At 60.9% G+C, this 224,564-nt stretch carries 223 protein-coding genes, 8 tRNA genes and 3 pseudogenes (2 of these 234 cut by a window edge); 85 read left to right on the top strand and 149 right to left on the bottom strand.

Annotation, left to right across the window (positions count from 1 at the left end; all coding sequences use genetic code 11):
• The 3 genes from sthA to AMK00_RS09325 form a co-directional block, all read left to right on the top strand.
• Window positions 1–1,272, top strand: the 3' portion of a protein-coding gene (gene sthA / locus AMK00_RS09335) for a Si-specific NAD(P)(+) transhydrogenase (protein WP_064802151.1). The gene continues 135 nt to the left of window position 1, outside the view; only the last 1,272 of its 1,407 coding nucleotides appear in the window; its start codon lies off the left edge, out of view; it ends in the stop codon at window positions 1,270–1,272.
• A 49-nt stretch (window positions 1,273–1,321) separates the two neighbouring features.
• Complete coding sequence (locus AMK00_RS09330; RefSeq protein ID WP_064810205.1) at window positions 1,322–2,125, top strand: endonuclease/exonuclease/phosphatase family protein; 804 nt, start codon at window positions 1,322–1,324, stop codon at window positions 2,123–2,125.
• A gap of 159 nt (window positions 2,126–2,284) precedes the next feature.
• Complete coding sequence (locus tag AMK00_RS09325; protein ID WP_064810204.1) at window positions 2,285–4,060, top strand: B12-binding domain-containing radical SAM protein; 1,776 nt, start codon at window positions 2,285–2,287, stop codon at window positions 4,058–4,060.
• 92 nt (window positions 4,061–4,152) lie between these two features.
• On the opposite strand, the gene AMK00_RS09320 is transcribed toward AMK00_RS09325, so the two are convergent.
• The 5 genes from AMK00_RS09320 to AMK00_RS09300 all read right to left on the bottom strand — a co-directional run bounded on the left by AMK00_RS09320 (window position 4,153) and on the right by AMK00_RS09300 (window position 8,343).
• Entirely contained in the window at window positions 4,153–4,575 is a 423-nt protein-coding gene (locus AMK00_RS09320; RefSeq protein ID WP_064802145.1) for a nuclear transport factor 2 family protein, read from the bottom strand.
• 181 nt (window positions 4,576–4,756) lie between these two features.
• Entirely contained in the window at window positions 4,757–6,241 is a 1,485-nt protein-coding gene (gene tig / locus AMK00_RS09315; RefSeq protein ID WP_064810203.1) for a trigger factor, read from the bottom strand.
• A gap of 182 nt (window positions 6,242–6,423) precedes the next feature.
• Window positions 6,424–6,508: transfer RNA gene (locus tag AMK00_RS09310), tRNA-Leu, on the bottom strand.
• Between the two features lie 153 nt (window positions 6,509–6,661).
• On the bottom strand, window positions 6,662–7,252 hold the full coding sequence (locus AMK00_RS09305) for a GDYXXLXY domain-containing protein (RefSeq protein WP_064810202.1): 591 nt from the start codon (window positions 7,250–7,252) through the stop codon (window positions 6,662–6,664).
• Window positions 7,249–8,343: a DUF2157 domain-containing protein gene (locus AMK00_RS09300; RefSeq protein ID WP_064810201.1), complete on the bottom strand. Its 1,095-nt coding sequence runs from the start codon at window positions 8,341–8,343 to the stop codon at window positions 7,249–7,251. Before AMK00_RS09300 ends, AMK00_RS09305 begins: the two co-directional genes overlap by 4 nt.
• A gap of 899 nt (window positions 8,344–9,242) precedes the next feature.
• Between AMK00_RS09300 and AMK00_RS09295 the strand changes: the two genes are divergently transcribed.
• The 3 genes from AMK00_RS09295 (at window position 9,243) to trmFO (ending at window position 11,356) form a co-directional block, all read left to right on the top strand.
• Complete coding sequence (locus AMK00_RS09295) at window positions 9,243–9,389, top strand: DUF1127 domain-containing protein (protein ID WP_004678838.1); 147 nt, start codon at window positions 9,243–9,245, stop codon at window positions 9,387–9,389.
• A 294-nt stretch (window positions 9,390–9,683) separates the two neighbouring features.
• Window positions 9,684–9,827, top strand: a complete 144-nt coding sequence (locus tag AMK00_RS33675; RefSeq protein ID WP_064802139.1) for a DUF1127 domain-containing protein — start codon at window positions 9,684–9,686, stop codon at window positions 9,825–9,827.
• A 98-nt stretch (window positions 9,828–9,925) separates the two neighbouring features.
• Entirely contained in the window at window positions 9,926–11,356 is a 1,431-nt protein-coding gene (gene trmFO, locus AMK00_RS09285; RefSeq protein WP_064802136.1) for a methylenetetrahydrofolate--tRNA-(uracil(54)-C(5))-methyltransferase (FADH(2)-oxidizing) TrmFO, read from the top strand.
• A gap of 9 nt (window positions 11,357–11,365) precedes the next feature.
• Here the strand turns inward: trmFO and AMK00_RS09280 are convergent, their stop codons facing one another.
• From AMK00_RS09280 to yajC, 5 genes are all read right to left on the bottom strand, one after another.
• On the bottom strand, window positions 11,366–11,833 hold the full coding sequence (locus tag AMK00_RS09280) for a hypothetical protein (RefSeq protein WP_064810200.1): 468 nt from the start codon (window positions 11,831–11,833) through the stop codon (window positions 11,366–11,368).
• Window positions 11,834–11,903: 70 nt separating this feature from the next.
• A complete protein-coding gene (locus tag AMK00_RS09275) occupies window positions 11,904–12,761 on the bottom strand; it encodes a phytoene/squalene synthase family protein (protein WP_064810199.1) in 858 nt (285 codons plus the stop codon).
• A 2-nt stretch (window positions 12,762–12,763) separates the two neighbouring features.
• Complete coding sequence (locus AMK00_RS09270; RefSeq protein ID WP_004678846.1) at window positions 12,764–13,150, bottom strand: Mth938-like domain-containing protein; 387 nt, start codon at window positions 13,148–13,150, stop codon at window positions 12,764–12,766.
• A gap of 4 nt (window positions 13,151–13,154) precedes the next feature.
• Window positions 13,155–15,695 (bottom strand): protein translocase subunit SecDF, encoded by a 2,541-nt coding sequence (gene secDF / locus AMK00_RS09265; protein WP_064810198.1) that lies wholly within the window; start codon window positions 15,693–15,695, stop codon window positions 13,155–13,157.
• Window positions 15,696–15,739: 44 nt separating this feature from the next.
• Window positions 15,740–16,087 (bottom strand): preprotein translocase subunit YajC, encoded by a 348-nt coding sequence (gene yajC, locus AMK00_RS09260; RefSeq protein WP_004678848.1) that lies wholly within the window; start codon window positions 16,085–16,087, stop codon window positions 15,740–15,742.
• Between the two features lie 203 nt (window positions 16,088–16,290).
• Here yajC and AMK00_RS09255 point away from each other — a divergent pair, with 203 nt between their 5' ends.
• Window positions 16,291–17,163: an ATP-binding protein gene (locus AMK00_RS09255; protein WP_064802129.1), complete on the top strand. Its 873-nt coding sequence runs from the start codon at window positions 16,291–16,293 to the stop codon at window positions 17,161–17,163.
• A gap of 86 nt (window positions 17,164–17,249) precedes the next feature.
• Here AMK00_RS09255 and AMK00_RS09250 read toward each other — a convergent pair whose 3' ends face one another.
• The 3 genes from AMK00_RS09250 to AMK00_RS09240 form a co-directional block, all read right to left on the bottom strand.
• A complete protein-coding gene (locus AMK00_RS09250) occupies window positions 17,250–18,839 on the bottom strand; it encodes a M23 family metallopeptidase (protein WP_064810197.1) in 1,590 nt (529 codons plus the stop codon).
• Between the two features lie 195 nt (window positions 18,840–19,034).
• Window positions 19,035–20,069, bottom strand: coding sequence for an LLM class flavin-dependent oxidoreductase (locus tag AMK00_RS09245; protein ID WP_064810196.1), 1,035 nt, complete (start codon window positions 20,067–20,069; stop codon window positions 19,035–19,037).
• Between the two features lie 219 nt (window positions 20,070–20,288).
• Window positions 20,289–20,660 carry a DoxX family protein gene (locus tag AMK00_RS09240; RefSeq protein ID WP_237350457.1) on the bottom strand — a complete coding sequence of 124 codons (372 nt, stop codon included), beginning with the start codon at window positions 20,658–20,660 and terminating at the stop codon, window positions 20,289–20,291.
• Window positions 20,661–20,899: 239 nt separating this feature from the next.
• Here AMK00_RS09240 and AMK00_RS09235 point away from each other — a divergent pair, with 239 nt between their 5' ends.
• A complete protein-coding gene (locus AMK00_RS09235) occupies window positions 20,900–21,808 on the top strand; it encodes a LysR family transcriptional regulator (protein ID WP_064810194.1) in 909 nt (302 codons plus the stop codon).
• A 77-nt stretch (window positions 21,809–21,885) separates the two neighbouring features.
• Here the strand turns inward: AMK00_RS09235 and AMK00_RS09230 are convergent, their stop codons facing one another.
• The 12 genes from AMK00_RS09230 to AMK00_RS09175 form a co-directional block, all read right to left on the bottom strand.
• Window positions 21,886–22,539, bottom strand: a complete 654-nt coding sequence (locus tag AMK00_RS09230; RefSeq protein WP_064810193.1) for a protein-L-isoaspartate(D-aspartate) O-methyltransferase — start codon at window positions 22,537–22,539, stop codon at window positions 21,886–21,888.
• A complete protein-coding gene (gene surE / locus AMK00_RS09225; protein WP_064810192.1) occupies window positions 22,536–23,309 on the bottom strand; it encodes a 5'/3'-nucleotidase SurE in 774 nt (257 codons plus the stop codon). Before surE ends, AMK00_RS09230 begins: the two co-directional genes overlap by 4 nt.
• A 4-nt stretch (window positions 23,310–23,313) precedes the next feature.
• Window positions 23,314–24,597, bottom strand: a complete 1,284-nt coding sequence (serS, locus tag AMK00_RS09220; protein ID WP_064810191.1) for a serine--tRNA ligase — start codon at window positions 24,595–24,597, stop codon at window positions 23,314–23,316.
• A gap of 96 nt (window positions 24,598–24,693) precedes the next feature.
• Window positions 24,694–25,521, bottom strand: a complete 828-nt coding sequence (gene tatC / locus AMK00_RS09215; protein ID WP_064802115.1) for a twin-arginine translocase subunit TatC — start codon at window positions 25,519–25,521, stop codon at window positions 24,694–24,696.
• Complete coding sequence (tatB, locus tag AMK00_RS09210; RefSeq protein WP_064810190.1) at window positions 25,518–26,132, bottom strand: Sec-independent protein translocase protein TatB; 615 nt, start codon at window positions 26,130–26,132, stop codon at window positions 25,518–25,520. The genes tatC and tatB overlap by 4 nt, the downstream gene beginning before the upstream one ends.
• A 51-nt stretch (window positions 26,133–26,183) precedes the next feature.
• Window positions 26,184–26,375: a twin-arginine translocase TatA/TatE family subunit gene (locus AMK00_RS09205; RefSeq protein ID WP_011425113.1), complete on the bottom strand. Its 192-nt coding sequence runs from the start codon at window positions 26,373–26,375 to the stop codon at window positions 26,184–26,186.
• Between the two features lie 182 nt (window positions 26,376–26,557).
• A complete protein-coding gene (gene scpB, locus AMK00_RS09200) occupies window positions 26,558–27,262 on the bottom strand; it encodes an SMC-Scp complex subunit ScpB (protein ID WP_064810189.1) in 705 nt (234 codons plus the stop codon).
• Window positions 27,259–28,116, bottom strand: a complete 858-nt coding sequence (locus AMK00_RS09195) for a segregation and condensation protein A (RefSeq protein ID WP_064810188.1) — start codon at window positions 28,114–28,116, stop codon at window positions 27,259–27,261. The genes scpB and AMK00_RS09195 overlap by 4 nt, the downstream gene beginning before the upstream one ends.
• Window positions 28,117–28,134: 18 nt before the next feature.
• Window positions 28,135–29,148, bottom strand: coding sequence for a beta-N-acetylhexosaminidase (gene nagZ, locus AMK00_RS09190; RefSeq protein WP_064810187.1), 1,014 nt, complete (start codon window positions 29,146–29,148; stop codon window positions 28,135–28,137).
• Window positions 29,149–29,258: 110 nt separating this feature from the next.
• The gene (locus tag AMK00_RS09185) at window positions 29,259–32,420 is read right to left on the bottom strand and encodes an SPOR domain-containing protein (protein WP_064810186.1); all 3,162 of its coding nucleotides are present in this window, start codon (window positions 32,418–32,420) and stop codon (window positions 29,259–29,261) included.
• A gap of 61 nt (window positions 32,421–32,481) precedes the next feature.
• On the bottom strand, window positions 32,482–34,239 hold the full coding sequence (argS, locus tag AMK00_RS09180) for an arginine--tRNA ligase (RefSeq protein ID WP_064810185.1): 1,758 nt from the start codon (window positions 34,237–34,239) through the stop codon (window positions 32,482–32,484).
• Window positions 34,240–34,302: 63 nt separating this feature from the next.
• Window positions 34,303–35,520 (bottom strand): deoxyguanosinetriphosphate triphosphohydrolase, encoded by a 1,218-nt coding sequence (locus AMK00_RS09175; RefSeq protein WP_064810184.1) that lies wholly within the window; start codon window positions 35,518–35,520, stop codon window positions 34,303–34,305.
• A 221-nt stretch (window positions 35,521–35,741) separates the two neighbouring features.
• On the opposite strand from AMK00_RS09175, the gene erpA reads away from it, so the two are divergent.
• Together erpA and xth (AMK00_RS09165) are read left to right on the top strand one after the other, a co-directional pair.
• A complete protein-coding gene (erpA, locus tag AMK00_RS09170; RefSeq protein WP_064810183.1) occupies window positions 35,742–36,074 on the top strand; it encodes an iron-sulfur cluster insertion protein ErpA in 333 nt (110 codons plus the stop codon).
• Window positions 36,075–36,302: 228 nt separating this feature from the next.
• Window positions 36,303–37,094, top strand: coding sequence for an exodeoxyribonuclease III (gene xth / locus AMK00_RS09165; protein ID WP_064810182.1), 792 nt, complete (start codon window positions 36,303–36,305; stop codon window positions 37,092–37,094).
• Between the two features lie 84 nt (window positions 37,095–37,178).
• Here xth (AMK00_RS09165) and exoR read toward each other — a convergent pair whose 3' ends face one another.
• The 10 genes and pseudogenes from exoR to AMK00_RS09120 all read right to left on the bottom strand — a co-directional run bounded on the left by exoR (window position 37,179) and on the right by AMK00_RS09120 (window position 48,448).
• Window positions 37,179–37,973 carry an exopolysaccharide production regulator ExoR gene (exoR, locus tag AMK00_RS09160; protein WP_064802099.1) on the bottom strand — a complete coding sequence of 265 codons (795 nt, stop codon included), beginning with the start codon at window positions 37,971–37,973 and terminating at the stop codon, window positions 37,179–37,181.
• Window positions 37,974–37,992: 19 nt separating this feature from the next.
• Window positions 37,993–38,400 carry a hypothetical protein gene (locus AMK00_RS09155; RefSeq protein ID WP_237350456.1) on the bottom strand — a complete coding sequence of 136 codons (408 nt, stop codon included), beginning with the start codon at window positions 38,398–38,400 and terminating at the stop codon, window positions 37,993–37,995.
• A gap of 287 nt (window positions 38,401–38,687) precedes the next feature.
• The gene (locus AMK00_RS09150) at window positions 38,688–39,935 is read right to left on the bottom strand and encodes an OmpP1/FadL family transporter (protein ID WP_064802097.1); all 1,248 of its coding nucleotides are present in this window, start codon (window positions 39,933–39,935) and stop codon (window positions 38,688–38,690) included.
• 397 nt (window positions 39,936–40,332) lie between these two features.
• Window positions 40,333–43,176 carry a valine--tRNA ligase gene (locus AMK00_RS09145; RefSeq protein WP_064802096.1) on the bottom strand — a complete coding sequence of 948 codons (2,844 nt, stop codon included), beginning with the start codon at window positions 43,174–43,176 and terminating at the stop codon, window positions 40,333–40,335.
• Window positions 43,177–43,293: 117 nt separating this feature from the next.
• Complete coding sequence (locus AMK00_RS09140; protein WP_064802095.1) at window positions 43,294–44,166, bottom strand: PopZ family protein; 873 nt, start codon at window positions 44,164–44,166, stop codon at window positions 43,294–43,296.
• 265 nt (window positions 44,167–44,431) lie between these two features.
• Complete coding sequence (locus tag AMK00_RS09135; protein WP_176439476.1) at window positions 44,432–45,097, bottom strand: protein-L-isoaspartate O-methyltransferase family protein; 666 nt, start codon at window positions 45,095–45,097, stop codon at window positions 44,432–44,434.
• Between the two features lie 567 nt (window positions 45,098–45,664).
• Window positions 45,665–45,874 (bottom strand): annotated as a pseudogene (locus tag AMK00_RS09130) (site-specific integrase); the annotation flags it as partial.
• A gap of 426 nt (window positions 45,875–46,300) precedes the next feature.
• Window positions 46,301–47,263 (bottom strand): sterol desaturase family protein, encoded by a 963-nt coding sequence (locus AMK00_RS09125; protein WP_064802093.1) that lies wholly within the window; start codon window positions 47,261–47,263, stop codon window positions 46,301–46,303.
• 823 nt (window positions 47,264–48,086) lie between these two features.
• Window positions 48,087–48,200, bottom strand: a pseudogene (locus AMK00_RS33670) (thermonuclease family protein); the annotation flags it as partial.
• A 174-nt stretch (window positions 48,201–48,374) separates the two neighbouring features.
• Window positions 48,375–48,448: transfer RNA gene (locus AMK00_RS09120), tRNA-Cys, on the bottom strand.
• A 269-nt stretch (window positions 48,449–48,717) separates the two neighbouring features.
• Here AMK00_RS09120 and AMK00_RS09115 point away from each other — a divergent pair.
• Entirely contained in the window at window positions 48,718–48,981 is a 264-nt protein-coding gene (locus AMK00_RS09115) for a hypothetical protein (protein ID WP_064810180.1), read from the top strand.
• A 112-nt stretch (window positions 48,982–49,093) separates the two neighbouring features.
• Window positions 49,094–49,432: a KTSC domain-containing protein gene (locus AMK00_RS09110; RefSeq protein WP_064810179.1), complete on the top strand. Its 339-nt coding sequence runs from the start codon at window positions 49,094–49,096 to the stop codon at window positions 49,430–49,432.
• A gap of 54 nt (window positions 49,433–49,486) precedes the next feature.
• Here the strand turns inward: AMK00_RS09110 and AMK00_RS09105 are convergent, their stop codons facing one another.
• Together AMK00_RS09105 and AMK00_RS09100 are read right to left on the bottom strand one after the other, a co-directional pair.
• The gene (locus AMK00_RS09105; RefSeq protein ID WP_064802087.1) at window positions 49,487–49,774 is read right to left on the bottom strand and encodes a hypothetical protein; all 288 of its coding nucleotides are present in this window, start codon (window positions 49,772–49,774) and stop codon (window positions 49,487–49,489) included.
• 96 nt (window positions 49,775–49,870) lie between these two features.
• Window positions 49,871–50,188 carry a hypothetical protein gene (locus AMK00_RS09100; protein WP_064802085.1) on the bottom strand — a complete coding sequence of 106 codons (318 nt, stop codon included), beginning with the start codon at window positions 50,186–50,188 and terminating at the stop codon, window positions 49,871–49,873.
• Window positions 50,189–50,305: 117 nt separating this feature from the next.
• On the opposite strand from AMK00_RS09100, the gene AMK00_RS09095 reads away from it, so the two are divergent.
• Window positions 50,306–50,380: transfer RNA gene (locus AMK00_RS09095), tRNA-Asn, on the top strand.
• Between the two features lie 356 nt (window positions 50,381–50,736).
• Here AMK00_RS09095 and AMK00_RS09090 read toward each other — a convergent pair.
• From AMK00_RS09090 to AMK00_RS32930, 4 genes are all read right to left on the bottom strand, one after another.
• Window positions 50,737–51,051 (bottom strand): hypothetical protein, encoded by a 315-nt coding sequence (locus AMK00_RS09090; RefSeq protein WP_064810178.1) that lies wholly within the window; start codon window positions 51,049–51,051, stop codon window positions 50,737–50,739.
• Between the two features lie 305 nt (window positions 51,052–51,356).
• Complete coding sequence (locus tag AMK00_RS09085) at window positions 51,357–51,560, bottom strand: CsbD family protein (RefSeq protein ID WP_009986102.1); 204 nt, start codon at window positions 51,558–51,560, stop codon at window positions 51,357–51,359.
• Between the two features lie 196 nt (window positions 51,561–51,756).
• The gene (locus AMK00_RS32935) at window positions 51,757–51,936 is read right to left on the bottom strand and encodes a hypothetical protein (protein ID WP_082240285.1); all 180 of its coding nucleotides are present in this window, start codon (window positions 51,934–51,936) and stop codon (window positions 51,757–51,759) included.
• Between the two features lie 292 nt (window positions 51,937–52,228).
• Window positions 52,229–52,438: a hypothetical protein gene (locus tag AMK00_RS32930; protein ID WP_237352969.1), complete on the bottom strand. Its 210-nt coding sequence runs from the start codon at window positions 52,436–52,438 to the stop codon at window positions 52,229–52,231.
• A 95-nt stretch (window positions 52,439–52,533) separates the two neighbouring features.
• Here AMK00_RS32930 and AMK00_RS32925 point away from each other — a divergent pair, with 95 nt between their 5' ends.
• Window positions 52,534–53,007, top strand: coding sequence for a hypothetical protein (locus tag AMK00_RS32925; RefSeq protein ID WP_237352968.1), 474 nt, complete (start codon window positions 52,534–52,536; stop codon window positions 53,005–53,007).
• A gap of 74 nt (window positions 53,008–53,081) precedes the next feature.
• On the opposite strand, the gene AMK00_RS33565 is transcribed toward AMK00_RS32925, so the two are convergent.
• A complete protein-coding gene (locus tag AMK00_RS33565) occupies window positions 53,082–53,288 on the bottom strand; it encodes a hypothetical protein (RefSeq protein ID WP_189637925.1) in 207 nt (68 codons plus the stop codon).
• A 183-nt stretch (window positions 53,289–53,471) separates the two neighbouring features.
• On the opposite strand from AMK00_RS33565, the gene AMK00_RS09065 reads away from it, so the two are divergent.
• Together AMK00_RS09065 and AMK00_RS09060 are read left to right on the top strand one after the other, a co-directional pair.
• The gene (locus AMK00_RS09065) at window positions 53,472–54,383 is read left to right on the top strand and encodes a hypothetical protein (RefSeq protein ID WP_064810176.1); all 912 of its coding nucleotides are present in this window, start codon (window positions 53,472–53,474) and stop codon (window positions 54,381–54,383) included.
• Between the two features lie 206 nt (window positions 54,384–54,589).
• Window positions 54,590–54,949, top strand: coding sequence for a low affinity iron permease family protein (locus AMK00_RS09060; protein ID WP_064802075.1), 360 nt, complete (start codon window positions 54,590–54,592; stop codon window positions 54,947–54,949).
• Window positions 54,950–55,001: 52 nt separating this feature from the next.
• On the opposite strand, the gene AMK00_RS09055 is transcribed toward AMK00_RS09060, so the two are convergent.
• Entirely contained in the window at window positions 55,002–55,406 is a 405-nt protein-coding gene (locus tag AMK00_RS09055) for a low affinity iron permease family protein (protein ID WP_020921112.1), read from the bottom strand.
• Between the two features lie 149 nt (window positions 55,407–55,555).
• Complete coding sequence (locus AMK00_RS09050) at window positions 55,556–55,855, bottom strand: DUF6074 family protein (RefSeq protein ID WP_064802073.1); 300 nt, start codon at window positions 55,853–55,855, stop codon at window positions 55,556–55,558.
• A 194-nt stretch (window positions 55,856–56,049) separates the two neighbouring features.
• Here AMK00_RS09050 and AMK00_RS09045 point away from each other — a divergent pair, with 194 nt between their 5' ends.
• Window positions 56,050–57,315, top strand: a complete 1,266-nt coding sequence (locus tag AMK00_RS09045) for a glycerate kinase type-2 family protein (protein WP_064810175.1) — start codon at window positions 56,050–56,052, stop codon at window positions 57,313–57,315.
• Between the two features lie 24 nt (window positions 57,316–57,339).
• On the opposite strand, the gene AMK00_RS09040 is transcribed toward AMK00_RS09045, so the two are convergent.
• From AMK00_RS09040 to AMK00_RS30625, 4 genes are all read right to left on the bottom strand, one after another.
• Complete coding sequence (locus AMK00_RS09040) at window positions 57,340–58,293, bottom strand: NAD-dependent epimerase/dehydratase family protein (RefSeq protein ID WP_064810174.1); 954 nt, start codon at window positions 58,291–58,293, stop codon at window positions 57,340–57,342.
• A 94-nt stretch (window positions 58,294–58,387) separates the two neighbouring features.
• Entirely contained in the window at window positions 58,388–59,344 is a 957-nt protein-coding gene (locus AMK00_RS09035) for a lytic transglycosylase domain-containing protein (protein ID WP_064810173.1), read from the bottom strand.
• Window positions 59,345–59,491: 147 nt separating this feature from the next.
• A complete protein-coding gene (locus AMK00_RS09030; protein ID WP_064810172.1) occupies window positions 59,492–60,151 on the bottom strand; it encodes a peroxiredoxin in 660 nt (219 codons plus the stop codon).
• Window positions 60,152–60,190: 39 nt separating this feature from the next.
• Complete coding sequence (locus tag AMK00_RS30625) at window positions 60,191–60,352, bottom strand: hypothetical protein (RefSeq protein WP_237350454.1); 162 nt, start codon at window positions 60,350–60,352, stop codon at window positions 60,191–60,193.
• A 212-nt stretch (window positions 60,353–60,564) separates the two neighbouring features.
• Here AMK00_RS30625 and AMK00_RS09025 point away from each other — a divergent pair, with 212 nt between their 5' ends.
• The 6 genes from AMK00_RS09025 (at window position 60,565) to AMK00_RS09000 (ending at window position 69,670) form a co-directional block, all read left to right on the top strand.
• A complete protein-coding gene (locus tag AMK00_RS09025; RefSeq protein ID WP_011425077.1) occupies window positions 60,565–61,152 on the top strand; it encodes an ANTAR domain-containing response regulator in 588 nt (195 codons plus the stop codon).
• A gap of 34 nt (window positions 61,153–61,186) precedes the next feature.
• Window positions 61,187–62,467, top strand: a complete 1,281-nt coding sequence (locus tag AMK00_RS09020; RefSeq protein ID WP_189637632.1) for a CmpA/NrtA family ABC transporter substrate-binding protein — start codon at window positions 61,187–61,189, stop codon at window positions 62,465–62,467.
• A 482-nt stretch (window positions 62,468–62,949) separates the two neighbouring features.
• A complete protein-coding gene (locus AMK00_RS09015) occupies window positions 62,950–64,191 on the top strand; it encodes an MFS transporter (protein WP_064810170.1) in 1,242 nt (413 codons plus the stop codon).
• Between the two features lie 16 nt (window positions 64,192–64,207).
• Window positions 64,208–66,658: a nitrite reductase large subunit NirB gene (gene nirB / locus AMK00_RS09010; protein ID WP_064802061.1), complete on the top strand. Its 2,451-nt coding sequence runs from the start codon at window positions 64,208–64,210 to the stop codon at window positions 66,656–66,658.
• Window positions 66,659–66,662: 4 nt separating this feature from the next.
• Window positions 66,663–67,013, top strand: coding sequence for a nitrite reductase small subunit NirD (nirD, locus tag AMK00_RS09005; protein ID WP_064810169.1), 351 nt, complete (start codon window positions 66,663–66,665; stop codon window positions 67,011–67,013).
• Entirely contained in the window at window positions 67,013–69,670 is a 2,658-nt protein-coding gene (locus AMK00_RS09000) for a nitrate reductase (protein ID WP_064810168.1), read from the top strand. Before nirD ends, AMK00_RS09000 begins: the two co-directional genes overlap by 1 nt.
• 30 nt (window positions 69,671–69,700) lie before the next feature.
• On the opposite strand, the gene AMK00_RS08995 is transcribed toward AMK00_RS09000, so the two are convergent.
• Window positions 69,701–70,366, bottom strand: a complete 666-nt coding sequence (locus tag AMK00_RS08995; RefSeq protein WP_064802054.1) for an HAD family hydrolase — start codon at window positions 70,364–70,366, stop codon at window positions 69,701–69,703.
• Window positions 70,367–70,776: 410 nt separating this feature from the next.
• On the opposite strand from AMK00_RS08995, the gene AMK00_RS08990 reads away from it, so the two are divergent.
• Complete coding sequence (locus tag AMK00_RS08990) at window positions 70,777–71,103, top strand: hypothetical protein (protein ID WP_064802052.1); 327 nt, start codon at window positions 70,777–70,779, stop codon at window positions 71,101–71,103.
• 151 nt (window positions 71,104–71,254) lie between these two features.
• Here AMK00_RS08990 and AMK00_RS08985 read toward each other — a convergent pair whose 3' ends face one another.
• Together AMK00_RS08985 and AMK00_RS08980 are read right to left on the bottom strand one after the other, a co-directional pair.
• Entirely contained in the window at window positions 71,255–72,091 is an 837-nt protein-coding gene (locus AMK00_RS08985) for an SDR family NAD(P)-dependent oxidoreductase (protein ID WP_064810167.1), read from the bottom strand.
• A 99-nt stretch (window positions 72,092–72,190) separates the two neighbouring features.
• A complete protein-coding gene (locus AMK00_RS08980) occupies window positions 72,191–72,835 on the bottom strand; it encodes a ChrR family anti-sigma-E factor (protein WP_064810166.1) in 645 nt (214 codons plus the stop codon).
• Window positions 72,836–73,074: 239 nt separating this feature from the next.
• Between AMK00_RS08980 and AMK00_RS08975 the strand changes: the two genes are divergently transcribed.
• From AMK00_RS08975 to AMK00_RS08955, 5 genes are all read left to right on the top strand, one after another.
• Window positions 73,075–74,112, top strand: coding sequence for a cysteine synthase A (locus AMK00_RS08975; protein WP_064810165.1), 1,038 nt, complete (start codon window positions 73,075–73,077; stop codon window positions 74,110–74,112).
• Between the two features lie 6 nt (window positions 74,113–74,118).
• Window positions 74,119–74,856 (top strand): alanyl-tRNA editing protein, encoded by a 738-nt coding sequence (locus AMK00_RS08970; protein ID WP_064802046.1) that lies wholly within the window; start codon window positions 74,119–74,121, stop codon window positions 74,854–74,856.
• Window positions 74,857–74,871: 15 nt separating this feature from the next.
• On the top strand, window positions 74,872–75,741 hold the full coding sequence (gene sseA / locus AMK00_RS08965; protein WP_064802044.1) for a 3-mercaptopyruvate sulfurtransferase: 870 nt from the start codon (window positions 74,872–74,874) through the stop codon (window positions 75,739–75,741).
• A gap of 5 nt (window positions 75,742–75,746) precedes the next feature.
• Window positions 75,747–76,307, top strand: a complete 561-nt coding sequence (locus tag AMK00_RS08960) for a GNAT family N-acetyltransferase (protein ID WP_064802042.1) — start codon at window positions 75,747–75,749, stop codon at window positions 76,305–76,307.
• Window positions 76,308–76,653: 346 nt separating this feature from the next.
• The gene (locus AMK00_RS08955; RefSeq protein WP_064810164.1) at window positions 76,654–77,163 is read left to right on the top strand and encodes a DUF1203 domain-containing protein; all 510 of its coding nucleotides are present in this window, start codon (window positions 76,654–76,656) and stop codon (window positions 77,161–77,163) included.
• Between the two features lie 16 nt (window positions 77,164–77,179).
• Here the strand turns inward: AMK00_RS08955 and ald are convergent, their stop codons facing one another.
• Window positions 77,180–78,298 (bottom strand): alanine dehydrogenase, encoded by a 1,119-nt coding sequence (gene ald, locus AMK00_RS08950; RefSeq protein WP_064802039.1) that lies wholly within the window; start codon window positions 78,296–78,298, stop codon window positions 77,180–77,182.
• Between the two features lie 157 nt (window positions 78,299–78,455).
• On the opposite strand from ald, the gene AMK00_RS08945 reads away from it, so the two are divergent.
• From AMK00_RS08945 to AMK00_RS08930, 4 genes are all read left to right on the top strand, one after another.
• Window positions 78,456–78,917, top strand: a complete 462-nt coding sequence (locus AMK00_RS08945) for an Lrp/AsnC family transcriptional regulator (protein WP_064802037.1) — start codon at window positions 78,456–78,458, stop codon at window positions 78,915–78,917.
• Between the two features lie 72 nt (window positions 78,918–78,989).
• Window positions 78,990–79,901, top strand: a complete 912-nt coding sequence (locus AMK00_RS08940) for a DMT family transporter (RefSeq protein ID WP_064810163.1) — start codon at window positions 78,990–78,992, stop codon at window positions 79,899–79,901.
• A gap of 155 nt (window positions 79,902–80,056) precedes the next feature.
• Window positions 80,057–80,458, top strand: a complete 402-nt coding sequence (locus AMK00_RS08935) for a PilZ domain-containing protein (RefSeq protein ID WP_064802033.1) — start codon at window positions 80,057–80,059, stop codon at window positions 80,456–80,458.
• 286 nt (window positions 80,459–80,744) lie between these two features.
• Entirely contained in the window at window positions 80,745–82,733 is a 1,989-nt protein-coding gene (locus AMK00_RS08930) for a bifunctional 2',3'-cyclic-nucleotide 2'-phosphodiesterase/3'-nucleotidase (RefSeq protein ID WP_064810162.1), read from the top strand.
• Between the two features lie 41 nt (window positions 82,734–82,774).
• Here the strand turns inward: AMK00_RS08930 and AMK00_RS08925 are convergent, their stop codons facing one another.
• Window positions 82,775–83,743, bottom strand: a complete 969-nt coding sequence (locus AMK00_RS08925; RefSeq protein WP_064810161.1) for a LysR family transcriptional regulator — start codon at window positions 83,741–83,743, stop codon at window positions 82,775–82,777.
• Between the two features lie 139 nt (window positions 83,744–83,882).
• Between AMK00_RS08925 and AMK00_RS08920 the strand changes: the two genes are divergently transcribed.
• On the top strand, window positions 83,883–84,497 hold the full coding sequence (locus AMK00_RS08920; protein ID WP_064810160.1) for an FMN-dependent NADH-azoreductase: 615 nt from the start codon (window positions 83,883–83,885) through the stop codon (window positions 84,495–84,497).
• 48 nt (window positions 84,498–84,545) lie between these two features.
• On the opposite strand, the gene AMK00_RS08915 is transcribed toward AMK00_RS08920, so the two are convergent.
• Window positions 84,546–85,121 (bottom strand): TetR/AcrR family transcriptional regulator, encoded by a 576-nt coding sequence (locus AMK00_RS08915; protein ID WP_064810159.1) that lies wholly within the window; start codon window positions 85,119–85,121, stop codon window positions 84,546–84,548.
• A 106-nt stretch (window positions 85,122–85,227) separates the two neighbouring features.
• Here AMK00_RS08915 and AMK00_RS08910 point away from each other — a divergent pair, with 106 nt between their 5' ends.
• A complete protein-coding gene (locus AMK00_RS08910; RefSeq protein WP_064810158.1) occupies window positions 85,228–86,004 on the top strand; it encodes an SDR family oxidoreductase in 777 nt (258 codons plus the stop codon).
• Window positions 86,005–86,208: 204 nt separating this feature from the next.
• On the opposite strand, the gene AMK00_RS08905 is transcribed toward AMK00_RS08910, so the two are convergent.
• The 3 genes from AMK00_RS08905 to ilvA form a co-directional block, all read right to left on the bottom strand.
• Window positions 86,209–87,480, bottom strand: coding sequence for a GGDEF domain-containing protein (locus AMK00_RS08905; RefSeq protein WP_189637631.1), 1,272 nt, complete (start codon window positions 87,478–87,480; stop codon window positions 86,209–86,211).
• Window positions 87,481–87,714: 234 nt separating this feature from the next.
• Window positions 87,715–88,041: an HlyU family transcriptional regulator gene (locus AMK00_RS08900; protein ID WP_064802021.1), complete on the bottom strand. Its 327-nt coding sequence runs from the start codon at window positions 88,039–88,041 to the stop codon at window positions 87,715–87,717.
• Between the two features lie 37 nt (window positions 88,042–88,078).
• Window positions 88,079–89,329, bottom strand: coding sequence for a threonine ammonia-lyase (gene ilvA, locus AMK00_RS08895; RefSeq protein WP_064810157.1), 1,251 nt, complete (start codon window positions 89,327–89,329; stop codon window positions 88,079–88,081).
• A 178-nt stretch (window positions 89,330–89,507) separates the two neighbouring features.
• Between ilvA and AMK00_RS08890 the strand changes: the two genes are divergently transcribed.
• Window positions 89,508–89,882: a VanZ family protein gene (locus AMK00_RS08890; RefSeq protein WP_064802017.1), complete on the top strand. Its 375-nt coding sequence runs from the start codon at window positions 89,508–89,510 to the stop codon at window positions 89,880–89,882.
• Between the two features lie 391 nt (window positions 89,883–90,273).
• Here the strand turns inward: AMK00_RS08890 and AMK00_RS08885 are convergent.
• Both AMK00_RS08885 and AMK00_RS31850 read right to left on the bottom strand, forming a co-directional pair.
• Window positions 90,274–90,359 (bottom strand) — tRNA-Leu (locus AMK00_RS08885).
• A 218-nt stretch (window positions 90,360–90,577) separates the two neighbouring features.
• Window positions 90,578–90,728, bottom strand: a pseudogene (locus AMK00_RS31850) (flavodoxin domain-containing protein); the annotation flags it as partial.
• A gap of 253 nt (window positions 90,729–90,981) precedes the next feature.
• Between AMK00_RS31850 and AMK00_RS08880 the strand changes: the two are divergent.
• The 5 genes from AMK00_RS08880 (at window position 90,982) to AMK00_RS08860 (ending at window position 98,686) form a co-directional block, all read left to right on the top strand.
• A complete protein-coding gene (locus AMK00_RS08880; protein WP_064810156.1) occupies window positions 90,982–91,758 on the top strand; it encodes a competence/damage-inducible protein A in 777 nt (258 codons plus the stop codon).
• A gap of 91 nt (window positions 91,759–91,849) precedes the next feature.
• Window positions 91,850–92,692: a universal stress protein gene (locus AMK00_RS08875; RefSeq protein WP_064802013.1), complete on the top strand. Its 843-nt coding sequence runs from the start codon at window positions 91,850–91,852 to the stop codon at window positions 92,690–92,692.
• A 197-nt stretch (window positions 92,693–92,889) separates the two neighbouring features.
• On the top strand, window positions 92,890–93,384 hold the full coding sequence (gene gpt, locus AMK00_RS08870; protein WP_064810155.1) for a xanthine phosphoribosyltransferase: 495 nt from the start codon (window positions 92,890–92,892) through the stop codon (window positions 93,382–93,384).
• 623 nt (window positions 93,385–94,007) lie between these two features.
• Entirely contained in the window at window positions 94,008–97,820 is a 3,813-nt protein-coding gene (locus AMK00_RS08865) for a vitamin B12-dependent ribonucleotide reductase (RefSeq protein ID WP_064810154.1), read from the top strand.
• 332 nt (window positions 97,821–98,152) lie between these two features.
• Window positions 98,153–98,686, top strand: coding sequence for a SixA phosphatase family protein (locus AMK00_RS08860; protein WP_064810153.1), 534 nt, complete (start codon window positions 98,153–98,155; stop codon window positions 98,684–98,686).
• Window positions 98,687–99,001: 315 nt separating this feature from the next.
• Here the strand turns inward: AMK00_RS08860 and AMK00_RS08855 are convergent, their stop codons facing one another.
• On the bottom strand, window positions 99,002–99,238 hold the full coding sequence (locus tag AMK00_RS08855) for a hypothetical protein (RefSeq protein WP_064810152.1): 237 nt from the start codon (window positions 99,236–99,238) through the stop codon (window positions 99,002–99,004).
• A 98-nt stretch (window positions 99,239–99,336) separates the two neighbouring features.
• Between AMK00_RS08855 and AMK00_RS30620 the strand changes: the two genes are divergently transcribed.
• A complete protein-coding gene (locus AMK00_RS30620) occupies window positions 99,337–101,421 on the top strand; it encodes an alpha/beta fold hydrolase (protein WP_237350453.1) in 2,085 nt (694 codons plus the stop codon).
• 200 nt (window positions 101,422–101,621) lie between these two features.
• Here the strand turns inward: AMK00_RS30620 and AMK00_RS32915 are convergent, their stop codons facing one another.
• The 4 genes from AMK00_RS32915 to AMK00_RS08835 all read right to left on the bottom strand — a co-directional run bounded on the left by AMK00_RS32915 (window position 101,622) and on the right by AMK00_RS08835 (window position 104,951).
• A complete protein-coding gene (locus AMK00_RS32915; protein WP_237350452.1) occupies window positions 101,622–101,909 on the bottom strand; it encodes a DUF2314 domain-containing protein in 288 nt (95 codons plus the stop codon).
• Between the two features lie 34 nt (window positions 101,910–101,943).
• Window positions 101,944–102,156 (bottom strand): hypothetical protein, encoded by a 213-nt coding sequence (locus AMK00_RS32910; protein WP_237350451.1) that lies wholly within the window; start codon window positions 102,154–102,156, stop codon window positions 101,944–101,946.
• Between the two features lie 114 nt (window positions 102,157–102,270).
• Window positions 102,271–103,536, bottom strand: coding sequence for a patatin-like phospholipase family protein (locus tag AMK00_RS08840; protein WP_064810151.1), 1,266 nt, complete (start codon window positions 103,534–103,536; stop codon window positions 102,271–102,273).
• An 83-nt stretch (window positions 103,537–103,619) separates the two neighbouring features.
• Window positions 103,620–104,951: a hypothetical protein gene (locus AMK00_RS08835; RefSeq protein WP_064810150.1), complete on the bottom strand. Its 1,332-nt coding sequence runs from the start codon at window positions 104,949–104,951 to the stop codon at window positions 103,620–103,622.
• 334 nt (window positions 104,952–105,285) lie between these two features.
• Here AMK00_RS08835 and AMK00_RS08830 point away from each other — a divergent pair, with 334 nt between their 5' ends.
• Window positions 105,286–105,756 carry an MEKHLA domain-containing protein gene (locus tag AMK00_RS08830; protein ID WP_064810149.1) on the top strand — a complete coding sequence of 157 codons (471 nt, stop codon included), beginning with the start codon at window positions 105,286–105,288 and terminating at the stop codon, window positions 105,754–105,756.
• Window positions 105,757–105,759: 3 nt separating this feature from the next.
• Here the strand turns inward: AMK00_RS08830 and maiA are convergent, their stop codons facing one another.
• The 4 genes from maiA to hppD are packed head-to-tail and all read right to left on the bottom strand — an operon-like array spanning window position 105,760 to window position 109,956.
• Window positions 105,760–106,392 carry a maleylacetoacetate isomerase gene (gene maiA / locus AMK00_RS08825; protein ID WP_064802000.1) on the bottom strand — a complete coding sequence of 211 codons (633 nt, stop codon included), beginning with the start codon at window positions 106,390–106,392 and terminating at the stop codon, window positions 105,760–105,762.
• Entirely contained in the window at window positions 106,389–107,414 is a 1,026-nt protein-coding gene (locus AMK00_RS08820) for a fumarylacetoacetate hydrolase family protein (protein ID WP_064801997.1), read from the bottom strand. The genes maiA and AMK00_RS08820 overlap by 4 nt, the downstream gene beginning before the upstream one ends.
• Before the next feature lie 31 nt (window positions 107,415–107,445).
• Window positions 107,446–108,807, bottom strand: coding sequence for a homogentisate 1,2-dioxygenase (gene hmgA / locus AMK00_RS08815; RefSeq protein ID WP_064801995.1), 1,362 nt, complete (start codon window positions 108,805–108,807; stop codon window positions 107,446–107,448).
• A 39-nt stretch (window positions 108,808–108,846) separates the two neighbouring features.
• Complete coding sequence (gene hppD / locus AMK00_RS08810) at window positions 108,847–109,956, bottom strand: 4-hydroxyphenylpyruvate dioxygenase (RefSeq protein WP_064801993.1); 1,110 nt, start codon at window positions 109,954–109,956, stop codon at window positions 108,847–108,849.
• Window positions 109,957–110,086: 130 nt separating this feature from the next.
• On the opposite strand from hppD, the gene AMK00_RS08805 reads away from it, so the two are divergent.
• The gene (locus AMK00_RS08805) at window positions 110,087–110,587 is read left to right on the top strand and encodes an Lrp/AsnC family transcriptional regulator (RefSeq protein WP_064801992.1); all 501 of its coding nucleotides are present in this window, start codon (window positions 110,087–110,089) and stop codon (window positions 110,585–110,587) included.
• 3 nt (window positions 110,588–110,590) lie between these two features.
• On the opposite strand, the gene AMK00_RS08800 is transcribed toward AMK00_RS08805, so the two are convergent.
• A complete protein-coding gene (locus AMK00_RS08800; RefSeq protein WP_064801990.1) occupies window positions 110,591–111,052 on the bottom strand; it encodes an Lrp/AsnC family transcriptional regulator in 462 nt (153 codons plus the stop codon).
• 123 nt (window positions 111,053–111,175) lie between these two features.
• Between AMK00_RS08800 and AMK00_RS08795 the strand changes: the two genes are divergently transcribed.
• Window positions 111,176–111,967 carry a phenylalanine 4-monooxygenase gene (locus tag AMK00_RS08795; RefSeq protein WP_064801988.1) on the top strand — a complete coding sequence of 264 codons (792 nt, stop codon included), beginning with the start codon at window positions 111,176–111,178 and terminating at the stop codon, window positions 111,965–111,967.
• A 44-nt stretch (window positions 111,968–112,011) separates the two neighbouring features.
• Here the strand turns inward: AMK00_RS08795 and AMK00_RS08790 are convergent, their stop codons facing one another.
• From AMK00_RS08790 to AMK00_RS08770, 6 genes are all read right to left on the bottom strand, one after another.
• Window positions 112,012–113,004, bottom strand: coding sequence for a L,D-transpeptidase family protein (locus tag AMK00_RS08790; RefSeq protein WP_064810148.1), 993 nt, complete (start codon window positions 113,002–113,004; stop codon window positions 112,012–112,014).
• Window positions 113,005–113,104: 100 nt separating this feature from the next.
• The gene (locus AMK00_RS08785; RefSeq protein WP_064801985.1) at window positions 113,105–113,989 is read right to left on the bottom strand and encodes a hypothetical protein; all 885 of its coding nucleotides are present in this window, start codon (window positions 113,987–113,989) and stop codon (window positions 113,105–113,107) included.
• A 63-nt stretch (window positions 113,990–114,052) separates the two neighbouring features.
• Window positions 114,053–114,367, bottom strand: coding sequence for a hypothetical protein (locus AMK00_RS08780; protein WP_064810147.1), 315 nt, complete (start codon window positions 114,365–114,367; stop codon window positions 114,053–114,055).
• Window positions 114,368–114,481: 114 nt separating this feature from the next.
• Window positions 114,482–115,063, bottom strand: coding sequence for a BA14K family protein (locus tag AMK00_RS08775; protein WP_064801982.1), 582 nt, complete (start codon window positions 115,061–115,063; stop codon window positions 114,482–114,484).
• Complete coding sequence (locus AMK00_RS32500; RefSeq protein WP_167377190.1) at window positions 115,060–115,224, bottom strand: hypothetical protein; 165 nt, start codon at window positions 115,222–115,224, stop codon at window positions 115,060–115,062. Before AMK00_RS32500 ends, AMK00_RS08775 begins: the two co-directional genes overlap by 4 nt.
• Before the next feature lie 112 nt (window positions 115,225–115,336).
• Window positions 115,337–115,735: a DUF1236 domain-containing protein gene (locus AMK00_RS08770; RefSeq protein ID WP_064806091.1), complete on the bottom strand. Its 399-nt coding sequence runs from the start codon at window positions 115,733–115,735 to the stop codon at window positions 115,337–115,339.
• A 192-nt stretch (window positions 115,736–115,927) separates the two neighbouring features.
• Here AMK00_RS08770 and AMK00_RS08765 point away from each other — a divergent pair, with 192 nt between their 5' ends.
• The gene (locus AMK00_RS08765; protein ID WP_064801980.1) at window positions 115,928–116,200 is read left to right on the top strand and encodes a hypothetical protein; all 273 of its coding nucleotides are present in this window, start codon (window positions 115,928–115,930) and stop codon (window positions 116,198–116,200) included.
• 96 nt (window positions 116,201–116,296) lie between these two features.
• Here AMK00_RS08765 and AMK00_RS08760 read toward each other — a convergent pair whose 3' ends face one another.
• Window positions 116,297–117,148 (bottom strand): class I SAM-dependent methyltransferase, encoded by an 852-nt coding sequence (locus AMK00_RS08760; protein ID WP_064801978.1) that lies wholly within the window; start codon window positions 117,146–117,148, stop codon window positions 116,297–116,299.
• Window positions 117,149–117,307: 159 nt separating this feature from the next.
• On the opposite strand from AMK00_RS08760, the gene AMK00_RS32495 reads away from it, so the two are divergent.
• The 3 genes from AMK00_RS32495 to AMK00_RS08750 all read left to right on the top strand — a co-directional run bounded on the left by AMK00_RS32495 (window position 117,308) and on the right by AMK00_RS08750 (window position 119,563).
• Entirely contained in the window at window positions 117,308–117,484 is a 177-nt protein-coding gene (locus tag AMK00_RS32495) for a hypothetical protein (protein ID WP_164517778.1), read from the top strand.
• Between the two features lie 64 nt (window positions 117,485–117,548).
• The gene (locus AMK00_RS08755) at window positions 117,549–118,937 is read left to right on the top strand and encodes a sensor histidine kinase (protein WP_064801976.1); all 1,389 of its coding nucleotides are present in this window, start codon (window positions 117,549–117,551) and stop codon (window positions 118,935–118,937) included.
• A gap of 2 nt (window positions 118,938–118,939) precedes the next feature.
• Window positions 118,940–119,563: a LuxR C-terminal-related transcriptional regulator gene (locus AMK00_RS08750; RefSeq protein ID WP_064801974.1), complete on the top strand. Its 624-nt coding sequence runs from the start codon at window positions 118,940–118,942 to the stop codon at window positions 119,561–119,563.
• A 105-nt stretch (window positions 119,564–119,668) separates the two neighbouring features.
• Here the strand turns inward: AMK00_RS08750 and AMK00_RS08745 are convergent, their stop codons facing one another.
• The gene (locus AMK00_RS08745) at window positions 119,669–120,160 is read right to left on the bottom strand and encodes a hypothetical protein (RefSeq protein WP_064806089.1); all 492 of its coding nucleotides are present in this window, start codon (window positions 120,158–120,160) and stop codon (window positions 119,669–119,671) included.
• Between the two features lie 301 nt (window positions 120,161–120,461).
• Between AMK00_RS08745 and AMK00_RS08740 the strand changes: the two genes are divergently transcribed.
• From AMK00_RS08740 to AMK00_RS08725, 4 genes are all read left to right on the top strand, one after another.
• A complete protein-coding gene (locus tag AMK00_RS08740) occupies window positions 120,462–120,947 on the top strand; it encodes a hypothetical protein (RefSeq protein WP_064801972.1) in 486 nt (161 codons plus the stop codon).
• Window positions 120,948–121,070: 123 nt separating this feature from the next.
• Entirely contained in the window at window positions 121,071–121,862 is a 792-nt protein-coding gene (gene xth / locus AMK00_RS08735) for an exodeoxyribonuclease III (protein WP_064801969.1), read from the top strand.
• A gap of 77 nt (window positions 121,863–121,939) precedes the next feature.
• Entirely contained in the window at window positions 121,940–122,170 is a 231-nt protein-coding gene (locus AMK00_RS08730; RefSeq protein WP_064801967.1) for a hypothetical protein, read from the top strand.
• 5 nt (window positions 122,171–122,175) lie between these two features.
• On the top strand, window positions 122,176–122,358 hold the full coding sequence (locus AMK00_RS08725; RefSeq protein ID WP_064801965.1) for a hypothetical protein: 183 nt from the start codon (window positions 122,176–122,178) through the stop codon (window positions 122,356–122,358).
• 18 nt (window positions 122,359–122,376) lie between these two features.
• Here AMK00_RS08725 and AMK00_RS08720 read toward each other — a convergent pair whose 3' ends face one another.
• The 12 genes from AMK00_RS08720 to AMK00_RS08665 all read right to left on the bottom strand — a co-directional run bounded on the left by AMK00_RS08720 (window position 122,377) and on the right by AMK00_RS08665 (window position 138,389).
• Complete coding sequence (locus AMK00_RS08720; protein WP_064801963.1) at window positions 122,377–124,458, bottom strand: FAD-dependent oxidoreductase; 2,082 nt, start codon at window positions 124,456–124,458, stop codon at window positions 122,377–122,379.
• A gap of 13 nt (window positions 124,459–124,471) precedes the next feature.
• Window positions 124,472–125,641, bottom strand: a complete 1,170-nt coding sequence (locus AMK00_RS08715; protein WP_064801962.1) for a Gfo/Idh/MocA family protein — start codon at window positions 125,639–125,641, stop codon at window positions 124,472–124,474.
• Window positions 125,642–125,652: 11 nt separating this feature from the next.
• Window positions 125,653–127,308 carry a GMC family oxidoreductase gene (locus AMK00_RS08710; protein ID WP_064801960.1) on the bottom strand — a complete coding sequence of 552 codons (1,656 nt, stop codon included), beginning with the start codon at window positions 127,306–127,308 and terminating at the stop codon, window positions 125,653–125,655.
• Window positions 127,309–127,317: 9 nt separating this feature from the next.
• The gene (locus tag AMK00_RS08705; RefSeq protein WP_064801958.1) at window positions 127,318–128,856 is read right to left on the bottom strand and encodes a GMC oxidoreductase; all 1,539 of its coding nucleotides are present in this window, start codon (window positions 128,854–128,856) and stop codon (window positions 127,318–127,320) included.
• Between the two features lie 15 nt (window positions 128,857–128,871).
• A complete protein-coding gene (locus tag AMK00_RS08700) occupies window positions 128,872–129,987 on the bottom strand; it encodes an ABC transporter ATP-binding protein (RefSeq protein ID WP_064801956.1) in 1,116 nt (371 codons plus the stop codon).
• Window positions 129,988–129,990: 3 nt separating this feature from the next.
• A complete protein-coding gene (locus tag AMK00_RS08695; RefSeq protein WP_064810146.1) occupies window positions 129,991–130,962 on the bottom strand; it encodes a carbohydrate ABC transporter permease in 972 nt (323 codons plus the stop codon).
• On the bottom strand, window positions 130,959–131,912 hold the full coding sequence (locus AMK00_RS08690; RefSeq protein WP_064810145.1) for a carbohydrate ABC transporter permease: 954 nt from the start codon (window positions 131,910–131,912) through the stop codon (window positions 130,959–130,961). The genes AMK00_RS08695 and AMK00_RS08690 overlap by 4 nt, the downstream gene beginning before the upstream one ends.
• Window positions 131,913–132,060: 148 nt before the next feature.
• Window positions 132,061–133,320: an ABC transporter substrate-binding protein gene (locus AMK00_RS08685; RefSeq protein WP_064810144.1), complete on the bottom strand. Its 1,260-nt coding sequence runs from the start codon at window positions 133,318–133,320 to the stop codon at window positions 132,061–132,063.
• A gap of 97 nt (window positions 133,321–133,417) precedes the next feature.
• On the bottom strand, window positions 133,418–134,926 hold the full coding sequence (locus AMK00_RS08680) for an aldehyde dehydrogenase family protein (protein ID WP_064801947.1): 1,509 nt from the start codon (window positions 134,924–134,926) through the stop codon (window positions 133,418–133,420).
• Complete coding sequence (locus tag AMK00_RS08675; RefSeq protein WP_064801945.1) at window positions 134,926–135,705, bottom strand: enoyl-CoA hydratase/isomerase family protein; 780 nt, start codon at window positions 135,703–135,705, stop codon at window positions 134,926–134,928. Before AMK00_RS08675 ends, AMK00_RS08680 begins: the two co-directional genes overlap by 1 nt.
• The gene (locus AMK00_RS08670) at window positions 135,698–137,311 is read right to left on the bottom strand and encodes an acyl CoA:acetate/3-ketoacid CoA transferase (protein ID WP_064810143.1); all 1,614 of its coding nucleotides are present in this window, start codon (window positions 137,309–137,311) and stop codon (window positions 135,698–135,700) included. Before AMK00_RS08670 ends, AMK00_RS08675 begins: the two co-directional genes overlap by 8 nt.
• Window positions 137,312–137,339: 28 nt before the next feature.
• On the bottom strand, window positions 137,340–138,389 hold the full coding sequence (locus AMK00_RS08665; RefSeq protein ID WP_064810142.1) for a LacI family DNA-binding transcriptional regulator: 1,050 nt from the start codon (window positions 138,387–138,389) through the stop codon (window positions 137,340–137,342).
• A gap of 406 nt (window positions 138,390–138,795) precedes the next feature.
• Here AMK00_RS08665 and AMK00_RS08660 point away from each other — a divergent pair, with 406 nt between their 5' ends.
• Window positions 138,796–140,328, top strand: a complete 1,533-nt coding sequence (locus tag AMK00_RS08660) for a sensor histidine kinase (protein WP_064810141.1) — start codon at window positions 138,796–138,798, stop codon at window positions 140,326–140,328.
• A gap of 118 nt (window positions 140,329–140,446) precedes the next feature.
• Window positions 140,447–141,070: a carboxymuconolactone decarboxylase family protein gene (locus AMK00_RS08655; RefSeq protein WP_064810140.1), complete on the top strand. Its 624-nt coding sequence runs from the start codon at window positions 140,447–140,449 to the stop codon at window positions 141,068–141,070.
• 25 nt (window positions 141,071–141,095) lie between these two features.
• Here AMK00_RS08655 and AMK00_RS08650 read toward each other — a convergent pair whose 3' ends face one another.
• Window positions 141,096–142,070, bottom strand: coding sequence for an alpha/beta hydrolase (locus AMK00_RS08650; RefSeq protein WP_189637017.1), 975 nt, complete (start codon window positions 142,068–142,070; stop codon window positions 141,096–141,098).
• Between the two features lie 350 nt (window positions 142,071–142,420).
• On the opposite strand from AMK00_RS08650, the gene AMK00_RS08645 reads away from it, so the two are divergent.
• The gene (locus AMK00_RS08645) at window positions 142,421–142,984 is read left to right on the top strand and encodes a nucleoside 2-deoxyribosyltransferase (protein ID WP_064810139.1); all 564 of its coding nucleotides are present in this window, start codon (window positions 142,421–142,423) and stop codon (window positions 142,982–142,984) included.
• Window positions 142,985–142,995: 11 nt separating this feature from the next.
• On the opposite strand, the gene AMK00_RS08640 is transcribed toward AMK00_RS08645, so the two are convergent.
• Window positions 142,996–143,883, bottom strand: coding sequence for a LysR family transcriptional regulator (locus AMK00_RS08640; RefSeq protein WP_064810138.1), 888 nt, complete (start codon window positions 143,881–143,883; stop codon window positions 142,996–142,998).
• 113 nt (window positions 143,884–143,996) lie between these two features.
• Between AMK00_RS08640 and AMK00_RS08635 the strand changes: the two genes are divergently transcribed.
• The 4 genes from AMK00_RS08635 (at window position 143,997) to AMK00_RS08625 (ending at window position 146,755) form a co-directional block, all read left to right on the top strand.
• A complete protein-coding gene (locus AMK00_RS08635) occupies window positions 143,997–144,848 on the top strand; it encodes an oxidoreductase (protein WP_064810137.1) in 852 nt (283 codons plus the stop codon).
• A gap of 146 nt (window positions 144,849–144,994) precedes the next feature.
• Window positions 144,995–145,993, top strand: coding sequence for a ketopantoate reductase family protein (locus AMK00_RS08630; protein ID WP_064810136.1), 999 nt, complete (start codon window positions 144,995–144,997; stop codon window positions 145,991–145,993).
• Window positions 145,994–146,161: 168 nt separating this feature from the next.
• Window positions 146,162–146,320, top strand: a complete 159-nt coding sequence (locus AMK00_RS32490) for a hypothetical protein (protein WP_167377169.1) — start codon at window positions 146,162–146,164, stop codon at window positions 146,318–146,320.
• A 123-nt stretch (window positions 146,321–146,443) separates the two neighbouring features.
• Window positions 146,444–146,755, top strand: coding sequence for a DUF1883 domain-containing protein (locus AMK00_RS08625; RefSeq protein WP_064801929.1), 312 nt, complete (start codon window positions 146,444–146,446; stop codon window positions 146,753–146,755).
• 12 nt (window positions 146,756–146,767) lie between these two features.
• On the opposite strand, the gene AMK00_RS08620 is transcribed toward AMK00_RS08625, so the two are convergent.
• Complete coding sequence (locus AMK00_RS08620; protein WP_064810135.1) at window positions 146,768–148,084, bottom strand: replication-associated recombination protein A; 1,317 nt, start codon at window positions 148,082–148,084, stop codon at window positions 146,768–146,770.
• Window positions 148,081–149,484: a DegQ family serine endoprotease gene (locus tag AMK00_RS08615; RefSeq protein ID WP_064810134.1), complete on the bottom strand. Its 1,404-nt coding sequence runs from the start codon at window positions 149,482–149,484 to the stop codon at window positions 148,081–148,083. The genes AMK00_RS08620 and AMK00_RS08615 overlap by 4 nt, the downstream gene beginning before the upstream one ends.
• 133 nt (window positions 149,485–149,617) lie before the next feature.
• Between AMK00_RS08615 and AMK00_RS08610 the strand changes: the two genes are divergently transcribed.
• Both AMK00_RS08610 and AMK00_RS08605 read left to right on the top strand, forming a co-directional pair.
• Window positions 149,618–149,998, top strand: a complete 381-nt coding sequence (locus tag AMK00_RS08610) for a YkvA family protein (RefSeq protein WP_064801923.1) — start codon at window positions 149,618–149,620, stop codon at window positions 149,996–149,998.
• A 19-nt stretch (window positions 149,999–150,017) separates the two neighbouring features.
• Complete coding sequence (locus AMK00_RS08605) at window positions 150,018–150,368, top strand: lysozyme inhibitor LprI family protein (protein WP_123876233.1); 351 nt, start codon at window positions 150,018–150,020, stop codon at window positions 150,366–150,368.
• 29 nt (window positions 150,369–150,397) lie between these two features.
• Here the strand turns inward: AMK00_RS08605 and ilvD are convergent, their stop codons facing one another.
• The gene (ilvD, locus tag AMK00_RS08600; RefSeq protein WP_064810132.1) at window positions 150,398–152,263 is read right to left on the bottom strand and encodes a dihydroxy-acid dehydratase; all 1,866 of its coding nucleotides are present in this window, start codon (window positions 152,261–152,263) and stop codon (window positions 150,398–150,400) included.
• A gap of 340 nt (window positions 152,264–152,603) precedes the next feature.
• On the opposite strand from ilvD, the gene msrP reads away from it, so the two are divergent.
• Both msrP and msrQ read left to right on the top strand, forming a co-directional pair.
• Window positions 152,604–153,551, top strand: a complete 948-nt coding sequence (msrP, locus tag AMK00_RS08595; RefSeq protein ID WP_064801920.1) for a protein-methionine-sulfoxide reductase catalytic subunit MsrP — start codon at window positions 152,604–152,606, stop codon at window positions 153,549–153,551.
• The gene (gene msrQ, locus AMK00_RS08590) at window positions 153,551–154,207 is read left to right on the top strand and encodes a protein-methionine-sulfoxide reductase heme-binding subunit MsrQ (RefSeq protein WP_064810131.1); all 657 of its coding nucleotides are present in this window, start codon (window positions 153,551–153,553) and stop codon (window positions 154,205–154,207) included. The genes msrP and msrQ overlap by 1 nt, the downstream gene beginning before the upstream one ends.
• A gap of 9 nt (window positions 154,208–154,216) precedes the next feature.
• Here the strand turns inward: msrQ and AMK00_RS08585 are convergent, their stop codons facing one another.
• From AMK00_RS08585 to rpsL, 32 genes are all read right to left on the bottom strand, one after another.
• A complete protein-coding gene (locus AMK00_RS08585; RefSeq protein ID WP_064801917.1) occupies window positions 154,217–154,609 on the bottom strand; it encodes a ribosomal maturation YjgA family protein in 393 nt (130 codons plus the stop codon).
• A gap of 164 nt (window positions 154,610–154,773) precedes the next feature.
• Window positions 154,774–155,196, bottom strand: coding sequence for a 50S ribosomal protein L17 (gene rplQ / locus AMK00_RS08580; protein ID WP_011424993.1), 423 nt, complete (start codon window positions 155,194–155,196; stop codon window positions 154,774–154,776).
• A gap of 176 nt (window positions 155,197–155,372) precedes the next feature.
• A complete protein-coding gene (locus AMK00_RS08575; RefSeq protein ID WP_003547579.1) occupies window positions 155,373–156,383 on the bottom strand; it encodes a DNA-directed RNA polymerase subunit alpha in 1,011 nt (336 codons plus the stop codon).
• 97 nt (window positions 156,384–156,480) lie between these two features.
• Entirely contained in the window at window positions 156,481–156,870 is a 390-nt protein-coding gene (rpsK, locus tag AMK00_RS08570; protein ID WP_003547577.1) for a 30S ribosomal protein S11, read from the bottom strand.
• Window positions 156,871–157,003: 133 nt separating this feature from the next.
• A complete protein-coding gene (rpsM, locus tag AMK00_RS08565; protein ID WP_008521297.1) occupies window positions 157,004–157,372 on the bottom strand; it encodes a 30S ribosomal protein S13 in 369 nt (122 codons plus the stop codon).
• 222 nt (window positions 157,373–157,594) lie between these two features.
• The gene (locus tag AMK00_RS08560; protein ID WP_064801915.1) at window positions 157,595–158,245 is read right to left on the bottom strand and encodes an adenylate kinase; all 651 of its coding nucleotides are present in this window, start codon (window positions 158,243–158,245) and stop codon (window positions 157,595–157,597) included.
• Window positions 158,242–159,582 (bottom strand): preprotein translocase subunit SecY, encoded by a 1,341-nt coding sequence (secY, locus tag AMK00_RS08555; protein WP_064801913.1) that lies wholly within the window; start codon window positions 159,580–159,582, stop codon window positions 158,242–158,244. Before secY ends, AMK00_RS08560 begins: the two co-directional genes overlap by 4 nt.
• A gap of 233 nt (window positions 159,583–159,815) precedes the next feature.
• A complete protein-coding gene (rplO, locus tag AMK00_RS08550) occupies window positions 159,816–160,292 on the bottom strand; it encodes a 50S ribosomal protein L15 (protein WP_064801911.1) in 477 nt (158 codons plus the stop codon).
• Window positions 160,293–160,308: 16 nt separating this feature from the next.
• Entirely contained in the window at window positions 160,309–160,518 is a 210-nt protein-coding gene (gene rpmD, locus AMK00_RS08545) for a 50S ribosomal protein L30 (protein WP_011424988.1), read from the bottom strand.
• Between the two features lie 13 nt (window positions 160,519–160,531).
• Window positions 160,532–161,101 (bottom strand): 30S ribosomal protein S5, encoded by a 570-nt coding sequence (rpsE, locus tag AMK00_RS08540; RefSeq protein ID WP_003573784.1) that lies wholly within the window; start codon window positions 161,099–161,101, stop codon window positions 160,532–160,534.
• A gap of 133 nt (window positions 161,102–161,234) precedes the next feature.
• The gene (rplR, locus tag AMK00_RS08535) at window positions 161,235–161,597 is read right to left on the bottom strand and encodes a 50S ribosomal protein L18 (protein WP_011424987.1); all 363 of its coding nucleotides are present in this window, start codon (window positions 161,595–161,597) and stop codon (window positions 161,235–161,237) included.
• 12 nt (window positions 161,598–161,609) lie between these two features.
• A complete protein-coding gene (rplF, locus tag AMK00_RS08530; RefSeq protein ID WP_064801909.1) occupies window positions 161,610–162,143 on the bottom strand; it encodes a 50S ribosomal protein L6 in 534 nt (177 codons plus the stop codon).
• Between the two features lie 42 nt (window positions 162,144–162,185).
• Window positions 162,186–162,584, bottom strand: a complete 399-nt coding sequence (gene rpsH / locus AMK00_RS08525; protein WP_004674934.1) for a 30S ribosomal protein S8 — start codon at window positions 162,582–162,584, stop codon at window positions 162,186–162,188.
• Between the two features lie 12 nt (window positions 162,585–162,596).
• On the bottom strand, window positions 162,597–162,902 hold the full coding sequence (gene rpsN / locus AMK00_RS08520) for a 30S ribosomal protein S14 (RefSeq protein WP_018115514.1): 306 nt from the start codon (window positions 162,900–162,902) through the stop codon (window positions 162,597–162,599).
• 32 nt (window positions 162,903–162,934) lie between these two features.
• Window positions 162,935–163,492: a 50S ribosomal protein L5 gene (rplE, locus tag AMK00_RS08515; RefSeq protein ID WP_011424985.1), complete on the bottom strand. Its 558-nt coding sequence runs from the start codon at window positions 163,490–163,492 to the stop codon at window positions 162,935–162,937.
• A complete protein-coding gene (gene rplX / locus AMK00_RS08510) occupies window positions 163,485–163,793 on the bottom strand; it encodes a 50S ribosomal protein L24 (protein WP_004674929.1) in 309 nt (102 codons plus the stop codon). Before rplX ends, rplE begins: the two co-directional genes overlap by 8 nt.
• A 12-nt stretch (window positions 163,794–163,805) precedes the next feature.
• A complete protein-coding gene (gene rplN / locus AMK00_RS08505) occupies window positions 163,806–164,174 on the bottom strand; it encodes a 50S ribosomal protein L14 (RefSeq protein WP_003573790.1) in 369 nt (122 codons plus the stop codon).
• 261 nt (window positions 164,175–164,435) lie between these two features.
• Complete coding sequence (rpsQ, locus tag AMK00_RS08500; protein WP_004674926.1) at window positions 164,436–164,675, bottom strand: 30S ribosomal protein S17; 240 nt, start codon at window positions 164,673–164,675, stop codon at window positions 164,436–164,438.
• Between the two features lie 12 nt (window positions 164,676–164,687).
• A complete protein-coding gene (rpmC, locus tag AMK00_RS08495; RefSeq protein ID WP_004674925.1) occupies window positions 164,688–164,888 on the bottom strand; it encodes a 50S ribosomal protein L29 in 201 nt (66 codons plus the stop codon).
• A gap of 11 nt (window positions 164,889–164,899) precedes the next feature.
• Entirely contained in the window at window positions 164,900–165,313 is a 414-nt protein-coding gene (rplP, locus tag AMK00_RS08490) for a 50S ribosomal protein L16 (RefSeq protein ID WP_003573792.1), read from the bottom strand.
• A gap of 38 nt (window positions 165,314–165,351) precedes the next feature.
• The gene (gene rpsC / locus AMK00_RS08485; protein WP_003573793.1) at window positions 165,352–166,086 is read right to left on the bottom strand and encodes a 30S ribosomal protein S3; all 735 of its coding nucleotides are present in this window, start codon (window positions 166,084–166,086) and stop codon (window positions 165,352–165,354) included.
• Entirely contained in the window at window positions 166,086–166,475 is a 390-nt protein-coding gene (rplV, locus tag AMK00_RS08480; RefSeq protein WP_064801907.1) for a 50S ribosomal protein L22, read from the bottom strand. The genes rpsC and rplV overlap by 1 nt, the downstream gene beginning before the upstream one ends.
• A 2-nt stretch (window positions 166,476–166,477) precedes the next feature.
• Window positions 166,478–166,756 carry a 30S ribosomal protein S19 gene (gene rpsS, locus AMK00_RS08475; RefSeq protein ID WP_007531666.1) on the bottom strand — a complete coding sequence of 93 codons (279 nt, stop codon included), beginning with the start codon at window positions 166,754–166,756 and terminating at the stop codon, window positions 166,478–166,480.
• A gap of 15 nt (window positions 166,757–166,771) precedes the next feature.
• Window positions 166,772–167,608 carry a 50S ribosomal protein L2 gene (gene rplB / locus AMK00_RS08470; protein WP_064801905.1) on the bottom strand — a complete coding sequence of 279 codons (837 nt, stop codon included), beginning with the start codon at window positions 167,606–167,608 and terminating at the stop codon, window positions 166,772–166,774.
• An 11-nt stretch (window positions 167,609–167,619) separates the two neighbouring features.
• A complete protein-coding gene (locus AMK00_RS08465) occupies window positions 167,620–167,913 on the bottom strand; it encodes a 50S ribosomal protein L23 (RefSeq protein ID WP_003547550.1) in 294 nt (97 codons plus the stop codon).
• Window positions 167,910–168,530 carry a 50S ribosomal protein L4 gene (gene rplD / locus AMK00_RS08460; protein ID WP_037138168.1) on the bottom strand — a complete coding sequence of 207 codons (621 nt, stop codon included), beginning with the start codon at window positions 168,528–168,530 and terminating at the stop codon, window positions 167,910–167,912. Before rplD ends, AMK00_RS08465 begins: the two co-directional genes overlap by 4 nt.
• Before the next feature lie 13 nt (window positions 168,531–168,543).
• A complete protein-coding gene (gene rplC, locus AMK00_RS08455; protein ID WP_004674916.1) occupies window positions 168,544–169,185 on the bottom strand; it encodes a 50S ribosomal protein L3 in 642 nt (213 codons plus the stop codon).
• A gap of 33 nt (window positions 169,186–169,218) precedes the next feature.
• Complete coding sequence (gene rpsJ / locus AMK00_RS08450; RefSeq protein ID WP_003547547.1) at window positions 169,219–169,527, bottom strand: 30S ribosomal protein S10; 309 nt, start codon at window positions 169,525–169,527, stop codon at window positions 169,219–169,221.
• A 306-nt stretch (window positions 169,528–169,833) separates the two neighbouring features.
• Window positions 169,834–171,009 carry an elongation factor Tu gene (tuf, locus tag AMK00_RS08445; protein ID WP_011424970.1) on the bottom strand — a complete coding sequence of 392 codons (1,176 nt, stop codon included), beginning with the start codon at window positions 171,007–171,009 and terminating at the stop codon, window positions 169,834–169,836.
• A gap of 68 nt (window positions 171,010–171,077) precedes the next feature.
• Window positions 171,078–173,177, bottom strand: coding sequence for an elongation factor G (fusA, locus tag AMK00_RS08440; RefSeq protein WP_064682261.1), 2,100 nt, complete (start codon window positions 173,175–173,177; stop codon window positions 171,078–171,080).
• Window positions 173,178–173,206: 29 nt separating this feature from the next.
• On the bottom strand, window positions 173,207–173,677 hold the full coding sequence (gene rpsG / locus AMK00_RS08435; protein WP_004669085.1) for a 30S ribosomal protein S7: 471 nt from the start codon (window positions 173,675–173,677) through the stop codon (window positions 173,207–173,209).
• A gap of 78 nt (window positions 173,678–173,755) precedes the next feature.
• On the bottom strand, window positions 173,756–174,127 hold the full coding sequence (gene rpsL, locus AMK00_RS08430) for a 30S ribosomal protein S12 (protein WP_003547537.1): 372 nt from the start codon (window positions 174,125–174,127) through the stop codon (window positions 173,756–173,758).
• 496 nt (window positions 174,128–174,623) lie between these two features.
• On the opposite strand from rpsL, the gene AMK00_RS08425 reads away from it, so the two are divergent.
• Window positions 174,624–174,917 (top strand): hypothetical protein, encoded by a 294-nt coding sequence (locus tag AMK00_RS08425; RefSeq protein WP_064801904.1) that lies wholly within the window; start codon window positions 174,624–174,626, stop codon window positions 174,915–174,917.
• Window positions 174,918–175,017: 100 nt separating this feature from the next.
• On the opposite strand, the gene rpoC is transcribed toward AMK00_RS08425, so the two are convergent.
• The 14 genes from rpoC to AMK00_RS08360 form a co-directional block, all read right to left on the bottom strand.
• A complete protein-coding gene (gene rpoC, locus AMK00_RS08420; RefSeq protein ID WP_064801902.1) occupies window positions 175,018–179,226 on the bottom strand; it encodes a DNA-directed RNA polymerase subunit beta' in 4,209 nt (1,402 codons plus the stop codon).
• A gap of 188 nt (window positions 179,227–179,414) precedes the next feature.
• Complete coding sequence (gene rpoB / locus AMK00_RS08415) at window positions 179,415–183,554, bottom strand: DNA-directed RNA polymerase subunit beta (RefSeq protein WP_064810130.1); 4,140 nt, start codon at window positions 183,552–183,554, stop codon at window positions 179,415–179,417.
• 259 nt (window positions 183,555–183,813) lie between these two features.
• A complete protein-coding gene (gene rplL / locus AMK00_RS08410; RefSeq protein ID WP_064801898.1) occupies window positions 183,814–184,194 on the bottom strand; it encodes a 50S ribosomal protein L7/L12 in 381 nt (126 codons plus the stop codon).
• 58 nt (window positions 184,195–184,252) lie between these two features.
• A complete protein-coding gene (rplJ, locus tag AMK00_RS08405) occupies window positions 184,253–184,771 on the bottom strand; it encodes a 50S ribosomal protein L10 (RefSeq protein WP_064801896.1) in 519 nt (172 codons plus the stop codon).
• Between the two features lie 329 nt (window positions 184,772–185,100).
• Window positions 185,101–185,802, bottom strand: coding sequence for a 50S ribosomal protein L1 (gene rplA / locus AMK00_RS08400; protein ID WP_064801895.1), 702 nt, complete (start codon window positions 185,800–185,802; stop codon window positions 185,101–185,103).
• A 4-nt stretch (window positions 185,803–185,806) separates the two neighbouring features.
• The gene (gene rplK / locus AMK00_RS08395) at window positions 185,807–186,238 is read right to left on the bottom strand and encodes a 50S ribosomal protein L11 (RefSeq protein WP_003547518.1); all 432 of its coding nucleotides are present in this window, start codon (window positions 186,236–186,238) and stop codon (window positions 185,807–185,809) included.
• A 177-nt stretch (window positions 186,239–186,415) separates the two neighbouring features.
• Window positions 186,416–186,946 (bottom strand): transcription termination/antitermination protein NusG, encoded by a 531-nt coding sequence (gene nusG, locus AMK00_RS08390; protein WP_007791989.1) that lies wholly within the window; start codon window positions 186,944–186,946, stop codon window positions 186,416–186,418.
• Between the two features lie 17 nt (window positions 186,947–186,963).
• A complete protein-coding gene (secE, locus tag AMK00_RS08385) occupies window positions 186,964–187,164 on the bottom strand; it encodes a preprotein translocase subunit SecE (protein WP_003547514.1) in 201 nt (66 codons plus the stop codon).
• A 193-nt stretch (window positions 187,165–187,357) separates the two neighbouring features.
• A tRNA-Trp gene (locus AMK00_RS08380) sits at window positions 187,358–187,433 on the bottom strand.
• Window positions 187,434–187,599: 166 nt separating this feature from the next.
• Window positions 187,600–188,493: an NAD-dependent epimerase/dehydratase family protein gene (locus AMK00_RS08375; RefSeq protein WP_064810129.1), complete on the bottom strand. Its 894-nt coding sequence runs from the start codon at window positions 188,491–188,493 to the stop codon at window positions 187,600–187,602.
• A 174-nt stretch (window positions 188,494–188,667) separates the two neighbouring features.
• A complete protein-coding gene (locus AMK00_RS33440; RefSeq protein ID WP_257784632.1) occupies window positions 188,668–188,802 on the bottom strand; it encodes a hypothetical protein in 135 nt (44 codons plus the stop codon).
• A 203-nt stretch (window positions 188,803–189,005) separates the two neighbouring features.
• Window positions 189,006–190,181 carry an elongation factor Tu gene (gene tuf, locus AMK00_RS08370; protein WP_011424970.1) on the bottom strand — a complete coding sequence of 392 codons (1,176 nt, stop codon included), beginning with the start codon at window positions 190,179–190,181 and terminating at the stop codon, window positions 189,006–189,008.
• Window positions 190,182–190,515: 334 nt separating this feature from the next.
• A tRNA-Gly gene (locus AMK00_RS08365) sits at window positions 190,516–190,589 on the bottom strand.
• Between the two features lie 24 nt (window positions 190,590–190,613).
• Window positions 190,614–190,698: transfer RNA gene (locus tag AMK00_RS08360), tRNA-Tyr, on the bottom strand.
• Window positions 190,699–190,901: 203 nt separating this feature from the next.
• On the opposite strand from AMK00_RS08360, the gene rlmB reads away from it, so the two are divergent.
• From rlmB to AMK00_RS32485, 3 genes are all read left to right on the top strand, one after another.
• Window positions 190,902–191,792, top strand: a complete 891-nt coding sequence (rlmB, locus tag AMK00_RS08355) for a 23S rRNA (guanosine(2251)-2'-O)-methyltransferase RlmB (RefSeq protein WP_064810128.1) — start codon at window positions 190,902–190,904, stop codon at window positions 191,790–191,792.
• Window positions 191,793–191,839: 47 nt separating this feature from the next.
• Window positions 191,840–192,532, top strand: a complete 693-nt coding sequence (locus AMK00_RS08350) for an AprI/Inh family metalloprotease inhibitor (protein WP_064810127.1) — start codon at window positions 191,840–191,842, stop codon at window positions 192,530–192,532.
• 125 nt (window positions 192,533–192,657) lie between these two features.
• The gene (locus AMK00_RS32485) at window positions 192,658–192,816 is read left to right on the top strand and encodes a hypothetical protein (RefSeq protein WP_164517777.1); all 159 of its coding nucleotides are present in this window, start codon (window positions 192,658–192,660) and stop codon (window positions 192,814–192,816) included.
• Between the two features lie 53 nt (window positions 192,817–192,869).
• Here the strand turns inward: AMK00_RS32485 and AMK00_RS08345 are convergent, their stop codons facing one another.
• On the bottom strand, window positions 192,870–193,208 hold the full coding sequence (locus AMK00_RS08345; RefSeq protein ID WP_064811679.1) for a hypothetical protein: 339 nt from the start codon (window positions 193,206–193,208) through the stop codon (window positions 192,870–192,872).
• 206 nt (window positions 193,209–193,414) lie between these two features.
• Window positions 193,415–193,490: transfer RNA gene (locus AMK00_RS08340), tRNA-Thr, on the bottom strand.
• Window positions 193,491–193,647: 157 nt separating this feature from the next.
• On the opposite strand from AMK00_RS08340, the gene AMK00_RS08335 reads away from it, so the two are divergent.
• From AMK00_RS08335 to AMK00_RS08325, 3 genes are read left to right on the top strand one after another with little or no spacing between them, the layout of a single operon-like run.
• A complete protein-coding gene (locus AMK00_RS08335) occupies window positions 193,648–194,421 on the top strand; it encodes an NAD kinase (protein WP_011424966.1) in 774 nt (257 codons plus the stop codon).
• Between the two features lie 4 nt (window positions 194,422–194,425).
• A complete protein-coding gene (locus AMK00_RS08330) occupies window positions 194,426–194,929 on the top strand; it encodes a hypothetical protein (RefSeq protein WP_064811678.1) in 504 nt (167 codons plus the stop codon).
• Window positions 194,930–194,961: 32 nt separating this feature from the next.
• On the top strand, window positions 194,962–195,981 hold the full coding sequence (locus AMK00_RS08325; protein WP_064811677.1) for an alpha/beta hydrolase family protein: 1,020 nt from the start codon (window positions 194,962–194,964) through the stop codon (window positions 195,979–195,981).
• A gap of 50 nt (window positions 195,982–196,031) precedes the next feature.
• Here the strand turns inward: AMK00_RS08325 and prfB are convergent.
• The 3 genes from prfB to AMK00_RS08310 all read right to left on the bottom strand — a co-directional run bounded on the left by prfB (window position 196,032) and on the right by AMK00_RS08310 (window position 201,347).
• A protein-coding gene (gene prfB, locus AMK00_RS08320; RefSeq protein ID WP_164517776.1) for a peptide chain release factor 2 occupies window positions 196,032–197,163 on the bottom strand; the annotation gives its coding sequence in 2 pieces (ribosomal slippage) (window positions 196,032–197,093 and window positions 197,095–197,163; 1,131 coding nt in all).
• 101 nt (window positions 197,164–197,264) lie between these two features.
• A complete protein-coding gene (locus AMK00_RS08315) occupies window positions 197,265–199,724 on the bottom strand; it encodes a penicillin-binding protein 1A (RefSeq protein ID WP_064801883.1) in 2,460 nt (819 codons plus the stop codon).
• Between the two features lie 363 nt (window positions 199,725–200,087).
• Window positions 200,088–201,347 carry an N-acetylmuramoyl-L-alanine amidase gene (locus tag AMK00_RS08310; RefSeq protein WP_064810126.1) on the bottom strand — a complete coding sequence of 420 codons (1,260 nt, stop codon included), beginning with the start codon at window positions 201,345–201,347 and terminating at the stop codon, window positions 200,088–200,090.
• Between the two features lie 623 nt (window positions 201,348–201,970).
• Between AMK00_RS08310 and AMK00_RS08305 the strand changes: the two genes are divergently transcribed.
• Complete coding sequence (locus AMK00_RS08305) at window positions 201,971–204,844, top strand: ribonuclease E/G (RefSeq protein WP_064810125.1); 2,874 nt, start codon at window positions 201,971–201,973, stop codon at window positions 204,842–204,844.
• Between the two features lie 340 nt (window positions 204,845–205,184).
• On the opposite strand, the gene AMK00_RS08300 is transcribed toward AMK00_RS08305, so the two are convergent.
• On the bottom strand, window positions 205,185–206,843 hold the full coding sequence (locus AMK00_RS08300) for an acyl-CoA dehydrogenase family protein (protein ID WP_064810124.1): 1,659 nt from the start codon (window positions 206,841–206,843) through the stop codon (window positions 205,185–205,187).
• A 178-nt stretch (window positions 206,844–207,021) separates the two neighbouring features.
• Here AMK00_RS08300 and AMK00_RS08295 point away from each other — a divergent pair, with 178 nt between their 5' ends.
• The 9 genes from AMK00_RS08295 to rpmG all read left to right on the top strand — a co-directional run bounded on the left by AMK00_RS08295 (window position 207,022) and on the right by rpmG (window position 218,538).
• Complete coding sequence (locus AMK00_RS08295; protein ID WP_064801874.1) at window positions 207,022–207,978, top strand: aspartate carbamoyltransferase catalytic subunit; 957 nt, start codon at window positions 207,022–207,024, stop codon at window positions 207,976–207,978.
• Window positions 207,975–209,264 (top strand): dihydroorotase, encoded by a 1,290-nt coding sequence (locus AMK00_RS08290; protein WP_064801872.1) that lies wholly within the window; start codon window positions 207,975–207,977, stop codon window positions 209,262–209,264. Before AMK00_RS08295 ends, AMK00_RS08290 begins: the two co-directional genes overlap by 4 nt.
• Window positions 209,265–209,301: 37 nt before the next feature.
• Window positions 209,302–209,922 carry a glycerol-3-phosphate 1-O-acyltransferase PlsY gene (gene plsY / locus AMK00_RS08285; protein WP_064801870.1) on the top strand — a complete coding sequence of 207 codons (621 nt, stop codon included), beginning with the start codon at window positions 209,302–209,304 and terminating at the stop codon, window positions 209,920–209,922.
• Window positions 209,922–211,064: a DNA-processing protein DprA gene (gene dprA, locus AMK00_RS08280; RefSeq protein WP_064810123.1), complete on the top strand. Its 1,143-nt coding sequence runs from the start codon at window positions 209,922–209,924 to the stop codon at window positions 211,062–211,064. Before plsY ends, dprA begins: the two co-directional genes overlap by 1 nt.
• A gap of 227 nt (window positions 211,065–211,291) precedes the next feature.
• Complete coding sequence (gene topA, locus AMK00_RS08275; RefSeq protein ID WP_064801867.1) at window positions 211,292–213,946, top strand: type I DNA topoisomerase; 2,655 nt, start codon at window positions 211,292–211,294, stop codon at window positions 213,944–213,946.
• 1 nt (window position 213,947) lies between these two features.
• Window positions 213,948–216,320, top strand: a complete 2,373-nt coding sequence (rnr, locus tag AMK00_RS08270; protein ID WP_064810122.1) for a ribonuclease R — start codon at window positions 213,948–213,950, stop codon at window positions 216,318–216,320.
• Between the two features lie 71 nt (window positions 216,321–216,391).
• Window positions 216,392–216,844: a DUF983 domain-containing protein gene (locus AMK00_RS08265; RefSeq protein ID WP_064801865.1), complete on the top strand. Its 453-nt coding sequence runs from the start codon at window positions 216,392–216,394 to the stop codon at window positions 216,842–216,844.
• Between the two features lie 250 nt (window positions 216,845–217,094).
• Complete coding sequence (locus AMK00_RS08260; protein WP_064801864.1) at window positions 217,095–218,279, top strand: MFS transporter; 1,185 nt, start codon at window positions 217,095–217,097, stop codon at window positions 218,277–218,279.
• 91 nt (window positions 218,280–218,370) lie between these two features.
• A complete protein-coding gene (rpmG, locus tag AMK00_RS08255) occupies window positions 218,371–218,538 on the top strand; it encodes a 50S ribosomal protein L33 (protein WP_003587245.1) in 168 nt (55 codons plus the stop codon).
• A 745-nt stretch (window positions 218,539–219,283) separates the two neighbouring features.
• Here the strand turns inward: rpmG and AMK00_RS08250 are convergent.
• Complete coding sequence (locus AMK00_RS08250) at window positions 219,284–220,657, bottom strand: PleD family two-component system response regulator (protein WP_064801862.1); 1,374 nt, start codon at window positions 220,655–220,657, stop codon at window positions 219,284–219,286.
• An 18-nt stretch (window positions 220,658–220,675) separates the two neighbouring features.
• On the bottom strand, window positions 220,676–221,047 hold the full coding sequence (locus AMK00_RS08245) for a response regulator (protein WP_003547430.1): 372 nt from the start codon (window positions 221,045–221,047) through the stop codon (window positions 220,676–220,678).
• Between the two features lie 133 nt (window positions 221,048–221,180).
• Between AMK00_RS08245 and AMK00_RS08240 the strand changes: the two genes are divergently transcribed.
• Together AMK00_RS08240 and AMK00_RS08235 are read left to right on the top strand one after the other, a co-directional pair.
• Window positions 221,181–221,489, top strand: a complete 309-nt coding sequence (locus AMK00_RS08240) for a DUF3572 domain-containing protein (RefSeq protein WP_064801861.1) — start codon at window positions 221,181–221,183, stop codon at window positions 221,487–221,489.
• 2 nt (window positions 221,490–221,491) lie between these two features.
• Entirely contained in the window at window positions 221,492–222,160 is a 669-nt protein-coding gene (locus AMK00_RS08235) for a hypothetical protein (protein WP_064801859.1), read from the top strand.
• Here AMK00_RS08235 and AMK00_RS08230 read toward each other — a convergent pair.
• Window positions 222,135–222,722: a GNAT family N-acetyltransferase gene (locus tag AMK00_RS08230; protein ID WP_064801857.1), complete on the bottom strand. Its 588-nt coding sequence runs from the start codon at window positions 222,720–222,722 to the stop codon at window positions 222,135–222,137. The two genes, AMK00_RS08235 and AMK00_RS08230, sit on opposite strands and share 26 nt — an antisense overlap.
• 76 nt (window positions 222,723–222,798) lie before the next feature.
• Here AMK00_RS08230 and AMK00_RS08225 point away from each other — a divergent pair, with 76 nt between their 5' ends.
• Together AMK00_RS08225 and AMK00_RS08220 are read left to right on the top strand one after the other, a co-directional pair.
• Window positions 222,799–224,091, top strand: coding sequence for a DNA polymerase IV (locus AMK00_RS08225; RefSeq protein WP_064801856.1), 1,293 nt, complete (start codon window positions 222,799–222,801; stop codon window positions 224,089–224,091).
• Window positions 224,092–224,322: 231 nt separating this feature from the next.
• Window positions 224,323–224,564, top strand: the 5' end (the start) of a protein-coding gene (locus AMK00_RS08220) for a L,D-transpeptidase family protein (protein ID WP_064810121.1). 1,015 nt of this gene lie beyond the right edge of the window; 242 of the gene's 1,257 nt are visible here — the first part of the coding sequence; its start codon is at window positions 224,323–224,325; its stop codon lies off the right edge, out of view.

Here is a 224,564-nt window from a genome sequence, read left to right as displayed (position 1 = left end):
GGCACAATCCCTTCGAAGACGCTGCGCGAGACCGCGCTCAATCTCTCCGGCTGGCGCGAGCGCGGCTTCTACGGGCGATCCTACCGCGTCAAGCAGGAGATCAGTGCGGAAGACCTGCGTCGCCGCCTGCTGATTACGCTCAACCATGAAGTGGAAGTGCTCGAGCATCAGTTCGCTCGCAACCGTGTCCACCACATGCGCGGCAAGGCGAGTTTCGTCGATTCCACTACCTTGCAGGTCATCAAGGATGACGGCGAAGCGCTGACGGTGAGCGGCGCCAGCATTCTGCTTGCGGTGGGCACGAAACCTTTCCGCCCGGATTACATGCCATTCGATGGCAGGACCGTGCTCGACAGCGACGAGCTGCTTGATATCGAAGAGCTGCCGCGCACCATGGTTGTCATCGGCGCCGGCGTTATCGGCATCGAATACGCGACGATCTTCTCGGCGCTTGATACGGCCGTGACCGTGATCGATCCAAAGTCGACGATGCTCGACTTTATCGACAAGGAAATCGTCGAGGATTTCACCTATCAGCTGCGCGACCGCAACATGAAGCTGCTGCTCGGCACGACGGCCGAGAAGGTCGAACGGCTGGATAGCGGCAAGGTCCAGCTGACGCTCGACAACGGCCGTCATCTTGTGACCGACATGGTGCTCTTTGCCGCCGGACGCATGGGAGCGACCGACGCGCTGAACCTTCCGGCCATTGGACTGGAGGCCGACAGCCGTGGCCGTCTCAAGGTCAATCCGGAGACCTTCCAGACATCGGTTGCCAACGTCTATGCCGCCGGCGACGTCGTCGGCTTCCCGAGCCTCGCCTCGACCTCGATGGAACAGGGCCGCATCGCCGCGCGCGTGGCGATCGGCGCAGTCGCCAAGGAGCCGCAGAAATATTTCCCCTACGGCATCTATGCCGTGCCGGAAATTTCGACCTGCGGCCTGACCGAAGAAGAAATGAAGGAGCGCGGCATTCCCTATGAATGCGGTATTGCCCGCTTTCGCGAGACCTCACGCGGCCACATCATGGGCCTCGATACCGGTTTGTTAAAGCTGATCTTCTCGCTGAAGACGCGCCGACTGCTCGGCGTGCATATCGTCGGCGAAGGCGCCACCGAGTTGGTGCACATCGGCCAGGCGGTGCTCAATCTCAAAGGCACGGTCGAGTATTTCGTCGAAAACACCTTCAACTATCCAACGCTCGCCGAAGCCTACAAGATTGCCGGCCTCGACGCCTGGAACCGGATGGGTGACATCAAGTCGGAACTCTGAAGGCGGCGCCACCATTTGATTCCGCCAGCTATAAGATGGAGCCGAGAGCTTGCGCATCATTTCGCTGAATGCATGGGGCGGCCGACTGCACGAGGCCCTGATCGCCTATGTCAAGCAGGCCGACCCTGATGTGCTGTGCCTGCAGGAGGTGCTGCGGGCGCCGAATGCGGATAGCGGATGGTCGACATACCGGGATGCGGGGCTGGAACTGCCGCAACGTGTCAATCTGTTTCAGGAAATCAGCGCCGCCCTGCCCGGCCACGACGCCTTCTTCTGCCCGACATCGAGAGGTGAGCTTTTCGATGGCGACGCCGCCATTGTCGCGGAATTCGGGTTGGCGACCTTCGTCCGAAAATCGCATTCCGTCATCGCCCAGGCGCTGGACTTCGTGCATGGCAGTTTTTCCGCCGATGGCTGGGGTGACCATCCCAGACCGCGCAACGCCCATTGCATCCGCTTCTTCAACCATGCGCACGCCCGCATCGTGACGATCGCCCATATGCATGGTCTGCGCGATCCGGCCGGCAAAGGCGATACGGCGCAGCGCGAACAGCAGGCGCTGGCATTGGCCGGCCTCATCGGGCGGATCTGGCCCGGCGACGAAGGACTCGTGGTCTGCGGCGACTTCAATGTGCTGCCCGGCAGCGCGACCTTTCGGGTCCTTGCCCGGTTGGGTCTTTCCGATCTCGTCACCGGAAACGGCCTTGTCGACACGCGAACCTCCCACTATCTGAAGCAGGGCCGCTTTGCGGACTACATGCTGATTACGTCTGACGTGGAGGTTGCCAAGTTCGAGGTGGTCGAGGCGCCCGAGGTCTCCGACCACCGCGCATTGCTGCTCGATATCGCGTAGTATATTGAGGGATGCGCTGTGCGAAACTTCTGCGCGCAGTTTCCTGTTTTTACGCCTTAGTTTGAACCCTGATCAATCGCATTGATACGCCGTGCCTGATTTGTGCCTTCAACGCCATTTTGCCTCCGGGCAGACGTTTCTAAAGAAAGATAGATACTCTTGCCCCATGCTTCGGAAACCGTGCGCAGCCGTTTTCAACTCATCCTGATCAAGCCGTCGCATTATGACGATGACGGCTACGTCATCCGCTGGTGGCGGGCGATGATCCCTTCCAATTCGCTCGCGGCCATATACGGCATCGCTGCCGAATGCACCGAGCGCAAGGTGCTCGGGCCAGATACCGCGATCGACATTACCGTGATCGATGAAACGAATACGCGAATCGATTTTGCCGGGCTGCTCGCCCAGTTCAGGCGCCACGGCAATTTCGGCATGGTCGCGCTGGTCGGCGTCCAGTCCAACCAATATCCGCGCGCCCTCGATATTGCCCGCCCCTTCCGCAATGCTGGCCTGCCGGTTTCGATGGGCGGCTTCCACGTGTCCGGCTGCCTGTCGATGCTCGACGGCCAGGCGGTCGGGCTCGACGCCTGCCGCGAGATGGGCATCTCGATGTTCGCCGGCGAGGCCGAGGGGCGGCTGGACATAGTATTGCGCGATGCTGCTGCCGGCGAGCTGAAGCCGCTCTATAATTTCATGAACGACCTTCCCGGCATTGGCGGCACGCCGGTTCCTTTCCTGCCGAAGGACAACATCCAGCGCACGCTCGGCCTCAGCACCAGCTTCGATGCCGGACGCGGCTGTCCCTACCAGTGCTCGTTCTGCACCATCATCAACGTGCAGGGTCGCAAATCGCGCTTCCGCTCGGCCGACGACGTCGAAAAACTCGTGCGGATGAACTGGGCGCAGGGCATCCACAAGTTCTTCATTACCGACGATAACTTCGCCCGCAACAAGGACTGGGAGGCGATCTTCGACCGCTTGATCGAGCTCAAGGAGCGGGACGGCATTCCGCTCGGCCTGATGATCCAGGTCGACACGCTCTGTCACAAGATCCCCAATTTCATCGAAAAGTCCAAGCGCGCCGGCGTCACCCGCGTCTTCATCGGCCTCGAAAATGTCAATCCGGACAATCTGACCGCCGCCAAGAAGAACCAGAACAAGATCACCGAATATCGCAAGATGCTGCTCGCCTGGAAGGCGCAGGGCATCATGACGCTTGCCGGCTATATCCTGGGCTTTCCTGCCGATACGCCGGAATCGATCCGCCGCGACATCGCCATCATCCAGGAAGAGCTGCCGCTCGACGTGATCGAATTCTTCATCTTGACGCCGCTGCCCGGTTCCGAGGACCATCAAGTTCTCTGGAAGAAGGGTGTCGAGATGAATGATGATCTCAACATCTACGATGTCGAGCATGTCTGCACCGCCCACCCCAAAATGAGCAAGCAGGAATGGGAAGACATCTACCATGAGGCCTGGTCGCTCTATTATTCGCCTCATCATATGAAGACGTTGCTGCGCCGCGCCGTGGCGACCGGGGTGCCGCTGGCAAGGCTCGTCAAGGTTCTCGTCTCCTTCGCAACCACGGTGCCGCTGGAAAACGTGCATCCGCTGCAGAGCGGCCTCTTTCGCCTGAAGACGCCGTCGGAGCGGCGTCCGGAACTCCCGCGCGAACATCCGCTGCTTTTCTGGCCGCGCTTTGCATGGGAAACCGTCCGCAAACATGCTTCACTCGCCGGCACGATCATCGGTCTGACGATCTCGGCGTTCCTGATCTCAAGAGATGCGAAATCGAAGAGCTACATGGATCAGGCGCTGACGCCGGTCGCCGATGATGAGGAAGACACGCTCAGCCTCTTCACCAAAACATCCGGCGGAACCGCAGCCGTCAGTCATGTCAGGAAAGTCGCGCAACTGACACGAAGCGCGAATTGAGTTGCAATTCACGCAACGGCGGCTGATGCCAGCTGATCCGAAATCGCAGCGGCGTCAAGGTCGAAGCCCGGAAGCTCCGGTCTTGCAGGCGTCTAAGCGATCTGGATCATCTGGGTCGTCTCGGCCACTTGCAGCGTGTCGACGAATTCGACGATCTTGACCGGTTTTCCATCCCTGAAATGAATCTTGTCGACGAATTCCGTATAGAAGCTCACACCCGACGGAATGTGCCTTACTTCACCCTCGCGATGGGCGAAGACCATATCCTCGTCCTCGTCGACATAGATGCCGGCTGTCCTGACGTTGGATAGATCCCACGCTGTGATAAGCTGCGTTATCGCCTGACGAAAGGCATTCCCGCTCGCTTCAGTCGAAAAAGGCGCCAGCCGTGTATTGCCGACCATTCGGAAAGTGCAATCGTCGCCGATCAGCGTGAGCGTACCCTCTACATCGCCGCGGTCGCGCACAGCATAGATTTCCTCTACCAGTTTCTTCATGTCTTGCTTGGCAGTCATTTTCAGGCCCTCCCCGCCACCTAGTAAATCTGCATCGAATTATAGTTTATTTCAACTATTTGTTGTTGCAGCTAGGGATGACTCCATCGTGGAGAAGGGAAGGAATTGTCCGGGTAGTCGGAAAAGGAAAAGGCCCCGCACGATTGGCGGGGCCTTCCAAACTTTCAGAACGGGCGAGCGATTACTCGGCGCCGTCCTCGGAAGCCTTCTTCTTCGGAGCGGCCTTCTTTTTCGGAGCAGCTTCCTCGCCTTCGCCGGCATCAGCAGCTTCAGCCTTGGCGGCAGCCTTCTTCTTCGGGGCGGCCTTCTTGGTTTCAGCCTTGGCTTCGCCTTCTTCCTCGGCGAGTAGTTCTTCCTTCGTCACCTTCTTGTCGGTGACGTCGATTTCGGTCAGCAGGTGATCGATGACCTTCTCTTCGAAGATCGGCGCGCGGATCGAAGCGGCGGCACCCGGCTGGCTGCGGAAGAATTCGAGGATCTGCTTTTCCTGGCCGGGATACTGGCGCAGCTGGTCGTAGATGGCGCGCTGCATCTCGTCTTCGGTGACTTCGACGCCGGCCTTTTCGCCGATTTCGGAGAGGACAAGACCGAGGCGGACGCGACGCTCTGCGAGCGTCTTGTATTCCTCACGGGCCTTCTCCTCGGTTGTGTCTTCGTCCTCGAAGGTCTTGCCTGATTGAGCGAGGTCGTTGTTCACCTGGCTCCAGATGCCGTTGTATTCGGCGTCGACGAGCGAAGCCGGGGTCTCGAACTTGTACATCTCGTCGAGCTGGTCGAGGATCTGACGCTTCAGCTTCTGGCGGGTCAGCGAGCCGTACTGCGATTCGATCTGGCCGCGGACGATCTCCTTCAGGCGGTCGGCGGATTCGATGCCGAGCTTGGAGGCGAGTTCGTCGTTGATTTCGACAGCGCCGGGGGCTGCGACATCCTTGACCGTGATGTCGAAGGTCGCTTCCTTGCCGGCGAGGTTCTTGGCCGGGTAGTCAGCCGGGAAGGTCACGGTGATGGTCTTCTCTTCGCCGGCCTTGACGCCAACGAGCTGGTCTTCGAAGCCGGGGATGAAGCGGCCGGAGCCGATCACCAGCTCGGCGCCCTGGTCGGTGCCGCCTTCGAAGGCTTCACCGTCGACCTTGCCGACATAATCCATGGTGACGCGGTCGCCGTTCGCGGCCTTGCCGGTCTTGCTCTCGTAGGAGCGGGCGCTTTCGGCGACCTTCAGGACCTGTTCGTTGACTTCGTCATCGGAGATATCGATGACTTCGCGCGTGACCTTGATGCCCTTGACCGACTTCAGCTCGATCGGCGGCAGCACTTCATAGGAGAGCGTGAATTCGAAATCCTGTTGGGCGGTGAGGATCTTGTCGGCCTCGTCCTTGTCTTCCGTCATGGCGATTTCCGGCTGCGTGGCCGACTTTTCGCCGCGGCTGGACAGGATGGCGGCGGGCTGTTCGCGGACGATCTCGTTGACGAGATCGGCCATGATCGACTTGCCATAGACCTTCTTCAGGTGAGCAGCGGGGACCTTGCCCGGACGGAAGCCGTTGATGCGGACCTTGTCCTTCACATCGGCAAGACGCTCATTCATCTTGTCTTCCATGTCCTTGGCCGGGATAACGACCTTGATTTCGCGCCTCAGCCCTTCAGCGAGCGTTTCGATAACCTGCATGTCTTCCTACCTTCATGTCGTGGCGGCCGTGCCCAGACGCCGTTCGTTTCGATGAGCACGACGCCGGCAGCGTGCCGCGCGTGGCTTTTCCCAATTCCTGCATCATTCCGCCCAAGGGGGAACGGCATTCGCTTCCGGGTATCGGGGGACTAAATTTTCTTAGCCTCCCCCTGCAAACAGCCTGGTGCGGGTAGAGAGACTTGAACTCCCACGCCTTGCGGCACCAGAACCTAAATCTGGCGTGTCTACCAATTTCACCATACCCGCGTTCACAGAACCGCATGCCTATGCCTGCGCATGAGGCCTTCCGGAGCGCGGCGTCTCTATATCACCCGATTTGGTCGAGGCAAAGGAAAAATGAACGTCCAATGACAGGCTATTCAAGGCCCAAAAGCCGCCCTGCCCCGAAGGCCTGAGGGATCAGTAAAGCGGTTCGTCGTAAACCGGCTTGCCGTCGACGAGCAGGCTGCGAATCTGCGCGCGTCCATCCGGCGAGACCCGCACCGCGATGGCGACGTTGCCATCGTTGCGGGCCTCCTCGATCGGCTTGCCCTGACCTTCGGGGACGTAATAACGTTCGATGCCGTATTCGACGCGGATGCTGTCGCCCGCGGCCAGCCCGCCGCTGTAGAAAGGCCTGCTGCGCAGGATCACCGTCTCCGGCTGCGGCGGCAGCGCCTGGAAAGACGATTCGCTCACCGTCCAGAAACCGTCCGCCTGCTTCTTCAACCGGACCCACAGCGTGCGTTCGCCGGGTTCTGCGGGAATGCCGCCGGAGACCGTCTGCACCGGCACGGTGGAAATGTCGTAATTCAAGACGACATAATCACCGCGCAGGAAATCGCGAGGATCGACCGGGGCGGTCTTCAGCAGGACCTCAGCGCCGCTGCTGAGGATCGACGCACGGCTCTGGATGATCGTGCCGAGGATTAAAGTCTGCAAGCCGGCGACGATGATCGCCGAAATGAGATATCCCTTGCCGGACTGCAGCCTTGCCATCAACGAGCTCATGCGCGCGCCTCCCGTGAAAAGCGCCGCTCGAGACGGATGACGATCCAGGCGACGAGCGCCACCACGAGACCGGAGAACAGGAAGAGGCTCGACGTGCCGAGGATCGATCCGACCGTGACGGAGGCGAGATAGAGCATCTCGGCGGCAAAGGTCGTATAGGCGACATAACGCACCGCGCCGTTATCCCTGCCATGCAGCGCGATCGCCAGCACGGCAGCGGCGAGCGTCGCCACCCCGAGCACCACCAGCCGCCAGCCTTGCTCGATCTCGATATGCAGCAGCAGCAAGCCGATCACGGCGATAAGGAAGCTGTAGAAAGCCGGCGCTGCGCCGGCACTCCTGACGAGGGAAGCGATACGGGGGTGCGGCAACGCCGTCAGCGCGAAAATCGTCATGCCGCCGATTGCGAAGGCCAGCGCCACCGCGATCTCCTCATAAAGAGTGTAGAGCCAGGCGAGCCAGCCGATCAGCAGCAGATAGGCGAGATGACGGGCCCGCTCGGCACCGGTGTAACGCACCAGCGCGATTGTGATCACCGCCATGACCGGCGCCGTCCAGGGATCAAATCCGATCCAATGCGTGTCGTTGTTCTCGAGGTAGACGGCGAAGGACGCCCAGGAGAGAAAGCCCGCGACGACGACCACCGCGCCCGAACGGAACAGGATCGCCGAGATCGTCGCGATCGCGAACCAGAGATACATCACGGTCTGCTCGTCGCCGGAGAGATGATACATCTGCCCGACCAGCGAAATCGCGCCACCGAAGCTCATCGTTCCGATGACCAGCAGCCCGCTTGCTGCCGCTGTCGCACCCCGGGCAAACATGGAGGCGGCGGCGATGTGCACAGACCAAATCAGCGCGAGGATGGCGCCGACGCGAACGAGGCGCGGAATGGCCTCCCAATTGGAGGCGACGACCAGCAGAACGGCAGCAGCAAGCAGCACCGCCGCCAGCGCCATCAGCACCCGGCCGAGGCTGAAGCTGGCCGGGCGGCTGTCATATTCGGCGAGAAGCGCGCCGGCCGTTTCCTCTCCAAGCAGACCCTTGCCCACCCAGAGCGAGAGATCCCGCTCCAATCTGCCGCGATACATGCTCCACCCCTCAGTTCCGCGACGCTCGCTCCGGCGCTGCGGCTACCGATATTTATAGACGCAGCAGGCGGCTTCGCAAACGCCTCAGCGTCAAATATGCAAATTCCTCATTGGTCTAATTTGGGTCAGGTGTTAACCGGGCGCTAACGTCGGAACCGCTAATATGAGCATATGAAGGAACAGGTATGCATGTTTCGCATACCAATCATGTATTTATTGCACTGCAAAATATCAATTAGTCATACTATTTACAGAAATATCGAAGCACGGGGATGGCGCCCCGGCCCGGCACCGCCGGACGCCCGCGGATTGCTTTGTCCGTGACGAGATTCGCAGCCGCGCACTCCTCCTCCCAAGCGCGCTGCGATGGACTGGCAACACTCCTCCTCCCAGTTGCCAGTCACTATAATGCGCCCGCCGGATCCTCCCCCGGCGGGCGTTTTATTTGATGACAGCATAATGTGTAAGTTCAAGGCGTTAGCACATCCGATATTGGCTGCGCTGCGTCACCGGGAAAGCAAGGCCCACCGGATTTTTCGTCACATCAAGCCGCAGCGCCGCATGCGTGATCGCGCCGCTTTGCGAGGCCATCCCAACGACCGACGGCTCGTCGAACCGGCGACGAACCGCCTGTCCAGCGCATAACCCGCCAGAGGCGGGGTATTTCCTCATCGCAACCTCTCCGCCGCTTCAAAGCTCGAGTACTCGCTCAAGTCACTTTGCCTATTCGTTGGCCAGTCTGCGGTAAGATTGTGTAAAGCATTGCATATGTCGCATAGGTGACCTGAAAACTTGGCTGTTTTCCTTCTTCGCACCGCAACATATATTCCGGTCATCAAATAGAGGTCAGCGCCGATGGGTGGCTGCTGGCAGATCAAACCCTCGGAAAGGGGCTTAACATGAACATCACTCGCTCTTTCAACAACTGGCGCAAGTATCGTCAGACGGTCACCGAACTCGGCCGCATGACCAACCGCGAATTGCATGACCTCGGCATCGACCGTTCGGACATCCATCGCGTCGCCCGCGAAGCTTCTTCGCGTTAATTCAAAGGTTTCTGCTTCCTCCCAAGCAGATCCGCCCAAGTTTAAAACGCCCGCTGTACCGCAGCGGGCGTTTTAGGCGATTGCCGACCGTCGCGGTTGCAGGATCTTTAGGGTTTCCTTGGCCCGCTCAAAAAATGTTCACCGCTTATTTCTCAAGCATCATATTGCACATTTGCATGGCAGACGCCTTTTATTTGCACTGCACAATGAGAGGGTTTTCGCCTATATAAACATCAACCGCAGAGAGACAGGCGATCCCGCCGTCAAGCGGACTTTTGTTCGAGGAAGATGACAATGAACCCGATCCGCATTGCAAAGAGCTGGATTAGCTACCGCCGTACGCTCAACGAACTCGGCAGCCTGTCCAACCAGACCCTGTCCGACATCGGCGTCAGCCGCTACGACATCCGCAATATCGCATCCCGCTCGTTCCGCTAATAGCGGGTAACCGGCACGATGCTTCAAGACGGCGCCATCAGGCGCCGTTTTTGATTCCAGGTGTTGGATCGCATCTGCCGACATGATATCAGCCCGGAATGAACACGATTTCCTATGCTCCTATTCACGTCGTCGGCGGTGGGCTTGCCGGTTCGGAAGCCGCCTGGCAGATCGCCAGTTCCGGCGTTCCCGTCATTTTGCATGAAATGCGCGGCGTGCGCGGCACGGATGCGCACAAAACCGACGGCCTCGCCGAACTCGTCTGCTCCAACTCCTTCCGGTCCGACGATGCGACCAGCAATGCCGTCGGCGTTATCCATGCCGAGATGCGCATGGCGGGCTCGCTGATCATGGCAGCCGCCGATCGCCATCAGGTGCCGGCCGGCGGCGCGCTGGCCGTCGATCGCGACGGCTTTTCCGAAGCCGTGACCAAGGCGATCCACGACCACCCGCTGATCACCGTCGTGCGCGAGGAAATCACCGGCCTGCCGCCGCGCGACTGGGACCTTGCCATCGTCGCCACCGGGCCGCTGACGGCGCCGTCACTTGCCAGCGCCATCCAGGCCCAGACGGGCGAGGATTCGCTCGCCTTCTTCGACGCCATCGCGCCGATCGTCTACCGAGAGAGCATCGACATGGATATCTGCTGGTATCAGTCGCGCTACGACAAGGTCGGTCCCGGCGGCACGGGCAAGGATTACATCAACTGCCCGATGGACGAAGCGCAATACAACGCCTTCGTCGACGCGTTGATCGCAGGCGACACGGTCGGTTTCAAGGAATGGGAAGGCACCCCCTATTTCGACGGCTGCCTGCCGATCGAAGTCATGGCCGAACGCGGCCGCGAGACGCTGCGCCACGGGCCGATGAAGCCGATGGGGCTGACCAACGCGCATAATCCGACGGTCAAGGCCTATGCCGTTGTGCAGCTGCGCCAGGACAATGCGCTCGGCACGCTCTACAACATGGTCGGCTTTCAGACGAAGCTGAAATACGGCGCGCAGGCGGAAATCTTCCGGATGATCCCAGGTCTGGAAAATGCGGAGTTTGCCCGTCTCGGCGGCCTGCACCGCAACACCTACGTCAACTCGCCGACATTGCTCGATCCGTCGCTGACGTTGAAATCGCGGCCCGGCCTGCGCTTTGCCGGCCAGATCACCGGCTGCGAGGGTTATGTGGAAAGCGCCAGCGTCGGGCTGATGGCCGGGCGTTTCGCCGCTGCCGAACGCAAGGGCGAGGCGATTTCGCTGCCGCCGGCGACGACGGCACTCGGTTCGCTGCTCGGTCATATAACCGGCGGACACATCGTGACCGACGAGGAGCCCGGCAAGCGATCGTTCCAGCCGATGAACATCAATTTTGGGCTGTTTCCGGAGCTCGAGCCCGGCTCGATCGTCAAGCCCGAAGGCGTCAAGCGCTTTCGCGGCAAGGACAAAACGATCATGAAACGGCAGTTGATCGCGCGTCGGGCGCTTGCAGACTGCGCCGCCTGGCTCGGCCAGACACCGACCTTTGCCGAGAGTGCCTAAGCAGCTGTTCTACTGCTTGTTGGCGGCGGAAACACTGTCGGACGGCAGATCCTTATCCGGCTCGGCGATGTAATTGCCGAGCAGCCAGAGCGCCACTTCGGAAGCCTCCTTCGGCGAAGCAAACTCGAATCTGCCGTTGTGACTGGGCGCATCCAGAAATTCGATCATCAACCCCTTGCCCGTCTCCGTGCTTACGGCACGCACACGGCCGGGCTCGATCAGATGACAGGAGAAATGGCGTGCCATGTTGCGCATGAGGCCGGCCTTGTTGTCGTGCAGGCGCACGAAGATCGCCTGACTGTTTTCCGTCGCCTGCAACTGACGGATCGCCTCGTTGGGAAAGGCGCGGCCGAACTCGATAATGGCCAGACCGGTGTCGTGCAGACTGTCTTCCTTGTTCTGCGCGGCCATGCGTGTGGCCACGAAAGCAAAGAAGATGACGATGGCGAAAAGGACGCACCAGACGATAATGCCCACGCCGAGTCTCCGTTCAAAGGGTAGGATCGGGACCTTGTAGCGCGCGAGACTTGCGCGAATTTGACCGATATCAGATTTTCCGGCGGCCCGCCGCCAGCGCCATTCTGAGCTGGCGGCGCCATTGCGGCGACTGCAGCGGCCGGTCGAACAGGAGAGCGCCCCGCCTCTGCGCCTTCAGCAGCACCGGTTCGGCCAGGGTCGCGGGCAGGAAGGCAGGGAACACGGCTGGCGCAATCGACCCTGCCCCTCTCGCCTTTGCCAGATGCTCAAGGCCGAGACCGGCGAAGGCCTCGATGGCGGCGGAGACGCGCGGCCGGTCTTCGCCGGCGAGAAAGGCGCCGCGGTCGAGCCCGGTGGCGGAAAGGATCTGCAGCGGAATATAGAGCTGGCCGCGGCGGCGATGCAGCGGCATCAGCAGCAACAGCCCGGCAATCGCCTGTGCGACGCCGGCATGGCCGGCCGCATTCGCCGATCGCGGGGCCTCCTCCGGCGAAAGCACGAGGCTTGCGAGCTGGATCAGCGCGGAGGCCGTTTCGCCGGCATAACCTTCGAGCGAGATCCGCGTCTCCATTGGATCGTCGTAGAGGTCGAAGGTGCGAGCCTCGATCATATCGAGCAGCGTCTTGCGCGGGAGGCGATGGGTTTCGATCGCGGTCAGAAGTGCGGCGGCGACGGGATTGGCCGCCGTCGAGCCATGCGCGCTGCCTTCCAGCAGGTCACGCCAGTATTGCATGCGCACTTCACCCGGCAGCGGCTCGTGCACCAGGTCGCGGATGCGGGCAAGCTCCGCATTGAATGCATAAAGCGCCGCAAGCGCGCCGCGCTTGTCCTGCGGTGACAGAAGGCAGGCGAGATAGCGGTCGCGATCATTGTCGCGCAGCATCGCCAGGCAGATATCCTGGTTCGTCGCAATATCTCCTTCCGCCATGGTCAGACCGCAATCAAGGCCGCCGCGACGGCGCGCTGCTCGGCGAGCATGATGTTGAAGGTGCGCACTGCGGCACCCGTGCTCATCGGATCGGAGGCGATACCGCGCGCCTTCAGCGCCTGCTTCAATTCCTCGGGCAGACGGCGAAGCTCGGTTCCGGTGCCGACGAGCAGAACCTCGATATCGGCGGCCTCCTCCAGCACGCGGCGAAAATTTTCCGGCGACAGCGGCTTCGACATGTCCATGTCCCAGCCATGAATGCCGGAGGGCAGGCAAAGGATCGAGCCGCGATGCGACATGTCGGCAAAACGGAAACCGCCATTGCCGTAAGTGTCGATCGGAGCGCGCCCGGGAAAATGCGCGGCGCGGATTTCTATGCCTTTGGCCATGTTTTCAAACCACCGTGCCGGATTTTACACCGGCATCCGTCTTGTTGCTCTCCTCCCCGTCGGGGCTCTCCGGCCGCAGCCGGAAGACGATCAGCACGGGAGCGGCGATATAGATCGAAGAGAAAGTGCCGAGAGCGACGCCGAAGAGCATCGCAAAGGCGAATGAGCGCATGACGTCGCCGCCGAACAGGTAGAGCGCCAGCAAGGCAAGCAGCGTCGTCACCGCCGTCAGGACGGTGCGCGACAATGTCTGATTGATCGAGGCATCGATCAGGATCGGCAGCGGCATCTTCGTGTATCGCTTCAGGTTTTCGCGCATCCGGTCATAGACGACGACAGTGTCGTTCAGGGAATAGCCGACAATCGTCAGGACCGCGGCAATACTCGTCAGATTGAATTCGATGCCGGTCAGCACGAAAAGCCCCAGCATGATGATGACGTCGTGCAGCGTTGCGACGATGGCGCCGACGGCGAACTGCCACTCGAAGCGGATCCAGATGTAGAGCAGGATTGCCGCGAGCGCGGCAGCGATGCCGAGCGTCGCCATCATCGTCAATTCGCCCGAGATGGCGGGGCCGACGACTTCGACGCGGCGGAAATCATAATCCGCCTCGAGCTCGCCGCGCACCAGCGTCGCTGCCGATTGCTCGGCATTCTCTCCGCCGCCCTGGGAGGCGATGCGGATCCGCGCATTCGCCGGGCCGCCGGTGCGTTCGACCCCGACCTCACCGAGATTGAGATCGTTGAGGCGCGATCTGAGATCGGCGATGTCGGCATTGCCCTGTTTCGCCGTCACCTCGATGAGCGAGCCGCCGGTGAAGTCGATGCCGAGCTGCAGGCCGACGGTGGCAAAAGCCGCCATGGCAATCAGCGAGATCGCAGCCGACGCGGTGAAGACATAGCGCCGGATCCCCATGAACCGGATATTGGCGTGCTCGAAGAGATGGGTGAGGACGCTTTTTGGCAGGTGCCGGGGGTGGCGTCGCGCCAGCCAGACGGCGACGATCGAGCGGGTCAGCGTGAATGCCGTGAAGACGGTCGTCAGAATGCCGACCGCCAGCGTCACGGCGAATCCACGAATGGCTTCACTCCCGAGGAAAAAGAGAATGACGGCGGCGATGAAGATCGTGACATTCGCATCGACGATCGTCGCAAAGGCACGCGAGAAACCGCGACCGACGGCCTCGGCAAAGGAATGGGCGGTTTTCTCTTCTTCGCGGATGCGCTCGTAAATCAGCACGTTCGAATCGACCGCCATGCCGACGATAAGAACGATGCCGGCAATGCCGGGCAAGGTGAGCGTCGCGCCGGCAAGGCTGAGCGCCGCGATTATGAGGATCAGATTGAAGAAGAGCGAAACGACAGCAATGACGCCGAGGATGCGGTAGAGCGCGATCATCAGCGCTGCGACCAACACGACGGCGACGAGGCCGGCAACAAGGCCGGAGACGATGGATTCGCCGCCGAAGGTCGGGCTGACGCTGCGCTCCTCGACGCTCGTCAGCGTCGCCGGCAAGGCCCCGGCACGCAGCATCACGGCAAGGTCGCGAACACCGTCTTCGGAGAAATTCGCAGAAATCCGGCCCTCGCCGTTGGTGATGGCGGCATCGATGACGGGCGCCGACATGACCTGATCGTCGAAGACGATGGCAAGGTGCTTGCCAATATTCTGTCCCGTCACCTCAGCCAACCGCTTGGTGCCTTCGGCATCGAGACGATAGGCGATGGAAGTATCCTGCGTCTGCGGATCGACGACCGGCTGGATATCGACCATGTTGCCGGCGCTGGCGAAAGCCGTGCGATCGACAAGATAGGGAACCGGCGGATCGTCCAGCGAATAGAGCACTTGCGATGTCGCCGGCCAGCGGCCGTTCAGCGCCTCCTGCCCCGACATGCTTTCATCGATCAAATGAAAAGAAAGCTTGGCCGGCTGGTTGAGGAGATTCTTCAGCCGCTCGGCATCGACCGATCCCAGCACCTGCACGGTGATCCGGTCGTCACCCTCGGGACGAACGAGGAAATTCTCGTAGCCGAATCCGGCGATGCGGCGGCCGACAATATCGAGCGACCGGGTCCGGGCGGAGGCAACATCAGCGGTAATGTCGGCGTCGGAAATCTGCAGCGAAAGCTGCCCTTCGCCGCCCTGCTGCAGCGTGAGCTCGGGCGCGGAATCTCTGCCGGTCGTCGTCAGGGATTTCAGACGATCGACAGCTTTCTGCGTCTCAGCAGGATCGGTGATCCGGACACTAACGGTCCGGTCGTTGCCGGTCAGCCCGGTATAGCGGATGCCGGCGCCGCGCAGCGCGTTGCGCACATTCGCGACTGCCTCTTCCAGACGATCCTTGACGATATCGGAACGCTCGACCTTCAGAACGATATGCGAACCGCCCTGCAGATCGAGGCCGAGCATTACGCGATCGTGCCGCAGCCAGTCCGGCAGCGAGGCACGCTGTGCCTCGCTCAGCAGATTGGGCGCAGCGATGACGACGGCCGCAAACGCAACCAGCCAAATCAGAAGTGTTTTCCAGCGGGAAAAATGCAACATTCTCTCGACGATCTTCCGATCCGGCGGTTTGCCGCTATCGCTTGTTACGCCGCGTCGGCCTTGACAGGTTCACCCTTGACGCGAACTTCCGAAATGCCACTGCGGACGATACGCACGCGAACGCCTTCGGCAATCTCGACTTCGACTTCCTTGTCGTCGACGACCTTCGTCACCTTGCCGACGAGACCGCCGCCGGTCACGACCTGGTCGCCGCGACGGATCGCCTTCAGGGTTTCCTCACGCTTCTTGGCCTGCGCGCGCTGCGGACGGATCAGCAGGAAGTACCAGACGACCATCAGCGGCACGAACAGAATGATCATTTCGAAACCGGAGCCGCCGAAACCGGTTGCGGTATCGGTCGCACTCTGGGCGAATGCCGGGGTGATGAACATGCTAAACTCCTCAGGCTTGGCGGCGGAACTACGCCTCATTTTTCAGGTTGCCGGACTATAGTTGCCGCTTCGATGAATGCAACAGAAACAGCCGGAAACAGTACCGATTCCGCTGCCTCATAACCTTTCCGGCGACAAAACGCCATGCTACCCCGCATCGAAAGATAAAGCGGATTGCCGCAGCAAGAAATCAGGAGCTTGCGATGACCGAGGAAATCAACACCGCCCTGCTTGGCGAGCTCAAGCGGCTCGCTGATGCCGTCCAGCGTCTTGCCGGACCGGCACCCGCCGTCAATGACTGGGACGCGGCCGACTGTTTCGTCTGGGCGCCGCAGCGCCAGCATCTGCAACCCGTCAAGAAACCCAACCGGGTGGCGCTGAAACTCATCCGCGGCGTCGACCATGTGCGCGATATCCTGCACGAAAATACGGTGCGTTTCGCTGAAGGTTATGTGGCCAATAACGTTTTGCTCTGGGGTGCGCGCGGCATGGGCAAATCATCGCTGGTCAAGGCCGTGCACGAGGATGTCAGGCGCGAAAGCGGCGTCGCGCTGAAGCTGGTCGAAGTTCACCGCGAGGATATTGCCAGCCTTCCCAACCTGCTCGACCTCCTGAAAGACACGCCGTATCGCGTCATCGTCTTCTGCGACGATCTCTCCTTCGATCACGACGACACCGCCTACAAGTCGCTGAAGGCGGCGCTCGACGGCGGCGTCGAAGGGCGGCCGGACAATGTGCTCTTCTACGCCACCTCGAACCGGCGCCATCTGCTGCCGCGTCACATGATGGAAAACGAACAGTCGACAGCGATCAATCCGTCCGAAGCCGTCGAGGAGAAGGTTTCGCTGTCCGATCGTTTCGGTCTTTGGCTCGGCTTCCATAAATGCAGCCAGGAAGACTATCTCGGCATGATCGACGGCTATGCCGATCACTTCAAGCTCGGGCTCGCGCGCGACACGCTGCACGCCGAGGCGCTGGAATGGGCAACGACGCGCGGTGCGCGCTCGGGCCGCGTTGCCTGGCAATACATCCAGGATCTGGCGGGGCGCATGCGCGTTCATATCGACCGGGCGTAGACAGGCTTCCGGTTCGATACAAGACGGTCCAAAATGACAAAAGCCCGGCTGGTGGCCGGGCTTTTGCGCCTCCTGGTACGCTCTACCTATTCCAGGAAAGTCATCGGGTTGACCGGGGATGCATCCTTGCGCACCTCGAAATGGACCTGCGGCTGCTTGACGTCGCCGCTCATGCCGGAGACGGCGACGGTCTGACCGCGCTGGATCTTCTGGCCGCGGGCCACGCTCAGCGTGTCGGCATTGCCATAGACGGTGACGGTACCGTCGTCGTGACGGACGAGAACCGTGTTGCCGAGTTCCTTCAGGCCGTTGCCGGCATAGATAACGACGCCGTTTTCGGCGGCCTTGATCGGCGTGCCCTGCGGGACCGAAATATCGATGCCGTCATTGCGGCTGCCGTTGACGTTGGCGCCATAGGCGGCAATGACCTGGCCGCGTACCGGCCAGCGGTATTTGCCGATGCCGGTCGATTCCGGCGCGTCCGAGCTGACGTCGGCCTTCTTTTCGACCTCGTCGACGGTCTGGGTGGCAGCCGGCGCCTTATAGGGCGCGGGCTGAACGGACGCCGTCTGCTGGGCAGGCGCCGGATCAGCCGGCTTCGACTCGACCTTCTCTGCCGGGATCGAGGCGGTCTTGATCGTGTCGGTTTTGCCGTTCGGGATCTTCAGGGCCTGGCCGACACGCAGCGTGGTCGCCGAGATATTGTTGGCGGCCTTGAGATCGTCGATATTGGCGCCGGTCGCCTTGGCGATCTTTGCCAGCGAATCGCCCTGCTTGACCACATAAGTACCGGCAGCCGCCTTCGGATCCTTGCCAGCGCCGGCGGGAACCTTTGCGGCCGGATCGGCACTCGCCATGGTCTTGTCGCGGGCGGAATTGGCGCCAGGGACGACGGCCACCTTCTGCTCCGGCGCCTTGGCCGGCTCCGGCATATTGCCGGGCTTGGCAAGATCGGCCGCCTGCGACGCCGCCTTGGCGGCATTGCCGCCATTGAAGGTCGGGATCAGGATCGCCTGGCCGGGTTGAGCGGCAGAGGCGGTTTTCAGATTGTTGATGCGCAGGATTTCCTTTTCCGGAACACCAAAGCGCCGGGACAGCGTGGCGATGTTTTCACCCGGGCGCAGCGTCACCGAAGGTGCATTGGTCGAGGACCAGCCGGAAATCTTCGGCGTCGTGCCTGTTGTCAACGAATCGGGCGTTGCCTTCGGTGCCGCCGGCGCTACGAGCCGCGGCTTTTGAGCCTGCGGCGAAGCCGGGAACGGCTGGGCCAGCGCCACTTCCTTTTCCCGCTGGCGGGATGGCGCGACAGCCGTCGGCGCGGCAAGCTCGGAACGCTGGATCGAGACCGGCGAAGAAGCCAGGCGTGCGCTGGACGGACGGACCGGCTCGTAACCCCGGCTCGCCGGATAGGGCTGGTTCATCGCATTGTTGCCGCCGTAACCGGACTGGCTGGCGACAGCCGTACCGCCGAGATCGGCGCGCGGCACCGGATCGCCCTGAACGCCGCCCCGGCGCGGAATGGAACTTGTGGTGATCTGGTCCTGCCCGGAGGAGGAAAACAAACCGCCAAACCGTGTCACATCGGAACTGCAGCCCGTTGCGGCACTCGCCAGCAGGCCCACAACCAGAAGATTACCGGCCGACTTACCGAACTTCGGCGAAAGACTGAAACGCATTGACTCGACCCACTGAGAACGCAACCATTTGTGAGTCTATTAAAACGCGTTAGTATTACCACGCGGTTAAGATGCTGGAATCAGTGCAATATTTTTGAGAAGTTGATAACCATAGCTTACGGGTGAAAAATCGCAGTGCCTTGAGCATGATGCCGGGAATTGGCAGCGTGTTTCTGGAAAGCGGCATGCAGCCGTTTATTCGCAGGCTCGCCGCACCGATGGCGCGACCTCAGTGCCAAGCAATTCGATCGAGCGAGCCATGGCTGCCGTTTCGAGCGCGGCGGTACTCATCTGAAACGTCACTCTGGAAACGCCGCCCAATGCCACGCTCGCTGCGAGCGACTTGGTGACGACCGTCTGCGGACTGCCGATCAGGAATGCTCCCTGAGGGCCGCACGTCGCCTCGAACTGGGCGCGGGACGGCGGCAGCCAGCCTCGCTCCTTGCCGGCTTGGGACATCATCTGCTGCCAGCCGGGAAAGAAGGCGTCCTTGGCGGCTTCGTCAGTGTCGCCGACGAAGCCCATTGCGTGCACGCCGACCCGTTGCTGTTCGGGCGGATGGCCGGCGGCAGCCCAGGCGTGCCGATAAAGATCGACGAGAGGTCGAAAGCGCTCGAAGCTGCCGCCTATGATGGCGACCATCAGTGGCAGGCCGAGGGTACCTGCGCGGGCAAAAGATTCGGGCGTGCCGCCGACGCCGAGCCAGACAGGCAGGCGGTCCTGATGCGGACGCGGATAGACCCCCTCGCCATTCAGCGGAGGACGGAAGCGGCCCTGCCATTTGATATGCGCCGCCTCATTGAGCTTGAGCAGGAGATCGAGCTTTTCGACGAACAAAGCGTCATAGTTCCTGAGATCGTAACCGAAAAGCGGATAGGCATCGATGAAGGAGCCGCGGCCGACCACCAGTTCGGCACGTCCCCGGGAGATAAGATCGAGAGTCGCAAACTCCTGAAAGACGCGCACCGGATCGGCAGCACTGATGACAGCAACAGCACTTGTCAGCCTGATCCTTTTCGTTCGCGCGGCCGCAGCAGCAAGGATGACCGCAGGAGCCGAATCGAGCGCGTTCTCGCGGTGATGCTCACCCATGCCGAAGACGTCGAGACCGACGCGATCAGCGAGTTTCACCTCGGCAAGCACACTTTCCATACGGTCGGCTGCAGACTGCATCCGTCCCGTTTTCGGGTCATTCGCAAGCATAGCAAAACTGTCGATACCGATTTCCACTGCTCAGTCCTTCGGGTTCGGTTGTTCGGATATACGCATCCCATTCAATAGGCACTGGGAGTGCGCTGCGGTTCTGGCCAGCCGAGCGACTGGCCAAACTGCGTCGTGTGACATCCGGCGACGGAGACGCAAACAAGCAGGAGGACGGCGAAGCGAAACATTGAAGCCTCGAAGAAGGGCTGCGGCGTTAACGGGACCGACGCAACTTGGCGTCCTGGCTCAGCGGAACGGGTCAAGGATCGTTGCGAAGGCGCGACGGTGCAGCCACACAACCGTGCCCGTGAGCAGAAGCAGAAGAATAGCCGGCACGGGACTACCGCCAATGACGAAGAGATGGGTCAACACGGCGAAGATCATGGTGACAGCAAGGACTAAGGCGCCGAATGCAGCCGTCGTCGGAACCAGAAGGGCAATCGCGCCGCAGACTTCCACGGCCCCCGTAAGGATGCGGAGCCACTGACCCGCGCCGATCTGATCAAAGATCGCGACCATCATCGACACGCCCGCGAGCTTGGCGCCGCCGGCCGCGAGAAACGCGGCAGCGGCAAGACCGCGGAAGCTCCAGGAGACGATCTTTTCAGTTTTGTTCAATTGAGCCGATGATGCCAACTTCGGTGACCTTTTCCTGTGTTGCCGCGTATTGGCGCGGTTGGTGCGCTTCAACCGGAGGCCGGCTCGGGTATTTCCGAGCCGCGACGCTCGCGTGGCGTTTCGATGCCACGATTGCACCCAACCGAAAAGCCGTTATTTTCTTAGACAATCTATCGGTTGGTCCGATACATGCTAGTGTGGCCGCGGGAATCCATCATCAATGTTACCGGAGATCGGCTGTGCTGGATGGTTTGTCGCTTGATCAGTTACGGACATTTATTGCTGCCGTTGACGAAGGCAGCTTTTCCGCCGCTGCGCGCAAGCTCGGGCGAGCCCAATCGGCCGTCAGCGAACTGGTTCGCAACCTCGAGACGCAACTCCGCGTCACCCTCTTTGACCGAAGTGGCCGCTATCCTCAGCTGACGGCAGCCGGAAATATGCTGGTCGCGACTGCCCGTGAGATCGTCGCCAAGGTCGATTTCTTCAAATCGCAGGCAAAGGGTATGGCTGCGGGACTCGAACCGGAGCTGTCCGTCGTCGTCGACGTATTTTTCCCCATTCATGTCGTCGCGGAGGCCGCTAAGGATTTCCGGCAGCAGTTTCCCGAGGTGCCGCTGCGGCTGTTCGTGGAGGCGCTCGGCGGTACCGTCCAACCCGTTCTCGAACAACGAGCCAATTTCGGCATCGTGGGCTCCTTGCCTGCAATGCCGACCGGCGTCGTGACGGAGCCGCTTGCCGGCGTAACGTTCCTGGTCGTTGCTGCGGCGGATCATCCGCTTGCCGCTATCAAGGGAACAATCCCCCGAAGCGAACTCGCCAAGCATGTCCAGCTCGTGCTGACCGATCGAACCGAGCTGTCGAAGGGGCGTGAGTTCGGTGTAATGTCGCCTCATACTTGGCGACTGGCCGACCTGTTCGCCAAACATACGTTCCTGATCAACGGACTTGGCTGGGGCGGAATGCCTGAGCATGCAGTCAGGGCGGATATCGAGGCCGGGCGTCTCTTGGAACTCGCGGTCGAACAAATACCTGTCGGCGGGCTGAGGCTGCCGATGTCGGCGGCTTATCGCTCGGATGGTCCACCAGGGCCTGCAGGCCGCTGGCTGATCGAGCGATTGAAGATTTGCTCCGGTAGCCGGGACCAGTAACCTTCCCTTGCAGCTCGCCATCCGTTGCGGAAAGTCCGCACGGCGAGCACCGACGTAAGTCCCGAAAAAAGCCTAATTTAGAGCAGCGAGGCAAGCCGCGGAATGATCGGCAGATAAGGCGCTTCGAACAATTCCTCGCGTTCGAAGCGGCTGCCGGTTTTCGTCAGCCGCACCATGCGACACTCGTTTTCGGAAATCATCAGCGGCGCGATCATCGAGCCACCGGAAACGAGCTGGTCGGTATAGAAGCGCGGCATCGCATTGAAGGCCGCCGTCACCAGGATACGGTCGAAGGTGCCCTCCCCCTGCATGCCGGCGCTGCCGTCGGCATGGCGGATGACGACGTTGCGCAGGCCAAGCGATTCCATGCGCCGCTGCGCTGCCGATGTCAGCGACTTGTAGCGGTCGATGGACAGCACACGCTCGGCCAGGCGCCCCATAACGGCGGCAGTGAAACCGCTGCCGGTGCCGATTTCCAGGACGCGCTGCCCCGGCTTGAGCTTCAGGTGATGCAGGATGCGGACGGCAAAATCGACGCCTTCGAGGAAGGAGCCGCATTCGATCGGAATCGTGCGGCTCGAATAGGCATCGTCGGCAAATTGCGCCGGCACGAACAGCGAGCGCTGCGTCTGCTCGACCGCCGTCAGCAGATCGAGGTCGGAGATGCCTTCGGCACGTAATCTGAGGACGAGCGCCGCAAAGCCCTCCTTCTCCGCCAGTCTTGCCGTCAAACCTGTGCTCCGTATCCCAGGGCCCGCGCCACGCGGTCCGTCACGGAATAATCGGTCAAATCCAGTTTCAAAGGCGTTACCGAAATCTTGTTATGCTTCAGAGCGTGAATATCGGTGCCTTCGATGAAGGCGCCGGCGCGTTCGCCGAACTTCAGCCAGTAATAGGGAAAGCCCCGGCCGTCGGAGCGGGCATCGACCTGCAGATTGAAGGCGAGCTTGCCCTGCATGGTGACTTCGGCGCCGTCGACCTCGCCGGGACGGCAGTTCGGGAAGTTGAGGTTGAGGAAGGTGCCCTCCGGCAGGTCCAGATTCATCAGCTTTTCCAGAAGAGCCGGGGCATGCGTCTCGCAGACTTCCCACGGCACGATGCGTGCCCCGTCCTCGTAGAGATAGGCCTGGCTGAGTGCGAAGGAGCGCACGCCCTGCATCGTGCCTTCGATGGCACCGGCGATCGTGCCGGAATAGGTCACGTCGTCGGCGACGTTCGAGCCTGAATTGACGCCGGAGAGAACGAGATCGGGCTTGATGTCCATCACCTGACGGATGCCCATGATGACGCAATCGGTCGGCGTGCCGCGCAAGGCGAAATGCTTGTCGGAAATCTTGCGCAGCCGCAGAGGCTCGGAGAGGCTCAGCGAATGGGCAAGACCGCTCTGGTCGGTCTCGGGGGCGACGATCCAGACGTCATCGGACAGCGTGCGGGCGATCCGCTCCAGCGCGGCCAAGCCTTCCGCATGAATGCCGTCGTCATTCGTGAGCAGGATGCGCATCGCCTCAGGCCGCCCGTTCGATCTTGGTCAATCCGCCCATATAAGGCAGCAAAACGTCCGGAATCGTGACCGAACCATCCTCGTTCACATAATTTTCGAGGACAGCGATCAGGCAGCGGCCGACGGCAGTGCCGGAGCCGTTCAGCGTGTGGACGAACCTGTTGTTCTTATCGTCCTTGCCGCGGTAGCGGGCATTCATCCGGCGGGCCTGGAAATCACCACAGACCGAACAGGAGGAGATTTCGCGGAAGGCGTTCTGTCCCGGCAGCCAAACTTCGAGATCGTAGGTCTTGCGCGAGCCGAAGCCCATATCGCCGGTGCACAGCGTCATCGTGCGGAAGTGCAGGCCAAGGCGCTTCAGCACTTCTTCGGCGCAGGCGGTCATCCTTTCATGCTCGGCAATGGCGCTATCGGCATCGGTGATCGAGACGAGTTCGCATTTCCAGAACTGGTGCTGGCGCAGCATGCCGCGGGTGTCGCGGCCGGCCGAGCCCGCTTCCGAGCGGAAGGACGGCGTCAATGCAGTGAAGCGCAGCGGCAGCTTTTCCTGGTCGAGGATTTCCTCGCGCACCAGATTGGTCAGCGTTACCTCGGCCGTCGGAATGAGATAGCGGCCATCGGTCGTCTTGAACAGATCCTCTTCGAACTTCGGCAGGCTGCCGGTGCCGAACACCGCTTCAGCGCGCACCATCAGCGGCGAGCTGACTTCGGTATAGCCGTGCTCGCGGGTGTGGAGATCGATCATGAACTGGCCGAGCGCGCGCTCGAGCCTGGCGAGCGGCCCGGTCAGCACGGTGAAGCGCGAGCCGGAGAGCTTGGCAGCGCGCTCGAAATCCATGTAGCCGAGCGCTTCGCCGATTTCGAAATGCTCCTTCGGCGTGTGGTTCCAACGCGGTTTTTCACCGACGATGCGGCTGACGGCATTGTCGTGCTCGTCCTTGCCGACAGGAACGTCGTCGAAAGGCACGTTCGGGATGCGCGAGAGAGCGTCGTTGAGTTCGGCCGTCAGCTGACGGTCCTCTTCCTCGATCGCCGGCAGCAGGTTCTTTAGTTCGGCGACCTCGGCCTTCAGCTTCTCGGCAAGCTCGACGTTCTTCTGGGCCATCGCTGCGCCGATCTCCTTGGAGGCCGCGTTGCGGCGGGAGAGCAGATCCTGCGCCTTTTGCACGGCCGCGCGGCGCTTTTCATCGAGGGCGACGAGACTTTGGGCCAGAGGCTCCGCGCCGCGCTTGGCAAGGGCGGCATCGAGCGCTTCGGGATTCTCACGGATCCATTTGATATCGAGCATCGTCGTTCCAGGTCGTTGCAACAGAAATGACCCGGCCAAAGCCTGACCGGGCCTCGACCGGATGAGACGGCGTCATAAAAGGGCTTCCGGATCGCCTCAGACGCTGTCGGTCTTGGCAACGTCCGCGGATCCGGTTTCCTTTTCGAGCGCCTGCCGGGCACGCTGGCGCTCCACGAGTCGCGCCGCATAGATGGAAATCTCGTAGAGAAGGATCGTTGGTAGCGCAAGACCGATCTGGGACATCGGATCCGGCGGTGTCAGCACGGCGGCGACGACGAAGGCGAGCACGATGGCGAACTTGCGCTTCTCGGCGAGCCATTGTGACGTCAGCAGACCCACGCGGGCAAGCAGGGTCGTGATGACGGGCAGCTGGAAGACGAGGCCGAAGGAGAAGACCAGCGTCATGATGAGGCTCAGATACTCCGAGACCTTCGGCATCAGCGAGATCGCCACCTCGTCATGACCCGGCGCCTGCTGCATCGACAGGAAGAACCACATGACCATCGGCGTGAAGAAGAAATAGACGAGCGCAGCCCCCATCAGGAACAGGACCGGCGACGCGATCAGGAACGGCAGGAAGGCCTGGCGCTCGTTCTTGTAGAGGCCGGGCGCCACGAACTTATAGACCTGGGCGGCAATGATCGGGAAAGCGACCACCAGGCCGCCGAACATCGCCACCTTGACCTGGGTAAAGAAGAACTCCTGGGGCGCGGTATAAATCAGCTGGGCCTTCTCGACGTCGAGATGCGCCCATTCCACGGCCGTCTTGTAGGGGATGACCAGATAGTTGAAGAGATGCTTGGCAAAAAAGAAGCATACAATGAAGGCGATGAAGAACGCCCCGATCGACCAGATCAGCCGCGTGCGCAGCTCCATCAGGTGCTCGATCAGCGGCTGCGGCTTGTCTTCGATGTCACCGCTCATGCCTCGTCCTTCTTCTTCGTCTGCGCCGGCTTCTTCGGCGTTGCAGGCTTCCTGACTGCCGCGGCCCGCTTTGGCTTTTCCACCGGTACGGCAACGGCTGCGGCAGCATCGACCTTGTCGGCAGCCTTGACGCGTGGCCTGCGCACGGCCTTCGGCTTGTCGGCGACGGTATCGGCCTGGGCAATCGCTGCTGCGACGGGCTCAGGCTGCGCAGGCGCCGGCACCAGGGGCGGCGTTTCCGGCAGGCTCATCGACGGCGTCGGGGCCGAGGCGGCAGCCGGCGGCACTTCGGTCTTATTTTCCGGAGCCGCAGTCGTCTTCTGCAAGTCGGCCTTGATCTCGTTGCCAATCTGGCGAAGCGGGTTCATCGCCTCGCGCAGGCTGTTGACCGGGTTGAGCTTCTGGGCGTCGCTGATTGTCTGGCGCACATCGTCAAGCTCGGCTTCGCGCAACGCTTCGTCGAACTGCGCCCGAAACTCACCTGCGACCTTGCGGGCGCGCTGCGTCATCTTGCCGAAAGCGCGCAGCATCGGCGGCAAATCCTTGGGACCGACAACGACGATCAGCACGACCGCGATGACCAAAAGCTCGGTCCAGCCAATATCGAACATGCAAGGCTCCTGGACGGGAAGCGCGGGGGCTGCGCTTTTTCCCGGACTTGATTACTTCGTTTCGTCGGCCTTGTGATCGACGGTCTTTGCCGTTTCCGGCGCGTCCTCGTCCGTCATGCCCTTCTTGAAGCTTTTGATGCCCTTGGCGACATCGCCCATCAGTTCCGGAATCTTGCCGCGACCGAACAACAACAGCACGATGACCAGAACGATCAGCCAGTGCCACATGCTAAGAGAACCCATCACTCTAACTCCCTGTTTCGATGTTCCCACGATGTAAGGATTTCTGACACCGTTTCCAACATCAAGCCCTTTGAACTGCGCTTAATGTCACGGTATCGCCCTTTATGACAAGCCACTGACCCGTCGAAAAATCGTGCGCACCATTGTTTTCGTCATGCATGGCAAAAGCAAGACGAAGTCCTTCAATCTTCGGAGGTAGAACGCGGGGCAAGCAACCCAAGTTCTTCGAGATCCATCTGGGTAATGGGGTCTTCGTCCTCGGTCAATTCGTCGTTCATCGACGGCGAGGGAATATTGAAGTTCGCCGGGATACGGCCAGACAGCAGGCCCGCTCCCTTCAATTCTTCGAGACCCGGCAGATCGCGCAATTCTTCCAGGCCGAAATGGTCGAGAAAATCGCGCGTCGTGCCCAAAGTCACCGGCCGGCCGGGCGTGCGCCGGCGGCCGCGAAACCGCACCCAACCGGCTTCCATCAGCACGTCGAGCGTGCCGCGCGAGGTCTGAACGCCGCGGATATCCTCGATCTCGGCACGCGTCACCGGCTGGTGATAGGCGATGATCGCGAGCACCTCCAGCGCGGCGCGCGACAGCTTCTTTACCTCATTGTCATCGCGGCGGATGACGAAGGAGAGATCGGCGGCGGTGCGGAAGGCCCAGGCGCCCTCGACCTGCACGAGATTGACGCCGCGTGGCGCGTATTGCTCTTTCAGGCGCAGCATGACCGCGCGCACGTCTGTGTCCCTGGGAAGGCGTTCGGCCAGGAAGCTTTCGGGGACCGGCTGCGAGGAGGCGAAAACCAAGGCTTCAGCGATGCGCTCGGCCTCGATCTCGGCCTGCAAGTCGCGGCCCTCGTCCCCGAAATCCTCGTCGTTCTCCAGATCGATCAAGCTGACCGCTCCTGTTCCACCACCTGCAAGGTGGCATGCTTCGGTCCGCGACGCATGTATATCGGCTGGAAGGCGCCATCCTGGCGGATTTCCAGCTTGCCCTCGCGCACCAGCTCCAGCGAGGCGGCAAAGGCGCTGGCGATCGCCGTGACACGTTCCTCGGGGGTTGCGAGATAACGCAGCAGATAGTGTTCCATCGCCGTCCAGTCGCCGACCTCGCCAATCATCTGGGTCAGCAGCTCGCGGGCATCGGTCAGGGACCAGACATTGCGCCTCTCGATCGTCACCTGGGTGATGGCGTGGCGCTGGCGCAGCGCCGCATAGGCGGTCAGGAGATCGTAGAGGCTTGCCGCATAGGCTGATTGCTGCCGGTCGGGAATATGCTCGGGCGCGCCGCGCGCGAAGACATCGCGGCCGAGACGGTTGCGGTTGACGAGGCCTTCCGCCGCCTGGCGCATGGCTTCGAGACGTTTCAGGCGGAAGGCAAGCGTTGCCGCCATCTCCTCGCCCGAGGGGCCATCATCCTTGACCTGCTGAGGAATGAGCAGCCGCGACTTGAGATAGGCAAGCCAGGCCGCCATAACGAGATAATCGGCGGCAAGCTCGATGCGGATGCGCCGAGCGCTTTCGACGAACTGCAGGTATTGTTCGGCGAGCGCCAGCACGGAAATGCGCGACAGGTCGACCTTCTGGTTGCGGGCGAGATAGAGCAGCAGGTCGAGCGGGCCTTCGAAACCGGCGACGTCGATCACCAGCGCCGGCTCGTGGCTGGCACGCTCGGCGCCGTTGTCTTGCCACAGCTTGTCCATCGGCGTTGCCGCCTGCGGACGTTCCGAGCCCTTGACCGTGCTCACCACCCTGCTCTCCTACGATCACACCGACACAAACATCGCCTCGAATTCCGCCCTCAACTCCGCCTCATCGGCAGCATCCGGAGCGGCAAAGCCTGCTTCCACCGCTTTTGCGCGGGCAAGCGAAAGACCGGTGAGCGGCGGAACATTTGCCACGACATCCCGCATCTCGTCCATATGGCCATTGCAATGCAGCACGATATCGCATCCTCCTGCAATGATATTCGCCGCCCGTTCACCGATCGTGCCGGAAAGAGCATTCATCGAACTGTCGTCGGAAAGCAGCAGACCGCCAAAACCGATGTGCTCGCGGATAACGCTGTCGATCACCTTGCGCGAGGTCGTCGCCGGATTGTCAGGGTCGATTGATGTGAAGACGAGATGGCAGGTCATTGCCATCAACTCGTCCTTCATCGCGATGAAAGGCGAGAAATCATGGGCCTCCAGCTCATCGCGCGAGACGGTGACGACAGGCAGCTCCAGATGTGAATCGGCAAAGCCGCGACCGTGGCCGGGCATATGCTTCATAACAGGCAGCAAGCCGCCGGCTTTCAGCCCCTCGCCCGCCGCCCGCCCCATTGCGATAACCGTCTTTGGATCGCCACCATAGGCGCGGTCGCCAATGACGTTGCTGCTGCCTTCGACCGGCACGTCGAGAACCGGCAGGCAATCGACATTGATGCCAAGGTTCGACAGGTCGAAGGCATGCAGGCGCGACATCACCCAGGCGGCGCGCAGCCCGAGCGCCGGGTCGCGGCGATAGACATCGCCGAGCGCCTGGCCTGAGGGATAACGCGGCAGAACCGGCGGACGGATGCGCTGGACGCGACCGCCCTCCTGATCGATCAGCACCGGCGCATGCCAGCCGACGCTGTCACGCAGTTCGGCGACGAGATCGGTGATCTGGCCCGCTTCGGAGATATTGCGCCCGAAGAGGATGAAGCCCCAGGGCCGTTCGTCCCGGTAAAAGGCCTTTTCTTCGGATGTGAGGGCAAGGCCACTGCAGCCAAGGATCATCGCTTTTGATTCGGTCATAGAAGAATCATAAACAGCGGCTGGCCAAATGCGAGCAAGCGCGGGCGCGATGCACAAAAAAGAGCGGCGGGCCGATCCGGCTCGCCGCTCTCATAACTCAATGGCCGATGTTATTTGGAGATCAGGCAGCTTCCGCCCGCTGCGCGATACTGTTCGCAGAGCGCAGCGGCCTCATCCTTGGAGCCGACCGGGATGCGGACACGGTAGAAAGTGCCCTTGCCGGCGATATCGGCCCTGCGGATCTCATGGGCGCGGCCGCCAAGCACGCCCGCGAATTTCTTCGACAGGTTTGCATAAGATTTATTCGCCTCGTCCTCCGAAGGCAGCGAAGCGATCTGGAGGCCGTAGCCGCCTGCGGATGCGGCTTGCTGCGGCTGGGCGGCGGCCGGCGTTGCCGAGGCGACCTGCGTCGGCTTCGGCTGCTGCGCGGGCGTGCGGACATTGCCCTTATCGGTAACAGTGCTAACGACGTTGACAGGCTGATCGGCCGGGCGGGCGATCGGAACCGGGGCCGTATCGGCGATTGTTGCCGTCTTGACCGGCCGTACCGGCGCATCGACCGGTGCGGGATTTGCCGCCTGCCCATCGGCACTTGCGGCAGGCGACGGCTGTGCCGGCGCGGTTTGAACTGGTGCTGCAGAACGCGCATCGGCGGAAGCAATCTCGGCGCTTGCCGGGAAGCTCGCAGCCGATCCGGCAGCCGGCGGCGCGATCGGGGCCGACTGCGCCGTCACTGACGGCATCGGCTGGGGAGGCGGCGCCGGCTGGTCGACCGGTGCGGACTCCTCGCGGGCGACCAGTGTGCCGTCAGGCTTGACGATCATCGTGCGGACCTTGCGCGGCGAAACGGATGGCGTCTTGTCGGCGTCACTTGCAGAAGCGTCGTCGGCGTTGGCGTGGTTCGGCAACAGACGCGGATCCTCCGTCTCGCCAACTGCGGTCGGCGTGACCCGATCATCAGCGCCGGCGCTCTCGTCATCTTCCGGCAATGCTTCCGGCGTCAAGGTGCGCTGGACAACATCGACCGGCGCCTCGTCCGAGGAGACGAGCGCCTTCTGCTTCGGCTCCTCGGCAGAACCCGCAACGCGGTCGTAGACGGCCTTATCCTGGTTCGGCACCGTCTTACCGCCGGGATTTTCCGGAACGACCTTGACCGGCTCCTTGTCGGCCGTGATCACACGCGGCTCGCCGGAAGAGACAATGCCGAGCCCTTCGCCGTTCCAGACGGAGGAATAGACGCCATAACCGACACCAGCGAAGACCACCAGCACGACGGCCCCGGCCAGCAGCCGGCGCATCGACCGGGCGCGGCTGAAATCAGCGGCCTGGCTTGCCGACTCGATGTGGACCTCGGAGGTCTCCCGGCGTTCGACCGGCTCGCGCACGCTGCGGCGGAAATCCTCCTCCAGCGCCCGTTCGAAATCGTCGAGACCGTCGGCAATGGTCGGCTTGACCGGCGTTGCCGCAGCGGCAGCCATATTACGGGCGGATGCCGCCGTTTGGCGCGGTTTGGCCGGCTCGAAAAAGCTCGCAATCTCTGCATCGAGATCGAAATCGAAATCCGCGGTTTTCGCGATCGGAGCGGGCTGCTCGACCGGCGGCAGCGCCGGCACATGCATGTCGTCCACCGTCTCGGGACGATCCTCCGGATCGGAGATCATCGCCGGATCGAAGGGCAGATCTTCGGTCGATTCAGCGGCGGACGCCTCTGCGGCAGGTGCCCAGTTGAAAGCCGGAGCCGGAGCTGGGGCCGGCTGCTCGGAAACCGGGGCCGGCGCGGGCTGCGCCGGGACAGTGGCCTGCGGGTACTCAGGCGTTGCCTGCTGGGGCGCGGCGGGCGCCGGCTGCGCCTTTGGCCGCGGCGCAGGCTCGGCTGCTTCGGAAAAATCGAGATCGGCAAGTTCCAGCTCGATACCGGCGAGGTCCAGTTCGAAATCGTGGCCCGCGAAGGGATCATCGGCTTCCGGCGCGGGCTGCGGCGCCCGTGAATAGGCCGTTGCGACAGGTCGGGGCTGCGTGACCGCGGCAGGCTGTGGCGCGACCGGCCTTGCGGCTTCGGCAGCATAGGCAGGCGCCATTTCGATCGGAGCGGACAGGATCGGCGCGGGCGCGATCGCCTTGGGCTGGACCGGTGCGGCAGCGACCGGGGCGACTTCGACGGGAGCGGGCTCCGGCACAGCCGGCGCCAGATTGGCGCGCTGCAATACCGGGCGGGGCACAGGATAGCGCGAGACGTCGGCCAGCAGGTCGTCGACATCGAAGGTGCCGGCGGTATGCGGAACTTCAGGTCCGACCTCGGTCAGCGCGGCATCGGCCTGGATCTCGCCGTCGATGGCGGCTGCAAGATCGAAACCGGCGTCGGAGCCGAACTCTTCCAGATCATCCTCGACTTCAACGAATTCCTCGGCTTCAGCAGTTTCTTGCGGCGCAATTGCCTCATCGTGGCGATCGAGCTCGGCGGGGAAGCCGAACGACGGCGTCGCGGATTCGAACTCCTCGGGAGGTTCGACAGCGGCAACGGGCGCCGACTGCTCGATAACGGGCTCCGGCTCCGACGAGGCAAGATCGGCAACCGCTGCTTCAGCCATCGGTTCAGCGACTGCTTCGGTCGCAGGCGCAGCGACTGCTTCGGGGGCCGGCTCGACAACCGTCACCGGCTCCTCACGTTTCGGGGCGTGGAAATTGGCGAGCGGCAGCCTGATGCTCGCAGCCGACCATTGCGGGGCTTTGGCGGACTGCGCCAGCGAAGAGACCGGCGCCGTACCGATCGACAATTCGAGTTCCTCGATCAGGTCGCGGGCGCCGCCGAAAGCGGTTTGAGCTGGCACCTCGGAAACAGGATCGACGGACAGCTGCTGCGGACCGGCCGCCCAGTCGGCAGCGGCAACGTCCCAGTTCCTTGCCGAAGGCTGGGCAGCTGCTTCTGCGGCGACGGGACCAACGGAGACGGGCTCCGGAACATCCACGCTTACGGCAGCGGGAGAAGCATCGAGAATGGGCTCGACATAGTCTTCGGAAGCGACGCCGTCGGAGATCGGCTCGGCCGGCCGATCGAGTTCGGCCAGCGGACGTGGTGAATCGTAGCGATCGAATTCCCGCCCGAGCTCATCCTCCAGATCGAAGGCAGGTTCGCGCCGGGCGGCGTCGCTTACGGTATTCGCTGCAACACGCGGCTCGAAACCGACGATCCGGGCAAGTTCGGCCAACGGATCGTCGTCGGCAAACAGATCGTCTTTTCCGCGCGTATCATACGCAAATTGTTTCTCAGCCATGCCTATCCCACTCGCAAACGCCAACGCTCAAATGCCAGCGCATTGTGGGTAAATGGTGACGTTATCGCATTTCGTCAGGTGCGGCAGTGCCTGTAATGGCAAGTCCCGACTTCAAAACCGACGCGACGGCGTACACCAGCCCAAGTCTGGCAATACTTGATTCTCGGTTTTTATCATTAACAAATCGTAATTCCGGCTGATCTTTACCTTTGTTCCAGTGCGCGTGGAACGCACTGGCGAGGTCGTAGAGGTAAAATGCGATGCGATGCGGCTCCTGCGACTGGGCTGCCGCCTCGACGATACGCGGGAATTCGGCAAGCTTGGCGACCAGCTGCAATTCGGCCGGATCGCCAATGCCTCCAACGGCTTTCGCAAGATCCTCGGGCGAAACATCGAGGCCGGGAAAAGCCTCTCTTGCCTGCCGGAAGACCGACATGCAGCGGGCATGCGCATACTGCACGTAAAAAACCGGATTATCCTTCGACTGCTCCGTCACCTTGGCGAAATCGAAGTCGAGTGGTTCGGAATTCTTGCGGTAAAGCATCATGAAGCGGACCGAATCACGGCCGACTTCCTCGACGACGTCCCGAAGCGTGACGAAATCGCCCGAACGTTTCGACATCTTCACCGGCTCACCGTTGCGATAGAGCTTGACGAGCTGGCAGAGCAGCACCGTCAGCTTCGCCTTACCCTCCGAAACGGCGCGTGCAACCGCTTCCAGGCGCTTGACGTAGCCGCCATGGTCGGCGCCAAGCACATAGATCATCTCGTCGAAACCACGATCGAACTTGTTCTTGAAGTAGGCGACGTCGGCGGCGAAATAGGTATAGGAGCCGTCCGACTTGATCAGCGGCCGATCCATGTCGTCGCCAACCTCGGTCGAGCGGAACAGCGTCTGCTCGCGATCTTCCCAGTCTTCAGGAAGCTGGCCCTTCGGCGGCGGCAGCGTGCCCTTGTAGACGTAACCCTTGAAGGTCAGGTCGTTGATCGCCGTGCGGATCGCCGCCGCTCCGTTGGCATGCAAAGTGCGCTCGGAAAAGAAGATGTCGTGATGGACGTTCAGCGCCGCCAGATCTTCCCGGATCATCACCATCATCGCGCTGATGGTGCGATCCTTGACGATCGGCATCCATTCCTCTTCCGGCATATTGTGCAGCCGGACGCCGTAATCGGCGGCAAGCGACTGGCCGACGGGCACGAGATAATCTCCGGGATAAAGGCCCGAAGGGATTTCGCCGATCCGTTCGCCGAGCGCTTCGCGATAACGCAGGAAGACCGAGCGGGCCAGCACGTCGATCTGCGAACCGGCATCGTTGATGTAATATTCCTTTTCGACGCCATAACCGGCAAAGGCAAGCAGGTTGGCGAGCGCATCGCCGACGACGGCACCGCGGCAATGACCGACATGCATCGGGCCGGTCGGATTGGCCGAGACATATTCGACATTGACCTTCCGGCCTTCACCGAGGCTCGAGCGGCCATAGTCAATGCCGGCGCCGATAATGGAAGCCAGCAGCCGCTGCCAATAGCCGACGGCGAGCCGGATGTTGATGAAACCGGGACCTGCCACGGAAACATCGGCGACGTCGGCATCCTCCTTAAGCTTGGCGATGATGACGTCGGCAAGGGAGCGAGGATTGGTGCCGAGCGGCTTTGCCAGCACCATCGCGGCGTTGGTCGCAACGTCGCCGTGACTCGCATCGCGCGGTGGTTCGACTGCGATGCGGCCGAAATCGAGTTCAGATCGCTTTTCCCTGACCAGATCGATCTGTTCAAGGGCGGTTTTGATCCTGGCTTCGAAGTCGGTAAAAAGGTTCATCGCACTCTTCCATGCATAGGCTGTGCCAAAGGCGCTAATCGGCCTTCGGCGGGCGACCGCTGCCTATCGCAAATCCGGAGTGTGGTCAAACAATCGCCTGTGGGCACTGATCGCATAGGTGTCGGTCATGCCGGCGAGGTAGTCGCCGACATGGCGAGCCTTCGGCGCATCGGCGAGCCCCGCGATATGATCGACCCAGTAATGGCTCTGCATCTCCTTGGGACTGGCCATGTAGGCGGCAAAGAGGTCCGTGACGATCTGGGCAGCACCGGCGCGGATGCGCATGATATCGGGATTGCGGTAGATGCGCTTGAAGAGCATCGCCTTAATCTGCCTGTCGGTTTCGGCCATCTCTTCGGAAAAGGTGGCGATAACCCCGTCGGCGCCGCGGATGTCGGCAGCACTCTCGGGACGAAGAAGGGCAAGGCGCTGCTGCGCGACGCCGATGACGTCCTCGACCATGCGGGTGATCTGGCGGCGCATGATCTCGTGGGTGAATCGGCTCGGTTCCAGATGCGGATAGCGCCCCCTCACCTCCGCCATCAACTCGGCAAGAAAGGGAATTTCCTCCAGCATGTCGAAACTCAGATAGCCGGAGCGCAGGCCGTCGTCGATATCATGGGTGTTATAGGCGATGTCGTCGGCGATCGCCGCGACCTGGGCTTCCAGGCTGGCATAAGTCGCGAGTTCGAGATCGTGCAATTCGCAATAATCGAGGATCGGCTGCGGAACCGGGCCCCGCGTGCCGGCCCCTTCCGGCGTCAGCAACGGACCATTGTGCTTGACGAGGCCTTCGAGGCTTTCCCATGTCAGATTGATGCCGTCGAATTCGGCATATCGCCGCTCCAGCTTGGTCACAATGCGCAGCGATTGGGCATTGTGGTCGAAGCCACCATAGGGCAGCAGCACCTCGTGCAGCGCGTCCTCGCCGGTGTGGCCGAACGGCGTGTGGCCGAAATCGTGCACCAGCGCCACGCCCTCGGCCAGATCCTCGTCGAGTTTCAGGGCGCGGGCAAGCGCACGGGCAATCTGCGCCACCTCGATCGTATGCGTCAGCCGAGTGCGGTAGTGATCGCCGTCCTGGGCGATGAAGACCTGGGTCTTGTGCTTCAGCCGGCGGAAGGCGGTGGTATGGACAATGCGGTCGCGGTCGCGTTGGAAATCGGAGCGAGTCGGACTGCTGTCTTCCGGATAGAGACGCCCACGCGTCGTCCACGGGTCGGCCGCATAGACCGCCCTCTCGCTGCCGCCGAAACCTAAAGCTCGCCTGTCAACCGTCATTCTTCACCGCCATTCTGCCTGTTGCCGCATCTGCCCATTGACGCCGCGTTGCCCTCTTCATACCTATAGCCCGACGAAACGGCAAAGCGGTGTTCGCCGACCGCTTCGGCGCATCATGGCCTTTTCGCAAAGATCATGGTAAGTTCCTTTGATATCAGGCATTTGAACATTCGAATGCCAAAACCCATTCTCTCCGGATCTTGACCCCGGCAGGAGGAAATATGACGGATACGAGTGTAACTCTTTCGGATGCCGCGGCAAAGCGTATCGCCGCCATCATCAGTGCTGAGGCCGGCAAGAGCGCGCTGCGCGTCTCCGTCGAAGGCGGCGGCTGTTCGGGCTTTTCCTACAAGTTCGACCTTGCCGACAGCGCTGAGGATGACGACGTCGTCGTCGAAAAGAACGACGCGAAGGTGCTGATCGACAGCCTGTCGCTCGTCTATATGGCAGGGTCCGAGATCGACTTCGTCGACAACCTGCTTGGCCAATCTTTTCAGATCAAGAACCCGAATGCGGTGGCAAGCTGCGGCTGCGGCACCAGCTTCTCGATCTGAATATCCGAACATACAGCGTTGTCCCCAACGACCGGCGGAAGAATTGCTTCCAGCCGGTTTATCGGCTTGTCCAGCGGCGAAAGACCGCGATAAAAGGAGCGCACTGAAGCGCGTCGCGATCTTTCAGATTCGCTTACCACGCTTTAGCTCTTTGATTTTCCGCGTGTCGTGAATCGCAAAAACCGCCGCACAGTTTTGCGCGACATGCCCTAGCGAACGGGACAGAGCATGAAGATCGCGACCTGGAACATCAACGGCGTCAAGGCGCGCATCGACAATCTCACACAATGGCTCAAGGATTCCGATCCCGATATCGTCTGCCTGCAGGAGATCAAGACGATCGACGAAGGCTTTCCCCGGCTGGAGATCGAAGCGCTCGGCTATCATGTCGAGACGCACGGCCAGAAGGGATTCAACGGCGTCGCGATCCTCTCCAAGACTTCACCTTTTGAAGTCAACCGCGGCCTGCCCGGCGACCCGCTGGACGAACAGGCGCGTTTCCTGGAAGCGGTGTTCACGCTGCCCGACACGCGCATCCTGCGCGTCTGCTGCATCTATCTCCCGAACGGCAATCCCGCCGACACCGAGAAATACTCCTATAAGCTCGCCTGGATGGAGCGTCTGAGGAGCTTTGCGGCCGAACGGCTGGCCTATGAAGAGATGCTGGTGCTTGCCGGCGATTACAACGTCATCCCCGAACCGCACGACTGCTTCGATCCCAGGGTCTGGGAAAGCGATGCGCTGTTTCTGCCGCAGACGCGGCAGGCATTCCGCAGACTTGAAAATCTCGGCTTGACCGATGCGGTGCGCGCGACGACGGACGCGACGCGTCTCTATTCCTTCTGGGATTATCAGGCAGGTGCATGGCCGAAGAACAACGGCATCCGCATCGACCACCTGCTGCTGTCACCGGAAGCGGCCGACCGGATGACGTCGGCGGCAATCGAAAAACATGTACGGGCCTGGGAAAAGCCGTCCGACCACGTACCGGTGATCGCCTATTTCGATTTCGCAGCCTGACATTCCGAGCCCATGGCTGCGCGTCATTTCAGGGGCGCGATGGAGATGCACCGTTGAATGCCGCGTGGCGCTGAACGGAAAGCGTCAGTCGGAACCGCTCGCAATGGCGTGCGACAGCGAAACTGCCGTGCGACGGTCGGCCTCATTGGCAACCGAGAAGGCCTGCTCCTGCAGCGCTTCCATCCAGCTGCAATCCTTCGGCTTGCAGCGGTCGAGAGCGGCGGTCATCAGCGCGAGACCGCGGGCCGTCTGGCCTTCGTCGAATAGGATATTTCCGAAAATCGCCATGGCGCCGGGATGGCCACTCTTACGAGCCTGGTTCAGCCATTTTTTCGCCTGCTGCGGACTAGCGTTGCCGCCCTCGCCGGCCAGCATCATCTGCGCCAGCTGGAACTGTGCTTCGGGAACGCCGAAGGTGGAGGCCACCTGGAAATAGAGCTGGCGCGCCTGAGCGAGATCGATCTTGACGGGGCTGCCGGCAATACCATGCTTGTAGTAATTGGCGAGCGAGAGGAGCGCGTTGACGAAGAAGCCGGTATCTTCCGATCCGGGTTCGACACCCTGCTGGGCGATCTCACTGTAGATCTTGAAGGCTTCAAAATCGTCCTGGGTAACACCGTCACCGTCGGCGTACATGTTGGCGAGCGCCCAGCGCGAGCCGGTATGGCCTTTTTCGGCGGCGTATTTGTAGGCTTCGACCGCCTCCTCTTTCTGTCCGTTTTTGTAGGCCTTGAAGCCGAACTTGAACAGATCGAAAGGACCGGACTCCTTGCTGACGTCGCTCTTGATGTCGAAAGCGTAAACCGGGCCGGACAGCGATATTGCCACCCACATGCTCACCAGCATGAATTTGAACAGTTTGAACTCGGACGTTACCATTTCAACCGATTTCTTTCGTTCATCGCGCGCAGCCGGCGCTGACGCCGGGCATACCGCGGATGTGTTCTTTCAAGGCGAGCGATCCCGCGGCGAGCTCCATGGCCCCTTTGCCCGCGTCGCATCCAGCCCATAGGCCTTTTCTAAAAGGCCGAATTTTCAGCACATCATTCAGGACCACCCGGCTCCCGGCACGGCCCGCCTGCAACCTTCTCGGCGCTCTTACGACGGGCGCGCCATCCGCCTTCCCGCCTTTATCGCATTCGTAATTACCAAATGTGACCAAACCGGTATCGGCATCTGCCGTTAAGCTCGCCTGCCTGTTCGAACGGGCAAAGAACGACGGCAATGGATGGATAGATGGCATGATCGTGAGGTCGAATTTATGGTCGCAATAGCCTTGTCCGGAAAGAAAAACGGCCGCAATCATGCGGCTGTCGCCACTTGCGCCGTACGATCTGCTGTTACCGGAAAAAAATCGACTCATGCTACTGATTACACGCACCGTAAGTCTGCCATCGCCTCGCCCGCAAATACCGCTGCGCTCTCTTTGTGGCGGGAAATGGACAAATTCACCCCATCGCCACCATACGCCATTCATCGTAAAAAACTGTTGCTGAATCGTCACAAAACGAGACCAGAAAATAACATGATTAATGGGCGCACATAAAGAAGAGCCCGGCAGTGCCGGGCTCCTCAATTCTTCAAAACGTGGAATTAGAACTTGATCTTTATGCTTGTCGACAGTGCAGCGACCAGATCATCGTCAAAGGAATAGGAGACATCATCTCCGTATGTGACGCCATTCCGGGTCACAGCACCAGACGAACCGCTCGTCAACACGCCCACGGCACCTGCAAAACGCCATTCGATATGTTCGGTCGGCGTATAGGCCGCACCGAGACCGAGCGTCCAGCTGTCTGTCTGCGCGCCATAGCCCTGGCTGGTGCCGCGATCCCATGTCAGGCTGACTGCACCGGCCCACTGCTCATTGAACTTGTGGCCCACACCGCCGGAGATCGTCCAACCATCACGATAAAGAAGGTCGAGCGAGGTTAGACCACCCGCGGGGCAAGGCAAGCCGTTGGTCGGGCAGAATGCTACCGACTGCAGGACGCTCCAATTCGTCCATTTAACCGATCCGAATGCAAGCCAATCCGGAGCAATACCGCTTTGCAGCTTCAGCTCCAGCGAATCCGGCGCTTCGGCGGAACCGGAAACAGGTGTGACTAGGCCGCCATATAGCGGCACAACCGGAACCTGACGGAGATCAACAGTCCCGGACAGGTCATCGTACTTGACGCGACTGTTATAGACGAGGCTCGCACGCATCGCATATTCCGGAATCTCGTAAGCAAGACCGGCGCGCCAGCCCCAGCCGCTATCGTCGATATCCAGGCGACCGACGCCGGTGCCAGTCCCGAGCAGAAGCGGAAGCGTTGAAACCAGACGTTCCTTGAAGCCTTCGACTTCCTGATAAAAAGCGCCGCCAATGAAGCGAAGCTGCCCAGGGCCGACATCAAAACGATAGGAGCAGGTGCCGCCATAATTGCGGGTTTTGATCTCTGTCTCAATGTTATCGTTGGCGCCGGCCCAGTTCACGCCGGGGTCGGTATGTGCGCCGAAGGGCTCCGAATAGTCAACGAGGCAGTCGACTGCATCGCCAAAACCAGCCTTAAAACCAATATAGGGGATGGTGTAATTTGAGGTATCGTCAGCCGTGTCTGGACGGCTGTTCAGATTGCCGCCTCCTGTCAGTATCGACGTATTCGTGTCTCGGACATCCTTCAGCTTGCGCTGCGGCGTGACGTAGGTCACGCCCGACTGAAACGAGAAAGGCGACGTATCGAACAGCTGATCGATGTTATAACCGCCGCGCTCCAGGCCGCCGGCAAAAGACGGCGAGGCAAGCGACGAAAGAAGAACGAGCGACGTTACGCCCTTGGAAAACATACGCGATGCCATTGTGTCTCCCCCACTCCAGCAATTGATGTACGCCACTTTAGTAAGCGTTCACTCGACATGGCAACGCGCCCCACGGCGGCGCTCCCAGGCATTGCGGTGGCTAACTTACGTAAAGAAATTGACGGACACGTCAAAAAATCTGGTTAATAAAATTTTATTCTAGAGCTATCGATTTTGAGGTGGGCTTTTGGGTTTTCATTCCAAACATTGCAGAAGCTGTATCAATCCGACAACAGTGGTAGTTTTCACCAAATGGATAGTCGTAAAGCCAAAATCCACAGGCTCAGCGCCTCAAATCAGCCGCGCTCCACACCGAATCAAGCGTGCCTCACACGACAAAAGACGCGCCCGAAGCGGGCGCGCCTTTGAAATAACTTACCAAAATCGACAATGAAATTTATCCGGCTTCGCTGACCCTGGAAAGCGCGGTTTTCAAGCTGGCGATCTGCCCCTTCAACTCATCGAGACGCTCGCGCTCGGCCTCGACCACCTCGGGATTGGCGTTGGCGACGAACTTCTCGTTGGAAAGCTTGCCATTGATGCGGGCGATTTCTCCGTCCATCTTGGCAATCGCCTTTTCCAGGCGGGCCTTTTCGGCAGCAAGGTCGATCAGATTGCCGAGCGGCAGGCAGACGGTGGCTTCGGCGACGACGATCTGGGCCGCGCCCTTCGGCGCATCGTCGGAGAGCGATATTGCTTCCACGCGGGCAAGCCGCTTGATGGCGGCGTCGTGGCGGAACAGCCTTTCGCGCGTGAGATTGTTGGCCTTGACGACGACCAGCGGTGCGGTCGCCGACGGCGGCACGTTCATTTCGGCGCGCACGGAGCGGATGCCGGAGACGAGATCGATCAGCCAGTTAATCTCGTCAGCGGCTGCGTCATCGGCATAGGACGGCGCCGGCCATTCGGCATGGCAGACCAGCATGTCGCGTTCCTTGCCTTCGCCTGCGGTATGCGCCCAAAGCTCTTCGGTCATGAAGGGCATGAAGGGATGCAAGAGCTTGTAGATCTCTTCGAGAATATAGGCGCTGCAAGCCTGGGCTTCGGCCTTGGCGCCCTCGTCATCGCCACTGAAGACCGGCTTCAGAAGCTCGAGATACCAGTCGCAGACTTCGTTCCAGACGAAACGATAGAGCGCGCCGGCGGCATCGTTGAAGCGGAAGGCTTCAAGCGCTTCCGTAACGTCACGTTCCGTACGGGCAAGCTCCGTCAGGATCCAGCGGTTGATGGTGAGCTCGGCAGCCTCCGGCACGAAGTGTGGATCGCTCTTGGCACCGTTCATCTCGGCAAAGCGCGTGGCGTTCCAGAGCTTGGTGCCGAAATTGCGGTAGCCGGCGATGCGGGCAGGATCGAGCTTCACGTCGCGGCCCTGTGCGGCCATGATCGCCAGGGTGAAGCGCAGCGCGTCGGCGCCGTATTCGTCGATCAGTTCCAGGGGGTCGATGACGTTGCCCTTCGACTTCGACATCTTCTGCCCGTTCTTATCGCGCACCAGTGCGTGAATATAGATCGTATGGAAGGGTTCGACGGGGTCGCCATTCTCGTCCTTCATGAAATGCAGGCCCATCTGCATCATGCGAACCACCCAGAACGGGATGATATCGAAACCGGTGACGAGGACATTCGTCGGGTAGTAACGCGCAAGTTCCGGCGTCTCGTCGGGCCAGCCGAGCGTCGAGAAAGGCCAGAGTGCAGAAGAGAACCAGGTGTCGAGCACGTCCTCGTCACGCGTCAGGATTTCACCAGGCTTGAAGTTTTCGAGCAGGTCCTCGACATAGGCCTTCATCGGCCCTTCGTGCGAGAGGTAATGCTGGATCGCAGCCTGCAGCGCCTCTTCCTCGGTCTTTTCAACGAAGACCTGACCGTCGGGACCATACCATGCGGGAATCTGATGGCCCCACCAGAGCTGGCGGGAAATGCACCAGGGCTCGATGTTCTCCAGCCAGTTGAAATAAGTGTTTTCCCAATTCCTCGGAATAAATCTGGTTCTTCCCTCCCGAACGGACTCCAGGGCAGGCTGCCCCAATGTCTTGTTGTCGACAAACCATTGTTCCGTCAGCCGCGGCTCGATCGGCACGCCGCCGCGGTCGCCATGCGGGACCATATGCTTGTGCGGCTCGATCTTGTCGACAAGGCCGGCCTCTTCGAAGATCTCGACGATCACCTTGCGCGCATAGAAGCGGTCCTGCCCTTCCAGACGGTCCCAGGCGCCATGCAGCGCCGCAGGATTGTCGAGACCTTCAAGGAAATCTTCATTGTCCTTGATGGCAATGGTGCCATCGACGTTCATGACGTTGATCGCCCGCAGCTTCGCGCGCTTACCGACTTCAAAGTCGTTGAAATCATGGGCAGGTGTGATCTTCACCGCGCCTGTGCCGGCCGTCGGATCAGCATAGGAATCGGCGACGATCGGAATCCTGCGGCCGACGATCGGCAGGATGACGTGCTTGCCGATGATCGGCTTGTAACGCTCGTCTTCGGGGTTCACGGCAACGCCGGTATCGCCGAGCATCGTTTCCGGCCGCGTCGTGGCGACGACGATATAGTCACGCGTCTCGAACTCAGTCGGCTTGCCTTCCTCGTCGAAGGCGATTGGATATTGATAGGTGACACCCGGCTCGAGCGGATAACGCAGATGCCAGAGATGGCCCTTCACCTCGTGTTGTTCGACCTCCATGTCGGAAATCGCCGTCAGGAGTTTTGGGTCCCAATTGACGAGGCGCTTGTCCTTGTAAATCAAGCCTTCCTTATAGAGTGTGACGAAAACCTCGAGAACGGCCTGCGACAGGCCTTCGTCCATGGTGAAGCGCTCGCGTGACCAGTCGCAGGACGCGCCGAGGCGCTTCAGCTGGTTGAAGATCAGGCCGCCCGATTCTGCCTTCCACTCCCAAATCTTGTCGATGAAGGCTTCGCGGCCCATCTCGCGGCGGCCCGGCAGCTGCTGCTCCATCAGCTTGCGCTCGACGACCATCTGGGTGGCGATGCCCGCGTGATCCATGCCCGGCTGCCAGAGCACGTCCTTGCCGCGCATGCGCTCGAAGCGCACCATGATGTCCTGCAGCGTATTGTTGAGCGCGTGCCCCATATGCAGCGAACCGGTGACGTTTGGCGGCGGGATCACGATGGTGAAGGTCTCGGCCCCCGGTTTGGCGTTCGCGCCGGCGCGGAAGGCATCCGCCTCATCCCATTTCGCGGCGATTTTCGGTTCGACGGCAGCGGAATCATAGGTCTTGTCGAGCATTTTCTGACCAATTTCGAGGTTCGAGGATGGGCGTTTGTAAATAGGATGGCCACGGCCAAGTCAATAAAAAAGCCGCCCCGGAAACCGGAGCGGCTTTTCCAGGAAAAATCAATCCGATCAGCGGCGCGGGCCGCGCGCCACGCGCTCGATTTCCTCGCGCACCAGCCGTTCGACCAGAGTCGGGAGATTGTCATCAAGCCATTCACGCAGCATCGGTCGCAGCATGTCCTCGGCAATCTCGTCCAGCGAGCGGCGCTCGGCACCGTCGATCGCCGCGGCAAGCTCCTCGAAGGAGCGGCTGATCTGCAGACCGGCATCTTCCGAAAGCAGGGCCGGCTGGACCTCCTCGACAACGCTCGGCAGGAAACGCTCGGTCGACGAAGGAGCGGGCTCCAAAGCCGGCGGCGCAGTTTCGGCGGCAGCAGCGGCTTGCTCGGCGACGGCGACACGCGGTGTTTCGGTAAGCGTCGGTTCTGCCGGCTGTTGGACGGGACCAGAGGAAACGGGTGCTGCGGCAGCGGCAAAAACGGGCTGTGTCGGCTGCGGCTGTGGACTTGTAGCGCGCGGCGGCTCCGGCATCACGGCCGGCTGCGGCTCCGGCTGGCGGAAGCCGCTCGGAATTTCTCGCAAGGCTTGACCGGCCTGCACGGCGCTGCGCTCGGAGGCGGCGCGCACGCGGGCTGCGACATCGGCAAGCGACAGCGCGCGGGCCGGAGCTTCGGCCTCAGGGGCAGTGCCGGCCGAATTGGCGGCCACGAAACGCGGATCGGAAGAGCGCATGGCCGGTTCGGAAAACTCCACGCCGGCATAGGTGTCATCCACCGTCAGATGGATTTCGGAGCCGTTTTCGTCGTCGTCGGCGCCATAAACCGGCGGCACGGAAGCTGAAATCGCCTTGCCGGCGCCGGGTTCATTGCTTTCGATGATCTGGCGGATGGAGGCCAGAATTTCTTCCATGGACGGTTCACGCGCTACACTTGGCTGAGCCATATCTATCCCCGTTATCCCAACACAACGATCGGACGGTGTGGAGCGTTCATCCGAATCACCACGACTTTAGAATACCCCAGACGCGAAAAAAATCATCGCGAATCAATTGAATGCGGCCATGCACAGTTTTGTTACCCAATGCTTGCCGCCGGCATTCGGAGACGACAGCCTCAGAATAAATGATGTTTGTGAAGGCTTTTCCGCAGCACTGACAAAAACGGGCGCCAATGGCGCCCGTCGCTCGAATCCAACTGGGAAAAGAGTGTCAGAAAACGAATTCGCGCGCCTTGGCGAAACCCGGCAGCGGCTTGACCGAAGCGTTGAAGAAGACGTTCTCCGAGATGGCGCCGCGCTCGGCGACGAAGACCTTGGCACGAGCGGCATTGCCGTGCCCTTCGACGGTGACCAGACGGCCGCCATCGCGCAACTGACCGAGAAGAGCGGCCGGAACCTCCTCGACCGCGCCGTTGACGAAGATCAGATCATAAGGGGCGCCGGCGGCGTAGCCCTTTTCGAGAGGGCCGGTCACAACCTCGACCTTGCCATAGCCGGCAAGCTTTGCCTTCGCTTCGGCAGCCAGCGCCTCGTCGCATTCGAGTGCAATCACCGAGCCAGCGATGATCGACAGCAGCGCCGATGTATATCCCGTGCCGCACCCGACCTCGAGCACGAAATCGTCTTTGCCGATGGCGGCCAGCTGCAGCAGCTTGGCGAGCGGCGAGGCCTCCATCAGGAAGCGGGCCGGCTTGCCCGGTGCGGCGGCCGATATTTCGACGTCGTTGTCGATATAGGCGAGAAGCTTTGACTTCTCCGGCACGAAAGCCTCGCGCGGCACCGTGAGAAAAGCCGTCAGCACGGAATGCGAGGTAACATCCGTGGTGCGGATTTGGGTGTCGACCATCTTTGCGCGCGCTGCTTCGAAATCCATCATGTCCTCTCGCTCTTGAAAAGCGGTTCCTGTCCCTTGTCTCTTAATCTCCGCCACGGATGCTTTCAAGGCTTGGCAACGGTCGGCGAAAAGAATCCGCCAGGCGGCTCTTTCGCGCCACACAGGAGGGCAAGGGCTGCAACGCAAGCGTGGAACGCCCTGCCCCTTCATGTTATGATTTGCAGCGGAGGAAATTAGGAGGAGCAGGCCAATGTCTGCGATTTTCGAATATTTTACGCTGTTCGATTTCCTTATCGTCGCAGCGCTCGTCGGCATCTTCTGCTGCGGGCTGCTGGACGGTGAAACGACCTGAGGAGATCGAGCGCCGAAGCAACTCCGGCGGAGCTTGCATGAAGCCCGCGACAATCCGAGGCGGGCGACGCGGTTGCGGGCGCTTGCCCTTAAAATAGTGCGGCCGAGCAATCGCCTCCAAAATCAGCGAGGTTTCGCAACTCTTTAGCAGCGATGAGGAGAAATTGGAGGCCTCGCCGGGAATTGAACCGGGGTACAAGGATTTGCAGAATTTATTCCGCCATTGTTTTCAAAGCGTTTTTTGCCGCCATGTCGCAGTTATGTCGCACTGAACAAGGTGTTTGCCGTTTGCTCCATTTCTTTCCCATCATCAGAACGCGGGAACAGATGCCCATAGACATCCGTCGTCATGACGATCGAAGCATGCCCTAGCCGATCCTGCACCATCTTCGCCGGCAGGCCGAGACAGCCATCCTCTTTGCGGTTGACCAGCCAGCTCGCATAGAAATGGCGGAGCGCGTGCAAGCCCGCTTACTTAAAAAGCAATTGCCTAATACGTGTTATTGACTTCGGCTAAGACGATAAGGGGTCCGAGTAGCAACGGAGCAGATAACCTACATAAGGATTTCACGCGTCATGCCCATCGGGATTGATGGATCGCGCAGCGGTCGGAGTTCCCCGCTGGCGACAAAATCCGGCAGTGTGAATACGTATCGACAGAGCATGTTGATATGTTTGCCCGAGGGGCGACAGTTTATCGGCTAGAGGTGCACGGGTATTATGAATTTGGCGGCCTTTCCAACGGATTTGCGATCGGCTCCACATCAACGCATTAAACCCGGGTTTGTTGGAGCGGAAGCGGCGGCTGGAATCGACCCATTTCTGTCAATCGGAGCTAGTTCGTGGATTCCAGAAAGCTGCCGTTTATCACAACAGAGCGATGCCAGCTTCGCGCTATCGGCGCTGTTCCGGGCCCGACAGCCCCGGCGGCGAGGCAGGTTTTCCGCTTATGGGACCTATGCCGCACTTGGCCTTGGCAGCTTGCCCCGCGCGTTGGAAGAAACGGATTTCTGTGGCGATGCTTTCGCGGAACGGATCAGTTTGGTTGAAGTAGTCGCGGTCCAGACCGAGCTTTGCACCGTCTGCATCGCCCTCGTAATAGGTGCCGAACAAATGATCCCAGATCGGGAAATAATTGGCGAAATTCTTGTCGTGATGTTCCGGCACTCGGGAGTGATGGATGAAGTGGTCGCGTGGTGACTGGATCACGTATTTGCCAAACCATCCATGCCAGGGAATGGCACTGTGCTTGACCAGACCAATGGCGCCAAAGGTGATGGTCACGATGGCGAATTCGGCTGTTGGCAGGCCGATAAGCAGCGCCGGAACGACCATAATGGCCATGTTTATGGCCTTCTCCAGCGGATGCTCCCGCGACGAAGTCAGCGCGTTGAACTCTTCGGCTGCGTGGTGAAATTCGTGCAGCCGCCATAGTACCGGCAGCTGGTGCATCAACCGATGCTGCCAGTAGCTCAAGAAGTCTGACAGCACTAGGAACAAGAGAACATGTGCCCAGCCTGGCAGCCTCCGGGCAAGGTCCAGGTGGGGGGCATCCTGAGCCGCGCGGATGATGGCATAGGACAGACCAAATGATGCGAGCGCCGCGAATAGCGTAATCATTCCCGTCGCCTGAAGGACGAAATAGACGATGTCGGTGATTGTGGATTTGCTGCGTTCGAAGAAAACCCGACGGAACCCGGAATTGCCGAACCCCACATAGGTGAGTTCCACCGCGAAAACCGTCAGAACCAGGCCAATGGAAATGGCGAAACTGAGCGCCATTGCCCTACCATTCAGATAGTAAGTGCCGTAAAAAAAGCTTCCAAGCTTGTGCAGGCAGTATTCGACCAGCTCCATGGCCCTGCTCCAAACGCGAACTCGTACAGCTTAGTTCTGACGATGCGCTTTTGCCAGATTGCTCAAAGGACGATCGGGGCGTCCTTTTGATGTATTACCGGCGGTGGAAGTGCAGTCCCGGAGGCATGTAGGAGGGTCGAGGAGCACTACGAAAAGCTGCTGGAATTACATGGCCGGCCGAAAGGCTTATAAAAAGAACTACATAGGCACCGCCGATCGTAAGACCTCGGGCCGTGCTGAGATTTGTTCCACAGCAGCCGCTCGACACTTCGATGTGCGGCCCATCGCAACCCATAACCAGCCCCGTCCTACCTAAGGCGGGGCTTTTTTTGTCATTGGCGTTTCGGCAGAACATGGTCGATAGATCCGGCATCGACATTCCAACGCAACATCACCTTTGTCGTCGGCAAGGCGGAGAAGGTGGTCGATCAGAGCAGCTTCCAGTTTCGGGGCGCCGATGACCAGCTCGCGGCGATAGCGCTTCCTTAACGTTTTAGGGTCGATTTCTAGCGCGCGGCCGAAGGAAACGACCCGACAGCTCGACGCCATCATCGCGTCACTGGCGAAAAACAAGGTGTGTGAAAATATCGAAAGTGCCGGGTCGCGCGGAGCGTCGCTTTGGGAGCTGACCGGAAAATTGCCTCCGCACGACCCAACTCTAGGATGGGGTGGATCGCTAAGAGGAAGGCATTATGCGATCTGAAGGTACTGGCTTTCTCCCGCGATCCGGGGAGTTAACCATTATTGTCCCGATGCGGTTCCGGAGCTGGACAAAAAAACCCCGCCGCAGCTTAGCGGGGTGGGCGGCCATCCCCTTTCGACCTCAGCCACACCAATCGTTGCTTCGCCTCGGGTTCCAGCTGCGAGCAATGCCTTCCGTCAGCAGCTTCTTCCCGATCTCCTCCCCGTTCGTTCGATAGATGTTGACGGTGGACCGCGCCGCTGAACATCACCCTCAGGCATGTGCCGTGGAGCTGCCGGGAGCCAAATGTGCCTCGCGGGAAATTCGTTGTAATTGTTGGTAAAATTTTGTGCCACACATGAATGGCACATGAAAGGCCCCGGAAGTCCGGAGCCTTTTGCTAAGCCGCTGCTTTTCTTAGGGAATTTTTGGAGGCCTCGCCCGGAATTGAACCGGGGTACAAGGATTTGCAGTCCTCTGCGTCACCACTCCGCCACGAGGCCTCACCTGTGACCGACATCGAAAAATATCGTGTGGTGGCCGCGATTTAGACCAGCTCTACAATGAGCGCAAGACCTTTCATTCTGAATGTGATCCTTTTTTCATTCCGAATAGGCGTTTGCGGACAATCCTGCGTGACCCGCTCTATGCTTGGATGATGATAGCCGATTAACTATACACCAATAAAAGTCCGGCCTTTCGGCATCACCCCAAATAGTTACGATTGTAATGCGAACCGATTTGGTTGATCCCCATTTTCTGGGGAGAAATCATGCACGACGCGACATTCGGCGGGACCGCCAAAGACATCTTCTTTTCACTGCTTGCCACGCTCAAACGCATCTCGATGATCTATGTGAACGGAGGCAAGGAAGACGAGTGGGGCTATGCCCTCGTTACCGAACCTGTCACCGACATCAACACGAAGATGCCGATTACCGGCCACGTGATGCGCAAGGTCGTCGACGGCAAGCTTGTTCACCGCCAGATGACAGAGGAAGAGTGCGAAGATTTCGACACCGGCCGATCCTGGTGAATTGCCTGCCACTCGGGACACGAAGAACCACCGGCGGCATTTGAACAAACTCCCAACTTGACTTAGAGCGCCTGCCCGCCATCTTATCGCCGTGGGAGGGATAGGAGCTGCGATGGAATGGGCTGCCCTCAAAGAAAGGCAGGGACGTGCTGCATATGATGTCGAGACCCGGGATCTCCACGTAAAGTTCGCTCGTTCCGCGCCGGTGAGACATGCGAACATTCCGCCACATGTCTACCAGAACCTTCTGGAAACGGACGATCCACACTTCTATTACCGGTATTATATCGCGCCATCGCGCGTCTCACCGGCCCGTCGACAACCGGTCTCGATGGCAGTCCACGGACTGAAGCTCGTTCTGCTTCTTGCCGCCTGCAGTCTCTTGACGGCAACCGAGCTCGATCAGGGCCATGGCGGGATTTTCGAGGAAAGCGAACTGCGATCGAATTAGAATCGCATTCATCCGGATGCATACAGATCGAACTTGACAACCGGACCTGCGTGATCAGCCAACGATGATACCGACGCTCTCAAGCGAGGTCCTGTGCTGGGAACGGAAGCGGCGATCGTCCCGACCACGATCGTTGCTGCCGTCGCGCTCGTTGCGGCCGTTAAAATTGCGATAGTTGCGAGGCCCGTTATAGCCGCCTTGGCCTTGATCGATGACGCAGCCTTCGGGGCGGCGGCAGATACCGCTTGCGTCAAAACCGCGACTGTCGACGGCCTGGGCCTCGGCTGATGTGGCTGAGACGATCGCTGCCACCGAGAAAACTGCAATAAACAACGGCTTCATATCCTCACCCGGATCATCGTGGTGCGTTTCAGCTCCATAAACCACCAATGCAGAAAACGATCCACGGTTCCCGCAGGACGTCTCCGGCGACCGCCGCTACCCGGCCGGCTTTCGCCGCCTGTGCCACCAGACTGCCAGCCGGCGCCGAAGCCGGCGGGCAATGGAAAGATCATGCGAGAGCACCAGGAGGCCAAGCGGCAGCATCCAGAAACCGAGGACCGGCAGGAAACCCAGCAAGCCACAGAAAACGAGGGCCGTGCCGATTGCCATCCGCCCGATGCGTGAGCGCGGCATGCCGATGCTGAAAGAGCCGAGCACAAGCCTGTGGTTTACGTGGTCGATACCGAAGCGCCCTCCCCGCCTTCTGCGCTTTTCGTTGCCCATTGTCTCTTGGCGATCATTCCTAATTGTCATTTCCCAGAGATGGGCACAGGCCGTCCAAATACAAGTTCATTTCATTTTTTTGAAAAAACCGCTTGGCAAATCGGGCAAGCATTTGTATTAGCCCACTCACACCGCGCCAAGCAGTGATCCCTGGTAGCTCAGCGGTAGAGCATTCGACTGTTAATCGACAGGTCGCCGGTTCGAATCCGGCCCGGGGAGCCAATTCTAGAAATAAGTGCCTGTTTGTTGAGCAATCCGAAGGCAGGCACTTACTTCGCCCGCTTTCCCTACCCACTTTTGCCAGCCGTTTTTCGTTGATCACGTCAAGCGAAGCGAATTGTTGCCTGATGGCGTGCGGATGAGGAACCGGCTGTCAGCGGTTATCGCTGAGGCGGGCGAAAGCATCAACGAACGAATTTTTGGGACCGGATCGAGTGCGAACAGGGCAGTCTCATTGGCCGCAGCTATCTGTCGGAGATGGATGGAGGTGCCTTCATCTGTCCCCTTTATTGCAAGAGCGAGAATCGGCAAAGCCGCCGGCCGGTGAGACCGGCGGCGCGCTTCCGTGGCATTGCCGACTAAAAATCGAAATACACGGTCACACCCGACTGATGACGATAGGGATAATAGTCGCGATAGCCGTAATAGTCGCGGCTGCCGTAATACCGCGGGCGATAGCACGAGCCGTAATACCGGCAGTCGCGGTAAGCGTACCGGTGTTTCTTCCAGTGACCATACGCATGTCTATTGCCGTGGCGACGGTGTTTGACCTGCTCGACGTCGGCGGTGTGCATAGCTACCGCTTTCGACACGACAATCGGCGCGGCGTTTAGCGGCAGGGCGAAAGATGCAGACAAGACAATGGCTGCAAGCGAGGCAAAAAGCATCTTCATCGGCGCATCCTTTCAAGCCGCGATTCTGGGTTAATAAGCATTAACCTCCCATGAACGACGGCCCGCTCACAAAAAACACCAGCCGACGCGCCGCTGGTGTGGACGCTGTGATGCTCGAGCAGGCCATTAGTGTTCATGCTGTGCGCAGGCGACAGAACAAGCGCCCACGGGCAGTCAGCCGGCCGCGACTGGCTATCGACGCGGCGCGCACGCGCTGCTGGCATCTGTCGGATATAGATGCGAAAATGACACGCCCATCAAATTGGGCGTGTCGATTGACCGATCCGTTCCCCCGATGATGCGAATTACCAGGTCTGGCGATTGTACCAATCGTCAATGTCTCGCCGGGTACGGTCTTTCTCGTAGCCGTAGCGCTCCTGGATCTTGCCTTCGAGCTGATCGCGCTTACCGTTGATGACGTCAAGATCGTCGTCCGTCAGCTTGCCCCACTGCTCCTTGACCTTGCCTTTCATCTGCTTCCAATTACCTTCGACGCGGTTCCAATCCATGGCTTATTCCTCCTGTTGTTAGGATAGAGGAACGGAGAGGAGCGATAAGGGTTCCGCTTCGGCAAGTCGCCAACCATTGCAGAACCAAAATTCTTCATATGGCAGCGGGTGACAGGATTCGCCCTCGATCGCTCATGCCGCCGGAGGGCTCGATATCGGGTTCTATGTCCGCATCAGATTTGAAGCGGCGCCTGACCTAATAGCTGCACGAACGGCCGTCGCCGGGTCGGAAGCCGTCCGCGCAGGCCGGGTTCATGGAATCGCCCGGCTGGTATCCCGATGCCGAGCCATATGAATTTGGCGGTGTCGAGCAAGCTGAGGCAATGACAGACAGGCCAATTGCTCCGGCTGCTAAAAATGCTCGAAATCTGCTCATGGATGCTTCTCCCATTCCGCTGCGCTCGATTAGCGAGAGCCGCTCCTTCGAGAACCACGGACGTGTTTCCCGGGGTCATCTTTTCCGAAATCGCTCTGCGCCTGAAGATATAGGCGCGCCTTTCAACGGACGTCAGCCCCAGCCGCTAAAATTCGTGCCAGTCGGGATAAATTTGCGTGCAATACGCTGATATCGCTGGCCGTTCCCCCGATATTACAAGATACCACGACGCAAACGACGCCCCGGAAGCGATACTGATTTCCGGGGCAAATTGACGAAGCGACGCCAACGTTCAACGGCATGCATTTGCCGCGTCGGGTTGTGTCGAGTTATTGCCGGAGGTGGGAGCCGGGTTGCCGGTGCCGCCGGCCTGCTGGCGCTGACAGTCGTTCGGATCGCCGCCGGAGCCGGTCGCACCGGTCGCACCGGCGCCGATAGTCGTATTTGCGCCGGCACCATTGGAGTTGGTGTTGCCGGAACCGCCAGTATCCGAACCAGACATGGTGCCGCTGCCGGAACCTGAAGCTCCGCTGCCGCTGCCCGATCCCGAGCCTCCACCTGATTGCGCCATTACCGACGTTGCCAGGCCAATCGTGATTGCTGTTACTGCCATCACTCTCAGAAGCATTGGATATCCTCCTCGCTGCTTCATTGCCGATAGGCAGCAAACAAAAGCCTCTAGAGATTGTTTCAGTTCGAAAGCGTACAGGAACGTCCCTGCGTCGCGCACCGCCTCGGTTGCTGACCGAACGGCCCCGTGGAAAGGCCTTCATTCTTGACTCGGAGACCGATGAGAACATAATAGGAACATCGGCGAGGCGGCAGGTGAAAATCGGATTGAAAGCTCTGAAGGAGATAAAGGTCGTGCGTCCGCAGGCAGCCGAGAAATTGGCAGAAGAAACGTTGAGAGAAGAAGTCGACGCAGTTGTCGCTTTTCACCAAGGGGACAGCCGTGCCGCCATTACGACGCTGCTGCTGGATTGCCATCATCTGCGACTTCAGCTTGCCCTGAGAGATAAGGACGTGAGCCGCGGCATGGCATGTGAACGGACACGTTTTGAAGGGCCATGAGACATCGTCGCGGTATCGGCCTCGCGCCCCCTGATCGCCACGCCGTCGAAATCGAAAAGGCAACATTGGCGACGTTACCGGAGTGGTTCGTCATTTATGCCCGTTGCCGCGCATGTCGCCGCCAGACGTTTATCGACCGGCGGGATATTGCCCGGCGCTGCGGCCAGAACCTGTCTCTCGCCAGTCTGGCCAAACGCCTTCAATGCCAAGGATGCGGCAACCGCTCCGGTAATCTGCTGCTCCTTCAAATGCTGCCGCGCGATTGACAGGAAATCGCGCACGTCAAACCGACCGCTCTCACCGGCCGGGAACAAACGCTTTGCTTAAAAGTTGTGTGGCATCAACCACGTAACGTCGCCTTTGACAGGAGGTCTCTCATGGGTCGCGGTATTCTACTTTGGCTGCTCGGTGTTCCACTGCCTATCATCATTCTTCTGGCTCTGTTTATGCGATAGGAACGGATCATGTCGGTTTCAATGACAGATTCCGGAGAGGTTGCTGCTCCGGTCGAATCCTCCAAATCCGCCATGACATGGGGACCCATCTTCGGTGGCGCAGCCGCCGCGATCGGAGTGACCCTCATCCTTCTGCTTCTGGGATCCGGGCTTGGGCTGACGATGGTGTCGCCCTGGTCAGGACAAAGCAGTTCGCTCGGCACGCTCGGCATCACAGCGGCGATCTGGCTCGTCGTCGTGCAATGGCTCTCCTCCGCACTCGGAGGCTATGTAACCGGCCGTCTGCGCACAAAATGGGCCGCCGTCCATACCGATGAGGTTTTCTTCCGCGACACCGCGCACGGTTTCATAAGCTGGGCTCTGGCAACGATCTTCGTCGCCGGCTTTCTAGCATCGTCGCTGACATCGCTTGCCGGTGCCGGTGCACAGGCGGTGGGATCGACCGCGCAAGCCGTAGGCTCGGCCGCCGGTACGGCAGCGGCATCGTCGGCAACTTCGCCGCTGGATCTTTCCACCGCCTATTTTACCGATGCATTGCTGCGTCCTGACCAGGCGCGTGCGGCAGCGACATCCAATGATGCTGCGGCAACATCGGAGGTCTCCCGCATCCTTCTCAATGGCGCTGCCGAAGGACAAATTCCGGATGACGACAAGGCCTATCTTGCCACCATCGTCTCTGCGCGGACCGGTCTTTCCGAAGCCGATGCGCGCGCCCGTGTCGATACGGTGCTGAAACGTATCGACGATGCCAAGGCCGCCACCCAGAAGGCTGCCGACGAGGCACGAAAAGCCGCCGCGACCACGGCATTGCTTGGATCCTTATCGCTTCTGGTCGGCGCTTTCATAGCCGCTGCGGCCGCGGCCCTGGGAGGTTCGCAACGCGACGCAGAGGAAGATCTCGTCGTCACTTCCCGGATCTGATGGATGCACCCATGGGGCGCAAGCTGAATGCTGCGCCCCTCAGTTGGATATCCCGGCTTTCCCGAAGTTGGATTATCCGCGACCATCCGGGCAACTGCCGCGCAAAACCAGGCCGCGTTTTGCGGTAACGACATGCAACGCGCCTTGGTTGATGGACACGGCCCCGATCTGCTCCATCTTCCCTTATACGGGCTGTGGAGAGCCGTATGCGCTGGCGCTTTCGACAGATTTCTGACCTCGCCGTATCATGGGCAGGGCATCATGTGCTTCCTGCCGCGCTGATCGCGTTCACAGCTATATGGACCGCGGTGGGTTTGATCTTTTCCTTTCCCCGGCAGTGGTTCTTGCTGACCAACATGGTGGGGACACTCATTACATTCTTCATTTTGCTGCTGGTGCAGCACTCCCAAAATCGGGACATGAAGGCACTCCACACCAAGCTCGACGAACTGATCCGATCAAGTGAGGCGGGGAACCATTGGATTGCGGCGGAGAAGAAAGATGTCGGCGCCATTGAAGACATGCGCCAGCAGCATCAAGATCAGATTTCGCAGAATCGCGCCTGAAGCAGTGCACCGCGTTTAGAGCGGCGTGCGTCCTTTCGGACGAGCCGATGCGCTAGCCGGACGCCTCTGCGGCGGATTTCTCCTCCGCCTTTTCCTCGACGCTTTCGGCCTTTTCTGCAAGCGTCTTGCTCATTTCCCTGAGCTCGCCCTCGTCCAGCTTTTCGATGCCGACGAATTTATTGGCGGCCTGACTCGTCAGAATGAGCTCGTCAAGCTTGGCCTGCAGAGCCTTTCCGTCACGGTTCTGGCTGTTCTGCAACACAAACACCATCAGGAAGGTGATGATGGTGGTCGTCGTGTTGATCACGAGCTGCCATGTTTCGGAATAATCGAAATAAGGGCCTGATATCGCCCAGAGGAGGACGAGCATCAGAGCTGCGACAAAGGTGAACGGCCTTCCCGACAGCTCGGCGACGGCGGTTGCGAAGGATGAGAAGAAGTTGGATTTGTTCGACATTCGAGTAGGCTCCCGCAGCGTCAATGCTGTCAATCGACAACATCAACTCCAGATCCGGGCGGAAGTTCCTCATGCCGTCGAGGTCGATCCGGACCGTCTGCTCAATGCATGAGATTGCAGGTCAGACGCGTCGGATTCAACCTGATGAATCAGCGTTTCCGCGATTTGGCAACGGCCTGCTTCTGGTGGCTGAGGACCAGTTCGATCTGGACATCTTGTTGAAACTCCATCACCCGCTGGCCGACATCGCTCTCCGGCATTCCCGCGGCGAGAAGCTGATCGGCAAGCCTGCGGCACTCTGTCTTCCAGAATTCGATCGCGTCCGCGCCATGCCGGCGGCCGAGTTCCCGAGCGCAGCGCTCGACATTGGCAGTTCCGGTTGCGGAGGGAAAAGCAATAATCTTGCCGTCGTGAGAGGCGGCGGGGCGGCAGGTCGTTTCAGTGGCCATCGAACACAGGTTTCCTTTGATCCTATATGCTGTCTACGGGACGATGGTTAATGCTTTCTATTCGTTCGCCTCTTTCAATGGCCAGACTCTGCGTCACTGCCGTCAGATCATCGCATCTTCGGCCTTGACGCCGCCACGCCGATGCGCCGACAGTCCCCATCATGATCGACACATTGAGGCAGCAGAGACCACCGATGACGATAACCGCCCCCCGCGATTTCCTGAAAAGCCTGTTCGACGCGGCGGTTCGCGCCGCCGATCCGCTGACCGGCATCAAATCGCATCTGCCGGAGAAACCGAAAGGAAGAACCGTCGTGATTGGCGCCGGCAAGGGCGCGGCGCAGATGGCGCGGGCGCTCGAAAGCGCATGGGAGGGACCGATCGAGGGATTGGTGGTCACCCGATACGGCTATGGCTGCGAAACGCGCTTCATCGAGATCATCGAAGCAGCCCACCCGGTGCCTGACGCTGCGGGGCTCGCTGCGGCCAAGCGGTTGACCGAAACGGTGAACCGGCTGACGGAAGACGATCTGGTGATCGCACTGATCTGCGGCGGCGGCTCGGCGCTGCTGCCCGCTCCGCCGGAGGGGCTGACGCTCGAAGACGAAATTGCGCTTAACGAAATGCTGCTTGCTTCAGGAGCGCCGATCTCGGCGATGAATGTGGTGCGCAAACATCTCTCCACCATCAAGGGCGGAAGGCTGGCGGCGGCGACGAAAGCGAGAGTCGTCAGCCTGATTGTTTCCGACATTCCAGGTGACAACCCGGCCCATGTCGCCTCCGGGCCGACGGTGCCTGACGGTTCAACACGGCACGAAGCGCTGGAGATTATCAGGCAATATGGATTGCAGCTGCCGCAGGCCGCGCTCGACCACCTGAACTCGCCGAAGGCTGATGCGCCGCGGCCGGACGATCCGGTATTCATGCGGCACGAGCATTACATCATCGCCTCTGCCGGCGTTTCGCTGGCGGCGGCCGCCGCCGAGGCGACATCGCAAGGGATCACGCCGGGAATCCTTTCAGATGCCATCGAAGGCGAATCGCGTGACGTGGCGCTGGTGCATGCGGCCATCGCCCGCGAGGTCCTGGGGCGAAACAGGCCATTTTCAAAGCCGGTCGTCATCCTGTCCGGCGGCGAGACGACGGTGACGCTGAGAGCCAAGGGCGGCAAGGGCGGACGCAATGGCGAATTCACCCTTGCCATGGCGCTTGCGATCGATGGACAGGACGACATCGATGTGCTGGCTGCCGACACGGACGGGATCGACGGCTCGGAAGACAATGCCGGCGCCTTTGCCGATGGCGGCACGGTGAAACGTCTTCGCGCCGCCGGGCTCGATCCGCGCCGGCTGCTCGACGGCAATGATAGCTACTCAGCGTTCAAGGCGATCGGCGATCTCTTCGAGACCGGTCCGACCGGAACCAACGTCAACGATTTCCGAGCGATCCTCATCCGTTAAAGCCCATGAACGATTAACTGGCGATCAGGTCTTGATCCGCCCCTGCCCGACCAGCCAGCCGACTGATTCCTGCACCGCCTGTAGGGAGGTATATCTCGGTGCGTAGCCCAACAGGCGCCCGGCTTTGGCAATCGAGCAATTCGGGCTGCGGGCGATATGCTCCCATGTCGCTTCCGCATCCTCGGCCGTCTGGCCTTCGGCCCAGCGGTCGAAGGGCGAGAAGGTGAGCTTCGGCTCATGCCCGAACCATCGCGACATCGCCTCCGCATAGCCGCGAAGCGTCAACGCCTGTTCCGAAACCGCATGGAAACTCTCGCCGATCGATGCGTTCCAATGGGCGATCGCACCCATGAACATCGCTGCGACATCATCGGCATGGACATGATGAACGGTCTCCAGACCGAAATTGGGCAGCGCCAGAGCCTCTCCGCGGGCAAGGGTCGAAAAGACCTGCAGATTGAAATTGCCGGCCGGATTGAGCGGCGCCCATCCGGTGCCGACAATGTGGCCGGGATGGATGACGGTCGCCGGAAAGCCCCGGAGTCTTGCCTGCTGCAGCAGATAGGTCTCGATCGCCGCCTTTTGGATGCCATAGTCACCGAACGGAGATTTCGGCGCTTCCTCCCGTGTCGGCACGGCCACCGGATATCCATGTGTCCAGATCGTGCCGGTATGCAGGAAATGGCCGACATGCCCTGACAGCGCCGTCACCAGCTGCACGGCGCTTTCCAGCGTGAAGCAGATCATGTCGATGACGATATCGGCTTTCACTCCCCGCACGGCCGGACCGAAATCACCCTTCCGCTCCATCTCTACCCGATCCATCTGTCGCTGATCGACGGAGGCCCAGGCGCGGTTTGCCGTATAAGGCTTTGCCGCGCCGCGGCTGATTGTGACGACGTCGTGACCCGCCTCCACCAGACGGGGAATGAGATAGGTTCCGACGTGGCCCGTTGCCCCGATGACCAAAACGCGCATTGTCTTCCCTCCCGATAGCATGACGCGCTGCGACTATGCTGCGCCGTCCAGCGATCCTGCAAGCAGACTTTTCGCTGCGAATGGGGCAGGCCCGCTATTGGTTCCTGAAAACAAGGCAGGTGCCGCCATGCTTGCGGATCTGATTGCAGAGGTCGTTGGCCTCCATGCGTGTCTGCCGGGCGATACGGGCGGCATAACGCGGTCGAAAACCGAAGCTGCGATCGCGCTGGCGCAAGATCAACGGCTGCTCCGCATTCAATGGCGCCGGTAGATCCTGTACGGCATCGCGAAACATCCGCCGGACCACCGCTATATCGGCATTCGCCGCAAGTTGAATGCCCCAGGGAGCCCAAATGCCCTCCTGACGCCAAGGCGTGTCCTTCAATATTCGGCTTTCGGCAAGCGCCACGCAGCCGTCAAGGAAGGGCTTGTCCTTGTCGAGCGGGACGGCCGCATCCTCAGGCGGATTGTCCTTCCACTCCTCGACTGTGTGTGCGGTGATCGCCATCACGTAGCCCCGCGTCTCGTAGGGTAACCTCCCTGACGTAAGATAAGTCGCAAGACCGTTTTCGCCGGCATTATAGGCGGCGGCGGCAAGGCCGAGATTGCCAAAACGGTTGCGCAGTTCGTCAAGATATTGCGCCGATTTCCTCAAGGCTTCCAGCGCCTGATAGCTGTCTTCGAGGCCGCGAAGTTTCGCCGTTCCAGGCATGAACTGCGCAATGCCCTGCGCTCCCTTGAAGCTGACCGCGTCGGGGCGAAAGGTGCTTTCGCGCCAGATGAGCCGAGCGAAATAAGCTGGCGGCAACCGACTGGCCTCGGCGAAATGCTCAATCGCATTGCAGAGGTCACGATTGAAACTCTCTCTGCGGACGCAGAGCCTCTCGCCCGATCCCGAGGCCGAGGGTCCCGAATAGAGACAGGCCGGCTCGGCAGCACTCTCTTCCGGCTGAGCTTTCGGCGTATCGCTGACGGAAAATAGAAAACAGAGCGAAAGCAGGGCCTTCGCCGATCTCCTCAAAATGCCGGACTGACGCTTTCGCCCTATCATCGGATCTCAGCAGGTTAACTTCCATCGCGACGCTCATGTTAGATAACATCGATCAGGGCGCGAAGCTTCCCCATTTGGCAATGCGGCATGAAAAAAGCCGCCGGGCAATCGCCGCGGCGGCTTCGGGAACGGATTTGAAAGCCGTTTTCAGGCTGATGGCTGCTTCGTCTTCCTGAGGTAGGGCAGAACCGTATCGAAGGAGCCGAAACGCGCGATCGCGTCGTCGTTGGAAACGGCGGCGGTGATGATGACATCTTCGCCCTGATTCCAGTTTGCCGGCGTCGCCACCTGGTGCTTGGCCGTCAGTTGGATGGAGTCGATGGCGCGCAGGATCTCATTGAAATTGCGGCCCGTCGTCATTGGATAAGTCAGGATCAGCTTGATCTTCTTGTCCGGGCCGATGACGAAGACCGAGCGCACCGTCGCATTGTCGGCAGGCGTGCGGCCTTCGGAACTGTCGCCGGCGCCGGCCGGCAGCATGTCATAGAGCTTGGCGACCTTCAGGTCCTTGTCGCCGATCAGGGGATAATCGACGTCGAAGCCGGTTGCGGTCTTGATGTCACCCTTCCACTTGGCGTGGCTTTCGACCGGATCGACGGAGATGCCGATGATCTTGACGCCGCGCTTGGAAAACTCGTCGGCGAGGCCGGCCATGGCGCCCAACTCCGTCGTGCAGACAGGCGTGAAATTCTTCGGGTGCGAGAACAGGACGGCCCAGCCGCTGCCGATCCAATCATGGAAGCTGATCGGTCCCTGTGTGGTGTCGGCGGTAAAATCGGGGGCAATATCGTTGATACGTAAGCTCATGGTCGGCCCTCCAAAGCCTTGTGTCCAATCTTATTCATCTCAAATCGAGGCCACAGGATCTGTCCGCCGGAAGCGGCCGTGAGATTGCGACTCTTTAATCGCACCCGCCGAAGGCAATTTTTCCCAGCCCAGGATTTTAAGTAAGTCATATACCACGATAACCGAAGGCATGCTCTTTCGATTTCCGGCCTGCTGCGGCATTATTTTTCCGGCAGAGATGCGTGACGAAAGAGACGCGGGCGAAAGATCGCCTCCGCCAAAGCACACGACCAGCGCTGACCGTACGGTGACGATCGACCTCGTCGCCGAGCCCGAAACTGCGGCATTTGATTATTTTTTATGCATACCATTTTATGCACATTTTTCAGGCGAACACCTTGCAAAAATTGCTGCAGCGCGTCATAAATATACGAATGACGCATCGCGATCTGACAATTCTGGTGATCGACGAAAATGCCATACGCGCCTCCATCATCGAGGAAGGACTGCGCGAGGCAGGGCATGCGCGCGTCACCGTCGTGCATGAGGTCAACGGCATCGCGCGAACGATCGAAACGCTGATGCCCGACGTGATCATCATCGATATCGAGAATCCCAACCGCGACATGATGGAACACCTGTTCCAGCTGACGCGCACGGTCAGCCGCCCAATCGCCATGTTCGTCGATCGCTCCGATACGGCCTCGATCGAGGCCGCCGTCGACGCCGGCGTCTCGGCCTATATCGTCGACGGATTGAAGAAGGAGCGGGTCAAGCCGATCCTCGACATGGCCGTCAGCCGCTTCAATGCCTTCAGCCGGCTGCGGCGCGAGCTCGCCGATGCCCGCTCGGCGCTTGAAGAACGCAAGCTCATCGAGCGCGCCAAGGGCATACTCATGAAGATGCGCGGCCTCTCCGAGGAAGAGGCCTTCGCCCTGCTGCGCCAGACGGCAATGAACGAAAAGAAGAAGATGTCGGAGATCGCCCAGAGCGTCGTCACCGCAGCGGGGCTTTTGATGTAATGGCCGATATTGCGAATTTCCGGAGGAAACCGGAGTGGATATGATGACGAAGACCGCCAATTCCGGCGGGCTGCCCTTGCCCGCACGCGTGAACAACGAAGGCCCCAAGGTGCTGCGAGCCGGATTCATTCCGCTGGTCGACGCATCGGTGCTGATTGCGGCGGCAGAATTCGGTTTTGCACGGAAAGAAGGCCTGACTCTCGATCTCGTCAAGGACGTTTCCTGGGCGAATGTTCGCGACCGCCTGGCGTTTCGCCAGTTCGACATCGCCCATATGCTTTCGCCGATGCCGGTCGCCTCGATGATCGGCCTCGGCTCCAACCCGTCGCCGACGATCACGCCTTTTTCGTTGGGGCGCGGCGGCAACGCCATCACCCTATCGGCCCGGCTCTTCGAGAGGATGCGCGAGGACGCGCGCCTGCCGGAAACGGCAGGCGCGCTCGACAATGCCCGCGCCCTGGCAAAGACATTGGCGGCAATGAAGGCGCGCGAAGAGCCGCTGCCAACCTTCGGCGTTACCTATCCTTTCTCTTCCCACAATTACGAATTCCGTTACTGGCTGGCGGCGGGCGGCATCGATCCCGACAACGACGTCAAGCTCGTCGTCGTGCCGCCGCCGATGACATCAGACGCGCTGGCGGCCGGTGCGATCGACGGGTTCTGTGTAGGCGCCCCGTGGAATATGGTTGCCTCGGAGCGTGGGCTCGGCCGCATCGTCGCCGCCAAGCAGGATATCTGGCCCTCGGCTCCTGAAAAGGTGATCGGCATGCGGCCGGATTGGGCCGAAAGCCATCCGGAGACCGTTTCCCGATTGATCGTGGCGCTCGACGCTGCAGCGCGATGGTGCGACCGCCCGGACAATCACGACGTGTTGGCGGCCGCCCTTGCCGATCCTCGTTACATCGCCGCCCCGGTAAACATCATCCGCAGCGTTCTCGCCGGCGAATTCAACCTCGATGCCAGGAGCAACCGCCGCGTCATCCCGGATTATTTCCAATTCCATTCCGGTTTCGCCAACTATCCGAGGCCGAGCCATGCCCTCTGGATTTACAGCCAGATGATCCGCTGGGGACAGGCGGAGACCAGCCTCAACAAGGCACGGGCCGCCACCTCCGCCTATCGCCCGGATCTCTATCGCGCAGCTCTGGGCGACAACAACGCGCCTGTTGACCCCGATATCCGCGTCGAAGGCGGCGAAGAGAACGATCGCTTCATGGATGGTCGGATCTTCGATCCCGCAGAGCTGCCGGATTATGTCGCGGGCTTTGCCGTCAGGAGCACCCTGCCCTTCTTCTCCGGCAACGACGAAACCTGATGCCATGCCGGCCTGCACAAAACGCCAGCACGGATCGGCACTCACCCTATCGCAACGCACAAAAGATTTGCACCTCTGCAGCTGCTCGAAAAACAGGCAAGGCTAAAATCTCCCTCGAAAAGCTTTTATTTCAAAGACTTGAGTAACACGTAGAAAATTGGCACGCGGTTTGCATTGTTTGTATTGCACGGATCAACGGCGATCGGGGCAAAATGGGCACACGCGGGCGCTCATCAAGACACGGGCTACGTTGCGACATGCAAAGCAAACGGTAGTCGATCAAATTCAGCAACCCGGTGTTCGGATTGCTTTGAGGTAGATAGGCCGGAAGGCCAATGATTGGGCGTCCAACGGCGGGCGCCACCAGCAAAGCCGCTGATCAGGATATTCGCGCGCCTCGTGCAAGCGCGTCCTGACCAGCGGCTTTTTGTTTTAACCCCCAGCAATGGATCGGCACGACCTTGTCGGGCCACGGAGAAGCTATGTCTGCCATTGAGAAAGTGCAGCCCATGTCAGCCGGCGAACCAGCCAAAGCACTGTGGATCTCCACTGTGGCCTTCACCCTCTGTTTTGCGGTGTGGACGATCTTCGCGATCATCGGCATCCGCATCAAACAGGAACTCGGGCTGAACGAGGCCAAGTTCGGCCTGCTGATCGGCACGCCCGTGCTCACCGGTTCGATCGTGCGCATCGTTCTTGGCATCTGGACTGGGCGTTACGGCGGTCGTCTCGTCTACACGCTGACGATGCTTGCCGCGGCAGTGGCGACGTTCCTGCTTTCCTACGCCCACACCTACACTCAGATGCTGATCGCCGGCCTCGGTGTTGGCCTTGCCGGCGGCTCCTTCGCAGTCGGCGTCGCCTATGTCTCGCCTTTCTTTCCGGCCGAGAAGCAGGGCACGGCGCTCGGCATCTTCGGCGCCGGTAACGTCGGTGCGGCCGTCACCAAATTCGCGGCCCCCTTCGTTCTGCTCGCCTGGGGCTGGCAGGCGGTTGCCGAGATCTGGGCCGCCTGTCTGGCGCTGATGGCAATCGTCTTCTGGTTCACCACGACCGATGACCCGGCTTTCCGTCTGCGCCGCGAACGCGGCGTCGCCTCCAAGAGCCTGGCCCAGGAATTCGCGCCGCTGCAGAACGTTCAGGTCTGGCGATTCTCGCTCTACTATTTCTTCGCCTTCGGCGGCTTCGTCGCCCTGTCCTTGTGGCTGCCGCGCTATCTCGTCGGCGTCTACGGCTTCAACCTGGAAACGGCCGGCATGATCGCGGCCGCCTACTCCATCCCAGGCAGTATCTTCCGCGCCTTCGGCGGCGTACTGTCGGACAAGAAAGGCGCGCGCAGCGTCATGTACGCGATGTTTGCCGTGTCGGCTGTGGCCACCCTCATCCTTTCGCTGCCGGCCACAGCGATCACTCCGGTCATTTTCATCGTCGTCATCTTCGTGCTCGGCTTCTTCATGAGCCTCGGCAAGGCCGCCGTCTACAAGCACATTCCGGCCTATTACCCCGACAGCGTCGGCGCCGTGGGCGGCATCGTCGGTATGATGGGCGGGCTCGGCGGCTTCATTCTGCCGATCGCCTTTGGCCTCCTCAAGGATATGACCGGCCTTTGGTCCAGCTGTTTCCTGCTGCTTTTCGCGATCGTGGCGATCTCGCTCATCTGGATGCACCTGTCCGTCAAGCAATTGTCGCGCCAAGGGCACCCTGCGCCCGTGGCTGCAACCTGATCCAAGGACTGTAAATATGACTGAAAAACTGGTTATCATCGGCAATGGCATGGCGCCCGGGCGCATGCTGGAGCACCTCTTCGAGCGGGCGCCCGGACGCTATGAAGTCACGATCTTCAATGCCGAGCCGCGCGTCAATTATGACCGCATCATGCTGTCGCCGGTTCTCTCCGGAGAAAAGGACTACGAGCAGATCATCATTCACGGTGACGGCTGGTACATCAAGCACGGCATCACGCTCTACAAGGGCCACAAGATCATCAACATCGATCGCGCCGCCAAGACGGTCACTTCCGACCACGGCGTCACCGAAAGCTACGACAAGCTGGTGATCGCCACCGGCTCCGTGCCCTTCATCATCCCGGTTCCCGGCAAGGATCTGCCCGGCGTCATCACCTATCGCGATCTCGACGACGTGCAGGCCATGCTGCTTGCCGCCCAGTCGCGCGAAAAGGCGGTCGTCATCGGCGGCGGCCTGCTCGGCCTCGAAGCGGCGGCCGGCCTTGCCCAGCGCGGCATGGACGTCACCGTCCTGCACGTCATGCCGACGCTGATGGAGCGCCAGCTCGATCCCGCCGCCGGTTATCTCCTGCAGAAGGCGGTCGAGGAACGCGGCATCAAGGTCATCTGCAAGGCCAATACCAAGGCGATCGTCGGCAATGGCAAGGTCGAGGGCATCGAGCTCGACGACGGCCGCATCATCCCGGCAACCCTCGTCGTCATGGCCGTCGGCATTCGTCCGAGCGTCGGCCTGGCGAAGGACGCCGGCCTTGCGGTCAATCGCGGCATCGTCGTCGATGCCGGCATGCAGACCTCGGACGGCGATATCTTTGCGCTCGGCGAATGCGCCGAGGTGGGCGGCATGGTCTACGGCCTCGTCGCGCCGCTTTACGAGATGGCCCGCATTGCCGCGGCACATCTCTCGGACGACCGCACGCCTGCATTCGTGCATGCGGACACGCCGACCAAGCTGAAGGTCACCGGCATCGAACTCTATTCGCTCGGTGATTTCGCCGACGGCGATGACCGCGAGGAGATCGTCCTGCGCGATGCCAGCGCCGGCGTCTACAAGCGCCTCGTGCTGAAGGACAACAAGATCATCGGCACGGTGCTGTACGGCGAGACCGCCGACGGCGCCTGGTTCAATGATCTGAAGAAAAAAGCGACCGATATTTCGGAGATGCGCGAGACGCTGATCTTCGGTCAGGCCTACCAGGGAGGGTCGCCGCTGGACCCTATGGCGGCCGTTGCAGCCTTGCCGGATGACGCGGAGATCTGTGGCTGCAACGGCGTATGTAAGGGCAAGATCACCTCGACGATCACGAGCAAAGGGCTGACGTCGCTCGATGACGTGCGCGCCCACACCAAGGCATCCGCCTCCTGCGGCTCCTGCACCGGCCTCGTGGAACAGCTGATGGCGCTGACGCTCGGCGACGGCTACAATCCGGCTGCCGTGCAGCCGATGTGCACCTGCACCGAACTCGGCCATGACGACGTTCGCCGCCTGATCAAGGCGAAAGGTCTGAAGAGCATTCCCGCCGTCATGCAGGAATTGGAATGGAAGACCTCCTGCGGCTGCGCCAAGTGTCGGCCGGCGCTCAATTATTACCTCGTCTGCGACTGGCCCGACGAATATGCCGACGACTACCAGTCGCGCTTCATCAACGAGCGCGTCCACGCCAATATCCAGAAGGACGGCACCTACTCCGTCGTGCCGCGCATGTGGGGCGGTGTCACCAACTCGAACGAACTGCGCGCCATCGCCGATGTCGTCGACAAGTTCGAGATCCCGATGGTGAAGGTCACGGGCGGCCAGCGTATCGACCTGCTCGGCATCGAGAAGGAAGACCTGCCCGCCGTCTGGGCCGATCTCGGCAAGGCCGGCTTCGTCTCGGGCCAGGCCTATGCCAAGGGCTTGCGCACGGTGAAGACCTGCGTCGGCTCCGACTGGTGCCGCTTCGGCACCCAGGATTCCACCGGTCTCGGCATCCGCATCGAGAAATTCATGTGGGGCTCATGGACGCCAGCGAAGCTGAAGATGGCGGTGTCCGGCTGCCCGCGCAATTGCGCGGAAGCAACCTGCAAGGATATCGGTGTCATCTGCGTGGATTCCGGTTTCGAGATCCATTTCGCAGGCGCAGCCGGTCTCGACATCAAGGGCACCGAGGTGCTCGGTCTTGTGAAGACCGAGGACGAGGCGCTGGAGCATATCGTGGCGCTGACGCAGATGTACCGCGAGCAGGCCCGCTACCTCGAGCGCATCTACAAATGGGCCAAGCGGGTCGGTCTGGACGAAATCCGCCGCCAGATCATGGGCGATGCCGAAAAGCGCAAGGCCTATTACGACCGCTTCGTCTTCTCCCAGAAATTTGCCCAGGTCGATCCCTGGTCGGAGCGTGTTTCCGGCAAGGACAAGCACGAATTCAAGCCGATGGCGACGATCGGCTATCCGCAGGCAGCCGAATAAGGAGATGGACATGAATTGGCCCAATGAAAACTGGCATTCGATCGGTGACATCTCCGATATCCCGCTGCGCGGCGCGCGCTGCGTAAAGACGCCGCAGGGCAAGATCGCCGTTTTCCGTACGGCCGAAAACGAGGTCTTTGCCATCGAGGATCACTGCCCGCACAAGGGCGGCCCGCTCTCCCAGGGCATCGTGCATGCCAAGGCCGTTACCTGCCCGCTGCACAATTGGGTGATCTCACTCGAAACCGGCAAGGCGCTCGGCGCCGACGAGGGAGAGGTGCGGACCATACCCGTCCGCAACGAGGACGGCGCCCTCTTCATCGCGCTCGAAAGCCTGTTGATGGCGGCTGAATAATGGCGGCTGAGGTCAAGACCACCTGCCCCTATTGCGGCGTCGGCTGCGGCGTTATCGCCACGGTTGACGAGGCCGGCGCCGTCAGCGTCAAGGGAGATCCCGAGCATCCATCCAATTTCGGCCGGCTCTGCTCGAAGGGTTCGGCCCTGGCCGAAACCATCGATCTCGACGGCCGGCTTCTCTATCCCGAAATCTCGGGCGAACGCAGCGGCTGGGAGGAGGCGCTTGATCTCGTCGCCCAGCGCTTTTCCGAAACGATCGCCGAACACGGGCCGGATTCGGTTGCCTTCTACGTCTCGGGGCAACTGCTGACCGAAGATTATTACATCGCCAACAAGCTGATGAAGGGTTTTGTCGGCTCAGCCAATATCGACACCAATTCCAGGCTCTGCATGTCCTCGTCGGTGGCCGGCCATCGCCGCGCCTTCGGTGCCGATACGGTGCCCGGGACCTATGAGGATATCGAGCTTGCCGATCTGGTGGTTCTGACCGGCTCCAACCTCGCCTGGTGTCATCCCGTCATCTACCAGCGGCTTGCCGCCGCAAAGGCGGCGCGACCCAACATGCGCATCGTTGTCATCGATCCGCGCCGGACGATGACGTGCGATATCGCCGACCTGCACCTCGCAATTCGCCCGGACGGCGACATTGCGCTGTTCATGGGGCTGCTTGCCCATCTCGCCACGAGCCCGGCGATCGATCAGAATTATATCGCTGCCCATACGGAAGGCTTCGGCGACGCTTTCGCGGCAGCAGCCGAGCTTGACATCAATGATCTCCTGGAACGGACCGGCCTGCCTGTCATGCAGATCCGGGAGTTCTTCCGCCTGTTCGAGACGACTGAGAAAGTCGTCACCTGCTACAGCCAAGGCGTCAACCAATCCTCTTCCGGCACCGACAAGGTCAATGCCATTCTCAATTGCCACCTGGCGACCGGCCGCATCGGCCGCGCCGGAATGGGGCCGTTCTCGCTGACCGGCCAGCCCAATGCCATGGGCGGGCGTGAGGTCGGCGGCCTCGCCAATATGCTTGCCGCCCATATGGCGATCGAGAATGCGGATGACCGCGACCGCGTGCAGCGCTTTTGGAATTCGCCGATCATCGCCGCAAAGCCCGGGTTGAAAGCGGTCGACATGTTCCGCGCGGTGGCAGACGGGCGCATCAAGGCGCTCTGGGTCATGGCCACGAATCCGGTCGTTTCGATGCCGGATGCCGACAACGTCGAAAGCGCCATCGCCGCCTGCCCCTTCGTCGTCGTATCGGACATCCTGAGAGAGACCGATACGACTCGGCACGCGCACGTGCTTTTGCCCTCGCTCGGCTGGGGCGAGAAAAACGGCACCGTCACCAATTCCGAGCGGCGCATCTCACGGCAGCGGCCATTCCTTGACGTCCCCGGCGATGCAAAGGCCGATTGGTGGCAGCTTGCGGAAGTCGCCCGCCGCATGGGATTTGCAGAGGCCTTCGATTTCGAGGCGCCGGTCGAGATCTTTGCGGAACATGCCGCCCTTTCCGCCTTCGAAAATGACGGCAGCCGCGATTTCGATATCGGCGCCCGCGCCGGCATCAGCGGCGGCGCCTACGACGAGCTGTCGCCCTTTCAATGGCCGCAGCCGGCAGGCGTCGTACCCGGCGTCACCCGCTTCTTCGCCGAGGGCGGCTTCTTCCATCCCGATGGCAAGGCGCGCTTCGTTCCGGTCAAACCACCGGCAACCGATCGCACCAATGCCGATTTTCCCTTCACCCTGAACACCGGCCGCATCCGCGACCAGTGGCACACGATGACAAGAACCGGGAAGAGCGCGCGGCTTTCCGCCCATATCGCCGAACCCTTTGCCGAGATCCATCCGCGCGATGCGATCGAGAACGGCATATCAAGCGCCGGCCTCGTCGAGATCGAGAGCCCCCATGGCAAAGCGATCGTGCGAGCGCTGGTGACCGACCGCCAGGCGCGCGGCGGTGTTTTCGCACCCATGCACTGGAACGACCAGTTCGCAGCAAAAGCGCGGATCGACGCCGTGGTCGCGCCGATCACCGACCCTCTTTCCGGCCAGCCGGCGTCGAAGAACGTTGCCGTCGCCGTTCGGCCCTTCCGCGCCAGCCATTACGGTTTCGCGGTCTCGGCCATCAAACCGGACAAACCCGACGCGGCCTATTGGGCGGTGGCGAAGGCTGCCGGCGGCTGGCGGCTGGAACTTGCCTTCACCGAGGCTGTCGAAGACTGGACGGCCTGGTGCCGGAGGGTGTTCGCCATTCCGGCCGAGATCGAACCCCTGGGTTACGCCGACCGGCAATCGGGCGATCTCAGGCTCGCCTTCTTCGATGGCGAGATCCTGCTTGCCGCGCTGTTTCTTGCGGGCGAACCGGTTGCCGTCGCACGCAACTGGGCAATCTCGCAACTCTCTGCCGTCCACGGCGATCTGAGGAAGCGCTTTGCGCTGGTCGCAGGCCGTCCAGGGGCCGGCAGACCGGATCCCGGTGCCACCGTCTGCTCCTGCTTCAGTGTCGGGGTCAACCAGATCGCTGCCGCGGTGCGCGGCGGATGCCACAGCGTCGAAGCGGTCGGCAAGGAAACGAGTGCCGGAACCAACTGCGGCTCCTGCCGCAGCGAGATCGGCAGGATCATCGATCGCTGTCTCGCCGCAGCCGCGGAGTGAATGCGCAACCGTGGATGCTGACGTCGGATGTCAGGCTGCGCTCGGGACGACAAGCATTTTATGGTCGGCTGAGATGCGGACCGCGATCTCGTCATAGGAAGAAATGGTCGGATGCGGCGTCTCAATTTTATGGTGATGGGTTGCCGTAACGACCATGACATCGGCGCCCGCCGCCTCGCCGGCCTTGATGCCGGCTGCGACGTCCTCAAACACCAGACAATCCCGCGTGCTGACGCCGAGGCGTTCGGCACCGAGAATATAACATTGCGGATCGGGCTTTCCGACCGTCACGTCCTCCGCCGTCACCATGAATCTCGGCAGAGGCAGGCCAGCCGCTTCCAGCCGGCGGCGGGCAAGACGCAAGGGCGAAGAGGTGACGATCGCCCAGCGGTCCGGCGGCAACGAAGCCAGGAAGGCGGCTGCGCCTGGAATGGCAACGACATCGCCGACATCGGCAACTTCGGCCTCGGTCACCAGCCTTGCCTCGTGTTCGGGATTGACGCCCGGCAGGTTCAGCCGGGTGATTGTGTCAATGCCGCGCGATCCGTGCATCTTCGGCAAGAAGGCGGCGACATCGAGCCCATGGCGTCTGGCCCAGTCGCTCCATACACGCTCGGCGGCGAGGATCGAATTGAGGATGGTGCCGTCCATATCGAAGAGGAAGGCGGCGTAAGACTTCTCGAAGCCGTGGGGCATCGGCGGGTACAAGGGCGTATCTCATTAAGGAGGAGTGTCGGATGGTCGTCGCTGGAGCCGATGAAACGGCAAATCGCTGCGTTTTGCAAGCCTGGGGAGGACAGCGACGCGGCATGCTTTAGAAAGCCGTGGTGCTCAAGGTGGTGATCAAGTTGCAGGAGAGGCGCAAGCCGATCCGGTCACGGCACAGTTCTTCGGCGCCGTGACCGGATCGGCGCGCAGATAGGACTGTACTACTGATTTCCAGCGTTTCCCCATGCCACTAGAGGCAGGCTGCCGCGTCGGGCGTTAAGATTTACGCGCAACCATGCAAAGTGCACGTGCAGGTTTTTCAAAAAGATCGGAACAATGATTCCTGCAAGTGGTTACCCAGAGGTCATCCATGATGAAAATCAAAGGAGGATATCCTCATGACCAAATCCCTTATTGCCGCTTCGCTGCTCGCGATCGGCATGGCATCGTCAGCCTTTGCCCAGTCGAATCCGGATCCTGTCGGACCGACGAATGGCGGCTCGACCGATCCAAGTTCGGGTAATTATTCGTCCGATTACACCAACAGCGACAATGGCATGCACCCTGTCCAGGTCGCACCCGTCGATCCGACCACGACCCAGAGCATCCGACCGCCGCAGGCGATGGAATGCGCCGGCATGCCGCAGCAGGGGACCGGTGTCGATACGCGCGGCGGTGAGAGCGGCGCATCGATCAGCGAAGCCTGCCGCGAATACGACAACTGAGCAGGCAATCGCCCGCTTTGAAACATGTCGCGCAAAAGCGCACCACTTCGGAAAAGGCCGGTTTATGCCGGCCTTTTCATGTCGTGGCAGATAAAGACTGCCTCCGCAGAGGCTTTTGATCCGCGCGTTTCGGCCATTCCCGCGCCCTTGATCATTCCGCAGGGTGCGGCATCACCGGATGGTGACCATCCAGCGGCGGCCGTTGCCGCCAGCGAGTCAGATAGTTCATCAGTGGGAAATAAGCGCCATAGGGGAGCAGACGCGCCAGCTTCAACATCGTGGTGAAGCGTCTGGGGAAAGCGATCTCGAAAGCCTGCGATTTCAGCCCGGCGGCAATCTGGCGGGCAGCCTCTTCGGATGACACCAGCGCCGTCGGCATAGGAAAGGCGCTCTTGGCCACCGTCGGCGTGTCAACGAAGCCCGGGCTGATGAGCTGAATGCGGATGCCCATCTTGTCCAGATCGAATTTCAGGCTTTCGGCCATGTTGATCAACGCCGCCTTGGTGGCGCCATAGGCAGCCCCCGTCGGCAGGCCGCCATAGGCGGTGACGGAAGAGACGATGGCGATCTGTCCCTGCCCTTTCGCCTTCATATGGCGGATCGCCGGCAACAGACAGTTGACGACGCCGGAAAGGTTGACGGCAAAGCTGTTTTCGAAATCGGCGCGGTTCAGGTCTTCGGCATGAACCGGCAGATAGATACCGGCATTGAGGATCGCCATGGCGAGCGTGCCATGCTCATATTCGATAGAGGCCAGGACATGTTCCATGTCCTCGGCATCGGTGACGTCACCGTCGAGGACGATAATATTGCCAGAAAGACCGCTGGCTTCGGCCTGCAGCTCGACCAGCTTTTCGTGGCTTCTGGCGGTGACGGCGACCTTGTATCCTTCGCCGGCAAGCTTCAGCGCAAGCGCCCGGCCGATACCCGAGCTCGCGCCTGAGATCCAGACGATTCCATGTTCGGGGCGGGCGATGAAATCACTCATGACATGCTCCTCCGGCTCAGCCTGACCAGCACGAAAACAGGTCCGGAAGTTCTTTGCGCCTCCCGGATTTACGGCTCTATCACACCATTGTGGCTGCTTTCAGCCGATCAGGTCGCCGATCATCTGACGAAAGGACCCGGTCAGTCGGATCGGTCCGTCCGAAATGGCGAAGGCAATGCAAGGCCTGTCCTTCTCGGCAACCGGCCGGTGATCGACAGTTTCGTCGGCAATCGAAATGTCGCCGGGGCCGAAATGGCCGCGCGCATCGTTGAAAGCCCCGTCGAGAACGAGGATCAGCTCCACGCCTTTATGAGTGTGCGCCGGCAAAGCGCGACCAGGGCGGATCCACATCAGACGGACCTCGCAGCCGTCCATGTCGAGCGAATATTCCTTAAATCCGGGCAGCCGCCTGCGCCAGGGGACGTCCTCGACCTCGAAGCCGATAAGAGCGCGCAATGCCCGGGGGAACAGAGCAGTTTCGGGTCTCCTGGCGGCCTGCGGCTCAGAATCGGGAGAAATGGAGGAGAAGATTGCCGCAAGGCGCTGCTTTCGGTCGGCAATGGCGGCTTCCGGCGTGTTTTCCAGCGCCTCTCCGGCCAGCAGCTCTAGGGCGTTCACCAGGCTGCGATTGTCCAGCTTCATTTCCAGATGGGAGCGTATGAGCACGCGAGCCGGCTCGGGCAGGGAGCCGGCGACATAGTGCGCCATCAATGCGTCAATCGTGTCGATCTGCTCGTGAAACATGTCGGTTTTCGGCCACGCCCCACTGCCCGTGTTCCGTTTTCGCTTTTCATCATCCGTACGGGGAAAGTCAATCTTCGGATCACCGCGGCACGGTGGGATCGCGGTCGCGCGCCATATCGGGCAAGGAAAGCGAAATTTTATCGTGACCGCCAGGGGCATGGAATAGCATTTCTTGCCAACACAGCCTTGTGAAGGGAAAAGACCGTTCCTAAAGTAAGAGTTCGAAAGAGGCAGATTCCATGACCTTCCATCCCTCCGTCCTCGAAGCAATCGGCAATACGCCCCTGATCAAACTCAAGGGCGCCTCCGCGGCAACCGGCTGCACCATTCTCGGCAAGGCCGAGTTCCTGAATCCCGGCCAGTCGGTCAAGGACCGTGCCGCGCTCTACATCATCCGCGATGCGGAGCGGAAGGGGCTGCTTCGGCCCGGCGGCGTCATCGTCGAAGGCACGGCCGGCAATACCGGCATCGGGCTGACGCTGGTCGCCAAGGCGCTCGGCTACCGCACCGTCATCGTCATTCCGGAAACGCAGAGCCAGGAAAAGAAGGACGCGCTGAAACTGCTCGGCGCCGAACTCGTCGAAGTGCCGGCCGTTCCCTACAAGAACCCGAACAACTATGTGAAGGTGTCCGGGCGTCTCGCCGAACAAATGGCGAAGAGCGAACCGAACGGGGCGATCTGGGCAAACCAGTTCGACAACGTCGCCAACCGGCAGGCGCATGTCGAAACGACGGCGCCGGAAATCTGGAACGATACCGCCGGCAAGATCGACGGCTTTATCTGCTCCGTCGGCTCCGGCGGCACGCTGGCGGGTGTGGCGGCCGGCCTCAAGGCCTTCAAGCCGGACGTCAAGATCGGCATTGCCGATCCCGACGGCGCCGCGCTCTATGAGTTCTATCAGAACGGTGCACTGAAATCCGAGGGATCCTCGATCACCGAAGGCATCGGCCAAGGTCGCATCACTGCCAATCTCGAGGGTTTCACGCCCGATTATGCCTATCGAATTTCCGATGCCGAAGCTCTTCCTTATCTTTTCGACCTCGTCGAAAACGAGGGGCTGTGCCTCGGCGGCTCGACCGCGATCAACATTGCCGGCGCGGTTAATCTCGCCCGGGATCTCGGGCCTGGTCACACGGTGGTGACAATCCTCTGCGACTACGGCAACCGCTACCAATCGAAGCTCTTCAATCCGGATTTTCTGCGGTCGAAGGGACTGCCCGTTCCGGGCTGGATGATTGGTTCGTCCGACATAGACGTTCCCTACGAGCCCGTGTGAGACCTCATGCGCGTCAATGCCCTCTATCGCGACGACTTCTATCTCTCCACGTGCGAGGCGGTCGTCACTGCCGTTCACGATGACGGGGGCATCGAGCTCAACCAGACCTGCTTTTATGCCACATCGGGTGGCCAGCCCGGTGACACCGGCCAGCTTGAACGCGCCGACGGCACCAAGATAGCACTCGGCCAGACGAAACACGGCGCCGGCAAGGATGTCATCATCCACGTGCCGCTCGAAAACGAGCCGCGGCCGGAGGTTGGCGAGACGCTGGTGCTGCATGTCGACTGGCCGCGTCGCTACCGGCTGATGCGTATGCACACGGCCTGCCACCTGCTGTCGGTCATCTGCTCCTATCCAATCACCGGGGCGGCGGTCGGCGAGGAAGAAAGCCGCGTCGACTTCGACATGAGCGAGACGATCGACAAGGACGAGGTCACGGCCAAGCTGATGGAACTGGTCGGCCAGAACCACCCGGTCTATCTGCAATGGATCACCGACGACGAGCTTGCGGCAAATCCTGATATCGTCAAGTCGAAGAACGTGCGCCCGCCGGTGGGGCTCGGTCGGGTCAGCCTCGTCTGTATCGGCGAGAACTCCTCGATTGACAGCCAGCCCTGCGGCGGCACACATGTCTCGGAGACGCAGGAAGTCGGTCAGATCCATATCGCCAAGATTGAAAAGAAGGGCAAGGAGAACCGGCGCTTCCGCATCCGCTTCGGCACGCCCGGCGAAGAAGCCTGACAAGGGGAGACCATAATGACTGAGAGCAAGAGCCGCTTCGTCGTTTCGGCCGAATGGCTGCAGGCCGAGCTCGGCAAGCCGGACCTGCGCGTGCTGGACGCCTCCTTCTACCTGCCGGCGCAGAAGCGTGACGCCGATGCCGAATATGCGGCCGGCCATATCCCCGGGGCCATCCGCTTCGATCAGGACAAGATCGCCGACCACTCGACGGCGCTGCCGCACACGATCCCCTCGCCCGATTACTTCGCCGCCGAAGTCGGCAAGCTCGGCATCAGCGAGAACGATCGCATCGTCGTCTATGACGGTATCGGCCTGTTTGCCTCGCCCCGCGTCTGGTGGCTGTTCCGGGTGATGGGGGCCAAGAACGTCTTCGTCCTCGACGGCGGTCTCGACGGCTGGAAGGCCGAGGGCCGTCCGCTCGAAACAGCGGCCCCCAACTATGCCCCGGCGACATTTACGCCTGACTTCGACGACAGCCGCGTCGTGACGCTGGATACCATGCGCGACATTGTCTCGAGCGGCGCGATGCAGATCGCCGATGCCCGCAGCGCCGGCCGCTTCGCCGCTACCGAACCCGAGCCGCGTGCCGGCATGCGCTCCGGCCATATGCCCGGCGCCCGAAGCCTGCCCTCCGGTGTCTTCGCCAACCAGGGTCGGTTCAAGTCGCTGCCCGAACTCAGGCAGACGATCGAAGATGCCGGGATCGATCTCTCCAAGCCGGTCGTCACCTCCTGCGGATCGGGCATCACGGCCGCGATCATCACGCTGGCGCTGGAATCCCTCGGCCACCACGACAACAAGCTTTATGACGGTTCATGGAGCGAATGGGGCAGCCGTGACGATACGCCTGTTGTCACCGGTCCACCGACGCCGGTCAAAGCCTGACCGCCATGGGAAAGACGCCCGCTTCTCTCAAAGCGCATATCACCCGTCTTGAAATGACGGCGCCGCCGAAGGCCAGCATGCCGGTGCCCGTCAATATCCAGACGGCGATCATGCGTGCGCCTGGCATACCGCTGCCCTTCTACCGCTATCTCTACCGACAGGTGGGCGCGCGCTGGCAATGGGTGGACCGGCTGCGGATGAGCGACGAGCAACTGGCAGAAATGCTGAACGACAAGCGCAACAATATCAGTGTCCTCTACGTGAACGGCGCACCGGCCGGCTTCTACGAATATTTCTGCGAAGACGAGGAGACGATCGAACTCAGCCATTTCGGCCTGATCGAACATGCGCTCGGGCTCGGCATCGGCAAATGGTTTCTGCTGCAGGCGCTCTATGCCATTTGGGCGCTCGATCCGAAGCGCGTCACCACAACCACCAATAATCTCGACCATCCGCGCGCGTTGCAGCTCTATCAGATGTACGGCTTCTCCCCGGTCTCGACCGGCACCGGCATCGTCCGGCCGCTCAGCGACAAGGAACTGCTGGAGATCGCGCGGAAGGGCTGATGATTTGGGTTGCTGTTCTGGTGCATCTCTTTGCGTGCTGACCATCTCAGTTACCCAGGCTATGTAGTGAATGCCCCACCTCTCCTCTCTCATTCCTGTGCCCGTGACAGGAATCCAGCCACGGCGCGTCTGCGCCGTGAATGAAGCAACACTTCAAGGGAAGAGTCTATCGCACCCAAGGACTTGGGCGCACTGGATTCCTGTGACGAGCACAGGAATGAAGGAGGAAAGGTGCAAACTCCCATCAATTGTTTGATGAGCCGGACCAAGTGGCAACACGCAAGAAACGGGTGGCTTGGACGGTGGTGCGGGCGCAATTTCATGGCGATCACAAAGGAGATCTGCCATGACCGCCATTCGTTTTGCCGCCATGCCGACTGCCGATGCCAGAGTCCTCTGGAACGGCGGCCGCGACGCCTATGATAACCTGCCCGAGACAATGACATCAGACGGTGACGGCAATCCTTGCCGCCATTGCCTGCAGAATATCGAAGAGGGCGACGAGTTTCTGGTTTTCGCTTACCGGCCCTTCCCGGAACTGCAGCCCTATGCCGAGACCGGGCCGATTTTCCTGCACAAGCAGCCTTGCCGGCGTTACAGCGCCGAAGAGATTCTGCCGCCGGTGCTGACGACGAGTCCGGACTTCATCGTCCGCGGCTATGGCGAGAACGACCGCATCGTCTACGGCACCGGCGCGGTGACTGATATCGCCAATATACCGGCCTATGCCGAGACATTGCTGGCCCGGTCGGAGATTGCCTACGTGCATGTGCGCTCGGCGCGCAACAACTGCTTCCAGTGCCGGATCGAGAAGGTACGAACGCCGGCCCTTGCGGAGACCGGCGCCCTTACCTAACCCGGAGTCAGGCAGCTTACGCTACGTTCAGTACACTCTCCGGCGCGAAGGCTTCGTAGCCGAGGGCTTCGGCGACCGGCTTGCTGGTGATGCGGCCCTTATGCACATTGAGGCCGTTTCTCAGGTGCTTGTCTTCGGCAATGGCGCGCAGGCCGCGATCGGCGAGCGCCAGCCCATGGACCAGCGTGGCGTTGTTCAGCGCGTGCGCCGAGGTGACGGGCACAGCGCCCGGCATGTTGGCGACGCAGTAATGCACGACGCCGTCCACTTCGTAGGTCGGATCGGAATGGGTCGTCGCATGCGAGGTCTCGAAGCAACCGCCCTGGTCGATGGCGACGTCGACGATAACGGAGCCCCTTTTCATGCCGGACAGCATTTCGCGCGTGACGAGCTTCGGGGCAGCCGCCCCGGGGATGAGCACGGCGCCGATGACGAGGTCGGCCGAAAAGACTTCCTCCTCCAATGCCTGGATGCTGGAATAACGCGTGTGGACACGGCCAGCGAAGATGTCGTCGAGCTGACGCAGGCGCGGCAGGGATTTGTCGAGGACGCTGACATCGGCGCCGAGTCCGGCGGCCATTCTGGCGGCATGCAGGCCGACGACGCCGCCGCCGATGACTGCGACCTTGGCCGGCAGCACGCCGGGCACGCCCCCGAGCAGGACACCGAGACCGCCATTGGCCTTCTGCAAGGCTGTCGCTCCGGCCTGAATAGACAGGCGCCCGGCGACTTCGGACATCGGCGCCAGCAGCGGCAGGCCGCCGCGCTCGTCGGTCACCGTCTCATAGGCGATTGCGGTGACGCCGGAGGCGAGAAGACCCTTGGTCTGGTCGGGATCGGGCGCCAGATGCAGATAGGTGTAGAGCAGCTGACCATCGCGAAGCTGCGCCCATTCGGAGGGCTGCGGCTCCTTGACCTTGACGACCATGTCGCACTTTTCGAAAATATCCTTGGCGGAGGCGGCGATCTTCGCGCCAGCCGCGGCATAGGCGGCATCATCGGCACCGATGCCGGCGCCCGCCTTGGTCTCGACCCAGACCTCGTGGCCATGCGCCACATATTCGCGCACCGAAGCAGGCGTTAGGCCGACGCGATATTCATGATTTTTGATTTCCTTCGGGCAACCGACACGCATTTCGCGTTCCTCTCTCTTTTGTCTCCGCGATCGCGGATCTCCTCTGCGACCGATCCAACCACCAAGGCTGCGAAATGTCCTTGCAAAGACGGTTTGCGCAGACGCGGTTTTTCGGTGATTATTGCGTCTTCAACTCTTATCTTCGAAGGTTCTTCGAATGGCCGATCTCGACACCATCGATCTTGCGATTCTGAAGGTTTTGCAGGCCGATGCCCGCATCACCAATGCTGAGCTCGCCGAGAGGATCGGGCTTTCCCCTTCGGCCTGTTCGCGCCGGCTCGACATTCTTGAAAGAAGCGGCGTCATCGACGGCTACCATGCGCGGCTTTCGCACAAGGCGCTCGACTACAAGATGATCGCCATCGTGCATATTTCACTCTCAGGCCAGTTCGCCAAGACGCTGGCGGAGTTCGAGTCGGCGGTGAAGCTCTGCCCCAACGTGCTCGTCTGCTACCTGATGTCGGGCGAATACGACTACATCCTGAGGGTCGCCGCCCGTGACCTCGAAGACTATGAGCGCATCCATCGCGACTGGCTGTCGGCCCTCCCCCATGTGGTCAAGATCAATTCGAGTTTCGCGCTCAGAGAAATCATCGACAGGCCGAATGTGGGGCTTTGAGGCCTTGCTTATTTTCCGAATGCCTGACCAGACTTTCGGCGCGCGCGGGCATCTCCCGCTTATTGGCATGTCATGAAATCGAAGACCCACGGTTATATTTTCGCCCTGCTGGCGCTCACCATCTTTTCGTTGCAGGACGCCATCTCCAAACACCTGGCATCCACCTATCCGCCGATCTTCGTGACGATGATCCGCTACTGGGCCTTCGGGCTTTTCACAGTCATTCTCGCTTCGAAGATGCGCGGCGGTCTCAAGGCGACGGCCCGCACCAAACGACCCGCCTTGCAGGTGGCGCGCGGCTTGCTGCTTGCGGTTCAGGTGGTTCTGGCCATCACCTGTTTTGCCGTGATCGGCCTTGCCCGTTCACAGGCGATCTTCTCCGCGACGCCAATCCTGATCGCACTGCTGGCAATGCCGATCCTCGGCGAGCGAGTCGGATGGCGGCGATGGGCGGCAATCGGCGCCGGGCTTTTCGGAGTGCTGCTGATCCTGAAACCGGAAGGTGATTTTTTCGACCTGAAGCTGCTTCTCGCCGTCGCTTCCTGCTTCAATTTCGCCTTCTACGTCATCGCCACACGGCTCGTCAGCCGCGACGATTCTTCGACGACCAGCTTCTTCTATACCGGTGTCGTCGGCGCCGTCGCGATGACGCTGATCGGGCCGTTCTACTGGAGCTGGATGTCATCAGGCGACTGGGGCTGGATGGCGCTGGTCTGCGTGACCAGCATTTCCAGCCACTATTTCTTGATCCGCGCCTATGATAGTCTCGATGCGGCCGCCGTTCAGCCGCTGACCTATCTGTCCCTCGTCTACGCTTCGATCATCGGCGTGACGATCTATGGCGAAACGCTCAGTCTCAACACGATCGTCGGCTCGGTGATCGTGGTCGCCGCCGGCATCTTCACTGTCTGGCGCGAACATGTGGTGGCGCGCAGAACGGCCGCCGCCCGTGGCGCCGCATTTGATTCAGGCGACCTGCGCTAGCCGGCGGTACACCATTGGCTTTCCAGAATCGCTGCGCGCATCTCGGCGACATGCAGTAACGCCAACCGACAGTTTCATTGCAATTTTAGCCAAGCCACTAAAACCATTTCAATTTTCGGGCGGTATGCTCTCCGACTGTATCCGAGGGAGACAGTATGACCCGCAACTTGAAAATCACGGCGAGAAAGGCCGACCGGCAAAACTGCCGTGTCTTCGGCAGCGTCAAATATCTGAACAGCCAAGTGGATGTCCGCATTCTCAACCTGTCGGTGACCGGCGCCGCCCTGGAGACGAAGACGCCACTCCATGCCGCTTCCGGCAGCAAGGTGCGCATCGAAGCCGAAAATATCGGACTGCTCGAAGGCATCATCCGCTGGAAGCACAATGGCCGCATCGGCGTGCAGTTCGATGTGAATTCGAATGCGCGGGCACAGGTCGCCTCCTATTTCCGCTTTTTCCATAAGGAAATACGGCCGGTGCTGGCGGTTCGTCAGCTGAGAGCCGCGACCAGCGGCGACCGCCCGCCTCATTTGGCGACGTCAACGCTGAAATCGTAAGGCCGCACCGCTTTTGCGCCGAGGCACATCGCGGCCGTAAAGGCCTGCGCTTTGTCGACCACACCGGGCGCGGTGCGCCCGAAATCTTTGACCCTTTCCAATGACGACCCTGCTCGCGCCCTTCCCCGAGGGATTCGGTCGGAAGATCTCGCTATAAGTTGCGTTTTAAACCATTTCGCCGTTGCCACGGATTGTTTCCGTCCTGTCATTTTCGCAGTGTACTCCTCGCCAAATCGTCCTAATGCTGAGGGGCCGGACGATGCATGATCTTTGAAGGAGAGCTTCCATGTCTTCCATTTTCGATGTCGGCCTGATGAGCCGTCGTTCCCTACTTGGCGGCCTTGCCGCCACCTCCGCCCTGGTGCTGCTGCACCCATTCAGTGCGCGTGCCAGCGCCAACCAGGCGCATCTCCGGCTGATGGAAACGACGGACATTCACGTCAACGTTTTCCCCTATGACTATTATGCCGACAAGCCGAACGACACGATGGGTCTGGCGCGCACCGGGACGATCATCGACAATATCCGTGCGGAAGCCGTCAACTCGCTGCTGATCGACAATGGCGACGTGCTGCAGGGCAATCCGATGGGCGACTACATGGCCTATCAGCACGGCATGAAGGACGGTGACGTCCATCCCGTGATAAAGGCGATGAACACGCTCGGCTATACTGTCGGCACGCTCGGGAATCACGAGTTCAATTACGGCCTCGACTTCATGTTCAAGGTGCTGTCGGGCGCCAACTTCCCCTTCGTCTGCGCCAACCTGACCAAAGGCCAGCTCGCCTCGAACCCGAAGCAGGACGACCTTTTCTTCAAGCCTTACGTCATTGTCGAAAAGCAGATCAAGGACGGCGCCGGCAAGGAAAGCCCGGTCAAGATCGGCTTCATCGGCTTCGTGCCGCCGCAGATCATGCTCTGGGATATCAAGAACCTCGAGGGCAAGGCGCAGACGCGAGATATCGTCGAGGCCGCCAAGGCCTGGGTCCCCGCGATGAAGGAGGCCGGCGCCGATATCGTCATCGCACTCTCCCATTCCGGCATCGACGGCAGCGCGCCGTCCGAAAAAATGGAAAACGCCTCACTGCATCTGGCCGCCGTCGAGGGGATCGACGCGATCTTCACCGGTCACCAGCATCTCGTCTTCCCCGGCCCGAAGAGCTGGGACGGCGTCGCCAATGCCGACCCGGTCAAGGGCACACTGCATGGCAAGCCGGCTGTGATGGCAGGCTTCTGGGGCTCGCATCTCGGCCTTATCGACCTGCTGCTCGAAAAGGACGGCAACAGCTGGCAGATCGTCGATTTCACCTCGGAAGCCCGGCCGATCTATCATCGCGACGACAAGAAGAAAGTAGTCGCCGATTACGCCGACAAGAAAGAGGTGATCGAGGCCGCCAAATCAGAGCATGAGGCGACGCTCGCCTATGTCCGCACGCCCGTCGGCAAGACCTCCGCGCCGCTCTATTCCTATTTCGCGCTGGTCGCCGACGATCCTTCCGTGCAGGTCGTCAGCCAGGCCCAGACCTGGTATATCAAGCAGATGCTCGCCGACACCGAATTCAAGGATCTGCCGGTGCTTTCAGCTGCGGCTCCCTTCAAGGCCGGCGGTCGCGGCGGCGCGGATTATTATACCGACGTTCCGGCCGGCGATATCGCCATCAAGAACGTCGCCGACCTCTACCTCTATCCGAACACGGTGCAGGCTGTCGCCATCACCGGCGCGCAGGTGAAGAACTGGCTCGAAATGTCGGCCGGCATGTTCAATCACATCGAAGCCGGCTCGAAGGACGCGCCGCTGCTCAACAACGACTTCCCATCCTATAATTTCGACGTCATCGACGGCGTGACCTATCAGATCGACCTGTCGCAGCCGCCGAAATATGATTCCTCCGGCAAGGCGATCAATCCGGACGCCAACCGCATCCAGAACCTCGCCTTTGATGGCAAGCCAATCGATCCGACTCAGAAGTTCGTCGTCGTCACCAACAATTACCGCGCCGGCGGCGGCGGCAGTTTCCCGGAGATTGCAGCGGACAAGGTGATCTTCCAGGCGCCGGACACCAACCGCGACGTCATCGTCCGCTACGTCCACGACCAGGGCACGATCAATCCGTCGGCCGATGCGAACTGGACCTTCAAACCGCTGCCGGGCACGACGGCGACTTTCGAAAGCGGCCCGAAGGCGAAGCAATTCCTCGCTGCGGTCAAGAGCGTCAAGATCGAGGAGGCCGGCGACGGTGCCGACGGCTTCTCGAAGTTCAGGCTAGTGCTTTAAGCGGAATGAGATGCCGACTAAGGCGCGGCATAGCGCCTTAGTCATTCGGCCGCGAGCGGCGGAGCGGTGTCCCGCAGCTCCGCCATCTCGGCATGGAAATCGGCCTGGTTCGGACAATGGGAAAGCCGCGTGCGGAACGCCTCGATCATCCAGCTGGCAGCCGGTCCGGGAGGGTTGGCGATTTGGCGCATCGAGTAGATAGCATACTCGCCCTGTTCATAGGCATCGAGATCGAGATGGACCAGTGCGCCGCTGCGCAAGTCATCATGCATTACGGGAGCGGGAAGACCTCCCCAGCCAAGACCGGCCTTGATAAGCTGATGCTTCGTGGCGATATCGCTGACGCGCCAGGTCTTGTAGGAGAGAACGTTGAAATCGCGCCCCTTCGTGCGGCCTGAGGCGTCGGTAACGACAAGCTGCACTTCCTCCCGCACGTCGGCCAGCGTAAGCGGCCGATTGAGGCGGGCAAGCGCGTGGTCGGGTGCGGCAACGGGCAGCATGAAGGAATGGCCGATCCGCTCCGTGATGATCGAATCATCCTGCTTCAGGACGGCGCCGCCGATGCCGATCGTTGCCTTGCCGTTCAAAACCAGATCCATCACCATTCCGAGCTCGCCGACATTGAGATTTAACGAGACGGACGGGAACCTCTCCCTGAATTCGTGCAACACGTCCACAACGGCTCGTGAGGGCACCATGACGCTGATGGCGACGGAAACCTCAGCTTCGAGGCCCTCCCTCAGGCTCTTGACGCGCGCGCGCATGACCTGCAGGTCGCCGAGAATGCGACGCGCATCCTCGAGCATCGCCTTGCCCGCCTCCGTCAGCTTCGGCTGGCGCGCGCCGGAGCGCTCGAAAAGCGGCATTTCAAGCTGCGCTTCCAGATTGGCGATCGTATAGCTGACGACCGACTGCGCCCGGTTCAGCGCGCGCGATGCGGCCGAAAAGCTGCCGGTTTCGGCAACGGTCAAAAACACCTGCAACTGGTCTAAAGTCGGGTTCGGAAGCATCTTCCATCCATTCCATCGATAATTTCGATCGACATTATCACCGTTTTTTCGATAGCGAGCCAGACTTATTTTCCTCCTCGACACCGCGGCTCACCTCCCAGCAACGAGCCGTCTAATCCAATTCGAAAGGAAATGCAGCATGTCGTCCATCCTTCTTCTGACGTCCAGCCCGCGCGCCGAGTCGCTCTCGACTCCGATCGCCGTCGATCTCGCCGAAAAGCTGAAGAACCAGAAGCCGGGCAGCGTCGTCGTCCGCCGCGACCTTGCCGCCAACCCGCTGCCGCATATCGATGACCTGTTCACCGGCGCCATCCGCAAGCCGGCGGAAGCCCGCACGGCCGAAGAAATTGCCGCCATCAAGACGTCGGACGAACTCGTCAGCGAACTTTTTGCCGCCGACACCATCGTCATCAGCACCGGCCTCATCAACTTCAACATCTACTCGTCGCTGAAGACCTGGATCGACAACGTCGCTCGCGCCGGCGTGACCTTCAAGTACACGGAAAGCGGCCCGGTCGGCCTGCTCACCGGTAAGAAGGTTTATGTTGTGCTCACCTCCGGCGGCGTCTATTCGCAGGGCCCGGCCGCTCCCCTGAACCATGCCGTGCCTTACCTGAAATCGGTTCTCGGCTTCCTCGGCATCACCGATATCGAGACCATCTATGTCGAGGGCCTGGCTTTCGGTCCGGAAGCTGCCGAAAAGGCCATCGAGGCCGCCAAGTCGCGCGTCGAGGAAATCGCTCTCGCTGCCTGATCGGTTCTTCAATATTCGATGGGACGGCCGGCCTTCGCCGGCCGTTTGTCATTTGTCGATACCGCCGACAAAATCCCGGACCGTCTCCAGGATTTCGGCCGACAGCGCCTCATCGGAGGAAATCCTGGCAAGGCCGACGCCACCGGCCATCATCGCGAAGGCCATGATTGCCTTGCGCCGTCTTTCCCCTTTATCCGCTCCCGCGGCCTTGCTCGCCAATCCCTGGAAATTGCGCCTCAGTCCGTCCGTCGCGATCGCTCGCGCCTTCTCGCCGCTGCGCGATATATCGGAGGTCAGCGCGGCAAAAGGGCAGCCGTCGCCGGGATTGTCGCGGTGACAGGTGCTGACATAACGCTCGGCGATATCGGCAGCCGTCATCTCCACCGGGTTGATCCCCTCGGCCTCCAGCTTGCGTCCCCATGAATCGAAAGCCGACTGGATCGCCTCGGCGACCAGATCGTCACGGGAGGCGAAGTGCTTGTAGAAGCCGCCGACGGTCAGCCCGGCCTCCTTCATCAGGTCGGCAACGCCGATACCGTCGAGGCCCGCTTCGCGCAGACGCCTGGATGCGGTCTCGACGATCTTCTCATGCGTCTTCTGTTTTTCCAGCTGCGAACGCCCCATCGGAACCTCATCGAATTGTCTGTTGACTCCCATGGATTACAATCATAATCCTTATAGATAACGATCATAATCCAGATCGTTGCCATTTCCAAGAGGAGCATGAATCATGCGTCTAAGAAACAAGGTCGCCTTGATCACCGGCGGAAACAGCGGTATCGGTCTTGCGACCGCCAAAGTCTTCATCGACGAGGGTGCCAAGGTGGTGATCACCGGCCGCAACCCGGAAACGCTTGCCGCTGCCGAAAAGGCGCTTGGGAGCGGTGTGCTGGCGCTGAAGGTCGATGTCACCGATGCCGCCGCCACCGAGAAGGCTTTTGCGGAAGCTGCCGCGAAGGTCGGAAAGTTCGACATCGTCTTCGCCAACGCCGGCATCGGCGGCGCAACACCACTCGGTGACACGTCGCCGGAGCAGTTCAATCGAATCATCAGCACCAATCTGACGGCGGTCTTCTTCACCGTGCAATCGGCCCTGCCGCATCTCAGCGACGGCAGCTCGGTTGTTCTCAACGGTTCGGTGCATGCCGTGCTCGGCGCTCCCGGCTGGTCGGCCTATGCGGCGACCAAGGCGGCGGTGCGCGCCATGACGCGCAATATGGCGTCGGAACTTGCGCCGCGCGGCATCCGCGTCAACCAGGTGACACCAGGCGGCACGAAGACGCCGATCTGGTCGCCGATGGCGCCAACGGAAGATGCGATGTCGGCGCTCGAAGCTCGGATGGGCGGCCTGAGCCCGCTCGGCCGCATGAGCGAAGCCGACGAAATCGCCAAGGCGGCGCTCTATCTCGCCTCGGATGATTCCGCCAACGTCACCGGCATCGAAATCACCGTCGATGGCGGCATGACGGGCGCGCCATCCGGCGCCAAGATCTTCCGCGCCGCCTGACTGCAGTGGGGGCTGGCAAAACTTGCCCAGCCCCACGTCCCTGCGCAGCCAGCCTTGCTACGGTTACATTGTCCCAACTCTTACGCATGGCGCGGTGAGCACATTAAGGATGCCAAAAACCACAGGCTCGAAGGAACATGTTGCGATTGTCGCACCATCGCGAACACCGGCCATCCTGCTACGGTGATCGACACTATCAGCCACCTAACTCGGTTGCACCATGCCGGAGCGGCCGACGACGCAGTTGCGGCCGCTTTTCTTTGCCGCGTAGAGCCTGCCGTCGGCGGCGGTGAGCACCGTCGTAAAGCTGATGCCGTCCTCGTCAGCTGTGGCAACGCCGATGCTGACCGTCACCGGCTTGTCATCCGGCGTTTTGACGCTGGTCTCGATCGTCCAGCGCAGGCGATCGGCAAGCAGCAGCCCCTCCTCATGGCTTGTGCCGGGGCAGACGGCGACGAATTCCTCCCCGCCGAAGCGGAAGATGCGGTCGCTGGACCGCAGCGTCGTGCCGAGCCGAGCGGCGATCGCCTTCAGCACCTCGTCGCCCTGAAGATGGCCGTGACCATCGTTGACATCCTTGAAGTGATCGGCGTCGATAATGAGGACGGTGGCAAACAGCCCCTGCCTCAAGGCCTCGCGTAGCATCAGCGGCGCTTCGAGTTCCATGCGCGTACGGTCATAGACGCCAGTGAGCATATCGCGGCCGGTGCGCTCCAGGAGGTCGTTATAGCGTTCGCGAAAGGTGAGATCACCGAAGATGTCGCTGATGGAGCGCGCGGCGGCGTCGGCGCCAAGGCGGCGGATCCGATATTCATAGACGGCAAACATCGCCCCATAGAGGCAGACGGAGAGCATCTTCGCCTTCCAGCCACCCCAGAATACGGCGACCGGAACATCGAGGAAATAGTGCAGCGCGGCGAAGAAGCCGACCTGATCGAAAGTCAGCAGCACAAAGCCGGAGATCACGAAACGCAGGACGACACGCCTGCGGAAGAAATCGCCGAGTTTTTCGTAGAGCAGGATGATGCCGAGCGAATCGACGTAGAGCAGCGCCGTGCCCCAGATCATCAGCCAGCCCATCTCCTTCAGGAAATCGACGTCGGGCGTGTTGTTCGACGACAGCTGTAGCGGCTGATGCAACTGCAGCACCCAGGCGATGCCCACGGTAAGCAGATTGCCGAGAAACAAGCCGTAGATCGGCTGGCGCACCGTCGCGGCATCCTCCCACAGATACAGCATCAGGATCATCATCAGCTTGCCGGAGAAGAAGACGGATGAGCCCGGGGACACATCGCCGAACGGCAGCGAGACGTAAAAGACCGCCGCTAGGTAGGTCTCCATGAAATGCATGACGCCGAGCGCCGTCAAGAAAACCCCGAGGCCGAGCCGATGGCGGAAATGCAGAAGCGTCACCATCAGCACGAAATAGGCGATGGCTTCGACGACGAAGAGCGCGAGGTTGAGTGCCTCCATCACGGCACCGAGACGTCCGGCAGGCGTCTTCGCGGCCGGGCGGGCACTGCGATCACGACAGCGGATCCTTTGATCGATCGTCTGAAAAATTGAAGCACAAAAGCGGCCCCGCAAATCCTGCAAACGATAGCTTTCGCCGCAATCCTTTAAGATTGCGTGTGCAAGATCACCTGACCGGAATCAGAACCGACGACATACGATTGAAAGGCAATCGCCGAACGGGACTGGATTCCGACTTCAGACCTGACGGATCTTCTCGCCATCACTGAAGAGTGACGACCCATGCTGATCGATAATCTGCTGCGCCTTGCGCACCGTGCATTCGATTGCGTCGTCGGAGGAGGAAAACATATCGGCGCGGATGAAACTGCGCACCAGCACCTCGTCGCCGACCTTCTTTTCAATGCGGCCGGCAAGGCGATACTGGCTGCCTTCCTTCCGCGGCTCCGCATAGATCGTGCAATCGCCGTAAAGCTGCGGCTCGCCGGACGGGCCTGCCGCCTGCGAGGCCGGTTTGGCCCCGCCGGAGAACATCGAAAAAAGATTGGAAATGAATGAAGCCATGTCGTGTCTCTAGCACGGCGGCCTTACGATCGCCAAGTCAAATGATCAGGTTAGCGAGGATCTCGTTTTCGGTGATATCCTCGTAACCCATGCCGGAGGCTTCGAAATTTGCAATCAGCCGGGCGAAATTCTCGGGCGCCTTGGTTTCGATGCCGATCAGGATCGAGCCGAAGTTGCGCGCCGATTTTTTCAGATATTCGAAGCGGGCGATGTCGTCGTCGGGTCCGAGCAGATTGAGGAAATCCCTGAGCGCCCCGGGACGTTGGGCAAGCCGCAGGATGAAGTATTTCTTCAGCCCTGCGTAACGCATGGCTCTTTCCTTTACGTCAGGCAGGCGCTCGAAGTCGAAATTGCCGCCGGAGACGACGGCGACGATGGTCTTGCCGCGGATCGCCTGCCGATCCATCGCGGCGATTGCCGTCAGCGACAAGGCGCCGGCCGGCTCCAGCACGACGCCCTCGACGTTCAGCATCTCCTGGATGGTGACGCAGATGGCGTTTTCCGGCATCAGTTGCACTTGGCTTGCCGGAAAATCGCGAAGAGCGGCGAAATTCAGATCGCCGATGCGGGCGACCGCTGCGCCGTCGACGAAGTTGTCGACCTTAGCAAGCGTCGTCACCTTGCCTGCCTCGATGCTGCGTCTGAGGCTCGGCGCGCCGGACGGTTCGGCGAAGACAAAGGACGATTTCGGCACGACGCCGTCGAGATAACCGGTGATGCCGGCGGCCAGTCCGCCGCCGCCGACCGGCAGAACCACCATATCGGGCACCGTTCCCTCAGGCAGCTGCTGCATGATCTCGGCAGCGACCGTCGCCTGCCCCTCGATGATATCGGCATGGTCGAAGGGTGGCACCATGACGCCGCCGACTGCCTCGACATGCTCGCGCGCCGCCTGATAGCACTGATCGAAAAAGTCGCCGAACAGCCGGATGGTGATGAATTGCGCACCGAACATGCGGGTCTTGTCGATTTTCTGCTGCGGCGTCGTCACCGGCATGAAGACGACGCCCGGCACGCCGAAATGACGGCAGACATAGGCAAAGCCCTGGGCATGGTTGCCGGCCGAGGCGCAGACGAAGGTCTTGCCGGCCGCCCCCTGCCCGATCGCCTTGCGGAAAAAATTGAAGGCGCCGCGGATCTTATAGGAGCGCACCGGCGACAGATCCTCGCGCTTCAGCCAGATGTCGGCGCCGTAGCGGGCCGAGAGATGATCATTGAGCTGCAGCGGCGTTGCCGGAAAGAAGCTACGCATTGCCTCTTCGGCGCTTTCGACTTCAAGTCTCGTCACGGGCGTGGTCCATTCTCATGATTGGTACCGCCGCTATGGCACAGGCCGGCGGCCAAAGGAAAGGATTCACTGACCGGCCGGCTCAGCCCATAGAGCCTTTCTTAAGCCAATCGCAAAATCGGCGGCAGATGAACTGATTTTAACTGTCAATGGAAAGGCTTGCCACTTATATGGAGCGATGATGATCTTCAAATTCGCAAGACCGCTCGCCTGGCTGCTGCTCGCCTTCATCCTCTTTGTCACGGTTTCGCCGATCGGGCTGAGACCGGATACGGTCACGACGGTCGATACGGACCGCGGCGCCGCCTATGTTCTTCTCGGCCTCGCCTTTGCGCTCGCCTATCCGAAACAGTGGAAACTGGTGGCCGTGCTGCTGATCATTGGGGCAGTTGGCATCGAATATCTGCAGTATTTCTCGCCGACCCGCCATCCGCGCCTGCATGATGCGGGCATCAAGGCCATGGGCGCCGCTCTCGGCCTCGTCGCCGGCTGGGTGATCAACAGATGGCGCGAGAGCAGAGCTCCAAACGGCCTGCCTTTCGCAGAACGCTGATTATTGCGGATCAGAAACCCGGCAAATCCAATGCCCAGAAAAACAGCGGTATCGCAGCCACAACAGTTGCAAGAACAAGTGCGACGCTCGTCTTGAATATCCGGACGCGCCGAACCCTGGTCCCGCTCCAATCGTAAACCATCGTCTTACTCCCAGAAGACAACACTTACTCGCCGCGGCGCAATCCTTGCACCGAAAATGTCATTGTCAAGCAATAACGCGCTTCTGCGCGCAATATACAGGCATATTCAAACACGATTATGAAGATTGTTGCAGCTAACCGGAGCATTATCGAACCAGTCCGCCTTCGTTCCCAACAGAACTACGGCGCGACTGCCTTCGCTTGGCTGCTCTCTTCGGCTCGCCGAGCCGAAGCACAGAGAGCGTAGGCTGGTGCGGGCGACGGGGATCGAACCCGTATAGCCTAAGGCCGAGGGATTTTAAGTCCCTTGCGTCTACCAGTTTCGCCACGCCCGCTTGCGGCGTTTTCAATATCTTGCGTCATGGGCGATGGGAAGAGCCGTAGGGCGTAAAAATAATATCGGCTCTGCCGGCAGCCGCCACGGAATGAATGAGCAGGCATATCAACGAGAAATCGAGCGTCAGCGCCGCTCGTTTCGTCTGGCCCGAGAAACTGGAAAAGGCACGGCGGGCTCACGCCCATCGCGCCTTCATCGTTTACGCATCGAGATCAAGGAAGCCTTGGCGACCTCTTCCGGAACCAGTTCCGGGATGCGCTTGACGGTGACGTCGGCACCAGCCGACCTCGCGCCTTCAGCAACGGCATAGGCCATGGTTTCGATATGGCCGTAGGCCGAGTAATTAAAGAACGAGAACTTTCGCCATCTTCCATTTTCCTTGAAACACCGGGAATTTCGTAACCGGCGGATTTCTACCAGCGCCCAAGGCGAAGGCAGCCCTGCGCGGGAGAACTCAGTGTTCAACGTCCCCGATTTGGCGCGAAAGTGACGCATCGGCCGGTGCTAACGAGCATGATATCGTCCGAAAACCGCTGACGCTTTTCGGCACCACGCGCGCGTGTTTGCAAAGCGGCCCAAGGACGCTACCTATTGACCAGCCTCACATCACGGAACATCCCATGAGCCATGACATCGTCGTCACCGCCGCCATGCTCGCCATCGGCGACGAACTCCTTTCCGGCCGCACCAAGGACAAGAACATCGGCCACCTCGCCGATCTGCTCACGCTCTCCGGCATCGATCTCAAGGAAGTGCGAATCGTCGCCGACGACGAGGAGGTGATCGTCGAGGCGCTGAATGCGCTTCGCGCCCGATATGATTACGTCTTCACCTCGGGGGGTATCGGGCCGACGCATGACGACATCACCGCCGATGCGATCGCCAAGGCCTTCGGTCTGCCCTGCGAATATGACGAAGCGGCAATGACCCTGCTGGCCGATATGTACCGTCGCCGCGAGATGGAATTCACCGAGGCGCGCCAGCGTATGGCCCGCATGCCGCGGGGTGCCGTCCATATCCCCAATCCGGTGTCGACGGCGCCGGGTTTCATCATCGGCAACGTCTATGTCATGGCCGGCGTGCCGCAGGTCTTTCAGGCGATGGTCGACAATGTGCTGCCGACGCTTCGAACCGGCACGCCGGTGCTCTCGCTCGCCATCGCCTGCCCTTATGGCGAGGGTGATATCGGCACGCCGCTTGGCGCAATCCAGAAAGCGCATCCGGATACCAGCATCGGTTCCTATCCGCGTTATATCGGCCAGAAATTCTCGACCGAGATCGTCGTGCGCGGCCGCTCGCAACCGGCAATCGATGCAGCCGGCGCCGAGGTCCATGCGTTGATCGACGCCATCCGCCGGAACAAGGAGATCGCAGAAAACCATTCCGCCGAGGCCTGAGGAGCCGGACTTGATCCCCGTCAAGGAACGGGAGAACGGTCCGGTGCATTCCGTCCCTCGCGCCCGTCATTTCAGCGCAAGGAGAATTGATATGTCCTACAAAACCATTCTCGCCATTCTCGATACGGCGGACAATAGCGCCGCCGTTGCCGATTTCGCCTTCGCCATTGCCGCGGAAAGCGGTGCACACGTGATCGGCCTGCATGCCGAAACCATATCGGCCGTGCCGCTGGTGGCACCGATGGAAATTCCCGATCCGGTGGCCGTCCAGGCGCTGCAGGATATGGCGCATGGTGAAACGGTCGCCGTGGAACGCATCTTTCAGGCGAAAGCGCAGGCCGCCGGCGCCTCCTCGGAATGGCGCAGCTTTACCACCTCCACCGGCTACGGTTCCGCACCGCTGATCGAAAGCGCTCGCAGCGCCGATCTTTTGATCGCATCGCAGGCCGACCCGGCCAATCCCTCCGACAGCCATGTCGACGTCGACAGCTTCCTCTTCGAGACCGGGCGACCGGTGCTGATGATCCCTTACGTTATCCGCCAGCCGAAGCCGATCAAGCGCGTGCTGATCGCCTGGAACGGCTCGAAGGAGGCGGCGCGCGCGACCTTCGATGCGCTGCCCTTCCTGAAAGCGGCCGAGGAGGTGGAGATTTTTTCGGTCGACCCGGCCGATACCACCCTGCAATCGCCGCTCACATCAGGCGCCGAGATCGCGGCCGCACTTGCCCGCCATGGCGTGAAGACGACGCTTGCGACGGGCCACAGCGTCGACAGGAATGCCTCGCATGTGATCGAAAACCGGCTGTCGGACAGCAGCATCGATCTTCTCGTCATGGGCGCCTATACCCATTCCCGGCTCTGGCAGGCGATCTTCGGCGGCACGACGAAGAGCCTGCTGCAATCGATGACGGCGCTGACCCTGTTGTCGCGATGAGCGGCTGCTCTTGCGTTTTACCGGCAAATCCCGCTAATTGCTGCGACCGATGAAGGCTTCCAGCCCCGGCCACGCCTCGCGCAGTAGCACGTGCGATCTCGCGCAGTTCCGGCTGCGCGATTTGCGTTTTGCCGCTGAAGCCGTCCGGTCGCCGGTGAACGGCGTTTCGTCTCTATTCATGCCGCGGAGCAGCCCCAATGTCCCTTCCCGATAAAGCCTTTCCCGTTTCCTGGGATCAATTCCACCGCGATGCGCGTGCCCTTGCCTGGCGGCTTGCCGGCCTCGATCAGGCCTTCAAGGCGATCGTCTGCATCACCCGCGGCGGCCTTGTTCCGGCCGCAATCATCTCGCGCGAGCTGAATATCCGCCTGATCGAAACCGTCTGCATCGCCTCCTATCATGACTATGTGAACCAGGGCGACATGGTGCTGCTCAAGGGAATTGCGCCCGAGCTTGCCGAAAACGGCGGCGAAGGCGTGCTCGTCGTCGACGATCTGACGGATACCGGCAAAACAGCCGCGCAGGTGCGCACCATGCTGCCGAAGGCGCATTTCGCCTGCGTCTACGCCAAGCCGAAGGGTGTGCCGACCGTCGATACCTTCATCACCGAGGTCAGCCAGGACACCTGGATCTATTTCCCCTGGGACATGGGGTTCACCTACCAGGAACCAATCGCCAAGGGCGCGCGTTGATCGCCGCAAATCCGCAGTGCGCCGCTATCCCGGCGCACTTTGACAGCGCTGATTTCCTCAGCGAATCGGCATGCGCATTTGCGCCGGAAATGCCATCACAAGATTTGCCGCAGGACACTTTTTTGCCGCTGCGGCATTTTCCTTAGCCGGGAATGCCCGCAAGTCATTGTATTTTCAGCGCTCCCCGGCTTTCCCCAATCTCCACAGGCGCATCCACAAGATGTTGTGGTTACCATTCAATTAAAAACCAGCCCTTGACGGAATCAGCGGTTTCCAACTTTACTGTTTCTGATGTTGCGGCGGCGACAGGACCGGAGGTACGAGCCCGGTTCCCTTTGAAAAACAAGACGCAGATTGAGGCTATTGTGCCGGAACCGGCCCAGGCCAGAGAGGATTTCTGCGCGGTTTTCTGCCTCCAAAAAAAGTGACATCGGGGCTGGCGATAATAAGCTGTTAATACTATATTTAGTGTTTGCAGCCACCATCACCACAAGATACAGGAAGGGCATCTCCGGATGACACCCCTGTCACGATACGGAAACGAGACTGGCTGCACGACGACAATGTGCCGCCGGATAGGAAATTTGCGCCCTGGGGACAGGCGCCAACGCGAGGTCAAGACTATGCGCATCGAACGTCGTTTCACGAAAGCCGGCCAAGGCGCCTATGCGGATATCGAATTCCGCAAGGCGACGAGCGAGATCAAGAACCCGGACGGGTCGATCGTCTTCCGCCTCGAGAATATCGACGTTCCCGCGCAGTTCTCCCAGGTCGCGACCGACGTTCTGGCGCAGAAGTATTTCCGCAAGGCCGGTGTTCCCACCCGGCTGAAGAAGGTCGAGGAAAACGACGTTCCCTCCTTCCTGTGGCGCTCCGTTCCCGACGATGCCGCGCTGAAGACCCTGCCCAAGGAGGAGCAGACCGGCTCCGAAATCGATGCGCGCCAGGTATTTGATCGTCTCGCCGGCACCTGGACCTATTGGGGCTGGAAGGGCGGCTATTTCTCTTCGGAAGAAGATGCTGCCGCCTTCAAGGACGAGCTTGCCTATATGCTCGCCACCCAACGCGTCGCCCCGAACTCGCCGCAATGGTTCAACACCGGCCTGCACTGGGCCTACGGCATCGACGGCCCCGGTCAGGGCCATTTCTACGTCGATCCCTTCACCGGCAAGCTGACCAAATCCAAGTCGGCCTACGAACATCCGCAGCCGCATGCCTGCTTCATCCAGTCGGTCGAGGACGACCTCGTCAACGAAGGCGGCATCATGGATCTCTGGGTGCGTGAAGCGCGCCTGTTCAAATACGGCTCCGGCACTGGCTCCAATTTCTCGATGCTGCGCGGCGAAGGCGAAAAGCTTTCCGGCGGCGGCCGCTCCTCCGGCCTGATGAGCTTCCTGAAGATCGGCGACCGCGCCGCCGGCGCTATCAAATCGGGCGGCACGACGCGCCGCGCCGCCAAGATGGTGGTCGTCGACATCGACCATCCCGATATCGAGGAATACATCAACTGGAAGGTCAAGGAAGAGCAGAAGGTTGCGGCTCTCGTCACCGGCTCCAAGATTGTCGCCAAGCACCTGAAGGCGATCATGAAGGCCTGCTTCAATTGCGAAGGCGACAACGGCGATTGCTTCGACCCGGCCAAGAACCCTGCCCTGAAGCGCGAGATCCGCACCGCGAAGAAGGACCAGGTTCCTGAAAACTACGTCCAGCGCGTCATCCAGTTCGCTCGCCAGGGCTACAAGGACCTTGAATTCAAGACCTACGACACGGACTGGGATTCGGAAGCCTACCTCACGGTATCGGGCCAGAACTCCAACAACTCCGTCTCGATCAAGGACGACTTCCTGCGCGCCGTGGAAAATGACGGCGAATGGAAGCTGACCGCCCGCAAGGACGGCAAGGTCATGAAGACGCTGAAGGCGCGCGATCTCTGGGAAACGATTTCCTATGCCGCCTGGGCCTCGGCCGATCCGGGCATCCACTTCAACACGACGATGAACGACTGGCACACCTCGCCGGCCGGCGGCCCGATCCGCGGCTCGAACCCGTGCTCGGAATACATGTTCCTCGACGACACGGCCTGCAACCTCGCCTCGCTGAACCTCCTGCAGTTCAAGGACAAGGCCACCAAGCGCATCAATATCGGCGACTACGAACACGCCGTTCGCCTGTGGACCGTCGTGCTGGAAATCTCGGTGATGATGGCGCAGTTCCCGTCGAAGCGCATTGCCGAACTCTCCTACGAATACCGCACGCTCGGCCTCGGCTACGCCAATATCGGAGGCCTGCTGATGTCGTCGGGCATTCCCTACGACTCCACTGAGGCCCGCGCCATCGCCGGTTCGCTGACTGCGATCATGACCGGCATCTGCTATGCGACCTCGGCCGAGATCGCCGGCGAACTCGGCCCCTTCCCGAACTTCGCGCCGAACCGCGAGAGCATGCTCAGGGTCATCCGCAACCATCGCCGCGCCGCTTACGGCGAAACCTCCGGCTATGAGGCGCTGTCGATCGATCCGGTCGCGCTGATCCATTCGGAAAACCCCGATCAGGATCTCGCCGCCCATGCCAAATCGGCCTGGGACAAGGCGCTCGAGCTCGGCGAAAAGCACGGCTACCGCAATGCCCAGGTTTCGGTCATCGCGCCCACCGGCACGATCGGCCTCGTCATGGATTGCGACACGACGGGCATCGAGCCCGACTTCGCCCTCGTCAAGTTCAAGAAGCTCGCCGGCGGCGGCTACTTCAAGATCATCAACCGCGCCGTGCCGGAAGCGCTGCGCACGCTCGGCTATTCGGAAAGCCAGATCGCCGAGATCGAGGCCTATGCGGTCGGCCACGGCAACCTGAACCAGGCACCGGCGATCAACCCGTCGACGCTGAAGGCCAAGGGCCTGACCGACGAAAAGGTGGAAGCCGTCAACGCCGCGCTGAAGAGCGCCTTCGACATCAAGTTCGTCTTCAATCAGTGGACGCTCGGCGCCGACTTCCTGAAGGACACGCTGAAGGTTTCCGACGAGCAGCTCGCCGATATGAGCTTCAACTTGCTCGACCACATGGGCTTCTCGAAGAAGGACATCGAAGCCGCCAACATCCATGTCTGCGGTGCGATGACGCTGGAAGGCGCGCCCTTCCTCAAGGCAGAGCATCTGCCGGTCTTCGATTGCGCCAATCCTTGCGGCAAGATCGGCAAACGCTATCTCTCCGTCGAAAGCCATATCCGCATGATGGCGGCTGCCCAGCCCTTCATCTCGGGCGCGATTTCCAAGACGATCAACATGCCGAACGAGGCGACCGTCGAGGATTGCAAGAACGCCTACATGCTGTCCTGGAAGCTCGGCCTCAAGGCCAACGCCCTCTATCGCGACGGCTCGAAGCTGTCGCAGCCGCTCAACGCCTCGCTGATCGAAGACGAGGACGACGAGGATGCGCTGGAGGAACTGCTGCAGGCGCCCGTCGCCGCCCAGGCCGTCACCATCACCGAGAAGATCATTGAGCGGGTGATCGAACGGGTTTCGCGCGAACGCGAGAAGCTGCCGAACCGCCGCCAGGGTTACACCCAGAAGGCGGCCGTCGGCGGGCACAAGGTCTATCTCCGCACCGGCGAGTTCGGCGACGGCCGCCTCGGCGAGATCTTCATCGACATGCACAAGGAAGGCGCTGCCTTCCGTGCGATGATGAACAATTTCGCCATCGCCATCTCGCTCGGCCTGCAATATGGCGTGCCGCTCGAGGAATATGTCGAGGCCTTCACCTTCACCAAGTTCGAGCCGGCCGGCATGGTCATCGGCAACGACGCGATCAAGAACGCCACCTCGATCCTCGACTACGTCTTCCGCGAGCTTGCCGTCTCCTATCTCGGCCGTCATGACCTCGCGCATGTCGACACGTCGGATTTTTCGAACACGGCGCTCGGAAAGGGCATCCAGGAAGGCAAGACCAACCTGCTCTCCACCGGCTGGACCCGTGGCTACAAGCCGACGCTGGTTTCCGGCACCGGCGGCGAACGCCAGGCGGGCGAACCTAAGGGTGCGGCCACCGCGGCCCCTGCCCGCGCCGCTTCCACCGGCACGGTCACCGCCTTTGCCGGCAGTGCTGCCCGCAAGCTGGAGCCGACGGTTGCCGTCTCCACCTCCGAAATCGTCGCCTTCAAGCGCGATTACGAGGAACGCGCCAAGGAATTGGCCGAAGAGATCGCCGAAGAGGTGAGCGAGGAAATCACCAGCGACGCCACTGCCCTCTTCTCCGACAAGGCGGCAGCCGACGCGGCAACCGCCAAGACCGAAGCCAAGAAGGTGGAAGCCGAACGCCGCCAGCGCTCGATCATGCAGGGGTACACGGGCAACATGTGCTCGGAATGCCAGAACTTCACGATGGTGCGGAATGGCACCTGCGAGAAATGCGACACGTGCGGTGCGACGAGCGGCTGCAGCTGAGCAGGCTTGCGGTTCTGCAGTGTCTGTTGAGAAATCGAAGCTAGTTCTGGCTAAAAGCCTCTGAAATTGGCCATTTCCGACAGAAGAAATGGCAACCCGGCACAGCCGTCCGGGCACTAACAAGTGCCCGGAGAATCCTCTGAGGAACAAACAGAGAAACAACCGCAAGAGTAGCGAAACGCCATAAATCCGCGGGATGCTCAAGTTCGCAAAGTAAGACGGGACAACTGGACCTGCCAGTGGCATCCGCCTAGTTTACGAGCTGTATCGGAGGCCCTTCATGCTCCGGGAGTCAACACGAAACGAACCGACGACATCGGCCTCGCGATAAAATGACACTCAAGCCCATGCCGAAACACCGCCTCATCCTTCTGCGCCACGCCAAATCCGCCTGGCCCGACGGTGCGGCCGACCGTGAACGGCCATTGGCGGGTCGCGGGCGCAAGGCTGCACCCGTCATCGGCACCTATATGGCGCGCGAAAAGCTGATCCCCGATCTCGCCCTCGTCTCGCCGGTCCGCCGGGCGCAGGAAACCTGGAAGCTCGTCCGCCAGGCCCTTTCGAAAAAGGTCTCCGAACGCGAGGCGCCGGATATCTACGAGGTGTCGGCCGAGCGCATCCTCGATGTGATCCGGGCCGTCGAACCTGATATCCGCACGCTGCTCATCGTCGGCCACAATCCCGGCATGGAGAATGCGGCCTCGCTGATCGTGGCAGACGGCGATGCCGCTGCCGTGGCACGCATGCGGGAAAAGTTCCCGACGGCGGGACTCGCCGTCATCGACCTCGATCTCGACGGATGGGACGAGATTGCGGCGGGCACCGGTTATCTCGAGCGGTTCGTAACACCGCGATCCTTGGGATAATGCGACACTGTCGGGTTTTGAATTTGGTGCCATGGTGCCCGGCCCTGATTCCACCTCGCGCCGGTTCCGAACGGGCCATTCACGGAAGAATGGTTCGACAACGCCGACTTGGCTGGACAACCCGTTCTCGCCGGGCAGCCGCTTCCCCCCGCCAGAGTTCCGCCTTCGGCTCTCCTTAGCCGGCACCTCCGGCACACATGTACTCGGAGTGCCAGAACTTCACGATGGTGCGTCGGTCGTCCACCAAGAGGACAACTGCCTCGCTGTCGGTTTCCGCAGCTTTAAGAATGTCAAAAAGGGCTGTAGTCGCCTCGATCACTCGCGATCTGGAAAACGAAAACGGCGGAAAGTGCCAAAACTTCTGATGTAGGCCTCCCGCTCGGCATCGGCAGCGCTCTTGCCGATATCTCGTAGGAGATGTTCGTTCAGCCGGTGCCACGAAACGACCGGATTTATGACGGCACGCCATAGAACATGCAGCCTCGCGCGCCAACCGACCCGCCCCTGGACTGCCCCTAGCATGCGCTCTTCGCCTTTACCGATGAAGCTCATTGCACTACCCTCCAACTTTGATGTGCGGTGCCGTCCGCAACGATCCTCCTCCCCCGTCAAAGGGATGTGTGGCCGGATGTGATGGATTCGTAAAAGCGATGGCTATGGCGGATTCGGTGAAGCGCCCTTTTCTCTCCCTGCTGGGTGGGTTCGATTGCTCGGGCCTCGCCGCGGGGACGCCAGCGTCTACGGGCAAGGCGCGTGCCTTGATGGCCTATCTGGCGCTGCAGGCAGGACAGTCCCAATCGCGCGAAAAGCTGGCCGCGTTGCTATGGGGCGGGAGGGGAGAAGAGCAGGCCCGGGCGAACCTGCGGCAAACGTTGTCCGTCCTTCGGCGAGCGCTGAAGGCGACCGGACGGGAATGGTTCCGGATGGAAGGCGACCGGGTGGCGCTCGATTTGGGCGATGCCGATCTCGACGTCAGGCGGTTTGAGGCCTTGGCTGCCGGCTCCGCGACCGACGACCTCGAACAGGCGATCGCCCTCTATCCCGGGGAGCTCCTCGAAGGTTTCAATCTTGCCGAAGAGCCGTTCGAAGACTGGCTTCGCACCGAAAGGGAACGGCTGCGGATCACCGCCACTGCCGCTCTGGAAAAGCTCATTACCTGCCACATCGGAGGGAACGAACCGGGCGCCTGCATCCCAGCGGCAACGCGGCTGCTTGCGCTGGAGCCGCTGCGGGAAGATGTGCACCGTACGCTCATGCGCGCCTATGCCGCAATGGGAAGTTTCAATCTCGCCCTCGCACAATACCGGATTTGCGGCGATACTTTGCGCAAGCAGCTCGGCGTGCAGCCCGAGCCCGAAACGCGCGCGCTATACCAAGATTTACTCGCGCGCCGCATGGCGCCGCCTGCCGGGCAATCACCGGTGAAAGTAGCGCCGTTCGAACCCCGTCCTCAAACCCGCTACGTGAAATCGGACGGGGTCAGCATCGCTTACCAGGTGACGGGGGACGGCCCCTTCGACCTCGTTTACGTGCAAGGCTGGGTTTCCAATCTGGACTACGCCTGGGATTCATCGAGACTGTCGAACGTTCTGCACCGTCTCGGGTCCTTCTGTCGCCTCATCCGCATCGACAAGCGCGGCACGGGCCTCTCGGACCGTGGCACCGGCTTTCCAACACTCGAACAGCGCATGCAGGATGTCCGCGCCGTCCTGGATGCGGTCGGATCGCAAAAGACGGTCCTGTTCGGCAGCTCGGAAGGTGGCGTCATGTGCATGCTGTTCGCCGCAAGCTATCCCGAACGCACGGCTGCACTCATCCTACATGGAACCTATGCGCGAGGTCTCTGGTCACCGGATTATCCCTGGGGGCGTACCCGGGAGGAGCTCGAAGAGGAACTGCTTGCCATCGAGCGGGAATGGGGCCGTCCGGCGGACCTCAGCCGGGCGGCCCCGAGCCTCATCGACGATATGGTCGAACGCGAATGGTTTGCAGGGTACCTGCGAAATTCGGCATCCCCCGCCGATGCGATCTCCTTATGGCGCTGGGGCGTCGAGATCGACGCGCGCGATATCCTCCCCGCGATCCGAGTTCCGACCCTAATCACTCATCGAACCGGCGACCGCTGGGTCAAGCCTGAAGAAGGGCGTTATCTGGCAAGCCGCATTCCCGGCGCGACATATGTCGAGCTGCCCGGCGATGACCATATCATCTGGGGCGCCGATTCCGACCGGCTGATGGACGAAATCCAGCGGTTCCTGGTCTCCGCCCCGCCTGCCCCGACCGAGAGCGCCTTGCTGACGGTCTTGCACTTAGATGTTCAAGGCGCCTCCTCCGGTCGGGTGAAAGAATGGCAGGACGACGCCGTTCGACAGCTTCGCGCCGCCGACGGCGAGGCGATCGACCTGCGGGAATCCGGACTTGTCGCCGCGTTCCGGCAGCCCAGCCAGGCGATCACCTGTGCATTCGATCTTCGCGTCCGCCTGCATCACATCGGCTTGGATGTTCGCGCAGCCATTCACGTCGGCGAATGCGAACGGCAAGACGGGGTCTATGCGGGTGCGGTACTGCGGCTCGCCGCAGGATTTGCCGACTGCGCGGGACCAGGCGATATCATCGCCTCCCGAACCGTGCGCGATCTCGTTGTCGGTGCAGATCTCTCCTTTGATCTACGTGGACAGCTCGATCTGCCCGGAATCCCCGGTCCCTGGCCGTACTTCTCCATTGGGCAGTCCTGAAGTCATAAATGTTTGCTGTCCTGGGCCAGCAATGCAATCACAGAACTTACCTAGTCGGGGTGAACGGCGGCGGTAAAACGTGAGCCTGCCGACCTGCGGCTTTCCGCCGCTTCGCTGCTGCCTCATCACCGACTCGGGCTAAGCCACGATCGAGCTGGCCACCGCGACATGTTGATGGGAGCACAGGAGCGACCTTTCGGTCACTCACAAATAATGCCGTAGATATCGCGATATTGTTCCAATTGTTCTTTCGGGCCGGCCAACAGCAGCGGGCGAGCCGTATAGTTCCCCTTCACTTTCCTATTCTCGATATACATCCAATCGAAGATATCCGACTTTTCGAACTCGACGCGATCATCGGGCTTGATGTTGTGGATGTATTCCGGCGTATCGCCGAGAAGGGCGGTGAAATGGCCACCTGATGCCTTGATCTGATAGACCCACATGAATTCCACATTCGGCGCCATCTGATCGGTGGTCAGCGCCACGCCCTCGGCCTTGTCCGTAAACCCCAACTTAATGCTATAAATTTTCGGTTCCCGGCGGTGGATTACGCAGTTTCTCGAGGAAGCCGTCCAACTCCCTTTTGGACTTCGCGTGGGCTTTGACCATGGCCGGATCGCCGGGCGCGATCATCTGAACGTTTGGATTGTCCTCGGCCAGAGCGGGTTCGGTGGGAATGACCAGAATGGATAGTCCAAGCATTGAGAAGAGTGAAATGACGCTGCGCAACATTCGATAGGCCGTCCGAAATTGTTTTCAGTGTTCCGACGCAGTATAGCTATCTGAGGTTGATCTCCATCTCTGGTTGTAGTTGAATGCCCCTTCGAACTCTCTATAGCCGCACCTTTAGGGGAGAACATTGAACAGGCGCTTGCTCAACCTCGCCGCCCAGGATGGCTTCACGGTACCAGCAATCAACGGCCGCCCGGACGATGGAGCCAAGGGCGCTGGATAGAACCGGTTGAGCATCGCGTCGCAGACATAGTGCCCCCAGTTCGTCAGATGCTCCGTCTCCGCAGCGCCGAGGAAATGAAGGTAGGTGCCGACCTCTGCGGGAATGACCGACGACGGCGGCAGCGTGTAGGAGGCGTAGGGTTTGAGTTCGGCGTCCTTGCTGTCGATCGACCAGTAGACGCCATGGGTTCTTGCGCGCAGCGCCGATTTCGCGAGATCGTCGAGGCCAAGCCTATCGCCCTGTTTTGCAGCCTTGAAGCCGCCGATCAGGTCTCGCCGCCGCAACGACCTCACCTGATTGTCCGTCGTATCGAGAACGCGCTTCAGCTGCGAGAGATAGTTCCAGTATCCGCGGGTCGAGGAGCGCCAAGGCTCGCCGGCATCGCTGACAAGTAGACAGTCGCAGCGTTTCAGCGCCGGCTCGATGCCGTGATTGTCGTAGACGCCGCCGTCGCTCAATATTGCCCGGCTCGGAGCAACCGGTTCGCCAACGGTGTCATCGAGTTTTTCCCTCTTCCATGAAAACTGCGCCAGGTCCAATCGCAGCGGTGACAGCACCGGCGGGAATGCGGCCGAAGCGGCAACCGCGGTCGCGAGCGAAAGTGCCGGATGGAACGACACCCCGATCCGATAATCCGCAATATAGCGGTTGGACATGCGGAAGAGCGAACCGGTGCTGAGATTGCTCGCGCAAAATACGAACCAGGGCGAGCTCGGAAGATCTCTGAGGCTTGGCGATTTTCCATCGAACAGATGTCGCTCGTAAAATTTCGCGGCTTCCGCCGCCGCGCTCGAAAAGGGATTGAACAGACCCTTCAGGAAGCTCGGCCCATCAGCGAATAGCTGACTGAAGGCCAGAACGCGATCCAGATATTCGGTCCTGAAGTTGACGGCGATGTCGTTCTCGAAGATCAGCCGGGGCCAGATATAGGCGAGCAGGCCGGAGGCGATGGATCCGCCCGAGACCGAGGAGATCATATCGAGCTTTGCGAGAAGACCGGCCTCGTTGAGCCTGGCAAGCGATCCCGCGTGGAAAAGCATAGCCCGATAGCCGCCGCCCGAAAGGCAGAGGCCGAGTTTATAGCGCTCAGCGGGTGTCTCGGGCTCATCGGATTCCGAGAAAACGGCATTCGATGGGGCATGCGCGTCTTCCGACATGCTCGGCCTCACTCAGGGATATGAGTTTTCACCAATCTCTTCCGTCAGTCGAACTTCGCGGTCGCTGCCTCGGGACCGGCTACTTACTCTTGGTATCTACGGGAGTTGGCGTCACATTTGTGCCATTCCCAGTCCAATCCGGCTTCGTCCGCATGGCCATAGCACCAGTCGAGGCGATTGAGCAGCGGACCGAGCTCGTCGCGCCGTTTGCATGCCCGTAGCGTCTGGGGCCTCTCGCGATCGACGCTCGTGCGGCAGATGTCGTCCAGTCCTGTCCACTGTTGGATCAATCGATCCGGCGCCTTGGCTCCCTTGTCCGTGGCGAGCACCTTTCCGGTCTCGGACTCGATTTGCAGGGAGGCCGTGTTCCATACGTAAGAGAATTCCGCCATCCCGGCGGAAGTCTTACCCGTATCCCGGTTTCGGGCAAACCACTCGACAGTTCCCGACATTTCGCATTTTCCGGCGCAGCTCGCAGTCACCGAGCCGGGTTTGACGCTGTAAATGCGCTCCGGCCAGCGTTGAGCGAAGGCTGCCTTTTCCTTCACGACGGCGTCTTTGTCGACCGAGTTTCCGAAGAAGGAGACCTCGTCGGCATAGACGCCCTTCATAAAGGCCAACGCCGAGGCGCTGTCTTTCGACCATTCGTCATTGTATCGGTTTGCGAAATCAACCGCCTCCGTGGTCAGGTCGCCGGGTTCCGGTGCGCCCGCCTCCTCGGAATCGCCTGGGTCCGATGGCATGACGCCGGGTGTTGCGCTCACCTGCGGCGCGGCGTCCGACGGTGGCGGCGCGCTTTCCTGTCCCGAAGGCATATCCTCGGGCGTGTTGATGTTCCAGTCCCGCATTTCCGCAGCGGTGAGATACCTGATGTCGGAGCTGTCGATCGACAGGCTGAGCTGCAGCAGATTGGGGCTTACCCCCATGTCGGTGAGATAGCCGATGATCTCGCCGGTCAGTGCTTGAACAGTCGAGACGGCCAATTGGCTATCGATGGCAACATCGTCGGATAGGGAAACGCGATGCACGCCGATAGAGCCCGGCTGGGCAAATCTTTCAACGCCACCGACGAAGGCGAAGGCGCAAGCCGACGCGCACTCGGCGGCTCTGATCTGTATCGTTTTTGCATTCAGGAGGCGGAGGGCCCGACCGAACCTGATGGCTGCGACCACGTTTCCGCCGGGCGAGTCAAAGGTGACATAGCTCGGCTGGTACTGCGTATATTCGTCGACAAGCGTCATCGCATCGTCGGAACTCTCGAACACGCCTTTTATCGTCAGGGCGCGCTCTCCCGGCGCGGTCTCCAGACGTTGGTAGGAAATGGCCGCATGCCCCTTTCCGGCCATGGCGACGAACGCCAGCAGCATCGATATCAACGAGACGAATTTCCGCATTCTTCCCCAGCCCTCGAGCACCCGTACTTCTCCTGTCGTCATTCGCAGCATAGCTTGCGCAGGTCTGTATAGCCGGACGATGAAAATCACCTTTTCCACGCCAGCCTCATCCGCGACCGGCCAAAGCCGATTGCGTTCCGAAGAACAATAGCTTCGCAGAGAATGTCGACAGCTGCCCCAGCAGCTCAGATCAATGCACAAGGTCGATCTTATGGCAAGCGTCACAATCAGAAGTGATAAGACAAGGTATGCCGGCCTCGCCGAAAAGGATCGCAGCGCACAAGGCATCATAGACGCGTGCAATTGATTTCGGCTATGTCGCCTGCACCGACGCATTTGACCAGCGAGGCAGTTCGTGACTTCCACCTATGACAATCACGCCTTCGACCTGAGGAATGATCCCGATTTCTTCGCCCTTCTTACCGGCAGCTACAAGCGCATCGTCGGCCGCGCCCTCGTCGAGGATGGGCAGGGGCCGGATTGGCTTTACAGCCATGCGCCTTTCGTCGTCCTCGCCCACAATACCCTGCCCGACCCGCGCTTCATCTACGCAAATCGGACCGCGCAGAACTGCTTCGAATATAGCTGGGACGAATTCATCATGCTGCCGTCGCGGCTTTCGGCCGAGCAGCCTGATCGCGCCGAACGCCAGCGGCTGCTGGACGCCGTCACGCGCGATGGGTTTGTCGACAACGGACGCGGCCTCAGGGTGGCGAGGTCGGGGCGCCGTTTCTGGGTCGAAAATTTCACTGTCTGGCAGCTCATCGATGAGACGGGAAAGCGGTTGGGCCAGGCGGCGATATTTTCATCGTGGCGGGACGCGTAGTTCCTACGGCTTCACGCGGTCCGGATGCGCTGCCTGGAAGGCGGGGAGGTCGGCGCATCTGGCGTCGATATCGCTGATGCGTCTGAAAGCAGTCATATCAACTCCCCAGCGGCGGGCATTGTAGACCTGGGGAACAAGGCAGAGATCGACCATCGACGGCCTGTCGCCAAAGCTGAACGCGCCATCGGATTCCCCGAGCATGATCTCTAGCGTGCGAAGTCCATCGCCGATGAAATGCTTCATCCATTCCTCGCGAGCCTCCGCCTTGTCGGTCAGCGTCAGAAGATGCGAGACGACATGCAGATTGCAGATCGGATGGATGTCCATGGCAATTGCATAGGCGAGAGCGCGCACTCTATGGCGATCGGAGCTATCGGACGGCAGCAACCCGTATTCCGGCCGAGACTCGGCCAGATATTCGATGATGGCCAGCGACTGTGTCAGCGTTTTCCCATCGATCACAAGTGTCGGCACGAGCCCCTGCGGATTGAGCGCGAGATAGTCCGGCATTCTGTGCGCACCGTCGAGCAAGTTGATCGGCACGGTCTGGTAGTCGAGGCCCAGAAGATTGAGCGCGATCCGCACGCGATAACTCGCCGATGACCGCCAGTAGTCGTAGAGAATGATCTCGTTCATCGCCGGTCGGCTCCCTCATATCGTCCGACCGTCTGCTCGATCGCTCCGAAGATCGAATGGCCGGCATGGTCCTTCATCTCGATGCGGACCTGGTCGCCGAACCTCATAAAGGGGGTCTTCGGTGATCCGCTCTCGATCGCCTCGATCATCCTCAGTTCGGCAATGCAGGAATAGCCGTCTCCCCCCGCGTCCACCGGCTTGCCGGGGCCGCCATCGAGCTTGTTCGAGACCGTGCCGGAACCGATGATCGTTCCAGCCACCAGGTGGCGGGTGTTCGCGGCATGGGCAATCAGCCGGCCGAAGTCGAAGGTCATGTCGATGCCGGCATTCGCCTTGCCGAATAGCCTGCCGTTCAAGCTCACGAGCAAAGGCAGGTGCAGCTTGCTGCCGTCCCACGCCTCTTCTAGCTCGTCCGGCGTCACCGCGACCGGCGAGAATGCCGAGGCCGGCTTGGACTGGAAGAAACCGAAGCCTTTCGCCAGCTCGTCCGGGATGAGGCCGCGCAGCGACACGTCGTTGACGAGCATCACCAGACGAATGGCGCCTACGGCGGCTTCCGGGCTAGAACCCATGGCGACGTCGCCGGTGATAACGGCAACCTCGCCCTCCATGTCGATCCCATAGGCCTCGTCCGCCATCAGGATTGGATCGCGCGGTGCGAGAAAACCGTCAGAGCCACCTTGATACATCAACGGATCGGTCCAGAAGCTTGCCGGCATCTCGGCGCCGCGCGCCTTGCGCACCAGCTCCACATGGTTGACGTAGGCCGAGCCGTCGGCCCATTGATAGGCGCGCGGCAAAGGCGATGCGGCGTCATGTTCGTGAAACCGCATCGTCGGCTGGGCGCCCGTCTCGATGCCTTCGGCGACCAGACGAAGTCTCGGAGCGACATGCTCCCAGTCGTCTAGCGCCGCCTGCAGGGTGCGGGCGATGTGGCCGACCTCCGAACAGCGGGTCAGATCGCGGGAAACGACCACCAGGCGGCCGTCCCTGGTGGAGTCCTTCAAGGTCGCTAGTTTCATGTCTCAATTCCACTGCCGTAGGAGCCGATCCTCATTTGATTCCGGGGGTTCCGTCGAACTTGCGTTCGAGGCCATCCCAGCATTCGAGGTAATCGTCCTGCAGCGTTTCGAGCTCGGCCGCATATTTGGTCAGCTGCTGCGGGTAGCGGGTCTCGAACATGAAGGCCATGGTGTGATCGAGCTTCACCGGTTTGAGTTCGCTGTTGGATGCCTTTTCGAAGGCGAGCGCATCCGGGCCGTGGGGAAGCATCATGTTGTGAAGGCTGATCCCGCCAGGCACGAAGCCCTCCTCCTTGGCGTCATACTGGCCATGGATCAGGCCCATGAACTCGCTCATGATATTGCGGTGATACCAGGGCGGGCGGAAGGTGTGTTCGGCGACCAGCCAGCGCGGCGGAAAGATCACGAAATCGACATTCGCCGTGCCGGCATCTTCGGTCGGCGCCGTCAGCACCGAGAAGATCGACGGGTCGGGATGATCGAAGCTGATTGCGCCCACCGGCGAAAACGTCCGCAAGTCGTATTTGTAAGGCGCGTAATTGCCGTGCCAGGCAACCACATCAAGCGGCGAGTGGCCGATCTCGGTGACATAGAATTTGCCGCACCATTTCACATGGACGCGGCAGGGTGTTTCCTTGTCTTCAAAGGCGGCGACCGGCGTCTTGAAGTCGCGCGGGTTTGCCAGGCAATTGGCGCCGATCGGCCCGCGGTCCGGCAATGTGAATTTGGCGCCATAGTTCTCGCAGATATAGCCGCGCCAGACCGTCTGCTCGCCCACTGTCATGATCTTGAACATCATGCCGCGAGGAATGAGGCATATCTCCAGCGGCTCGACATCCATGATGCCCATTTCGGTGAACACTCTGATGGCGCCGAGCTGCGGCACGATCAGCAGTTCGCCGTCGGCGTTGAAGAAGTAGTCGTCGACCATGTCTTCATTGAAGACATAGGCATGCGCCGACATGCCGACCTGGGTCGCGGCATCGCCTGCCGTCGTCATCGTCCGCACCCCTTGCAGAAAGCTCAGCCTCTGCTCCGGCGCGGGGATCGGATCCCAGCGCAGCTGGCCGAGCGGCAGCGAATGCTCGTCGAGACAAGGCGCGGTTTTCCAGAGCGGATAGGACGCGTTCGAAAAGCGGCGGGTGTGACGCACGCTCGGGCGAATGCGGTACAGCCAGGACCGTTCATTCGTGCCGCGCGGCGCGGTGAAGGGCGAGCCGGAAAGCTGCTCGGCATAAAGGCCGTAATTGCATTTCTGCGGGCTGTTCTGGCCCTGCGGCAAAGCGCCGGGCAGCGACTCCGTCTCGAAATCGTTGCCGAAACCCGGCATATATTTCAGTCTGTTTGCGGTCGCCGCTTCCGCATCGGCGGCCTGGATCGTTGCCTGGTCCATGCTCAACTCCTCTCCGAAAACTCTACTGCGCCGTAGAGTTTACTCCGCTGCCGTCCCGATGACACCACGCTTGATCTGATCGGCTTCGATCGACTCGAACAGCGCACGGAAGTTGCCTTCGCCGAAACCCTCGTCGCCCTTGCGCTGGATGAATTCGAAGAAGATCGGACCGATCACCGTTTTGGAGAAGATCTGCAGCAGGATTTTTGTCATGCCGCCGTTCACCACACCTTCGCCGTCGATCAGGATGCCGTGCTTCTTCATGCGGTCGATCGGTTCGTCATGGCCATGCACGCGTTCATAGGACATGTCGTAATAGGTCTCGGGAGGCCCCGGCATGAAGCGCAGGCCGTTATCGGCAAGCCGGTCGGTTGCCTCGTAAATATCCTCCGTGCCAACGGCGATGTGCTGAATGCCCTCGCCCCGATACTTCTTCAGATATTCCTCGATCTGGCTGGTGTCGTCCTTCGATTCATTCAGCGGAATGCGGATCTTGCCGCAGGGCGAGGTGATGGCGCGGCTGACCAGACCGGTGATGCGGCCGTCAATATCGAAGAAGTGAATCTGTTTGAAATTGAACAGGTTGCGGTAGAAATCCCACCACTTGTCCATGTTGCCGCGGAAGACGTTGTGGGTGAGATGGTCGAGATAGTAAAAGCCGATCCCGAGCGGCTTCGGATTGGGCTCGCCAAGCCAATCGAACTCGGCCTCGTAAGCCGATCCTTTTGCCCCATAGGTCTCGACGAAATAGAGCAGCGAACCGCCAATCCCGACAATCGCCGGGACATCGAGCACCTTGTCATTTCCTTCATAGGGAACGGCGCCTTTCGACACGGCGTGATCGAAGGCGTGCCTGGCATCGACCACACGCCAGGCCATCGACGGGGCGCAGGGACCATGCTTTGCGACGAAACGGGCGGCATGACTGCCGGGCTCGGCATTCACGACATAATTGATGTCGCCCTGGCGCCAGACGGTAATGTCTTTCGTCTTGTGCCTGGCGACCGCGACATAGCCCATGCGTGTGAAGAGCTCGGTAAGTTTCTCAGGCTCGGGGTGAGCGAACTCGACGAATTCGAAGCCGTCGGTGCCGGCCGGATTGTCGGCGGTGATTTCCGACGGAGGCGCATCATGCGGGAACGGACCCATTTTCTTTCCTCCAGAGGAGATTGCATTTTCTATGCAAACTATGGCTCAAAACACGTGCAAAGTTCTTGCGTTCTTGATGCGTAAGGAACATTTTATGCACGACCTGTGAGCATTTTGGAGATTTCGCGCAATGGATGAGCCCCTCGACAAACTAGACCTGCGCCTCCTCCTTGAACTTCAAAAGGATGGCAGGCTCACGAACAACGAGCTTGGTGAGCGCATCGCGCTCTCACCGTCGCAATGCTCACGCCGGCGCACCAGACTGGAGGCCGAGGGATATATTCGCAGCTACCGTGCCCACCTCGATCGGGAGAAGCTGGGCCTTGATATGCTGGTGGTCATTTCCGTCACGCTTGCGACCCACAACCGAGACAATGCCCGCCGATTTTCGCAACTAATCAACGGCCTGCCCGAAGTTCTCGAAGCCTACGCGTTGACCGGCGAGATGGACTATCACCTGAAGGTGGCGACCCGTGGGCTCGCCGATCTGTCGAAGTTCGTCAACGACGTTCTGCTGCCGCACGAATCCGTGCAGCACGTGAAAACGTCAATCGTGCTCGACACGCTGAAGACGTTCGAAGGCTATCCGGTGATGATGCCGGGCAGCCGGCATGGCGACAGCGCGCGATAACGGTCAGAGCGGCAGTTCGGTGGAGAATTTCAGCTCGCGCAACACGAAGCTCGATACGACGGTGCGCACATGCGGATTGCGCATCAGATAGCGGGTCATGAAGGCTTCGTAGCTTTCGACGTCCCTCGCCCTTATCTTCAGCATGTAGTCGAAGGCGCCCGACAAGGCGTAGCACTCCATGATCTCCGGCCGCTCCAGCACCACTGAAGCGAAAGAAGCCACCGCCTCCTCATGGTGATCCTCCAGCGTGACGTGCGCAATCACGCAGAGCTTGAGATCGAGTTTGCCGGGATCGAGCAGCGTCACGCGCTTGCGGATGACGCCGTCGGCTTCGAGTTCCTGGATCTTCCGCCAGGCCGAGCTCTGCGACATGCCGGCCTTTTCCGCCAGGTCCGCCAACGACAGAGTGCCGTCGGCCTGGATCAGCTGCAGAAGCTTGCGGCGGAAATTCCCAGTTTCTTTCATTTTCGCCACCACATTCGAGAATATCTCCCACCACTATGGCGACAGCCGGCATGAAAGAAAAGAAAATCCGTCGAACACGGAGCATAATGACAGAGATATTGCCATTCCCGGGAGGATCAATCGATGACCAAGGAAAGCAGCTACACCGCCAAACTGCCCGGCCCGGACGGCCTTTATGACTATACCCCCGAAGAAGATGCGATCTGGGGCGAACTCTACCGGCGTCAGATGAAGCTCTTGGCCGATAAGGCTTGCCAGGAATATCTGGACGGCGTCAAACTGCTGGGGCTCAGGCCGGAGAAAGTGCCGCAGCTCCTCGATGTGAACAGACGCCTGAACGAGACCACCGGTTTCGGCGTGGAAGGCGTGCCGGCGCTCATTCCGCCCTCGCGCTTCTATGAACTTCTATCGCAGGGCAAGTTCCCGCTGGCGACCTTCCTGCGCCGCCGCGAGCATATCGATTATATCGAGGAACCGGACCTGTTCCACGAAGTGTTCGGCCACTGCCCGCTGCTGACCAATCAGAGCTATGCCAATTTCGTCCGGCACTTCGGCGAAACTGCCATGCGCCTCGGCAAGGGCTATTCATGGCATCTGTTCCGGATTTTCTGGTTCACAGTCGAATTCGGCCTGATCAACACGCCGCAAGGCCGCCGCTGTTTCGGCGCCGGCATCGTCTCTTCTCCGAGTGAAGCCAAGGCGGCAACGGAAGGCACGGGATGCGAATTCCGGCCGTTCGATCTGTTGAGCGTGCTCCGGACGCCCTACCGCATCGATATCCTCCAGCCGATCTACTATGTTATCGACAGCTTTGCCGATCTCGAGGCGATCGTGGAGCAGGATATCGGCGGCGCGATCCTCAAGGCGAAATCGCTGGGGGATTTCGCCCCGGCTTTCGAAGCCAAGGCTTCGTAATCCTGCGCTGCGATAGCGTGTGGGTATTCGTCAGATCCTGCGTTTCACTTCGGATCGGCGGGACTGCGATTGACGAATTCGACCGGGACGCCCGGCTTGACCATGCCGGCCAGCTCCTCCGCGTCCCAGTTCGTCAGCCGCACGCAGCCATGCGAGCCGACCTTGTCGATGAGCTTCGGCTCCGGCGTCCCGTGTATACCATAGGTCGGCTCGGTCAGGTCGATCCAGACGGTGCCGACCGGGCCATTCGGTCCCTTCGGGATCGTCAGGACCTTGTTGTTCTTTCCCTGCTTGAAATTTCGCTTCGGATCGTATCGGTAGACCGGCATTCGCGCGACGCCCTTGACCTTGTGCTTTCCTGAGGGCGCCGGATTGTCCTCGCTGCCGATCGTGGCGGGATAGACGGCAAGCAGCAATCCATCCTCGCCATAGGCCAGCACCTGCCCTGTCTTCTTGTCAACCTCGATACTCCTAACCTTGCCTTCTCTGGGAGGGCCGGGATCAACGACCCACACCTTGTCGCCGGGCGCGAACTGCGAACCCGGGTTGAGCGCATTCAAGAGATCGAGATCCATGTGAAAGCGCTCGGACAGCTTCTCCGCAACGCTGGTATAGCCGAGGCTCTGCATCTTTGCCTTCTCGCCGTAATCCTCAGGGATTCTGTCAACGAGCCCCGTGGCGTCCTCCGGCGAGACGACATAGCTCTCGATGATGGGCGAATTGTCTTCCAACCGGGAGGCGACATCCGGATCCGGCCTGCCGTCTACGGGAAGCTTGTTCATCGCCTCGAAGCCGGCCACCGCCTTGTCGACGTTCTCGCCGGAGAGACCGTCGATCACGCCGGGAGACGAGCCCGCACGGTCGAGCAGGACCTGAAGGCGGATGATCGCCGGGTCCGGATCTGCGGGCGGCAGCTTTCCTTTCCCGATATCGGCAAGGGAAGCGGCATTGATCGCTTCGGGACGAAGCTCCCCCGCGGAAGCGCCGCCAACGGAAAGGGCCAGAGCGAGCAGCGAGATCGGCAGGGCTGTTTTCATGGACAACAAATGGCCGACGTGGGAATTTGTTCCCACACCAGCCGGGCATCCTCCGACACAGCATCTGCTACAAGTCCGCACGACCGGTGGCAGGTTCCGGTCACGGCGCCTTCGCTTGCTTCCTGGCTTCGCGTGCTCTTGCCGCGCGGCGGGCGGGCCTCAGTTCTTCGATCGTCGGCTGCCACCATTCGGCATCTCGACGGGGAGGCGTTTTCGCAGGCCAGGTACGGACAAGTTCGTCGAATGTCGGCACCCGCCAATACCCCCAGAGATAATCCTCCGTGACCCCGGGATAGAAATCCGCGACGAGAGCCGGATCGACCAGTTCGCCGGTGATTTCTGTGAAGACGACGATCCCATACGAGGTGGCCACCGGGCGTCCTGTCGGCGGCAGGTCGTCGGTCGGAAGCGGGTAACGGCGGCGCTTGCGTTCGGCTGTGCGAAGCTTGCTGCGCATCTCCCGTTCGGTTCCCTTCCGCTCCTCGGCGCGCCGTCGCCTCTCCTCCGGTTCGTTTCTGCGAGCCGCCGCTTCGATGTCAGGCCATCTGCGTCTCAGTTCCTCATAGGATCGAAAGGGAACGTGCCATATTCGAAGATCGCCGTCCCATCGCGAGAACGGCACCTCGCGAAGCTCGTCGACGACGGTTTTTGAATAGGGCGTGCGGATTCGAAAGCCGTCCTTGCCGAGTTCCAGATATGGACTGTCGATGGGATCGAAGGCGAAGGCATCGCGCCCCTTCACATCCGCATGCGCGTCGGCTTCGGCCTCCAGCTCGGCAAGCCATCGGCCGATGCGACGGGACGCGGTTCGGCCGGGAACGAACCAGGCCCTTCGCACGTCGTTCCAGCGGGCACGCGGGAAGCGGTTTCGGAACTGCTCTACAGTCATCCTGTCGTAAGGGAAGGAAACCTCTGCGCCTGGCTTCGGCTCATCGTCACGGGGCGACATCTCGTCCTGGTCAGCAGGCGATTTTGTTTCTGTCATAGGAGGAGAACGCTTCCGCACCGGGATCGGTTTCCGGCGCGGCCGTACGTCGCCTTAACGACGCTAGTGAACTGTCTTCGACGGCTTCTGCGGGTGCGAAATGTTATGCAGCGTTGCCATGAGCTTTTCGAACTCGTTCAAGACACGGTTGAACTCGGCGTCCGGCATCGTGACGATTTCCGATACTGTCGAAGAAACTGACGCGATCAGTTTATCGATCCAAACGCAGCGATCGGCCGACACATTCCCGAGAACTTCGCGACGGAGTATCTTCAACTCGCGAAGAATGCGAACGATAAGGGCTCCGCGCTCCGCCCTGCTCAAGAACGGAAGCCTTGTCTGCGCCTGGTGGATTTCTGCTATCAGCGTCGTCGCCATCCCCGCTCTCCGCCCCTCAAATACAACCGGATATCACAACCGATGCGATTACAACACGGACTTTAGTCTGGCTCGCCAGCACGGTACGATTTTGTACGCCGTACCCGGTCATGGTTAATTGCTCGTCGCGACCAGATCCGACATCTCGCAGCTTCGGCGCTGCCCCTCCCACGGCTGATAGGTGTTGTCTTCCGGCCGATACGATCTGTATCGGGCGGCACATCGGGCTGCCGCCTGGGCATTGACTTTTGTGCCGCCGGCTTCAGGGCTTGCAGCGATATTCTGCTGAAACGGCGAGGCGCATTCGCGGATCTCGCCCCTATAGGATCGGTAGCTGTTGGTCGCAGGATCGAAGGAACGGTAACGCTTGGCGCACCAGGCAAGGTGCTCGGCGGCGAATTTTGGCTGCGGTGGCTGCAGTTCTGTCGACGAACGAGCGGGTTGCGAAGTCACCCTTGGCGCGACGGTCGCCGCAGCCTCGGTGACATAGCTGGAATACACAGGCGGAATTCGTTCATAATGCTGCCGATGGGGATCGACCTTCACCGGACTCGTCGTCCATAGATCGGGGGCGGCAAGATCCGTGAGCGCGGGTGGTCCGGAATCCGCCACCACATGCGAGGCAACGGAGGCCGCTGCCATGCAGGCGCCAACCGAGCTGGCAATGCCGAAGGCGACGCTTGCAATGGCATTCATTGGCCCGCTCCCTGCTGTTGTGCCTGGGGAACCCAGACACGCGGCCCGGCGCTGCTGTGACCGCCGGTGGCGACCAGCACGGCGATAATGCCGACGATCGACAAGAGAATGGCGATCAGCGGCACGGCGAGACCAGCGGATTTCTCTTCGGAATAGATCATGTTCCCTCTCCTCGATCCGTGCGGCCGCACGACGACGCTGCCGTCCATCGTGCGGCTGATCTGAAGATGATTTGCGAAAGGAAGACGCGGCAGAGCCACGTGAACGATCAGGTCACTTGATCACCTGGATCACCTTGCGCGACGACGGTTCGACAATGACACGCTCGTCATTGACCACCGCGTAGGCATATGTCGGATCGTCCGGAACGGGAGTCACGACGACCGTTTCCGGCAGCGGCTGGCCGACGACCACCTTTTCCTTCACAACGACGCGTGCCGACGGTGCCGGAGCCTCGCGGACATAGGTGACGACCTTTTCAGGCGGCGGATCGATCGCCGTGCCGACGACTGCGCCGGCAACGCCGCCGATAGCAGCACCGGCCGGACCACCAACGATTGCTCCGGTGATTGCGCCACCGGCCGCACCATTGACGGTCGAGGACTGGGCGAATGCGACGCCCGACATCACGGTCATGGCAGTTGCGGCGCCTGCGATAAACTTGAAGAGCATCTTTTCCTCCTTGCTTTTCAATGCGGCCTGCTTGCCGCTGCCAAACCAACTTGCTGGCAACGAGGTCGTTCCACGCCCCGGACCTCGGTCTGAGGCATCCCAGCCCTTGGTCTGGATTTCATTATTCGTCAGCCGCGCTATTCTCGAGCCGAACGCCATCCCATCGCGGGCCTGGGCAGGAGACCGAGGGAGATGACACGATCCAACCGTCGGGAAGCAGGACGCAGGCGCCTGGCCATGCGTCTGCCGCAAATGCGGGCGCTGATCATGCAGGCGCGCGACCCGTGGCAGCTCGAGCTTTTCGAGGCCTACCAGATGGCAGTCGAAGCGCGTGATCGGCTTCGAAGACGCCGGTTCAATTTGAAGCTGGTGCGGGAATATGACGAGACCTGCGTCGAGATCGAACAGCACGTCATCGGCGCGATGCGCGCGCCTGACTACCCCCACTACTGCCTCATCCCGTAATCGGCGACCGCAGCTTTAATCCGGGCGCCAGGGAATGATTGTCCGCACGAGCCCCGAGCACAGGTAATCGGCGCGCGAGAAGATTGCCGGAATCGGTTAAGGGGCCCGGCCGGAGGCGACCAGGGCGCTCATGCTGCCGCGAGGACGGGCGCCATAGCGGGACGCCACCCGCTCGGCCACCTCATTAACGATCTCCGACATGCGCTCCGGCGCCCGCCATTCGATTTCTCCGCTGAGCGGCGTGCCCCGGCAGAAAGCGGTCGCGATATCCTGTGCTGTGGCCGCGATAGAGGTCAGTTCGAGCCGTTCGCAGGAAACCGCCTCGAATCCCGCCGATGATACTTCAGCCTTGATCGGGCTGGGGTCGAAGTAAGAATATGGCAAGCGCCTGAGGAAATCGGGGGGATCCGACGGGAAAAGGCTTGTCAGACATTCGTCCACACATCTTGCGAAGTCGTTGGCAGCAAGCGAATCCCACGTCGAAAACAGGAAATGGCCTCCGCTCCGCAACACTCTTTTCGCCTCGTGATAGGCCTTCGGCTTATCCGGAAAGAACATGACGCCGAACTGGCAAACGACGAGATCGAACATCAAAGGGGCGAACGGCAGATCTTGCGCATCTGCGTGCATCCAATGCGTTCGCGACATCGTCACCGATGGTGCGCCGACGTCGATCATCGCCTGGCTGAGATCGGTGGCAACGATCTCGGCGGCCGGATCGAGCTTCGCCCGCAGAGCGCGTGTCAAGGCGCCGGTCCCCGCCGCGACTTCGAGCACGCTGACCGGCTTCGACCGTTCGGCGACGCTTGCCATTTCCAACGCATAGGGCTCAAAGAGAATCGGCACGAGAAGGGCTTGGTAAAGATCGGCGACGCCTGCCCCGAACGGAGGGGGAGGCGCGACAGATGCGGCATCTGCACCGTCATCGATGTTCGCAGAAACTATCACCACACGTCTCCAAACACAGCTCAATCGAAGTTGAAATATGGCTGAATCGGATGTTGTCCACCGGGACGGACCTTGGTCCCAGGCCTCTTCGACCGAAGTCCCCGAAGCGGAACGGTCGCCTGACCGCGTCGTTTGAGCGATATGGAAGGAGATCCGCTTATGCCCCAAAAGAACAGATCCCATGTCAACGATGCCTGGAACGCCTCCGTCATTGCCCTCGTCATCGTTCTGGCCGGTCTCCTCTATGTCTTCGGCGCAGCCATGTCAGGCGATAGCATTCATTTGACCGAGAGCATCAGAGGCGCCGAGGTCTTCGATACCAGGAATCTGCCCTGAAACAGTCTGGAAAAACTCCAAAGACGCTGTAGGTTAATCGGCAAAGTCTCTTGCCGGTATCAAAATGAATTGGCTGCGCCGCTGGAATGCCCGCTCACTCGCCTCGCAATTTTTCATCGCGGGTGGCTTGGTCTCGATCGCCGCCATGTTTCTGGTGGGCTTACTTGTCACCCATCTGATCGAGGAAGCCGTCATTCATAATTCCGGCGCGGCGACAGCGCTTTACGTCGACAGTGTGGTGGCGCCGCTGCTTCCCGACATGCAAACGGAATCGCTGCTGGACGAAGGCAGCGCTCAGGCTCTCGACGAAACACTCGGTCAAGGGGCGCTTGGCAGGCGCCTTGTCTCCTTCAGGCTGTGGCGGAACGACGGCACCATCCTCTATTCGAAGGACAAGGAGCTGGTGGGCCAGAAGTTTCCCATAAATGCCAAGCTGCAGAAGGCATTCGCCGGCTCGCTCGTCGCGCGATACGAAGTCGCCGACGACCCGGAAAGCGGTGCCGAGCGCGCGCTCGGCAAGCCGCTGATGGAAATCTACAATCCGGTTCTCCAGCCGTGGTCCGGCCAGGCAGTTGCTGTGCTCGAATTCTACGAGACCGCGGAAGGCCTCGGCGACAGTCTGGCGCACGCAAGGCTGCAGAGCTGGGGAGCAGTCGCCGCTCTCACAGGCGTCTTTTTCCTCGTTCTCTCCGCCCTGGTGTTTCGCGGAAGCCGCACGATAGAAGCGCAGCGCAGGGATCTCAAGGAACGGGTCAAGGAATTGTCTGCGCTGCTGGCGGAAAATCGCGGACTCCAGCGGCGGCTGCAGCGCGCTTCGCAGCGCGTGGCGGCGCTGAACGAAACATATCTGCGCAGCATCGGCGCCGATCTTCACGACGGTCCGGCACAGCACATTGCCTATGCTTCACTGCGACTGGACAGCGACTTGTTGATCAACGCATCCACCGAACCCGAAGCGCGCGAAAAAGAACTTGCCTGGATACGCTCGAGCCTCGCGGAGGCCATGACGGAAATCCGCAATATCTGCAGCGGACTGGTGCTCCCGCAGATCGAAAAGTCCTCCATCACCGATATCGTGCTGCGGGTCGTCGAAGCGCACCGGCACAAGACCGAAACCGTTGTCGAAGCGATTATCGACGAGGATGGACCCGAGCTCGCTGCTGCCGTAAAGATCTGTATCTATCGCTTCGTTCAGGAAGCCTTGAACAACGCCTATCGCCACGGCGGCGGCGTTCAGCAGACCGTGAAAGCCGTGTCGCATAATGGTCATGTTTGTGTGGAGGTCAGTGATCGTGGCGATGGGTTCGACCCGACGGAGGTGAGGCCGACAAGCCTGGGCCTGGTGGGGCTGCGCGAACGCATCGACAGCCTGGGGGGATCTTTCGATATCAAGACGGGTGAAGGAGGAACGACCGTGACCATGACCTTCGAGCCTATGGAAGCTGGAGAATAGAGATGACACCAATCACCGTCGGCGTCGTGGACGACCACCCGCTTTTTCGCGAGGGTGTAACGCGCAGCTTGTCGGAGATGAGCGACTTCGTGGTCATTGGCGAAGGGGCCAGCAGCGAAGATGCCGCCATGATCGCATCGAACAACCTCCCCGACGTGATGCTTCTCGATGTCTCGATGCCCGGCGGCGGATTGGCTGCGATCGCCGACGTCCTGGCGCTCAGCCCGACGACGAAAGTGCTGATGTTGACGGTATCCGAGGAGGTGGACACGCTGCTCGGAGCCCTGCAGCAGGGCGCGATGGGCTACGTTCTCAAAGGTGTCGGTTCACGCGGCCTCGCCGAAGCGATTAAAACCGTCCTCAGCGGGTCGCGATATGTCTCGCCGATGATGTCGGCGAAGGCGATGGAAAATTCGCTACAAAACGGAAACTCCGACAAGAACAGTCTGACGCCAAGGGAGCGCGAGGTGATGGATCTCGTCGCCCAAGGTCTGTCAAACAAGCATATCGGCCTGCGCCTCAACCTGCAGGAAAAGACCGTGAAGCACCATATGACCCAGATCCTGAGCAAGCTCGGCGCCTCGAACAGGACCGAAGCGGCCCTGCAATGGCGCGAACGGCGATAGCGCCGGCTCGACCTGCGATCCAGAGCTTTTCCGGGTTAGTTGAGCCAACAGAATGCTGCAATCCAACCCGGAAAGGCTCTACGGCGCCGTTTTCCGCATTCTGCCTCAGCGAAGGAAATTGCTCAGCCGGTTTGCGTCGCCGGCCGTCGCCTGCCGGCTTATGATCGTCCTGCCCTTCGAGTCCTTCATGATATAGCGGCCACTGCGCAGGCTTTCGGTGATGCCGTTCGCGTGGCGAACGTTGATCGACCCATCGGTGCCTTCGGTGGCTCTGGCCTTTGATCCCGTCGACGACGAGGCCGAGGATGAAGAGGATCCGGCGTTGTTGTTGGAGCTTCCTGCGCTGCTGCCGGAACCACTACTGCCGTTTCCGCCCCCGCCGCCATTGCCTCCCCCGTTGCCATTCCCTCCGCCGTTGCCATTTCCTCCGCCGTTGCCGTTGCCGCCGCCGTTATTGCCGTCCTTTGCCGCTGCGTGTTTCACCGTCAGAACGCGAAGGGAGCCATCGAGATTGATTGTCACAGGCGATGCGGCAACCACGAGGGCGACGGCAGCGCAGCCGCCCAATCTCAAAAAACCCCGTTTCGAGATAGTCAATGCCATTGCCTTGTTCATCCGTTCTTCGCCGTTCCTACGCCTATTGGACGCCTTGAGAATTTTCGCCTTTCTGAGGGCTAAATGCAACCGGACCTAGGTACTAAGAAAAGGCAGGACTTTGGTCCGGCATGCAGTGGATGCGCCCCCAAAAATACGAGCAATGTCATCACAAATACTGCCTCGGCGCGTATATTGTCGACATCGTCGCCATGGTGTTGCTGGACAAGGCGCAGACGCATTTTTCTGGAACTTCTTTCCTCGTCACCGCTTTGATTATCAAATTGCAACAGAGGAAACCGCGATGCCGAACCCGAATGATTCACCCGCCGTCCAGTCCCTGCGAAAAGAGCAGGCAGAGCAGCGAAAACAGTCCGGAAAGGGCGAACTCGACAAAGCGATCGAAGACACGTTTCCCGCGTCGGATCCTGTTTCCGCCACCCATACCTCCATTCCCGTGGGCCGCAGCGATGTCGAGGCGGCTGAGCGGGTGAAGCGGGAGCCGGATCCGACCGCCATTGACCAAGAGTATCCGCTGGTCGATCAGGCCCTGCAGACTTCGCACGCCTCGGACAGATTCGATGCCGACCGCGAGGAACTGCGCGCGCTTCAGAAAGAAGCTGGTCGGGTGGCTGAGTCCGCGTCGGAGCTGGCGTCCGGAACAGCCCGTCTGGCAAGGGCGGAAGCTAGGAGTTTCGTCAAGGATATGGAGGACAGGATACGCCGACAGCCGCTGACTGCCGCAGCGATCGTCGCCGCCATCGCCTTCGTGTACGGCGCAACACGCTGAAAGGGCGGCACCATGGCGAGTCAATGGACTGGCTGTCTGCACGGATCCTGCGCGCGACAAAAGAACCTGGAAGAACGCGGCGCGCTTTCGGATCTGGCCAGCACCGCCTCGACATGATCCCTCATGAAAATCGCATCCTACAATGTGAACGGGATCAACGGGAGACTGACCAACCTGCTGCGCTGGCTGAAAGAGGATGCCCCCGATGTAGCCTGCCTTCAGGAACTGAAAACCGACGACGCCAGGTTTCCGCGAAAAGAGATCGAGCGGGCCGGCTACGGCGCCGTCTGGCACGGGCAGCGATCCTGGAACGGCGTCGCCATCCTGGCAAAGGACAAGACACCGATCCTGACGCGGCGCGGTCTTCCCGGCGATCCTGACGACACCCACAGCCGATATATCGAAGCCGTCATCGAAGGAATGCTGATCGGATGCCTGTATCTGCCGAACGGCAACCCTTTTCCCAGCGCCAAGTTCGAATACAAGCTTCGCTGGTTCGGGCGCTTGCACGCCTATGCCGCCGAACTGCTCGAAATCGAGGTGCCTTCCATCCTTGCCGGCGATTTCAATGTCATGCCGACGGAGATCGACGTCTACAAGCCGGAGCGCTGGCGAGACGATGCACTTTTCAGGCCCGAAGTCCGCGACGCCTACGCCCGGCTCGTCTCCCAGGGCTGGACGGATGCCATCCGGCATCTGCATCCGAACGAGCGCATCTACACCTTCTGGAAATATTGGCGGAACAGTTTCGAGCGCGACGCCGGGCTTCGGATCGACCACTTTCTGCTCAGCCCGACAGTGGCGCCGTGGCTCCGATCGGCAACCGTCCGGCGCAAGCCCCGGAGTTGGGAGCATACGAGCGACCACGCACCCGTCATGATCGAGCTCGATCTTCCGGCAGCTGAAGCCGTGTGAGCGGCAATGCATCGGTCGCAGAGTAGCACGGAACCTGCGATGCCTGCTGGAGTTAGCTCTGCAAAGGAGATTGTCCGATGCGTATAAAACCCATTCCCGATTCCGCTAAGCTTCCGCCCAAGTCGTTGAACGAGGACACTCAGGACGATGAGCTGCCCGAGGCAGGTGTCGACGACCAGCGCAAGCCTCCCGTCAGCATGGGCAGCAGCCGCGAGGCAGTCGACGGCGTCCCCAGCTCCGATCCTGAGACAGGCCGCGTCGATCAGAAGGGGCGCATTCCTGCCCCGCAATTCTCCAACCGGAAGTGATCGTCATGGGCGAGAGCAAGAATTATCTCAATACCGACGAAATCCAGGCCGACGATCAATTGTCGCCGAAACCCGTCGAAGGAAAAGATCCACCACGGCATGTGCGCAAAAGCGAGGAAGCCGTCGCCGAAGGCTCTGACGATACGGAGCGCATCCGGGTTCCGCCAGCGGTCGCCAATCCTGATTGATACGATGACAGCATCGCCTCATTCGCCGCCGTCCAGATCATAGATGCGGCCCGTCAACCAGGCGGGCCAGTCGCGCTCGAAAAAGGATCTGGCACCTTTATCCAGTTCGCGGTTCGGACGGGTTGAAAGCCTGACCTCTTCGCCTTCGAGCCGAACGACGATCTGCTCCTTGCGATGCGCTTCGTTTTCCTTGCGGAAACGATAGTCCTCCAGCCGACTGGCACTCGCCAGCGGCAGGAATTCGCCCTCCGCATCGCAGATCGCCCGTGCTCCCCGACTGCCGCCGCCCCTGCCGATGTAGAAGTCCAGGGCGCTCAGCACCGCCTCCGAGGCGAGCGCCATGTGCCGCCATTGCACGCCTCGGACCGCTTCGGCCGCGCGCTCGTAGGCGAGGCCGTTGGCGCGGATTTCGGCGTTCAGCGCCCGCGCTTCGATCAAGGCCTGGCGGACGATCCCCTGATCGCAAATGATGCCTGCCTTCTCGCTCATGCGTGCCTGCACCGCCGAGCGGACCGCTTTGACAGTGAGCGGGCTTTCGGTTCGCAGGGCGGAGAGGAGATTGGCGATGCCCGCCTCTGCAGCCTCCGGTACACGTCCCGCGGCGGGCCGCTTTGCCCCGCCGGCGCCGATATGTTCGGCCACCCTGGTTCCGAAGACCTGCCCGGCATTCAGCGCCGCTCCACCGGGCCTTGTTACCCCATGCGTGCCAGCCGCCTCTCCGACCGCGTAGCAGCCACCCAGATTGGTGCGGCCCCAGCTGTCGACCATGATGCCGCCGTTCATGTGCTGGTTGTTGACCGCGAACTCCAGCGGCTCTGCGGCAATATCGATCTTGTAACGGCGATAGAGCTCGATCGCGAGCGGGTTCATATGCTTCAATCGATGAATCGGCATTTGCTGATCGGCGCCAGCCTTGCCGAGATAGAGGCGAACGTCCTCGTCCAGCCTCTCCAGGCTGAATGGCAGGTCGCCGGGAACGGGCAGAGGATTGCGATTGAAGTCCATAAAGACGCGCCGACCGGCTGCGGTCTCACGGTAAATGGCGAGATCGACCAGGCTCGAGCCGAAATCAAGCATGCGGGTCGCGTGGAACGGCCATTGATAGCCCTTACGGAAGATGTTCGACGCCAGCTCCTGGGTACTTCGATAATATCTCGCCAGGAAATGGTGTTCGGCGCCTTCGCCGTCGACCGAATAGAAATGCGGAATCGCCTGGACGTACGTGCCGGACAGATTCCAAGGAAATCCCTCTCTTCGCGTTCCGATGCCGAACTGGCTTTCGGTCAGGTTGACGAGTTCGACGCCCGCCTCGAGCGCCAATCCGAGGGAGCCGAAGCAGCCGTTGGGATAAACGCTGTCGCGATAGAGTTCGCCCGGCCCGCCGGCGGCAAGCACGATGACGCCACTCACGAACAAGGCGATGCCGAGCGGATTCTCCTGCGTACGGTCGCCGGCGCGCATGACGAGCATGCCGGCGATATTACGCTCAGCCCCCTCGCCCTTGGTGAGGATTTTCACCGCGGTGGTCTGGTTGTAGAACGGCACGCCCAGCCGGATCGCCTCCTCCGCCAGCACCTTCACCATCAGCCGCGAGGTGCGCGGGCCGCAGCTGGTGGCGCGGCCGACCTCGTCATGGTCGGTCTGATATCTCAGTGTTCCGCCAAGCGGATCCTGGGGCAGCGGCAGGCCCAAGAACTGCAGCGATGCCATCATCCGTGACGAGCCGACCGCCTCGACATAGGCCGTGTCCTCGTCCATGGCGCCGCCGCTGCCGATGGCGCGGGCCATCGCCCGGTAATTATCGCCCTGATCGGCCGTGTTCGCGGTGTGGAGGGTTTGCTTGTCGGAGCCAGAGCAGGCCGAGGTTCCGCCCCATGCGCTTTGGCTGATGATGACGACATCGACGCCGCGCCGCTTCATTTCCACCGCCGCACGCAGACCCGCAGCGCCGGAGCCGACGACGACGCAGCCGGCTCGGTAGATCGGCGTCGCGATGCCAGCGAGCCGGACCTCTTCCGAAGCGACGCCTTCGGCTGGAAGCCGCGGCATATCGACATCGGTCAGTGCGTCAAGAATTTCCTGCGGGACATCTATCGTCATCGGCGCACCACAATCAATTGAGCGGGATATCGACCCAGCGTCTCTGCCGGGAAGACTCCATGCAGGCGTCGACGATCTGGCAGATGTGGTGGCCGGTATCGAATGTCGGCCACATCGGTCTGTTTGCGACGATCGATCTTATGACCTCGGCCACCTCGATGATCTTGCTTTCATTGTAGCCTATGCCGAAGTTCGGCAACGGAAGGAAAGCCCTGAAGGTCGCATTCTCAGGACCGACGTCGATCTCGCGAAAGCCGCGCCGTCCCGTGCTGTCGTCGTTGGTGTAGAAACGCAGCCGGTTTATCTCGTCATAGGTATAGGCGATGCTGCCTTTCGTTCCATAGACCTCGTAGGTCTGCATGAATTTGCGGCCGGTGGCGACGCGGCTGAAGTCCACGATGCCGGCGGCGCCGTTTTCGAACCGGCACAGCAGGTTGGTCGCGTCGGGATTGGTGATATCGGCCCAGGCCTCGTTGCCCGACAGTTTCACCTGCTCGCCATAGGCAAGCCCCTCGACGATCGGCCGGCGCGGAGTGACAATGAGATTGTCGGCGATCAGGGAGCTGACGCGGCCGACGAGGAAATCCATGAAGCTGAAGATGTGCGAACCGGTGTCGCCGACGATCCCGGTCGGCGCGAGCTTGCCATCGGCGCGCCACATGAACGGTGCTGTGGGATCGCCATACATGTCGACGTGTTGGCAGCCGCGAAACAGCTTGATCTCACCGATTTCACCGGATTCGATGATCTCTTTCGCCAGATCATGAACGGGGTTTCGGGGAAAGGCGTGTCCGACACGGGTGATGACACCCTTTTCTCTGGCGATCTCGGCCAGCTCCAGCGCTTCGTTAGCGGTATTTGCCAGCGGCTTCTCGCAATAGACATGTTTGCCGGCCAGCAGGGCCGCCTTGGCCACCGGATAGTGCAGATGGTCGGGCAAGCAGATATCGATGAGATCGACTTCGGGATCGGCAACCGCCAGCTTCCAATCCTGGTAGATCCTGGCCCCCGGCGCCCTGTTGCCGATATCCTGCGCTACGTCAGGATTGCTGTCGACAAGCGCCACGATCCGCGCCGTTCCGTCCGAGACGCCGAAGAAATGCGGAAAGGTCTGATAGGCCATCGTGTGGACCTTTCCCATCCAGCCCGAGGCGCCAAGCACTGCAACTTTCACTTCAGACATTGTCGCTCTCCTTAGCGGATCTCGGCGCGGGCCCGGGGCCTGGTATCATTGCGTTCATAGGCGAAGATCGCCGATGGCAGCGCGGGCAGACCCCGAATGAGATCGGATCCCTTTTCGCCGACCATGATCGTCGGAGCGTTGGTATTGCAGGACGGGACGCGCGGCATGACCGAGGAATCGCAGATCCGGAGGCCTTCGAGGCCATGGACCTTGAGATCCAGCCCGACAACCGCGTCGGGCCCCGTTCCCATCTTGCAGGTGCCGACCGGATGATGGTCGGTCTTGGCGTTGGCGCAGCCATAGTCGAAAAGCTGCTCGTCGGTGATGACCTTCGGACCCGGAAGCCTTTCGGCCATGACATAGGGCTTCAGCGCCGCCTGCTGCATGATCTCGCGGGCGATCTTCAGCCCCTCCAGCGACATCTTCCTGTCGTGCGGATCGGACCAGTAGTTGGGATCGATCAAGGGTGCTGCACCCGGGTCGGCAGAAGACAGACGCACCGTGCCGCGCGAGCGCGGATGCAGATAGGCGGAGTTGAGGGTCACGCCGGCGTTCTTCAGCCGCTCGACGCCTGCTTCGATGCCGGAACCGAGGCCGAGATGGAACTGGATATCGGGAGACCGTGCGTCGGGATCGGCATACCAGAAGCCGCCGGTCTCGAAGAGCGACGAGGCGACCGGACCGGTGCGGAAGAGGACATATTGTATCCCCGCCCAAAGCGTGCGGTGGAGCTTCGCAACGCCGTCATAGGTGTGATCGCCGGTGCATTCGGCGATAACGAAAAGATCGAGATGGTCCTGAAGATTGCCGCCGACGCCAGGCAGATCGTGGAAGGGCTTGACGCCGACCGAGGTCAAATGGTCGGCCGGCCCTATGCCGGACTGCAAGAGGAGCTTCGGCGATCCGATCGCGCCTGACGAGACCAAGACTTCGCGTTCAGCACGCACGACCTCCAGACCGTGTCCGGTGGCGATCTCGACGCCGATGGCGCGGCCTGCCTCCAGCACGATGCGGACGACACGCGCGCCCGTCCGGATCGTCAGATTCTTCCGGTTTTTGATCGGCGAGAGATAGGCATACGATGCCGATGAGCGGCGCCGGTTGCGCTGGGTGAGCTGGTAAAATCCGACGCCGGCCTGCTGGCGACCGTTGAAATCGTGATTGTAGGGTATGCCGAGTTCCTGTCCCGCGCGGATATAGGCATCGCAGATCGGCAGCGGTGCCGCCGGCATCGAGACACCCAGCGGACCGCCATAGGCGTGGTAATCGTCGGCGAAACGTTGATTGTCCTCGGCACGTTTGAAATAGGGCAGGATCGAACGGTAGTCCCAGCCCTCGCAGCCGTCTTCACTGGCCCAGAGATCATAATCGGCCGCGTTTCCGCGGGTGTAGAGCTGCGCATTGATCGACGAGCCGCCGCCGATGATCTTTGCCTGGGTGTAGCGAAGCACCCTGTCCTTCATGTGCCTCTGGGGAACGGTTTCCCATCCCCAGCTGGCGACGCCTTTGGTCATCTTGGCGAAACCGGCGGGCATGTGGAAAAGAGGATTCCAGTCGCCTCCGCCGGCCTCCAGAAGCAGTACCTTGACATCGGGATCTTCGCTGAGGCGGCTTGCAAGAACGCAGCCCGCAGGACCGGCACCGGTGATGATATAATCGAATCCCATTTTACTGTCCTATTTGAAGCCGGCGCGCACCAATGGATCTGCCTGTGTCTGCAAGTCCGTCGATGCGATGTGATGGGCAACTCTGAGAGCTTGGCTGGCGACGGTGAGCGCGGGATTGACCGCAGCCGATGTGGGCAGAAAGCCGGCGTCGACGACGAAGAGGTTGCCGTGATCGTAGGACCGGCAGTATGGATCCAGTGGCGCCGTTGCCGGGTCGTTTCCGATGCGGATCGTTCCGCACTGATGGGACGGCGTGCGTTTGTCGAAGGGTCTCGACAGCACGATCGGAAAACCGATCGACCGAAGGATCGCCTTCAGCTTGGCGACAAGGGCAAGATGCGCGTCCCAGTTGGTCCTCTGCCATTTGAGGACGATCCGATCGCCGTCGACCATCACGCGGCTTTCAGGATTCGGTACGTCCTCGCTCATCGCATAGAAGTCGATGGCATGGTCCGTCATGAAACGCAGAAGCCATTCCGGCGCCTGCGGCAGAGAGCCCTTGAGGACCTTTTCGGAAATGCGCCCCAGTAACTGCACATTGCCGAGCGGCGGTCCGCCCTCCCCGTCCGACAGATAGAAATCGTTGAAAGCGAAAGTCTTCTGGTAGACGGCGGTGTTCCTGAAGCGCGGCGAGACCGCTATGACGGCCGAGGCATTGTGGTTCATGAAGTTGCGGCCCACCTGATCGGAAGAGTTGGCGAGTCCCCTCGGGAAGCGGTCGTTTTTCGAACGGAGCAAAAGCACGGATGACTGAACCGCGCCGGCGGAAAGGATGACGATCCTGGGCGAGACAGTCAGCGTCTGTCCGTTCTTGACGTAGGTGACACCGTCGATCCGGCTCCCCGCCCCGGTGTCGAGCCGTATCACCCGCGCATTTATCTCGAGCCGCACGTTCTCGTGTTTCAGCGCCACAGCGAGTGCCGCGGTTTCGGCATCCATCTTGCCGTCTTGTGAATTCGGATGTGCATCCCAGGGCGTGCGCGCCTTGGAGAGCCAGGCGTCGAGATCCAGGCCGAGCGGCAGCGAAAACGGATGCAGTCCTTTCGCCTTGAGGCGTGCCCTGATGTCGGCGATCGGCGCCTCGTCGGGCACGGGCGGGAATTCGTAGGCAACCGAGTGATGCGGTTCGGTCGGATCTTCGCCAAGACTGCCGCGGACTTGATACATCAGCTCCGCTTGCGAATACCAGGGCTCCATCTCTTCATAGGGAAACGGCCAAGCCGGCGACACGCCTTCCCGATGTTCGATGACGTCGAAATCTTCTCTGCGATACCGCGACAAGACGGCGCCGTAGAATTTCGAATTGCCGCCGACATTGTAATAGTTGCCGGGGTTGAAGCCCCTGCCGTTCGCCTCGTACCAGGTTTCCTTCGGCCGGAAATGTCCATGCTGGAAGATGGCGCGCTGGTCGCGATTGACGGGAAGATCGGCGATACGATCGCCGGCTTCGAGGACCAATATCTCAGCACCTGACACAGCCAGGCCGGCAGCGACTGTGGCGCCGCCGACGCCCGAGCCAATGATGACGATGTCTGGCGAATTGCTCATGTCAACACCTGCCCGTCACACGATCCGCACCTGGCTGTCCGGGTCGAAGAACACCGCCTTGTCGAGATTGAAGGCAAGGCGAGTGTTCTGGCCTGGGGCAATGCCGGCATCGGCGCGCAGTCGGGCGACGACGGATTTGCCGCCGAGTTTGGTGACGGCGAAGGTGTCGGAGCCGGCCGGTTCGACGACTTCAATCAGGCAATCGTCCTCGGTCAGCGAGCGCGCCTTGCGGTCGGCGCCGTCGGGATCGGTCAAGGCTTCGGGGCGGATGCCGAAGATCACCGGCTTGCCGGCATAGGCAGACAGGCCGTGATTGCCGGAGACGACCGGCAGCCTGAGCGGCGCGCCGTTCGGCCGCTCGAGCGAGACGGCCAGCCCGGCCGCACCGTTCTCGACGGTGGCGTTGAGCAGGTTCATCGCCGGCGAGCCCATGAAGTCGGCGACGAAGAGATTGGCGGGGCTGTTATAGATCTCGGCCGGCGTGCCGAACTGCTGCAGCACCCCGTCCTTCAGCACGGCGATCTTGGTCGCCAGCGTCATCGCCTCGATCTGGTCGTGGGTGACATAGACGAAGGTGGTGCCCATGCGCTGGTGCAGCCGCTTGATCTCGGTGCGCATGTCGACCCGCAGCTTGGCATCGAGGTTCGACAGCGGCTCGTCGAACAGGAAGACCTGCGGATTGCGCACCAAGGCCCGGCCCATGGCAACGCGCTGGCGCTGCCCGCCGGAGAGCTGGCTCGGCTTGCGGTCGAGCAGATGGCCGATCTGCAGCATGTCGGAGACCTGCTTGATCGCCTTGGCCCGCTCCTCCTTCGGAACGCCGCGGATCTCCATGCCGAAGGCGATATTGCCCGCCACCGTCATATTCGGATAGAGCGCATAGGACTGGAACACCATGGCGATGTCGCGCTTGGAAGGATGCAGGCCGCTGATGTCGCGGCCGTCGATCCTGATCTCGCCCGAGGTGATCGTCTCCAGCCCGGCAATGGTGTTGAGCAGGGTCGACTTGCCGCAGCCGGAGGGGCCGACCAGCACGAGGAAGCCGCCCTTTTCGAGTTCGATGTCGATGCCCTTGAGGATGTCGACGGCACCGAAGCGCTTTCTGAGACCGGAGATTTCCAGGAAGGCCATGACTTACCCTTTGACTGCGCCCGCCATCAGACCGCGCACGAAGTAGCGGCCGGCGAGGATATAGACGATGAGCGTCGGAACGGCCGCGATCATCGCCGCGGCCATGTTGACATTGTATTCGACCACCCCGGTCGAGGTGTTGACGACATTGTTGAGCGCCACCGTCATCGGCATGGAGTCACCGGTGCCGGCATAGGCCGAGGCAAACAGGAAGTCGTTCCAGATATTGGTGAACTGGTAGATGACGGTGACGACGATGATCGGCAGCGAGTTCGGCAGCATGATGCGGCGGAAGATCTGGAAGAAGCTGGCGCCGTCGACCTGGGCGGCGCGGACCAGTTCGGTCGGAAACGCCTCGTAGAAATTGCGGAAGAACAGCGTGGTGAAGCCGAGGCCGTAGACGACATGGACGAAGACCAGATTGACGGTCGAATTGCCGAAGCCGAAGGAAAGGCCGGTGGCGTTCTGCAGCGTCACGCCGAAGCGGCCGAGCGAGCCGAGGATCGTCGCCATCGGCAGCAGTACCGACTGGAACGGGATGAAACAGGCAAACAGCATCAGCCCGAACACCAGCGTATGGCCGGGGAAGCGCCATTTGGTCAGGATATAACCGTTCAGCGCCCCCATGATCGTGGAGATCGCCACCGCCGGCACCACCATCTTGATCGAGTTCCAGAAGTAGCCCTTGATGCCGGCGCAGGTCAGCCCGACGCAGGCCTCGCCCCAGGCCTTGATCCAGGGATCGAAGGTCGGGGCCGCCGGCAGCGCCAGCATGTTGCCGCCCTGGATCTCGTCCATCGTCTTGAACGAGGTCACGAGCATGACGAAGAGCGGCATCAGGTAGAGGATGGCGAAGATCACCAGCAGGCCGTAGATGACCAGTCGGCCGATCCAGCGGGCGCTGTTAGTCCTGCTATCGCCGCTCTGCGAAAGCATTGCGGTCGAGGTGCCGATGGAAGAGGTCACGCTGCTCATCGCGCCTTCTCCTTCAGTTCGGAATAGAGATAGGGAACGATGATCGCCGAGATCGTCATCAGCATGATGATGGCGCTGGCCGAGCCGACGGCCATCTCGTTGCGCTTGAAGGTATATTCATACATGAAGTTGGACGGCAGCCAGGCCGAGCCGCCCGGCCCGCCCGAGGTCAGCGCCACCACCAGGTCGTAGGACTTGATCGCCATATGGGCGAGCACGATGAAGGCCGACAGAAAGATCGGCCGCAACAGCGGAATGACGATGCGCCGATAAAGCTGGAAGGGCGAGGCGCCGTCGATCTGCGCCGCCTTCATGATCTCGCCGTCGATGCCGCGAAGCCCGGCGAGGAACATCGCCATGACGAAGCCCGACGCCTGCCAGACACCGGCGATGACGACGGTATAGATGACGAAGTCCTTGTTCTTGATCCAGTCGAAGTGGAAGCTCGTCCAGCCGAAGTGGTGCAGCGTCTGTTCGAGCCCGAGGCCCGGATCGAGGAACCACTTCCAGGCCACCCCGGTGACGATGAAGGAGAGCGCCATCGGATAGAGGAAGATCGGTCGCAACAGCCCCTCGCCGCGGATCTTCTGATCGAGCAGGATGGCAAGCAGCAGGCCGAGGCCTAAACAGATGCCGACATAGAGGAAGCCGAAGATCGCCATGTTGGTGATCGAGGTATACCAGGAGGACGGCGGATCGTTCTCGAAGGTCCAGCGCCACAGCCGCTGATAGGCGCGTGCGCCGGTCAGCGCATAGGACGGAAAGGTCTTGGAATTGGTGAAGGAGAGATAGGCCGTCCAGACGATGAAGCCGTAGACGAAGATCAGCGTGATGACGAAGCTCGGCGCCAGCACGATCTTCGGCAGCGCATCCTGCAGCCGGCCCCGCAGCGAGACCCGCGTCGCTTGCCGCGGCGTCAGAACCGGATCGGTGGTGGCAACTGTGCTCATGGAATGTCATCTCCTCCCTGCATGTCGTCATGCATGTCGTCATGGGGGTGGCCAGCATGCCTGTCCCCGCATGATCGCCCCCGCATATCCGTCAGGGGCTGAAGCTTCCCCGCGAGACAAGCGGGGAAGCCTTGTTCATCGACGACCCTTAGCGGGCGTCGTCGATCGCCTGGACGAGCTGGGTGACGGCTTCGTCGGAGCTCTTGATCTGGCCGTGGACGAACTTCGAGACGACGTCCTTATAGGCATTGGCGATCGCCGGAGGCGCGCCGTAGCCCTGGGCCAGCGAGCCGAACAGGGTGCCGCCCTCATTGGCGGCCTTCAGGTCGGCGATGCCCTTCTTGCCGCAGGCGTCGAAGTCGGTGTCGGGAACGTCGGTGCGGGCCGGCACCGAACCCTTGACGACGTTGAAAGCCGACTGGAAGCTCTTCGACAGCGTTGCCGTTGCGAGCGCCACCTGCGCCGCCTTGCGGTCGTCGGGGACGTTGAACATGCCGAACATGTCGGAGTTGTAGATGACGCTGCTTTCGGTGCCGGGGAAGCGGTAACACAGGAAGTCTTTATCCGGGGTCTTCTTGGCGGCGACGAATTCGCCCTTGGCCCAGTCGCCCATCACCTGCACCAGCGCATCACCCTTGATGACCATGGCGGTCGCCAGGTTCCAGTCGCGGCCGGAGAAATTCGGATCGACATATTTGACGATCTTCGCCAGATTGTCGAAGGACTTCTTCATCGTGTCCGACTTCAGCGATTCCTCGTCGAGGTCGTTGAAGGCCTTCTTGTAGAACTCCGGGCCGCCGGTCGACAGCACGATCGAATCGAACATCGTCGCTTCCTGCCAGTTCTGGCCACCGAGCGCCAAGGGGATGACGCCTGCGGCCTTGGCCTTGTCGAGCAGCGCGATCAGGTCGTCGAAGCTCTTCGGCTGGCTGCCGCCGATCTTGTCCATGACAGCCTTGTTGATCCACAGCCAGTTGACCGAATGGACGTTGACCGGGGCTGCGACCCACTTGCCGTCATAGACGGAGAACTTCTGCAGCGCTGCCGGCACCGACTTGTCCCAGCCCTCCTTCTTGGCCGTCTCGGTCAGGTCGCCCATCACGCCGGCCTGGGCATAATCGAGCACGGTATAGCCCAGCATCTGCGAGGCCGTCGGATAAGTACCCGCCGCAACCATCGCCTTCAGCGCCGTCATCGCCGCATCACCGCCGCCGCCGGCAACCGGGACGTCCTTCCAGGCAAAGCCTTCCTTCGCCAGATCCTCCTTCAGGACGTTCAAGGCAGCCGCCTCGCCGCCAGACGTCCACCAGTGCAGCATCTGCACTTCCTTGACGTCGGCAGCCTGCGCCGCACCCAAACCAGCCAGCATCACGACAGCAACCGCTGCCGAGCTCATGAACTTATTCATCGAAGAACCTCCCAGTTCCCGTTTGGAGATGCGGGACCATTCCCGCACCCGATCACCCGCCTCCTCAGGCGTAGTTTTCTCGCCGGCCAAGCCAGCCTCAGGTTCGCGGCATCCACCAATTGGTGCGCATGCCGATATGCATGTTCAGCGTCTTGGTCTCGGTGTAGTCCTCGACCGCATGGCGGCCGAGCTCGCGGCCGAGGCCGCTCTGCTTGTAGCCGCCGAAGGGAAGCTCCGAGGCGCCGTCCATGAAGGTGTTCATCCAGATGGTGCCCGCCCGCACCGACCGGCCGATCGTCAGGCAGGTGTCGAAATCACGGCTCCAGATACCGGCAGAAAGGCCGTAGTCGATGGAGTTGGCAATCCTGACCGCTTCACCAGTCGTCTCGAATGTCAGGACCGACAGCACCGGACCAAAGACTTCCTCGCGCGCCACCGCCATATCGGGCGTGACTGCTTCGAGGATGGTCGGCGACATGAACTGCCCCATGCCGAGGTCGAGCGTCTCGCCGCCATGGGCGACGCGGGCGCCGTTGCTCCTCGCGCCGGCGACATATCCCGATATCTTCTCCAGATGCTGCGGCGTGATGATCGCGCCGACCTGCGTCTGGGGATCGAGGGGATCGCCGACCTTCACCCCCTTCGACAGCTCGGCGACGCGCCTGACGACATCGGAGGCGATCGACTTGTGCAGGATTAGCCGCGAGCCGGCGTTGCAGCACTCGCCGGCATTGAAATAGGCGCCGAAGACGGCGGCATCGATGAAGGCGTCGAGGTCGGCATCGGGAAAAACGATCTGCGGGTTCTTCCCGCCCAGCTCCAGCGAAACCTTCTTCAGCGTCTGCGCCGCATTCGTCATCGTCAGTTTTCCGACACCGGTCGAGCCGGTGAAGGAGACCATGTCGACGTCTGGATGGGATGTCATGACCGCGCCGACCTCAGGTCCCGTGCCGGTGACAATGTTGACGACGCCATCCGGAATGCCTGCTTCCTGCAGGATTTCTCCGAGCACGAGCGTCGATCCCGATGTCAGTTCCGAGGGTTTGACGACGGTCGCGCAGCCTGCGGCCAGGGCGAAGGGCAGCTTCTGTCCGACGATCAGGAACGGGAAATTCCAGGGCGTGATGATCGATACCACGCCGATCGCTTCGCGCAGGACGACACCGAGCGTGCCGTCGCCAAGCGTGTTGTAGCTTTCGCCGTGGAGATCACGGGCAAGTGCCGCCGCATATCGCCAGATATCGACCGAACCGGCAATTTCTCCTCGCACCTGGGTGATGGGCTTGCCGGCCTCGATGGCATCGAGAAATGCGAGTTCCTCGGCGCGCGCCGCAATTAGATCGGCGGCCTTCAGCAGGATCACTGAGCGTTCGGAAGCGGTCATTCGCGGCCACGGTCCCTCGTCAAAGGCCTTGCGTGCCGCAGCAATGGCGCGCTCGGCGTCGGTCCTGCTGCCAGCGGGGAAGCGGCTGACCGTCACACCATGGCTCGGCGCGATGCGTTCGATCGGATCGGAGGCGCCGGCCTCCCATTTGCCGTCGATCAGCATCTTGAAATCACGCGCCTTGTGGTCGCTGAGCGCCGTGGGGTTGACGAGGACCGTCATTACCATTCTCCCTTGAACGTTGCCGGGCGCTTCTCGCTGAACGACGCGACGCCCTCTTTCAGATCGCCAGTCGTGGCGGCGAGGATCGAGCCCAGGGCTTCGACCGCGGTTCCGTTGTCTTCGCCGTTTGCCGATGCGATCATGAGCTTAACGATCTCGACGGCGGCCGGCCCTCTTACGGCAATCCGCTCGGCATATTTCCTGGCGGCGGCGAGCGCATTTCCTGTCGGAACGACCGCGTCGACGATACCGAGCAGGCGGGCTTCCTCGGCGGTGAATATCTCGCCACCGAGCGCCATACGGCGGACGGCCTGCGCGCCGAACCGGCGCACGAGACGTTGGGTGCCGGACCAGCCCGGCACCATGCCAAGGCCGGTCTCCGGCAGGCCGATCTTGATGTGTTCCTCGGCGATGCGAATGTCGGCAACGCCCGCCAGTTCGAGCCCGCCGCCAAGCGCGTGGCCGTTGAGGGCCGCGACAAGGGGCACCCGGAGCGTCGCCAGCCTTTCGAAGATCCGGTGACCGTGCCTTACCCAGGCGTGACCGAACTCCTGCGGCAGCATCCCGCCCCAGGCTTTGATATCGCCCCCGGCGGAAAAGCTTTTCCCTTCTCCGGTCAGAACGGCAGCGCGAACGTCCGGGTTCGCCTCCACCGCGTCGGCCGCCTCCACCAAAGCCTTCAGCATGTCGAGATCGAGCGCGTTCAGCTTCTCCGGCCGGGAGATCGTCAGCGTCGCGACATGGCCTTCGATATCGACCTTGACCGTTCCGCTAGCCATTGAAGGTGCCCTCCAATGTCCGCGCCCTCTTTGCCGAAAGCGAAAGCCCGATCTCAGTCTCCCGGAACAATGCGGCGTCCATCACCTTCAGATCGGGCGCGACGATCAGCCGGAATTCGGACTGATCGAGGATCTGGGTTTGAAGATCGACCCCGGGAGCGATTTCGGTCAACACGATGCCATCAGGTGTCAGCTTCATCACGCACCGCTCGGTGACATAGGTGATGTCCTGTCCCTGCTCTATCGCGCGCCTGCCGCTGAAGGTGACGTGTTCGACCTCGTTCACCAGCTTCTTCAGCTTGCCTTCCTTCTCGATGAGAAGAGTTCCATCAGCGATCGAAAGCTTCGCGCCGGCGTTGAACATGCCGGAGAAGACGATCTTCTTCGCCCGCGCCGTGATGTCGACAAAGCCTCCGGCGCCGGCCGTGACATGCGGCCGGAACGACAGCTTCGAGACGTTGACCGAACCGTCCTTGCCGATTTCGAGGAAGGACAGGAGCGACGCATCGAAACCAGCGCCTTGGAAATAGGTGAACTGATAGGGAGACGGCATGTAGGCGTCGGCGTTGCAGGCACAACCGAAGGCGAAGTCGAGCAGCGGCACACCGCCGACCGCGCCCTGCTCGATGACCCAGGTGACAGCGCCGTGAAGCCCCTCCTCCAGCAGAATCCGCGGTACGTTGGCCGAAATTCCGAAGCCGAGATTGACGCAGCTTCCCGCCTGCAACTCCTGCGCGACACGGCGCGCGATGACCTTCTGAACATTGAACTCCGGAACGCGGAAGCTATCGAGCGGCCGGAAGATCTCGCCCGATATTGCCGGGTCGTACCCAGTCTGCGTCGTCTGCTTCTGATCGGGATCGACGATGACATAATCGACCAGCATTCCCGGCACGCGGACGTCATGCGGTTTCAGTGAGCCTTCCTTGGTGATCCGCTTAACCTGCGCGATGACGATGCCGCCATTGTTGCGGGCGGCGAGCGCCTGGTCGAGGCCGCCGAGATAGGCGCCTTCATGCTCATAGGTGAGATTGCCGCGTTCGTCGGCGGTCGTGGCGCGGATGATGGCGACCTGAGGAACGATCGAGGGAAAGAACAGCCAGTCTTCGCCCTCGAAGCTGACGCGCTTGACCACCGGATCGTCCGAAGCGAGAGCGTTCATCGCACAGCCTTGCCGCCGAGGATCGACGAAGGTGTCGATGCCGACCTTGGTCAGCACACCCGGTCGCTTGGCGGCGGCTTCGCGGTGGATGTCGAACAGGATACCTGAGGGAATGTTATAGGCCGGAATCTCGTTGTTGGTGATCATCTGCCAGATCAACGGCGGCTCGGCGGATGACGGGCCTGAAGGATAGGAGCCGCCGATGATGCGTTTGAGCAGACCTTTCCTCGCGATATAGTCGACGCCCTTGATGCCGCTCATATCCCCGGCGGCAATCGGGTGAAGGGTGGTAATGTGACTGGGATGACCGGTCGCATCGAAACGCTCGCCGATCGCCTTCAGCATCAGGTCGGGGCAACCGAGACCGCTCGACGACGACACCGTGACGACTGCGCCATCCGGGATCAGCGCGGCCGCTTCGGCTGGTGTGAGATGCTTCTTCATGTGCGTCACTTCGAACCCCGTTTCAATTTCACGCTCTGCCGGCTCTCGCCGGCGCGGCTTTACCGGCGCCGCAACTTTCGCGGACGACCAGCCGAACGGCTGTCGTTACCGTCTCGGCTTCCGCCTTGCCGGCATTGATCTGCTTGAGGAGCATCTGCGCGCCGCGGCGCCCGATGCCCTGCGGATCGACCGAGACCGTCGTCAGCGCGGGAACCGCCGCCTGAGCCTCGATGACGTCGTCGAAGCCGACGACGGCGAAGTCGGCGCCAGGCTCCAGACGACGCGCACGCAATCCGTCGCAGACTCCGAAGGCGACGGCATCATTGAAGCAGACGGCTGCAGTGGGTCGGTCGCCAAGGGCGATCGCCTTTCCGATGGCCTCCACGCCGCCCGCTCGCGACGGGGCGGACGAGATCACGAGTAGCTCGTCGTATCCGAGCCCGGCCGCCTCCATTCCGCTGCGGTAACCGGCAAGGCGATCGTCGAAGACAGCGGTATCGGGAAAGCCACCGAGAAATGCGATGCGCTTATGACCGAGACCCACCAGATGCTGAACGGCGGACATCATGCCGTCCCGGTTGTCGGAGACGATGGACGAGACTTTGGCGCCAGGCAGATGTCGAACGACGACCACGACGGGAATGCCTGCCGCGACCAGCGGCTTGAAGTCGGCGGCATCGGTGGCGCGCGCCGGCGAGACGATCAGGCCCGAAATGCCATGTTCGCGCATCGATGCGACAACCTCGCGCTGCCTGTCGATGCTCTCACCGGTATTCGACAGGAACTGCACGAAACCCGCCGACTGAACGACCATATCGACCCCGACCGCCAACTCCGCAAAGAAGCTGTTCGTCAGATCGTTCACGACGACTCCGATGATCCTCGATTTGGAACCGGCCTGCCGAAGATTGGCTGCGCCGCGATTATAGACGTATCCGAGCTCGCGCATCACGGCATTGACCTTGGCACGTGTCGCCTCGTTGACCAGGGAGGATCCCTGAAGCACGAGCGACACCGTCGACTTGGAGACATTGGCGGCCTTCGCAATGTCTATGACGGTCACCCGCGCCTTTGTCACTTCACCCTCCCGACGTCGTCGTCGTCGTCGACTGATGTCTATTTATTTGGAACGTTCCAAATATGTCAAGAACCAATTCAATTAAAGCTGCGCTTTATTGACCTTTCTCTAGCCCTATCACGTCGCGAGGCGGGGGACGATTTTTGGAACGATTTAAAACATGGGATCAATCCGACAGGCTTTTCCCAACGTTGCGAGCTCGGGCCACCCTGCGAAATCTCTCATTCTTCAAGCCAAAAGATGAAGCGCGGCAATGTCGTGGATCCAATAGCCTGACGCAGAATCGCGATGCAGTTCTGCTGGAATTGCTCTCAAGGAACTCCCGCCCAGAGGCATTAGCGAAACTTTATCGTTTGTGGCTAATGCTACGGATAGGGGACGTGCCAGATCTAAAGCGGGGCCGGAAATGCCGCATTCGTTTGAAGCCATTCTGGAGAACCTGCCGCAGGGCATTGTTCTCCTCGATTCTGCCGATACAGTGACGGCCTTCAATTCCCGCGCGCTCGACATTCTCGGCCTTTCCGATGGCACTCTGCGCAGGGGAATGAATATCGACGGCCTGCCCGGCACCGCCGCCTGCCGTGCAGCGGCCTGTTCACGGTTGACGACCTGTAGGCCGCACACCTCGCAGTTTGCACTGGCCGACGGACGGATGATCTCATTGACCTGCGCCCCGTCGAGAGCGGGAAGCTGGATCCTGAGCTATGAAGACATCTCGACCCTCAGCCGCGTCGCAGACAGTCTGAGCGAACAACATCAGCGGTTCGACGCAGCTCTCAGCAACATGCCACATGGACTGTGCATGTTCGATTCGATGAAGAAGCTGATATTGTGCAACGCATCTTATGCACGGATGTACGATCTGCCGGATTTTCTCACTCAACCCGGAACGTCGCTGGTGGACATCCTCGCCTATCGGAGCCGGCTGGGAAATGGTCCGGCAGACACCGCCACCTATTTTGACGTTGTCTTCGAAGCGACGGCACTCGGCGCGCCGGCGAGCCAGAACATCGCGCTCACCGACGGGCGCATCATCAAAATCACCCACAATCCGATGCAGAACGGCGGATACGTGGCGACCCACGAGGATGTCACCAAGACTGTGCGGCTCGCGGAAGAGCTGCGCCGCCATCACGATCGGCTCGAAGTTACCGTGCAAAGCCGTACGGCGGAGGTCGAGCGGCAGGCGCGCGAGCTTGAGCGGATGCTCGCTCAGGAGCGGAGCATCAACGAATTGCAGCGGCAGTTCGTGGCGATGGCATCACATGAATTCCGTACGCCGCTTGCAATCATCGATGCTGCCGCCCAGCGACTGTTGCGGAAGGGAGGCGCGGTCGAGCCCGATTTTCTCAATGACAAGGTCGAACAGATCCGTGCATCGGTGAGCCGGATCGTCGATCTCATGGAGAGCATCCTGTCGGACGGACGCCTCGATACCGGGGAGATCGATATCAGTTACGACGCCTGCGCCCTGGGACCGTTGATCAGAACCTGCTGCGAGCGGCAGTCGGCAATCTCGAAGACGCATGGCTTCGTGCTTGACATAGACGGGTTGCCGGAATTCATCGATGCCGATCCCCGCAGCTTGAGCCAGGTCTTCACCAATCTGCTCTCGAATGCAGTGAAATACGCGCCAGGAACATCCGAAATTCGGGTTGCGGCATGGGAGGAGACGGGCAACGTCAAGGTTTCGATCAGCGATGACGGCGTGGGGATCGATGCTGAAGACGTGCCCCGGTTGTTTCAGCGCTATTTCCGGGCGCGCACGTCGACGGGGATTGCCGGAACCGGTATCGGCCTCAACCTTGTGAAGCAGGTCATCGAACTGCATCAAGGCTCGATAGAGGTGCGAAGTGCAAAAGGGTGCGGATCCACCTTCACGGTCACTCTTCCAATCAGGAGAGCCGCTGACGTTCTGGCGGGCAACGACGTTGCCTGATCATTCAGATCCTCAAATGGCGTCCTCTAGGGCCGATGGCTCGTTCCCGAACTGACGGCGCAGGATTGCTGTCCGGCATATCTACCCTATCCTTCTCGCAATAGAGGAGGACCATGCCATGGCTTTCATTCACACCCCGGATGCATCCGCCAGCGAGAGGACGACGTCGATGTACGCGTCGGCCGAGGCGAATTATGGTTATCTGCCGAACATGTATCGTGCCTTCGGCCATCGGCCGGAGGTGATGGAGAGCTGGGCGGGGCTGCTTTCGAGCATTCGCAGCCATATGAGCCCCAGGCGCTATGAACTGGTGACGCTGGCGGCCGCCAAGGAGCTCAAATCCTCTTATTGCATGCTGGCGCACGGCTCGGTGCTGCTGCGCGAGGGATTTACCAGCGACGGGCTGACGGCCCTTGTCAACGAGACGGAAAAGGCGCCGGTCGATGCCGGCGAACGTGCGATCATGGCCTTTGCGGCCAAGGTGGCGCGCGATGCGACGTCGGTCACGCAGCAGGATATAGACGGGTTGAAAAAACACGGGCTGAGCGACGCCGAGATCTTCGACGTCACGGCCGCCGCAGCCGCCCGCTGTTTCTTCTCGAAAATGCTTGATGCGCTCGGCGCTGCGCCCGACCACGCCTATATCGAGCGGCTGGAGCCGAATGTGCGAAAGGCGCTTAGCGTCGGCCGGGAGGTCGAGCGGCCTCTGGCGCCTTCACCGGCCGGCGGCACGTCGCAATGATGCGGTGACGCCGGCTGCTGCGCCCCTACTCTTCCGGCTTATCGGCAAAATGCCGGATCGCAAACTCGGCAATAGTCTGGCTCGAGCGATCGGCATCGTCGAGCATCGCGGGAAACAGTTGCCACTGATGCGGCATGCCCGCCCACACCTCGGTGGTGACATCCACGCCCTCCCGGCGCGCCTTGTCGGCAAGGCGCAGCGTGTCATCAAGCAGGGCTTCGCCGGAACCGACCTGCAGCAGCAGCGGTGGGAATCCGGTCATGTCGGCGTAAAGCGGTGATGCCTGAGGATCGGTGGCAGGCCGGCTGCCGAGATAGGTCTTGCGCAAGGTCTCGATCGACGCCTTATCGACCAGCGGGTCGCTGCCGGCATTTGCCGTCATCGTTCCGCCCGTCGCGGCAAGATCGGTGATCGGGCTCAGCGCAATCACGGCCGCCGGCAAGGGTTTGGCCGCCTGCTTCTGCCGCAGCACCGTCTCGAGCGCAATATTGCCACCGGCGCCGTCTCCTGCCACGACGACATTCTCGTTGCGATAGCCGTTATCGAGAAGCCAGCGATAGGCCGTCAGCGCGTCGTTGATCTGGGCGGGATAGGTATATTCCGGCATCAGTCGATAATTGATCAGAAGCACGTCGCTGGATGCGGCCTTGGCGAGCGAACCGGCGAACAGGCTATGCGTGCGGATGGAACCGCCGGAAAAGCCGCCGCCGTGAATGTAGAGAATCGCCCTTTTGCCGATCGGATGATGGAGCCGGGCGGGCCACATCAGCTCGCCATCCACACCATCGGCATCGACCTGCCGGACCTGAATGCGCGTCGGCCCCGGCATCGTCTCCATCAGCCTGGCGAAAGCAGCCCTGCGCTCTTGCAGGCTGTCGGCGCCGGCGAAGTGCTCCTTCCACAGGCCGAGCAGTTTTTCGACCTGGGCACGCGAGGACTGGCTTTGCGGCCCGATGTCCTCTCCCAGCGCCAGCGGTGCCGATAGGATCAGCGCGGCCAAGACGGGAAACAGATATCCGAGCCGCTTCGGCGCTCTTCGATCAGCATTTGACAAAATCCGCCCCTTCATCAATCTCTCCCGATGATGCTGCCGATGGCCGTATCTTTGGCCGCTTCGCCCAGCGAAGTCAAAAGGGTGACGAGCGCAACCTTCCGCTTTTTCGTCTCCAACGAGCAGCCTGATGCCGGCCCGCGGCAGCTGCGGCCTGCTGCGGGCTGACCGGACTGTCATCGGAAAAAATCGACAATTGCTGCCGGCGCGGCTTGCCATCTACCAGGCTTCCATCGGAAATAGGTGTCGCCCTGCCCTCAACTCCCGTGCTTCGGTTCGCGTAGGAATGAAGGATACCGATGACCACCATTTACCTTGCCGGCCCGGAAGTCTTTCTTCCCGATGCATTGCCCATCATGGCCGAAAAACGCCGATTGGCGCGTCAGTTCGACTTCGAACCGACCGGTCCCGGCAGCGACGAAAACCAGACACCCGTGAAGCGGACGGCTGCAGAGATCTACGCCCGCAATGACGTCGCCATGCGCCGGGCCGAAATTTGCCTCGCCAATATCACGCCCTTTCGCGGCGTCAGCGCCGATCCCGGTACAGTCTACGAGATCGGCTTCATGATTGCTCTCGGCAAATCGGTCTTCGCCTATACCAATCACCCCGACGACTATGGCCTGCGCGTCCGCTCGATCTGGTATGCGGGAATGGAGATCGACGAGACGAGCGGACGCCCGCGCGGGCCTGACGGCATCGCCATCGAAAATCACGGAATGGCCGACAACCTGATGATCGACGGAGGCGTCGAGGCGGCGGGAGGCAAGGTATTCCGTGCGACCGCGCTGTCGGCGGATCCTGCCCGCGACCTGACGGTTTATCTTCAGGCGCTTCAAACGATCGCCGGCATGCGCGGGTAGGACTGCACGCTTCACTCCGCCCTGATCGCCTCGATCACCGCTCTGAAGCCCGCAGACATGTGGCGGCGGCTGGGATAGTAGAGATAGAGCGGTTCCTCCGGCTGACACCAATCATCGAGCACCTGGACGAGCTCTCCGTCGGCAATGGCCTTTGCGACGCGAGGCTCCCAGATATAGGCAAGGCCGACGCCGCCGAGCGCTGCCTGCATCATCAGTTCATGATCGTCGAGTGACAGCGGGCCGGTCGGCTGAAAACTCACCGTCTGGCCGTCCTTCTCGAATTCCCAGGCATAACGCGCACCGGAGGGAAACATGTTCTGGATGCAGAGGTGAAGCTTGAGCTCGTGAGGCGTTTCCGGCCTCGGGCGCCTCTCGAAATAGCCGGGTGAACCGACGACGACCAGGCGGATGCGCGGCTTGATGCGCAAGGCGATCATGCCTTCCGTGACGCGCTCGCCGAAACGGATGCCGGCATCAAAACCCTCCTCGACAATGTCGACCAGCCTGTCGGTCGCGTTGATTTCCAGCTGCAGATTGGGATTACGCTCAATCAACGGTGCGATGACACGGCCGATGACGAAAGGACCGATCGAATTCGGCACGTTGATCCTCACCCTGCCGAAGGGCGTGTCGCGGTAGCGGTTCAGCGCATCGAGGGCCGCCGCCATCTCCCCGAAAGCCGGGGCGAGATGCGAGACAAGGAGTTCGCCGGCTTCCGTCAGCGAAACGCTGCGTGTCGTGCGGTTAAGCAGGCGGACGCCAATTCGGTCTTCCAGATTGAGCACGGCATGGCTGACGGCAGAGGCAGTAACGCCCCGCTCCTCCCCCGCCTTGCGGAAGCTCTTGTGCCGCGCCACGGCCGCGAAGGCGGCCAGTTCAGAAAGTTCGGTCGCCCGCATTATTGAATTGTACTCATCATAGTTTCAATAATAACAAATCTTATACAGCATCGGAATTTCGGTCAAATTCAGCCGTCAGCACAAAGATGCGACGCCAACAAAAGGAATTCCTCATGAAAGTCTGGTTCATCACTGGTGCATCCCGCGGTTTCGGCGCGCTGATGACCAAGGAAGCACTTGCATCAGGCGATGCCGTCATCGCCACCGCCCGCAACCCGAAGACCATCATCGAGCAATTCGGGGACCATCCGAACCTGTTGGCCGTCGCCCTCGACGTCACCAACGAGACGCAGGCGAAGGAGGCTGCGGCCGCCGGCATCGCCCGCTTCAGCCGCATCGACGTTCTCGCCAACAATGCCGGCTACGGCCTCCTCGGCGCGGTCGAGGAAGCCACAGCCGAAGAGATCGAAAAGATCTATGCCACCAATGTCTTCGGTCTCCTGAAGGTGACACGCGCCGTGCTGCCCTATATGCGTCGCCAGCGTTCCGGCCATATCCTGAACTTCTCCTCGATCGGCGGTTATTTCGGCTATCCCGGCTGGGGCGTCTACGGCTCGACAAAATTCGCCGTCGAGGGACTGTCGGAATCCATGGCCGCCGAACTCGCACCCTTCGGGATCAAGGTGACGATCGTCGAGCCCGGCTTCTTCCGCACGGACTTCCTCGCCGACACCTCGCTGGCAATAAGCCCTGCTTCCATCGCCGATTACGAGGGCACACCGGCCGGAAACATGCGCAATTTCGCCGCCGACGCCAATCACGCCCAGCCCGGCAACCCCGCCAGGCTCGCGGCCGGCATCATCACGATGGTCAACTCGGCCAACCCACCGCTGCGCATGCCGTTCGGCAGCGATACGGTCGCCATGATCGAGACGCAGCATGCGAGTGTCGAAAGGGAACTGGCCGCATGGCGCGAGCTTGCCGTCTCCACGGATTTCGCAAGCGATGCAATGGCTGGGGCCTGAGCAGCCAGGATCGATGCCGCCGCATTCAAACTTGGAGATGCGGCGGCAACACCATGATCATGGAAAGAACATCTTGTGGCAAATTGGCATTCGCCTCTCGCCGGGGATGGCCTATGTAGTCAGCGTGACCCGTGAAGAGGCAACGCATGTCCATCAAGACCATCTGTATCTATGGCGCCGGCGCCCTTGGCGGCACCATCGCCGCCAAGCTCGCAGGCAGGGAAGATAACGACGTCTCCGTCGTCGCGCGTGGGGCGCATCTCGACGCGATCCGCAGCCACGGTCTCAGCCTGCGCGAGGCCGATGCGGAAACCCCGCTCAAGGTGCACGTGACAGCAACCGACGATCCGAAGACATTGCCGCCGCAGGATCTCGTCATCACCGGCCTCAAGGGGCACCAGCTGCCCCCTGCCGCCGAGGGGATCGCCGGTCTGCTCAAGCAAGGCACCCGCGTCGTCATGATCCTCAACGGCATTCCGTGGTGGTATTTCCATCGCGATACCAGGAGCGGACATGCGGAACTGCAATTTGATGAGCTCGATCCCGGCGGCAGGCTCTGGCGGCTGATCGGGCCGGACCGCGTGATTGGCTGCGTCGCTTATCAAGGTGCGGAAGTCGTCAGCCCGGGCGAGATCCGGCTCTCTCATAACGGCCGCTTCGTGCTTGGCGAGCCCTGCGGCGAAATGTCTGCCTACCTTTCGGCCATAGCAGCAGTGCTGACCGGCGCCGGCCTCAGCATTACGACCACGACGGACATCCGCAGTGAAATCTGGAGCAAGTTGATGGGCAACGCCGCCTTCAACCCGATCAGTGCTCTGACACGGGCGCTGATGACTGACATCATGGCGGATCCGGCGCTGATGGATATTGTCAGCAAAGTCATGAAGGAAGTGCGCGCCGTCGGCGATGCGGTCGGCGCAGATTTCGCCATGTCAGTCGAGCGGCGGCTGGAGCAATCACGCCACATCGGCGGCGTTCGAACCTCGATGCTGCAGGACTTGATCGGCGGCAAGGCGCTCGAAATTACGCCGCTTGTGGGCATGCTGGTGGCGCTTGGACGCCTGACCGCCGTGCCGACACCGGTATCGGAAACGATCCTGGCGCTGGTGACGCAGCTGGATCGGGAAAACCGGCGCGGCAACTGACAACGAGGAGAACGGCAGCCATCAGGCGGTCATCCCTTTCCGACACCGCGCGCCGAAATTTCCGCCGCCCGCCTTTATGCCATTCCTATATTTTTGTCCCTCGCCCCGAATGGATTTCCTATCGCAGCCGGCTGTAGATTCTCGCCGTAACGGCAAGAGTCAAACGCCATGCGAAATATCATGTCCTCCGCCTTCCACGCTCTTCGCCCACATCGGATCACGCGCGGCGACCGGCGGATGCGCGAGAGGCGCACCGCCTGGGCGCTCGTCGCTTTCAGCGTCCTGCTGGCCTGCGTCGAACTTTACATCGTCTACTCCGCATTCTGAGCCCTCTGCGCGTGTTTTCCACGCAGCGAGAGAAGGCATGGGCTGAAGGGCCGATTTCCAACTTTTCGTTAACCGGCATGCTGGTAAAATCTCGTCGCCAAGTTATCAGATGCCACGAGACCGATGCCGAAACCGAATTTCCGCTTCACCCATTACGATCTCAAGGAACAGCGAGCCGGAACGATCGTCGAGGTGTCGCTGAATGCGGTGAACAATGTTCGTCTGATGACGGCGCCGAACTTCCAGCGGTTCACCGAGGTTCTCGATTTCAAATATATTGGCGGCGTGGCGCGCAAGTCACCCGTCAAGCTCACCGTTCCGGAAAGCGGCCACTGGCACGTCGTCGTCGATATGGAAGGCCACCACGGCCTTGCCGAATCTGCTGTCAAGGTGATCGCCGCGCCACCCAATCAGAAGACGCCGCGTTCTTCCTGACATTCGGACGGGTCAGCGCGGATTGCGCTCCTTACGAAGCTTCGCCCACCATTCCAGCCGCTTGCGGATGTCGCGTTCAAAACCGCGTTCCGGCGGATCGTAGAAGGTCTGGCGGCCCATTTTCTCCGGGAAATAATCCTGGCCGGAAAAGGCATCCGGCTCGTCATGGTCGTAGCGATAACCTTCACCATAGCCCTCGCCTTTCATCAGCTTGGTCGGCGCATTGAGGATATGCTTGGGCGGCAGCAGCGAACCGTTCTGCTTCGCGGCCTGGCTTGCCGCCTTGAAGGCGGTATAAACGGCATTCGATTTCGGAGCGGTGGCGAGATAGACGCAGGCCTGGGCGAGCGCCAGCTCCCCCTCCGGCGATCCGAGATAGTCATAGGCATCCTTGGCGGCGTTGCAGATCACCAGCGCCTGCGGATCGGCAAGCCCGATATCCTCCACCGCCATGCGCATCAGACGCCGGCCGAGATAGAGCGGATCCTCGCCGGCATCGAACATGCGGGCGAGATAATAGAGCGCAGCATCCGGGTCCGAACCGCGCACCGATTTATGCAGCGCCGAAATGAGGTTGTAGTGACCGTCCTGCGCCTTGTCGTAAACCGGGGCGCGGCGCTGGACGATACGCGTCAACGCTTCGGTATCGAAGCTCTCGCCCTCGCGGGCGGCACGCCAGACCTCTTCGGCAAGCGTCAGCACCGCGCGGCCGTCGCCATCGGCCATGCGGATCAGGCTGGCCCGCGCCTCCTCGGTCAGGGGCAGCGGCCTCTGCTCGATCGCCTCGGCGCGCGTCAGCAATTCCTCCAGGCTCTCCTCGTCATGTGATTTGAAGGTGAGGACGCGGGCGCGCGACAACAGAGCGGCGTTGAGCTCGAAGGAGGGATTTTCGGTGGTGGCGCCGACGAGGATGACGGTGCCGTCCTCCATAACAGGCAGGAAACTGTCCTGCTGGGCGCGGTTGAAACGATGGATCTCATCGACGAACAGCAGCGTCTGGCGGCCGTCCATGCGGCGCATGCGAGCCGCCTCGAACACTTTCTTCAGATCGGCAACGCCGGAAAAGATCGCCGATATCTGCTCGAAGGCCAGCCCCGCCTCACCGGAAAGCAGCCGCGCCACCGTCGTTTTGCCGGTGCCTGGCGGCCCCCAGAAGATCATTGAGCCGAGCGAACCACTTTCGATCATCCTCTTCAGCACGCCGTCCTCTCCGGTCAGATGTTCCTGACCGGTGACATCGGCAAGCGTCTTCGGCCGCAACCGGTCGGCAAGCGGCCGCCTGGCGGCAACCTCTTCCGGAACACGCGGCGCGAAGAGATCATTGCTCATCGAAAGAACTGCCTGATGCGCTGGCCGTCGCGCTCGATCTCGACCCGCCACAGGCCGGGGTCGCTATCGGCGATCTCAGAGAGCTCTTTGGTCGATTTCACGTCCGTCCCGTTGATCGAAACGATGATATCCTTGGGCTCAAAACCAAGGCGGGCTGCCGGCGAATCCTCCTTGACATCCGCAACGACGACGCCCGCCGATTCCGAGGGCATACGCAATTCGTCTGCGACACGCGGCGACAGGTTTTCGACGACGGCGCCGGTAAAGGGCGTGCGCCCGCCGATAACGCGCTGGTCGCGCGGCGAGGTTTCCGGGGCGCGATCCAGCGCCAGCGATAACTGCTCCTCGCGACCGTTGTCGATGACGGTCAGATTGACCGATTTGCCAAGGCCAGCTGTCGTCAGGCGATAGAGCAATGCGTCCGGATGCTCGACGGAGATGCCGTTGACCGACGTGACGATCTGGCCGGCCTTCAGCCCGGCCTTGGCCGCCGGGCTGCCTTCCGAAACCTTGACGACGAGTGCGCCGCGCACTTTGTTGAGTCCAAGGGCTTCGGCGACTTCCGACGTCACCGCATCGAAGCTCGCGCCGACATAGGGCCGCTCGAAGGATTTGACGCCGGCATCGGCGGAAGCGAGGAAGACCTTGACGAGATTGGCGGGAATGGCAAAGCCGATGCCGTTCGAGCCGCCGCCGCGCGAGAAGATCGCGGTATTGATGCCGATCAGTTCGCCCTTGATGTTCATCAGCGCGCCGCCGGAATTGCCGGGATTGATCGACGCGTCGGTTTGGATGAAGAAGCCGAACTCGTTCTTGACCACCTGGTTGCGGGCAAGCGCGGAGACGATACCGCTCGTCACCGTCTGCCCGACACCGAAGGGATTGCCGATCGCCAGTACGAGATCGCCGACCTCGACGTTATCGGAATTGCCGATCGGCAGCGTCGGGAAGCTCTCCTTGGTGTCGATCTTCAGCACGGCGAGGTCGACGCGATCGTCGCGCAGCACCACCTTGCAGGGGAATTCGCGGCCATCCGACAGCGCCACCTTGATGTCGTCGGCGCCTTCGACGACGTGGTTGTTGGTGACGACGGTGCCGTTCGCCTCGACGATGACGCCGGAACCGAGCGAGGACTGCTTCTCGGATCGATTCGGCATCTGCTGGCCGAAAAACTGCTCGAAGAAGGGATCGCCGGCAAAGGGCGACTGGCGCTGGATGATCTTTTCCGCGTAGACGTTGACGACTGCGCCCGACGTCTGCTTGACCAGCGGCGCGAAGGAGAGCTGCATCTGCATCTGGCTCTCAGGCACCGTCTTTGCCGTCTGCGCCTGGGCTGCAGCCGGCAGAACGAGCATGAGAGCGAACAGCGAAATGGAGGCGCGCTTGAACAGGCCTTGCATGGGTATCCCTTTTGAATCCTCTTGAGCAACGTTGTAGCGTCCGACGCTAGAAAGGAAAGAGGGCGGAAGCATGGAAGAATAAGGCAAGAGAATGCCCTGAAGTCGCTGCGAATTTGATTCAGGAAGATCAGCCATGGAACTGATATCAAAAGCCAAAATCTGGGCAAAGTCACTGAAGCGTGACATCGTAGCGCTGTGGCTTGCCGCTCGCGATCCTCGCGTGCCCTGGTATGCGAAAGCGGTCGCCGGTGCTGTCGCAGCCTATGCGCTTTCGCCGATCGATCTGATCCCCGATTTCATTCCCGTGCTCGGCTATCTCGACGATCTCGTCATCGTTCCGCTCGGCATCCTGCTGGCGACGCGTCTTGTCCCAGCGGAGGTGATGGCTGCGCTTCGCGTCGAAGCTGCGAGGCGGATCGAACGCCCGGCCGGCCGGGCAGGATTGATCTTCATCCTTGTCGTCTGGCTCTCCTGCATCATCTTTCTGGCTCTGGCAGTGCGCAAGCTGATTTGATCGGCAGTAAAGGAAGATGATGATGACATGGCGAATGTCGGCCGCGCTTGGTTTGGCGATCCTGAGTTTCCCATCGGATCCGGCATGGTCGGCGAGCTTCGATTGTGATGCGAAGGAATTGAAGCCGGACGAAAAGGCGATCTGCGACAACCGCGCCCTCAACGATGCCGACGTCAAGATGGTAACGACCTTCGAGCTGCTCTCCGGGCTGCTGGCCATGGGCTCGCGCGGAACATTGCAGGACGAGCAGACCGCCTGGCTGAAGAAGCGACAGGAATGCGAGGCCGACGCGGCCTGTATCAAGGCTGCCTATGACGAGCGGATGAAGCAGCTCGGCGAGACCTACAAAAACATCAACCGGCCGCTTTGACAGCGGCCGGTTGGCAAAGCCGCTGACTCTTAATCAGCGGGTCGTAGGTTCGAGACTACTCGGGCGTTGAGATCCCGCACGGCGCCGCGGTCGGCGCTGGTTGCGAAAGCCGCATAGGCCTTCAGCGCTGTGGTCACATTGCGTTTGCGAACCTCGGTCGGCTGCCAGCCCTTGCCGTCCTGCTCGGCGCGGCGGGCGGCGAGTTCGGCCTCGCCGACGCGGAGGCTGATTGTGCGGTTCGGGATATCGATATCGATCATGTCGCCTTCGCGCACCAGGCCGATCGTCCCGCCATTCGCCGCTTCCGGCGAGACGTGGCCGATCGAAAGGCCGGAGGTGCCGCCGGAGAAGCGGCCGTCGGTGATGAGCGCGCAGGCCTTGCCGAGGCCCTTCGACTTCAGGTAGCTCGTCGGATAGAGCATTTCCTGCATGCCGGGACCGCCCTTTGGGCCTTCGTAGCGGATGACGACGACGTCGCCGGCCTTGATCTCGTTGGCGAGGATCGCCTTGACCGACGCATCCTGACTTTCGAAGACGCGGGCCGGGCCGGAGAATTTCAGGATCGATTCATCGACGCCGGCCGTCTTGACGATGCAGCCGTCGACCGCGAGATTACCCTTCAGCACGGCAAGACCGCCATCCTTGGAGAAGGGATGTTCGACCGAGCGGATGACGCCGTGCTGGCGATCGGTGTCGAGTTCGTCCCAGCGAGCCTCCTGGCTGAAGGCGACCTGGGTCGGGATGCCGCCGGGAGCGGCGCGATAGAAGTTGCGGACGCTGTCGCTGGTGGTGCGGGTAATGTCCCAACGATCGATCGCATCGCCGAGCGTCTCGGCATGAACGGTCGGGCAATCGCGGTTCAGGAGGCCACCCTTATCGAGCTCGCCGAGGATCGACATGATGCCGCCGGCGCGGTGGACATCTTCCATATGCACATCGCTCTTGGCGGGCGCGACCTTCGACAGGCACGGCACCCGGCGCGACAGTGCGTCGATGTCGGCCATGGTGAAATCGACCTCGCCTTCGTGAGCGGCGGCCAGGATGTGCAGGACCGTGTTGGTCGAACCGCCCATGGCGATGTCGAGCGCCATGGCATTCTCGAAGGCCCGCTTGGAGGCGATGGTGCGCGGCAGCGCCTTGACGTCGTCCTGCTCGTAATAGCGGCGGGCGAGATCGACGATCAGGTGGCCGGCCTCGACGAAGAGGCGCTTGCGATCGGCATGGGTGGCAAGCGTCGAGCCGTTACCGGGCAGCGACAGGCCGAGCGCCTCCGTCAGGCAATTCATCGAGTTTGCAGTGAACATCCCGGAGCACGAACCGCAGGTCGGACAGGCTGAACGCTCGATGACCTTGACGTCGTCATCGGAGATCTTGTCATCGGCAGCCGCGACCATGGCATCGACGAGGTCGAGCGCGTGTTGCTTGCCATGCAGCACGACCTTGCCCGCTTCCATCGGACCGCCGGAAACGAAGACTGTCGGGATGTTGAGGCGCAGCGATGCCATCAGCATGCCGGGGGTGATCTTGTCGCAGTTGGAAATGCAGACCATGGCGTCGGCGCAATGGGCATTGACCATGTATTCGACACTGTCGGCGATCAGCTCGCGCGACGGCAGCGAATAGAGCATGCCGTCATGGCCCATGGCGATGCCGTCGTCGACGGCGATCGTGTTGAACTCCTTAGCAACGCCGCCGGCCGCCTCGATTTCGCGAGCGACCAGCTGGCCGAGATCCTTCAGATGCACATGGCCGGGAACGAATTGGGTGAAGGAATTCACCACCGCGATGATCGGCTTGCCGAAATCCGAATCCTTCATGCCCGTGGCGCGCCAAAGGCCGCGCGCGCCCGCCATGTTGCGGCCGTGGGTCGTGGTTCTGGAACGGTAAGCTGGCATTGGTGTCTTCCTCGACATGTCGGAAACATCAGGCGAAGCCGGGGCGGCAATGAAGCCTGCGGGCCGGGCGAACGCCGCTTTTTGGAATTGTCCTAATCCAATCGATGGGAGCTGTCACTACCGGCAAGGCCAAATCCGGTACGCTGCCGGGAGAAGCGCGTCGAACGCCATTCGAATATATACGGTTCGGCGGGACCTTTGGTTACGACCTATTCCATCACAGCCGAACACAAAAAATTGGCTTCCCGTCGGCAATATTCAAGGCATAGAGATTGATCCGAACATGCGGGCAGTTCGTTTAAGGACTATATTCGGAGTATCCGCCCTGGAGGTTTTCGACATGCCAAGCTACCGCCCCCCGAAGATCGCGTCGTCGGAGATCACGCCGCGTCAGGTCTATCTGCGCCGCCGTGAATTCCTGGGCGCCGCAGCGCTTGGCGCCATGGCGCTCTATGGCGCCGGCAAGGCGAGCGCGGCCGCCTTTTCCGCCGTCGAGAGCAAGTACAAGGTCGATGAGAAGACGACGCCGATCAAGGATGTCACGACCTACAATAATTTCTATGAGTTCGGTCTCGACAAGGGCGACCCTGCCGCTCTCTCCGGCGATTTCAAGCCGCTGCCCTGGACGGTCAAGGTCGACGGCATGGTCAACAAGCCAGGCACCTTCGACGTCGAGGCGCTGATGAAGGAATTCCCAATCGAGGAGCGCACCTATCGGATGCGCTGCGTCGAGGCCTGGTCGATGGTCATTCCATGGAACGGGTTTCCGCTGGCGGCGCTACTCGACAAGGTGGAGCCGCTCGGCAGCGCCAAATATGTCGCCTTCGAAACCGTCGTGCGGCCGGAGGAGATGCCGGGGCAGAAGGGCTTCTTCCAGTCGCTCGACTGGCCCTATGTCGAGGGGCTGCGGCTGGACGAGGCGCGCCACCCGCTGACGCTGCTTGCCGTCGGACTTTATGGTGAAACGCTGCCGAACCAGAATGGTGCGCCGATCCGCCTGGTCGTGCCGTGGAAATACGGCTTCAAGGGCATCAAGTCGATCGTCAGGATCACGCTCACCGACCAGCAGCCGAAAAACACCTGGCAGGTGACAAATCCGCAGGAATACGGTTTCTACGCCAACGTCAATCCTGCCGTCGACCATCCACGCTGGAGCCAGGCGAGCGAACGACGCATCGGCGAAAGCGGTTTCTTCGGCGCAAGTCGCCACCCCACCCTGCCCTTCAACGGCTATGCCGACGAGGTGGCGAGCCTTTATGCCGGCATGGACCTGAAGGCGAATTTCTGATGGCCGAACTGTCGCTTGCCATCCCGAAGCGCTGGCAGCCTGCCTCCGTCTGGCTGCTTTATACCGTCGGGCTCGTGCCTGCCGCCTGGACCTTTTATCTCGGCGCGACCGACCAGCTCGGCGCCGATCCGGTCAAGACCTTCGAGCTCTTCCTCGGCATCTGGACGATCCGCTTCCTGATCGCGACACTTGCAGTGTCCCCTGCCCGCGAGTTGTTCGGCTGGAATTATTTGCGCTACCGCCGCGCTCTCGGCCTTTTGACCTTCTACTACGCGCTGATGCATTTCACCGTTTACATGGTGCTCGACCAGGCGATGGATATTCAGGCCGTCATCAATGACGTGCTGAAGCGCCCGTTCATCATGTTCGGCATGGCCGGCCTTGCGATGCTTATTCCCCTGGCGGTGACATCCAATAATTTCTCGATCCGTCGCCTCGGCAATCGCTGGATCTGGCTGCACCGCCTCGTCTACATCCTTGCCGCCTCCGGGGCTCTGCATTTTGCGCTTTCGACCAAGGTCCTCGATCTCGAGCAGTTTATTTATGTGGGGTTGATCATCGCGCTCATCCTTTACCGCTCCTGGCGGCCGATCGCGCGCAGTCGGAAGAAAAGCCAGGGGCGGCAACGCAATCGTGCGGTGGCGTCGGTTTCCTGAAGCCAGCCGTCAACGGCGCGCGGGATCAAAGGCACAGGCCGCAGCGATGCCGATCGCATAGGCCAGTATGTTCCAGAGGGAAAATATCCGGCCAAGCAACAGGGCGCCTGCAGTCGTCAGCCGAAACGCGTCCAACCAGGGTGTATGATAAAGCCGGAACAATTCGACTGCGATTGCCATGAACAGCGCCATGACCGCAATGACTGCCCGCGGTGACTTTCCGAGAACGAGCGCCACCAGCAGATAGACCATCGCTCCCCACAGCGCCGACCCGCCATATTTGACGACGACGAAAGGCAGATCGACCGCGTAGCCGAAGCGCCTGAGCGCCAGGCCGGCCGCAATCACCACAAGCACAGCCGCGAGACGGAGGAACTGCGCTCGAGAATGCGCTTCGCGCATAGAATCTTCTTCCCTCTTAATCTCCACAGTTTGGAGCTCTGGGCGGACATAAGAATGGCTCCGTCGCTAAAGAAGCTGCGCCGCTTCCGTTTTCGACCGATGCACAAACGAAAACAGCCGGGCTTTGCAGGCCCGGCTGTTTTCTATCCGCCGAAGCGGAAGACTTAGGCGGCGACGGCCTGCTCTTCGGCAGCGACGCGGGCCTTGTCGGCTGCGCCCTTGGCGTAGGTGTCGCGGTCGACGAACTCGATCACGGCCATGGCGGCGTTGTCGCCCTGGCGGAAGCCGGCCTTCATGATGCGCAGGTAGCCGCCGTTGCGGGTGGCGTAACGCGTTGCGATCGTGTCGAACAGCTTCGAGACGACGGCGGCATCGCGGATCTGCGAGATCGCCTGACGGCGAGCGTGCAGGTCGCCGCGCTTGCCGAGCGTGACCAGCTTTTCGACGATCGGACGGATTTCCTTGGCCTTCGGCAGGGTCGTGACGATCTGCTCGTGGGTAATCAGCGAAGCCGCCATGTTGGCGAACATCGCCTTGCGGTGGCTTGCGGTTCTATTCAGCTTGCGGCCGGCTTTACCATGGCGCATTGCTATTCTCCTTTAATGCAGTGCCCTTACGTTAGGTGGGCCTGCCGTTTCCTGGCACATGCAGGCGATCGGCCTGCTGTTTGACGGGGAAAGGCAGCCGAAAGAGCCTGCCTTTTGTTATGTTCTTGCGATCGGCGTGCGGGCGGAAAACCGCTTTACACTTTTCCTCACGCCGCTCAGTACTGGTCTTCGTAACGCTTGGCGAGATCTTCGATGTTCTCGGGCGGCCATGCCGGCACTTCCATGCCGAGGTGCAGGCCCATGGAAGCGAGAACTTCCTTGATTTCGTTCAGCGACTTGCGACCAAAATTCGGCGTGCGGAGCATTTCTGCTTCGGTCTTCTGAATGAGGTCGCCAATGTAGACGATGTTGTCGTTCTTCAGGCAGTTTGCCGAACGGACCGACAGTTCGAGTTCGTCCACCTTCTTGAGGAGAGCCGGGTTGAAAGCGAGTTCGGTGACTGCTTCTTCTTCGGTTTCCTTCTGCGGCTCGTCGAAGTTGACGAAGACGCCAAGCTGATCCTGGAGGATGCGCGCCGCGAAAGCGACGGCGTCTTCGCCGGTGATCGAGCCATCGGTTTCGATGGTCATGTTCAGCTTGTCGTAGTCGAGAACCTGTCCTTCGCGGGTATTTTCAACCTTGTAGGACACCTTCTTGACCGGCGAATAGAGGCTGTCGACCGGGATAAGGCCGATCGGAGCATCTTCTGCACGATTGCGTTCGGCCGGAACATAGCCCTTGCCGTTGTTGACGGTGAATTCCATGCGGATTTCGGCGCCCTCGTCGAGCGTGCAGATCACATGCTCGGGGTTGAGGATTTCGATATCGCCGACCGTCTGAATGTCGCCAGCCGTGACAACGCCCGGGCCCTGCTTACGGACGACCATGCGCTTCGCGTCGTCGCCATCCATCTTGATGGCGATTTCCTTGATGTTGAGCACGATATCCGTGACGTCTTCGCGGACGCCGGGAATCGAGGAGAATTCGTGCAGCACGCCGTCGATCTGCACCGCCGTGACGGCAGCACCGCGCAGCGAGGAGAGCAGAACGCGGCGCAGCGCGTTGCCGAGGGTGAGGCCGAAGCCGCGCTCCAGCGGTTCGGCGACAAGCGTCGCCCTGGTGCGCGAGCTCGAGGAGAACTCCACCTTGTTCGGCTTGATCAGTTCCTGCCAGTTCTTCTGAATCATGAGTTTGCCTTCCGTTCGTTGCCACCATCCAATCGTGACAACCGAGCTTGAAAACCACCGGGAGCACCAAGGCGCTCACCGGTGACGAGAGCGATGATCAGACGCGGCGCTTCTTGCGCGGACGGCAGCCATTGTGCGGGATCGGGGTCACGTCGCGGATGGACGTGATCATGAAACCTGCAGCCTGGAGCGCGCGCAGAGCCGATTCACGGCCCGAACCCGGACCGCAGACTTCGACTTCCAGCGACTTCATGCCGTGCTCCTGGGCCTTCTTGGCGCAGTCTTCGGCAGCGATCTGGGCAGCAAAGGGGGTCGACTTGCGCGAGCCCTTGAAGCCCTTGGCGCCAGCCGACGACCAGGCGATCGCATTGCCCTGCGCATCAGTGATGGTGATCATCGTGTTGTTGAAGGTCGAGTTGACGTGAGCGACACCCGACGAGATATTCTTGCGCTCGCGACGGCGAACGCGGACGGCTTCCTTAGCCATGCTATTCCTTTCGTTGATCTCTTCACCGCCGTAACACCAGCGGCTACACCGGAACGGCGCCTATATGGTCCCGCTCCAAACTCAAAAGAGGCCGGCGCGGACCGCCAGCCTCCCCACCCCGGTTTCCCGGAAATTACTTCTTCTTGCCAGCGATTGCCTTTGCCGGACCCTTACGGGTGCGGGCATTGGTGTGCGTGCGCTGACCGCGGACCGGAAGGCCGCGACGATGACGCAGGCCGCGGTAGCAGCCGAGGTCCATCAGACGCTTGATGTTCATCGCGGTTTCGCGACGAAGATCACCCTCGACCTGATAGTCACGGTCGATGGCTTCGCGGATCTGAAGGACTTCAGCGTCCGTCAGCTGATGCACACGACGTTCAGCCGGAATACCGACCTTCTCGACGATTTCCTGTGCGAATTTCGGACCGATCCCGTGAATGTAGGTCAGCGCGATGACTACGCGCTTTGCAGTCGGGATGTTGACGCCAGCGATACGTGCCACGCCTGTTCTCCTTGCATTCCAGTTGCCATCCGGCAAGTGGGCTTCGTTATGCGGCCCTCAGGACCGCCCGTTCAGATTTAATGTCCGTAACATGTCAAAACGACCGCACCCGGACTTCCCAGGGAAATCCGCGCCGATCGCAGGGAATGTCGCGAGTTGGCGCGGTGTTTAGCGGAATCACTGCTGAAAAGCAACCGTTTCCGCCAAGTTTATTTTCAAGCCTTACAGCTTGGAAAGAATGGCTTCGACCTCGCCAGTCACCTGATCGATTTCAGCCATGCCGTCGACGGACCTGAGCTTGCCCTTGGCATGGTAGTAACCGATCAGCGGCGAGGTCTCCTTGTAGTAGACCTGCAGCCGGGCCGTCATGGTCTCTGGATTGTCGTCGGGACGGCGCTTGAAGTGGGTAGAGCCGCACTTGTCGCACACGCCTTCATTGGCCGGGACCTTGTCCGTGTCGTGATAGACGCTACCGCACTGCGCACAGGAGTAGCGACCGGCAACGCGCCGGACGAGCTCAGCGTCGTCGACGCGGAATTCGATGACGACGGAGAGATCGAGACCCTTTGCTCTGAGCATCGCTTCCGTAGCGTCCGCCTGAACAAGGGTCCTGGGGAAGCCATCGAGAATGAAACCGTTGGCGCAATCGGGCTGATCGATTCGCTCCGAGACGATGGCGATGACGATCTCATCCGAGACCAGCTTGCCGGCGTCCATCACCGCCTTGGCGCGTTTGCCGACCTCCGTGCCGGCGTTGACCGCCGCCCGCAGCATATCTCCCGTGGAAAGCTGCGGAATGCCGTGCTTTTCCACGATCCGCTGGGCCTGGGTTCCCTTGCCCGCGCCCGGCGGCCCCAAAAGGATAAGTCTCATCGCCCCCTCTTTCCTCCTCGCAACTTCGATTTCTTGATCAGGCCTTCGTATTGCTGCGCGATCAGGTGACCCTGGATCTGTGCAACCGTATCAAGAGTTACGCTAACCACGATCAAAAGCGAAGTCCCACCAAGGGATAATGGAATGCCGGTTTGCGACACCAGAATCTCAGGGAGGATGCAGACGAAGACAAGATAGATGGCGCCGATCAGCGTGATGCGGGTCAGCACGTAGTCAATATATTCGGCGGTGCGCTCACCGGGACGGATGCCGGGAATAAAGCCGCCATGCTTCTTCAGATTGTCGGCCGTGTCCTTCGGATTGAAAACGATGGCCGTATAGAAGAAGGCGAAGAAGGCGATCAGCGCCGCATAGAGCACCATGTAGAGCGGCCGGCCATGACCGAGGGCGGCAACGATCGAGGTCGCCCAGGCAGGCATCGCAGTGGTGTTGGCAAAGCCTGCGACTGTCGCCGGCAGAAGCAGCAGCGAAGAGGCGAAGATCGCCGGGATGACGCCCGAGGTGTTCAGCTTCAGCGGCAGGTGCGAGGTATCGCCTTGGAACATGCGGTTGCCGACCTGGCGCTTCGGATACTGGATCAGCAACCGGCGCTGAGCGCGCTCCACGAAGACGATGACACCGATGACGGCGATCGCGACTATGATGACGAGCAGGATGAGGCCGGTCGACAGCGCGCCGGTGCGGCCGAGTTCAAGCGTGCCGGCAAGAGCGCTCGGAAGGCCGGCTGCGATACCGGCGAAGATGATCAGCGAAATGCCGTTGCCGATACCGCGCGAGGTGATCTGCTCGCCGAGCCACATCAGGAACATCGTGCCGCCGAGCAGCGTCAGAACGGTGGAAATACGGAAGAACCAGCCCGGATCGACGACAAGGCCCTGGCCGCTCTCAAGGCCGGCGGCAATGCCGTAAGCCTGGAGCGCACCCAGAATGACGGTGCCATAGCGGGTGTACTGGTTGATGATCTTGCGCCCCTGCTCGCCTTCCTTCTTCAGGTTTTCAAGCGTCGGGACAACCGAAGTCATCAGCTGCACGATGATCGAAGCGGAGATATAGGGCATGATGCCGAGCGCAAAGATCGCCATGCGCTGAACGGCGCCGCCCGAGAACATGTTGAAAAGGCCGAGAATACCGCCTGCCTGGCCGCGGAACGCCTGGGCATAGGCTTCGGGATTGAGACCCGGAAGCGGGATATGGGTGCCGAGCCTGTAGACGAGGAGAGCAGCCAGTGTGAACCACAGGCGCTTCTTCAAATCCTCGGCTTTGGCAAAGGTCGAAAAATTGAGGTTGGATGCCAATTGTTCCGCTGCAGAAGCCATGCGATTCTCCGCCCTACCAATTCCGGCGTCCCTGGGGAAATACCGGCCCCGGAATCAGTATGAAAATAATTCAAAACCGGGCTTTGGACGGATTGCAGCGCAACCCCATGCCTCACCCTTGTTTTCCAGTCTTACCGGCATGACGCGGGCGCGCCAGCCAAGTTTTTGTGAGGCCCACATATGGGAGCAAAATCGCCCGGTGTGAAGCACTCCGGGCGATATATCATCAGATATTATTCTGCTGCAGCCGGAGCCGAAAGCAGCGTCACTGTGCCGCCGGCCTTTTCGATCTTCTCAACGGCGGGCTTGGAAGCGCCTGCGACGACGATGGTGATCTTGGCCTTGAGCTCGCCGTCGGCGAGAACGCGAACGCCATCCTTGGCGCGGCGGATAACACCGGCAGCCTTCAGGGCAGCTGCGTCAACAGTCGCCTTTGCATCGAGCTTGCCGGCGTCGATCGCAGCCTGAATGCGGCCGAGCGACACGACAACAAAATCGGAAGCGAAAATGTTGTTGAAGCCGCGCTTCGGCAGGCGACGATAGATCGGCATCTGGCCGCCTTCGAAGCCGTTGATGGCGACGCCGGAACGGGACTTCTGACCCTTGACACCGCGACCAGCCGTCTTGCCCGAGCCCGAACCGATACCGCGGCCGAGGCGCTTGCGGCTGTGGGTCGAGCCTTCGTTGTCCTTGATTTCATTGAGTTTCATGAGCGTTTCCTCCGTCTCACTTCTCGTCGACGATGCGAACGAGATGCTGGACAGCACGGATCATGCCGCGAACGGAAGGAGTATCCTCCAGCGTGCGGCGACGGTGCATCTTGTTCAGTCCGAGACCGATCAGCGTGCGCTGCTGGACGTCCGGACGGCGAATCGGGCTGCCGATCTGTTCGATCGTGACAGTCTTCGCTTCAGCCTTCTTGGTAGCCTTGGCCATTGGTCAGCTCCTCTTATTCTTCAGAGGCGTTGCCGGAGGCGCTACGACGAGCCTGCAGCGTTGCATATTTGATGCCGCGCTGAGCTGCGATGTCCTTCGGGTGAACCTGGTGCTTCAGAGCGTCGAAGGTGGCGCGAACCATGTTGTAGGGGTTCGACGAACCGGTCGACTTGGCGACGACGTCGTGCATGCCGAGCGTTTCGAAAACGGCGCGCATCGGACCGCCGGCGATGATGCCGGTACCGACTTTGGCGGAGCGCAGCAGAACCTTGCCGGCGCCGTGGCGGCCGTGGACGTCGTGATGCAGCGTACGGCCGTCACGCAGCGGTACGAAGATCAGCTCGCGCTTGGCGGCTTCGGTTGCCTTGCGGATGGCTTCCGGCACTTCGCGTGCTTTGCCATGGCCGAAGCCGACGCGGCCCTTCTGGTCGCCGACGACGACGAGTGCTGCGAAACCAAAACGACGGCCGCCCTTGACGACCTTGGCGACGCGGTTGATCGCGACCAGCTTGTCGACGAATTCGCTATCGCGCTCTTCACGGCTCTGGCGGTCTTCCCGCTGCGGCCTTCTTTCCTGTGCCATTGTCCTCTTCCTTTTTCTTTTCCGGGTGCAATCGGCAAATGAATGTGGACCGCATCAGCCTCCCCTTCTTGCCGGGGAGTGCCTGCGGTCCGGCGAAAATCCGGCCGGAGCGACAGCGCCCGGCCGGAACTGATCAGAAGGTCAGACCGCCTTCGCGGGCCGCTTCGGCGAGAGCCTTGATGCGGCCGTGATAGATGAAGGCGCCACGGTCGAATACGACGTCCGTAACACCGGCCTTGGAGGCGCGCTCGGCGACGAGCTTGCCTACGGCGGCGGCGGCGGCGGTATCGGCACCGGTCTTCAGAGAACCGCGCAGATCCTTGTCGAGGGTGGAGGCGGACGCAAGCGTCTTGCCGGCCACGTCATCGATGATCTGAGCATAGATGTTCTTCGAGGAGCGATGAACCGACAGGCGCGGACGGCCATTGGCCACCGACTTGATATGACGGCGCACGCGGTTGGCACGACGTGCAAGTGCTTCTTTCCTGCTAGCCATTTCGCGTGATCCTTACTTCTTCTTGCCTTCTTTGCGGACGATCCGCTCGTCGGCATACTTGACGCCCTTGCCCTTGTACGGCTCGGGACCGCGATATTCGCGGATTTCGGCGGCAACCTGACCGACCTGCTGCTTGTTGATGCCGCTGACGATGATTTCAGTCGGCTTCGGAACAGCGATCGAGATGCCGACCGGCGGTTCATAGACCACGTCGTGGCTGAAACCGAGGGCCAGCTGCAGGTTCTTACCCTGCATGGCGGCGCGGTAACCGACGCCGTTGATTTCGAGCTTGCGCTCGTAACCGTCCTTGACGCCCTTGAAGATGCCTTCGATCATCGTGCGGGACATGCCCCACTTCGAACGCGCATCCTTGGACTGGTTCAGCGGCGTCACGACGACCGCGTTGTTTTCGAGCTTGAGGCTGATTTCGTCATTAGCGACGAAGAACAGCTCGCCCTTCGGGCCCTTTGCGGTAACCTTCTGGCCTTCGACCGTAGCCGTGATCCCAGCAGGCACCTGAACGGGCTTCTTACCGATACGAGACATGTTTCAATCCTGTCTGTTCGCTATGGAGATCCCTGCCCGATCTTAGAAGACCGAGCAAAGAACCTCGCCACCAACGTTCTGTTCGCGAGCCTGGTGATCGGCCATCACGCCCTTCGGAGTCGAAAGGATGGTGATGCCGAGGCCGTTCGCGACCTGCGGAATGGACTTGACCGAGACATAAACCCGGCGGCCCGGCTTGGACACACGGCCGATCTCACGGATCACCGATGCGCCTTCATAATACTTCAGCTCGATGTTGAGCTCCGACTTGCCATTGCCGAAATCGACAACGGAATAGCCACGGATGTAGCCTTCGGACTGCAGGACATCGAGAACACGCGCACGGAGCTTGGACGCAGGCGTCGAAACCGACGACTTGCGGCGGGAAGCGCCGTTGCGGATACGGGTGAGCATATCGCCCAACGGATCAGTCATTGTCATCTAACCTGCTCCTTACCAGCTCGACTTGACGATGCCCGGCACCTTGCCGAGATTGCCGAGTTCACGCAGCGCGATACGCGACATGCGCAGTTTGCGGTAGTATGCGCGCGGACGGCCCGATACTTCGCAACGGTTGCGAATGCGGGTCTTCGATCCATCGCGCGGCAGGGATGCCAGCTTGATCGAGGCCTTGAACCGCTCTTCGATCGGAAGAGCCTGGTTCATGATGATCGCCTTCAACGCAGCCCGCTTTGCGGCCTGGTTGGCGACCGTATTACGGCGGCGCTTGTTCTTTTCAACTGCGCTTGTCTTCGCCATGTCAGGTTCCTTTTCTACGCTCGTCGTTACGGTTATTGACGGAACGGGAAGCTGAACTCCTTCAGGAGAGTCCGTGCTTCGTCGTCGGTCGTCGCCGTCGTGCAAACGATGATGTCCATGCCCCACATCTGATCAACCTTGTCGTAGTTGATTTCAGGGAACACAATGTGCTCCTTGATGCCCATGGCGAAGTTGCCACGGCCGTCAAAGCTCTTCGGGTTCAGGCCGCGGAAGTCGCGAACGCGCGGGAGCGCGATGTTGACCAGGCGATCCAGGAACTCGTACATGCGGGCGCCGCGCAGGGTGACCTTTGCGCCGATCGGCATGTTTTCGCGGACCTTGAAGCCTGCGATAGAGTTGCGTGCGCGGGTGATGACCGGCTTCTGACCGGCGATCGCTGCGAGGTCGGCGGCAGCAACCGTCGGCTTCTTCGAGTCAGCGGTCGCTTCACCGACACCCATGTTGATCACGATCTTGTCGAGCTTCGGGATCATCATCTCGTTGGCGTAGGAGAACTTCTCCTGCATCGCCTTGCGGATGCGCTCGACATATTCCTTCTTGAGCCGCGGCTCGTATTTTGCCTCAGCCATCGATCACTTCTCCAGAACGCTTGGCCACGCGGACCTTCTTGCCGTCAACGACCTTGAAACCGACGCGGGTCGGCTTGCCGTCCTTGTCGACGATTGCAATGTTGGACAGGTGGACCGGGGCTTCCTTGTTGATGATGCCGGCTTCCTGGGTCTGCGTCTGACGCTGGTGGCGCTTCACGACGTTGACGCCACGGACGACCGCACGATCTTCCTTCGGCATGACCTGAACGACTTCGCCGGTACGGCCCTTGTCCTTGCCAGCGAGCATGACGACCTTGTCGCCTTTACGAATCTTCTGCATCGCTTCCGCTCCTTACAGTACTTCGGGAGCCAGCGAGATGATCTTCATGTGGTTCTTGGCGCGAAGTTCGCGCGGAACCGGTCCGAAGATACGGGTGCCGATCGGCTCTTTCTTGTTGTCGATGAGGACTGCTGCGTTGGTGTCGAAGCGGATGACCGAGCCATCCGGACGACGGATGTCCTTGGCGGTGCGAACGACAACCGCCTTCATCACGTCACCCTTCTTCACGCGGCCGCGCGGGATCGCCTCCTTGATCGAAACGACGATGACGTCACCGATCGAGGCATACTTGCGCTTCGAGCCGCCCAGCACCTTGATGCACATGACACGACGTGCGCCGGAATTATCCGCGACGTCGAGGTTTGTTTGCATCTGAATCATATCAGGTCGCCTTCTTGGTTTACCGGAATGGTTGGGCCTAAGCCCCCTACCCCGGCTTATGAAAATGTTCGCCGGCCAGCCTGCCGTAACGGCAGGCAAAAACACGGCATTGCTGAATAGCGCGGGGTCGATCGTGCCAGGGTGGTTTCCCGAACGGGACCTTCCGTGCGCTCAAAGCAAAAGAACGCCCGGCATTCGAGCGTTCTGACGCTGCTTCATACAGATATTTCGGCGAGACGCAAGGCCTCGCACAAAATTCTGTTACTTGCCCTGGGCGGCAATCACCGTCCAGCGCTTGTCCTTGGAGATCGGCGCGCATTCCTCGATGGATACGGTATCGCCGATCTTGTACTGGTTGTTTTCGTCGTGGGCCTTGTACTTCTTGGAACGACGAACGGTCTTCTGGAGCAGCGGGTGAGCGAAACGACGCTCGACGCGAACCACTACCGTCTTCTCGTTCTTGTCGCCAACGACGACGCCCTGCAGGATGCGCTTCGGCATATTTTTCTTCCTTTAGGCCTTAACTTCTGCCGCCTTCTGGCGGGCAATGGTTTTGACGCGGGCGATGTCCTTGCGGACTTCGTTGATGCGCGAGGACTTTTCGAGCTGGCCGGTCGCCTTCTGGAAGCGCAGATTGAACTGCTCCTTCTTCAGCTTGGCAAGCTCGTCCTTGAGTTGGTCGGCGGTCAACGCGCGAACATCTGAGGCTTTCATGAGCTCAATCCTTACTCTGCAATGCGCTGTACGAAGCGCGTCTTGACCGAGAGCTTGGCAGAGCCGAGACGAAGCGCCTCACGGGCGATCTCTTCGCTGACGCCGTCGATCTCGAACATCATACGACCGGGCTTGACCTTGCATGCCCAGTACTCAACGGAGCCCTTACCCTTACCCATACGGACTTCGGTCGGCTTTGCGGTTACCGGAACGTCCGGGAACACGCGGATCCATACACGGCCGGCGCGCTTCATGTAACGCGTGATCGCGCGGCGGGCCGCTTCGATCTCGCGTGCGTTGACGCGGTTGGGCTCCTGAGCCTTCAGGCCGAATTCGCCGAATGCCAGGTCAGAACCGCCCTTGGCGACGCCCTTGATGCGGCCCTTGAACTGCTTGCGGTACTTAGTACGCTTTGGCTGCAACATTTTCTTACTTCTCCGAGCTTATCTTTCGCCAGCGCTAATTACGCGTTGTCGCGTTCGCGGCGACGATCGCCACGGTCGCGTTCGCGGCTTGCCGGACCCTGTGCGTCGCCTTCCAGCGCGCGACGTTCGGAAGCCATCGGATCGTGCTCAAGGATTTCGCCCTTGAAGATCCAGACCTTGATGCCGCAGATACCGAATGCGGTTTCGGCTTCTGCCGTGCCGTAATCGATGTCGGCGCGCAGCGTGTGCAGCGGCACGCGACCTTCGCGGTACCATTCAGTACGGGCGATTTCAGCACCGCCGAGACGGCCGGCGCAGGTGATCTTGATGCCTTCGGCACCAAGACGCATTGCCGACTGAACGGCGCGCTTCATGGCGCGGCGGAAAGCCACGCGGCGCTCGAGCTGCTGGGCGATCGACTGAGCGACCAGCGTCGCGTCGACTTCGGGCTTGCGCACTTCGACGATGTTGAGGTGCGTTTCCGAGTTGGTCATATCAGACAGCTTCTTGCGGAGCTTGTCGATGTCGGCGCCCTTACGGCCGATGATCAGGCCCGGACGGGCCGAATGGATCGTGACGCGGCACTTCTTGTGCGGACGCTCGATGACCACCTTGGAGATGCCTGCCTGCTTCAGTTCGCTCATGACGAACTTGCGCATCTTCAGGTCTTCGTGCAGCAGCTGGCCATACTCGGCATTGTCCGCAAACCAGCGGCTATCCCAGGTACGGTTGATGCCGAGACGGAAACCGATCGGATTGATTTTCTGACCCATTATGCGGCCTCCTCTGCTGCCTGCACTTCACGAACGACGATCGTCAGGTGCGCGAAGGGCTTTTCGATGCGCGACGCGCGACCGCGGCCACGAGCGTGGAAACGCTTCATGACGATCGACTTGCCGACGTAGGCTTCGGCGACGACGAGCGCGTCGACGTCGAGGTCGTGGTTATTCTCGGCGTTGGCGATCGCGGATTCGAGCGTCTTCCTGACGGCGCCCGCGATGCGCTTGCGGGAGAACTCCAGCTCAGCGAGTGCACGCTCGACCTTCTTGCCGCGGATGGCCGCAGCAACCAGGTTGAGCTTCTGGGGGCTGACGCGGAGCGTGCGGGCGACTGCTTGCGCCTCGTTGTCCTTCAGCCGGCGTTCGGCTTTTGCCTTGCCCATTGTTACTTCCTCTTCGCCTTCTTGTCCGCGCCGTGACCGTAGTAGGTGCGGGTCGGAGAGAATTCACCGAATTTGTGGCCGACCATGTCTTCATTGACGCTGACCGGGACATGTTTGCTGCCGTTGTAGACGCCGAAGGTAAGACCGACGAACTGCGGCAGGATCGTGGAGCGACGGCTCCAGATCTTGATCACTTCTGCACGTCCGCCTTCACGAACCTTCTCAGCCTTCTTGAGAAGATAGCCGTCAACGAACGGACCTTTCCATACTGAACGAGCCATTGGAGACTTCCTCTCTTACTTCTTGCGCTGATGACGCGAGCGCATGATCATCTTATCGGTCGACTTGTTCGACCGGGTGCGCTTGCCCTTGGTCGGCTTGCCCCACGGTGTCACCGGATGGCGACCACCGGAGGTGCGGCCTTCACCACCGCCGTGCGGATGGTCGACCGGGTTCATGACGACACCGCGGTTATGCGGACGCTTGCCGCGCCAGACGGTACGACCGGCCTTGCCGTCGTTGATGTTGGCGTGGTCCGGGTTGGAGACGGCACCGATCGAAGCAAGGCAGATGCCGCTGACGAGGCGCTGCTCACCGGAGTTCAGGCGAAGGATCGCCATGCCCTGGTCACGACCGACGAGCTGTGCGTAGGAGCCGGCGGAACGCGCGATCTGACCGCCCTTGCCCGGCTTCATTTCCACGTTGTGGATGATGGAGCCGACCGGGATGTACTGCAGCGGCATGGTGTTGCCGGGCTTGACGTCGACAGCCTTTTCCGAAGCGATGACCTTGTCGCCGGCAGCGAGACGCTGCGGAGCGATGATGTAGGCCTGCTCGCCATCCGAATAGGTCACCAGCGCGATGAAAGCCGTGCGGTTCGGATCGTATTCGATACGTTCGACCGTGCCTTCGACATCGAACTTGCGACGCTTGAAGTCGACCAGTCGGTAGCTGCGCTTATGACCGCCACCGATGAAGCGAGCCGTGATGCGGCCGAGGTTGTTACGACCGCCGCTCTTGGTCAGACCTTCCGTCAGCGCCTTGACCGGCTTGCCCTTGTAGAGCGAGGAGCGGTCCACGATGACCAGCTGACGCTGGCTCGGGGTCGTCGGATTGAATGTTTTCAATGCCATTTTCTTATACCTCAGAGACCGGTGGAGACGTCGATCGTCTGGCCTTCAGCCAGCGTCACGACAGCCTTCTTCACGTCCTTCTGCTTGCCGACGAAACCGCGGAACCGCTTGGTTTTGCCCTTGCGCAGCAGAGTGTTGACGGCCGTGACCTTGACGCCGAACAGCGCCTCGACAGCAGCCTTGATTTCCGGCTTTGTCGCCTGCTTGGCGACATTGAAAACAACCTGGTTGTTTTCGGATACCAGCGTGGACTTTTCGGTGATCGCCGGAGAGACGATCACATCGTAGTGGCGAAGATCGGTCACTTGAATCGCTCCTCTAGCGCTTCAACCGCAGCCTTGGAAAGCACGAGCTTGCCGCGGCGCACGATGTCGTAAACATTGATGCCCTGGATCGGCAGAACATCGATGTTCGGGATGTTCTGCGCTGCGAGCTTGAAGTTGCCATCAAGCTCTGCGCCGCCGATGAAGAGGGCGTTGGTCAGGCCGAGCGTCTCGAAAGCGGACGCGAGAACCTTGGTCTTGGCTTCGGCAGCAACCAGGTTGTCGATGACGATGACGTCATCAGCCTTGATCTTGGCCGAAAGGGCATGGCGAAGGCCGAGTGCGCGAACCTTCTTCGGAAGGTCGTGTTCGTGGCTGCGAACGACCGGGCCATGGGCCTTGCCGCCGCCGCGGAACTGCGGAGCGCGAGCCGAATGGTGACGAGCGCGGCCCGTACCCTTCTGCTTGTACATCTTGGCGCCGGTGCGCGAGACTTCAGCGCGGCCCTTTGCCTTGTGCGTGCCCTGCTGCTTCTTGGCAAGCTGCCAGCGGATAACGCGGGCGAGAATGTCTTCGCGGGGCTCGAGGCCGAAAATCTCGTCCGAAAGGGAGACCTTCCCGGCGTCTTTTCCCTCGAGGGTCTTGACGTTCAATTCCATTGATCTGGCTCCCTTACTTCGCGGCCGACTTGACGGCGTCGCGCACGATGATCCAGGCTCCCTTGGAACCGGGAACAGCACCCTTGATCAGGATCAGACCACGATCTTCGTCGGTCGAAACCACTTCCAGGTTCTGCGTCGTGACGCGCGTCTGGCCCATGTGACCAGCCATCTTCTTGTTCTTGAAAACCTTGCCCGGATCCTGGCGCGAGCCGGTCGAACCGTGCGAACGGTGTGAAACCGACACACCGTGCGTGGCGCGCAGACCGCCGAAACCGTGGCGCTTCATTGCGCCGGCAAAACCCTTACCGATGGTCGTACCCGTCACATCGACGAGCTGACCGGCGGCAAAGTGACCTGCCTTGAGCTCGGTGCCGATCTCGAGCAGATTGTCTTCCGAGACGCGGAATTCTGCGAGCTTGGCCTTCGGCTCGACGTTGGCAACGGCAAAGTTGCCGCGCATCGCCTTCGACGTGTTCTTCACCTTCGCCTGGCCTGCACCGAGCTGAACTGCGGTATAGCCATTCTTTTCGACAGTGCGCGTGGCAACGACCTGGCAGCCGTCCATACGCAGTACCGTTACCGGGACATGCTCGCCGGCGTCGTTGTAGACGCGGGTCATTCCCACCTTTTGTGCAATCACACCTGAACGCATCGGTTCAATCCTTCCAACTCAGCTAGAGCAAGCTCAGAGCTTGATCTCAACATCGACACCGGCGGCGAGATCAAGCTTCATCAGCGCGTCTACCGTCTGCGGGGTCGGGTCTACGATGTCGAGCAGGCGCTTATGCGTGCGCATCTCGAACTGTTCGCGGCTCTTCTTGTCGATGTGCGGGGACCGGTTGACCGTAAACTTCTCGATGCGGGTCGGAAGCGGAACGGGGCCCCGGACGCTTGCACCGGTGCGCTTCGCCGTCGACACGATCTCGCGCGTGGAAGCATCGAGAATCCGGTGATCGAACGCCTTCAGGCGAATGCGGATATTTTGGCCGTTCATTCGACGTTATCCTTGTGTTTGTTTTCCACATGTCTCTCAACAAGACACGGGTTGTTCTTTCTTCCTAAGGCGGACCACCGGTTTCAAAGATCGAGAGGGCGCCGATGCCGGCGTCCCTATCCAGTCTTCAGGGCCTTCTAGCCCACCTTATTTGCTTGTTCAGTCACCGCTTCGTCATCCAAAGCGGCACGCAAATCGCGCTCGCGCGCCATTTGCTACATTTCTGTGTAATAAGCAAGCGGCTTGCGCCGCCTGCATCATAATATTGTCATCGAATCGGCCACCCCACCGGAGTGGCCGAAGGAATTACTCGACGATCGAAGCGACGATGCCGGCGCCGACGGTGCGGCCGCCTTCGCGGATAGCGAAGCGCAGCTTTTCTTCCATCGCGATCGGAACGATCAGCTCGACGTCAACCGTGACGTTGTCGCCCGGCATGACCATTTCCGTGCCTTCCGGAAGCGTCACGATGCCGGTCACATCCGTCGTGCGGAAGTAGAACTGCGGACGGTAGTTGGTGAAGAACGGCGTATGACGGCCGCCCTCTTCCTTCGTCAGGATGTAGGCTTCTGCCTTGAACTTCTTGTGCGGCTTGACGGAGCCCGGCTTGCACAGGATCTGACCGCGCTCGACGCCGTCACGGTTCACACCGCGGATCAGCGCGCCGATGTTGTCGCCGGCCTGGCCCTGGTCGAGCAGCTTGCGGAACATTTCAACGCCGGTCACCGTCGTCTTCGAAGTCGGACGGATGCCGACGATCTCGACTTCTTCACCAACCTTGATGATGCCACGCTCGACGCGGCCGGTCACGACCGTACCACGGCCCGAGATCGAGAACACGTCTTCGATCGGCATCAGGAACGGCTGGTCAACCGGACGCTCAGGCGTCGGGATGTAGGAGTCGACCGCTGCCATCAGCTCGCGGATCGCGTCTTCGCCGATCTTCTTGTCCGAATCTTCAAGAGCAGCAAGCGCCGAACCCTTGACGACCGGAATGTCGTCGCCCGGGAAGTCGTAGGACGACAGAAGTTCGCGAACTTCGAGCTCGACCAGTTCGAGAAGCTCGGCGTCGTCAACCTGGTCGACCTTGTTCAGGAACACAACGATCGCCGGAACGCCGACCTGGCGGGCGAGCAGGATGTGTTCGCGCGTCTGCGGCATCGGGCCGTCAGCAGCCGAGCAAACCAGGATCGCGCCGTCCATCTGAGCCGCACCGGTGATCATGTTCTTCACGTAGTCGGCGTGGCCGGGGCAGTCGACGTGCGCGTAGTGGCGGGCCGGAGTCTCATATTCGACGTGCGCCGTCGAGATGGTGATGCCGCGGGCCTTCTCTTCCGGAGCCGCGTCGATCTGGTCGTACGCCTTGAACTCACCGAAGTACTTCGTGATCGCTGCCGTCAGAGACGTCTTGCCGTGGTCAACGTGGCCGATCGTGCCAATGTTGACGTGCGGCTTGTTGCGCTCAAACTTACTCTTTGCCATTTTCGGCTCTCCGTTTTGCTAGTCCCCGAGGGGAGCTAATTCTTGTTATCGGTCAATAGGTATGCCGGTCACTTCTGACCGGAATACTTTGCCTGGATTTCGGTTGCGACGTTCGACGGGACCGGCGCGTAGTGATCGAAGGTCATCGTGTACTGAGCGCGGCCCTGCGACATGGAGCGCAGGTTGTCGACGTACTTGAACATGTTGGCCAGCGGAACGTTGGCGCTGATGACAACCGCGATGCCACGGCTTTCCTGACCCTGGATCTGGCCACGGCGGGAGTTGAGGTCGCCGATAACGTCACCGACGTAATCTTCCGGGGTGACGACCTCGACCTTCATCATCGGCTCGAGGAGCTGAGCGCCGGCCTTCTTGGCTGCTTCACGGAAGCAAGCGCGGGAAGCGATTTCGAACGCCAGGACCGAGGAGTCGACGTCGTGGAAGGCACCGTCGATGAGCGTCGCCTTGACGCCGAGCATCGGGAAGCCAGCCAGCGGACCGGAAGACAGAACGCTTTCGATGCCCTTCTGAACGCCCGGGATGTATTCCTTCGGAACAGAGCCGCCGACGATCTTGGATTCGAACTTGAAGTCTTCGCCTTCGGGGTTCGGTTCGAAGATGATCTTGACGCGCGCGAACTGGCCGGTACCACCGGTCTGCTTCTTGTGCGTGTAGTCTTCTTCGGTCTGGCGCGTGATGGTTTCGCGGTAAGCAACCTGCGGCGCACCGACGTTTGCTTCGACCTTGAACTCGCGACGCATGCGGTCGACGATGATGTCGAGATGCAGTTCGCCCATGCCGGCAATGATCGTCTGACCGGATTCCTGGTCCGTCTTCACGCGGAAGGACGGGTCTTCGGCTGCCAGGCGGTTGAGCGCGAGGCCCATCTTTTCCTGGTCGCCCTTGGACTTCGGCTCGATGGCGATCTGGATGACCGGCTCGGGGAATTCCATGCGCTCGAGGATAACCGGCTTCAGCGGATCGCAGAGCGTATCGCCAGTGGTGGTTTCCTTGAGACCGGCGAGAGCAACGATGTCGCCTGCAAAGGCTTCTTCGATGTCTTCACGAGAGTTGGAGTGCATCTGCAGCATACGGCCGACGCGCTCGCGCTTGTCCTTGACCGTGTTCAGAACCGAAGAGCCCTTTTCGAGCTTGCCGGAGTAGATGCGTGCGAAGGTGAGCGAACCGACGAAGGGGTCGTTCATGATCTTGAACGCCAGCATCGAAAGCGGCTCGGCGTCATCTGCATGCCGCTCGATATCGGCTTCGGTCTTGAAATCGATGCCCTTGATCGCCGGAATGTCGAGCGGCGACGGCAGGTAGTCGACCACGGCGTCGAGCAGCGGCTGCACGCCCTTGTTCTTGAAGGCGGTGCCGCAGAACATCGGATGGAACTTGACGTCGATGGTGCCGCGGCGAACGAGTTCGCGGATCTTGTCGTTGTCGGGCATGTTGCCTTCGAGGTAGGCTTCCATCGCAGCTTCGTCGATCTCGACAACGGTCTCGATCAGCTTTTCGCGATATTCTTCAGCCTTGGCCTTCAGATCTTCCGGGATTTCGACGACATCCCACTGGGCGCCGAGCGATTCGTCGCGCCAGATCAGCGCGTTCATCTCGACGAGGTCGACAACGCCCTTGAAGTCGCTCTCAGCGCCGATCGGCAGCTGCATGACGACGGCGGTCGCGCCGAGACGCGTCTTGATCATCTCGACAGAGCGATAGAAGTCCGCGCCGGTCTTGTCCATCTTGTTGCAGAAGATCATCCGCGGAACATTGTACTTCTCAGCCTGTCGCCAGACGGTTTCCGTCTGCGGCTCAACGCCGGCGTTGGCGTCGAGCAGCGCGATGGCGCCGTCGAGAACGCGCAGCGAACGCTCGACTTCGATGGTGAAGTCGACGTGGCCGGGGGTGTCGATGATGTTGAAGCGGCGCATCTTGCCGTCACGGCCCTTCCAGAAGGTCGTGGTGGCAGCAGAGGTGATCGTGATGCCACGCTCCTGCTCCTGCTCCATCCAGTCCATGGTGGCTGCGCCGTCGTGGACTTCGCCGATCTTGTGCGACTTGCCGGTGTAGTAAAGGATACGCTCGGTGGTCGTGGTCTTGCCGGCGTCGATATGCGCCATGATACCGAAATTGCGGTAATCTTCGATCTTATATTCGCGAGCCATTGGGGACTGCCTTTCGATACCGTTCGGAATTACCAGCGATAGTGCGAGAACGCGCGGTTGGCGTCAGCCATCTTGTGCGTGTCTTCGCGCTTCTTGACGGCGGAGCCGCGGTTGTTGGACGCATCGAGCAGTTCGCCGGACAGACGGTCGATCATGGTGGTTTCGTTGCGCTTGCGGGCAGCGGCAATCAGCCAGCGAATGGCGAGAGCCTGGCGGCGCTCCGGACGGACGTCGACCGGAACCTGGTAGGTCGCACCACCGACGCGGCGCGAGCGGACTTCAACGTGCGGGGCAATGTTGTCGAGCGCAGAATGGAAAACCGAAAGCGGCTCCTGCTTGGACTTGCCCTGGACGGCGTCGAACGCACCATAGACGATGTTTTCAGCAACGGACTTCTTACCATCGAGCATGATGGCATTCATGAACTTGGTCACGACGAGGTCACCGAACTTCGGATCCGGATTGATCTCGCGCTTTTCTGCTTTATGACGTCTGGACATACTTTTCGTCTCTTCAACCGTTAAGGCGCTTCATCACGCGGAGGACCTCGCGCAGCGCCGGATTATTCAAAATCCGAATTACTTCGGACGCTTCGCACCGTACTTGGAGCGACGCTGCTTGCGGTTCTTGACACCCTGGGTATCGAGAACGCCGCGGATGATGTGATAACGGACACCCGGAAGGTCCTTGACGCGGCCGCCGCGGATCATGACGACGGAGTGTTCCTGAAGGTTGTGACCTTCGCCGGGGATGTAACCAATGACTTCGAAGCCGTTGGTCAGGCGGATCTTTGCGACCTTACGCAGAGCCGAGTTCGGCTTCTTCGGCGTGGTCGTGTAGACGCGCGTGCAAACGCCGCGCTTCTGCGGGTTCTCCTGGAGAGCGGGAACCTTATTACGCTTTACGTTCGCCTGGCGAGGCTTGCGGATCAGCTGGTTTACGGTAGGCATTCAACCATCCCTTACGTTTATCTCAGTACCCTTGCGGGCTTGAACTCACGCCGTCTCCGGCAATGACGCATGCTTTCCGTCAATGCGCAAAATATGGCCCGATCCGCTTCCGCAGATGGACCACAAGGAGCAGAGGACGCATAAAATCCTGCGTCATGCGTGCAGCATCATGACTTCAACGTGCGTTTAGAACCTTGTTTGAGGTGAATTTCAGGGCGCGTCGCCCCGAACAGCCAAGCCTCACATGGGATCTGATGGGCGGGGTACTACTGGTTTCCACCCGTCCCGTCAAGGCCGGTTAAGAAATAAACTTGGCCGCATCACCTTGATATGCGGGCCGAACGCCCTGTTTTCATCCTTCTAGACGCATTCAGGGACGTGCGCCAAGATAAAAACTTGGGCCTTGCAGCAAAAGCAGTTAAGGAATCAGCAATTGCGGCGTTAGGTCCTCTCAGCGGATTCGACAAAGCGAATCCCCAGAAACCGAGGACAGGCGATGATCACGACACCTGATAACGACAATAATTTCGACGGACCGATGATCTTCATCATCATCGGCAAAGGCTATGAGTCCGAGGCCAGCGAAGGCATCGACCTGCACATCCTGCTCCAGGCGCCCGATGACGACACCGCCGTGCGCGAAGCCTTGAACGCCCTTGCCGAGGAGGGTTTTATCGAGGCCGATCTCGACCAGATCGGCATGCTGACCGAAATTCCGGCGGAAGAGCCGCACGCTTCGGCCTATCAGGGTGCGGTCGATGGCGAGGTCGCGATCATCCGGTTCAACTGACGGGAACGCCTTCCCTCCCCTATCAATCAAAGACTAGCACAAACAAAAACCGCCCGGATCGCTCCGGGCGGTTTTTCAATTCGTGGACCTCGGCTGCGGATTATTCCGCAGCCGGGGCGTTTTCGGCCATGTCCTGCAGCATCGGGGTGGCGACCGCTGCCCCAGTGCCCTTGCGGCGCTCTTCGAGGATGAGCTCGTCGCGCGACGTGGCGATGCGGCGGATCTGGGTCATGGTGCCGCCGGTGCCGGCCGGAATGAGGCGGCCGACGATGACGTTTTCCTTCAAGCCCTGCAGACCGTCGGTCTTTCCGGCGATTGCAGCTTCCGTCAGCACCTTGGTCGTTTCCTGGAAGGACGCGGCCGAGATGAAGGACGGGGTCTGCAGCGACGCCTTGGTGATCCCGAGAAGAACCGGCTCGCCGCTGGCGGGCTTCTTGCCCTGCTCGATCAGGTGGTCGTTGACGTCCTCCAGCTCGATCCGGTCGACGTTGTCGCCGACGATGTAGGTCGAGTCGCCGGCATCGGTGATCTCCACCTTCTGCAGCATCTGACGGACGATCACCTCGATGTGCTTGTCATTGATGACGACGCCCTGCAGGCGATAGACTTCCTGGATTTCGTTGACGAGGTAGGAAGCAAGAGCCTCCACGCCCTTGATCGCCAGGATGTCGTGCGGAGCCGGGTTACCGTCGAGGATGTAGTCACCCTTTTCGATATAGTCGCCGTCCTGAAGGTGGAAGGGCTTGCCCTTCGGAATCAGGTATTCGACAGGCTCGACACCGTCTTCCGCCGGCTCGATGATGACGCGACGCTTGTTCTTGTAGTCGCGGCCGAGCCGGATCGTACCATCGATCTCTGCGATGATGGCGTGATCCTTCGGACGGCGAGCTTCGAACAGTTCGGCAACACGCGGCAGACCGCCGGTGATGTCCTTGGTCTTGGCGCTTTCGAGCGGCGAACGGGCGAGAACGTCACCCTGCGAGACCTTCGTGCCCGGCTCGACCGACAGGATGGCGTCGACCGAGAGCAGGAAGCGGGCGTCACCACCGCGGGACAGCTTGGCGACATTGCCGCTGGCGTCCTTGATGACAATCGCCGGCTTGAGATCCGAGCCGCGCGGGGTCGAACGCCAGTCGATGACCTGACGCTTGGTGATGCCGGTGGATTCGTCGGTCGCTTCCAGAACCGAGAGACCATCGACGAGGTCTTCGAACTGAACGGTACCGGCAACTTCCGTCATCATCGGACGGGTGTAAGGATCCCACTCCGCCAGACGCTGGCCGCGCTTGACCTTGTCACCTTCGTCGACATGCAGCTTCGAACCGTAGGCGACACGCTGCGAAGAGCGCTCGACGCCGCGCTCGTCCAGGATCTGGACGGTCATGTTGCGGCCCATGGCAACGAGGCTGCCTTCAGAGTTGCGCAGCACGTTGCGGTTCTTGATCTGCACTGTACCTTCGTACGAGGCCTCCAGGAACGACTGGTCGACCACGGTTGCCGTACCGCCAAGGTGGAAGGTACGCATGGTGAGCTGAGTTCCCGGCTCGCCGATCGACTGAGCGGCGATGACGCCGACGGCTTCGCCCATGTTGACCGGCGTACCGCGCGCGAGATCGCGGCCGTAGCAGACCGAGCAGACGCCCGTCTGGATTTCGCAGGTCAGCGCCGAGCGGATGCGGATCGACTGGATACCGGCCTTCTCGATTTCGATGACATCGGGCTCGAGGATCATCTTGCCGGCATCGACGATGCGCTCACCCGTCACCGGATGATCGATATCGTCGAGCGCCGTGCGGCCGAGAATACGGGCACCGAGCGAGGCGACGACCTGGCCGGCATCGACGATGGCGGTCATGGTCAGGCCGGTTTCGGTGCCGCAATCGACGTGCGTGACGATGCAATCCTGCGCGACGTCGACGAGACGGCGGGTCAGGTAACCGGAGTTTGCGGTCTTCAAGGCGGTGTCTGCCAGACCCTTGCGGGCGCCGTGCGTCGAGTTGAAGTACTCGTTGACGGTCAGGCCTTCCTTGAAGTTCGAGATGATCGGCGTCTCGATGATTTCGCCCGACGGCTTGGCCATCAGGCCGCGCATGCCGCCCAGCTGGCGCATCTGGTTCGGAGAACCGCGGGCGCCGGAGTGGCTCATCATGTAGATCGAGTTCATCGGCTTCTGACGGCCGGTGTTCTCGTCGAATTCGACCGCCTTGATGCGTGCCATCATCTCTTCGGCGACCTTTTCAGTCGCCTTGCCCCAGGCATCGACAACCTTGTTGTACTTTTCGCCCTGGGTGATGAGGCCGTCATTGTACTGCTGCTCGTATTCCTTCACCAGATTTTCGGTGTCGTTGACGATCTTGGCCTTCGTGTCCGGAATGACCATGTCGTCCTTGCCGAACGAAATGCCGGCACGGCAGGCATGGGCGAAGCCGAGCTGCATGATGCGGTCGCAGAAGATGACCGTGTCCTTCTGGCCGCAATGGCGGTAGACCGTGTCGATCATCTTGGAGATGTTCTTCTTGGTCATTTCCTGGTTGCAGATGTCGAAGGGCACCTTGCCATTTTTCGGCAGCAGTTCGCCGATGAGCAGACGGCCAGGCGTCGTCTCGTAGATCTTCGAGTAGGGCTTGCCATCCTCGCCGATCGACTTGAAGCGGCCGCGGATCTTGGTGTGCAGCGTCACGACCTTGTTTTCCAGCGCGTGATGCAGCTCGCCGAGATCGGAGAAGGCCATGCCTTCGCCCGGCTCGTTCTGGTTCAGGATCGACAGATAGTACAGGCCGAGAACCATGTCCTGCGAGGGAACGATGATCGGCGCGCCGTTTGCCGGGTGCAAGATGTTGTTGGTCGACATCATCAGCACGCGGGCTTCGAGCTGGGCTTCGAGCGACAGCGGCACGTGAACAGCCATCTGGTCACCGTCGAAGTCGGCGTTGAAGGCCGTGCAGACGAGCGGGTGCAGCTGGATGGCCTTGCCTTCGACCAGGGTGGGTTCGAAGGCCTGGATGCCCAGGCGGTGCAGCGTCGGTGCGCGGTTCAGAAGAACAGGATGTTCGCGGATGACCTCGTCGAGGATATCCCAAACTTCCGGCTTTTCCTTCTCGACCAGCTTCTTGGCCTGCTTGACGGTCGAGGAGTAACCCTTGGCGTCGAGGCGGGCATAGATGAACGGCTTGAAGAGTTCGAGCGCCATCTTCTTCGGAAGACCGCACTGATGCAGCTTCAGTTCCGGACCGGTGACGATCACCGAACGGCCGGAATAGTCGACGCGCTTGCCGAGCAGGTTCTGGCGGAAGCGGCCCTGCTTGCCCTTCAGCATGTCGGACAGCGACTTCAGCGGACGCTTGTTGGCGCCGGTGATGACGCGGCCGCGGCGGCCGTTATCGAAGAGCGCGTCGACAGATTCCTGCAGCATGCGCTTTTCGTTGCGGATGATGATGCCCGGAGCGCGCAGTTCGATGAGGCGCTTCAGACGGTTGTTACGGTTGATGACGCGCCGATAGAGATCGTTCAGATCCGACGTCGCGAAACGGCCACCGTCGAGCGGAACGAGCGGGCGCAGATCCGGCGGGATGACCGGAACGACCTTCATGATCATCCATTCCGGACGATTGCCTGACTCCATGAAGTTCTCGACGATCTTCAGGCGCTTCATCAGCTTCTTCTGCTTGAGATCCGACGTGGTGTCGGCAAGCTCGGAGCGCAGATCGCCGGCGATCTTTTCGAGGTTCATCGAAGCCAGCATCTCGTAGATCGCCTCAGCGCCGATCATCGCGGTGAACTGGTCTTCGCCGTACTCGTCGACGGCGAGCATGTACTCTTCTTCCGAGAGGAGCTGGTGCTCCTTGAGAGCGGTCAGGCCCGGCTCGGTCACGATGTAGTTTTCAAAGTAGAGAACGCGCTCGACATCCTTCAGCGTCATGTCGAGCAGCGTCGAAATGCGCGACGGCAGCGACTTCAGGAACCAGATGTGGGCAACGGGAGCAGCGAGCTCGATATGGCCCATGCGCTCACGGCGAACGCGCGACAGCGTGACTTCGACGCCGCACTTTTCGCAGATGATGCCCTTGTACTTCATGCGCTTGTACTTGCCGCACAAGCATTCGTAGTCCTTGATCGGGCCAAAGATGCGCGCGCAGAACAGACCGTCGCGTTCCGGCTTGAACGTGCGGTAGTTGATGGTTTCCGGCTTCTTGATCTCACCGTAGGACCAGGAGAGGATCTTCTCCGGAGACGCGATCGAAATCCGAATGGAATCGAAATTCTGTGCAGGCACCTGCGGATTGAAAAGATTCATGACCTCTTGGTTCATGCCTGTCTCCTTCATGGGCTAAAGCGCCCTCAAAATGCGATGGCCGGCGGCAATTCCCGGGAGCCGCCTCCCTCGCTTAAACGAGAATAACCGCAAGATGCGGCGAAACTTCCCTTCCGGGCCGACACGGATGCGGCTCCCGGCGGGACCGGCGTGCGCCGCATTGGCAGCGCACGCCCTATCAATGTTTACTCGGCCGCGTCCGGCAGCTGGGTTGCCTGCGCTTCATCGAGCTTGGTGTTCTCGAGCTCGACGCTGAGGCCCAGCGAGCGCATTTCCTTGACGAGAACGTTGAAGCTTTCCGGAATACCGGCTTCGAACGTGTCGTCTCCGCGGACAATGGCTTCGTAGACCTTGGTGCGGCCGGCGACGTCGTCCGACTTCACCGTCAGCATTTCCTGCAGCGTATAGGCGGCGCCATAGGCTTCGAGCGCCCAGACTTCCATTTCGCCGAAGCGCTGACCACCGAACTGCGCCTTGCCACCCAGCGGCTGCTGGGTCACGAGCGAGTAAGGGCCGATCGAGCGGGCATGGATCTTGTCGTCGACCAGGTGGTTGAGCTTCAGCATGTAGATGTAGCCCACGGTCACCTGGCGGTCGAACTGCTCGCCGGTACGGCCGTCATAGAGCGTCGACTGGCCGGTGTCCTTGAGACCCGCCAGACGCAGCATGTCGTTGACGTCACCTTCATTGGCGCCGTCGAAGACCGGCGTCGCGATCGAAACGCCGCGCTTCCACTGGTCGGCGAGACGCAGGACGGACTCGTCGTCGAAGTCCTGGACCTGTTCGGCCTTGGGACCGTCGCCGACAACATCGCCGATAGTCTTGCGCAGCGGCTCGATGTTGCCGTTGGCCTTATACGCTTCGATCAATTCGCCGATCTGGCGACCCATGCCGGCGCAAGCCCAACCCAGGTGCGTTTCCAGAATCTGGCCGACGTTCATGCGCGAAGGCACGCCGAGCGGGTTCAGAACGACGTCGACATGCGTGCCGTCTTCGAGGAACGGCATGTCCTCGACAGGCACAATGCGCGAGACCACGCCCTTGTTCCCGTGACGGCCGGCCATCTTGTCGCCCGGCTGGATCTTGCGCTTCACGGCGACGAAGACCTTGACCATCTTCATGACGCCCGGAGGCATTTCATCGCCGCGTTGGACCTTCTCGACCTTGTCCATGAAGCGCTGTTCAAGGCGCGACTTGGATTCGTCGTACTGGCCGCGGAGGGCTTCGAGTTCGCTCTGGACCTTCTCGTCCTCGACGGCGAACATCCACCACTGCGAGCGGGGATATTCGGAGACGACGGCGTTCGAAAGTTCGGTGCCCTTCTTGAAGCCCTTCGGGCCGGCGATGGAGACCTGGCCGCGCAGCATGTCGATCAGACGGCCGTAGACGTTACGGTCGAGGATCGCCTGCTCGTCGTCGCGGTCCTTGGCGAGCCGCTCGATCTCCTCGCGCTCGATCGCCATCGCGCGCTCGTCCTTCTCGACGCCATGGCGGTTGAAGACGCGAACTTCGACGATCGTGCCGTAGGTGCCGGGCGGCATGCGCATGGAGGTGTCGCGCACGTCGGAGGCTTTTTCGCCGAAGATGGCGCGCAGAAGCTTTTCTTCCGGCGTCATCGGGCTTTCACCCTTCGGCGTGATCTTGCCGACGAGGATATCGCCCGGCTGAACCTCGGCGCCGATATAGACGATGCCGGCTTCGTCGAGGTTCTTCAGCGCTTCTTCCGAAACGTTCGGAATATCGCGGGTGATTTCCTCGGGGCCGAGCTTGGTGTCGCGCGCCATCACTTCGAATTCCTCGATGTGGATGGAGGTGAACACGTCGTCGGCAACGATGCGCTCGGAGAGCAGGATCGAGTCTTCGTAGTTATAGCCGTTCCAGGGCATGAACGCGACGAGGGCGTTGCGGCCGAGCGCCAGGTCGCCGAGATCGGTCGACGGGCCGTCGGCGAGAATATCGCCGCGGTTGACGACGTCACCGACAGTGACCAGCGGACGCTGGTTGACGCAGGTGTTCTGGTTCGAACGCTGGAACTTCTGCAGGCGGTAGATATCGACGCCGGACTTGCCGGCTTCGAGGTCTTCCGTGGCGCGGATAACGATACGCGTCGCGTCGACCTGGTCGACGACGCCGCCGCGGCGGGCGCCGATGGCGGCACCGGAGTCACGCGCGACGACCGGCTCCATGCCGGTGCCGACGAACGGAGCTTCGGCACGCAGCAGCGGCACGGCCTGACGCTGCATGTTCGAGCCCATGAGGGCGCGGTTGGCGTCGTCGTTTTCCAGGAACGGGATGAGTGCCGCTGCGACCGAAACGACCTGCTTCGGCGAAACGTCCATCAGGTTCATGCTGTCGCGAGGCGCGAGCATAACTTCACCCGCGTGACGGCAGACGACGAATTCGTCGACGAAGGAACCGTCAACGTTCAGCTCGGCGTTGGCCTGTGCGACGTAATACTTGGCCTCTTCCATGGCGGAGAGGTAGAGCACGTCGTTCGTCACCTTGCCGTCGACGATGCGCCGGTACGGGCTTTCGATGAAGCCGTATTTGTTGACGCGGGCAAAGGTCGCAAGCGAGTTGATCAGACCGATGTTCGGGCCTTCCGGCGTTTCGATCGGGCAGATACGGCCATAGTGGGTCGGATGCACGTCGCGGACTTCGAAGCCGGCGCGCTCGCGGGTCAGACCGCCCGGACCAAGGGCCGAAAGACGGCGCTTGTGGGTGATTTCCGAGAGCGGGTTGACCTGGTCCATGAACTGCGAGAGCTGCGAGGAACCGAAGAATTCGCGGACGGCTGCGGCAGCCGGCTTGGCGTTGATCAGGTCCTGCGGCATGACCGTGTCGATTTCGATCGAGGACATGCGTTCCTTGATCGCACGCTCCATGCGGAGCAGGCCGAGACGGTACTGGTTCTCCATCAGCTCGCCGACCGAGCGGACGCGGCGGTTGCCGAGGTTGTCGATGTCGTCGATCTCACCCTTGCCGTCGCGCAGTTCGACCAGCATCTTGACCACGGCCAGGATGTCGTCCTTGCGCAGGATGCGAACGGTGTCCTCGACGGAGAGGTCGAGGCGCATGTTCATCTTGACGCGGCCGACGGCGGAGAGGTCGTAACGCTCCGCATCGAAGAACAGCGAATTGAACATGGCTTCGGCCGATTCCATCGTCGGCGGTTCACCCGGGCGCATGACGCGATAGATGTCGAACAGAGCGTCCTGACGGTTCTCGTTCTTGTCAGCCGAAAGCGTGTTGCGGATATAGGCGCCGACATTGATGTGGTCGATGCCGAGAACCGGGATCTCGTCGAAACCGTTCGCGAGAATGACGGCGAGCGTCTTCTCGTCGATCTCGTCGCCGGCCTCGAGATAGATCTCACCCGTCGAGTAGTTGACGATATCCTCGGCGAGGTAGTTACCGTAAAGGTCGTCGTCGCCGGCCTTCAGCGCCTTCAGGCCCTTATCGGAAAGCTGGCGCAGCAGGCGCGGCGTCAGCTTCTTGCCGGCTTCCACGACGACTTCGCCGGTATCGGCGTCGACCATCTCGGTGATCGCCTTGGCGCCCTTCAGGGTTTCCGGCTTGAAGGGAATGCGCCAGCCTTCGCCGTCGCGCTTGTAGAGCGACTTCGTGTAGAAGGTGTCGAGGATTTCCTCGCCGTCCATGCCGAGCGCCATCAGCAGCGACGTGACAGGGATTTTGCGGCGGCGGTCGATGCGGGCGTAGACGATGTCCTTGGCGTCGAATTCGATATCGAGCCAGGAACCGCGATAGGGAATGACGCGGGCGGCGAACAGCAGCTTGCCGGAAGAATGGCTCTTGCCCTTGTCATGGTCGAAGAAGACGCCCGGCGAACGGTGCATCTGCGAGACGATGACGCGCTCGGTGCCGTTGACGATGAACGTGCCGTTGTTGGTCATGAGCGGCATGTCGCCCATGTAGACGGACTGTTCCTTGATGTCCTTGATCGACTTTGCGCCAGTATCCTCGTCGATATCGAACACGATGAGACGGAGAGTGACCTTCAGCGGCGCAGCATAGGTCAGGTCGCGCTGGCGGCACTCGTCAACGTCGAACTTCGGCGGTTCGAATTCGTAAGACACGAACTCCAGCATCGAGGCGCCGGAGAAGTCGGTGATCGGGAAAACGGATTTGAAGACGGCCTGAAGGCCTTCGTCTGGGCGACCGCCCTTCGGCTCTTCAACCATCAGGAACTGGTCGTAGGACGCCTTCTGAACCTCGATGAGGTTCGGCATTTCTGCGACTTCGGGGATCTTACCAAAAAACTTGCGTACGCGCCTGCGACCATTGAACGAAAGGGTCTGAGCCATCGTCGCTCCTTCAAAAATTGCATCCGGGCCTGCAACGGACGGGAACCGATGGCCAGTCGATCCCGCCGATCAATGAGTAGTTCAACCTCGTCCCACCTCCCGAAACAGCCAGGCCGGATTGCCTTGGCGCTTCGGTTCGAGACCATGCTCTTGAAGAACCCATTACCCAAAAGCCGTTTTCACGCGGCTTTTGGGTAATTCGTTCAGGAAAACGGCAAATGGGAGGCAGTAAATGCCGCCTCCCACGTGCAGTTCAAGATTACTTGACGTCGGCCTTTGCGCCTGCGTCTTCAAGCTTCTTCTTGATGTCGGCGGCTTCAGCCTTGGAAACAGCTTCCTTGACAGCCTTCGGAGCGCCTTCGACGAGGTCCTTGGCTTCCTTGAGGCCGAGGCCGGTGATGGCGCGGACTTCCTTGATGACGTTGATCTTGTTGGCGCCGGCATCCGTGAGGATGACGTCGAACTCGGTCTTTTCTTCTTCAGCCGGAGCAGCAGCGCCTGCACCACCAGCAGCAGCAGCAACAGCTACCGGAGCAGCAGCGGAAACGCCCCACTTTTCTTCGAGAAGCTTCGACAGTTCTGCAGCTTCCAGAACGGTCAGCGAGGAGAGGTCGTCAACGATCTTTGCGAGATCAGCCATTTTACTAGTTCCTTTTGTTCGGTTCGAACCGGTTGATTATAAACAGCGAAAAACCGCCTTAAGCGGCTTCGTCCTTCTTGGCGTAGGCCGCAAACACGCGGGCAAGCTGGCTTGCCGGTGCTGCAACAACCCCAGCGATGCGGGTAGCCGGTGTCTGGATCATGCCCAGCAGCTTCGCACGCAGCTCGTCGAGCGAAGGCAGGGTCGCAAGCGACTTGACTGCATCGGCGTTGAGCGTGGTTGTTCCCATGGCGCCGCCCAGAACAACGATCTTGTCGTTGGTCTTGGCGAAATCCATGACGACCTTCGGAGCGGTGATCGGATCGGTGCTGTATGCAATCAGCGTCTGACCCTTGAAGAGATTGGTAATCCCTTCCGCTTCCGTACCCTGAAGGGCAATTTTGGCCAGGCGGTTCTTCGCGACTTTGACGGTACCGCCAGCTGCACGCATCTTCGAACGAAAATCGTTCATCTGCGCGACTGTAGCACCAGCATAGTGGGCCACGACGACTGAGCCCGAAGCCTTGAAGACTTCGTTCAGTTCCGTGACGAATTCGCGTTTTTCCGCTCTTTCCACTGCCTATCTCCAGTTGGCGGGACCGAAAACGGGCCCGCCGGGTTGCCTTTTGCCTCCCGGGATCATGCGAGATCCCAAGCGACGCTTGAGGATCCTGTCCCCCCGCGCTCCCGCGCCAATTAAGGCTAAAGAGGCACAAGGCATCCAAGGCTCGAACCGAGTTACGAGAAGTGAACTTCATGCAATTCGGGTCTTACCCGTCTCATGCAGGCGAAGTGATTAAGGGAAAACCACCTGCAATCTCGGACAGGATTCCGGATTTCTCCGGAATATTCCGGCCCCTTGCGAGGCCGGAAATTCAGTGACCGGGCAGAAGCCCGGCCATAAACTTATGCAGTCGGAGCTGCGGTGACCGAGCCGACTTCGATCTTGACGCCCGGGCCCATGGTCGAAGAAATCGCCACGCGCTTGACATAGTTGCCCTTGGCGCCAGCCGGCTTCGCCTTGATGACGGCGTCAGCAAAGGCGCGGATGTTTTCTTCCAGCGCCTTGGCATCGAAAGAGGCCTTGCCGATGCCGGCATGGACGATACCAGCCTTCTCGACGCGGAACTCGACAGCGCCGCCCTTGGAAGCCTTGACGGCTCCAGCGACATCCATGGTGACGGTGCCGACCTTCGGGTTCGGCATCATGCCGCGCGGGCCGAGAACCTTACCGAGACGGCCGACGAGCGGCATCATGTCCGGGGTAGCGATGCAGCGATCGAAGTCGATCTTGCCGCCCTGAACGATTTCGACAAGATCTTCTGCGCCAACAACGTCTGCGCCAGCAGCCTTGGCTTCGTCAGCCTTGGCGCCACGGGCGAAAACAGCAACGCGAACCGTACGGCCGGTGCCGTTCGGCAGGTTGACGACGCCGCGAACCATCTGGTCCGCATGGCGCGGGTCGACGCCGAGGTTCATCGAGACTTCGATGGTTTCGTCGAACTTGGCGACAGCCCGTTCCTTGACCATGCCGATGGCCTGGGTCAGAGCGTAGAGCTTAGTCGGATCAACACCTTCGTTGATTTTGCGAGTGCGCTTGCCTGCCATGGTCTTAACCCACCACTTCCAGGCCCATGGCGCGGGCAGAGCCCTCGATCATCGCCATTGCACCTTCGATATCCGCTGCGTTCAGATCCTTCATCTTGGCTTCTGCGATCGACTTGATCTGAGCCTTGGTGAGGGAGCCGGCCTTGGCGCCCTTGCCGGGCGTCTTGGAACCGGACGTGATCTTCGCTTCCTTCTTCAGCCAGTAGCTGACCGGAGGCTGCTTCATCGCGAAGGTGAAGGACTTGTCCTGGTAATAGGTGATGACGACCGGGATCGGCATACCCTTTTCCATTTCCTGCGTGGCGGCATTGAACGCCTTGCAGAATTCCATGATGTTAATGCCACGCTGACCAAGCGCCGGACCAATCGGCGGAGACGGGTTTGCCGATCCTGCCTTGACCTGAAGCTTGAGCTGGCCTGCAACTTTCTTAGCCATATCTCTCTGCCTTTCATGAACGGCCGGTCGCCCGGCCCGTGATGCCGGATTGCTCCGGCGGCTGCGGTTGCGTGGTGCGGATCATTAGGGTCCGGCTAAGACCCCTCACCTTCCACGCGGATGCGGACAAGGTCCGCAAGAAGCGGGCCACAAGGGCCAGCTTCCCATCTCTCGCGATCAGACCTTCTCGACCTGCGCATATTCCAGCTCGACCGGCGTTGCGCGGCCGAAGATCGACACTTCCACCTTCAGGCGCGAACGCTCTTCGTCCACATCCTGAACCGTACCGTTGAACGAAGCGAAAGGACCGTCGGAAACGCGGACCTGCTCGCCGATCTCGAAGGTAACGGACGCCTTCGGCCGCTCGACGCCTTCCTGAACCTGACCGAGAATGCGCTCGGCTTCATAATCCGGAATCGGAACGGGCTTATTGTCGGAGCCGAGGAAACCTGTGACCTTCGGCGTATTCTTGATCAGGTGATAGGCCTCGTCCGTCAGATTGGCGCGGACCAGGACATAGCCCGGGAAGAACTTGCGCTCGCTGTCGACCTTGCGGCCGCGACGCACTTCCACAACCTTTTCGGTCGGCACGAGAATCTTCTCGAACAGGTGCTCAAGCCCCTTCTGGCGAGCCTTGTTCTCGATGTCTTCAGCCACCTTCTTTTCAAAATTCGAGTACGCGTGGACGATGTACCAACGTGCCGCCATTTTCATCTCCACCCGTATCAGTTGCCGGTATTGAGCACGAAGCTCAGGGCCCAGCCGATCAGCTGGTCAGCGGCAAAGAAAAACAGCGCGGCAAAAACCACCATCACCAGCACCATGACCGTCGAGATCATCGTCTCGCGGCGCGACGGCCATGTGACCTTGGACGTCTCGGAGCGAACCTGCTGCAGAAACGCAAATGGATTGGATTTGGATGCCATCGACTGCCCACGCAATTACGGCGCGTAAAGCTGAAACTATCAGCCCCACGCACCGCGTGTCTGTTGAACCCTAAATAAACACCGATTTCCGAATGCACAAGAGGGAAACCGAAGTTTAACGAAATTAGTTGCCACCCATCAATCCCCAGCCGGAATGCCGCGAGCAACGCCGCGCTGTCCGTATCAGGGTAGATGGCAGGGGCAGAGGGGCTCGAACCCCCGACCTGCGGTTTTGGAGACCGCCGCTCTACCAACTGAGCTATACCCCTTCATGCCCGTCCTTCAGCGCCCGGGTCAAGACCCGCAAATCGCTGCCGAAATGCATGGCGCTCCCTTTAAGACGGCGGCAGCGGATTGGCAAGCACGATTTTCGATTTTCAAAGCCTTCTGCTCATTTGCGAGCGTCCGCTTTTCGATCGCGTAACCGGAGAGCATTCAGACCTTCACATATTTCCGCCAGTCGTGTTCTTCCTTGAAGCCCAACACCTCGCGAATCTTGCGGTTGGAAAGCAGCCCCTCATATTCACCGATCTCGCGGGTGAAGGGCACATTCGGGAAGAATCGCTTCGCCAGCTCTTTCGACGGCGTATTGGCCGAAACCGTGTCGTTAGCGGCGTTGAAGACCTGGTAGCCAAGCCCGTCCTTCTCGATGCAGAGATGGCAGATCTGCCCGAGGTCGCGAGCATCGATATAGCTCCAAGCGATGCGCTTGCGCATCTCGGGATGGGCAAAATAGGTTGGGAACCTCTCATATTCATGCGGCTCGATAACGTTGCCGATGCGCAGCGCATAGATGTCGATACCCGACCGTTCGGCAAAGGCGCGCGCCGTCTTTTCGTTGACGACTTTGGAAAGGCCGTAAGAATCCATCGGATTGACGTCGTAATCTTCCTCCAGCGGGAACTGGTGGAAGTCGCGATGGCCTTCGGCAAAGCAGACGCCGTAGGTCGTTTCGCTCGACGCGACGATGATCTTCCGGATGCCGAGCTTCACCGCAGCCTCGATGATATTGTAAGTGCCCATCACGTTGATGCGGAAGGTCTCGTTGTCGGGCTTGATCAGGATGCGCGGAATTGCGGCGAAATGCACGACCGCATCAAAGGGCTGAACGCCCCTGCCCGCATCGAGATCGGGAAAATCGCGATGCATCGACAGCGCGTTGAAGACCTGGCCGCTGTCGGTGATGTCGGCGATGAGATTCGTGACGCCGGGGCTGTCCAGAGGCACGAGATCGAGGTTGTGAACCTCGTACCCTGCATTGACGAGCCATGGCACGGCATGGCGACCTGCCTTGCCGGAACCGCCTGTGAACAGAATCCGCTTTTTCATGGAAAAGTCCTCCGCATCATTAAACCGGAGGCATAGTTAGACGCTTCCGCGCGAAGAGCAAGCGAGCGTCCTGCGAGGGGTTTCACCCCGTCGCGCCAGGAGCACCCTATCCGGGAGCACCTGGCCCATTATTGCCCTATCACCGCAGCCCCGTGCGATGAACTGGAAAGGTCGTCACTTGACGACGCTTACCTCATTGATCTGCACTCCGGCCGATTGAACAACCTCTTGCGGAATCGCAGCGATGAAAAACATCGTGAAAACATACATCGCGAATATCGTCGCAACGAATGTGGCCTTTGGAATCATCCCGACTCTCCTCTTTACAAGGAGGAGTCTGGACTAAAATGAGCCAATCACAACTGCTTTCTGAACGTGAGATGAACAAAATACTGTGACGGGCGTTCTTAACGATATTTTTACAACACCTGTTAAACGGCTCGGATGCATCAAAAACGAAAAACCCCGCTGTTTCCAGCGGGGTTTTTCCTGATTGTGGATAACCTGAAAGGTTACTCGACGATCGAAGCGACGATACCGGCGCCGACGGTGCGGCCGCCTTCGCGGATAGCGAAGCGCAGCTTTTCTTCCATCGCGATCGGAACGATCAGCTCGACGTCAACCGTGACGTTGTCGCCCGGCATGACCATTTCCGTGCCTTCCGGAAGCGTCACGATGCCGGTCACATCCGTCGTGCGGAAGTAGAACTGCGGACGGTAGTTGGTGAAGAACGGCGTATGACGGCCGCCCTCTTCCTTCGTCAGGATGTAGGCTTCTGCCTTGAACTTCTTGTGCGGCTTGACGGAGCCCGGCTTGCACAGGATCTGACCGCGCTCGACGCCGTCACGGTTCACACCGCGGATCAGCGCGCCGATGTTGTCGCCGGCCTGGCCCTGGTCGAGCAGCTTGCGGAACATTTCAACGCCGGTCACCGTCGTCTTCGAAGTCGGACGGATGCCGACGATCTCGACTTCTTCACCAACCTTGATGATGCCACGCTCGACGCGGCCGGTCACGACCGTACCACGGCCCGAGATCGAGAACACGTCTTCGATCGGCATCAGGAACGGCTGGTCAACCGGACGCTCAGGCGTCGGGATGTAGGAGTCGACCGCTGCCATCAGCTCGCGGATCGCGTCTTCGCCGATCTTCTTGTCCGAATCTTCAAGAGCAGCAAGCGCCGAACCCTTGACGACCGGAATGTCGTCGCCCGGGAAGTCGTAGGACGACAGAAGTTCGCGAACTTCGAGCTCGACCAGTTCGAGAAGCTCGGCGTCGTCAACCTGGTCGACCTTGTTCAGGAACACAACGATCGCCGGAACGCCGACCTGGCGGGCGAGCAGGATGTGTTCGCGCGTCTGCGGCATCGGGCCGTCAGCAGCCGAGCAAACCAGGATCGCGCCGTCCATCTGAGCCGCACCGGTGATCATGTTCTTCACGTAGTCGGCGTGGCCGGGGCAGTCGACGTGCGCGTAGTGGCGGGCCGGAGTCTCATATTCGACGTGCGCCGTCGAGATGGTGATGCCGCGGGCCTTCTCTTCCGGAGCCGCGTCGATCTGGTCGTACGCCTTGAACTCACCGAAGTACTTCGTGATCGCTGCCGTCAGAGACGTCTTGCCGTGGTCAACGTGGCCGATCGTGCCAATGTTGACGTGCGGCTTGTTGCGCTCAAACTTACTCTTTGCCATTTGAATGCTTCCTGTGAACAAAATGGTGGCCCCGGCGAACCGGTTTAGTGCCGCCGTTTAAGGCTTTCGGCGAGATTGCGCAAGACTTAATTGCAGGCGCCGATCATGGCGTGACAGCGCATATGGGAGACAATTCGCCGCCTGCAAGGCGATTCGCCGCAGCCCCTCCAAAAATCGCTGGAATCCCAGGGAAATTCGCACGGATCACCAAGGATGAACCGCGGCCATTGACGATCCCTCGCCTGCGGCAACAGCGGTCGGCGTCCCCCCATGGCTGGAAACAGCGCGCACGACGATCGCGACTGCGATCGCATCAACCGGCTTTAAGGGAAACTGGAGCGGGTAGCGGGAATCGAACCCGCGTATTCAGCTTGGAAGGCTGCTGCTCTACCATTGAGCTATACCCGCGGGATGGTCAGATCCGATGACGAATGGTGGAGAGAGTTGGATTTGAACCAACGTAGGCTGAGCCAACGGATTTACAGTCCGTCCCCTTTAACCACTCGGGCATCTCTCCAGTTTTTCGTCCGGATCTTGAAGACCAAGTTCGTCAGACTTCGAAGCGTTGCCGCCCGTCGTCTGCGCCGCGTATATGACCGGAGCATTTCCGTCTGTCAACACGATGACAATGGAAAAAACACGAAAAATTTCATTCGCCGCCGAAAGCCGGCACATGAAAGAAAGCCTATGCGGCAGCGAACGCCATGGCTATAAAGCCGCATGAGCAAAGACAACAAATCCGGCGGCAAGGCCGCGACAGACCCATCCGCCAAGGATACGCACTACGCCAATCTGAGGCGCGCCCACCGCGACGCCAAGCGCGAACGCGGCGAGATCCCGACACCCCAGCCACAGAAGCGCCGGCGTGGGGCTGAGGATTGGAAGCCGCCGGCGCTCGCGCCCGATCAGGTATATCTCTACGGTCTGCATACAGTGCGCGCCGCCCTCGACAATCCGGAGCGCAACAAGATCAAGCTGTTTACGACGCAGAATGCGCTCGCGCGTCTGGAAATCGACGTCGAGATGCTGGGCATTCCCTTCGAAATCGTCTCGCCGCACGAGATCGACAAGGTGCTCGGTCCCGAGGCGATCCATCAGGGCGTCATGCTGGAAACGCGGCCGCTACCGGTGCGCCGGCTCGAAGCGCTAAAGGACAGCCCTCTCCTGCTCGTGCTCGACCAGGTCACCGATCCGCACAATGTCGGCGCGATCATGCGCTCGGCCGTCGCCTTCAATGCCGGGGCCGTTATCACCACCCAGAGACATAGCCCGACCGAGTCAGGCGTGCTCGCCAAGTCTGCCTCCGGCGCCCTGGAACTGATACCTTATATACAGATCACCAACCTCGCCGACGCGCTCTGCGAATTGCACAAGCTCGGCTTCTCCACCATCGGCCTCGATTCGGAAGGGCCGGCGCCGCTCGAAGGTACCTTCTCAGGCGACAAGGTGGCGCTGGTGCTCGGCTCGGAGGGCAAGGGGCTCAGGCAGAAGACACGCGAAACCGTCAACGCACTTGCCCGCCTCGATATGCCGGGCGCGATCAAATCGCTGAACGTTTCGAACGCCGCGGCGATCGCGCTTTATGCGGCGCGGCTTTACTTAAAGACATAGGCTGGACTTAAAGGCCGGCTTACGGGCCGCGGCAAAGGGGGATTGCCATGATTGGTTTCATGCTTCGGCTCACAATTCCAGCAGCCATGCTGCTGGACTGCGGTCCGGCTGGCGCGCAGGATATCGATCCCGATATTCTCAGGGCGCAGGCGGGAACCTATCTGGTTGCGCCCGAAGACGGACGCGCCGGATGTCGGCTGACGCTCGAAACCGACCTTGCGATCGGCGGCTATTCGCTCTCGGGCCAGGACAATTGTTCCAAGCCGCTGCCGGCGCTTGCCGAAGCCGCTGCCTGGAATTTCGACGGCAATGGCGGCCTCATCCTGATCGATCCGACGCGCAAGGCCATCGCCCGTTTCGTCGAGAGCGAGGGTTCGCCGATGAAAACGGAAGACGAAACACCGCTGCTGCTGCTCTCGGCACCCGACGGTGTCGATCGCCTGCCGACCTTCAGGAGCCTTGCCGGGACATGGGCGATGCAAAGACCGGGCGGCGAAGAACTCTGCAGCGTGACACTCGACGGCACCATCGATGCGGACGGCCACGCACCCCTATCGCTTTCCCGAGACTGCGCCGCCAATGTCGCCAGGCTCAAGCTCGCCGTCTGGAATATCGAAGGTTTCGGGATGACTCTGATGAGTCATGACGGTTCGTCGCTCAGCTTCGACATGCGCTCCGACGGCAATTTCGATAAGTCCAGTGAAGAAGGCGGCAAGCCGCTTTCGCTCGTCAGCCACTGATCCCGGCGCAGGGCTCGATCCGGAGAAATCCACTTTTTGCCTTGGAATGACCTTCTGGAGCATTATGATCTGGCGGCGATCGATCCGTAACGACCGGTCACAAGCAAGAAGGAGCGATTCCCATCATGGCCATTCGACCGCTGATTTTCGGCATCCTCTTCATCGCGGCCTTTGTGGGAATCATCCTCAGCATCATCTGGGTGGACACGTCGCATCCCGTCCACCAGCCGGATCCCCTGTCGCCGACGGCGCCCGGCCCAGCGACGCCGGGGCCGGTGCAATAGGTCGAGAGAAACGCGGACGGCGATTGCGCGTTAATCCCACCGAACGACTATCCTCAGCTGCGATAGAACCGAGGCACGTCGCGATCATATTGGCGCCACTCGCGACGCTCTTCCCAGCGCCACGGCCGCCAATGGCGGCGTTCATAGCGCCATTCGGACCGGCGCCAATCGCGGCCATCCCGCCAGTCACGATTGCCCCGCCAATCACGGTCGTCACGCCAGTCACGATCGTCACGCCAACGGTCGTGTCGCCAGCTGTCATGAATCTGGGTGATGTCGCTTTGCGCGGATAGCGGCGACCGGTCGACAGGCATGGCGGCGGCGGGCGCAACTGCAGCAAGGGCCGCACCGAGGGAAATGGCTGCGGTCAGGAAAATATGCGCGAACTTCATGGCTGCTTCCTCATTGACGATGAGGAGACACTGCGCCACCACGGCTGAATTGCTGCTGAAGCAGTCCTTCAGATAGGGTTCATCAAGGAAAAGCGCCGGAGCATTATCGGAACCAATCAGCCTTGTTCCCAACGGAACTACAGCGCGACAGCCTTCGCTTGGCCGCTCTCTTCGGCTCGCCGAGCCGAAGCTTACAGAGCGCAGGCTGGTGCCCCCGGCAGGGTTCGAACCCGCGACCCCCTGATTACAAATCAGGTGCTCTACCAACTGAGCTACAAGGGCAATAGCTGCCCAACTAACAGATTCTGCGATCCTGTAAAGAAAAATCCGTGCCGGCGCGGACAAGTCTGCGTGTATCCAAACCGCCTTGTCGTGCAAAACGGCCTTGTCGCAACTGCCATTTATCCTTTAGCTAGAGCAGCTTCACAAAGGGTATTGTATGGGCCGTTCATTCCAGACGCTTTCCTTTATCGCCTCGCCGACGATGGAGGCGCTCGCAGCGCGCGAAGAGCTGATTCGCATCTATGGCGACGTGCCGCAGGACAAGGCTGATGTCATCGTCGCGCTGGGTGGCGATGGCTTCATGCTGCAGACGCTGCACAGCACCATGAACTCGGGCAAGCTGGTCTACGGCATGAACCGCGGCTCGGTCGGCTTTCTGATGAATGATTACAGCACGGAACGGCTTCAAGAGCGTATCTGCGTCGCCGTCGAAAACGCCTTCCGTCCCTTGAAGATGACAACGGCCAATGCCGACGGTACAAATTCCACAGCGCTCGCCATCAACGAAGTCTATCTTTTCCGCCAGTCCTATCAGGCCGCCAATCTGAGGGTCGTGGTCGACGGGCGCGTGCGTCTGGAGGAGCTGATCTGCGACGGGCTCATGGTGGCCACCCCCGCCGGATCGACGGCCTATAATCTTTCCGCCCATGGCCCCATCCTGCCGCTCGAGGCGCCGCTGCTCGCCATGACGCCCGTCAGCGCTTTCAGGCCGCGCCGCTGGAGGGGCGCCCTGCTTCCGAACAAGGTGACTGTCGATATCGACGTGCTCGAGCCGGTGAAGCGGCCGGTGAATGCGGTGGCAGACAATACGGAAGTCAAATCGGTGCTGCATGTCCGCATCGCTCAGTCGGAGCATATGACGGCGCGTATCCTCTCCGATCCGGACCGCTCTTGGTCCGACCGCATTCTCGCCGAGCAGTTCAAGGATTGAGATGATGGCAACGCGCCTGACATTGATGGCTACGATTTTCCTCGTCGGATGCTCGGCCGCGATCGCTGCTCCCACGCAGGACGTCATCCTGCCGGCTTCTGTGATTTTTGCGACCAGCACCGGCTACTGGGAGGACGACGGCAACGCGCCTGATGTCGAGCGGGCGCCCACCAAGGCCGAAAGCGTTTCCGACACCCAGGAAAAGCGCCATGGTTACTATAAGCTCTTTGCCGTGCGTCAGCCGGACAGGACGTCGAAAGTCTATCTTCAGCAGATTGCCCAGACCGAGACCGGTCCGATGATTGCCTCGACCATCGAACTGCAGGAGATCAGCGACCTGAAGCCTTACGTGACCGATATCCGCCCGGAAAACTCGAGCGGCATCATCAAGCAACCCGGCCTCTTCGCCACGATCTATCTGAAGACCGATCCCGCGGCCGAGCCGGACGGCTGGACCGTGCTGATCGACGAACTCGGCGACATCACCATCGAGAAAGCGACCAATTGAGCAGCGAGACGCTGTTCGCACAGGCGACCAAGATGAAGCTCGGCTTTCGCGAGGGCGTCCTTTACGACGACCGGAGACCAGATTGGGATGCTGCCGGTCCAAGGCCCGTCCGCTGGTCGCTATGGTATCCGGCTGCCGATGACGCGCTGGAATGTGAAATCCAGGAGAGGAGCTGGTTTCGCAAGGCGGCGGTCGCTCGCGATGCACCGATTCGGCTTTCAGACAGGCCTTATCCCCTGGTGCTGCTGTCACACGGCACCGGCGGTTCTGCGGCGGGACTGGAATGGCTGGCGCGACGCCTGGTCGATCGCGGATTTGCAGCGCTCGGCGTCGACCATCACGGGAATACGGGCAGTGAGGATTATCGCGCCGAAGGTTTTGCCTGTCTCTGGGAACGGGCGCCGGATCTGAGCTTGATGCTCGACCGCTGTCGCGACTGGCTTGGCGATCTCGCCGGTCGGATCGATGCAGACCGTGTATTCGCGGCCGGATTCTCAGCCGGAGCCTATAGCGTCATGCTGCTTGTCGGCGCTGTCACCCAGTTCTCCCAGTTCGAACCATCAAGGCTGAAGCCGGGTGCTCCACGCGGCCCAAGGGAATTTCCCGATCTTGCCGATCATATCCCCTCCTTACTTCGCACCAGCGAGGTGTTTCGCGAGTCTTGGTCCCGCATGTCGCAATGCTACCGGGATGACCGGATCACGGCGGCGCTCCTGTGCGCACCAGGTCGTTCCATTCTCGGTTTCAGCGAGGAAAGCCTGAAAACTGTCGAGGCACCCGCTCTTATCCTTGTCGGCGATGCCGATAAGGCGGCACCAGCCGAGGAATGTTCTTCATGGCTGCATGAGCGGCTGACCGGCAGCGCCCTGAAAATCTTCGGCGGCGGTCTCGGGCATTATGTCTTTGTGCCGGAGGGCACAGGGCTCGGTCTTGCCTTTGCCGCCGAGCTCTTCACCGATCCGCCGGGCATCGAGCGGGGAGCCGTTCATGACGAGATTGCCGCTCTATCGGCAGCGCTGTTTCATGATGGCGACGCCGGCGCGATAGGCTGAACAAAGAAAGCCCCGTTTCGGGGGCTTTCTGATTTCCATGATGCTGATTTTCAGTCAACATCCTCGACGACCGCATCGGCGGCGCCGCTGATGCGGTGAGCAAGGGCCGCTTCCATGAATTCGTTCAGATCGCCGTCGAGCACGTCGTCCGGAGCGGTGCTGGCAACGCCGGTGCGCAGGTCCTTGACCAGCTGGTAGGGTTGCAGCACGTATGAGCGGATCTGGTGACCCCAGCCGATATCCGTCTTGGAAGCGGCTTCGGCGCTCGCGGCCTCTTCGCGCTTTTTCAACTCTGCTTCGTACATCCGGGCACGCAGCATTTCCCAGGCCTTGGCGCGGTTCTTGTGCTGCGAACGTTCCTGCTGGCAGGCGACCACGATCCCGGTCGGGATATGGGTGATGCGCACGGCCGAGTCCGTCGTGTTGACGTGCTGGCCGCCGGCGCCCGACGAACGATAGGTGTCGATGCGGCAATCGCTTTCGTTGATGTCGATGTTGATCGAGTCATCGACGACCGGATAGACCCAGATCGACGAGAAGGACGTATGGCGGCGCGCATTGCTGTCGTAGGGGGAAATACGCACCAGACGATGCACGCCCGATTCCGTCTTCAGCCAACCATAGGCGTTGTGGCCCTTGACGAGCAGGGTGGCGGACTTGATGCCCGCCTCTTCGCCGTCATGGACTTCGAGAAGCTCGACCTTGAAGCGCTGGCGTTCCGCCCAGCGGGTGTACATGCGCAACAGCATGTTCGCCCAGTCCTGGCTTTCGGTGCCGCCGGCGCCGGAATGGACTTCGAGATAGGTGTCGTTGCTGTCGGCCTCGCCGGAGAGCATCGCCTCCACCTGGCGGCGTGCGGCCTCGGCCTTCAGTGCCTTCAAGGCATCCTCGGCTTCCTTGACGACACCCTCGTCGCCTTCTTCCTCGCCAAGCTCGACCAGCTCGACATTGTCTTTCAGCTGCTGTTCCAGCTGCCGGACGCCGCTAACGCCGTCATCGAGCTGCTGGCGCTCGCGCATCAGCTTCTGGGCTTCGGCAGCGTCATTCCAGAGGTTCGGATCCTCTGCCTTGTTGTTCAACCAGTCCAGTCGTCTTATCGCCTGGTCCCAGTCAAAGATGCCTCCTCAGCAGGGTGATAGCCTGCTTGGTTTCATCGACCACGTTTTCGATTTCGGCTCGCATTTCCCTGCTTCTCTGTAACGGTCTTCTTCAAGTGCTGGTGACATAGAGACGCCCGCCGCGGATGTAAAGAGCCGGGGCGGACTTCCAAAACTGGGTGAGGCTCAGAACAGGCCAGGCGTGCCGGTCTGAACCGCCTGGTTGGCCTGCGGCGAGGTTTTCAGGATCTCTTCCGGCGCCATGGTGCTGTCCATGCCGATGACCGAGAAGCTGTCGGCGGGTCCGGTACCGGGCTTGAAGGCTTCGACGATCGTGTTCGGATCGCCGTCGGCGGCGGCCATGCCGGTCTTGCGGTCGATCGGGATCAGGTTCATGCCCTGCGGAATGACAAACTTCGATTCCGGCATGTCCTTGACGGCGGCCTGCATGAATTCGTTGAAAATCGGGGCGGAGAGACCGCCGCCGGTACCGCCGCGGCCGAGCGGGGCCGGCGTATCGAAGCCCATATAGAGGCCGGCGACCAGATCCGGCGTGAAACCGACGAACCAGGCATCCTTTTCATCATTGGTGGTGCCGGTCTTTCCGGCGACGTCGCGGCCGCCGAGATCGATCTTGCCGGCAGCGGTGCCGCGCTGGATGACGCCCTGCATCATCGAGGTGATCTGGTAGGCGGTCATCGGGTCGAGGACGGTTTCGCGGTTGTCGACGACATTAGGCTCTTCCTGGTTCTGCCAGTCGCCGGCATTGCAGCCCTCGCAGAGGCGCTCCTCATGCTTGAAGATCGTCTTGCCGTAGCGGTCCTGGATACGGTCGATCAGCGTCGGCTTGATCTGCTTGCCGCCATTGGCAATGACCGAATAGGCCGAGACCATACGCAGCACTGTCGTGTCGCCGGCGCCGAGCGACATCGAGAGAACCGGCAGCATGTGATCGTAGATACCGAAGCGTTCGGCATATTCGGCAACGATATTCATGCCGAGATCGTTGGCGAGGCGCACCGTCATCAGGTTGCGCGAATGCTCGATGCCCGAGCGCAGCGTCGACGGGCCGCCGACTTCGCCGCCGTAATTTTCCGGCTTCCAGACCTGGCCGCCCGAGACGATCTCGATCGGCGCGTCCATGATGACGGAGGCCGGCGTATAGCCGTTGTCCATCGCCGCTGCGTACACGAAGGGCTTGAAGGAGGAGCCCGGCTGGCGCATCGCCTGGGTGGCGCGGTTGAATTCCGACTGGCCATAGGAGAAGCCGCCGACCATCGCGAGCACGCGGCCGGTCTTCGGATCCATGGCGACAAGGCCGCCCTGTACCTTCGGCGGCTGGCGCAGACGGTAGGAGGTCGACGCGTCGTCACCGAGCTTCTCGACATAGATGACATCGCCCGGGCTCAGGACGCCGGCCGGCGATTTCGCTGTCTTGCGCGAGCCATCCGCCGAACGGTAGGCCCATTGCATGTTCTTGGCGTCGATGGTGCCGCGAAGACGGTCCGCCGCAACCTTGCCGCTCCCGTCCTTGGCCGGCTGCAGGCCGATATCGACGTTATCGTCGGAGACGGCGAGCACGACGGCAAGGCGCCATTCCGGAACGTCGGACAGCGCGGGAATATCGGCAAGCGCCTTGCCCCAGTCGCCGTTTGCGTCGATCTGCTTGATAGCCCCATGGAACCCGCGGCGCTCGTCATAGGTCACCAGGCCATCCTGCAGCGCCTTGCGGGCGGCGAGCTGCATCTGCGGATCGAGCGATGTGCGCACGGAAAGGCCGCCCTCATAGAGGACCTTCTCGCCATATTGGTCGATCAGCTGGCGGCGCACGGCTTCGGCGAAGTAATCGGACGCGAAGAGCGACGGACCGTTGCTGCGGGCGGTAACGCCGAGCGGCTGCTTCTTGGCTTCCGCGCCGTCGCTCTGGCTGACATAGCCGTTCTCGACCATGCGATCGATAACCCAGTTGCGACGCTCGAGCGCCGCCTCAGGATGGCGGAAAGGATGATAATTGGCCGGCCCCTTCGGCAGCGACGCCAGATAGGCGGCCTCGGCGACGGTCAGTTCGGTGACCGACTTATTGAAATAGGTCAGTGCTGCGCCGGCGATGCCATAGGAATTCATCCCGAAGAAAATCTCGTTCAGGTAGAGTTCGAGAATCTTGTCCTTGCTGTAGGCCTGCTCGATACGGAAAGAGAGGATTGCTTCCTTGATCTTGCGGTCGATCGTCTGGTCCGAGCTCAAAAGGAAATTCTTGGCCACCTGCTGGGTGATTGTGGAAGCGCCGACGGGACGGCGGCCGGAACCGAAATTCTGCAGGTTGACGAGGATTGCGCGGCCGAGACCGGTGAGGTCGACGCCCGGATGGTTGTAGAAATTCTTATCTTCGGCCGAGAGGAAAGCGGCCTTGACACGGTCGGGAATGGCCTGGATCGGCAGGAAGAGACGCTTTTCCTTGGCATATTCGGCCATGAGAGCGCCGTTGCCGGCATGGACGCGGGTCGTCACCGGCGGCGCGTAGCTGTTCAGAACGGCATAGTCCGGAAGATCCCTGGCGACATTGGCGAGATAGATGGCAATACCCGCCGCCGCGACCAGAAACAGGACGCAGGCCATTCCGAAGAAATATCCAAGAAGTCTAAGCATATTTTCAGCTACCGGTCTCTTCGATCTGCAATCGGCGCAGACGCAACGATTGCACAGATCGAGACAATTTGCACGTTGTGCGCGGCTTACTCCATGAGCGCTACCGCCACAAGCCGATTCCGCGCCTCAAGCTAGGAAACATAAGCCGGAGTAACGGCGCGAATGTGAGCAAAATAGGGCTCTGACCGCCGCAATCACCGCCGCGGCAGCGTTTCATCAGGACTGTCACATCCAAGCAACGCCCGTTCTGTTCCTGATTGAAACATCTTGCTCAGAATTTGAATCAGGCGAGGCAGGCTAAGTCTTTGTTTTTCAGGCTGCCGCCGTTCCAGCAGGCGCGAGGGATTTTTTGAACGGCGTCCATCAGCCGCCATTCGCCACGACGCCGGTGCGGTATCGCTTCACCGCCTCGGTCAGGAGATCGGCGATCCTGGTGCGCCAGGTTTCGTCGAGCAGCAGTTTTTCGTCTTCGGCATTCGACAGGAACCCGAGCTCGAGCAGGATCGACGGCACGTCGGGCGCCTGCAGCACGCGGAAGCCGGCGTGGCGGTGCGGATTGTTGATGGTGCCGACCTGGTCCTTGAAGGAATTCAGCACGCTCTCGGCCAGCGAGATCGAGAAGGCCTGCGTCTCGCGCCGCGTCAGATCGAGCAGGATGTCGGCGACCTCGGGCGGCTCGGCGACTACCTCCTTGCCGGCGATCTGGTCGGAAAGGTTTTCGCGATCGGCAAGATCGGCTGCGAGCTTGTCGGAGGCCTTGTCCGAAATCGTATAGACCGTCGCCCCGCGGATATCCTTCTGTTTCAGCGTATCGGCATGCAGTGAAATGAACAGGCCGGCATGGTTCTGGCGGGCGATCAGCACGCGCTGAGAAAGCGACAGGAACTCATCGTCGCTGCGCGTCAGGAACGCCTTGATGCCCGGCTCCTTGTTCAGCCGGTCGGCCAGAGCCCTGGCGAAGGCAAGCGTCACCTGCTTTTCCTCGGTCTTCGTATCGACGCCGACAGCGCCGGTATCGATGCCGCCATGGCCGGCGTCGACGGCAATAACGAAATCGCCGGGAGCGGCTTTCTCTGGCGCCGGAATGGCGCTCGTCGTCTGGGCCGCCTCGGTCCGATCATCCCAGGATTGTGTCTTGACCAGTTCGGCAAAGGCCTGCTTATCGATCATTTCGGCGTCGAGCACCAGGCGATGGCCCCTGCCCGCCTCGTCGGCCTGCACCTTGGCGAGCGAGAGCTTCACCGGCCTTGCCGCTGTCAGCACGATGCGGGCGCTCTCCTCATCCATCTTGCCGTAGCGGATATCTTTGAAGAGGCCGCGAGCGGCCAAATCCTTCGCCGGAAAACCGAAGGCGGTGGCCGGCAGATCAACGACGATCCGCTCCGGATTGGCGATATAATGGACAGAGAAACGCGGCTCGCGGTCGAAATCGATGACGATGCGCGTCCTGGCGTCATCGCCGATGATGCGCGCCCCATAAGCGAGCAGCGGATCCTTCGTCTCGGCCGAACCCGCGAGGCCAGGCAGGAGGCAACCTGCAATGAGCACCGCCGTCTGAACCCGCCTTGCGAATGTCGATCGCCGCGTTGCGGACTGCACCGCGATCCGAGCCCTCTTAAACAATAAACCGTCACACCCTATTTATAACCACGATGGACCTGATATGGCCGGAACGGACGCTCGAGAGCGAAACGCCTTGCGACCTGCCGAATCGCGGTCACCCGCCCCCAGTTTCTATGCGATTCGAAATCCATCAATATTATGGCACATTTGGCTTTTCCCTTGCTATTGTGACACAGAAAACATACAACGCATTTTAGGGTAGAAGTGTTGACGGGATAGAGTCGCCGCAAGGGCTGCCAGCCAGATCTGGACCTGGCGCCACATCGGTCATCGTCCGCCGTCTCATGCGCTTCAACCCGGGAACTGGATCCTGATTTTCCGGCTTCTGTCGGAACTTCATTGGTGGATCAGCCACCACGCTCTCAGGGAGCAACCTCATCGGACCCGAACCGGGTCTTCGTATTTGTCGATCACGCTTGGTTGTTGATGGTTTCGCAGCAGGTTTTATCTGAAGTGTACAGGCCCCGGACCGAAACGGTTCCGGCTGCGGTCTGGCTGCTGCTCTTCCCTTCGCGTCAAGCGCGACTTTCATTATCCGGCGCGGCCACGGTGGACCGCATTCTTTCTGTTTCAACAGCAGTCGGGAATGCGCTCTCGCGGCCACGCCGAGGAGCACAGCTTACATGGCAGACAAAATGCTTATCGATGCGTCTCACGAGGAAGAGACGCGCGTCGTTGTCGTTCGCGGGAACCGCATAGAAGAATTTGACTTCGAGTCGCAGCACAAGAAGCAGATCCGCGGCAATATCTATCTTGCAAAGGTAACGAGGGTCGAACCCTCGCTGCAGGCCGCTTTCGTCGATTACGGCGGCAACCGGCACGGCTTCCTGGCCTTCGCCGAAATCCATCCTGATTATTACCAGATTCCGCTCGCCGACCGTCAGGCGCTGCTTCGGGCCGAGGCCGAGGAGCACCGTCGCGACGAAGACGTCGAGCACGTCGAAACCGCGCCGATGGTCGACCTTTCGACCCAGGACCAGCCGGATGTCGGTATCGTGCCGCCGGAGGCGCCGGAGCCGGTTGCCGCAGCCGACGAGACAGCGACCGGAGAGGGTGCTGCAGCGCCGGAGGTCGTAGCTTCGCCCAAGGCCGCCGAAGAAGCCCCGGCCAAGAAGGCCAAACCACGCCGCAGCCGTAAGAAGGTCGCCGAAACAACCGCGACGGAAGACGCCGTTCCGACCGACGTCGAAGCGGAAGGCGCTTCGAGTGTCGACAACGACGATGATGCCCCTGTCGGCGGCACGATGGCCGCGATGGTGGAAACCGACGCCATCTCCGAGGATATCGACACCAGCAAGCGTCGCCACGATGACGACGATGACGATGATGATCACGGTGAAGAGGAAGTCATCGAATCCGTCGGCGCCGAAGACGCGATGGAAGAGGTGCCGGACCGCGTGCAGCGCAAGCCGCGCAAGCAGTATCGCATCCAGGAAGTCATCAAGCGCCGCCAGATCCTGCTGGTTCAGGTCGCCAAGGAAGAGCGCGGCAACAAGGGTGCCGCTCTCACCACCTATCTCTCGCTTGCAGGCCGCTATTCGGTTCTGATGCCGAACACGGCGCGCGGCGGCGGCATTTCCCGCAAGATCACCAATCCGCAGGACCGCAAGCGCCTGAAGGAAATCGCGCGCATGCTCGAAGTGCCGCAGGGCATGGGCGTCATCCTGCGCACCGCCGGCGCCAACCGCACCAAGGTCGAGGTCAAGCGCGATTTCGAATATCTGATGCGCCTGTGGGAAAATGTCCGCACGCTGACGCTGGCGTCGACCGCCCCCTGCCTCGTCTATGAAGAGGGCTCGCTGATCAAGCGCTCGATCCGCGACCTCTACAACAAGGACATCGGCGAGATCATCGTTGCCGGCGAGGAAGGCTATCGTGAAGCGAAAGACTTCATGAAGATGCTGATGCCGAGCCATGCCAAGGTGGTTCAGCCCTACCGCGACATCCACCCGATCTTCTCGCGTTCCGGCATCGAGGCGCAGCTCGACCGCATGCTGCAGCCGCAGGTGACGCTGCGTTCCGGCGGCTACCTGATCATGAACCAGACGGAAGCGCTGGTCTCGATCGACGTCAACTCCGGCCGCTCGACGCGCGAACACTCGATCGAGGACACCGCGCTGCAGACGAACCTCGAAGCCGCGGAAGAAATCGCCCGCCAGCTTCGCCTGCGCGACCTCGCCGGCCTGATCGTGATCGACTTCATCGACATGGAAGAGAAGCGCAACAACCGCGCCGTCGAGAAGAAGCTGAAGGAATGCCTGAAGAACGACCGCGCCCGCATTCAGGTCGGCCGGATCTCGCATTTCGGCCTGCTCGAAATGTCGCGCCAGCGCATCCGCGCTTCCGTTCTCGAATCGACCACCCAGGTCTGCTCGCATTGCGGCGGCACCGGGCACGTCCGTTCGCAGTCCTCCGTCGCGCTGCATGTGCTGCGTGGCATCGAGGAATATCTGCTCAAGAACACGACGCACAACATCACCGTGCGCACCACGCCCGATATCGCGCTCTACCTGCTCAACCACAAGCGCCAGACGATCGTCGATTACGAAGCGCGCTTTGGCGTAGCGATTATCATCGATGCTGACGGTTCGGTCGGCGCGCAGCACTTCGCGATCGACCGCGGCGAGCCCGTGGAAAACCCGGTCAAGATCGAAAGCCTCTTCAATTTCGCAGCCATCCCCGAGGATGAGGACGACGACATCGTCATCGAGGCTGATGAGGACGAAGACGAAGAACTCGAGGAAAAGGCTGCCGCGACCGAACGTCCCGCTGCGGCGCGTTCGGAAGGCGAAGGTGAAGGCAACCGTAAGCGCAAGCGTCGCCGCCGCCGTCGTGGCCGCAACGGCAATGCCGAGCAGCCGGCAGCCGCTGCAGGCGAAGCCGGCGACGAAGAGGAAGACGGCGACGACGCGGGCGCCGAGGGCGACGAAACCGCCGCCGCGGCACCCGAGAGCCGCGCCGAAAACGAGGAATCGCAGCGCCGCAAGCGCCGTCGCCGCGGCAAGCGCGGCGGTCGGCGCAACCGGGAGGACGGCTCCGAGCTGACGGCGAATGAAGCCGGCGAAGACAACGGCAGCGAGGATGAAGACGACGGCACTTCGGATGACGTCGCTCCCGGTGAAGCCGCAATTGTCGAGACGGTTGCCGAACAGGCCGACGAGAGCCAAGCTGTAACGGCTGCCGTCGAGGACGTGGCTGTCGTCGCCGAAGAGGTAAAGCCTGCCCGTGGCCGCGGCCGCCGCAAGCCCGCCGCAGCGCCGGTCGAAGAACCAGTCGCGGAATCGGCACCCGCCGTAGAAGCAGAGCCGGAGGTGGTCGAAGCCTCCGCCGATCTCGCAACGCCCGCGCAGGAAGAAGCAAAGCCGGTTCGCGCCAACCGCGAATCCAATATTTCTTCCTCAGAGCCGACGGTGAAATCCACCCGTACCGAAAATGGCGAAAGCGACGAAGGTAAGCCGAAGAAAGCCGGCTGGTGGCAGCGCCGTGGCTTCTTTTGAACGCTGATTTTCGGACGTAAATGACGATAAATCCGGCCGTGGCGACGCGGCCGGATTTTCGTTTATGGCGGCGGCATCAGCATCGATTTTCGGCAAGGCAGCGCGAGTATGTGTATTGTTGAGATTACACACATGGGATGCGACCGTGCGAACGACTCTGGATATCGATAGGGGCTTGCTCGAAGCGGCAATGGCCCCTACGGGATTGGCGACGAAAAAGGCCACGAACAGGCATTGCAAAGCCTCGTCGACAACACCGTCAGAAAAATGCGATCGCAGATCTCGCAGGGATCGACTGGGAAGGCGACCTCGACGAGATACGTCATTCCCCCGCCGACAATCAGGGGGCCGGAGGGTAGAGCAGATCGACGACGTAGCTGGCGTCGAAGCGGGAGTCGAGCATGCCGTAAGTGGAGCGCCAGCCGCCGGCGAGGCGTGTCTCGATGAAGGCGTCGGCGATGCGCCCTGCCCCGAGCCGGTAGAGCTCGGCGGCGCCGGCGGCAAGTGCCAGCTGCTCGACAAGCAGGCGCGCCGCGCCCTCGTCCTGTTCGCAAAGCGCGATTGCTGCGCGCAACACGTCGATCGTCTTCTTGCCGGCAGGGCCGAGATCGCGGGCGAGACCTGCGAAGACCGTCTCGAACAGGTCCTTGCCACGGTTGAGCACGCGCAGCACATCCAGAGCCATCACGTTGCCGGAGCCTTCCCAGATGGCATTGACGGGGGCCTCGCGGTAATGGCGGGCGATCGGGCGCTCCTCGATGTAACCATTGCCGCCGATGCATTCCATCGCCTCATAGATCAGCGCGGGCGCGATCTTGCAGCACCAGTATTTGGCGACCGGCGTCATGACGCGGGCATAGGCCGCCTCCTCGGCATTGCCGCGCGCCTTGTCGAAAGCATCCGCAAGGCGGAAGGACAGCGCGGTGGCGGCAGCGACATCGAGCGCCATGTCGGCCAGCACGCGCGTCATGATCGGCTGGTTGACGAGCATCCTGCCGAAGACGCTGCGGCCGCGCGTGTGATGCACGGCCTCGGCCAGCGAGGCGCGCATGATGCCTGAGGAGGCCAGCGCGCAATCGAGCCGCGTCAACGTCACCATGTCGAGGATGGTGCGGATGCCGGCATCCGGGCCGCCGAGCAGGAAGCCGAAGGTGTCGGTGAACTCCACCTCTGAAGAGGCGTTAGAGCGGTTGCCGACCTTATCCTTCAGCCGCTGGAACTGCAGTCCGTTGGCGGACCCGTCCTCCAGCAGGCGCGGCACGAGGAAGCAGCCCATGCCCTCCTTCGTCTGCGCCAGCATGATGAAGGCATCGCTCATCGGCGCGGACATGAACCATTTGTGGCCGGAGAGCCGATAGATGCCTTCGCTGACCTTTTCGGCAGCGCTTTGATTGGCCCTGACATCGGTGCCGCCCTGCTTTTCAGTCATGCCCATGCCGATCGTCACGGCGGATTTCTGCATGGCGGGCCGGTTGGACGAATCATATTTGCGCGACAGGATCTTCGGCGCCCAGTCCTTCTGCACAGCAGGGGACGCCGACAGCGCGGCCACCGAGGCGCTCGTCATCGTCAGCGGGCAGAGATGGCCAGACTCCAGCTGTGCCGTCAGGTAAAATCGCGCGGCGCGGACCTTGTGGCCCGCGTCCTTCGCCTCAATATCGGCCTGCGGATCCCAGACGGAGGAATGCAGGCCGACCGACATGGAGCGACGCATCAGCGCGTGCCAGGCGGGATGAAACTCGACGACATCGAGGCGCTCGCCGCGCGGACCATGGGTGCGCAGCTGTGGCGCCCCCTGGTTTGCCATGCGCGCCAGCTCCTGTGCCTCCGGCGAGGTGACGTAGCGGCCGATATTTTCCAGGTCTTCACGGATGCCGCGCGGCAAGGCCGCCGTCAGATCGACAATCAGCGGATCGGACCGATAGGCATTGATGCCGGACCACAGGCTCGGCTGGTTGAGTTCTGCGAGTTTGTCGTCAGTCCGGTTTGCGGAGGTCATTGTTCGCTTCTAGTGCAAGAACCCGGCAAGGAAAACCGGAAGTTATGATTCGCTTTATTCTGCTCTATCGGAATTCGGGCGAAAATGCATGGGGACATAAGCCTTTGCCCACAGCGCGTGCTTGCCCCGGCGGGCGGCACTCATTATAGACCCGCAAGAGACAGCAAGAGGCAGGGTCATGGTCTTTTTCCCCCACCGCCACCTCATTGGCATCAAGGGCCTCACCGAGCAGGATATCACCTATCTTCTCGACAAGGCCGACGAAGCCGTCAAGATCAGCCGCCAGCGAGAGAAGAAGACGTCGACGCTGCGCGGATTGACGCAGATCAACCTCTTCTTCGAGGCATCGACCCGCACACAGGCCTCCTTCGAGCTTGCCGGCAAGCGGCTTGGCGCCGACGTCATGAACATGTCGGTCGGCAATTCCTCGGTGAAAAAAGGCGAAACGCTGATCGATACGGCGATGACGCTGAATGCGATGCGCCCGGACGTGCTGGTGATCCGCCATTCAAGCGCCGGTGCGGCCGCCCTTCTCGCCCAGAAAGTCTCCTGCTCGGTCGTCAATGCCGGCGACGGCCAGCATGAACACCCGACCCAGGCGTTGCTCGACGCGCTGACGATCCGCCGCGCCAAGGGCAAGCTTTCGCGCATCATCGTAGCGATCTGCGGCGACGTGCTGCACTCGCGCGTGGCGCGCTCCAATATCCTGCTGCTGAACGCGATGGGCGCACGCGTGCGCGTCGTCGCGCCCGCCACCCTCCTGCCCGCCGGCATCGCCGAGATGGGCGTCGAGGTGTTCCACTCGATGAAGGAAGGATTGAAGGACGCCGACGTCGTGATGATGCTGCGGCTGCAGCGAGAACGTATGTCCGGCGCCTTTGTGCCGTCGGTGCGCGAATACTATCACTTCTACGGACTCGACGCCGAAACGCTGAAAGCGGCGAAGGATGATGCGCTGGTCATGCACCCGGGGCCGATGAACCGCGGCGTCGAGATCGCCTCCGAGGTGGCCGATGGTCCGCAGAGCGTGATCGCCGAACAAGTGGAAATGGGGGTCGCAGTCCGTATGGCCGTCATGGAGACGCTGCTCGTCTCGCAGAACCAAGGTCCCCGAACCGACGGAATGATGGCATGAGCAACTCGATCGTCCTCAAGAATGTCCGCATCGTCGATCCCTCGCGCAATCTCGACGAGATCGGAACGATCGTCGCTAAAAATGGCGTGATTCTTGCCGCTGGCAGCGAGGCCCAGAACCAGGGCGCGCCGGAAGGCGCCGTCGTGCGCGACTGCACCGGCCTCGTGGCAACGCCCGGCCTCGTCGATGCGCGCGTCCATATCGGCGAGCCCGGCGGCGAGCATCGCGAGACGATCGCCTCGGCGAGCCGGGCGGCGGCAGCCGGCGGCATCACTTCGATCATCATGATGCCGGACACCGATCCCGTCATCGACGACATCGCGCTGGTCGAATTCGTCAAGAAGACGGCGCGGGACACGGCCGCCGTCAACGTCTATCCGGCAGCCGCCCTCACCAAGGGTCTTGCCGGCGAGGAGATGACGGAGATCGGCCTGTTGATGCAGGCGGGAGCCGTCGCCTTCACCGATGCTCATTCCAGTGTCCATAATACACAGGTGCTGCGCCGGATCATGACCTATGCGCGCGAATTCGGCGCCGTCATCTCCTGCGAGACCCGCGACAAATATCTCGGCGCCAATGGCGTCATGCATGAGGGCCTTTTCGCCAGCTGGCTGGGGCTCTCCGGCATTCCGAAGGAAGCCGAGCTGATCCCGCTCGAACGCGATCTCAGGGTGGCAGAGCTGACGCGCGGCCGTTATCACGCCGCGATGATCTCCGTGCCGGAGTCGGTCGAGGCCATCGAACGCGCCCGCAGCCGTGGCGCCAAGGTGACCTCGGGCATCTCGATCAACAATCTGGCGCTCAACGAGAACGACATCGGCGAATACCGCACCTTCTTCAAGCTCTATCCGCCGTTGCGCCCGGAGGACGATCGGGTCGCCATGGGCGAGGCGCTTGCGAGCGGCGCGATCGACATCATCGTCTCCTCGCACGACCCGCAGGATGTCGACACGAAGCGGCTGCCATTTGGCGAGGCGGCCGATGGCGCAGTCGGATTGGAAACGATGCTGGCGGCGGCCCTCAGGCTTCACCATGGCGGCCAGGTCGGCCTGATGCGGCTGATCGACGCCATGTCCACCCGCCCGGCACAAATCTTCGGCCTTGAGGCCGGCACGCTGAAGCCGGGTGCTGCGGCCGATATCACGCTGATCGATCTCGATGAGCCTTGGCTTGTCGCCAAAGACATGCTTCTCTCCCGCTCGAAGAACACGCCGTTCGAGGATGCGCGCTTCAGCGGGCGAGCGGTTGCGACCTACGTTTCGGGAAAGCTTGTCCACGCGGTTTAAGAGACGATCGGGACGATAAGGAGGGCTGAGGGGGCACATGTTATCCAATCTCATGTCATGGCAGATCACGCTGCCGATCGCACTTGCGGCCGCCGTCATCGGCTATCTCTTCGGCTCAATCCCCTTCGGCCTGATTCTCACCCGCGCCGCCGGCCTCGGCGATGTGCGCAGCATCGGCTCCGGCAATATCGGCGCGACCAATGTGCTCAGAACCGGAAACCGCAAGCTCGCCGCGGCAACCCTGCTGCTTGACGCCCTGAAGGCATCGGCGGCGGCCTGGATCGTCGGCTATTTCCTCGGTGAGGAGGCCGCGATCATCGCCGGCTTCTTCGCCTTCATCGGCCATCTCTTCCCCGTCTGGATCGGCTTCAAAGGCGGCAAGGGCGTGGCCACCTATATCGGCACACTTCTAGGCGTCGCGCCGATCATGGTGGTGCTATTCGCCGCCATCTGGCTGGCGGTCGCGGTCACCACCCGCTATTCCTCGCTGTCGGCCCTCGTCGCCATGCTCGTCATTCCGGTTGCCCTGTTGATACTCGGCAATGAAAAGGTCGCGGCCGTCATGGCGATCATGACGCTCATCTCCTACTGGAAGCACAAGGCAAATATTTCACGCCTGATGGGCGGAACGGAAAGCAAGATCGGGGCGAAGGGATAATGGACGCGCCGAGCGCGGGATCAACAGGTACGGTGCTAAGCGAAAGGCAGAGGATTGCCTGGCTGCGCCTGATCCGTTCCGACAATGTCGGCCCTGCAACCTTTCGCGATCTTATCAATCATTTCGGTTCGGCCGAGGCCGCACTCGCGGCGCTGCCGGAACTTTCGGCCCGCGGCGGCGCGACACGGGCCATCCGCATTGCCAGCGAGGCCGAGGCGCACCGGGAACTGGAGGCGGCGTATCGTTTCGGCGCCCGCTTTATCGGCATCGGCGAGCCGGACTATCCGCAGGCGCTGAAACAGATCGACGGCGCGCCGCCGCTTCTTGCCGTCAAGGGCGCACTTGCTGCCGCCAAACGACCGGCCGTCGGCATCGTCGGCTCCCGCAACGCGTCGGCCGCAGGCACCAAATTCGCGGCGATGGTGGCGCGCGACTGCGGCCGGGCGGGTTATACGGTGATCTCCGGCCTGGCGCGCGGCATCGACACGGCAGCGCATCGGGCAAGCCTCGGCACGGGCACAATCGCCGCCCTTGCCGGCGGTCTCGACAAGCCCTACCCGCCGGAGAATATCGGCCTCATCGAAGAGATAACCGGCGGCAACGGCCTGGCGGTGAGCGAAATGCCTTTCGGCTGGGAGCCCCGCGCCCGCGATTTCCCGCGCCGGAACCGGCTGATTGCCGGCATCGCGCTTGGCGTGGTGATCATCGAAGCGGCGATGCGATCGGGCTCGCTGATCACGGCACGGCTCGCCGGCGAGTTCGGCCGCCTGGTGTTTGCCGTGCCAGGCTCGCCGCTCGATCCGCGCTGTCACGGCACCAACAGCCTGCTCAAGGACGGCGCTTCGATCGTTACCGAACCTGCCGATGTCACCGAAGCCCTGGCGCCGCTTGCGCAACTCGACCTCTTCCCCTTGTCGATGGAGGAGGAGCCGGCACGCGAGAGCCGGGCAATAACGATGCCACCCGGCGATTCGGACCGGATGCGCATCATCGGCGCGCTCGGGCCGACGCCTGTCGAGATCGACGACGTCATCCGCCACACCGGCCTTGCGGCATCCGCGGTCTATCTCATCCTTCTGGAACTCGATATATCAGGCAGGCTGCATCGGCATCAGGGCGGTCTCGTCTCGCTTTCCGATTGAAGCTTGCGGGGAACGGGGGAACTGCGTGTTGAAAACTGCACTGGCGCAATCTAGCATTGTTTTCTGCTGCAAATCTTGTTTCGCTTGCACCGTACGCAAGAAGTAAAATTGTTGCAAACCCCTTGACCGCAGCGATTTCCCTGTCCATGTCGGAGGGCCGGTATCCAATGTTGCGCTGCGTGTTGCGCTGGCTTCCACGCCGGCGTAGCTGTTTTTAGAGAATCATCATGAATGTTGTAGTGGTGGAATCGCCTGCCAAGGCCAAGACGATCAATAAGTATCTGGGTTCGGGATACAAAGTGCTCGCCTCCTTCGGCCATGTGCGCGATCTGCCTGCCAAGGACGGCTCCGTTCTTCCCGATCAGGATTTCGAAATGCTCTGGGAGGTCGACGGCGCTTCGGCCAAGCGGATGAAGGACATCGCCGATGCGGTGAAGTCCTCCGACGGGCTGTTTCTCGCGACCGACCCCGATCGCGAAGGCGAAGCGATTTCCTGGCACGTCCTCGACATGCTGAACAAGAAGCGGGTGCTGAACGGCAAGTCCGTCAAGCGCGTCGTCTTCAACGCAATCACCAAGAAGGCCGTCCTCGATGCGATGGCCGATCCGCGCGATATCGACGTGCCGCTGGTCGACGCCTATCTAGCGCGCCGCGCGCTCGACTATCTCGTCGGTTTCAATCTTTCGCCGGTGCTGTGGCGCAAGCTGCCGGGCGCGCGTTCGGCCGGCCGCGTCCAGTCGGTCGCGCTTCGTCTGGTCTGCGACCGCGAATCCGAGATCGAGCGCTTCATATCGGAAGAATACTGGAACATTTCGGCGCTGCTGAAGACTCCCCGCGGCGACGAGTTCGAGGCCAGGCTGGTTTCTGCGCACGGCAAGCGACTGCAGCCGCGCGCGATCGGCAACGGCGAGGATGCGGGCCGCCTGAAGGCCCTGCTCGAAGGCGCCAGCTATATCGTCGACACGGTCGAGGCAAAACCAGTCAAGCGCAACCCGGGACCGCCGTTCACCACCTCGACGCTGCAGCAGGCCGCCTCCTCCAATCTTGGCTTCTCCGCCTCGCGCACGATGCAGATCGCCCAGAAGCTCTATGAGGGCGTCGATATCGGCGGCGAGACCGTCGGTCTTATCACCTATATGCGAACCGACGGCGTTCAGATGGCCCCCGAAGCGATCGACGCAGCGCGGCGTGCCATCCTCGACCAGTTCGGCGAACGCTACCTACCTGAGAAGGCCCGCTTCTACTCGACCAAGGCGAAGAACGCCCAGGAGGCGCACGAGGCGATCCGCCCGACCGATTTTTACCGCTCTCCGGACCGCGTGCGCAAATTCCTCGACGCCGATCAGATCAGGCTCTACGAGCTAATCTGGAAGCGTGGCATCGCCAGCCAGATGGCTTCGGCCGAGATCGAGCGCACGACGGCCGAAATCACAGCCGAGAACAAGGGCGAGAAGGCCGGCCTGCGCGCGGTCGGTTCGGTCATCCGCTTCGACGGCTTCATCGCCGCCTATACCGACCAGAAGGAGGACGGCGAGCAGAGCGACGACGGCGACGAGGATGGTCGCCTTCCGGAGATCAATGCGCGCGAGACGCTCGCCAAGCAGAAGATCAATTCGACCCAGCATTTCACCGAACCGCCGCCGCGTTATTCGGAAGCTTCGCTGATCAAGAAGATGGAAGAGCTTGGCATCGGCCGTCCCTCGACCTATGCAGCCACACTGGCGACGCTGCGCGACCGCGACTATGTGACGATCGACAAGCGCAAGCTGATCCCGCAGGCCAAGGGTCGGCTGGTGACGGCCTTCCTCGAAAGCTTCTTCACCAAATATGTCGAATATGATTTCACCGCCGACCTCGAGGAGAAACTCGACCGAATTTCCGCCGGTGAATTGAACTGGAAGCAGGTGCTGCGCGATTTCTGGAAGGATTTCTTCGCGCAGATCGAAGACACGAAGGAACTGCGCGTCACCAACGTGCTCGATTCTTTGAACGAGGCGCTGGCGCCGCTCGTCTTCCCGAAGCGCGAGGATGGCGGCGACCCGAGGATCTGTCAGGTCTGCGGTACTGGCAACCTTTCCCTGAAGCTTGGCAGATACGGCGCCTTCGTCGGCTGTTCAAATTATCCGGAATGCAACTACACCCGCCAGCTTTCTTCAGAAAACGGCGGAGAAGCGGAGGGTGTCGCGCTCAACGAGCCGAAGAGCCTCGGCACCGATCCGACGACCGGCGAGGAACTGACGCTGCGTTCCGGCCGCTTCGGACCCTATATCCAACGCGGCGACGGCAAGGAGGCCAAACGCGCCTCGCTGCCGAAGGGCTGGAAGCCTGAGGATATCGACTATGAAAAGGCGATGGCGCTGATCTCGCTGCCGCGCGATATCGGCAAACATCCCGAAACCGGGAAGATGATCTCGTCGGGCATCGGCCGCTACGGGCCGTTCCTTCTGCATGACGGCTCCTACGCCAATCTGGAGACCGTCGAGGATGTCTTCTCCGTCGGCCTCAATCGAGCCGTGACGCTGATTGCCGAAAAAGCCAACAAGGCGCCGGGCCGCGGCGCGCGCGGTACGCCGGCGGCTCTGAAGACGCTCGGCGACCATCCCGACGGCGGCGCCATCACCGTTCGCGACGGCAAATACGGCCCCTATGTCAACTGGGGCAAGGTCAACGCGACCCTGCCGAAGGGCAAGGATCCGCAGGCGATCACCATCGAGGAGGCGCTTGCGCTGATCACCGAAAAGGCCGGCAAGGCCCCGGCCGGCAAGACGGCCAGGGCGAAAGCCAAGCCGAAGGCGGCCGCTGCCGAAGCCAAGGCAACCAAGACGGCCGCCAAGCCGAAGGCAACGAAGGCGAAGGCGCCCGCGAAATCGAAAAAGAGCTGACGTGAGCAAGACACCGCGCGACAGAACGAACCCCGCGGGCAAGCGCCCGGGCAAGATCGGCCGCGCCGGCAGGGATATTTCCGCCGTCGAACCGCTGAACATCGTCCACGGCACGCTGCCCTCGCGGGAAGTGATCCTGCGTTTCATCGCCGATCATCCGCAGAAGGCTTCCAAGCGTGAACTTGCCAAGGCGTTCGGGCTGAAAGGTGACAGTCGCGTCGAGCTCAAGCACATGCTGCAGGAGCTCGAGCAGGAAGGCATGCTGCAAAAGAGCCGCAAGTCGCTCATTCGTCCCGGCGCTCTTCCGCCCGTCACCGTTCTCGATATCACGACGCGCGATAAGGACGGCGACCTGATCGGCCGGCCGGCGGAATGGCCAGAGGAGCAGGGTGTGGCGCCTGCCGTCGCCATCCGTCAGCAATCGCCGGCAGGCCGCCAGGGTAAGGGCAAGGCGCCCGTCGCCGGGCTCGGCGACCGAATCTTGGCGAAGATCTTCCCGGCCGTCGATCGCGGCGGGCCGGCTTATTCAGCGCGTATCATCAAGGTGATCGACAGGCGCCGCGGTGCGGCGATGGGCGTTTTCCGCAGCGCGCCGGGCGGCGGCGGCCGCCTGTTGCCAATCGAACGGCGCGGCGAAGAGATGGTGATCGACCCCGACTATACCGGCGGCGCCAAGGATGGCGACTTGGTCGAGATTGAAGTTGCGCGCCTCGGGCGCTTCGGCCTGCCGCGCGCCAAGGTCCTTTCCGTCGTCGGCTCGGTCGGCTCGGAAAAGGCGATCTCGATGATCGCGATCCATGCGCACGGCATCCCGCATATCTTCCCGCCGGCCGTGATCGCCGAGGCGGAAGCGGCAAAACCAGCGACGATGGCGCATCGTGAAGATTGGCGCGACGTGCCGCTGATCACCATCGATCCGGCCGACGCCAAGGACCATGACGACGCAGTTTACGCCGAGATCGACCCCTCGCCCGACAATGCCGGCGGCGTTATCGTCACCGTCGCGATCGCCGACGTCTCCTGGTATGTCCGCCCCAATTCGCCGCTCGACCGCGAGGCGCTGAAGCGCGGCAACTCGGTCTATTTCCCCGATCGCGTCGTGCCGATGCTGCCGGAGCGCATCTCCAATGATCTCTGCTCGCTGAAGGAAGGCGTCGACCGCCCGGCGATCGCCGTGCGCATGAGCTTCTCGGGCGAAGGCCGCAAGATCGGCCATACCTTTCATCGCATCATGATGAAGAGTGCCGCCAAGCTCTCCTATCAGCAGGCGCAGGCGGCGATCGACGGAAGACCGGATGATCAGACGGGACCCATGCTCGAGCCGATCCTGAAACCGCTCTGGCACGCTTATGGAGTAATGAAGCGCGGACGCGACCGGCGCCAGCCGCTGGAACTCGACATGCCGGAGCGCAAGATCCTGCTGAAACCGGACGGCACGGTCGACCGGGTCTTCGTGCCGCCGCGGCTCGATGCGCACAAGCTGATCGAAGAGATGATGATTCAGGCGAATGTCTGCGCCGCCGAGACGCTCGAGAAGAAGCGTCAGCCGCTGGTCTACCGCATTCATGACGGCCCGACGCTTGCCAAGCAGGAAGTCTTGCGCGAGTTCCTGGCGACACTCGGCATCTCGCTCGCCAAGGGCGGCAATATGCGCGCCAACAGCTTCAACGGCATCCTGGCCAAGGCGGACGGCACGGCACACCAGACCATGGTCAATGAGATGGTGCTGCGCTCGCAGAGTCAGGCGATCTACAGCCCCGAGAATATCGGCCATTTCGGTCTTAACCTGATGAAGTACGCCCACTTCACCTCGCCGATCCGCCGCTACGCCGATCTCATCGTGCATCGGGCGCTGGTCGGTTCGCTCGGCTTCGGCGAAGGCGGCATCACCCCCGACGAAGAAGCCTCGCTCGACGATATCGCCGCCGAAATCTCGACCTTCGAGCGCCGGGCGATGGCGGCCGAGCGCGAGACCATCGACCGGCTGATCGCTCATCATTTGAGCACCCGCGTCGGCGAGGAGTTTGCCGGCCGCGTCTCCGGAGTTACGAAATCCGGGCTCTTTATTACCTTGCCGGACTATGGCGCCGACGGTTTCGTTCCTATATCTACGCTCGGCACCGATTATTTCATCTATGACGAGGCGCATCAGGCACTGTCGGGTGAAAAGACGGGCCTCGGCTATCGTCTTGGCGACAGCGTCACAGTGAAGCTTGCGGAAGCAATTCCGCTGGCCGGCGCGCTGCGTTTCGAGATGCTGAGCGAAGGACGCGAGATGCCGACGGCGGTGCGTTCCTTCCATAAGGCCGGCCGCCGCGACAGGGGACAGGTCCGCAAGAAACCGGGAACGCGCCCCCCGCGCGGGCGCCGCTAAGCCACGGGGTCGAAAGCAGCAATGGTCCCATTGCGGCGCTTCATGCTTTTTGCCTGAAAGAGGAAGATGCAATGAACACACCGACCGATCCGGTCGTCCGCTACGGGGATGGACCCGAAGCCGAGCGTCCGCTCGGGCGTTCCATCATGCGCGGGCTGTTGAACCGCTGCCCGGCCTGCGGCAACGGCAAGCTCTTCCGCGCCTTCCTGAAACCGGTCGATCATTGCGGCGCCTGCGGCGAGGCGATACATCACCATCGCTCCGACGACCTGCCGCCCTATATCGTCATCCTGGTCCTCGGCCACGTCCTCGTCGGCGGCTACATGCTGACCGATCTGACCTTCGTGTTGCCGGTATGGGTCCATCTTGCCATATGGGCGCCGATCACGGTCATCGCCGCGATCGCCTCGATCCAGCCGATCAAGGGCGGCGTCATCGGCCTGCAATGGGCGTTGCGCATGCATGGTTTCGGCGGCGAGAGCGACAGTCCCGATGATTACGAGCTTCCCCGCCGGCCGGATTGAGCGCCTTCACCTTCCAGACATATTTAGCGTGTAGTGCCAGCGCTCCACCGACCACCACCGACACGCGGGAGTCAACGATCTTCAACGACTTGACACGGTAAGCTTTTCTTGTCTGAACAGGCTTTACATTCCGCAGATCACATCGGAAATACTGCGAAACGCCGCCCGTCACCTGGATTTGGCACATCTGTGTCCCTTCTATGTGAGACGAGAGGTCGATTCGCTCGCGCAGCTTTCTAAGGATGGATAAATGTCTCAGCCGAGAACCGGCACACCGGGCGATGTCGAAGAAATCCATTGGCCTTCTCTGGTGGCAGCCATCTCGTCCATTTCAGCCGTCGGCATAGCAATCGGTCTCGGACTCCCGCTTCTCAGCATCATCCTCGAAAAACGCGGCATCTCATCCACGTTGATCGGGCTCAACACGGCGATGGCCGGGATCTCGGCGATGGCCGCGGCACCCGTTACCACCAAGCTCGCCCACAAATACGGCGTTGCGCCGACGATGCTCTGGGCGGTGCTGATTTCGGCGCTGAGTGCGCTCGGCTTCTATTATGCCGAGGATTTCTGGATGTGGTTTCCGCTACGTTTCGCCTTCCATGGCGCAACGACGACGCTGTTCATTCTCTCCGAATTCTGGATCAACGCCGCCTCGCCGCCATCCAAGCGCGGCTTTGTTCTCGGCATTTATGCGACCGTGCTTTCCCTCGGATTCGCTGCAGGACCCCTGCTCTTTTCGATACTCGGCAGCGACGGCATCTTTCCCTTCCTGGTCGGCGCGGGCGCCATCCTGCTTGCCGCCATTCCGATTTTCATCGCCCGTGACGAAAGCCCGGTGCTCGAGGAAAAGCCGGAATTGCATTTCATGCGCTACGTCCTGCTGGTGCCGACAGCGACGGCTGCCGTCTTCATCTTCGGCGCGGTCGAAGCTGGCGGGCTGTCACTTTTTCCGATTTTTGCCGTGCGCGCCCATTTCACCGAATCGCAGGCGGCGCTGCTGCTCACCATGATGGGCGTCGGCAACGTCATCTTCCAGATTCCCCTCGGCCTGCTCTCCGACCGCATCCGCGACAAGCGACCGCTTCTGGCAGGGATGGCGCTGATGGGCTTTATCGGCTCGATGACGCTGCCGATCCTCGTCAACAACTGGCTGCTGATGGCCGGGATGCTGCTCTTCTGGGGTGGCTGCGTCTCCGGCCTCTACACGGTCGGCCTCAGCCATCTCGGTTCGCGGCTGACGGGCTCCGATCTGGCTGCCGCCAATGCCGCCTTCGTCTTCTGTTATGCGATGGGAACCGTGGCTGGGCCACAGGTGATCGGCGCGGCAATCGACGTCGCCGGAAACAATGGTTTTGCCTGGGCGATTGCCGCTTTCTTCGGCCTTTATGCCCTACTTTCCGGCATCAGATTGATGTTCGTTCGAAAACGGACTTGACTTTTCGGGCGGGATTCGTAGTTTCGCGCCAGAATTTGCCGTGGAGCCCATCCGGCTTCCACGGCTTTCATTTCTTAAAGGCAGGACGACCATGGCCAAGGCTACAACAATCAAGATCAAGCTGCTGTCGACAGCCGACACCGGTTTCTTCTACGTCACGACGAAGAACAGCCGTACGATGACGGACAAGATGACGAAGACGAAGTATGACCCGATTGCTAAGAAGCATGTCGAGTTCAAGGAAACCAAGATCAAGTAATCACTTGGCCTGACGGATTTCAAAAAGCGCGCGCCTCCGGGTTGCGCGTTTTTTTTGTCCTGGAAGATGGCCTTGGAAATGATAGCGCAAACAGACAAACGCCGCCCTTCCATCTTCGGGAAGTGGCGGCGTTTTCTTGAAAGGGGGTCGGCCAGCATGCAAAACGGCACGAGGAACCGTTATGACTTGCCTACTAGCCGACCGACCCCACGACCCAGGAGATGCGGCGGACCTGAGCATCATGGGGTATCGACAACTCCTCTGCGGGAGCGCTTCTTTTATGAGCCGATAATTTGCGCAGAAATGAAAGAAAATCAACAAATTCTTAATGATGAATTTTCCGAGCTTGATTCTATGGTTAAAAGTCCAGTTTTGGAACATACAAAGATTCGGCGGCTCTGCTTGACGGCTAAGCCTAATGACGACGGGCTGGAAGAAGTTCGACAATATAACTTACTAACTTAAGCAGCCCCTCCCCTTACGTGAGGTGATGCCACCACACTTTATTTGACCCTGTTGGCGGCGGGCGTTTTTTATAGTCTTCATTTCATTTTGGGCTGAGCTCCGGCATTCCGAAGACTGTCGCGCCGCACCATATCCACAGCAACGCCGGGAGTCCATTTTGGGCTACCGGGCTGGAAAAATCTGGGCCTGTGTCGCACAGGCGAAGGTTAAATATCGGTAATAAACCGCTTACCGCAGTGGAAAACCCGCAAATGGCCGATATGGCGCCCAAAGTGATTCGTCAGGCAGCCGCTGCGACCACGCGATTGCGGCCGGTATTCTTGGCCTCGTAAAGAGCAAGATCGGCCTGCTTCATCAGCTGGTCCGGGGTCAGCACAGCGCCAATGCGCGAGGCGATGCCGAAGGACGCGGTGACATTCAGGGCTTCACTTGAGCGCTTCAGCATGAAGGGAGCGCTTTCGACAGCCGCGCGCAGGCGCTCGGCGACAGCGGCGGCAACTTCCGGCGAGGTGTCCGGCATCACGACGACGAATTCCTCTCCGCCGTAACGGCAGGCGAGATCGGCGCCGCGGATGGTCGAACGGACGCGGTTTGCGAATTCGCGCAGCACTTCGTCGCCACCGTCATGGCCGTAGGTGTCGTTCACCTGCTTGAAACGGTCGATATCAGTGATCAGCACTGAAAGCGGCCGGCCCCGCGCCATCGACCGGTTGAAGAGCACGTTCAGGTGATTGTCGAGATAACGTCTGTTGTAAAGGCCGGTCAGTGGATCGGTCACGGCCAGCTCGATCGTCTGCTTGACGCTGGCGCGCAGACGGTCGTTGTAGCGCTTGCGACGGATCTGCGTCAGGCTGCGGGCGACGAGCTCGTTGGGATCGACGGGGCGGATGATGTAGTCGTTGACGCCGAGATCAAGGGCGCGGACGACCATGTCGTCGGCGCCCTGCTCGGTGATGATCAGGATCGGCAGGAAGCGTGTGCGCTCCAGCGAGCGCAGTTGCGAGCAGAGGCGAAGCGGATCGTAATCGTCGAAATTGGCATTGACGATGACGAGATCGAACATGTTCTCGGCCGCCTCGAAGAGGGCCGCCTGCGGATCGGAGAGGGCAAGCACATTGGCGACGGGCTTCAATGCCCTGACGATGCGCTCTTGCGAATTGGCGCGGCCATCGACCAACAACACCTGGCCGGCCTCGTCGCCACGGCCTTCGCCTGCCCGCATCAGATCGCCCATACCCATCGTATGAGCGGTGTCGGCGCGGATGCGCAGTTCGTCGCTCAACGTCTTCAGCCGCAGCAGGCTCTTCACCCGCGAGATCAGTTGCAGATCGTTGACCGGCTTGGTGAGAAAATCGTCGGCGCCGGCCTTCAGACCGCGCACGCGATCGGCAGGCTGGTCGAGTGCGGTGACCATGACGACGGGAATATGGGCGGTCTTCTGACTGGCCTTCAGCCGCTCGCAGACCTCGAAACCATCGATACCGGGCATCATGATGTCGAGCAGGATCAGGTCGACCTGGTTGCGCTCGCAGATTGCCAGCGCTTCGTGACCGTCGGCAGCGGTCATCACGTCGAAATACTCCGCGAGCAGCCGCGCTTCAAGCAGCTTCACGTTGGCCGGAATATCGTCAACCACCAGTATTCGCGCGGTCATAAGCGTCTTTCCGATGCGTCAGGCATCGCCCAGATAGGTCTTGATCGTCTCGATGAATTTCGGAACCGAGATCGGCTTGGAAACATAGGCCTCGCAACCGCCCTGGCGGATCCGCTCCTCGTCGCCCTTCATCGCGAAAGCCGTGACGGCGATGACGGGAATCACGTGCAGCTCGTCGTCCTCCTTCAGCCATTTCGTGACTTCGAGGCCGGAGACTTCGGGAAGCTGGATATCCATGAGGATGAGGTCGGGGCGATGCTTGCGCGCCAGATCGAGCGCCTCCATGCCGTTTCTCGTCTGGATCGTGGTATAGCCGGACGCCTCGATGAGGTCGCGAAAGAGCTTCATGTTGAGCTCGTTATCTTCTACAATCATCACCTGTTTGGGCATGACAAGCTGTCCCTACGTCCGTTCGCGCAGCGGTTCGTCCCATGAGAAAGGCACATGCGGATGAAGAGCTCCGTGAAACCGATAGCGCACGCTAGCGGTATTTGGTTGAAGAAAAGGTAACTTACCCCTCGAAATGCAAAGCAACTTCAAGACTTCGAAACAACTGGCGGCCGACCCGCACGAGACGGCGATCGCCGTGCTCGGCTGGCTTGCCGCCGATCCCGACATGTTCGGTCGCTTCCTTGCACTCACCGGCGTGGCGCCCGAGCAGGTGCGCAACGCGGTCAACGATCCGGGGTTCCTCTCAGGCATGATGGACTTCCTGATGAACCACGAACCGACGGCGATGGCCTTCTGCACGGCGAGCGGACTCAGCCCGGAGACGGTAACCGCCGCCTGGCGGCATTTCTCTTCGCCGGGGCTCGATTCGGGAGAATACTGAGGGTGACAGAGCTCGATATTTCGCACATCCGACTCGGCGAGCGGCCGCTGATTGTCTGTGACGTCGACGATGTCGTGCTGCGGTTCATCGACCCCTTCCAGCTTTTTCTCCAAAGCCTGGGTCACGAATTCCTGCCGCGATCGTTCCGGCTCCACGGCAACATTGTCTCGAAAGCGGACGGCACGGAGATCGAGGGCCGACAGGTCAGCCGGCTGATCGAAGATTTTTTCGAAGCGCAGGAATTGTGGCAGACGCCGGTCGACCGCGTCGTCGAAACGCTCGGCCGACTTTCGCAGGTCGCCGATATCCTTTTCCTGACGGCGATGCCGCCACGGTTCCAGGATCAGCGCCGCCGCCTGCTGGACAGCGCCGGCCTGCTCTTTCCGCTGCTTGCCAGCGAGCAGCCCAAGGGGCCGATCGTCCATGCACTGCATGCCAGCCGCTCCTTTCCCGTCGCCTTCATAGACGATATGGCGCACAATCTGCATTCGGTCAGGGAATACATGGCCGATTGCCTGCTCATTCACCTGATGCCGGACTCGCCCGTCCATCGTTTCGCGCCGGCGGCAGCCGATGACATCACCCGCGCCACCGATTGGGCGCATGCGGCCGAGGTGATCGAGGCCCATTTCCTTTCCGGCACAGTCAACCGCACAGTTCCAGCCGCATGAGCGGACGGCCGTCTTTGCGTCTGGCAATCGTCTCGAAACCAGCTGCCTCGAAGATTGCCGTCGAGCCGATGCAGAGCGTCACCGATTTCGACTGCTTCACATGATCGATCGGGCAGGCTTCGAGCAGCCGCGCGCCCTGGCGCCGGGCATGGTCGATCGCGCCGGCGAGCAGGCGATGACTTAATCCCCTGCCGCGCAGTTTCGGCAGCAGGAAGAAGCAGCTGACTGCCCAGATAGAGGGATCACGCGCATCCTCCTCCTCCAGCGGCCGCGAGGCGGTGCGCGGTGAATTGAACTGCGGCACGTCGTGGCGCGGCCCGACCTGCACCCAGGCGACCGGTCCGCCATCGGCATAACAGAGAATCCCCGGCGGCGGTCCCGCCCCGATCCGTTCGCGCATATGCGCCTTGCGCTCGTCGGCCGTCATCGTCGTCCTCACCGCATGCGGCAAGCGCAGCGCGACACACCAGCAATTATAAAAAGCCCCCTGCGGGCCGAACAGGGTCTCGAAGTCGCCCCACCGGTCTGCCGTCACCGGCTCGAAACGAAAATCTTTATCCAAAGGCAAAGCTCCCGTCCTCTCTTGTGACTCATAAGCTTAAGGCGTAGTGTCGCGCCGTTCAACCTTTGTTCTCACCATGACGCCCGCGCCTGACAAGACACCCGGCTTCTGTCGCGACTGCCTTGCCGAGCAGAAGGGCGAGGCGCGTCGTTGCCTATCCTGCGGCAGTCCGCGCCTGGTGCGCCATCGCGAACTCTATCGACTGACACTTGCGCATATCGATTGCGACGCCTTCTACGCGGCGGTCGAGAAGCGCGACAATCCCGAACTTGCCGACAAGCCGGTCATCATCGGCGGCGGCAAACGCGGTGTCGTCTCCACTGCCTGCTATATCGCCCGTATCCACGGCGTGCGTTCGGCCATGCCGATGTTCAAGGCGCTGGAGGCATGCCCTCAGGCCACCGTCATACGCCCGGACATGGAGAAATATGTCCGGGTTGGGCGCCAAGTGCGCGCGCTGATGCAGGATCTGACGCCGCTGGTGCAGCCGCTGTCGATCGACGAAGCCTTTCTGGAACTCGGCGGCACGGAGAGGCTGCATCACGATCCACCGGCGCGTACGCTCGCCAAATTCGCTCGCCGCATCGAAAAGGAGATCGGCATTACCGTTTCGGTCGGGCTTTCCTATTGCAAATTCCTCGCCAAGGTCGCTTCCGACCTGCAGAAACCGCGCGGCTTTTCCGTCATCGGCCGTGAAGAAGCAGTGGAGTTCCTGGCGCCGCGTCCCGTCACCACCATCTGGGGCGTCGGCAAGGCCTTTGCCGCGACGCTGGAGGCGGATGGCATCCGCACCATCGGCCAGTTGCAGCAGATGGAGGAGAACGACCTGATGCGCCGCTACGGCAGCATCGGCCAGCGGCTCGCCCGGCTGTCGCGCGGCATCGACGACCGCGAGGTGCATCTCAACGATGCCGCCAAGAGCGTTTCGGCCGAAACGACGTTCTTCGACGACATCTCCCGCTACGACGATCTGGTGCCGATCCTGCGCAACCTTTCCGAAAAGGTTTCCTGGCGGCTGAAGAAAAACGATATCGCCGGCCAGACAGTGGTGCTGAAGATGAAGAGCGCCGATTTCAAGACGCGCACCCGCAACCGCAAGCTCGAGGACCCGACCCAGCTTGCCGACAGGATCTTCCGCATCGGCCTCGAGCTTCTCGAAAAGGAAACAGACGGCACGAAATTCCGCCTGATCGGCATTGGCGTCACCGATCTCGGCGATGCCACTCGCGCCGATCCGCCCGACCTGATCGACCGGCAGTCAGGCCGCCGGGCGGCGGCCGAAGCGGCGATGGACAAGCTGCGCGACAAGTTCGGCAAGAACACGGTCGAGACCGGCTACACCTTCGGCAGCGGCAAGCGCGATCACTAGAACATCTCGCGCAAAAGTGCGCGCTGTTATCAGAAATGCATACGAAACCAATGCTTTAAATCAGACAGCTCAAACTTTGATTCATGCGACATGCTTTGCCTTTATCTTATGCGTGTCATTATTGCGGAAGCGCTGCACCGTTCCGGGCGAGCCGACGAGTCCGGGTTTTAAAATCTTCCTTAAACTTCGTCCCGTAATGTGCCGAACCAGTATTGCGTATGGTTGGGTATCATGTTCTCGCGTCTCGTCTTCGGCCTCGGCTTGCTGTCGGCCACCGCACTCGTGCACCCTGCTCTTGCCGCGGATGCACGCACGCTGCAGATCTTCGTCTCGAAGAACAAGCAGTCGCTTGTGGTTTATGACGGCACCGAGGTCGTCGCGACCTCGAAGGTCTCCACCGGCAAGGACGGCCATACGACTCCGAGCGGCATTTTCTCGGTGCTCGAAAAGCAGAAATACCACGAATCCAACCT

This window comes from Rhizobium sp. N621, assembly GCF_001664325.1.
Classification (GTDB): domain Bacteria; phylum Pseudomonadota; class Alphaproteobacteria; order Rhizobiales; family Rhizobiaceae; genus Rhizobium; species Rhizobium esperanzae.
The sequence above is the reverse complement of the archived record's forward strand: the minus strand, read 5'-3'. Positions and strand labels throughout refer to the sequence as shown.

Bases quoted from the DNA above. Each gene is read 5' to 3' on its own strand.
- rpmD (WP_011424988.1), bottom strand. From the start codon at position 160,518: ATGGCCAAGGCTACCAAGAAGGCTGAAGCGAAGACTGTCACGATCGAA.
- AMK00_RS08335 (WP_011424966.1), top strand. From the start codon at position 193,648: ATGGGCCGTTCATTCCAGACGCTTTCCTTTATCGCCTCGCCGACGATG.
- AMK00_RS08860 (WP_064810153.1), top strand. From the start codon at position 98,153: ATGACACTCAAGCCCATGCCGAAACACCGCCTCATCCTTCTGCGCCAC.
- AMK00_RS09125 (WP_064802093.1), bottom strand. From the start codon at position 47,263: ATGGAGCTGGTCGAATACTGCCTGCACAAGCTTGGAAGCTTTTTTTAC.
- AMK00_RS08260 (WP_064801864.1), top strand. From the start codon at position 217,095: ATGTCTCAGCCGAGAACCGGCACACCGGGCGATGTCGAAGAAATCCAT.
- rplV (WP_064801907.1), bottom strand. From the start codon at position 166,475: ATGGGCAAGGCAAAAGCCGAACGCCGGCTGAAGGACAACGAGGCGCAA.
- AMK00_RS08770 (WP_064806091.1), bottom strand. From the start codon at position 115,735: ATGCTCTTCAAGTTTATCGCAGGCGCCGCAACTGCCATGACCGTGATG.
- AMK00_RS08620 (WP_064810135.1), bottom strand. From the start codon at position 148,084: ATGAGCAATGATCTCTTCGCGCCGCGTGTTCCGGAAGAGGTTGCCGCC.
- ald (WP_064802039.1), bottom strand. From the start codon at position 78,298: ATGCGTGTCGGTTGCCCGAAGGAAATCAAAAATCATGAATATCGCGTC.
- AMK00_RS09100 (WP_064802085.1), bottom strand. From the start codon at position 50,188: ATGACAATTAGGAATGATCGCCAAGAGACAATGGGCAACGAAAAGCGC.
- AMK00_RS08775 (WP_064801982.1), bottom strand. From the start codon at position 115,063: ATGAATGCCATTGCAAGCGTCGCCTTCGGCATTGCCAGCTCGGTTGGC.
- rplD (WP_037138168.1), bottom strand. From the start codon at position 168,530: ATGGAATTGAACGTCAAGACCCTCGAGGGAAAAGACGCCGGGAAGGTC.
- AMK00_RS09060 (WP_064802075.1), top strand. From the start codon at position 54,590: ATGCGCTGGCGCTTTCGACAGATTTCTGACCTCGCCGTATCATGGGCA.
- AMK00_RS08300 (WP_064810124.1), bottom strand. From the start codon at position 206,843: ATGACCTCCGCAAACCGGACTGACGACAAACTCGCAGAACTCAACCAG.
- AMK00_RS09250 (WP_064810197.1), bottom strand. From the start codon at position 18,839: ATGCGTTTCAGTCTTTCGCCGAAGTTCGGTAAGTCGGCCGGTAATCTT.
- AMK00_RS09270 (WP_004678846.1), bottom strand. From the start codon at position 13,150: ATGGCCAAAGGCATAGAAATCCGCGCCGCGCATTTTCCCGGGCGCGCT.
- xth (WP_064801969.1), top strand. From the start codon at position 121,071: ATGAAAATCGCATCCTACAATGTGAACGGGATCAACGGGAGACTGACC.
- tig (WP_064810203.1), bottom strand. From the start codon at position 6,241: ATGCAGGTTATCGAAACGCTCGCTGAAGGGCTGAGGCGCGAAATCAAG.
- AMK00_RS09105 (WP_064802087.1), bottom strand. From the start codon at position 49,774: ATGAAGCCGTTGTTTATTGCAGTTTTCTCGGTGGCAGCGATCGTCTCA.
- AMK00_RS08655 (WP_064810140.1), top strand. From the start codon at position 140,447: ATGGCTTTCATTCACACCCCGGATGCATCCGCCAGCGAGAGGACGACG.
- AMK00_RS09065 (WP_064810176.1), top strand. From the start codon at position 53,472: ATGTCGGTTTCAATGACAGATTCCGGAGAGGTTGCTGCTCCGGTCGAA.
- AMK00_RS08740 (WP_064801972.1), top strand. From the start codon at position 120,462: ATGCCGAACCCGAATGATTCACCCGCCGTCCAGTCCCTGCGAAAAGAG.
- topA (WP_064801867.1), top strand. From the start codon at position 211,292: ATGAATGTTGTAGTGGTGGAATCGCCTGCCAAGGCCAAGACGATCAAT.
- AMK00_RS08945 (WP_064802037.1), top strand. From the start codon at position 78,456: ATGGCCGATCTCGACACCATCGATCTTGCGATTCTGAAGGTTTTGCAG.
- rplA (WP_064801895.1), bottom strand. From the start codon at position 185,802: ATGGCAGGCAAGCGCACTCGCAAAATCAACGAAGGTGTTGATCCGACT.
- AMK00_RS08780 (WP_064810147.1), bottom strand. From the start codon at position 114,367: ATGGCGACGACGCTGATAGCAGAAATCCACCAGGCGCAGACAAGGCTT.
- AMK00_RS09295 (WP_004678838.1), top strand. From the start codon at position 9,243: ATGAACATCACTCGCTCTTTCAACAACTGGCGCAAGTATCGTCAGACG.
- AMK00_RS32935 (WP_082240285.1), bottom strand. From the start codon at position 51,936: ATGAGCAGATTTCGAGCATTTTTAGCAGCCGGAGCAATTGGCCTGTCT.
- AMK00_RS30625 (WP_237350454.1), bottom strand. From the start codon at position 60,352: ATGCCGCAGCAGGCCGGAAATCGAAAGAGCATGCCTTCGGTTATCGTG.
- AMK00_RS08980 (WP_064810166.1), bottom strand. From the start codon at position 72,835: ATGTTTCACGAGCAGATCGACACGATTGACGCATTGATGGCGCACTAT.
- AMK00_RS08910 (WP_064810158.1), top strand. From the start codon at position 85,228: ATGCGTCTAAGAAACAAGGTCGCCTTGATCACCGGCGGAAACAGCGGT.
- rpsN (WP_018115514.1), bottom strand. From the start codon at position 162,902: ATGGCGAAGACAAGCGCAGTTGAAAAGAACAAGCGCCGCCGTAATACG.
- AMK00_RS08720 (WP_064801963.1), bottom strand. From the start codon at position 124,458: ATGACGATAGATGTCCCGCAGGAAATTCTTGACGCACTGACCGATGTC.
- AMK00_RS08640 (WP_064810138.1), bottom strand. From the start codon at position 143,883: ATGCGGGCGACCGAACTTTCTGAACTGGCCGCCTTCGCGGCCGTGGCG.
- fusA (WP_064682261.1), bottom strand. From the start codon at position 173,177: ATGGCTCGCGAATATAAGATCGAAGATTACCGCAATTTCGGTATCATG.
- surE (WP_064810192.1), bottom strand. From the start codon at position 23,309: ATGCGCATCCTGCTCACGAATGACGACGGCATTCATGCGGAAGGCTTG.
- AMK00_RS08785 (WP_064801985.1), bottom strand. From the start codon at position 113,989: ATGACAGAAACAAAATCGCCTGCTGACCAGGACGAGATGTCGCCCCGT.
- AMK00_RS32930 (WP_237352969.1), bottom strand. From the start codon at position 52,438: ATGTCTGGTTCGGATACTGGCGGTTCCGGCAACACCAACTCCAATGGT.
- exoR (WP_064802099.1), bottom strand. From the start codon at position 37,973: ATGGTAACGTCCGAGTTCAAACTGTTCAAATTCATGCTGGTGAGCATG.
- maiA (WP_064802000.1), bottom strand. From the start codon at position 106,392: ATGAACGAGATCATTCTCTACGACTACTGGCGGTCATCGGCGAGTTAT.
- AMK00_RS08315 (WP_064801883.1), bottom strand. From the start codon at position 199,724: ATGCTTAGACTTCTTGGATATTTCTTCGGAATGGCCTGCGTCCTGTTT.
- AMK00_RS08840 (WP_064810151.1), bottom strand. From the start codon at position 103,536: ATGTCGGAAGACGCGCATGCCCCATCGAATGCCGTTTTCTCGGAATCC.
- rplE (WP_011424985.1), bottom strand. From the start codon at position 163,492: ATGGCTGAGGCAAAATACGAGCCGCGGCTCAAGAAGGAATATGTCGAG.
- AMK00_RS08375 (WP_064810129.1), bottom strand. From the start codon at position 188,493: ATGAAAAAGCGGATTCTGTTCACAGGCGGTTCCGGCAAGGCAGGTCGC.
- rpsL (WP_003547537.1), bottom strand. From the start codon at position 174,127: ATGCCTACCGTAAACCAGCTGATCCGCAAGCCTCGCCAGGCGAACGTA.
- rplC (WP_004674916.1), bottom strand. From the start codon at position 169,185: ATGCGTTCAGGTGTGATTGCACAAAAGGTGGGAATGACCCGCGTCTAC.
- AMK00_RS09150 (WP_064802097.1), bottom strand. From the start codon at position 39,935: ATGGCATCGCGTATGTTTTCCAAGGGCGTAACGTCGCTCGTTCTTCTT.
- rpsC (WP_003573793.1), bottom strand. From the start codon at position 166,086: ATGGGTCAGAAAATCAATCCGATCGGTTTCCGTCTCGGCATCAACCGT.
- AMK00_RS08635 (WP_064810137.1), top strand. From the start codon at position 143,997: ATGAAAGTCTGGTTCATCACTGGTGCATCCCGCGGTTTCGGCGCGCTG.
- nagZ (WP_064810187.1), bottom strand. From the start codon at position 29,148: ATGACCGAATCAAAAGCGATGATCCTTGGCTGCAGTGGCCTTGCCCTC.
- AMK00_RS08990 (WP_064802052.1), top strand. From the start codon at position 70,777: ATGACCAAATCCCTTATTGCCGCTTCGCTGCTCGCGATCGGCATGGCA.
- AMK00_RS08790 (WP_064810148.1), bottom strand. From the start codon at position 113,004: ATGAAAACAGCCCTGCCGATCTCGCTGCTCGCTCTGGCCCTTTCCGTT.
- gpt (WP_064810155.1), top strand. From the start codon at position 92,890: ATGTCCCTTCCCGATAAAGCCTTTCCCGTTTCCTGGGATCAATTCCAC.
- rplQ (WP_011424993.1), bottom strand. From the start codon at position 155,196: ATGCGCCATGGTAAAGCCGGCCGCAAGCTGAATAGAACCGCAAGCCAC.
- AMK00_RS09085 (WP_009986102.1), bottom strand. From the start codon at position 51,560: ATGGATTGGAACCGCGTCGAAGGTAATTGGAAGCAGATGAAAGGCAAG.
- secDF (WP_064810198.1), bottom strand. From the start codon at position 15,695: ATGTTGCATTTTTCCCGCTGGAAAACACTTCTGATTTGGCTGGTTGCG.
- rlmB (WP_064810128.1), top strand. From the start codon at position 190,902: ATGAGCAAAGACAACAAATCCGGCGGCAAGGCCGCGACAGACCCATCC.
- rplF (WP_064801909.1), bottom strand. From the start codon at position 162,143: ATGTCTCGTATCGGTAAGAAGCCCGTTCAGGTGCCTGCTGGGATCACG.
- AMK00_RS08915 (WP_064810159.1), bottom strand. From the start codon at position 85,121: ATGGGGCGTTCGCAGCTGGAAAAACAGAAGACGCATGAGAAGATCGTC.
- AMK00_RS08865 (WP_064810154.1), top strand. From the start codon at position 94,008: ATGCGCATCGAACGTCGTTTCACGAAAGCCGGCCAAGGCGCCTATGCG.
- yajC (WP_004678848.1), bottom strand. From the start codon at position 16,087: ATGTTCATCACCCCGGCATTCGCCCAGAGTGCGACCGATACCGCAACC.
- AMK00_RS08345 (WP_064811679.1), bottom strand. From the start codon at position 193,208: ATGAAGTTCGCGCATATTTTCCTGACCGCAGCCATTTCCCTCGGTGCG.
- AMK00_RS08880 (WP_064810156.1), top strand. From the start codon at position 90,982: ATGAGCCATGACATCGTCGTCACCGCCGCCATGCTCGCCATCGGCGAC.
- secY (WP_064801913.1), bottom strand. From the start codon at position 159,582: ATGGCTTCTGCAGCGGAACAATTGGCATCCAACCTCAATTTTTCGACC.
- AMK00_RS08935 (WP_064802033.1), top strand. From the start codon at position 80,057: ATGACCCGCAACTTGAAAATCACGGCGAGAAAGGCCGACCGGCAAAAC.
- AMK00_RS08855 (WP_064810152.1), bottom strand. From the start codon at position 99,238: ATGAGCTTCATCGGTAAAGGCGAAGAGCGCATGCTAGGGGCAGTCCAG.
- msrP (WP_064801920.1), top strand. From the start codon at position 152,604: ATGCCAAGCTACCGCCCCCCGAAGATCGCGTCGTCGGAGATCACGCCG.
- AMK00_RS08890 (WP_064802017.1), top strand. From the start codon at position 89,508: ATGATGATCTTCAAATTCGCAAGACCGCTCGCCTGGCTGCTGCTCGCC.
- xth (WP_064810182.1), top strand. From the start codon at position 36,303: ATGAAGATCGCGACCTGGAACATCAACGGCGTCAAGGCGCGCATCGAC.
- AMK00_RS33440 (WP_257784632.1), bottom strand. From the start codon at position 188,802: ATGATTCCAAAGGCCACATTCGTTGCGACGATATTCGCGATGTATGTT.
- AMK00_RS08710 (WP_064801960.1), bottom strand. From the start codon at position 127,308: ATGGGATTCGATTATATCATCACCGGTGCCGGTCCTGCGGGCTGCGTT.
- rpoB (WP_064810130.1), bottom strand. From the start codon at position 183,554: ATGGCTCAGACCCTTTCGTTCAATGGTCGCAGGCGCGTACGCAAGTTT.
- rpsG (WP_004669085.1), bottom strand. From the start codon at position 173,677: ATGTCCAGACGTCATAAAGCAGAAAAGCGCGAGATCAATCCGGATCCG.
- rpsK (WP_003547577.1), bottom strand. From the start codon at position 156,870: ATGGCTAAGGAAGCCGTCCGCGTTCGCCGTCGCGAGCGCAAGAATATC.
- AMK00_RS08920 (WP_064810160.1), top strand. From the start codon at position 83,883: ATGTCGTCCATCCTTCTTCTGACGTCCAGCCCGCGCGCCGAGTCGCTC.
- AMK00_RS09030 (WP_064810172.1), bottom strand. From the start codon at position 60,151: ATGAGCTTACGTATCAACGATATTGCCCCCGATTTTACCGCCGACACC.
- AMK00_RS09140 (WP_064802095.1), bottom strand. From the start codon at position 44,166: ATGGCTCAGCCAAGTGTAGCGCGTGAACCGTCCATGGAAGAAATTCTG.
- ilvD (WP_064810132.1), bottom strand. From the start codon at position 152,263: ATGCCAGCTTACCGTTCCAGAACCACGACCCACGGCCGCAACATGGCG.
- AMK00_RS09155 (WP_237350456.1), bottom strand. From the start codon at position 38,400: ATGATTGCGGCCGTTTTTCTTTCCGGACAAGGCTATTGCGACCATAAA.
- AMK00_RS08290 (WP_064801872.1), top strand. From the start codon at position 207,975: ATGAGCAACTCGATCGTCCTCAAGAATGTCCGCATCGTCGATCCCTCG.
- AMK00_RS08245 (WP_003547430.1), bottom strand. From the start codon at position 221,047: ATGCCCAAACAGGTGATGATTGTAGAAGATAACGAGCTCAACATGAAG.
- secE (WP_003547514.1), bottom strand. From the start codon at position 187,164: ATGGCATCCAAATCCAATCCATTTGCGTTTCTGCAGCAGGTTCGCTCC.
- AMK00_RS09305 (WP_064810202.1), bottom strand. From the start codon at position 7,252: ATGAGCTCGTTGATGGCAAGGCTGCAGTCCGGCAAGGGATATCTCATT.
- AMK00_RS08995 (WP_064802054.1), bottom strand. From the start codon at position 70,366: ATGCCCCACGGCTTCGAGAAGTCTTACGCCGCCTTCCTCTTCGATATG.
- rplB (WP_064801905.1), bottom strand. From the start codon at position 167,608: ATGGCATTGAAAACATTCAATCCGACGACCCCGAGCCAGCGTCAGCTG.
- rpoC (WP_064801902.1), bottom strand. From the start codon at position 179,226: ATGAACCAAGAGGTCATGAATCTTTTCAATCCGCAGGTGCCTGCACAG.
- serS (WP_064810191.1), bottom strand. From the start codon at position 24,597: ATGCTCGATATCAAATGGATCCGTGAGAATCCCGAAGCGCTCGATGCC.
- AMK00_RS08700 (WP_064801956.1), bottom strand. From the start codon at position 129,987: ATGGCCTTCCTGGAAATCTCCGGTCTCAGAAAGCGCTTCGGTGCCGTC.
- AMK00_RS09015 (WP_064810170.1), top strand. From the start codon at position 62,950: ATGTCTGCCATTGAGAAAGTGCAGCCCATGTCAGCCGGCGAACCAGCC.
- AMK00_RS09045 (WP_064810175.1), top strand. From the start codon at position 56,050: ATGACGATAACCGCCCCCCGCGATTTCCTGAAAAGCCTGTTCGACGCG.
- AMK00_RS08695 (WP_064810146.1), bottom strand. From the start codon at position 130,962: ATGAGCAGCGTGACCTCTTCCATCGGCACCTCGACCGCAATGCTTTCG.
- AMK00_RS08670 (WP_064810143.1), bottom strand. From the start codon at position 137,311: ATGAAGAAGCATCTCACACCAGCCGAAGCGGCCGCGCTGATCCCGGAT.
- AMK00_RS08690 (WP_064810145.1), bottom strand. From the start codon at position 131,912: ATGAGCACAGTTGCCACCACCGATCCGGTTCTGACGCCGCGGCAAGCG.
- hmgA (WP_064801995.1), bottom strand. From the start codon at position 108,807: ATGGACCAGGCAACGATCCAGGCCGCCGATGCGGAAGCGGCGACCGCA.
- AMK00_RS09110 (WP_064810179.1), top strand. From the start codon at position 49,094: ATGGAATGGGCTGCCCTCAAAGAAAGGCAGGGACGTGCTGCATATGAT.
- AMK00_RS08615 (WP_064810134.1), bottom strand. From the start codon at position 149,484: ATGCAAGGCCTGTTCAAGCGCGCCTCCATTTCGCTGTTCGCTCTCATG.
- hppD (WP_064801993.1), bottom strand. From the start codon at position 109,956: ATGGGTCCGTTCCCGCATGATGCGCCTCCGTCGGAAATCACCGCCGAC.
- AMK00_RS08425 (WP_064801904.1), top strand. From the start codon at position 174,624: ATGATCACGACACCTGATAACGACAATAATTTCGACGGACCGATGATC.
- AMK00_RS32500 (WP_167377190.1), bottom strand. From the start codon at position 115,224: ATGATCTATTCCGAAGAGAAATCCGCTGGTCTCGCCGTGCCGCTGATC.
- AMK00_RS09300 (WP_064810201.1), bottom strand. From the start codon at position 8,343: ATGTATCGCGGCAGATTGGAGCGGGATCTCTCGCTCTGGGTGGGCAAG.
- tuf (WP_011424970.1), bottom strand. From the start codon at position 171,009: ATGGCAAAGAGTAAGTTTGAGCGCAACAAGCCGCACGTCAACATTGGC.
- tatC (WP_064802115.1), bottom strand. From the start codon at position 25,521: ATGAGCGGTGACATCGAAGACAAGCCGCAGCCGCTGATCGAGCACCTG.
- AMK00_RS08805 (WP_064801992.1), top strand. From the start codon at position 110,087: ATGGATGAGCCCCTCGACAAACTAGACCTGCGCCTCCTCCTTGAACTT.
- AMK00_RS08605 (WP_123876233.1), top strand. From the start codon at position 150,018: ATGATGACATGGCGAATGTCGGCCGCGCTTGGTTTGGCGATCCTGAGT.
- AMK00_RS08330 (WP_064811678.1), top strand. From the start codon at position 194,426: ATGGCAACGCGCCTGACATTGATGGCTACGATTTTCCTCGTCGGATGC.
- rplR (WP_011424987.1), bottom strand. From the start codon at position 161,597: ATGGCTAGCAGGAAAGAAGCACTTGCACGTCGTGCCAACCGCGTGCGC.
- AMK00_RS32485 (WP_164517777.1), top strand. From the start codon at position 192,658: ATGGCCATTCGACCGCTGATTTTCGGCATCCTCTTCATCGCGGCCTTT.
- AMK00_RS08575 (WP_003547579.1), bottom strand. From the start codon at position 156,383: ATGATTCAGAAGAACTGGCAGGAACTGATCAAGCCGAACAAGGTGGAG.
- tatB (WP_064810190.1), bottom strand. From the start codon at position 26,132: ATGTTCGATATTGGCTGGACCGAGCTTTTGGTCATCGCGGTCGTGCTG.
- AMK00_RS08305 (WP_064810125.1), top strand. From the start codon at position 201,971: ATGGCAGACAAAATGCTTATCGATGCGTCTCACGAGGAAGAGACGCGC.
- AMK00_RS08730 (WP_064801967.1), top strand. From the start codon at position 121,940: ATGCGTATAAAACCCATTCCCGATTCCGCTAAGCTTCCGCCCAAGTCG.
- AMK00_RS08685 (WP_064810144.1), bottom strand. From the start codon at position 133,320: ATGAATAAGTTCATGAGCTCGGCAGCGGTTGCTGTCGTGATGCTGGCT.
- AMK00_RS09040 (WP_064810174.1), bottom strand. From the start codon at position 58,293: ATGCGCGTTTTGGTCATCGGGGCAACGGGCCACGTCGGAACCTATCTC.
- AMK00_RS08250 (WP_064801862.1), bottom strand. From the start codon at position 220,657: ATGACCGCGCGAATACTGGTGGTTGACGATATTCCGGCCAACGTGAAG.
- AMK00_RS08900 (WP_064802021.1), bottom strand. From the start codon at position 88,041: ATGGCTTCATTCATTTCCAATCTTTTTTCGATGTTCTCCGGCGGGGCC.
- AMK00_RS08960 (WP_064802042.1), top strand. From the start codon at position 75,747: ATGGGAAAGACGCCCGCTTCTCTCAAAGCGCATATCACCCGTCTTGAA.
- rplK (WP_003547518.1), bottom strand. From the start codon at position 186,238: ATGGCTAAGAAAGTTGCAGGCCAGCTCAAGCTTCAGGTCAAGGCAGGA.
- AMK00_RS08800 (WP_064801990.1), bottom strand. From the start codon at position 111,052: ATGAAAGAAACTGGGAATTTCCGCCGCAAGCTTCTGCAGCTGATCCAG.
- AMK00_RS32495 (WP_164517778.1), top strand. From the start codon at position 117,308: ATGCCCCAAAAGAACAGATCCCATGTCAACGATGCCTGGAACGCCTCC.
- AMK00_RS32490 (WP_167377169.1), top strand. From the start codon at position 146,162: ATGCGAAATATCATGTCCTCCGCCTTCCACGCTCTTCGCCCACATCGG.
- nirD (WP_064810169.1), top strand. From the start codon at position 66,663: ATGGACATGAATTGGCCCAATGAAAACTGGCATTCGATCGGTGACATC.
- rpsS (WP_007531666.1), bottom strand. From the start codon at position 166,756: ATGGCTCGTTCAGTATGGAAAGGTCCGTTCGTTGACGGCTATCTTCTC.
- AMK00_RS09090 (WP_064810178.1), bottom strand. From the start codon at position 51,051: ATGAAGATGCTTTTTGCCTCGCTTGCAGCCATTGTCTTGTCTGCATCT.
- AMK00_RS32910 (WP_237350451.1), bottom strand. From the start codon at position 102,156: ATGTTGCGCAGCGTCATTTCACTCTTCTCAATGCTTGGACTATCCATT.
- AMK00_RS08560 (WP_064801915.1), bottom strand. From the start codon at position 158,245: ATGAGACTTATCCTTTTGGGGCCGCCGGGCGCGGGCAAGGGAACCCAG.
- AMK00_RS09035 (WP_064810173.1), bottom strand. From the start codon at position 59,344: ATGATAGGGCGAAAGCGTCAGTCCGGCATTTTGAGGAGATCGGCGAAG.
- AMK00_RS09050 (WP_064802073.1), bottom strand. From the start codon at position 55,855: ATGGCCACTGAAACGACCTGCCGCCCCGCCGCCTCTCACGACGGCAAG.
- AMK00_RS08940 (WP_064810163.1), top strand. From the start codon at position 78,990: ATGAAATCGAAGACCCACGGTTATATTTTCGCCCTGCTGGCGCTCACC.
- AMK00_RS09135 (WP_176439476.1), bottom strand. From the start codon at position 45,097: ATGATGGATTTCGAAGCAGCGCGCGCAAAGATGGTCGACACCCAAATC.
- AMK00_RS08985 (WP_064810167.1), bottom strand. From the start codon at position 72,091: ATGAGTGATTTCATCGCCCGCCCCGAACATGGAATCGTCTGGATCTCA.
- AMK00_RS30620 (WP_237350453.1), top strand. From the start codon at position 99,337: ATGGCTATGGCGGATTCGGTGAAGCGCCCTTTTCTCTCCCTGCTGGGT.
- AMK00_RS08265 (WP_064801865.1), top strand. From the start codon at position 216,392: ATGAACACACCGACCGATCCGGTCGTCCGCTACGGGGATGGACCCGAA.
- rplL (WP_064801898.1), bottom strand. From the start codon at position 184,194: ATGGCTGATCTCGCAAAGATCGTTGACGACCTCTCCTCGCTGACCGTT.
- AMK00_RS09255 (WP_064802129.1), top strand. From the start codon at position 16,291: ATGACCGAGGAAATCAACACCGCCCTGCTTGGCGAGCTCAAGCGGCTC.
- AMK00_RS08930 (WP_064810162.1), top strand. From the start codon at position 80,745: ATGTCTTCCATTTTCGATGTCGGCCTGATGAGCCGTCGTTCCCTACTT.
- AMK00_RS08630 (WP_064810136.1), top strand. From the start codon at position 144,995: ATGTCCATCAAGACCATCTGTATCTATGGCGCCGGCGCCCTTGGCGGC.
- AMK00_RS08725 (WP_064801965.1), top strand. From the start codon at position 122,176: ATGGGCGAGAGCAAGAATTATCTCAATACCGACGAAATCCAGGCCGAC.
- AMK00_RS09115 (WP_064810180.1), top strand. From the start codon at position 48,718: ATGCACGACGCGACATTCGGCGGGACCGCCAAAGACATCTTCTTTTCA.
- rpsJ (WP_003547547.1), bottom strand. From the start codon at position 169,527: ATGAACGGCCAAAATATCCGCATTCGCCTGAAGGCGTTCGATCACCGG.
- AMK00_RS08610 (WP_064801923.1), top strand. From the start codon at position 149,618: ATGGAACTGATATCAAAAGCCAAAATCTGGGCAAAGTCACTGAAGCGT.
- AMK00_RS09275 (WP_064810199.1), bottom strand. From the start codon at position 12,761: ATGGCGGAAGGAGATATTGCGACGAACCAGGATATCTGCCTGGCGATG.
- AMK00_RS09320 (WP_064802145.1), bottom strand. From the start codon at position 4,575: ATGACTGCCAAGCAAGACATGAAGAAACTGGTAGAGGAAATCTATGCT.
- sseA (WP_064802044.1), top strand. From the start codon at position 74,872: ATGACTGAGAGCAAGAGCCGCTTCGTCGTTTCGGCCGAATGGCTGCAG.
- AMK00_RS09000 (WP_064810168.1), top strand. From the start codon at position 67,013: ATGGCGGCTGAGGTCAAGACCACCTGCCCCTATTGCGGCGTCGGCTGC.
- AMK00_RS08765 (WP_064801980.1), top strand. From the start codon at position 115,928: ATGACACGATCCAACCGTCGGGAAGCAGGACGCAGGCGCCTGGCCATG.
- AMK00_RS08325 (WP_064811677.1), top strand. From the start codon at position 194,962: ATGAAGCTCGGCTTTCGCGAGGGCGTCCTTTACGACGACCGGAGACCA.
- AMK00_RS08975 (WP_064810165.1), top strand. From the start codon at position 73,075: ATGACCTTCCATCCCTCCGTCCTCGAAGCAATCGGCAATACGCCCCTG.
- AMK00_RS08225 (WP_064801856.1), top strand. From the start codon at position 222,799: ATGACGCCCGCGCCTGACAAGACACCCGGCTTCTGTCGCGACTGCCTT.
- AMK00_RS08585 (WP_064801917.1), bottom strand. From the start codon at position 154,609: ATGCGCGAAGCGCATTCTCGAGCGCAGTTCCTCCGTCTCGCGGCTGTG.
- AMK00_RS08675 (WP_064801945.1), bottom strand. From the start codon at position 135,705: ATGGCTAGCGGAACGGTCAAGGTCGATATCGAAGGCCATGTCGCGACG.
- trmFO (WP_064802136.1), top strand. From the start codon at position 9,926: ATGAACACGATTTCCTATGCTCCTATTCACGTCGTCGGCGGTGGGCTT.
- AMK00_RS09145 (WP_064802096.1), bottom strand. From the start codon at position 43,176: ATGCTCGACAAGACCTATGATTCCGCTGCCGTCGAACCGAAAATCGCC.
- AMK00_RS08875 (WP_064802013.1), top strand. From the start codon at position 91,850: ATGTCCTACAAAACCATTCTCGCCATTCTCGATACGGCGGACAATAGC.
- AMK00_RS08820 (WP_064801997.1), bottom strand. From the start codon at position 107,414: ATGAAACTAGCGACCTTGAAGGACTCCACCAGGGACGGCCGCCTGGTG.
- AMK00_RS08625 (WP_064801929.1), top strand. From the start codon at position 146,444: ATGCCGAAACCGAATTTCCGCTTCACCCATTACGATCTCAAGGAACAG.
- rpmC (WP_004674925.1), bottom strand. From the start codon at position 164,888: ATGAAAGCCTCAGATGTTCGCGCGTTGACCGCCGACCAACTCAAGGAC.
- rpmG (WP_003587245.1), top strand. From the start codon at position 218,371: ATGGCCAAGGCTACAACAATCAAGATCAAGCTGCTGTCGACAGCCGAC.
- rplN (WP_003573790.1), bottom strand. From the start codon at position 164,174: ATGATTCAGATGCAAACAAACCTCGACGTCGCGGATAATTCCGGCGCA.
- erpA (WP_064810183.1), top strand. From the start codon at position 35,742: ATGACGGATACGAGTGTAACTCTTTCGGATGCCGCGGCAAAGCGTATC.
- rplP (WP_003573792.1), bottom strand. From the start codon at position 165,313: ATGTTGCAGCCAAAGCGTACTAAGTACCGCAAGCAGTTCAAGGGCCGC.
- AMK00_RS08750 (WP_064801974.1), top strand. From the start codon at position 118,940: ATGACACCAATCACCGTCGGCGTCGTGGACGACCACCCGCTTTTTCGC.
- AMK00_RS08660 (WP_064810141.1), top strand. From the start codon at position 138,796: ATGCCGCATTCGTTTGAAGCCATTCTGGAGAACCTGCCGCAGGGCATT.
- argS (WP_064810185.1), bottom strand. From the start codon at position 34,239: ATGAACCTTTTTACCGACTTCGAAGCCAGGATCAAAACCGCCCTTGAA.
- nusG (WP_007791989.1), bottom strand. From the start codon at position 186,946: ATGGCGGCACGTTGGTACATCGTCCACGCGTACTCGAATTTTGAAAAG.
- AMK00_RS08970 (WP_064802046.1), top strand. From the start codon at position 74,119: ATGCGCGTCAATGCCCTCTATCGCGACGACTTCTATCTCTCCACGTGC.
- AMK00_RS08295 (WP_064801874.1), top strand. From the start codon at position 207,022: ATGGTCTTTTTCCCCCACCGCCACCTCATTGGCATCAAGGGCCTCACC.
- AMK00_RS08795 (WP_064801988.1), top strand. From the start codon at position 111,176: ATGACCAAGGAAAGCAGCTACACCGCCAAACTGCCCGGCCCGGACGGC.
- rpsH (WP_004674934.1), bottom strand. From the start codon at position 162,584: ATGACAATGACTGATCCGTTGGGCGATATGCTCACCCGTATCCGCAAC.
- tuf (WP_011424970.1), bottom strand. From the start codon at position 190,181: ATGGCAAAGAGTAAGTTTGAGCGCAACAAGCCGCACGTCAACATTGGC.
- AMK00_RS09055 (WP_020921112.1), bottom strand. From the start codon at position 55,406: ATGTCGAACAAATCCAACTTCTTCTCATCCTTCGCAACCGCCGTCGCC.
- AMK00_RS09185 (WP_064810186.1), bottom strand. From the start codon at position 32,420: ATGGCTGAGAAACAATTTGCGTATGATACGCGCGGAAAAGACGATCTG.
- AMK00_RS09025 (WP_011425077.1), top strand. From the start codon at position 60,565: ATGACGCATCGCGATCTGACAATTCTGGTGATCGACGAAAATGCCATA.
- AMK00_RS09205 (WP_011425113.1), bottom strand. From the start codon at position 26,375: ATGGGTTCTCTTAGCATGTGGCACTGGCTGATCGTTCTGGTCATCGTG.
- AMK00_RS08240 (WP_064801861.1), top strand. From the start codon at position 221,181: ATGCAAAGCAACTTCAAGACTTCGAAACAACTGGCGGCCGACCCGCAC.
- AMK00_RS09175 (WP_064810184.1), bottom strand. From the start codon at position 35,520: ATGACGGTTGACAGGCGAGCTTTAGGTTTCGGCGGCAGCGAGAGGGCG.
- AMK00_RS08705 (WP_064801958.1), bottom strand. From the start codon at position 128,856: ATGAGCAATTCGCCAGACATCGTCATCATTGGCTCGGGCGTCGGCGGC.
- AMK00_RS08715 (WP_064801962.1), bottom strand. From the start codon at position 125,641: ATGTCTGAAGTGAAAGTTGCAGTGCTTGGCGCCTCGGGCTGGATGGGA.
- AMK00_RS08955 (WP_064810164.1), top strand. From the start codon at position 76,654: ATGACCGCCATTCGTTTTGCCGCCATGCCGACTGCCGATGCCAGAGTC.
- AMK00_RS08645 (WP_064810139.1), top strand. From the start codon at position 142,421: ATGACCACCATTTACCTTGCCGGCCCGGAAGTCTTTCTTCCCGATGCA.
- rpsE (WP_003573784.1), bottom strand. From the start codon at position 161,101: ATGGCACAGGAAAGAAGGCCGCAGCGGGAAGACCGCCAGAGCCGTGAA.
- AMK00_RS08755 (WP_064801976.1), top strand. From the start codon at position 117,549: ATGAATTGGCTGCGCCGCTGGAATGCCCGCTCACTCGCCTCGCAATTT.
- AMK00_RS08350 (WP_064810127.1), top strand. From the start codon at position 191,840: ATGATTGGTTTCATGCTTCGGCTCACAATTCCAGCAGCCATGCTGCTG.
- AMK00_RS33675 (WP_064802139.1), top strand. From the start codon at position 9,684: ATGAACCCGATCCGCATTGCAAAGAGCTGGATTAGCTACCGCCGTACG.
- rplX (WP_004674929.1), bottom strand. From the start codon at position 163,793: ATGCAGAAGATTCGTAAAGGCGACAAGGTCGTCATGCTCGCTGGCAAG.
- AMK00_RS08925 (WP_064810161.1), bottom strand. From the start codon at position 83,743: ATGCTTCCGAACCCGACTTTAGACCAGTTGCAGGTGTTTTTGACCGTT.
- nirB (WP_064802061.1), top strand. From the start codon at position 64,208: ATGACTGAAAAACTGGTTATCATCGGCAATGGCATGGCGCCCGGGCGC.
- dprA (WP_064810123.1), top strand. From the start codon at position 209,922: ATGGACGCGCCGAGCGCGGGATCAACAGGTACGGTGCTAAGCGAAAGG.
- rplO (WP_064801911.1), bottom strand. From the start codon at position 160,292: ATGAAACTCAATGAAATCAAGGACAACGAAGGCTCGACCCACAGCCGC.
- plsY (WP_064801870.1), top strand. From the start codon at position 209,302: ATGTTATCCAATCTCATGTCATGGCAGATCACGCTGCCGATCGCACTT.
- rpsQ (WP_004674926.1), bottom strand. From the start codon at position 164,675: ATGCCGAAGCGCATCCTGCAGGGCGTCGTCGTTGGCGACAAGAACGAG.
- AMK00_RS08680 (WP_064801947.1), bottom strand. From the start codon at position 134,926: ATGACGGTCCTCGTCAACCCCACGGCGCTCAGCGACCACAAGGCGCGT.
- msrQ (WP_064810131.1), top strand. From the start codon at position 153,551: ATGGCCGAACTGTCGCTTGCCATCCCGAAGCGCTGGCAGCCTGCCTCC.